Source organism: Nocardioides jiangsuensis (assembly GCF_019679455.1).
Lineage (GTDB): Bacteria > Actinomycetota > Actinomycetes > Propionibacteriales > Nocardioidaceae > Nocardioides_C > Nocardioides_C jiangsuensis.
In genome coordinates this window covers 730,439-955,191 of record NZ_JAIEZQ010000002.1, presented here as the reverse complement: position 1 = coordinate 955,191, position 224,753 = coordinate 730,439, and the positions used below count along the sequence as shown (strand labels likewise).

Here is a 224,753-nt window from a genome sequence, read left to right as displayed (position 1 = left end):
GTGCAGGGTCCGCCGGGCCTCCTCGACGCCGCCGCGGGCGACCGCGACCGGGTCGCCGACGCCGTTGCCCGGCTCGGGGGCGTAGACCTTGACGCCGGCGCGCTCGCCGTTGACCTGGAGCTGGTTGACCGCGTTGGGGCGCTGGAGGTCCGCGGCGACCAGGAGCGGGCTGCTGCCCTGCTCCTTGAGCCACAGCGCCAGCTTTGCGGCCAGCGTGGTCTTGCCCGAGCCCTGGAGGCCGGCGAGCATGATCACGGTCGGCGGGTTCTTCGCGAACCGCAGCCGGCGGGTCTCCCCGCCGAGGATCGTCACCAGCTCGTCGTTGACGATCTTGATGATCTGCTGCGCGGGGTTCAGCGCCTGGCTGACCTCCACGCCGCGGGCGCGCTCCTTGACGGCACCGACGAACTCCTTGACGACCGGCAGGGCCACGTCGGCCTCGAGCAGCGCGACCCGGATCTCGCGGGCGGTCGCGTCGATGTCGGCTTCCGACAGGCGGCCCTTGCCCCGGAGGTTCTTGAAGGTGTCGGCAAGGCGGTCAGAGAGAGTTGCGAACAATGGTCGTCATTCCTCGTGGTGGCGGCGCAGAAGCGTGACCCCGGCCCGGGCCGTGTGCCCGGTCGATGAAGGGTCAGGCGTCAAGGGTAGCCGGGCCGGTGAGCGCATGGCGTACGGCGTGCGCCGCTTCCGCGGACCGCTCGTCGCCCAGCGCCCCCGCCGCGGTCTCCTGCACGTAGAACACGTCCACCGCCTGCGGGCCCAGCGTGGTCACGTGCGCCGAGCGCACCGACACGTCGATGTCGGCCAGCGCCTGGCACACCAGGTGCACCACACCGGGGCGGTCGTCGACGCGGACCTCCAGCACGGTGGCCTCACGGGAGGCCTCGGGCCGCACCGCCACGGACGGGTCCAGGGTCCGACCCGCCGTGCGCCGCAGCCGCTCCCCCGGGTCGAGCCGGCCGGCGAGGACCGCCTCGAGCCGCTGGCGCAGCACTGCGGCGTCGAGGTGGGTGTCGTCGACCTGCCACTGGGACACGGCGTACTCGTCCTGGGTCCAGGCCCGCGCCGAACGGATCGACACCCGCTGCATGCCGAGCATGCCCGCGACCGCGGCGAGCAGGCCGACCCGGTCGCCGGACACCACGGTGACCTGGCTGCCGTGCTCGCCGGTCTCCACCCGGAGGTCGACCCGGGTGCTGTCCTCCGCGACGGCCGGCGGGATGTCCAGCAGCACGGTGTCGAGGCCGTCCGGGGTGGTCTCGGACAGCTCGGCCGCGACCCGGGCGACCAGCTCCTCGACCAGGCCGGCCCGCCACGGGGACCAGGCCTTCGCCGCGGTCGCCCGGGCGTCGGCCTCGGTGAGCACCGCGAGCAGCTCGAGCGTCCGTGCGTCTTCCACGCGCTCGACCACGTGGGCCACGGTGGCGGGGTCCTCGAGGTCACGGGTGGTGGCGACATCCGCGAGCAGCAAGTGCCAGCGGACCAGACCTCTGAGCAGGGCGACCTCCTCGGCGGAGTACCCCATCCGGGCCGCGATCGCGGCGGCGATCGGCTCGCCGGCGGCGCTGTGCTCCACGAGGCCGCCCTTGCCGATGTCGTGGAGCAGCGCGGCCACGACCAGCAGGTCGGGGCGGGAGACCCGGCGGATCAGCCGGGACGCCTCGATGCAGGTCTCGACCAGGTGCCGGTCGACGGTGAACCGGTGCACGACCGAGGCGTGCGGGAGCAGCCGGACCCGCTCCCACTCGGGCAGCAGCGTGTGGAGTGCGCCGGTCTCGTCGAGGGTCTCCCACACCGCGAGCAGGCCGGGACCGGCGGCGAGGAGGCGCGCCAGCAGGTTCCGGGCCTCCTCGGGCCACGGCTCCGGAATGGGTGGGCACTCACGGGCCAGGCGCGCCGCGGTGGGCGGGGCCAGGATCAGGTCGCGCTCGGCGGCCTCCGCCGCGGCGCGGAGCAGCAGCGTCGGGTCGTCGGCGGGCCGGGCACCCCGGTCGAGGACCACCTCGCCGTTGGACAGCGCGAGCGACGAGCCGACCGGCTCCAGGTCCGGGCGGCGGCGGTGCGCGCCGGACACCGGGCGCGCGAGCACGCCCTCGACGCGCCGCCAGGTGAGCCGGGAGATGTGGGTGATGCGGCGGCCGATCTCGCGGACCTGCCGCTGCGCCTCGTCGGCGTCGGCGACCTTGAGCGTGTCGGCCAGGTCGTCCCACATGTCGGGGGCGATCCGGTCCGAGGGACGGCCGGCGACCTCGTGCACCGCGTCGCGGACGTCGAGGAGCTGCTGACGGCTGCGCTCGAGGTCGGCGTGCGGGACGTCGACGAGCCAGGTGGCCACGAGCGCGGTGAGGATCGTGGCGTCGCGGAGCCCGCCGCCGGACTCCTTGAGGTCGGGCACCGAGGCGTGGGCGAGCTCGCCGAGCCGCTCGCCGCGCCTCTGCGCCATCTCCCGCAGCTCGGGCAGCCGCTGACGCGCGTCGCGGCGCCACTGGGCCAGGACCGCGGAGCGCAGCTGCAGGGTGACCGTGGGGTCCCCGGCGAGGTGCCGGGCGTCCAGCAGCCCCAGGGCGACCCGGATGTCCTGCTTGGCGGCGGCGGTCACCTCGGACAACGCCCGCACGGAGTGGTCGAGAGCGGCTCCGCCGTCCCACAGCGGGTACCAGACCGTGCCGGCGACCTCCGCGAGGTCGGCGTCGGCGATGTCGTCGGTGTGGACGAGGACCACGTCGAGGTCGCTGTGCGGGGCCAGCTCGCGACGACCGAAGCCGCCGACGGCGACCAGCGCCAGGCCGGTCTCGTCGCGTTCCCCGAGGGCACGCGCGAACGCTGCCGAGCACAGGGCATCGGCAGCGTCCGCGCGACTCAGGCGTTCGGTGGAGGTCACGACCAGGTCAGAGTGCTGCCTCGTCGCGGTCCCCCGTGCGCACCCGCACCACGCTGTCGACCGGCACCACCCACACCTTGCCGTCCCCGATCCGGCCGGTCTGGGCGCTCTTGACCACGATCCCGACGACGTCGTCGGCGTCCGGGTCGTCGACCACGATCTCGATCCGGATCTTGGGCACGAGCGCGATGTCGTACTCCGCCCCGCGGTAGACCTCGGTGTGCCCCTTCTGCCGGCCGTAGCCGTTGACCTCGCTGACGGTCATGCCGGTGACGCCGAAGGTCTCGAGCGCCTCGCGGACCTCTTCCCACTTGTGCGGCTTGATCACCGCGGTGACGAGCTTCATGCGGTCACCTTCCTTTCGTTGGCGGGCTGGCCCGCGTTCAGCGTGGAGGCACCAGCACCGCTGCGGGTGCCGCTGGTGGAGTGCAGGTCGTAGCCGGACTCGGCGTGCGTGACCAGGTCGACGCCGGTGATCTCGTCCTCCTCGTCGATGCGGAAGCCGACCGTCCGCTGCAGGACCAGGCCGATGGCGTACGTCGCCACGAACGACACCGCGAGGACGGCGAACGCGCCCACGGCCTGGCGCCACAGCTGGTCGACACCGCCACCGTAGAACAGGCCGTCGACACCCGCCGGGGCGGCGGCGGTGGCCAGGAAGCCCACGCCTATCGTGCCGACGAGGCCACCGACCAGGTGGACGCCCACGACGTCGAGCGAGTCGTCGTACCCGAACCGGTACTTGAGGCCGACGGCCAGGGCGCACAGGGAACCGGCGACCGCGCCGAGCACGATCGAGCCGACCGGCGAGAGCGCGGAGCAGGCCGGGGTGATCGCGACCAGGCCGGCGACGACACCCGAGGCTGCGCCCAGCGAGGTGGCGTGGCCGTCCCGGACCTTCTCCGTGGCGAGCCAGCCGAGGGCGGCGGCCGCGGTGGCGACCAGCGTGTTCACCCAGGCGACGGCGGCGAGGTTGTTCGCGGCGAGCGCCGAGCCCGCGTTGAAGCCGAACCAGCCGAACCAGAGCAGGCCCGCGCCGAGCATGACCAGCGGCAGGTTGTGCGGCCGCATGGCCTCCTTGCCGAAGCCCCGACGCTTGCCGAGGACCAGCGCGAGCGCCAGGCCGGCGGCGCCGGCGTTGATGTGGACCGCGGTACCGCCCGCGAAGTCGATGGCCACCAGGGTGTTGGCGATCCAGCCCCCGACGTGGTCGTCGAGGCTGAAGTCGAAGACCCAGTGCGCGATCGGGAAGTAGACGACCGTCGCCCAGATGCCCGCGAAGATCATCCAGGTGCCGAACTTGGCCCGGTCCGCGATGGCGCCCGAGATGAGGGCGACGGTGATGATCGCGAAGACGGCCTGGAAGGCCACGAACGCCATCGGCGGCAGCCCGCCCGCCTCGGAGGTGACGTCCTCCATCAGGCCCTTGAGCCCGAGGTACTGGGTCGGGTCGCCGACCAGACCGGCCCCGAGGTCGTCGCCGAACGCGATGGAGTAGCCGTAGAGCACCCACAGCACGCTGATCAGCGCGAGCGCCCCGAAGCTCATCATCATCATGTTCAGCACGCTCTTGGAGCGCACCATGCCGCCGTAGAAGAGTGCGAGGCCCGGGGTCATCAGCAGCACCAGAGCCGCCGATGTCAGCACCCAGGCGGTGTCGCCGGTGTTGATCATGTGTCTCAACCTCGTGTTGTGGCAGGGAGAGGTGGCCCCGGCACGACCACGTTGTCGAGCCCGTCCCACCCCGATGCACATCACCTTGACCGGGGTACGTTTCACGAGGCCGCGAGACGTGTTGCGCCCACGTGACGTCTCTCGGCCGCGTGTTACGGACAGGTGAACGACGGAACACCATTTTCTGGCCTGGTCGCTTGGATGAGTTTCGGTAATGTGCGTATCGTTTGCGTCTATGAGCACCACCACCGAGACCGACACACCGTCCGACAGCGACAGCGCGCCCGGCAAGGGAGCCGACGCGGAGGCGGAGGAGCAGCCGGTACGCCGGGGCCGGGGGCGACCGCGCGACCCGCAGACCGACACACGGATCATCGCCGCGGCCGCCAGCCTGATGCTCCACCGCGGCTTCGACAAGATGACCGTGGACGACGTGGCCGCCGAGGCGGGCGTCGGCAAGGCCACCGTCTACCGGCGCTGGCCGAGCAAGGACGACCTCGCCGTCGCCGCGATGGAGCAGCTGTACTCCACGGAGATGCCGGAGCCGGACACCGGCTCGATCGTCACCGACCTCACCGCGAGCTTCCGGGCCGTGCTCGTCTTCGTGAACTCCCCGCAGGGCCGCGAGTACCTGAAGATGTCGATCGCGGAGTCGATCCGCGACGACCGGATCGCCGCGCTCTACCGGGCCTCGACCGAGCGGGCGGAGGCGCAGGCACGCCGGATGTACGAGCGCGCGATCGAGCGCGGCGAGGTCCGCGGGGACGTCGACCTCGACTGCTGCGTGCAGTGGCTCGGCGGCCTGCTCGCGGTGCGGGCGATCACGAACCGTCCGATGCCCACGCTCGACGACGTGCGCAAGATGGTCGAGATGACGCTGCGGGGCATCACCACGCACCCGTCGTCACTCGACCGGGGCGGGGAACCCCTCGACTGAGACGCAACGGCCGGCAGGCCCCGCGGGGACTGCCGGCCATTCGGCTGCTCGGAGGATGTCGCTCAGGCGCCGTCGCCCAGGATCGCCTCGACGAAGGTGTCGGGGTCGAACGGCGCCAGGTCGTCGGCGCCCTCGCCGAGACCCACCAGCTTGACCGGGACCCCGAGCTCGCGCTGCACGGCCACCACGATGCCGCCCTTCGCGGACCCGTCGAGCTTGGTCAGCACGATGCCGGTGACCTTGACGACCTCGCTGAAGACGCGGGCCTGGACCATGCCGTTCTGACCGGTGGTCGCGTCGAGCACGAGCAGCACCTCGGTGACCGGGGCCTGCTTCTCCACGACCCGCTTGACCTTGCCGAGCTCGTCCATCAGTCCGGCCTTGTTCTGCAGTCGGCCCGCGGTGTCGACGAGGACCACGTCGGCCTCCTGCTCCACGCCGGTCTTCACCGCCTCGTAGGCCACGCTGGCCGGGTCGCTACCCTCGGGCCCGCGTACGGCGGGCACGCCCACGCGCTCGCCCCAGGTGGTCAGCTGCTCGGCGGCCGCGGCGCGGAACGTGTCCGCGGCACCCAGCACGACCTGCTTGTCCTCGGCGACGAGGACCCGGGCCAGCTTGCCGACGGTGGTGGTCTTGCCGGTGCCGTTGACCCCGACGACCAGGACCACGCCGGGCTTGCCGTCGTGCCGGTCGACGTGCAGCGAGCGGTCCATGGTCGGGTCGACCAGGGCGACCAGCTCCTCGCGGAGCACGTCCTTGACGGGTGACGCCGCGGCACCCTCCACCCGCATCCGGGTCCGCAGCCGCTCGACGAGCTCCTGGGTGGGCGCGACACCGATGTCCGCGGTGAGCAGGGTGTCCTCGATGTCCTCCCAGGTGTCCTCGTCGAGGCGGTCGCGCGAGAGCAGGGCGAGCAGGCCACGACCGAGGCCGCCCTGGGACCGGGAGAGGCGCTCGCGGAGCCGGACGAGCCGGCTCGCGGCGGACTCGGGACGCTCGAGGGTGGGCGCCGCCGGCTCGGTGAGGACCGGCAGGTCCGCGTCCTCGACGGTCCGGGTCGGCGTGTCCCGCGGCGTCTCCGCGTCCTCCCCGACGTGCGGCTCCGGAGGGGCGAGGACGTCGGTACCGCCCCCGCGCTCGACGCGCTTGCCGCCGGAGCGGGAGCGGGTCGTGACGAGGCCGGCGAGCAGCGCGACGGCTGCGACGGCGATGCCGATGATCAGGTAGAGATAGTCGTCCACGCGCACCATCCAACCATGCACGCAAGGGCCCCCGGACGACCGGAGGGCCGGTCCGGCACACCCCGCGGGGAGCACCGCCGTACCGCGGGCGAGGCCGCGGCGAGAGCGGTCAGGCCCGGCTCAGGAGCGGGTCACTGGTGCTGCTTGGCCCGCTGGTTGTCGAGGGTCGGCAGGCGGTCGACGCCCTTGCGCATGGCGTCCCCCACCCAGGGCGCGTTGGGGACTTCCTCACCCCGGTGCGGGAAGGCGACGTAGAGGACCACGACGCCCGCCAGCACGATGATCACGAGCATGGCCACGACGATGGGGATCACTGCAGAACCACTTCCCGAGGATTCGACTGGACCGGGGTCCGGCGGGCCCCGGCTAGTCCGCCCATCGTGTCACGGTTCCGGGATGCTCTCGACCTGTCAGGGACACCGTGGACGGGTGGACCCCTGCCCTGTAGCCGATCCGGTCCGGTCCAAACCTGGGCGGAAGGTCCCGAAACGGCGCGGACTCCCTACCGCCCGGGGAGCACCAGCGCCTCGGCCACCGTCCGGATGACGTCCGGGATCGGGCGCACCGGCCGGTCCCCCGGGCCGCCTGCGTTGTCGACGTACACGTGCACGAACCGACCCTCGGCGGCCGCCAGGTCCGACTCCCCCTGGAACAGGCCGATCCGGTAGATCACCGAGGAGGTGCCCACCCGCTCCGCGACCAGGCCCATGTCGATCGGCTCGGGGAAGCCGATCTCGCGGAAGTAGCGGCACGAGGTCTCCGCGACCACGCCGATGGCCGGCAGGGTCCGGACGTTCACCCCGGTGGCCTCGAACAGGTGCGCGTTGACCGCGGTGTCGAACAGCTCGTAGTAGCGGGCGTTGTTCATGTGCCCGTACGCGTCGTCGTCGGCCCACCGCGTGGTGGCCCGGCGCCACGCGACGAAGTCGGCCCGTCCCGGCGGGCCCGGTCGCTCTGCCATGGCCTAGGACGCCGCTGTCTCGCGGAGGCGCTGGCTGATCACCGCGGAGACGCCGTCGCCGCGCATGGTCACGCCGTACAGCGCGTCGCCGACCTCCATCGTCCGCTTCTGGTGGGTGATCACGAGCAGCTGGCTGTTCTCGCGCAGCTCCTCGTAGATCTCGAGGAGCCGGCCGAGGTTGGTGTCGTCGAGCGCCGCCTCCACCTCGTCGAGGATGTAGAACGGCGACGGCCGTGCCTTGAACAGCGAGACCAGGAACGCCACCGCGACCAGCGAGCGCTCGCCGCCGGAGAGCAGCGAGAGCCGCTTGACCTTCTTGCCCGGCGGCCGCGCCTCCACCTCGACGCCGGTGGTGAGCATGTCGGCGGGGTTGGTCAGGATCAGCCGGCCCTCGCCGCCGGGGAAGAGCCGCTTGAAGACGTGGTCGAAGGCGGTCTGCACGTCGTTCCACGCCTCGGTGAACACCTGCTCCACCCGCTCGTCGACCTCGCGGACGATGTCGAGCAGGTCCTTCCGGGTCTTGCGGAGGTCCTCGAGCTGCTCGGTCAGGAACTTGTGCCGCTCCTCGAGCGCGGAGAACTCCTCCAGCGCGAGCGGGTTCACCTTGCCGAGCATGGACAGGGCCCGCTCGGCGGCGCGCAGCCGCTTCTGCTGCTCCTCGCGGACGAACGGCACCGGCTCGGGCTCCGGGTCGTCGGGCCTGCGCTCCTCCCCCGGCGCCGCCGGTGACGGCGGGACGAGGTTCTGCGGGCCGTACTCGGCGGCGAGCGCCTCCGGGGCGAGCCCGAGCTCCTCGAGCGCGCGCTCCTCGAGCTGCTCGATGCGCATCCGCTGCTGAGCGCGGGCCATCTCGTCGCGGTGCACGGTGTTGACCAGCTCGTCGTGCTCCTTGGCCAGGTCGCGCAGCGTGGTGCGCACGGCCATGAGCTCCTCCTCGCGACCGCGGCGCGCCTGCTCCACCGCCGTACGCTCCTCCGCGGCGGCGGCCACGGAGACCTCCAGCCGCTGGAGTACGGCGGTCACGCCCCTGCCGACGGCCTCGGCGACCCGGCCCTCACGGGCGAGCCGCTCCCGCCGGGCGGCGGCCTTCGCCCGGGCGTCGCGCTCGGCCTGCGCGGCCCGCATCAGCGAGTCGGCCCGGCCGGACAGCGCACGCGCCCGCTCCTCCGCGGTGCGCAGCGCGAGGCGGGCGTCCATCTCCTTCTGGCGCGCGGCGCGTGCCTCCTCGGCGAGCCGCTCCCGCTCGGTGGTGTCGGGATCGTCCTCCGGTGCCTCCTCCGCGGCGAGCAGCCGCTGCTCGAGGTCGGCGAGGCCGGCGAGGTCCTTGTCACGGGCAGCCTCGGCGGCCTCGATGGCCTTCGCGAGCCGCTCCGCCTCGCCCTTGGCCGAGCGGGCCTGCGAGCCGTACTGGCCGAGCTCCTCGGCGACCGCGGCGAGCGTGGCGTCGGACTCGTGCAGCTTGGCGAGCGCCACGTCGACCCGCTGCCGGGCCTGGGCGCGCTCCTCCTCCAGGCGGGACAGGTCGAAGGTGAGCCGCTCGCAGGAGCGGGTGGCCTCGGCGAGCGCGGCGGTCGCCTCGTCGACCGCCGCCTGCACCTCGATCAGGCTGGGCTGCGCGGTGGAGCCGCCCGCGGCGAAGTGGGCGCCGAGGACGTCGCCGTCGCGGGTCACCGCGGTGACGTCGGGCAGGTCGGTGACCAGGGCGCGGGCGGCGTCGAGGTCGTCGACCACCGCGACCTTGAACAGCAGCCGGCCCAGCGCGGAGCGGAGCGCCTCGGGCCCCTCGACGACGTCGGTGGCGTAGACCGCGCCGTCGCTCAGGCCCGGCCACGCGGCGTCGTCCACCGGGGCGCCGCCGAGCAGGATGCCGGCCCGGCCGAGGTCGTCGGACTTGAGCGTGGAGATCGCGCCGAGCGCGGCGTCGACGTCCTCGACGGCCACCGCGTCGGCGGCGCTGCCGAGGGCTCCGGCGATCGCGGTCTCGTAGCCGGCGCGGACCGAGAGCAGCGCGGCGACCGAGCCGAGCAGGCCGGAGACCGGCTCGCTCGCGGCGAGCAGCGCCCCGGCACCGTCCTTGCGGTTGAGGCCGAGCTCGAGGGCCTCCTTGCGGGCGGCCAGCGCGCCGCGCTCGCGGTCGGCGGTCTGGGCCTCCTCGCGGGTCTTGGCCAGCCGCTCCTCGATGTCGTCGAGCTCGGAGGCGGCGCCCTCGTGCTCCGCGTCGAGGCCCTCCTCGCCGGCGTCGAGGCCGGCGATGCGCGTCTCGAGCGCGGTGAAGTCGCGCTGGGCGCGGTCGGCACGGGCCACCGCCTCCTCGCGCGCGGCGGTCAGCCGGCCGAGCTCGTCCTCGGCGGCGGTGGCGCGGCTCTTCAGCGCGTTGACCTGCCCGTGCAGGCGGGCCAGGCCCTCCCGGCGGTCGGCGGCGGCGCGGATCAGCCCGGCGACGCGGCGATCCTCCTCGGTGTGCGCGGTCTCGGCCTCCTGGCGGGCGGCGAGGGCGTCGTCGAGGGCGGTGCGGTTGCGGGTGACCTCGTTGCCGATCTCGGTCTCCTGGGCGCGGACGCGCTCCGCCTCCGCGACGAGCTGATCGGGGTCGCGGCCGGACCCGGACGACGGCTCGGAGGCACCCTCCTGCGCGTTGCGGACCCGCTCGGCGGCCAGGCTCGCGGTGCCCTTGAGCCGCTCTCGCAGGCCGGACAGCGCGAACCAGGTCTCCTGGGCCTGCGCCAGCGCGGGCAGGTCCTCGCGCAGCGCGGCCTCGAGCGCGGCTTCGGCCCGGCGGGCCCGTTCGACGGCGGCCTCCACCTCGGCGCGCCGCTCGAGCAGCACCGACTCGTCGGCGAGCTCCTGCTCCAGCGCCGTACGCGCGGTGACCAGGTCGTCGGCCAGCAACCGGGCCCGGGCGTCGCGGACGTCGGCCTGCACGACCGCGGCGCGACGGGCCACCTCGGCCTGACGGCCCAGCGGCTTGAGCTGGCGACGGATCTCGGTCAGCAGGTCGTTGAGCCGGATCAGGTTGCCCTCGGTGGAGTCCAGCTTCCGCAGCGCCTTCTCCTTGCGCTTGCGGTGCTTGAGGACGCCGGCGGCCTCCTCGATGAAGCCGCGGCGGTCCTCGGGGGTGGCGTGCAGGATCGAGTCGAGCTGGCCCTGCCCGACGATCACGTGCATCTCGCGGCCGATGCCGGAGTCGGAGAGCAGCTCCTGGACGTCGAGCAGCCGGCAGGACTGCCCGTTGATGGCGTACTCCGAGCCGCCGTTGCGGAACATGGTCCGGCTGATGGTGACCTCGGCGTACTCGATCGGCAGCGCGCCGTCGGCGTTGTCGATGGTCAGCGCGACCTCGGCCCGGCCCAGCGGGGGGCGGCCGGAGGTGCCGGCGAAGATGACGTCCTCCATCTTGCCGCCGCGCAGCGACTTGGCGCCCTGCTCCCCCATCACCCAGGCGAGCGCGTCGACGACGTTGGACTTGCCGGAGCCGTTGGGGCCGACGATGCAGGTGATGCCCGGCTCGAGCTGCAGGGTCGTCGCCGAGGCGAACGACTTGAACCCGCGGAGCGTGAGGCTCTTGAGGTACAAGGTGTGGGGCTCCTCCCGTGACGGCGCTGGCGGCCGGGCTGTCGCAGACGAAGAAAGATCATGCCGTGGGGAAGTCAGCAGGCAGCACCTTACCCTCCGCGACCCCCGGTACGGCGCAGGCGGGGCGCGACCTCGCCGCCGTGCGGTCAGGCCAGGTTCTTCCGCATCTGGACCGAGGTGGTCTCGAAGCCGGGGCGCTCGTAGAGGCCGCGGGCCACGTGGTTGCTGCCGAACACGTTGAGCCGCCCGGGGGTGGCGCCCACGCGCGCGCCCGGACCAGAACCGCCGACGGGTCGGGTCGGGTCAGGAGCGCCCGCCCTTGGCCGCGCGGCGCCGCAGGAGCACCGCGCCGGCGAGCCCGGTCCCGACCAGCGACATGGGCAGCGCGTCCTCGGGCCACGAGAACACCCCGAACGGGCTGGTCGAGCCCAGCGAGAGCGAGCCGGTGCGCGTCGTACCACCGGGCAGGTCGACCGCGTAGACGTCGAGCCCGCGGACCAGGTCGACCGAGTAGACGAGGTTGGTCTTCTTGCCGGTCGCGACGCCGGCCTTGTTGTAGACCGGCACCCAGTAGCTGTCCCAGACCTCCGAGGCGCCCCAGGTGGCGTAGCCGTAGGAGGTGAGGTTCTCCGGGTCGCGTACGTCGACCAGCTGGGTGCCGCCGCCGTAGAAGCCGACCGCGACCACGCCGGAGGGGTGGTAGTCGAACCAGTGCGCGGAGCAGAACGCGCCCTGCGGCAGCGGGAACGTGCCCAGGTCGGAGATCTCCACCTTGTCCAGCGGCACGATCGCGTCGGGGGTCCCGTCGAGCCGCCTGACCCACCAGGTCTGGAACGAGCCCGCCTTGGTGCAGTCGGTCTGCTCGTAGTCCTCCTCGGTCACCAGCAGCACGTTGCCGTTGGCGAAGGACGGATCCGCGTCGGGCCGGAAGGCGCCCGCGTTCGGCCGGAACGAGTTGTGGTGGATGAAGTCGTTGTACCCCTCGGCCTCGGGGTCCTCACCGCGGCCGGCCGCGCCGGTGGTGGTGACCAGGCGCGGCGCCACCGGGTCGGTCACGTCGAAGACCGCCGACCCGTCGTACCCGGTGTGGGTGCCGTAGCCGGCCTCGTCGAAGTTCCACTTGTGCCCGGCCGCCGGCGAGGCGAACGGCTGCACGCCCTCCCGGGCGGGGTCGGCGTCGACCTCGACCGGCGTGTCGAGGTCGGTGAGGTCCATGATCGAGAACGTGCCGGCGCTGCCACTGCCGGCCGAGTAGGCGTAGCGGCAGTCGGTCTCGCGGATGCACGCGACCGTGTGCGTGCTCGTGGTGGCCGGTGCGGACGAGCGGATGTGCGGGTCGGCCGGGTCGGTGACGTCGACGACGACCATCTCCTCGCCGAGCAGCGCGTCGCTGGTGTGCTGCACGTCCGCGGACACGTCGTACAGGTCCACGCCGATCAGCGCGAACCGCTCGGTGCCGTCGGCCGTCTTCCGCTCGCCGCAGTTGATCGCCTCGTTCTCGAAGACGAGGTTCGGCAGGGTGCCGGTGAGGACCGGGTGCAGCGGGTCGCTCACGTCGAAGACCCGGATCGAGTCCAGGTTGGACATCACGAACACCGGGGCGCTCTTCATGAAGCAGCCGGAGATGCCGGTCGACCCGGGCTGCGAGGCGACCAGGTTCACGTTGGGGCTCGCGACCAGTGGGACGTCGGTGCCCGCGGAGTACTCGGACCGCATCGCCGCGGCCCGCTCCTTGTCGTGGTTGCCGTGGGCGGACGCGGCGCCGGGGGCGACCAGGACGAGCGCGGCCGTGGCTGCGAGGGCGGTCGCGGCCCGGGCGAGGACGCTGCCGACGGTGCCGGCGGGTGACGGGAGCATGCGGGTCTCCTCCACGGGAGGCGCCGCTCCGGGTGAACGGCGTCACCGGGACAACGAGGCACCCCGGCCGCGGGTCACGGGCCCTGGACCGACCGACGCGACAGGTCAGGCCGGGACGCCGGTGGTGCGCACGCAGAAGTTCCACAGCGCGCGGACGTGCTCCGGGGAGGGCCGCGTCCGGGAGAGGTACGACGTGGGGCGGGGCCGGCGGTCGTGCCAGAACAGGCCGGTCGTCTCGCGTGCCTCCCGCGCCGCGAGCAGCCACACGGCCGTGTCCGCCCCCTGCTCCGGCGTGCGGAGCAGCGGCCCCATCACCTTGTCGAAGGCGGGCAGCGAGTCGGTGACCCCGGGGGTGGCCGCCCAGCCCGGATGCATGCTGTGCACCGTGGTCCCCTCGGGCTCGAGCACCCGGGCCCACTCCTCGGCGAGGTGGACCTGCATCCGCTTGGTGCGGGCGTAGGCGGTGGTGCCGGAGTAGTCGCCGAGGGTGTACTCCGGGTCGTCGTCGTAGAGCCGCTGGGCGTACATGCCGCCCGAGGCCACGAACAGCACCCGCCCGGCCCCGTCCGCGGCCAGCGGCCCGCGCAGGGCGTCGGTGAGCACGTGCGGCCCCAGGACGTGGGTGGCCAGGGTCAGCTCGTGACCGTCGTCGGTCACCGTGCGCTCGGGCGGCAGCACCCCGGCGTTGTGCACCAGGGCGCGCAGCCGAGGCACCTCGCGGCGCAGGTCGGCCGCGACGTCCGGCAGGGCGGCGAGATCGCTGACGTCGCAGCGGTGCACGCGCACGGCGGCGTCCGGGAGCTCGGCGAGGATCTCGTCGCGGGCGGCCTCGCCACGCTCGACGCTGCGGCAGAGCATCCACACCTCGGCACCGAGCCGGGCGGCACCGAGCGTGGTGGCCGCGCCGAGGCCGGAGTTGGCGCCGGTGACGGCGACGGTCGTTCCCGCGAGCGCGCCGGGGGCCGGGTCGTCGGGCCACCAGTGCCGGCGCAGCGCGCTGCCCACCCGGGAGTAGCCCGGAACCACGGTTCGGTCGAGGAGCCAGTCGAGGCCGGCGGTGAGAGGCATGCCACCGAGACTACGCAGGGGCGCGAAGGCGCCGCCGGTCCCGGCGGGGGCGGCTCAGACGGGCTGCATGCTCTCGTCGAGGGTCAGCAGAGGAGCGTCGTGCGCGGCGGCAGCGAGCGTGTCGTTCTCCGCCTGGAGGCGCAGGACGTGGTCCTCCAGGTCGGCCACGTGCTGGCGAAGCCGACGGTTCTCCGCGGCGAGCTGCGCGAGGGCTCGTGGGTCGCTGCTGCTCATGTAGCCGAGGAGCGCCTTGGCCATAGATGTCCTCCGGAGGTAGAGAGGGTCAGACCGCACCGCTGCACCGGCGGGGTGTGCCGGAGGGGTGGGGAGGTTGTCAGTCCAGAGTCCCACCGTCCGTGTCGCCGGTCAATCCCGGTGCTTGCCGAGTGCAAGCAACCCGTGCGGCCGCGCCGCGTGGCCCCTGGGTAGCGTGGACGGCATGAGCGCACCGCTGGAGATCGCCGCCTGCCGTCGGCTGTGCAGCTGGGCCGCGACCGGGCGGCTGCGCGACGGAGAGCGGCTCTTCGCCTGCTCGGGCTGCGGCAGCGAGTGGGCCGCCTCCGAGCCGTGGACCCCGATCGACCACACCGGCGTGATCCCGCCCGCGGTTCAGGCCGAGCGCCGCCGCGGCCGTGGCTGACACCGGGGACAGAAGTACGACGACCGATTCATGAAGGACACCCGCTCCACCGGGGTGCCGCACCGGGAGCACGGCTCCCCCTGCTGGCCGTAGACCTCGAGCGAGCGGTCGAAGTAGCCGCTCTCGCCGTTCACGTTCACGTAGAGCGCGTCGAAGGATGTGCCGCCCTGCGCGAGGGCCGCCGCCATCACCGTGCGCACCGCCGCGAGCAGCGCGGTGGCGTCGGAGCGGCGCAGCCGGTCGCCGGGACGGTCCCCGTGCAGCCGGGCGAGCCACAGCGCCTCGTCGGCGTAGATGTTCCCCACGCCGGAGACCAGGGTCTGGTCGAGCAGCAGCCGTTTCACCCCGGAGGTGCGCTTGCGCAGCCGGGCGACGAACGCGTCGTCGTCGAACTCCGGGTCCATCGGGTCGCGGGCGATGTGCGCGATCTCGGGCGGCAGCTCCGCCCCGCCGGTGGAGATCGCCAGACCGCCGAACATCCGCTGGTCCACGAACCGGAGCTCGTAGGGGCCGTCGAGCGACAGCCGGACCCGCAGGTGTCGTTCGGGGAGGGCGGTCGCCGGCTGCACGAGCAGCTGGCCGCTCATGCCGAGGTGGGCCAGGAGGGCGTCGCCGTTGTCGAGCGGCAGCCACAGGTACTTGCCGCGGCGCCGGGCCTCCTCGACGCGCCGGCCGGTCAGCCGGGCCGCGAAGTCGTCGGGGCCGGCCGCGTGGCGCCGTACCGGACGGGGATGCAGTACGTCGACCGCGGTGATGGTGCGGCCGACCACGTGGGTCTCGAGGCCGAGGCGGACGACCTCGACCTCGGGCAGCTCGGGCACGTCAGGCGTCGGGCGTCGGGGGCGCCGTCGCCGTGGGGGTGACGGCCGTCCCGGCGACCGAGCCGTGCACCGCGACGATCGCCCGGTAGGCGGTCTCGGCGGCCTGCTGCTCGGCCTCCTTCTTGGAGCGCCCGGTGCCGTGACCGTAGAGCTCCTCGCCCACCTGGACCTGCGCGGTGAAGGTCTTCTCGTGGTCGGGGCCGTCGTCCTCGATGACGTACTCGGGGACGCCCAGGGAGTGCTCGGCCGAGAGCTCCTGGAGGCTGGTCTTCCAGTCCAGGCCGGCGCCGAGCCCGGCGGCCGCCTCCATCAGCGGGTCGAACAGCAGGTGGACGATCTGGTCGGCGGCCTCGAAGCCGCCGCTCAGGTAGACCGCACCGATCAGGGCCTCGACCGTGTCGGAGAGGATCGAGGACTTGTCGCGCCCTCCGGTCGACTCCTCGCCCCGGCCGAGCTTGATGTGCTCACCCAGACCGATGGTCCGGGCGACCTCGGCGAGGGCGCGGGCGTTCACGACCGCTGCCCGCAGCTTGGCCAGCCGGCCCTCGGAGAGGTCCGGGTGCGTGCGGTACAGCGTGTCGGTCACGACCACCCCGAGCACGGAGTCCCCGAGGAACTCCAGGCGCTCGTTGGTGGGGAGCCCACCGTTCTCGTAGGCGTACGAACGGTGGGTGAGGGCGCGGTCCAGCAGCTCGGCGTCCAGCACAGGCCCGCCGAGCGCGGCACGCAAGTCGTCGTAGGACGGCTCGCTCACGACAGGAGCCGTCAGAGAACCTGGCGACGGTCGGCGCGGGCGCCGTACTGACCGCAGTCAGGGCAAGCGCGGTGGGGCAGGTGCTTCGCACCGCACGCGGGGTTGCTGCAGGTCACCAGCGAGGGCGCAACAGCCTTCCACTGCGAGCGACGGTGACGCGTGTTGCTGCGCGACATCTTCCGCTTCGGGACTGCCACTTATCTCACTCCTCTGTAGGGCCGGGGGTCCGGCCGCCTTCTTCGTCAGTTGCTTCGCCCAGCGTCTGGAGCGCCGCCCATCGCGGGTCGATCGCCTCGTCGTGCTGGTGGTCCGGGTCGTCCGCGAGCCGCGCGCCACACTCGACGCACAGACCCGGGCAGTCGTCCCGGCACAGCGGCTGGAACGGCAGTGAGAGCACCACCGCATCCCGCAGCACCGGCTCGAGGTCGAGCAGGTCGCCCTCCATGCGGAGTGCTTCGTCCTCCTCGGCGTCGCTCTCCTCGTAGACGAAGAGCTCCTGGAAGTCGGCGACCATCTCGTCGCTGATGTCCTCCAGGCAACGCGCGCACTCACCCTCGAGCCCCGCCTGCGCGGTGCCGGTGACGAGCACACCCTCCATGACCGCCTCGAGCCGGATGTCGAACTCGATGGGCGACCCTTCGGGGACGCTGAGTACCTCGATGCCAAGATCTGCCGGCGCCGGTGCCGAGAATGTCATCGTGCGCTGAGACCCCGGGCGGCGGCCGAGCTCGCGAGTGTCGAGCACGAGCGGCGCTCTCGGGTCGAGACGCACGGTGGATTCACTTCCGTCAACGGGCACAGCAGATCACGGTCCTTTCACGTCGACCCGGGTTGGTGCAGGGGCGAGCATGGCGAACCGCCCCCAAGACTACCGTCTGGGCGGCTTCGCGGCCAAAACGGCCGCCGCCGGTGCTGCTCAGCCCTCGAGGTGCTCGGGCAGCTTGATCTTGTCGACCTCGTCCTCGGTCAGCGAGTCGAGGGCGGAGCGCCCCGCGAGCCGCTCCCGGCCGCGGTGCACGGCCTCGAGCGTGCGCTCCAGGGTGATCTCGAAGTTGGCCAGCTTGCCGTCGACGTACTCGTCGGTCTCCTTGCGCAGCGAGTCCGCCTCGACCTCCGCCTGGGCGAGCACCTCGTCCGCGCGGCGCTGCGCCCCGCGGAACAGCTCGGTGTCGGAGACCAGCCGGTCGTGCTCGTTGCGGGCGTCCGCGACGATCCGCTCCGCCTCGCGGCGGCCCTCGTCGACGAGGTCGTCACGCTCCCGAAGGACCCGGTCGGCCTGGCTGAAGGCGCCCCCCATCTCGTTCTTCAGCTCGTCGAGCAGCTCGAGGAGCTCGGCGCGGTTCACCACCGCAGAGGCAGACATCGGCATCGACCGAGCCTGCTCAACCACCCGCCGGATCTCGGCGAGCTTCGCGTGCACGTCCACATTGACCTTTCTTACGAACGAGTAAGGGCTTGGTGCGTCCCTGGCCCAGCAGACGCGGATGTACCCCCGTCACGACGATACGACGAGTGCCGTCTTCGTCACACGTTCCCGGCTCGACGCTCCTCGAGGCGAGCCGTGAGCCGGTCCAGCACCATCGGCGGCACGAGCGGGGAGACGTCGCCCCCGAAGGTGGCGACCTCCTTCACCAAACTCGACGCCAGGAACGAGTATTCCGGACTGGTGGGCACGAACACCGTCTCGACCGGGGCGAGGCTGGAGTTCATCTGCGCCATCTGCAGCTCGTAGTCGAAGTCGCTCACGGCGCGCAGACCCTTGACGATGGCGTGGATGTCGCGCTCCCGGCAGAACTCGACGAGCAGGCCGTGGAAGGAGTCGATCCGCACGTTCGGGAAGTCGGCACACACCTCGGTGAGCATGTCGATCCGCTCCTCGACGGTGAACAGGCTCTGCTTCGACTTGTTCACGAGCACGGCGACGGTGACCTCGTCGAAGAGCGACGAGGCCCGCGAGACGATGTCGATGTGACCGTTGGTGACCGGGTCGAACGACCCGGGGCACACGGCTCTGCGCACTGCTGCTCCTCGGCGGTGACGACCTGTCAGGTCGTGGTGGGGGGACTTGCTGCGTGACCGTACCAAAGCGTCGTCTCGCCATACTTCCGCGAGCGACCCTCCTCGAAACCCTCGGGCCAGGGCACCGCACCGTCGCGGGTGGACCGCTCGACGACCACCAGCGCGGCCTCGGCGAGCCACCCGTGCTCGCGCAGCGCCTCCAGGTTCTCCACCACGTCGGCGGTCGGCACGGCGTACGGCGGGTCGAGGAAGACCACGTCGTACGGCGCCAGCGGCGGCTGCGCCAGCGTCCGGGCCACGGGGGCGGCGACCACCTCGACCTGGGTGAACCGGAGCGTGCGGACGTTGTCGCGGATCAGCGCCGCCGTGCGCCGGTCGTGCTCGACGAGCATGACCACCCCGGCGCCGCGCGACATCGCCTCGAGGCCGACCGCGCCGGAGCCGGCGTACAGGTCGAGGAACCGGAGGCCGGTGATAGAGCCGAGCGCGGAGTCGATCGCCGAGAACATCGCCTCGCGGACCCGGTCGGAGGTGGGCCGGGTGCTCTCCCCGCCGGGGGTCTTGAGCCGGCGGCCGCCGGCCGACCCGCCGATGATCCGGGTCATGCCTTCTCCAGGTAGTCGGCCTGCTCGGACTCGTCGAGACGGCGGACCGCGGCGGCCAGCACCGGGTGGGTGGCGAGGTCGGGGTCCGCGGCGACGACCTCCGTCGCGGCCTCGCGGGCGTCGACGATCACGTCCTCGTCGCGCAGCACCGAGAGCAGCCGCAGCCCCGACCTGCGCCCGGACTGGGCGGAGCCCAGGACGTCGCCCTCGCGGCGCTGCTCGAGGTCGACCCGGGACAGCTCGAACCCGTCGGTGGTCGCGGCCACGGCGCTGAGCCGCTCCATCGCGGAGGTCTCCTGCTCGGCGCGGGTGACGAGCAGGCAGAGCCCGGGCAGCCCGCCCCGGCCGACCCGGCCGCGCAGCTGGTGCAGCTGGGAGACGCCGAAGCGCTCCGCGTCGAGGATCACCATCACGGTGGCGTTGGCGACGTCGACGCCGACCTCGATCACCGTGGTCGAGACGAGGACGTCGATCTCGCCGGCGGCGAAGTCGCGCATCACGCGGTCCTTGTGGTCGGCCGGCATCCGGCCGTGCAGCATCTCGACCCGCAGCCCGTGCAGGGCGCCGGAGGACAGCAGCGGCGCGACCTCCTCGACCCCGGCGAGCGGCACCTCCTCGCCGTCGGCGGGCTCCTTCTCGTCCCCGCCGATCCGCGGGCAGACGACGTACACCTGGTGCCCCTTGCCGACCTCCTCGCGGACCCGCTCCCAGGCGCGGTCGAGCCACTGCGGCTGGTAGCGCAGCGGCACGACGCTGCTCTGGATCGGCGCGCGCCCGGCCGGCAGCTCGGCCAGCGTCGAGGTCTCCAGGTCACCGAAGACGGTCATCGCCACGGTGCGCGGGATCGGGGTCGCGGTCATCACCAGCACGTGCGGCGGCACCTCCCCCGCCTTCGCGGTGAGCGCCGCCCGCTGCTCGACGCCGAACCGGTGCTGCTCGTCGACCACGACCAGGCCGAGGTCGGCGAACTGGACCCGCTCCTCGAGCAGCGCGTGCGTGCCCACGACGATCCCGGCCGCGCCGGAGGCCGCGTCGAGCATCGCGCCCTTGCGGGCGGCGGCGCCGAGCGAGCCGGTGAGCAGTGCGACCCGGGTGCCGTCGTCCGCGCCGCCGAGCATGCCGCCCTGGGCCAGGTCGCCGAGCATCGCCGCCAGCGACCGGGCGTGCTGCTGGGCGAGCACCTCGGTGGGCGCGAGCAACGCCGCCTGGCCCCCGGAGTCGATGACGCGCAGCATCGCGCGGAGCGCCACGACGGTCTTGCCGGAGCCGACCTCGCCCTGGAGCAGCCGGTGCATCGGATGACCGGCGGCCAGGTCGTCGAGGATCTGCTCGCCGACCTCGCGCTGGCCGGCGGTGAGGTCGAAGGGCAGCCGGGCGTCGAACCGGTCGAGCAGCCCGCCCTCCCGGCCGGTGCGCGGGTGCGCCGGCAGCGCCGCGAGCGCGGCCCGGTTCCGCGCCAGGATGGTCTGCGCGACGAAGGCCTCCTGGAAGCGCAGCGACGTCAGCGCGGCCGTCTTGTCCTGCCACGAGTCCGGACGGTGCAGGGCCCGCAGCGCGGCGTGCGCGTCGAGCAGTCCACGGGAACGTCGTACGTCGTCGGGCACCGGGTCCTCGACCGAGTCGAGGTTCTCCAGCGCGATCTTGACCGTGCCCTCGATCTTCCACGACGACAGCTTCTTGGTGGCCGGGTAGATCGCCCGGACGGCGTTGAGCTTGCGGCGCTCCTCCTCGGCGACCGCCCCGGCCGTCAGCGCGTCGGCCTGCTCGAGGATGTCGGTCTGCGGGTGCACGAGCTGCCACCGCTTCTTGTAGCGGTCCCAGTCCGCGCGACCCTCGAACATGCCGACCGTGCCCGGGGAGAGCAGGTTGTGCCGCCAGTCGGCGGTGTGCCGCTTCTTGTCGAAGAAGGTCAGCGAGAGCTTGGCGTCGCCGACCTCGACCACGGTCTCCAGCCGGTAGGCCATCTGCCCGGTACGGCGGTCGCGGTAGGGGTGCTGGCCCGAGGACACGATCCGCGCGATCACCGTGGTGTGCTCCCCCGGCTGGAGCTCGGAGAGGTCGCTGGTCTCGCCGCGGCCGATCCACGAGCGGGGGTAGTGGCGCAGCAGGTCGCCGACGGTCTCGTACCCGAAGGCGTCCGCGAACGCCTTGGCCGCCTTCCCGCCGACGGCAGCGGACAGCTTGGACTCCATCGTGATCGCGGGCACGGCGCTCCCCTACTCCACACCGACGAGCAGCGGGTAACGCTCCTGCCCGCCGTCGTAGACGACGACGTCGACCGTCGGGTGCTCGGCGGCCAGGTACGACGCGCAACGCTCGGCGAGCGTCGTACCGTCGGCGCCGGCGACGAACGTGACGAGCTCGCCACCGCCTCCGAGCAGCCGCTCCAGGACCCGGGTGGCGACGTGGAACAGGTCGTCGCCGACCACCACGAAGTCGCCTTCGATCACGCCGAGCACGTCCCCGGGCTCGCAGGGGCCGGCGGTCGTCATCGCGCGCCGGGCCGCGACGGTCACCGCCCCGGAGCGGGCGTGGCGGGCGGCGGAGGTCATGTGGAGGACGTCCTCCTCGAAGGTGCGGCCGGGCTCGTGCACCGCGAGGGCGGCGAGCCCCTGCACCTGGGCGCTGGTCGGGATGACCGCCACCCGGGTGCCGCCCTCGTCGCGCACGGCCTGCGCCGCGGCCTCCGCCACCGCGATCGAGTCGGGGTCGTTGGGCAGCACGATCATCTCCGCGGCGCCCGCGTCGCGGATCGCCTCGAGGATCTGGCCGGTCGAGGGGCGCCGTCCGGGGCGGGCCGGTACGACGGACGCGCCGGCCTGCGCGAACAGCTCCTCGAGCCCCGCGCCGGCGGCGACCACGACCACCTTGCGGCCGGTGCGCGCCGGCGCCAGGTGCCCGCCACGGCGCTCGACCTGCTCGGCGAAGTGGGTGACCCGGATCCGGTACGGGCGACCGGCCTCGATCCCGGCCTCCACCGCGGCGCCGACGTCGTCGACGTGGACGTGGACGTTCCACAGGCCGTCGCCGCCGACCACGACGAGCGAGTCGCCGAGCGGGGCCAGCGCCCTGCGCAGCCGCGGGATCGCCTCGTCGTCGGCGTCGAGGAGGTACATCACCTCGTAGGCCGGGCCCTCCGGGGTCAGGTCGCCGGTCGGCAGCGGGACCGGGATCGCCCGCGCGCCGAGCGGTGCGGTGCTGCCGATCGGGCGCTTGCCGGTGACCGCGGTCTCCGCGGCGTCGAGGATCACGCACAGGCCGCGGCCGCCGGCGTCGACCACGCCGGCGTCCTTGAGGACCTGGAGCTGCTCGGGGGTGCGGTCCAGCGCGTCGCGGGCCGCGCTCGCGGCGGCCCGGATCACATGACCGAGCCGGTTGTGCGAGACCGCCGCCGCCCGGGCCGCCGCCTCGCTGGCCGCCTTGGCGACGGACAGGATGGTGCCCTCGACGGGCTGGCCGACCGCGGCGTAGCTGGCCTCGGTCGCCCGCGCCAGTCCCTCGGCGAACACCAGGGCCGACCGGTCGTGGGGGCCGGCCTCGCCGATCCGCTTCAGCAGGGCGCCCACGAGCTGGGAGAGGATCACGCCGGAGTTCCCGCGCGCGCCGAGCAGGGCGCCGCGGGCGAACCCGGTGAGCGCGACCCGGAGGTCCCCGTCGGGGTCGCCCTCGATCCGCTCCAGCATCAGGTTGCGGGCCGACTCGAAGGTGAGGAACAGGTTCGTGCCAGTGTCCCCGTCGGGGACCGGGTACACGTTGAGCGCGTCGATCTCCTCGCGGGCCGCGCCCAGGGCGGCGAGCGCGACCTCGGAGAAGCGGAGTACGGTCTCGAGGTCGAAGGTGGCGACGGCGTCGTCGTTCATCTGCGCGGTTCGCCCCCTTCTGCCGGTGCTCTGCTCGTGTCGCGTGGTGCCCTGCCTGGTCCGCGTGAGGGTCCGCCTCCCGTCGTACCGGAGGCGCCGTCCCCGCGCGGGGCGGTGTCAGGTTAGTGCTTCCGGCTCGATTCGCGTCGAAGCGGGGGCATCGGATACTCTTGTGCGGTTGCCTCGACGGGTTCGAGGCGTAGGGGCTCTCCCCGCAAGCAGGAGCAACAGCAATCTAGTCTTTTCAGGAGTTCACGGTGGCTGCCGTCTGTGACATCTGCGCCAAGAAGCCGGGCTTCGGTCACAACCGGCCGTGGTCGCGCAAGATTACGAAGCGTCGCTTCGACCCGAACATCCAGCGCGTCCGTGCGACGGTCAACGGCGCCCCCAAGCGTCTCAACGTCTGCACCGGTTGCCTGAAGGCCGGCAAGGTCACCCGCTGACCTGCACCACCCTTTCCACGTAGAGAACCGCTCCCCGACGGGGGCGGTTCTTCTCGTTTCCCCCGCCGGCACGGCGGGGCTGGTCAGAAGTGGGTGTGGCCGGCCGGGCCCTCGTACGCCGCGCCGTCGACCGTGACGCCGCTCCCCTCCGCGACCTCCCCGATCCGGGTCCAGCCGTCGGGCAGCGCCGTGCCGGCCGGGTACGTCGCGACGAGGGCGTGGTCGTCCCCGCCGGTGAGGATGAACCGCATCGGGTCCGCCCCGAGCGCGGCGCCGACCGCGCGCAGCGGCTCGGCCACCTCGAACGATCCCGCCGAGATGTCGATCGCGACGCCGCTGGCCTCGGCGATGTGCGCCACGTCGCCGAGCAGCCCGTCGGACACGTCGATCATCGCGGTCGCGCCGGCCGCGGCGGCGACGGGTCCCGCGCCGTACGGCGGCTCGGGCCGGCGGTGCGCCTCGACGAGAGCGCGCGGCGACCGGAAGCCGCGGGCGAGCACGGCGAGCCCCGCCGCGGCCCAGCCCTGGCGCCCGGCGATCGCCACCACGTCCCCGGGGCGTGCCCCCGACCGGCGTACGGGCTCGCCCTCCACGCTGCCGAGGACGGTGACCGCGATCATCACCTGGTCGGAGCGCGTGACGTCCCCGCCGACCACCGAGGCGCCGACGAGACCGGCCTCCTCGACGATGCCGTCGGCGAGCTCGAGCGCCCACGTGGCCGGGAGGTCCGGCGGGGCCGCGAGACCGACGGTGAGCGCGGTGGCGCGGCCGCCCATCGCGTTGATGTCGGAGAGGTTCTGCGCGGCCGCCTTGTGCCCGATGTCGAGGGCGGAGGCCCAGTCGCGCCGGAAGTGGCGGGTGTCGACGAGCAGGTCGGTGGAGACGACCACCCGGCCGTCGGGGACCGTCACCACTGCCGCGTCGTCGCCGGGACCGAGCAGGACGTTGTCCCCCTGGGGGAACCGCTCCTTGAGCGCGTCGACCAGTCCGAACTCACCGAGGTCGGCGAGGGTCGCGTTCGTGGGGAGGCTCCGAGAAGTCATGGGGACCATTCAACCAATGGCGGGGACCATGTTCCTGCGGGGGCTCGGTGCACGGTAGGTTGAGCCAGGATTCACGCACCGACGCACGTGGTGCCCCTTCGAGACCGCAGGAGCTCAGCATGGTGGTTCAGGCCTACATCTTGATCCAGACCGACGTCGGCAAGGCCGCAGAGGTCGCCTCCGCGATCGCCGAGGTCCAGGGCGTCACGCTGGCCGAGGACGTGACCGGACCCTATGACGTGATCGTGCGCGCCGAGGCCCGCAACGTCGACGAGCTGGGCAAGCTCGTCGTGGCGCGGGTGCAGAACATCGCCGGCATCACCCGGACGCTGACCTGCCCTGTCGTCCACATCTGACCGGAGCCCCGCTCCGATCCCCCGCATGTCCCGACGGCGCCCGCCTCCCTTCCGGAGCGCGGGCGCTGTCGTGTGTCTCGTGAGCGCCGTCCTGGTGGCCGGGTGCAGCCCGGGGCCGGTCGAGGTGGACTCCCCCACGCTCTCCGGTGCGGACGCGCGCGCCTGCACCGGGCTGATCGGGGCACTCCCCGACCGGGTCGACGACGAGGACCGCGCGGAGGTCGACCCCGCGGACGGGTACGTCGCGGCCTGGGACGCGGACGCGCCGATCGTGCTCACCTGCGGGGTGCCGGAGCCCGCCGGGTTCGACCGGTTCGCGACCTGCCAGGTGGTCAACGGGGTCGGCTGGTTCATCCCCGACGCGCAGGTCCAGCGCGGGCCGGGCCCGATCACGATGACCACGGTCGGCCGCGCGCAGAACGTCGAGGTACGCCTGGCCGCCGAGCACTGGCCGCCCGCGAACGCGATGGTCGACCTCTCCGCCGCGATCGAGCAGACCCTGCGCGAGGTCGAGCCCTGCGCCTGAGCCCGTCGACGCCGTCGCGCGGCGACTGCACGACGGCCCCGCGGCCGGGCGGCCGGGGCGGCTAGCGGAGGCCGGTGCCGCGCTGCAGGGCGAGCTGGATCAGCCGGTCCACGAGCTCGGGGTACTCCAGGCCGCTCGCCGCCCACATCCGCGGGAACATCGACGACGGGGTGAACCCCGGCATGGTGTTGATCTCGTTGATCACCACCCGCTCGTCGGGCAGCACGAAGAAGTCGACGCGGGCGAGGCCCTCGCAGGACAGCGCCTCGAACGCCTGCGCGGACAGCGTCTGGACCCGCTCGGCGACGTGCGCGGGGAGGTTCGCCGGCACGTTGAGCTCGGTCTGCTCCTCGGGCAGGTACTTCGCGGCGAAGTCGTAGAACTCGTGCGCGCCGTCGATCTTGATCTCGGCGACCACGCTGACGTCGGGCGGGTTCGCGCCGAAGCCCTGCACGACGCCGCACTCGACCTCGCGGCCCCCCTCGGCGGAGGACTCGACGAGCACCTTCGGGTCGTGCTCGCGGGCGGCCTCGACCGCGGCGTCGAGCCCGGCCAGGTCGTGCACCTTGCTGATCCCGATGCTGGACCCGCCCCGGCACGGCTTGACGAAAACGGGGAAGCCGAGCGCGCTCACGGACTCGCGGCAGGAGGCCTTGTCGGTCTCCCAGGCGCGCGGGGTGATCACGGTGTACGGCAGCACCGGCAGGCCCTGCGCCTGGAACACGATCTTCATGTAGTGCTTGTCCATGCCGACCGCGGAGGCGAGCACGCCGGCGCCGACGTAGCGCACCCCGGCCATCTCGAGCAGGCCCTGGATCGTGCCGTCCTCGCCCCAGGGGCCGTGGAGCAGCGGGAAGACCACGTCCACCTCGCCGAGCGTGCGCGGCACCGAGGTGGCCTCGTGCACCACGAGCTCGCTGCCGGCGGAGTTCTGCGACAGCGCCACGGTCGCGCGCGACCCGTCCACCGCGGGCAGCGCGTCCGCGGAGGTGATCGCCAGCCGCTCCGGGTCACCCGACTCGAGGACCCAGCGGCCGTCGGTCGCGATGCCGACCGGCACCACGTCGTACCGCTCCCGGACGATCGCCCTGAGGACGCTCCCCGCGGTCACGCAGGAGATCGCGTGCTCGCTGGAGCGGCCACCGAAGACGACAGCGACCCGCGGCTTGCGGGTGCCCGTCGTCTCGTGCGCGTCGGGGGTGTCTGCCGGCGTCAGAGAAGTGTCCATAGCGGCCCCGACCCTACCCGCCCGGCTTCGGTGCGCTGCACAGTGCGCCCTAGTGTGGGGCCATGTCTTCGCAGCCGACCGGTCCCGGACCCGACAGCTCCGGCCCGACGCCGTACGACGCCTCGACCCTGCGTCCCGCGACGGTGGCGGTGACCTCCGGACGCCCGCCGCACGAGGCCGACAGCCCGCTGAACACCCCGATCACGATGGCCTCGACGTACGTCGCCGGTGGGGACGTGGAGTACGGCCGGTACGGCAACCCGACCTGGTCGGCGTTCGAGGAGGCGCTCGGCGACCTCGAGGGCGGGCAGGCGCTCGCGTTCTCCTCCGGGCTGGCCGCGGTCGCCACCGTGCTCGACCTCGTCGGCCAGGGCCGCACCGTCGTCGCGCCGCGGCACGCCTACAACGGCAGCGTGATGCAGATGGCCGACCTCGAGTCGCGGGGCCGGATCCGCGCGCTGCTCGTCGACATCACCGACACCGACGCGGTGGTGAAGGCGTGCGAGGACGCCGCGCTGGTGTGGCTCGAGTCGCCCACGAACCCCGCGCTGGAGGTCGCCGACATCGCCACGATCACGGCGGCCGCGCACGAGGCGGGGGCGTACGTCGTGGTCGACAACACCTTCGCCACTCCCCTGCTCCAGCAGCCGCTGTCGATGGACGCCGACCTCGTCGTGCACTCCGCCACCAAGTTCATCGCCGGCCACAGCGACGTCCTGCTTGGCGCGCTGGTCACGCGTGACCCCGAGCTGTTCGACGTGCTGAAGAAGCGGCGCGACATGATCGGCGCGGTGCCCGGGACGTTCGAGACGTGGCTCGCGCTGCGCGGGATGCGCACGCTGCACGTGCGGATGGACCGGGCGCAGGCCAACGCGAGGGAGATCGTCCGCCGGCTCGGCGAGCACCCCGCGGTCGGCGAGGTGCGCTACCCGGGCTTCGGGGCGATCATCTCCGTCGTGCTCGCGCAGGGCGCGCTGGCCGCGGACCTGCTCACGCACAAGACCCGGCTGTGGGTGCACGCGACCAGCCTCGGCGGCGTGGAGTCGACGTTCGAGCGGCGGCGCCGCTGGAAGTCCGAGCCGGCGACCATCCCCGACGGCCTGGTGCGCATGTCGGTCGGGATCGAGGACGTCGAGGACCTCTGGGACGACCTGGCCACCGCGCTCGACCAGCTCACCGGCGAGCGCCCGGCCTGACGGTCACTGCTCGTCCCTAGTCGCGCTCGCTCTTGGTGTCGCGGTCGATCAGGCTGGAGAGCATGTCGGCCGCGGTCATCTTGCCCTCCACCACGGCGTGCACGTGGTCCACGATCGGGGCGTACACCTCGGCGCGGTTCGCGAGGTCCAGCAGCGACGAGCAGGACTTCACGCCCTCGGCGACCATCCGGGTCGAGGCGGTGATCTCCTCGGTGGTCATCCCCCGTCCGAGCTTCTCGCCGAAGGACCGGTTGCGCGACAGCGGCGAGGAGCACGTGGCGACGAGGTCGCCGAGGCCGGCCAGTCCCATCAGGGTCATCGGGTCGGCGCCGAGCGCGGTCGCCAGTCGGGCGGTCTCGGCCAGCCCCCGGGTGATCACCGACGCGGTGGTGTTGTCGCCGAAGCCGAGGCCGACGGCCATCCCGACCCCGAGCCCGATCACGTTCTTGTAGGCGCCGCCGAGCTCGCAGCCGACCACGTCGGCGCTCGAGTACGGACGGAACGCCGGCGAGTGGCACAGGTCGCGCAGGCGCTTCGCGACCACGTCGTCCGCGCACGCCACCACGCTCGCGGCGGGCTCCCGGCGGGCGATCTCCATGGCCAGGTTCGGGCCGCTGACCACGCCGATCCGCTCGGGACCGGCGCCGGTGACCTCGGCGATCACCTCGCTCATCCGCTTCAGGGTGCCGAGCTCGACGCCCTTCATCAGCGACACCAGGACAGCGTCGCGCGGGATGAGGTCCGCCCACTGCGTGAGGTTCTCACGCAGCTTCTGGGAGGGGACGGCGAGCACCACGAACTCGGCGCCGGCCAGGGCGAGCTCCGGGTCGTGCGTCGCCGTGATCACCGGGGGCAGCTCGATGCCCGGGAGGTAGTCGGGGTTCTCGCGGCTGTCGTTGATCGTGGCGCACACGTCCTCGCGCCGCGCCCAGATCGTGACGTCGTTGCCGGCGTCCGCGAGCACGATGGAGAACGCCGTACCCCACGACCCCGCACCGAAGACCGCAACCTTGCTCATCGGCTCTCCCCTGTCCGCTTACCGTGGTGGCGTCGTCGCGCCGGGTCGACGTTCGGGTTGCCGATCTCGCGCACCCCGGCCCGCCGTGAGTCGAAGCGTACGGCCGGCGGCTCACCCTCGCGCAGGTCGGCGAGCAGCGTGGTCACCGCGTCCATGATCCGCTCCGAGGCCTCGTGCAGCACGTCGGGGGTGAGCGGGACGTCGCGCAGGTCGTCGAGGTCCACCGGGTCGCCGGCCTTCATGCTGATCGTCTTGCGCGGGAAGATCCGCGGCTTCTTGCCGTACGGCGCCAGGATCTCGTGCGCGCCCCACTGCGCCACCGGGATCACGGGGGCGCCGGTGCTGAGCGCGATCCGGGCGGCACCGGTCTTGCCGGTCATCGGCCACAGGCCGGGGTCGCGGGTGATCGTGCCCTCGGGGTAGACCACGACGCACTCGCCCTGCTTCACGGCCTCGACCGCCGCGCTGAAGGCGTGGGAGGCGTCGGTCGTGAGCCGGTAGACGGGGATCTGCCCGGCGCTGCGGACGAGGCGGCCGCCGACCGGGACGTCGAAGACCTCGCTCTTCGCGAGGAAGCGCGGCAGCCGGCCGTGGTCGTAGACGAAGTGCGCGAAGGTGAACGGGTCGACGTGCGAGATGTGGTTGCTCACGACCACGCACCCGCCCTCGGCGGGGAGCTTGTGGCCGTCGATCCAGTTGCGCCGGGTCAGCGCCATCAGCGGGGGCCGCACGATCGCGACACAGATGGCGAACGCAAGACCGCGCTTCTGCCTCGCCCGACGCGGCTTTGCCACAGATGCTCTCCTCGTTCTTCCTCGACGCGGGCCCGGCCCCGATGCCCGGGCGAGCGTACTGCGCGGCCAAGCATGCCTCATCCGGTGCCCGCCACGTGGCTCCTGGCAAGATCGTCGGTGATGTCGTCCACACCTCCGCCCCGCTTCGGGGTCATCGTGCCCGTCAAGCCTCCCGCTGTGGCCAAGTCCCGGCTCGCGCCGCTCGGTGACGCGGTACGTCGCGACCTCGTCGTCGCGTTCGCGGTCGACACCGTGACCGCGGTCCTGGAGGCGCCTGTGGTCGGCGAGGTGCTCGTGGTCACCGACGACCACCTGCTCGCGCGGGGCCTCGCCGACCTCGGCGTCCGGGTGCTGCCCGACGGGGCGACCGACGACCTGAACGGCTCGCTCGTGCAGGCCGCCGCCGAGCTGCACCGGCGCCGGCCCGACCTCTCGCCCGTGGCCCTGTGCGCCGACCTGCCGGCGCTGCGCACCGAGGAGCTGACCCGGGCGCTTGCCGAGGCGGGCCGCCACGACGTCGCCTTCGTCGCCGACGCGCAGGGGGTGGGGACGACGCTGGTCACCGCACGTCACCTCGACGGCTTCGCGCCCCGCTTCGGGGCCGGCTCACGCGCCGCGCACCTCGACGCCGGGGCGCACGAGGTCACCGCCGGCGACGTCCCGTCGCTGCGGCGCGACGTGGACACCCCGGCCGACCTCGACGCGGCGATCGCGCTCGGCGTCGGCTCGCGCACCGGGATCCTGACCACGGCGCTTAGGCTCTGACCATGCAGGCCACGATCGCGACCTTCGACCCGGCCACGTTCGCGGGCACCGCGCTGCTCGACGACGGCGTGGAGCTGCCGTTCACGGGTGAGGCGCTCCGGGGCAGCGGGCTGCGGCTGCTCCGGCCAGGCCAGCGGGTCCGGCTCGAGGTGACCGGCGAGGGGTCGACCCTCGAGGTGCGCCGCCTCCAGATCATCACCCTGACCTGAGCGTCGGGGAGATACCCGGTCGCCGGAGCGGACGCCCTCGGCGATGATGCGGGCGTGCTCGCCGACCACCGGCCCGTTCCCGGTCGTCCTCGAGTTCGCCACCCCGTCCTGGCCGGGACCCGAGCACCAGGGCTAGGCGCACGACGAGAGGCGACCGGCCCGGTGCGGGTCGGTCGCCTCTCGTGCGGTGCAGCGGTGGCGCGGCTCAGGACTTCTTGGCGGTCTTCTTCGCCGGCGCCTTCTTCGCGGTGGACTTGGCCGGCGTCGACTTCTTGGCCGCGGAGGCGGTCTTGGCGGTGGACTTCTTCGCCGTCGAGGCCGTCTTGCCGGCGGTCTTCTTCGCGGTCGGCGCCGTCTTCGCGGGAGCCTTCTTCGCCGTCGACTTCGCGGCGCCGGACTGCTTGGTCGGCGCCTTCTTCGCGACCGCCTTCACCGAGCCGGTGGCGGCGTCGACGGCCAGCTTCGGGAGCTTCCGCGCCCCGGACACGACACCCTTGAGCTCGGCACCGGGGTTGAACTTCGGGATCGCGGTCTTCTTCGACTTGATCCGCTCCCCGGTCCGCGGGTTGCGCACCCAACGGGCGTCGCGGACGCGCTTCTCGAACGAGCCGAACCCGGTGATGGCGACCTTCTCGCCCTTCGCGACCTCGCGGGTGATGGTGTCCAGCACCGAGTCGAGGGCGTGCGCCGCGGCCTTCTTGTTGCCTTCGAAGCGAGCCGCGAGGGCGTCGATCAGCTGACTCTTGTTCACTGTCTTTCCTTTCGTGAACCTGCCGCCGAGCCCATGCTCGACTATTCCCTGTGCACGCTAGGGAAAAGTAAGCCACGTCACAATCACCGCTGGGCCAAATCTTGCCGTGTCCGACTCTGGGGCGGGAACGACAGCCGCGGCAGGACCCGTCACAGGTCCTGCCGCCGCCGCGACGTGAGGTGGTGCACGCCGACTAGAGCGTGGCCGGCTTCCACGTGGGACGACGCGCCTCGTAGGCGGTGATGTCCTCCTCGTGCGAGAGCGTGATCCCGATGTCGTCGAGACCCTCGAGCAGCCGCCAGCGCGTGTAGTCGTCGATCTGGAACGGCGCCACCAGGTCGCCGGCGCGGACCTCGCGGGCCTGCAGGTCGACGGTCACCTGGGTGGTGGGGTCGGCCTCGACGAGCGCCCACAGCCTCTCCACCACGTCCGGCTCGACCTGGGCGGCGAGCAGCCCGGCCTTGCCGGAGTTGCCGCGGAAGATGTCGGCGAACCGCGACGAGACGACGACCTTGAAGCCGTAGTCCATCAGCGCCCACACGGCGTGCTCGCGCGACGAGCCGGTGCCGAAGTCGGGCCCGGCGACGAGCACGGAGGCGCCGGCGTACTCCGGCTTGTTGATGACGAAGTCGGGGTCCTTGCGCCAGGCCGCGAACAGGCCGTCCTCGAAGCCGGTGCGGGTGACCCGCTTGAGGTAGACCGCCGGGATGATCTGGTCGGTGTCGACGTTGCTGCGACGCAGGGGCAGGGCGGTGCCGGTGTGCGTGGTGATCTTCTCCATGACTCTGTTCCTCTCGGGGTCAGGCCTGCGCGGGCAGGTCGGCGGGCGAGGACAGGTGGCCGGTGACCGCGGTGGCCGCGGCGACGAGCGGGGACACGAGGTGCGTGCGACCACCCTTGCCCTGCCGGCCCTCGAAGTTGCGGTTCGACGTGGACGCGCTGCGCTCCCCGGGCTCGAGCTGGTCGGGGTTCATGCCCAGGCACATCGAGCAACCCGCACCGCGCCACTCGCCGCCGGCCTCCTTGAAGACCACGTCGAGCCCCTCCTCCTCGGCCTGCAGGCGCACCCGCACCGAGCCGGGTACGACGAGCAGGCGGGTGTCGTTCGCGACCTTGCGGCCCTGGATCACCTCGGCCGCGGCACGAAGGTCCTCGATCCGGCCGTTGGTGCACGACCCGACGAAGACGGTGTCGACCTTGATGTCGCGCATCGGGGTCCCGGCCGCGAGGCCCATGTACTCCAGCGCCTTCTCGGCGGCCACCCGGTCGCCCTCGTCGGCGATCTCCGCCGGCACCGGCACGCTGCCGCCGAGCGGCACGCCCTGGCCGGGGTTGGTGCCCCAGGTGACGAACGGCGTCATCGCCCCGGCGTCGAGGACGATCTCCTTGTCGAAGGTGGCGTCCTCGTCGGTGACCAGCGACGTCCAGTGCGCGACGGCGGCGTCCCAGTCCTCGCCCTTCGGGGCGTGCGGCCGGCCCTGGAGGTAGTCGAGGGTGACCTGGTCGGGTGCGATCAGCCCGGCCTTGGCGCCCCACTCGATGGACATGTTGCAGATCGTCATCCGCGCCTCCATCGAGAGCTCCTCGATGGCCTGGCCGCGGTACTCCACGATGTAGCCCTGGCCGCCGCCGGTGCCGGTGTGCGCGATCAGGGTGAGCACGAGGTCCTTGGCGGTGACGCCGTCGGGCAGCGACCCGTTCACCGTCACCGCCATCGTCTTCGGCTTGGCCTGCGGCAGCGTCTGCGTGGCCAGCACGTGCTCGACCTCGCTGGTGCCGATGCCGAAGGCGATCGCACCGAACGCGCCGTGCGTGGAGGTGTGCGAGTCGCCGCAGACCACGGTCATGCCGGGCTGGGTCAGCCCGAGCTGCGGGCCGACCACGTGCACGATGCCCTGCTCGACGTCACCGAGCGGGTGCAGCCGGACACCGAACTCCTCGGCGTTGCGGCGCAGCGTCTCGACCTGGGTGCGGGAGACCGGGTCGGCGATCGGCTTGTCGAGGTCGAGCGTGGGGACGTTGTGGTCCTCGGTGGCCAGGGTGAGGTCGGGGCGGCGTACCGGACGGCCGGCGAGCCGGAGGCCCTCGAACGCCTGCGGCGAGGTGACCTCGTGAATGAGGTGAAGGTCGATGAAGAGGAGGTCCGGCTCGCCTTCTGCACTGCGGACGACGTGCTCGTCCCACACCTTCTCTGCAAGGGTCCTGCCCATTGCGTGTCTCCTTCACTCCGGTTAGGTCACTGCCGCGGCACTCTCGCCGGCAGTTCGATGATCTCGCCGCCAGCCTGACTTGCATCCCAGGATGCGAGACGGCATTATCAAGATATGGACAACTCTAGCGGAGTCGGTGTTCTCGACAAAGCCGCCCTTGTTCTCGCCGCACTCGAGGCAGGCCCCGCGACACTGGCCGGTCTCGTCGCCGGAACCGGGCTGGCCCGACCCACGGCTCACCGCCTCGCGGTCGCACTCGAGCACCACCGTCTGGTGGCGCGCGACATGCAAGGACGCTTCGTGCTCGGCCCCCGGCTCTCCGAGCTCGCCGCCGCCGCCGGCGAGGACCGGCTGCTCGCCGCGGCCGGCCCCGTGCTCGCCCGGCTGCGCGACATCACCGGCGAGTCCGCCCAGCTGTGGCGCCGCCAGGGCGAGTTCCGCGTGTGCGTCGCCGCTGCCGAGCGCCCGTCCGGTCTGCGCGACACCATCCCCGTCGGCTCCCAGCTGACCATGCGGGCCGGCTCCGCAGCGCAGATCCTGCTCGCCTGGGAGGACCCCGAGAAGATGCACCGCGGCCTGCAGAACGCCGCGTTCAGCGCCACCGCGCTGGCCGGGATCCGCCGCCGCGGCTGGGCCCAGTCGGTCGGCGAGCGCGAGCAGGGCGTGGCCTCGGTCTCGGCCCCGGTCCGCTCCCCCTCCGGCAAGATCATCGCCGCGGTCTCGGTCTCCGGCCCGCTCGAGCGGCTCTCCCGCCAGCCCGGCCGGATGCACGCACCGGCGGTGCTCGCGGCCGCGGAGCGGCTCTCGGAGTCGCTGCGCCGCGCCGCGGAGTGACGCCCGCGAACAGGTCCGTCGAACGACGTCTTCCCGCGCTAGACCCGTCTAGAGAGTCGCCGCTCTAGAACAGGGCGCCCTGCTCCAGGTCGAGGAGCTGCTGCTTGCGTTCCACCCCGCCGGCGTACCCGGTGAGCGTGCCGTTCGCGCCGACCACCCGGTGGCACGGGATCACGATCGGGATCGGGTTCCGCCCGTTGGCCAGCCCCACCGCCCGAGACGCGGCCGGGCGCATGCCCAGGCGGGCGGCGACGGCGCCGTACGACGCCGTCTCGCCGTAGCCGATGCCGCGCAGCTGCTCCCACACCGACAGCTGGAACGGCGTCCCGGCCGGCTCCAGCGGCAGGTCGAACTCCTTGAGCTCGCCATCGAAGTAGGCGCGCAGCTGGCGCACCGCCTCCACCAGCAGCGGGTGCGCGTCGTCGCGATCCCCGACCGGGCGGCCCAGCGAGACTGCGGCCGCGCGGCTCATCGACGAGTGCGGCGAGGCGCCGGCCGGGGCCGGGCCGGCGAACTCGATCGCGGTGATTGCCGTGCGGTTCGCGATGATCCGCAGCTCGCCGACCGGTGAGTCCATCGAGGTCCACATGTCAGTTCTCCTTGGCAGGTCGAAGGTCGGGTTCGGTCACGCGCGACCGGTCGGTCGGGTCGGACGGTTCACGCCGTACGGCGGCCGCGGCGTCGCCGGAGGCCGCCCACAGGTGCATCAGCGCGTAGGACCGCCAGGGTCGCCACGCCTCCCCCAGCGTCTCGGCCCGTGCCGGGTCCTCATTGAGGGCGCGCAGCCCGTTGCGCACGCCGACGTCGGTGGGCAGGAACACGTCCGGGTCACCGAGCGCACGGAGCGCGACGTAGCCCGCGGTCCACGGGCCGATCCCCGGCACGGCCAGCAGCGCGTGCCGTACGTCGGCCCGGTCGGCGCTGCGGTCCAGCGGGATGTCCCCGGCGGCCAGCGCCGCGCAGAGCGCGACCAGCGCACGGCCCCGCGCCCGGGGCATCGGCAGCGTCTCCGGGTCGACCCCGGCCAGCGTCTCCGTGGAGGGGAACAGCCGGAGCAGCGTGTGCTCCGCCCCGTCCGGGGACGCGGACAGGTCGCCGTCGACGACCTCGCCGTGGCGCTCGACGAGCAGGGCGGCCAGCCTGCGCGCCGCCTCGACGGAGACTTGCTGGCCGAGCACGGCCCGGACGGCCACCTCGTGCCCGTCCACGTGGCCCGGGACCCGCAGCCCGGGCCGCCGCCGGACCAGCCGGGCGAGCCGGGGGTCTCCCGCGAGCTCGTCGTCGACCGCGACGGGGTCGCAGTCAGCGTCGAGCAGCCTCCGGCAGCGCTCCACCGCGGCCGAGACGTCCCGCAGGTCGGCGACCTGGAGGGTGCAGCGGACGAAGCCCAGGTCGTCCGCGTCGTCGGTCCGCAGCCATGCCCGGCCGGCGCCGTGCGGCAGCCGCAGGGTGCGGGCGTACCAGCCGGGCCCGGCCTCCTCGACGCCGTCGACGGCGCGCACGGCCAGGAAGGCGACCAGGTCGGCGCCGGAGTAGGGACGGCGCACCGCGAGCCGCAGCTCGACGCGCCCGTCGGCGGCGCCGGGGCGGGCCGCCCGCCCGCGCAGGGACGTCGGGGTGGCGGCGTACACCTCGCGCACGGTGTCGTTGAACTGCCGGATGCTGGAGAAGCCGGCGGCGAAGGCCACGTCGGCGAACGGCATCGGGGTGGTCTCCACCAGGATCCGGGCGGTCTGCGCACGCCGGGCCCGGGCCAGCGCGAGCGGACCGGCACCCACCTCGTGGGTGAGCAGACGGGACAGGTGCCGCGGGGTGTACCCGACCCGCGCAGCGAGGCCCGTGACCCCCTCGCGCTCCACGACGCCGTCGGCGATCAGCCGCATCGCCCGGCCCGCGGCGTCCGCGGAGAAGTCCCAGTCGGGCGAGCCCGGGGTGGCGTCCGGCAGGCACCTCTTGCAGGCCCTGAAACCGGCGCCCTGCGCGGCCGCGGCGGTGCGGTAGAAGGTCACGTTCTTGCGGTGCGGCGTGATCGCCGGGCAGGACGGCCGGCAGTAGATCCCGGTGGACCGGACCGCGGTGTAGAAGACGCCGTCGAAGCGCCGGTCGCGGCTCTTCACCGCCCGGTAGCAGGCCTCTGCGTCCTCGATGTCCACGCAGCCATCCTCCGTCATGGGCACGCGCCACGCTAGCGGGATTCGGACATGGCCGTCGGGGCCCGGAGAAAGCGAAGAGGCCCGCCGCTCGTGCGAGCGACGGGCCTCTTCCTGTGGTACCCCCGACCGGATTCGAACCGGCGCTACCGCCTTGAGAGGGCGGCGTGCTAGGCCACTACACAACGGGGGCCCGAGCGGTCGAAACTCTAGCCTAGGCTAGGGATTTCGGCCAATCGCTGGGGTACTAGGACTCGAACCTAGACTAACTGGACCAGAACCAGTCGGGCTGCCAATTACCCCATACCCCATGGGACCGGACTTCTTGCGAAGCCGAGGCAAGACTCTACACGGCACCTCGTCCGCTCACCAAAACGAGAGCACGCTCCCGGCCGTCCTGGTGAGCGCCGTCACATCATGCTCCGGACGGGACCCGCTCCACGCCGCTGGACGGCGCCGCGGGCGACGCCGGGAGCGGCGGGTCGGTGCGGTTGCGCAGCCCCATCTTCCGCGTGACCAAGAGCACCAGGACCGCGTAGGTGCCGCTCTGGACGAGGGTGAGCGGGACGTTGCCCCAGCCCGCCTCGGAGACGTTCAGGGTCTCGGTCAGGTCGGCGTAGGTCAGGGCGTAGCCGAAGGCCAGGAAGTTGTTGAGGATGTGCATCGCGATCCCCGCCTCGAGGCCCCCCGTGCGCAGCACCAGCCAGCCGGCGATCAGGCCGAACATGAACCGGTCGAAGAACAGCGGGAAGTTCTGCACGCCGTGCGCCATCGCGAACAGCGTCGAGGTGACCAGCAGCGCGATCCACTTGTAGCGGAACAGCGAGCCGAGCGCCTGCATCAGGTAGCCGCGGAAGACGTACTCCTCCCCCGCCGCCTGCAGCGGGGTGGTGAGCAGCACGATCAGCGCGAGGACCGCCGTGGTGCTCGTGAACTCGTTGACCTCGCCGGCCGGCTCCTGCGCCCCGCTGCCCGGGAGGACGCTGCCCGCCACGATCTGCGCGACCAGGGCGACCACGGAGAGCCCGAGGCAGGCGAAGAAGAAGCGCCACCGCATCTTCGGCGCCACCGAGGTCAGCCACCGCGGTCGCATCTTGTGCAGGTAGCGCATCACGAACCAGCACACGAGGATGGTCGAGCCCAGGGTCAGGTTGAGGTAGAGCAGCGAGGCCGGTCCGATGGCCTGGAGGCTCGCGGCCTGCTCGAAGCTCTCCCAGAACGGCCCCCCCTCGATGGCGACCCCGATCATGAGCACCGGCATCAGCACCAGCGGCGCGACGATGACCATCCCCAGCATGACGAGGACGATGCCGAGCACCGGCTTCCACCACGCGTAGGTCCACGTGCGCAGCATCTGGTGGTACTCGCGCGGCTCCGGGTGCGGGTGGGCCGGCCACGCCTGCTGCGGCGGTCCCGCGTACGGCGGCGCGGGCGGCGGCCAGGACTGCGGCGGGTACGGCGGCGGGCCGCCGTACTGCTGACCGGGCTGCCCGTACGGCGACGGCTGGGGCGCGCCGTACGGCTGTCCCGGGTACGGCTGTCCCGGGTACGGCTGGGGCGCACCGTACGCCGGCCCCGGGTACGGCTGGGGCGCACCGTACGCCGGCCCCGGGTACGGCGGCGCCGGCCACCGCTGCCCCGGGTCCGGAGCGGCACCGGGCGGACCGGCCGGCGGCCGGCCCGCGGGGTGCCCCCCGTCCTGCTCGGGCGGCTGCTGCTCGTCCGGTCGCTGCTCGGTCACACCCTCACCCCCACGGCCCGCCCCTCAGACTTCCTGCACGCTGCCGAGCCGGGCAAGCGAGCGCTCCCGGCCGAGCAGCTCCATCGACTCAAACAGCGGCGGCGAGATCCGGCGGCCGGTGACCGCCACGCGCACCGGGCCGAACGCGTTGCGGGGCTTCAGCCCGAGCTCCTCGACCAGCGCGCGGCGCAGCGCCTCCTCGATCGACGGGGTGTCCCAGACCGACAGCGCCGCGAGGGCGTCGTGCGCGGCCTTGACCACGGCGCGACCCTCGTCGTTGAGCAGCTTCTCCGCGTCGGCGGGGTCGCGCTGGAAACGGGCCTCGTCGACGAACAGGAAGCCGAGCATCTCCACGGACTCCCCGAGGGTGACCATGCGCTCGTGCACGAGCGGGGTGGCCTCCGCGAGCAGCGCCCGCTGCTCCGGGGTGACCTCGTCGCCGAGCACGCCGGCGCGCTGCAGCACCGGCACCATCCGCTCGGTGAGGTCCTCGACGCCCAGCGCGCGCAGGTGCGCGGCGTTGATCGCCTCGCACTTCTTGTAGTCGAAGCGGGCCGGGTTCGGGTTCACCCGGCGGATGTCGAACGCCTCGGCCATCTCGGTCATCGTGAACACGTCGCGGTCCTCGGCGATGCCCCAGCCCAGCAGGGCCAGGTAGTTGAGGATCCCCTCGGGCAGGAAGCCGCGCTCGATGTACTCGGTGAGGCCGGAGCCGCGGTCGCGCTTGGAGAGCCGCTTGTTGCCCTCGCCCATCACGATCGGCAGGTGCCCGAAGCGAGGGGCGCCGCGGCCGATCCCGAGCTCGGCGAGCGCCTCGTAGAGCGCGATCTGCCGCGGCGTCGAGGACAGCAGGTCCTCACCGCGGAGCACGTGGGTGATCTCCATCAGCGCGTCGTCGACCGGGTTGACCAGCGTGTAGAGCGGGTGACCGTTCGCGCGGACGAGCACGAAGTCCGGGACGTGCTCGGGCAGGAAGGTGATCTCGCCCCGCACCAGGTCCTGGAAGACGATCGGGCGGTCGGGCATCCGGAACCGGAGCACCGGCCGGCGCCCGGCCGCGACGAAGTCGGCGACCTGGTGCGCGTCGAGGTCGCGGCAGTGGCCGTCGTACCCGCTGGTCTTGTTCTCGGCGCGAGCGGCCTCGCGGCGCTCGTCGACCTCCTCCTGCGAGCAGTAGCAGTCGTAGGCCTTGCCGGCCTCGTGCAGCGTGCGTGCCACCTCGGCGTACGTGTCGAACCGCTCGGACTGCAGGTAGGGGCCGTAGGGGCCGCCGACCTCCGGGCCCTCGTCCCAGTCGAGACCGAGCCAGCGCAGCGAGTCGATCACCGAGGCGTAGCCCTCGGGGGTGTTGCGGGCGAGGTCGGTGTCCTCGATGCGCAGCACCAGGGTGCCGCCGAAGTGACGGGCGAACGCCCAGTTGAACAGCGCGCTGCGGACGTTGCCGACGTGCAGCGAGCCCGTGGGCGACGGTGGGAACCGGACCCTGACCTTGTCCGGGGCGATGCCGCCGAGGACGTCGAGGGCTGCGTCAGTCACGAGTTACCACCTTGTTCGTCAGGGTTCCGATGCCGGAGATGGTGACGTCCACCTCGTCTCCGGGGGTCATGGGGCCGACACCGTCGGGGGTGCCGGTGAGGATGACGTCGCCGGGCAGCAGCGTCATCACGCTCGACACGTGCGCCACCAGCGTGGGCACGTCGAAGATCAGGTCCTGGGTCGTGCCGTCCTGCTTCAGGTCACCGTTGAGGTGCGTCTGCACGCGCAGGTCGCTCGGGTCGAGCTCGGTCTCGATCCAGGGGCCGAGGGGGCAGAACGAGTCGAACCCCTTGGCGCGGGTGAACTGCACGTCGCTCTTCTGCAGGTCGCGCGCGGTCACGTCGTTGCCGATCGTGTAGCCGTAGACCACGTCCTTGACCCGGTCCGGGGCGACGTCGCGGCAGATCCGGCCGATGACGACCGCGAGCTCGCCCTCGAAGTGCACGTTACTGCTCTGCCGGGGGTAGAAGATCGGGTCGCCGGGGCCGACCACGGTGGTGTTCGGCTTGAGGAACATCAGCGGCTCGGTGGGCACGTCGTTGCCCATCTCGGCGGCGTGCGCGGCGTAGTTGCGGCCGATGCCGACCACCTTGCTCCGCGGGATCACCGGCGCGAGGAGGCGCACGTCGGCGAGCTTGTGCTGCTCCTCGGTCGGGTGCATGCCGACGTACAGCGGGTCGCCGGCCAGGGCGACCACCATGCTGTCCTCCGCGGGGATGCCGAGCTCGTCGACCTCGCCCGTGACGATGCCGTACTGGGGGTCCTCACCGGTGGTGAATCTCGCGATGCGCACGGGTCGAGCCTACCTGCGCGCGGTCCCCCGGCCGCTTACTACCCTCGGGGGTGTGGAGAACGCGGTGACGACCCGGGACGCGGTCCTGGACGAGGCGACGTGGCGGGAGCGCCGCGCCGCCCACGAGGCACGGGTCGAGGCGTGGGTGCGGCCGCACCTCGAGCGCCGCGAGGCCCGGGTGCCGCACCCGGTCGAGGACTTCCTGTTCACCTACTACTCCCAGCGTCCCGCGGCGCTGCGCCGGTGGCACCCCGGGTACGGCGTCGTGCTCGAGGGCGGCTGGTCGACGTACGCCGGCCTCAAGGGGTACGTCGAGCGGCCCGGCGGCCACGCCACGGTGGCGCGGGAGCACGTCGCGGGACAGCGCCCGCTGCTCACCGCGCTGCACACGCTGCTCTCGGCCACCGCCTCCCGCCCGGCCCAGCTCGGCTGCTTCGGCCTGCACGAGTGGGCGATGGTCTACCGGCTCGACCAGTCCGACGTCCGGCACGCCTCGTGGCCGCTGCGGCTGGGTCCCCGCGGCACCGACGAGGTGGTCGAGGGGCACCGGGTGGCCTGCTCGCACTTCGACGCGTTCCGGTTCTTCACCGACGAGGCGCGGCCGCTGAACACGCTGCGGCCCGGCCGCGACGACCGGCCGGCGTTCGAGCAGCCGGGCTGCCTGCACGCCGGGATGGACCTCTACAAGCACGCCTACCGGCTCTCCCCCCTGGTCGACAGCGACCTGGTCGCGGACTGCTTCGACCTCGCCCGCGACATCCGGGTGCTCGACATGCGCGCCTCGCCGTACGACCTGTCCGACCTCGGGTACACCCCGGTCCGGATCGAGACCCCGGCGGGCAAGCAGGAGTACGTCGCCGCGCAGCGTGCCTTCGCCGAGCGCGGCGCTCCCCTGCGCGCCCGGCTCGTCGCCGATTGCGAGCGCCTCCTCGCCGTCTGCTGAGCGGCGGCTACCAGCAGGCGGGGCGCCGGTCGTGCCACGGCGCCGCGGCCTCGACCTGCGCACACAGCGACAGCAGCCGGTGCTCCTGGGCGGGACGGCCGGCGAGCATCACGCCGACCGGCAGGCCGTCCGGTGTCATGTGCAGCGGGAGCGACGCGGCCGGCATGCCGGTGAGGTTCCACGCCGAGGTGTAGGGCGTGAACCGCTTCTGGTTCTCGAAGTCGCGCAGCGGGTCGGCGTCGTCGCGGATCTCGCCGACCTTGAGCGGCGGCTGCGCGAGCGTCGGCGTGAGCACCGCGTCGTACGGCGCCAGCCGGGCCAACGCCTGCGCGGCGACCCGGCGCATCTCCCCCACGGCCAGGCCGAACTCCGGGCCGGACACGGCCCGCCCGCGTTCCTGCAGCCACCGGGTCAGCGGGCGCAGCAGGTGCTCGGTCCCGGCCGGCACCGGCGCCAGCGCGGTGAGCACCGACCAGCAGGTCTCGAAGGTGGTCACCGCCTCCGGCGCGATCGGCACGTCGATCTCCTCGACGTCGTGGCCGAGGCCGAGGAGCAGCCGGGTCGCGTCGTCGTAGGCGCGCAGGCACTCGGGGTCGAGGTCGGCGGCGGCGATCACCGGGGTGCTGAACCGGGCGACCCGGAGCGGCCCCGGCTCCCGGTCGCACCAGCCGAGGAACGTCTCCCCGTCGGGCAGCGGCGGCGCCCAGTACGGGTCGCCGACGGCCGGGCCGGCCATCACGTCGAGCATCGCGGCCGCGTCGCGCACCGTCCGCGCCAGCGGACCCGACGTGCCGAGGCCGACCGGGTCGCCGTACACGGGCCCGGCACTGATCCGCCCGCGGCTCGGCTTGAGGCCGAACAGCCCGCAGCAGCTCGCGGGGATCCGGATGGACCCGCCGCCGTCCGAGCCCTGGGCGGCCGGCACGAGACCGGCGGCGACCGCGGCCGCCGCGCCGCCGCTCGACCCGCCGGCCATCCGCTCGAGGTCGAACGGAGTACGGGCCGGCGGCGCCACGTCGGGCTCGGTGTAGCAGGGCGAGCCGAACTCCGGCGCGTTGGTCTTGCCGAGGCTGACCATGCCGGCGGCCTCGAGCCGGAGCACGACCTCGTCGGAGACGTCGGGGACGAACTCGGCGCTGGTCGCGGAGCCGAACGTGGTGCGTACCCCGGCGGTCTGGTTCAGGTCCTTGACCGCCGTGGGCACGCCGAACAGCACGGGCAGCGACTCCGGCCCGGCGGCGTCCGGGCCGCTCAGCCGCGACTCGGCCAGCCGGGCCTGGTGCAGGGCGAGCTCCCCGGTGACCGTGACGAACGCGCCGACGTCGTCACCGATCCGGTCGATCCGCGCGAGGTAGTGCTCGACCAGCTCGACCGGGGAGACCTCGTGGTTCCGGATCGCTGCGCCCTGCTCGAGCGCGGTCAGGTCATGGAGGGCGGCCATGCGGTGACGCTACCGGCCCTGGGTCAGGGACGGCGGGCGAGCGCGGTCGCCTTCTCGCCGTCGTGGGTCCACACGATCCGCAGCCTCGCGTCGACCCGCTTCACCTTCACGTTCAGCCGCGGGACGCAGCTGGTCTTTCCAGGATCGTGGGTGATGACCTCGGTGAACTTCGTCCATCCGGCATCGGTGTCGCGGTACTTCCACACCCCGGAGCAGTTCGCGTACACGATGCGACCGCGCAGCCTGCCGTCGTCGTTCCGCACGATCCGGAGCTTGGCCCGGTACGGGTCGAAGCCGGACTGCGAGACCTTCCCGACCCAGCGACCGGTGATCTTCGAGCCCTCCTGGGCCTCGGCGACGGTGGCCGGTGCGAGGAGCACGCCGCCGAGCAGCGTGGTGGCGAGAACGGCCGCTCGCAGGCGTCCGGGCGTACGGCGTGGTGTGGTGGTCATGCGGCTTCCCCCTGGAATGTGCGGAATGCGGGAACTCTCCCGCTGCGGCAGCGTAGGGCAAGAAGGCACCGCTGACCAGAGCCGACATTCGGGCCAGGTCGCGCGGTGGGTGAGACCCTAGGCCCGGACCGGTCACGAGGAGTCGGAGGAGCCGCACGATGAGGATGTACCTGTCGTCGTTCCGCATGGGCGACCGGCCCGAGCACCTCGTGGCGATGCTGCCGGAACGGGCCCGGGTGGCCGTTGTCGCCAACGCGATGGACCACCAGCCTGCCGACGAGCGCGCGGCCGGCGTCATGCGTGAGATCGAGGCGCTCACCGCGCTCGGGCTCGAGCCCCACGAGCTCGACCTCCGGGCGTACACCGGCCCCGGTCCGGACACCGAGCGGCTGCGCACGGACCTCGCTGCGTGCGACGGCGCGTGGGTGCGCGGCGGGAACGTGTTCATGCTCCGGCACGCGCTGGCCGCGAGCGGCGCGGACGCCGTGCTCACCGAGCTCGTGCGCGCGGCCCGGCTCGTCTACGCGGGCTACAGCGCCGGTCCGTGCGTGCTCGCGCCGAGCCTGCGCGGCCTGGAGCACTGCGACGACCCGGACGTGGTGCAGCGGACGGCGGGCGTGCCGGCGACGTACGACGGACTGGGGCTGCTCGACGTCGCGTTCGTGCCTCACGTCGACTCGCCGGGTCACCCGGAGAGCGAGCTGCTCGGCGAGGTCGCCGCTCGCGCTACGCGGCGGACGGGACGCCGCACCGCGCGCTGCGCGACGGCCAGGCGCTCGTGGTCCGCGACGGCACGGTCACGCTGGTCGGCTGACCCCGCCTACGGCAGCTTCTCCTCGTGCCGGCGCAGGCCGAAGGTCACCGCGTCGACGAGCGCGCCCCACGACGCCTCGATCACGTTGTGCCCGACGCCGACGGTGACCCAGGACCGCTCGCCGTCGGTGGTCTCGATGAGAACGCGGGTGACCGCGTCGGTGCCGTGTCCCTGGTCGAGGATGCGCACCTTGTAGTCGATGAGCTCGAACTTCGCGACCTCGGGGAACGCCTGCCCGATCGCCTCGCGCAGCGCATGGTCCATCGCGTTGACCGGCCCGTTCCCCTCCCCGGTGGTGATGATCCGGGCGCCGCCGGCGTGCAGCTTGATGGTGGCCTCCGAGACCGCCTCCTCCCCCGGCCTGGAGTCGGTGATCACCCGCCACGACTCGATGTCGAAGTACGACGGACGGCGCCCCTCGACCTCCTCGACCAGCATCAGCTCGAAGGAGGCGTCCGCGGCCTCGAACGTGTAGCCGCGGGACTCGAGGTCCTTGACCCGGTTGGTGATCCGGGTGACGAGGTCCTTGTCCACGCCGAGGTCGAAGCCGAGCTCGCGGCCCTTGAGCTCGATGCTGGCGCGGCCGGCCATGTCGGAGACGAGCAGGCGCATGTCGTTGCCGACGAGCACCGGGTCCATGTGCTGGTAGAGGTTCGGGTCGACCTTGATCGCACTGGCGTGCAGGCCCGCCTTGTGCGCGAACGCGCTGACCCCGACGTACGGCTGGCGCGAGGCCGGCGGGAAGTTCGTGACCTCCGCGACCGCGTGCGCGATCCGGGTGGCCTCGCGCAGCCGGCCCGCGGGCAGAACCGCCCGGTCCAGCTTGAGCTCGAGGTTGGCCACGACCGAGACCAGGTCGGCGTTGCCGGTGCGCTCGCCGTAGCCGTTGAGCGTGCCCTGGACGTGGGTGGCGCCGGCCTCCACGGCGGCGAGGGTGTTCGCGACCGCGCAGCCGGTGTCGTTGTGGCAGTGGATGCCGACCCGGACCCCGGTGCTCTCCAGGACGTCGTGCACCACCTCGGCGACCCAGGGCGGGAGCATGCCGCCGTTGGTGTCGCACAGCGCGATCACCTCGGCGCCGGCGCCGTACGCCGTGCGGAGCACCTCGAGCGCGTAGTCGCGGTTGTCGCGGTAGCCGTCGAAGAAGTGCTCGGCGTCGAGGAAGACCCGCTGCCCCTCCGCGCGGAGGTGGGTGACGGTGTCGCGCACCATCGCGAGGTTCTCCTCGAGCGTCGTGCGCAGCGCGAGCTCGACGTGCCGGTCGTGCGACTTCGCGACCAGCGTGACCACGCCGGCGCCGCTGTCGCGCAGGGCGGCGACCAGCGGGTCGTCGGCGGCCTTGACCCCGGCGCGGCGGGTGGCGCCGAACGCGGCGAGCTCGGCGGTGCCGAGGGTGAGCTCGCTGCGGGCGCGGCGGAAGAACTCGGTGTCCTTGGGGTTGGCGCCCGGCCACCCGCCCTCGATGTAGCCGACCCCGAGCCCGTCGAGCTGGCGGGCGATGTTCAGCTTGTCGGCGACCGAGAGGTTCAGGCCCTCCTGCTGGGCACCGTCGCGCAGCGTCGTGTCGTAGACGTGGAAGTCGCTGGTCGTCACTGCTTCATCCTCGGGTCGTGGTGGTCGGCGCCGCCGTCAGGAAACAAAAAGACCTCCCGTGGGGACGAGAGGTCAGCGCGCCGGGTGTCCTGGCGCGCTAGCTGATAATGGTGACGCATCGCTGCACGACCCCGAGTCTGCCAGAGACGTCCACACCTCGGAACCGCGTCTCGGGATCCGGGCGCGTCCGGACCGGCTGGTCCGGACCGCCGCCGAGGAGGGGTCAGAGGAAGCTGCGCAGGTCGCCGAGCAGGGTGCCCGCACGCCAGGGCGGGCCCGGCTGCGGGTCCCACGCCGTCCCGGTGGTCACCAGCGTGTAGCCGGTGAGCGCCACCAGGGCGCCGACCGCGAGGATGCCGAGCCAGCCAAGCCACGGCCGGGCGGTGGTGCGCACGACCAGCTTCCGCACCGGCACGCGCAGCCGCTTGGAGCCCGGGCCCCACCACAGCGAGAACGCGAGCACGGCGCCCATGGTCAGCAGGCCGGAACGCATCGGCAGCCGGAAGAGCATGAAGCCCACCCCGACCATGAACGCGAGCGCCGACGACCAGAGCAGCAGCATCAGGGTGCCGCCGGTCGCCACGACGAGGTACCACGGCGCGGTCAGGACGGCGAGCGGCCCGTCGTACCACGTGGTGCCGCCGCGTCGCCACCGCCGGTCGCGGGTCGACTCCGACACCCAGGACAGCGTGCGCACCGCGAGCGCGCCCACGCCGAGCAGGACGACGGACACGTACGGCGCCGCCGCGAACAGCACCGCGACCAGCGCGAACAGGCCGAGCAGCAGGGTGCCCCGCTGGAACCGGGCCAGGCCACCCGGCGGTGGGCGCCACGGCTCCGGCGGCGCCTTCACCGGGACCTGCTGGGCCGGGTGCTGCATCGGCGGCCGGGGCTGGACCTGGGTCTGCGGCGGGGCCGGGGTCATGTACGGCGCCCGCGCCGGCTGGAGCACCGACGGCCCGGGGTGCGCGGTGGCCGGCGCCGGGGCGGCCGTGGTGTACGGCGTGGTCGGGTCCGCTCCCGCGGCCGTGGTGAGCGGCGTCGTGGGGTCGATGCCCGAGGTCGCGGTGAGCGGCGTCGTGGGGTCGATGCCCGAGGTCGCGGTGAGCGGCGTCGTGGGGTCGATGCCCGAGGTCGCGGTGAGCGGCGTCGTGGGGTCGATGCCCGAGGTCGGGCGCACGCCCACGGTCGGGGCGTCGTCGCCGAGCACCTCGGTGCCGTCCTCGTCCGGAGGCGAGGCGAGGGCGAACGGCATGGTCGGCTCGTCGACAGGCCCGCCGACGGGTCCCGCGGCGGCCGGGGCCGGCGGTCGCCCGCGCAGCGAGGAGAGCACGGCGGCCAGCTCGGGGCGGTCGGCGGCCTCGGGGGCCAGGCACCGCTCGACGTGCGGGAGCAGGTCCGCGGGCACGCCGGTGAGGTCGTGCTCCCCGCGCCGGACCCGGTCCATGATCGCCATCGCGGGGCCGCGGCCGAACGGCGGCCGCCCGGTCGCGGCGAACACCACGGTGGCGGCCCACGAGTGCGCGTCGGAGGCGGCGGTCGCGTCGTCGCCGTAGAGGATCTCGGGGGCGAGGTAGCCCGGGGTGCCGAGCAGCCAGCCGGTCGCGGTGAGCCGGGGGTCCTCGGCGAGGCGGGCCAGGCCGAAGTCGATCAGGACCGGCGAGCGGCCCTCGAGCAGGATGTTGGACGGCTTGATGTCCCGGTGCAGCACGCCGACGGAGTGGACCGCGATCACCGCCTCCGCGAGGCCGGCGGCGAACCAGCGGAGATCGCCGCCCTCGACCGGGCCCTCCTGCCGGATGTGCTCGTGCAGGGAGAGGCCGGGCACGTAGCGGGTGGCCACGAACGGCGTCTCGCCCCACGGGTCCGCGTCGACGATCTCGGCGACGCGCGGGCTGCGCACGCGCCGGAGGGAGGCGACCTCGCGGGCGAGCCGCTCGCGGGCCTCGTCGTCGCCGACGATGTGCGGGCGCAGGACCTTGAGGGCGACCCGGTCGCCGTCGGGGGCCTGCGCGAGGTGCACGACCCCCATGCCGCCCTCGCCGATCTTGGTCAGCAGCCGGTAGTCGCCGACCATGAGCCCCGGCTGGGGCGCGGCAGGCTGCTGGCTCGTCGTACTCACCGCACTACCGTAACCGAGCACCCCGGGCGTCCCGGGCCTGCCGTGGCGCGTCGCACGCACCCGGTCCGGACCGCTCCGACCCGGTTCGTGGCGCTCAGACGACCCGGTGCATCCAGCCGAAGGTGTCCTCCGCGCGGCCGTACTGGATGTCGACGAGGGCCTGCCGGATCTGCTGGGTCATCGGCCCGGTCTCCTCGCCGCGGCCGACCTCCCCACCGTTCCAGCGCAGGGTGCCCACCGGGGTGACCACGGCGGCGGTGCCGCAGGCGAACACCTCGGTGATCCGGCCGGAGGCGACGCCGTCGCGCCACTCGTCGATGGAGATCCGGCGCTCCTCGACCTTCGCGCCGAGCCGGCGGCAGAGCTCGAGGATCGAGGAGCGGGTGATGCCCTCGAGGATCGTGCCGGAGAGCTCGGGGGTGACGACGGTCCCGTCGTCGTGGACGAAGTAGAGGTTCATCCCGCCGAGCTCCTCGACCCACTTCCGGTCCACGGTGTCGAGGAAGGCGACCTGGTCGCAGCCGTGCTCGAGCGCCTCCTGCTGCGCGAGGAGCGAGCTGGCGTAGTTGCCGCCGGTCTTGGCCGCCCCCGTGCCCCCGACACCGGCGCGCGAGTAGTGCTCGCTGAGCCAGATCGACACCGGCTTCAGGCCCTTGGCGAAGTACGCGCCGGCGGGCGAGGCGATCACCATGAAGGTGACGTGCTTGGCCGGGCGCACCCCGAGGAACTTCTCGGAGGCGAACATGAACGGCCGCAGGTAGAGGCTCTTCTCCCCCGCCGCGTCGGGGACCCACTGCTCGTCCTCACGGACCAGCGCGTCGACCGCGGCCACGAAGTCGTGCACCGGCAGCTCGGGCAGCGCCAGCCGCCGCGCGGAGCGGATCATCCGCTGTGCGTTCTGCTCCGGGCGGAAGGTCCACACCGACCCGTCGTCGTGGCGATAGGCCTTCATCCCCTCGAAGATCTCCTGCGCGTAGTGCAGCACCGCGGTCGCCGGGTCCATCGAGATCGGGCCGTACTCCGTGACCCGGGCGTCGTGCCAGCCCTTGTCGGGGGTCCACTCGGCCACGTACATGTGGTCGGTGAAGTGCACGCCGAAGCCGGGGCTGGCGAGGATCTCGGCGAGCCGGTCGGGACTCACGGGGTGGGACGTCGGCTCGACGGTGATCTGCAGGGGGCTCTGCTGGGGGCTCTGCTGGGGCGCGCTTTCCATGGGGTGCACGGTACCGAACCTTTCGCGGGCGAGTGAGGGCTGAGGGCAGGCTCAGCCGGCTACTCGCGCCGCGATGGCGTCGCCGATCTCCGACGTACGCCGCGGGGCGCTGCCGCGCGCGGCGAGGTCCGCGACCACAGCGTCCTCGACCGTCCGGGCCGCGTCGTCGAGTCCGAGGTGCTCCAGCAGCAGCGCGACGGACAGGATCGCCGCCGTCGGGTCGGCCTTCTGCTGCCCGGCGATGTCGGGGGCCGAGCCGTGCACGGGCTCGAACATGCTCGGCGCCGTGCGGTCGGGGTTGACGTTCCCGCTCGCGGCGAGGCCGATGCCCCCGGTGATCGCGGCGGCGAGGTCGGTGAGGATGTCGCCGAACAGGTTGTCGGTGACGATCACGTCGAACCGGCCCGGGTCGGTGGTCAGGAAGATGGTGGCGGCGTCCACGTGCAGGTAGTCGACGGTGACGTCGGGGAACTCCCGGCCGACCTCGGTGACGAGCCGCGACCAGACCGCGCCGGCGTGGACGAGCACGTTGGTCTTGTGCACCAGGGTCAGCTTCTTGCGGGGACGCTTGGCGGCCCGGGCGAACGCGTCGCGGACCACGCGCTCCACCCCGAAGGCGGTGTTCACGCTGACCTCGGTGGCGATCTCGGCGGGGGTGCCGACGCGCAGCGCGCCGCCGTTGCCGACGTACGGACCCTCCGTCCCCTCGCGGACGACCACGAAGTCGACGTCGCCGGGGTCGGCGAGCGGCGACGTCGCACCGGGGAAGATCCGCGAGGGACGCAGGTTCACGTAGTGGTCGAGCTCGAAACGGAGACGCAGCAGGAGCCCGCGCTCGAGGATTCCCGGCGGCAGGTTCGGGTCACCCGGCCTGCCGCCGACCGCGCCCAGCAGGATGGCGTCGTGCCGGCGGATCTCGGCGAGCACCGAGTCGGGCAGCACCTCGCCGGTGGCGAGGTAGCGCTCGGCGCCGAGGTCGTAGCGGGTGGGCTCGAACTTCACGTCGGCCGGGGCCGCCTGCTCGAGGACCTTGAGCGCCTCGGCGGTGACCTCGGGACCGATGCCGTCGCCGGGGATCACGGCGAGCTTCAGGGACTGCGTCATGGGAGGCGACTCTAGTTGTCGTCGGGGCGCTGCCCCCCGTTGTCCCGCAGGTCGAGAGACGCCTGCAGGGCGGCCTCGTTCTCCGTGCTGTAGAGGTCGTGCCGGGCCGGGCCCCACTCGGGGTACATGTCGTACATGGCTTTGCTCCATCGAGGATCGGTGCGTCGCGACGGGCGACGCGGGTGTCTTTGTCGGGGGTGCTGCAGCAGATCGCACGGGGTTCCCGTGCCGGTGATCCTGAGGTGGATGCTCCGCTGCGAGCCGATGAGACGCGATCCTCGAGCGCGGGTCGCGCGACGCGAGGGGCTCTCTGACGAGAGTGCAGGTGATGCAGTACTTCGTACTACTCGCTGCGGAGGTTCTTCGTAGGGCCAGACATGCCGAACTCCGCGGCGAGGTGGCCTTACTTAAGAGGCCCCGCCACGGCGGCTGATAAGTACGAAGAAGCTCCGCATGATGCAAGCAAGAGTAACGGGAGACCGTCGGCGCTGTCCGGACGTTGTCCCACCCGTCCCACATCCTGGGACAGGAATCCAATCACTGGACGTTACCGACTGGTTTGAGAGACTGCTCGCATGAGCGCCCCTCCCGAGCTTCCCCCCGTCGTGTCCCGGGCGTTCGACGTCTCGCGCAAGAGCGGCTACGTCTCCTTCTGCCGCAACGAGACCGGCCGCCTGCTCGCCGCCCTCGCCGCGACCCGCACCGGGACGCTCGCGGAGTTCGGCACCGGCTGCGGCGTCGGCACGGCCTGGCTGCGCAGCGGCGTACGCGGCGACGCCACCATCCTCACCGCCGAGCTCGACCCCAAGCTGGCCAAGGCCGCCTCCGGGATCTTCGCCGACGACGACCAGGTCGAGGTGGTCTCCGCCGACTGGTCGACGCTGCTCGACCGGGGGCCGTTCTCCCTGCTCTTCCTCGACGCGCGGGAGCCGAAGACCAGCGGCGCCGACGCGATCGTCGACCTCGTCGAGCCCGGCGGCATCGTGGTGCTCGACGACTTCACGCCGTGCTCGTCCTGGCCGCCGATCTACGAGGGTCGCGTCGACGTGCTCCGGGAGCAGTGGCTGACCGACGAGCGGTTCACCACCGTCGAGGTGATGGTGGCCTCCGACGCCTCCGTGCTCATCGCCACCAAGCGCTGACCACCGGGCGCCACTCCGACGCGCACTCGCCGGGCCGAGCCGGGCCCGCCGGGCGTGGCCCGGGCCGTACGGCGCCGTTACTGCACGTCCGAGCGGTCGGCCGGCTCGAGGTCGACGATGAACCGCGGCAGCAGCAGCTGCACCAGCGGGCCGATCGCGAGCGCGTAGAGCACGGTCCCGGCACCGACCACGCCGCCGAGCAGCCACCCGACGGCGACCACGCTCACCTCGATCGACGTCCGCACCAGCCGCACGGACAGGCCGGTCCGGCGCACCAGCCCGGTCATCAGCCCGTCCCGCGGGCCGGGTCCGAACTGCGACCCGATGTAGAGCGCGGTGGCCAGCCCGTTCAGCGCCACTCCCCCGAGCAGCAGGCCCAGCCGTCCCGCGAACGCCTCCGGGGAGACGAGCACGGCCAGGGCGGCGTCGGTGGCCAGCCCGATCAGGACCGCGTTGGCGACGGTGCCGAGGCCGGGCATCTGCCGCAGCGGGATCCAGAGCAGGAGCACGGCGACGCCGGTCACGATCACCACGCCGCCGAAGCTCAGCGGGATCCCCGACGCCACCCCGTAGTGGAAGACGTCCCACGGGTCGAGGCCGAGGCCGCCGCGCACCATCATCGCCATCGAGACGCCGTAGAGCACGAGCCCGACCGCGAGCTGGGTCAGACGGCGGGTCAGCCGGCCGGCCCGGAGCTGGGCGAGCGGGGACAGCACGGCGAGCTGCGGCGCCGTACGCGGGATGCTGGTGATCGTGGTCGTGGTCATGCGCTCGATTCTTCGCGAGATTGGCCTGTTCATGAATAGCCAATTCTGCGAGAGTGGTCTGCATGGAACGCTCGATCTCCGCGGCGCGGGTGGCCACCCTGCTCGGCCCCGCGCTCGACCGCAGCCCGGCGTACGTCGGTCTCGCCGACGGCCTGCGGATGCTGATCTCCGACGGCCGGATCACGGTCGGCACCCGCCTGCCCAGCGAGCGCGAGCTCACCACCCGCCTCGGCGTCAGCCGCACCACGGTGACCCGCGCCTACGGTCGCCTCCGCGAGCGCGGCTACCTCGTCTCCCGCCAGGGCTCCGGCAGCCTCGCCCAGCTCCCCACGGCACGCGGCGGCCGGCAGGACCACCTGCTCAGCCCCGGCGACTTCCCCGAGGAGAGCATCGACCTCACCTGCGCCGCCTCCCCCGCTCCTCCGGGCGTGGCCGCCGCCTACGAGCGCGCCGTCGAGCAGCTCCCGTCGTTCCTGACCGGCACCGGGTACTACCCCTCCGGGCTGCCCGCCCTCCGGGAGGCGGTCGCCCGGCGGTACGACGAGCGCGGCCTGCCGACCTCCCCGGAGCAGATCGTGGTGACCTCGGGCGCCCTCTCCGCGATCGCGGTCGCCACCCGGGCGCTCGTCGGGGTGGGGGACCGGGTGCTCGTGGAGAGCCCGACCTACCCGAACGCGATCGCCACCCTGCGCCGCTCCGGCGCCCGCATCGCCGGGGTGGGGGTCGAGCCGACCGGCTGGGACGTCGACGGCATCCGGGCCGCGGTGCGCCAGGTCTCGCCGCGGCTGGCGTACCTGATCCCGGACTTCCACAACCCGACCGGGGCCCTGATGGACGACGAGCAGCGGGCCCGCGTCGCGCACGCCCTGGACCGTGGCCGATCGGTGGCGGTGGTCGACGAGACGCTGGCCGAGATGGCCGTCGACGACGTGACCATGCCGGCACCGTTCGGTGCGCACGCCTCGGACGCGGTGAGCGTCGGCAGCGCGAGCAAGGCGTACTGGGGCGGGCTGCGGATCGGCTGGCTGCGGGCCCCCGCCGACCGGGTCGGTGCCCTGGTCTCGGCCCGGCTCAGCCTGGACCTCGGCGCCCCGCTGCTCGAGCAGCTCGCGCTGACCGCGCTCCTGGAGCGGCACCAGGAGGTGACCGCGGCGCGGCGCGAGCAGGTGCGCACCTCCCGGGCAGCTCTGGTCGCGGCGCTGGCCGACCGGCTCCCCGACTGGCGGTTCACGCCGCCGCACGGCGGGCTGGCGCTGTGGTGCGAGCTGCCGGCGCCGCTCTCCTCCGCGCTCACCGCGGCCGCCGAGCGGCAGCACGTGCTGCTGGCGTCGGGGGCCAGCTTCGCCCCGGAGGGCGGGCTGGAGCGCTACCTCCGGCTGCCCTACACCCGCTCCCCCGAGGACCTGACCGAGGCGGTGGCCCGGCTCGCGGTGGCGTGGCAGGACGCGCAGCGCCACCGGACGACCCCCGGCCGCCGGGACCCGCTCGTCGCCTGACCACTCCCGCCGCAGGACTCCCCGGGACGCACGAACCCCGCCGGGTCCGCGACGCTGCGCGGTCCGGCGGGGTACGTGGTCAGTCCGCCTGGGGCTACTCGGTGAGGTCGACCGCGCGCACGGACTCGGCGTCCATGGCGGTCTTGATCTCCTCGAGGACGTCGGGCGCGATGGCCGAGTCCACGGACAGCGCGACGAGCGCGTGGCCGCCCTTGGTGTCGCGGGCGACCTGCATGCCGGCGATGTTCACGTCGGCCTGGCCGAGGATCTGGCCGACCGTGCCGACCATGCCGGGCCGGTCGCTGTAGCGGAAGAACGCGAGGTGCTCGGTGGGCTCGATGTCGAGCTCGTAGCCGTTGACCTCGACGAGGCGCTCACGCTGAGCGATGCCGACCAGGGTGCCGGAGACCGAGACCTGCGTGCCGTCAGACAGCGTGCCGCGCAGCGTGATCAGGTTGCGGTGGTCGGGGCTCTCCGCATCGGTGACCAGGCGTACGGCGACACCCCGCTCGGCCGCGAGCAGCGGCGCGTTGACGTAGGAGACCTGCTCCTCCACCACGTCGCCGAAGACGCCCTTGAGCGCCGCGAGCTCGAGCACCTTGACGTCGTACTGGGTGATCTCGCCGCGGACCTCCACGTCGAGCTGCTGGGCGATCTCGCCGGCGAGCGCGGTGAAGATCCGGCCGAGCTTCTCGGTGAGCGGGAGGCCGGGACGCACGTCCTCGGCGATCACGCCGCCCTGGACGTTGACCGCGTCGGGGACGAGCTCGCCCCCGAGGGCGAGGCGCACGGACTTCGCGACCGCGACACCGGCCTTCTCCTGCGCCTCGTCGGTGGAGGCACCGAGGTGCGGGGTGGCCACGACGTTCTCGAACTCGAACAGCGGGCTGTCGGTGCACGGCTCGGAGGCGAACACGTCGAGGCCGGCGGCGGCGACGCGTCCCTCCTTGACGGCGTTGTAGAGGGCCTGCTCGTCGACGATGCCACCGCGGGCGGCGTTGACCAGGACCAGGTTCGGCTTGACCTTCGCGAGCTGCTCCTCGCCGATGAGGCCGAGGGTCTCGGGGGTCTTCGGCAGGTGCACCGACATGAAGTCGGCCTGCTCGAGGAGCTCGTCGAGGGAGACCAGCCGCACGCCCATCTGGGCGGCCCGGCCGGCCTGCACGTACGGGTCGTAGGCGACGACCTTCATCCCGAAGGCGCTGAGCCGCTGCGCGACGAGCACGCCGATCCGGCCGAGGCCGACGATCCCGACGGTCTTCTCGTAGAGCTCGATGCCGGTGTACTTGCTGCGCTTCCACTCGCCGTTCTTCAGCGCGGCGTTGGCCGGCGCGACGTGGCGCGCGGCGGCCAGCATCAGCGCGACGGCGAGCTCGGCGGCGGAGACGATGTTCGAGGTCGGCGCGTTGACGACCATCACGCCGCTCTGGGTGGCGGCCTTGACGTCGACGTTGTCGAGCCCGACGCCGGCGCGGGCGATCACCTTCAGGCGACTCGCGGCGGCGAGCGCCTCGGCGTCCACCTTGGTCGCGCTGCGGACGAGGATCGCGTCGACGTCGGCGATGGCGGGCAGCAGCTCGGCGCGGTCGGCGCCGTTGCAGGTGCGGATCTCGAAGTCGGGTCCCAGCGCCTCGACGGTGGCGGGGCTGAGCTCTTCGGCGATGAGTACGACGGGCTTGCTCACGAGTTGTCCTCTGCGGTTGGTCGGCTTGTCCTGGCTTGGCTCTCGTCTCGCGAGAGCGGCCGTGCACGACGCTGTGCCCGAGGGCCGACTCTACCCGATCGACCCCAGCCGTCTCACATCCCCGACACGCCCCGTCGGGACTCCCGCGCGGCCTCGGCGACGAGGTCCGCGAGCAGAGGACGGTGGAAGCCCGGAGGCTCCCTCGACGGGTCGCCCAGACGCCGGACGACGTGGCAGGACGCCCCCCACGACGCGGTGTCGTGGGGGCGTCCGTCGCACCGGGCGTACGGCGTCGTGCGGCGTCGTTCGCGGCCGGGGGTCAGCGCGTGGCGGTGCCCTCGGTGTAGTCGGCGTCGTGCGACTTGACCCAGCTCATCAGCTTGCGCAGCTCACGGCCGGTGGTCTCGATCGGGTGCTGCTCGCCCTTGGCCCGCAGCGCCTTGAACTCCGGCGCGCCGGCGTCCTGGTCGTCGATGAAGCGCTGGGCGAAGGCGCCGTTCTGGATGTCGCCGAGGACGTCCTTCATCCGCTCCTTGACCGAGTCGTCGATGACCCGCGGGCCGGAGACGTAGTCGCCGTACTCCGCGGTGTCGGAGACCGACCAGCGCTGCTTGGCGATGCCGCCCTCGTACATGAGGTCGACGATCAGCTTCAGCTCGTGCAGGCACTCGAAGTAGGCGACCTCGGGCTGGTAGCCGGCCTCGGTGAGCACCTCGAAGCCCTTCATCACCAACTCGGAGACGCCACCGCACAGGACGGCCTGCTCGCCGAACAGGTCGGTCTCGGTCTCCTCGGTGAAGGTGGTCTTGATGCCGCCGGCACGCAGGCCGCCGATCGCCTTCGCGTAGGAGAGCGCGAGGTCCCAGGCCTTGCCGGTCGCGTCCTTCTCGACCGCGACGAGCACCGGGACACCGCGGCCCTCGGCGTACTCGCGGCGCACCAGGTGGCCGGGGCCCTTCGGCGCGACCATGGCCACGTCGACGCCCTCGGGCGCCTCGATGTACCCGAAGCGGATGTTGAAGCCGTGGCTGAAGAACAGCGCGTCGCCCTCGACGAGGTTGGGCTCGACGGCCTCCTTGTAGAGGTTCCGCTGCACGTGGTCGGGCGCGAGGATCATGATCAGGTCCGCCTCCTCGCACGCCTCGTACGGGGTGAGGACGCGCAGGCCCTCGGCCTCCGCCTTGGCCCGGCTGCTCGAGCCCTCGGGCAGGCCGACTCGCACGTCCACGCCGGAGTCGCGCAGGGACAGCGCGTGCGCGTGGCCCTGGCTGCCGTAACCGAGCACGGCCACGTTGCGGCCCTGGATCACGGACAGGTCGGCGTCATCGTCGTAGAACATCTCAGCCACTGTGAGGCTCTCCTTCTCTTTCATCTTCATACGGAGGTCTGGGGTGTACGGCGGCCCGCTGATCGCGCGAACCGGGGGTCAGGGGCGCCCGGCCCGCACGGCGAGGTCAGCCCGCCGCGGGCGGAACGGGGACCGGCACCGGACGGAGCGTCCGGTCGGTGATGGAGCGTCCGCCGCGCCCGATCGCCACCATGCCGGACTGGACGAGCTCGCGGACCCCGAAGGGCTCGAGCACCTTGAGGAAGGCGTCGAGCTTCTCGGCGTTGCCCGTGACCTCGATGGTGACCGCGTCGGTGGCCACGTCGACCACCTTCGCGCGGAACAGCTGCACGGTCTCGAGGACCTGGCCGCGGGTCTCCACGTCGGCGCGGACCTTGACCAGCAGCAGCTCACGGGTGACCGAGGCGGGGTAGTCGAGCTCGACGATCTTGATCACCTCGACCAGCTTGTTCAGCTGCTTGGTGACCTGCTCGAGCGGGGAGTCCTCGACGTTGACCACGATCGTCATCCGCGAGACCTCGGGGTGCTCGGTCGGCCCGACCGCGAGCGAGTCGATGTTGAAGCCGCGGCGGCTGAACAGGCCCGCGATCCGGGCCAGCACGCCGGGCTTGTTCTCGACCAGGACGGACAGGGTGTGCTTGCTCATCGGCTCAGGCCCCTCACAGGTCGTCTTCGTCGAACTCGGGCGCCATGTCCCGGGCGAACTTGATGTCGTCGTTGCTGGTGCCGGCGGCGACCATCGGCCACACCATCGCGTCGCGGTGCACCCGGAAGTCGACGACCACCGGCACGTCGTCGATCTCCATCGCCTTGTGGATGGTCGCGTCGACGTCCTCCGGCGAGTCGCAGGCCAGTCCGACGCAGCCGTAGGCCTCGGCGAGCTTGACGAAGTCGGGGATCCGGCGCTGCTCCACCCGCTGCAGGTCGGTGTTGCTGTACCGCTCGTTGTAGAACAGCGTCTGCCACTGGCGGACCATGCCGAGCGACTCGTTGTTGATCACCGCGACCTTGATCGGGATGCCCTCGATCGCGCAGGTGGCGAGCTCCTGGTTGGTCATCTGGAAGCAGCCGTCGCCGTCGATCGACCACACGGTCGCGTCGGGGCGGCCCACCTTGGCGCCCATCGCGGCCGGCACCGAGAAGCCCATGGTGCCGAGGCCACCGGAGTTGATCCAGGTGTTCGGGTTCTCGTAGCTGACGTAGTGCGTGGCCCACATCTGGTGCTGGCCGACCCCGGAGACGTAGATCGCCTCGGGTCCCGCGATCTTGCCGAGCCGCTCGATCACGTACTGCGGGGACAGCGAGCCGTCCGCGGGCTGGTCGTAGCCGAGCGGGTACTTCGTCTTCACGCCCGCCAGGAACTCCACCCATGCCTCGTAGTCGCCCTGGTGGCCCGCGTCGGCCTCGGCCTGCAGCGCGACGACGAGGTCGGCGATCACCTCGCGGGCGTCGCCCACGATCGGGACGTCCGTGTGCCGGTTCTTGCCGATCTCCGCGGGGTCGATGTCGGCGTGGATCACCTTGGCGTTCGGCGCGAACGAGTCGAGGTTGCCGGTCACCCGGTCGTCGAAGCGCGCGCCGAGGCTGATGATCAGGTCGCTGCGCTGGAGGCCGGCGACCGCGGCGACGGTGCCGTGCATGCCGGGCATGCCGAGGTGCTGCGGGTGGCTGTCGGGGAACGCGCCGCGCGCCATCAGCGTGGTGACCACCGGCATCCCGGTCATCTCGGCGAGCACGCGCAGCTCCTTGGACGCCTGCGCGCGGATCACGCCGCCGCCGACGTACAGCACCGGGCGGCGGGCCTCGAGGATCAGCTTGGCGGCCTCGCGCACCTGCTTGGCGTGCGGCCGGGTCACCGGCCGGTAGCCGGGCAGGTTCAGCTCGGTGGGCCAGGTGAAGGTGGTCTGCGCCTGGAGGGCGTCCTTGGACACGTCGACGAGCACCGGTCCGGGCCGGCCGGTGGAGGCGATGTAGAACGCCTCGGCGATGGTGCGCGGGATGTCCGCCGGGTCGGTGACGAGGAAGTTGTGCTTGGTGATCGGCATCGTGATGCCGCGGATGTCGGCCTCCTGGAAGGCGTCCGTGCCGATCGCGTTGCTGGAGACCTGCCCGGTGACCGCGACGAGCGGGACGGAGTCCATGTACGCGTCGGCGATCGGGGTGACCAGGTTCGTCGCCCCGGGGCCGCTGGTGGCCATGCACACGCCCACCTTGCCGGTGGCCGCGGCGTACCCCTGGGCCGCGTGCCCCGCGCCCTGCTCGTGGCGGACCAGGATGTGGCGGAGCTTGACCGAGTCGAACAGGGGGTCGTACGCGGGGAGGATCGCGCCGCCGGGGATGCCGAACACGTTCTCGGCTCCCGCGCACTCCAGTGCCCTGACGAGGCTCTGCGCGCCGGTGACCTGCTCGCTCATGTGTGCCTTCCCTCTGGTCCGTTCACGACCCACCCCGTTCCAACAAAAAACCCCTCGGCCCGGTGGGCAGACGAGGGGTGACGCGTGTGCTTCGGCGGTGGCCGTCAGCGGACGCGTCGCGTGCGTACAAGAATCTCAAAACGCATGGGTCAACCTTCGCCGCCGGTGCAACCCCTCGTCAATCGAGTGTGACACGTGTCTCGCTATTCGGAACGTCCGTCCCACATCGTGACCACCGGCCCGGCGAAGGCCGTCCCTGGCGCGGCGGGCCTGCTCAGCCCGACGTGGTCAACGCGTGCATCAGGCCCAGCTGCTCGATCATCTCCATCTGGTCGAAGTAGAAGTCGTGCTTGGTGATCAGCCCGCTCTCGACCGTGGCCACGTCCATGCTCCGCATCCGCAGCTTCTTGCCGGTGGCCGGCAGCCTGCGGCCGTCGGGCAGGGCAAGCGGACCGGTGTTGGTGCCGACGACGTAGCCCTCGTCGATCGCGTACTTCCCGTCCTCCATCCCACGGCTCAGCTCGTACGACATGTCCGGGAACGCGTCGGCGAGCTCCCGCATGTAGTCCTTGAGCTGCTCGATGCCGTGCAGGGTTCCCTGGTCCGGCGTCGTGGCGACGACGTCGGGTGCGTAGCAGGCCGCGACCGCCGCGTCGTCCTTGGCCATGATGGCCGCGGTGGCCCGGTCCATCAGCTCACGTGCCTCTCCCATTGGTCGACCTCCCGAAACAGGTAGTGGTGTGTGGCCGGGCCCCCCGGGCGCGGTGACACCGCCCGGCTCGTCCTCCCATCGAACGCCCGCCGGTGCGCCGGGCGCCATAGCGCAGACGGGCTCGTCCGGGTCCCGGGTCAGGGCCGGTCGAAGTCGAAGGCGGGGAGTCCGTCGATGCTCGTCACGTTCTTCGTGCGTCGGTAGGCCGCGCGGCCGTCCTCGCCCTTGCGGTCCATGTGGGCGGGCAGCAGGTCGCGCTCCCCCGCGTAGTCGAACAGCGGCACGCCGTACCCGCACGAGCTCGAGACCCGCTCCACGTCCACGACCACCACCGCGCGGGCGCCGCGGGTCTCGGTGAACCACGGCAGCCACGCGGCGAACTCGTCGTCGTAGAGCGTGACCACCCGGCCGCGGCCGTGCAGGCGTACGACGTTGGGGCCGCCGTCGAAGGCACAGAACATCAGGGTGATCCGGCCGTTCTCGCGCAGGTGCGCGACGGTCTCCGCGCCGCTGGCGGTGATGTCGAGGTAGGCCACCCGGTGCTCGTCGACCACGGTGAACGTGCCACCGACCCCCTTGGGCGACACGTTCACGTGACCGCCGTCGAGCGGCGCGGTCGCGACGAAGAAGACGTGCTGGCGCTCGACGAACCCGCGCAGCCGCGCGTCGATGCCCTCGTGCACCCTGCCCATGCCGCTCCCCGTCCGGTCAGCCGGTCAGCCGGTCAGCCACAGATGGCGCCGACGGCGGCCGACTGCACCAGCTTGCTGTACTTCGCGAGCACGCCCTTGGTGTACTTCGGCGCCTGCGGCGTCCACCCGTCGCGGCGGGCCGCGAGCTCCTCCTCGTCGACGGTCACGTCGAGCAGCCGGTTGCCGACGTCGAGCCGGATCCGGTCGCCGTCCCGCACGAACGCGATCGGTCCCCCGTCGACGGCCTCGGGCGCGACGTGGCCAACGCACAGGCCCGTCGTACCGCCGGAGAAGCGGCCGTCGGTGAGCAGCAGGACGTCCTTGCCCAGGCCGGCGCCCTTGATCGCGCCGGTGATCGCGAGCATCTCGCGCATGCCGGGGCCGCCCTTCGGGCCCTCGTAGCGGATCACCACCACGTCGCCCGCGGTGATCTGGCCGGCCTCGAGCGCGTCCATCGCCGCCCGCTCGCCGTCGAAGACCCGGGCGGTGCCCTCGAACACGTCGTCGTCGAACCCGGCCGACTTCACGACCGCGCCCTCCGGGGCCAGGCTGCCCTTGAGGATGGTGAGCCCGCCGGTCTTGTGGATCGGCCTGGACAGCTCGCGGATGATGTTGCCGTCGACGTCCGGCGGCGCGATGTCGGCGAGGTTCTCGGCCATCGTCTTGCCGGTCACCGTGAGGCAGTCGCCGTGCAGCAGGCCCGCGTCGAGCAGCGCCTTCATCACCACGGGGATGCCGCCGATGCGGTCCACGTCGTTCATCACGAACCGGCCGAACGGCTTCAGGTCACCGAGGTGCGGGACCTTGTCGCCGATCCGGTTGAAGTCGTCGAGGGTGAGCTCGACCTCGGCCTCCTTGGCGATCGCCAGGAGGTGGAGTACGGCGTTGGTGGAGCCGCCGAGCGCCATCACCACGGCGATCGCGTTCTCGAACGCCTCCTTGGTCATCACCTGGCGGGCGGTGATCCCGCGGCGCAGCATCTCGACGACGGCCTCGCCGGACTTGTGGGCGAACCCGTCACGGCGGCGGTCGACGGCCGGCGGGGCCGCGGAGCCGGGGATCGACATGCCGAGCGCCTCGGCGACCGAGGCCATCGTGTTGGCGGTGTACATGCCGCCGCAGGCACCCTCGCCGGGGCAGATCGCGCGCTCGATCTCGTCCACCTCGGCGCGGGTCATCTTGCCGGCCAGGCAGGCGCCGACCGCCTCGAACGCGTCGATGATCGTCACGTCCTTGTCGCCCACGCGGCCCGGCATGATCGAGCCGGCGTAGAGGAACACCGAGGCCAGGTCGAGGCGGGCGGCCGCCATCAGCATGCCGGGAAGGGACTTGTCGCAGCCGGCGAGCAGCACCGAGCCGTCGAGCCGCTCGGCCATCATCACGGTCTCCACGCTGTCGGCGATCACCTCGCGCGAGACCAGCGAGAAGTGCATACCCTCGTGGCCCATCGAGATGCCGTCGGACACCGAGATGGTGCCGAACTCCAGCGGGTACCCGCCAGCCGCGTGCACGCCGTTCTTCACGGCCTTCGCGAGCCGGTCCAGCGACAGGTTGCAAGGCGTGATCTCGTTCCAGGACGAGGCGACGCCGATCTGAGGTTTGGCGAAGTCGTCGTCCCCCATGCCGACCGCGCGGAGCATGCCGCGCGCGGCTGTCTTCTCGAGGCCGTCCGTGACGTCGCGGCTGCGGGGCTTGATGTCGGGCTGAGACGAGTCGGGCATGGCGCGAGCCTACGCCGCGAGGTCCGCGCCTCGGACGCCTGTCTCACCTTTCCGTCAGAGGATCGCGGCGCGCACGGAGAGCACGTCCGGGAGGTGCTGGGCCACCACCTGCCACGAGTCGCCCTCGTCGTCGGAGGCGTAGACGGTGCCGTCGCGGCTGCCGAAGTAGACCCCGGCCGGGTCGCCCTGGTCGACGCACATCGCGTCGCGCAGCACGCCGGTGTAGAAGCCGCTGGCAGGTAGGCCCTTGCCCAGCGGCTCCCAGGTCTCCCCCGCGTCGCGGGAGCGCCACACCCGGCAGCTGCCGTCGGGGGGGAACCGGCCGTCGGAGCTCTCGATCGGGAAGAGGTAGAGCGTGCCGGGCGTGCGGGGATGGGCGACGACCGGGAAGCCGAAGTCGCACGGCAGGCCCGCGGCGATCGAGGTCCAGGAGTCCCCCGCGTCGTCGCTGCGGTAGACGCCGCCGTGGTTCTGGGCGTAGAGCACGTCCGCGTTGCCGGGGTCGCGGGCGACCTTGTGCACGCACTGACCGAACTCGGGGTACTGGATGTCGTCGGGCATGAACTCGACCTTGATCCCGCGGTTGGCCGGCTCCCAGGACCCGCCCGCGTCGGTGCTGCGGTAGACGCCGCCGGTCGACATCGCCACGGTCACCCGCTGCGGGTCCTCCGGGTGCGGCAGCACGGTGTGGATCGCCTGCCCGCCGTTGCCCGGCTGCCACTGCGGCCGGTGCGGGTGGTCCCACAGCGGGCGGACCATCGTGAAGGTCTCGCCGCGGTCCTCGGACCGGAACAGCGCCGACGGCTCGGTGCCCGCCCACACCACGCCGGGCTCGGACGGCGAGGGCGTGATCGACCAGACCGCCTCGAGCGAGGCGCCGGTGTCCTCGGGGAAGCGCACCGCGCCGTTGGGGGTCGCCTCCCAGGTCTTCCCGAGGTCGTCGGAGTGCAGCACCCGCGGGCCCCAGTGCCAGTGCCGGCTCGCCATGAACAGGCGCGGACTCCCGTCCCGGGTGTCGACCGCCACGGCGTGCACGTCGCTCATCAGCTCGTCCGGACCGTCGAGCGTCCACGTCCGGCGGCCGTCGTCACTCCTGGCGATGAACAGCCCCTTGCGGGTACCGATCATGAGAACTGCCTGCACCGCCATGTCACGCTCCCTTGCGCTCGTCCGATGTCCCCACTCCCGAGGCTTCGAACTGTAGACCCCGGCTGCCCCCGAAACTCATCGTTCGGGGGCCGCCGTCAGGAGCGGGGCGCCCCGCGTCAGGGGCGGGCGGTCTCCCGCCGTACGGTCGCGTCGCCGACCGCGTCCGGGTCGGGCCGCACGCCGCGCAGGGTGGTCGGCGCATTGTCCGAGGTCTGGTTCAGGCCGGGCCGGCCGTCCTCGATCGTGAACGAGGCGCGCGTGAACACCGGCGCCCCGGGCTCGGAGACCCTCCGCACGCAGCGGAAGTCGGCGTCCATCGACTCGGGCGTGATCGTGGTGTTCACGTAGCCGCGCAGGTTGTTCTGGAAGCGCAGGTGCGGGTTCCACGCCAGCCACGGGTGCGCGTCGGAGGCCGAGTCCGCCCCGTCCCCGCCCGAAGTGATCGAGGAGCAGACCAGCTCGGCGCCGACCGGGCGCGAGTCCGGGTCGTCGTAGTCGAGCTTGAGGTCCGACGCCCAGTGCGCGTGCACGTCGCCGGTGAGCACCACCGGGTTCCGCACCCCGGCGTCCACCCAGCCGCGCGTGATCCGGTCCCGCGAGCCGACGTACCCGTCCCAGGCGTCCATCGACGTGGTCTTCAGCGGGCCGGAGTCGCGGTCGCGCTGGGCGAAGAACACCTGCTGGCCAAGCACGTCCCAGCGCGCCTGCGAGCGTCGGAAACCGTCGAGCAGCCAGGCCTCCTGGGCCGCGCCGGTGATGGAGCGCGACGGGTCCTCGGCGTCCGGGCAGCTGCGGTAGCCGTCGCCGCAGGCCTGGTCGTCGCGGTACTGGCGGGTGTCGAGCATGTGGAAGGTGGCCAGCTCACCCCAGTGCACGCGCCGGTACAGCTGCAGGTCGATGCCGCGAGGCTTGGAGCTCGAGCGCAGCGGCATGTTCTCGTAGTAGGCGCGGAAGGCGGCGGCGCGCCGGTCCAGGAAGCCGGTCTCGGCCTTCTCGGGGGTCTCGTCGGCCCAGTTGTTGTCCAGCTCGTGGTCGTCCCACACCGCCAGCCAGGGCGCGACCGCGTGCGCCTCCTGGAGGTCGGGGTCGGTCTTGTACTGGGCGTGCCGCTGCCGGTAGCCGGCCAGCGTCGTGGTCTCCGGGCCCTCGTGGTCGCGGGGGTTGCCGCCGGGCGCGACGTAGGTGTCCCTCTTGTACTCGTACTGGTAGTCGCCGAGGTGCAGGACCAGGTCGGGGCGGTCCTCGGCCAGGCGGCGGTAGGCGGTGAAGTAGCCGTGCTCGAACTGCGAGCAGGACACGAACGACATCGCCAGCGCGGACGGCATGGTGCCGCGGGCCGGGGCGGTGTGCGCCCGTCCGGTGCGGGAGAGGTGGCGGCCCTGGCGGAACCGGTACCAGTACTCCCGGCCCGGCTCGAGCCCGGCGAGCTCGACGTGGACCGCGTGCGCGGACTCGGGCCGGGCGACCGCGGTTCCGGCCCGGACGACGTCGGTGAACCGCGGGTCGGTGGCCACCTGCCACAGCACCTCGTAGCTCTTCGCGGGCATGCCGCCCGAGCCGTCCTCCGCCAGCGGCTCGACGGCGAGGCGGGTCCAGAGCACGAAGCCGTCGGGCCAGGGGTCACCGGAGGCGACCCCGAGGGTGAAGGGGGTGCCGGGCAGGGCGGGGGTGGCGGCGGAGGCGCGGGTGGCGTCCCACCACGCGGCGGGTACGGCGGTGGCGGCGCCGGCGACGAGGCCGGCCCGGAGCAGTGAGCGACGTGAGGTCTCCATGGGCGCTCACGCTGCCCCGACCGGTCGACGTACAGCGGTCGGCCGGCTGACGGACGCGCGGCGCCGAGATGTCCGGTCGGTGACGGTTCAGCCCGGCCCGGGCTACGGCCCCATCGGAGCAGAGGTCCGCACGGCCGGGGTCAGCCGACGAGCTCGTGGTGCAGGCTCTCGAGGTCCTCGGCGCCGGACGGCGTGCCGAGCAGCCCGTCGAGCACCCCGTCGCCCTTCCACCGCGGCAGCAGGTGCAGGTGGAAGTGGAAGACCTCCTGGCCGGCCGCGGCGCCGGTGGACTGGAAGAGGTTGAGCCCCTCCGCGCCGAGCCGGCCGACGAGCAGCCGGGAGGTCTCCTCCACGACCGGCGCGATCTCGGCGAGCACGTCCGCGCCGCCGTCGAGCAGGTCGGTGACGTGCCGGGTGGGGACCACGAGGGTGTGCCCGCGGCCGAGCGGGTTGATGTCGAGGAAGGCCACCGCCCCCGCATCGCTCGCCACCACGAACGACTCCGCCTCGCCGGCCACGATCTCGCAGAAGACGCAGCCGCGCATCAGTACTCCCCCGCCATCACGTTCTCCAGCGGCTGGCCCGCCGCGAAGCGCTCGAGCTGCTCCCGGACCAGCCTGTAGGCGCGCGGCTCCATCGCCGTCGACGCCCCACCGACGTGCGGCGAGACCATCAGGTTCGGCGCCCGCCACAGCGGGTGGTCCTCCGGCAGCGGCTCCGGGTCGGTGACGTCGAGGGCGGCGTGCACGCGGCCCTCCCGGAGCGCGTCGAGCAGCGCGTCGGTGTCGACCACCGGTCCGCGGGCGACGTTGACGAGCAGGGCGCCCTGCCGCATCCGGGCCAGGAAGTCGCGGTCCACCAGGCCGCGGGTCTGCTCGGTCAGCGGCACGATCACGACCACCACGTCGACGGCGGGCAGCAGGTCCTCGAGCTCGTCGAACCCGTGCACCGCGGGAGTCCCGTCGCCGGCGGGCCGGGCGGTGCGGGCCACGCGGACCAGGTCGACCTCGAAGCCGTCGAGCCGCCGCTCGATCGCGGCGCCCACGGCGCCGTACCCGAGGATCATCACCGACCGGTCGGCCAGCGACGTCGCCGTGACCGGCTCCCAGGCGCCGCGGTCCTGGGCGCGGACGAAGCCGGGGATGCCGCGCAGGCTGGCCAGCACCAGGCCCACCGCCAGCTCGGCGGTGGAGGCGTCGTGGATGCCCCGGCCGTTGCACAGGGTGACCCCGTCGGGGACGTGCGAGGCGACGTGCTCGACGCCGGCGGTCATCGTCTGCACCACCCGCAGCCGCGGCATCTCGGCGATCAGCTCGCTGTCGCCGGCGCGGAAGCGGTACGGCGGCACGAAGAACTCGACCTCGGAGACGGAGGAGGGAACCGGCTCGCCGTCCCCGGGGACCACGACCTCGTAGCGCAGCCCGGCCGGGGGCTCCCCCAGCTCGGCGGGGTCGAATGGCAGCCACACCAGCGGTCTCGAGTCGCTCATCTGCCGAGCGTAGCGACCGCGGCGCCCGCACGGACCGGGGCACCACGGGAGCAGCCGGACCCGGGTCCGGGAGACCGTTCACACAAACGTCACACGACGTTGACGGCGGTGAAGTGCCCGCTCCGTAGCGTCGGAGCACAGGGCAGGACAGGGCCGGGAGCACCGCGGGAGGCACCATGTGGGTCACGACAACGCAGATCGTCCGAGCCGTCGCCGAGTGGCCGGTCCGCAGCCAGCAGGTCGCCCGGCGCAACGCCCTCGTGGGCGCGACCGCGCTCGCCGACCGGCGCCGCGAGCGGATCGAGGTCGAGGAGTTCCTCGAGCAGCACCTCGCGACCCGCGCCCGGCTCGACGTGGCGGCGCGCGGCGCCTGAACCGCTGCGCGGCACGCACCGCCGGTGACCTCCGGCACCAATCCGCGGTTCGGGCCTCCGCGTGGGGCAGACTCGGCGCATGGCAGCCACGGCAGAACGGAGCCCGGAGAGCGAGGAGGCCGAGCGCGCCCCCTCCGGTGAGCACCTCGCGCTGCGCTTCTACGACGTGACCAGCGCCGACGGCACCCGGATCAAGGCGTGGACCAACGACGCCGAGGGACCGACCCTGCTGCTGTGCAACGGCCTCGGCACCAACCCCAACGCGTGGCCCGCGCTGCTCCGCAAGGACTGCGGCGTGCGGGTGGTCTCGTGGAACCACCGCGGGGTCGGCGGTTCCGACCGCCCCGCGGACCGCAGCCGGGTCGGGATCGACGCGTTCATCGAGGACGCGCTCGCCGTGCTCGACGACGCGGGCATCGAGTCCTGTGCGGTGGCCGGCTGGTCGATCGGCGTGAACACCGCGTTCGAGCTCGCCGTGCTGTACCCGCACCGGGTGACCGGGCTGTTCGCGGTGGCCGGCGTCCCCGGCGGCACCTTCGCCTCCATGGGTGCGCCGCTGATGATCCCGCGGATCGCCCGGAGGCCGGTCTCGGTGGGGGTCACCCGGTTGATGCGCCGGGTCGGCTGCGCCCTCACCCCGTTCACCTCCCGGCTCCCGGTCGGCGACGCGTTCGCCCGCCTGCTCAGCCACAGCGGGTTCATGCTGCCCACCGACGAGATCCCCGCGGTACGGCGGGCGGTCAAGGAGTTCCTGACCACGCCCGTCGACTGGTACATGCACCTCGCCCTCGCGGCCGCCGAGCATCCGCGGGTGTCGCTGCGCCGGATCACCGTCCCCACGGCGTTCGTCGCCGGCCGGTGGGACCTGCTGGCCAGCTCCGAGGACATGCTGACCGCCTCCGCGCGGATCACCGGGTCGACGTACGTCGAGCTCAACGGCAGCCACTTCGTCCAGCTCGAGCACCCCGAGGCCGTGCACGCGGAGCTCCAGGGCTTGCTCGCCCGCATAGCCTGACGGGCATGAGGGCCCTCCTTCCCGCCGCGGTCGCCGTGCTGGTGCTCGCCGGCTGCACCACGGAGGGAGACCCGACCGGCCTCGGCACGCCCTCCCCGGCCCCGCAGCCGACCACCCGCACCGGTGAGCCCCGGCCACGGGACGACGCCACCGCTCCCCCCACGTCCACGCCGAGCGAGTCCTCCCCGAGCGCGTCGCCGACCCCTGCCCCGGTCCGGCCCCGGGTCGTGAACGCGGTCGTCACCGGCCTGGCCGCCCCGTGGGGCATCGCGTTCCTGCCCGACGGCACGGCGCTGGTCAGCGAGCGCGACACCACCAAGGTGCTGGCCGTCGACCCGTCCGCGCCGCGCGCGACCCGGCTCCGCACGGTCGGACGGCTCGACGCCGCGCAGCCGCAGGGCGAGGCCGGCCTGCTGGGCCTCGCGGTCTCCCCGTCGTACGACGAGGACGGCCTCGTCTACGCCTACCTGTCCACCGCCACCGACAACCGGGTGGTGCGGATGACCTACGACGGCAGGCGCCTCGGCTCACCGGAGGTCGTGCTGGACGGAATCCCCAACGGCTTCGTCCACGACGGCGGCCGCCTGGAGTTCGGGCCGGACGGCTACCTGTACGTCTCCACCGGGGAGACCGGCGAGGAGCAGCTCGCGCAGGACCGCGACTCGCTCGGCGGGAAGATCCTGCGGATCACGCCGGACGGCAGGCCCGCCCCGGACAACCCCGTCGAGGGCTCACCGGTGTGGACGATGGGCCACCGCAACGTGCAGGGGCTGGCCTTCGACGACCGCGACCAGCTGTGGGCCACCGAGTTCGGCGCCGACACGTGGGACGAGCTGAACCGGGTCGACCGAGGCCGCAACTACGGGTGGCCGCTGGTGGAGGGCCGCGGCGACCTGAAGGAGTACCGCAACCCCTACGTGCAGTGGCGGACCGCCGAGGCATCCCCGTCCGGGCTGGCCTACCTCGACGGCTCGCTGTGGGCAGCCTCGCTGCGCGGCGAGCGGCTGTGGCGGGTCCCGGTGCGCGCGGACGGCACGGTCGGGAAACCGGAGGACTACTTCGTCGGCGACTACGGCCGTCTCCGGACCGTCGTGGTCGCCCCGGACGGCAACCTGTGGCTCTCCACGAGCAACCGGGACGGCCGCGGGGCACCCCGGGAGCGGGACGACCGGATCCTCGTCGTGGCCCTGCGCTGACCCCGCGCTGTCCCTGCGCTGATCCCTGCGCCGGTCGCGGCGCATCCGGGCGGGCACCGCCTCGACACAACCGGCGGAACCGGACATCACGGTAGGTAACCGGACAAGACGGCTCTATCATTGGCCTGCTCCGCTCCCCGAAGAAATGCTCCCTGCCTGTCATGCCCTCCCTCCGTGCCCTCCGCACGCGCGTGTCCCACCGGCACGGGCTCGTCCCCCTGACCGCGACCGGCGCGTCCTTGGTCGCCGCGCTGGCCGTGAGCCTCGCGCCGCTGCCCGATGCCGTCCGCCCCGCCGCTGCCCGGGACGGTGTGGCGCGCGCCGCGGTGGCCACACCGCAGTCCGACGGGCCGAACGTCGTCCTGGTCACCACCGACGACCAGACGCTCGAGGAGCTGCGCTGGATGCCCCGGACCCGCCGGCTGCTCGGCGCGCAGGGCGTGACGTTCTCCGAGGCGATCTCCCCGCACCCGCTGTGCTGCCCAGCGCGCGCCGAGATCCTCACCGGCCAGTTCGCGCAGAACAACGGCGTGCGCCACAACCGCGGCCGGTACGGCGGCTTCAAGCGGCTGGACACCGGGAGCACCCTGGCGACGTGGCTGCACGACGCGGGCTACCGGACCGCCTTCGTCGGCAAGTTCCTCAACGGCTACAGCCCGAAGGTCACCGTGCCCGGGTGGGACGTGTGGAACCCCGTGGTCCAGGGCGTCTACCGCTACTACGGCTACAAGATGTGGGAGGACGGCGACCCGCACCGCTACCGCCACGTGCACAGCGCGGACCTGGTCGGCCGGCGGACCGTCGACTACGTCGAGGAGCTCTCCGGCGACCGGCCGTTCTTCATCTGGTCCTCGCACATCGCGCCGCACTCCACGAAGGAGCGCGACGCCGGCACGTGGATGCCGCCGGAGCCCGCCGTACGCCACGCGGGGCTGTTCCCCGGGGTCGAGGCGGCCTCGGTGGCCTCGCCGTCGTTCAACGAGCGGGACGTCAGCGACAAGCCCGTCGCGATCGCCCGGCTCGCGCCACAGGACCCCGCGGCGATGAGCGAGGCCTACCGGCAGCGGATCCGCGCGCTCCAGTCCGTCGACGAGGCGGTCGGCGACACGGTGCGTGCGCTGCGCGAGGCCGGGGAGCTCGAGGACACGCTGCTCCTGTTCACCTCCGACAACGGCTACCTGCTGGGCGAGCACCGGTTCGCGGGCAAGGACGTGCCCTACGAGGAGGCCATGCGGGTCCCGCTGCTCGTGCGCGGGCCGGGGGTCCCGCACGGCGCCGTACGCCCGCAGACGGTGACCACGGTGGACCTCGCGCCCACGATCACGGAGTACGCCGGCGTCACGCCCGGGCTCGAGGTGGACGGCCGCGGGCTGCGCGGGACGATCGAGGACGCGCGCGGAGCGGGCTGGGACACCGTCCTGATCCAGGCCGGCACGGCGGACCGGGACGAGCTGGCCTACGGCTGGCACTACCGGGGCGTGCGCACCGACCGGTACACCTACGTCAGCTACCCGACCGAGCCGTTCGCCGAGCTGTACGACCGGCGCCGCGACCCGTCCGAGCTGACGAACGTCGCCGACGAGCCGGACTACGCCGCGGTCCGTACCGAGCTCGAGCGCCGGATGACGGCGCTGGTGGGCTGCACCGGGACGGAGTGCCGGGTGGACTTCGGGCCGGTGCCGAAGCCCGGCCGCTGAGCCGCCCGCGGGTCACCCGCACCGCGCCGCCCGGTCGACCCGGGCGGCGCGGCGGGGGTCAGGACAGCTTCTCGATGATCAGCTCGCGCACGCGGCCGGCGTCGGCCTGCCCGCGCATCTCCTTCATCACCGCGCCGATCAGCGCACCGGCCGCGGCGACCTTGCCGTCGCGGATCTTGTCCGCCACGTCGGGGTTCGCCTCGATGGCGCGGTCCACCGCCGCGGACAGCGCCCCCTCGTCGGAGACCACGGCCAGGCCGCGGGCGGCGACGACCTCGTCGGGGGTGCCCTCCCCGGCGAGCACGCCGTCGAAGACCTGACGGGCCAGCTTGTCGTTGATCTTGCCCTCGTCGACGAGCGCCTGGACCCGGGCCACGTCGGCCGGGGTGACCGGCAGGTCGGCGAGGTCGACACCCTGCTCGTTGGCGCGGCGGGCCATGTCGGAGAGCCACCACTTGCGCGCCGCCGCCGGCGAGGCACCCGCGGCGATGGTCTGCTCCACGAGCAGCAGCGCGCCGGCGCCCACGGTGTCGCGCATCTCGAGGTCGCTGAAGCCCCACTCGGCCTGGAGCCGGGCGCGGTGCTCGCGCGGCGGCTCGGGCAGCGACCCGCGCAGCTCCTCGACCCACTCCCGGGACGGGGCGATCGGGACCAGGTCGGGCTCCGGGAAGTAGCGGTAGTCCTCGGCGTCGGACTTCTCACGGCCCGACGTGGTGACGCCGGTGTCCTCGTGCCAGTGCCGGGTCTCCTGGACGACGGTGCCGCCGTCCTCGAGCAGCGCCCCCTGGCGGCCGATCTCGTAGCGCACCGAGCGCTCCACCGACCGCAGCGAGTTGACGTTCTTGGTCTCGGTGCGGGTGCCGAACGCCTCCTGGCCGACCGGGCGCAGCGAGAGGTTCACGTCGCAGCGCAGCGAGCCCTGCTCCATCCGGACGTCGGACACACCGAGCCCCAGCAGCAGCTCGCGCAGCTGGGCGACGTACGCCTTGGCCACCAGCGGGGCCTTCGCCCCGGTGCCGACGATGGGCTTGGTGACGATCTCGATCAGCGGGATGCCGGCGCGGTTGTAGTCGACCAGCGAGTAGTCGGCGCCGTGGATCCGGCCGGAGGTGCCCACGTGCAGCGACTTACCGGTGTCCTCCTCCATGTGCGCGCGCTCGATGTCGACGCGGAAGGTCTCCCCGTCCACCTCGACCTCGGTCCAGCCGTCGAAGGCGATCGGCTCGTCGTACTGCGAGGTCTGGAAGTTCTTCGGCATGTCCGGATAGAAGTAGTTCTTCCGCGCGAAGCGGCACCACTCGGCGATCTGGCAGTTGAGCGCGAGGCCGATGCGCATCGCGGACTCGACGGCCTTCTCGTTGACCACCGGCATCGCGCCGGGCAGGCCGAGGCAGACCGGGCAGACCTGGGTGTTCGGCTCCGCGCCGAACTCGGTCGGGCAGCCGCAGAACATCTTGGAGGCGGTGTTCAGCTCGACGTGGACCTCGAGGCCCATCACCGGGTCGAACTTCTCGAGGGCCTCGTCGAACGACATCAGCCGGGTCGTGGTGCTCGTGCTCATGCCGAGACCTCCTTCAGCTCGGGAGCCTGGGCGAGCAGCGGCCCGCCCCACCTCGTGGTCAGCAGCGTCTCGAGCGCGGCGCCGACCCGGTAGAGCCGGTCGTCGGCGAGCGCCGGGGCGAGGATCTGGAAGCCGGCCGGGAGGCCGTCCTCGTCGGCGAGACCGCTGGGCAGCGAGATGCCCGGGACGCCCGCAAGGTTGGCCGGGATGGTGGCGATGTCGTTGAGGTACATCGCCACCGGGTCGTCGAGCTTCTCCCCGATCCGGAACGCCGTGGTCGGCGCGGTCGGCGAGACCAGCACGTCGGCCTGCTCGAACGCGGCGGCGAAGTCGCGGCTGATCAGCGTCCGCACCTTCTGCGCCTGCCCGTAGTAGGCGTCGTAGTAGCCGCTCGACAGCGCGTAGGTGCCGAGGATGATCCGGCGCTTGACCTCGTCCCCGAAGCCGGCGTCGCGGGTGGCCCGCATGACCTCCTCGGCGCTCGGGTTCTCCACCCCGTCGGGCAGCACCCGCAGGCCGTAGCGCATCGCGTCGAACTTGGCGAGGTTCGAGGACGCCTCGCTCGGCATGATCAGGTAGTACGCCGCAAGCGCGTGCACGAAGCTCGGGCAGGACACCTCGACCACCTCGGCGCCGGCCTCGACGAGCAGCTGGACCGCCTCGTCGAAGCGGGCGCGGACGCCGGCCTGGTAGCCGTCGCCGCCGAGCTCCTTGATGACCCCGACCCGGACGCCGGACATGTCGCCGGAGGCGCCCTGGCGGGCGGCGGCCACGAGGGCCGGCAGCGGCTGGTCGATGGACGTCGAGTCCTGCGGGTCGTACCCGCCGATCACCTCGTGCAGCAGCGCGGAGTCGAGCACCGTGCGGGTGACCGGGCCCGCCTGGTCCAGGGAGTTGGCCATCGCGACCAGGCCGAAGCGGGAGACCCCGCCGAAGGTCGGCTTCACGCCGACGGTGCCGGTGACCGCGCCGGGCTGGCGGATCGAGCCGCCGGTGTCGGTGCCGATGGCCAGCGGCGCCTCGAACGCGGCGACCGCCGCGGCGGACCCGCCGCCGGAGCCGCCGGGGATCCGGTCGAGGTCCCACGGGTTGTGCGTGGGTCCGTAGGCGGAGTGCTCGGTGGAGGAGCCCATCGCGAACTCGTCCATGTTGGTCTTGCCGAGGATCGGCAGGCCGGCCTCCCGCAGCCGCGCGACGACGGTGGCGTCGTACGGCGGCACCCAGCCCTCGAGGATCTTCGAGCCGCACGTGGTCGGCAGGCCCTTGATGGTCAGCACGTCCTTGACCGCGACCGGGACGCCGTCGAGGGCGGACCGGACGGAGCCGGCGGCGCGCCGCTCGTCGGCCTCGCGCGCGGCGGCCAGGGCACCCTCGGCGTCGACGTGGAGGAACGCGTGCACATCGCCGTCGACGGCGGCGATCCGGTCCAGGTAGGCCGAGGTGATCTCCACCGAGGTGGTCTCGCCGGCGGCCAGGGCGTCCGCGAGCTCGGCGGCGGTACGGCGGGTGAGGTCGCTGCTCATGCCTCCTCCCCCAGGATCCGGGGGACGCTGAACCGCTGCTGCTCGACCTCGGGCGCGCCCGCGAGCGCCTCCTCGGCGGTGAGGCCGGGCCGGACCACGTCCGCGCGGAAGACGTTGGTCAGCGGCAGGGCGTGCGATGTGGGCGGGACGTCGTCCGCGGCGACCTCGTTGATCGACTTCACGGAGTCGAGGATCACCGCGAGCTGCGGTGCGAGGTGGTCGAGCTCGGCGTCGCTGAGGTCGATCCGCGCGAGGTCGGCGAGGTGCGCCACCTCTTCACGGGTGATGTCGGGCATGGGACTGCTCGCTCCCAGGTTCGGATGCATGGCTCGGAAGCCTTCATCCTATGGGGCCGCGAGCCGTGCGCCGGACGCCGGTCCCGGGCGCCGGACCGGCCCGCCGGACGGGTGCCCGGCGGGCCGCTCAGGCGTAGTGTGGGCGGACGACCGGTCTCCGGACGAGGGACACGGCGATCCCGCTCTGGGCCGGTGTGCCAGTATCGTGAGGAATGCCCCGCTCCGTATCGGAAGGAAACGTCCGGTGAGCTCGACCGCCCGCGAAACGGCCGACGACCTGCTGGCTCCGGTGGAGTCCACGGACGTCGAGGCCCGCCTGCGCCAGAGCTCGCGCCGCGCCATGTTCCTGGCCCAGGCCGCCCGCCGCGTCGGCGGCTCGATGCACGCCGAGCGCGCGGTGGACCTGGTGCTGGAGCTCCTCGTCCCCGAGGCCGTCGACTGGGCGCAGCTGGTCGTCCTCGAGGGCGGTGTCCTCAACTGCCACGCGCTCCTCCGCGGCCACGACGTGCAGCGCGCCTCCGTGCCTGCCCCGCGCGCCGGCACGTCGACGCTGGGCCGGGTGATGGCCCGTGGGCTGACCGACCTCTCCCTGGTGTCGATGGGCAGCGAGGACGACGTGGACGGCGCGCTCGCCTCCGCGGTCCCCGCCCCCGAGCTGCGGCAGTCCCTCGCCGGGATCCGTCCGATCGACCTGCTGGTCATCCCCCTCGCGGCCCGAGGACGCAGCTTCGGTGCGCTCACCCTGGCCCGGCACGCGGGCAGCGGCTTCGACCAGGAGGCGGTGAGCTTCCTGGAGGAGCTCGCCGGCAGCGTGGCGGTGACCCTCGACGCGACCCGCACCCTGGCCGACTCCCGGCGGGTGGCCGGCGTGCTCAGCCGCGACCTCGCCCCGCCGAACCTTCCGACGATGCCGGGCGCCCAGCTCGCGGCGTACTACCGGGTCGCCTTCGAGCACGAGGCGCTCGGCGGCGACTTCTACGACATCCACGGCGGCGAGGACGACTGGACCGCGGTGGTCGGCGACGTCTGCGGCAAGGGCGTCGAGGCCGCGGTGCTGACCGGCCGCGTGCGCCAGGCGGTCCGCACGGCCGCACTGGTCGACCGCAGCCCGGCGAGCATCCTGCGGCTGGTGAACAACGTGATGGTCGCCGAGGGCGACGGCACCTTCGTCACCGCCGTGTGCGCGCGGGTCCGCCGCGCCGGCGACGACCTCCGGCTCGACGTGGCCGCGGCCGGCCACCCCGAGCCCTACGTGCTCCGCACGACCGGCGAGCTCGAGCGGGTCAGCGCCGGCGGCACCGTGCTCGGCCTGTTCGACGACACCGAGTACGCCGACGTCAGCGTCCCGCTGTACGCCGGGGACACCGTGCTGTTCTTCACCGACGGCGTCCTCGAGGCGCCCGGGTTCGAGGAGCGGTTCGGCGAGGACCGGCTCCACCAGGTCCTCCAGAGCGGGCCCCGCAACGACGTCACCGCGGTCGTCGAGACCGTGGCGATGGCCCTCTCCGACCACCTCGGCGACCGCGCGCACGACGACATCGCGATCCTCGGGGTGCAGAACTCGGCGCCCACCCCGTGAACGCCGGCGTCGGCGAGCGGTCCTCGGCCGACTACCTCGACGCGCTCTCCCGGGGCGACCGGCGCGCGGCCCAGGCCGTCGTCGAGCGGCTGCGCCGCGAGGGGATGAGCCCGCTCGACGTGATGACGCAGGTGATCGCGCCCGCCCAGTACCGGGTCGGCGAGCTCTGGGCCGACGACTCGTGGAGCGTCGCGCAGGAGCACGCCGCCACCGCGGTCAGCGAGTCCGTCCTCGCCGTGCTCACCGCGGACACCGAGGCGCCCGGCCTCTCCGGTGCGCCCGTGGTGGTGTCCTGCGTCGAGCAGGAGTGGCACGCGCTGCCCGCGGGGCTCGTGGCCGCGCACCTGCGCGCAGCGGGGATCCCGGTGAGCTACCTCGGCGCCAACTCCTCGGCCGACCAGCTGGTCCGGCACGTGCACGAGCTCGGCCCCCGCGCGGTCGCGCTGTCCTGCTCGCTGGGCGCCTCGCTTCCCCGGGTCCGCCGCCAGATCGAGGCCGTGCGCGCCACCGGCACGCCGGTGATCGTGGGCGGCTCGGCGTTCGACCCCGCCGGCCGCCGGGCCGCGACGCTCGGCGCCACCGCCTACGCCGCCACCGGAGCGCTCGCGGTTCCGGCGGTGCAGGGCCTCCCCCGCGCCGTACCGCCCGCGGACCCGCTGGTGCACCCCGGCGCCGACGAGGCGGTCATCGTGCAGGCCGAGCGGGAGGCCATCGCGGCGAACATCCGTCGCCGGGTCTTCGCCGCCCACCCCTCCGACGACCCCGTCGCGGAGACCTCGGGGTGGCGCAAGGCCCTCACCGACCACCTGCCGCACCTCGTGGGCGCGGTCGCCGGGGCGCTGGTCGCCGACGACGCGACCGTCCTCGACGACGCGGTCACCTGGCTCGACCACGTGCTGAGCCACCGTGCCGCCCCGTCCGGGCTCACCGACGAGCTGGTCCAGGCCCTCGCCGCGGAGCTGCGCGAGCACCCCGTCGCCGCCCGGCTGCTCACCCGCGCCTGAACTCGCGACCCAGCCGGCGACCGCCTCGCAGGGACCCCTACGCGGTCAGCGGGATGCCGGGCCCTGCGGAGCCTTGCGCAGCACATGGTGGGTCGGGGTGCCGCCCGCGTCGGTGAACCCCGGTCCTAGGCCTCGTCGACCTGGGCGACCTTGCGGGCCTGGTCCGGGCCCTCGGCGAGCAGCAGCCGGAAGCCGTCCTCGTCGAGGACCGGCACCTCCAGCGAGACCGCCTTGTCGTACTTCGAACCCGGTGCGTCGCCGACCACCACGAAGTCGGTCTTCTTCGACACCGAGGACGCCGCCTTGCCGCCGCGGACGATGATCGCCTCCTTGGCCTGGTCGCGGCTGTAGCCGGTCAGCGACCCGGTCACGACGATGCTCATCCCCTCCAGGGTGCGCGGAGTGGACTCGTCGACCTCGTCCTCCATGGTCACGCCGGCCTCGCGCCACTTGTCGACGATCGCGCGATGCCAGTCGACCTCGAACCACGCCTTGACCGCCTCGGCGATCGTCATGCCGACCCCCTCGGCGTTGGCGAGCTCCTCGAGCGTGGCCTCCCGGAGCCGGTCGAGAGACTGGAACTCGGTGGCCAGCGCCCGCGCCGCGGTGGGGCCGACGTGCCGGATGGAGAGCCCGACGAGCACCCGCCACAGCGGCCGGGTGCGGGCCTCCTCGAGGTTCGCGAGCAGCCGCGCCCCGTTGGCCGACAGGACCGGGGCGTCGCCCTCGCCCTTCTTCGGGGCGCGGGTGAACATCGGCACCTCGAGCAGGTCGTCCTCGGTGAGCCGGAAGACGTCGCCCTCGTCCTCGACGACGCCGGCGTCGAGCAGGGCGACCGCGGCCTCGTAGCCGAGCACCTCGATGTCGAAGGCGCCCCGGCCGGCCACGTGGAAGAGCCGCTCGCGCAGCTGCGCGGGGCAGGAGCGGGTGTTGGGGCAGCGGATGTCGGCGTCGCCCTCCTTCTGCGGCGCCAGCTTCGTGCCGCACTCGGGACAGTGCGTCGGCATCACGAACTCGGTCTCGCCGCCGTCGCGCAGATCGACCACCGGCCCGACGATCTCGGGGATCACGTCGCCGGCCTTGCGGAGCACCACGGTGTCGCCGATCAGCACGCCCTTGCGCTTGACCTCGGAGGCGTTGTGCAGCGTGGCCATCTCCACCGTCGAGCCGGAGACCTTCACCGGGGCCATCACGCCGTACGGCGTCACCCGGCCGGTCCGGCCCACGTTGACCCGGATGTCGAGGAGCTTGGTGTTGACCTCCTCCGGGGGGTACTTGTAGGCGATCGCCCAGCGGGGGGCGCGGGACGTGGAGCCGAGCCGGCGCTGGAGCGACACCTGGTCGACCTTGACCACGACCCCGTCGATCTCGTGCTCCACGTCGTGCCGGTGCTCGCCGTAGTAGGCGATGAACTCGTCGACGGCGGCCAGGTCCGGGAGAACCTTGGCCCGCTCGCTGACCGGGAGGCCCCAGGCGGACAGCGCGGCGTACGACTCGGACTGACGGGTCGGCTCGAAGCCCTCGCGCAGGCCGAGGCCGTGGCAGACCAGGGCGAGCGGGCGGGTCGCGGTCACCCGGGGGTCCTTCTGCCGCAGCGAGCCGGCGGCTGCGTTGCGCGGGTTGGCGAACGGGCCACGGCCGGTGTCGACCATCGTCTCGTTGAGCTTCTCGAACGCCTCGACGGGCAGGAAGACCTCACCGCGCACCTCGACCCGGGCGGGGACCGGGTAGTCGCCGGTGCCGCTGAGCCGGTCCGGGACGTTGTCGATCGTGCGCACGTTGGGGGTGACGTCCTCGCCGGTGCGCCCGTCGCCGCGGGTGGCGCCACGGACCAGGCGGCCGTTCTCGTAGAGCAGGTTGACCGCGAGACCGTCGACCTTGAGCTCGCAGAGGAACTCCGCGCCGTCCGCCCCCTCCCGGACCAGCCGGGCCGCCCACGACTGCAGCTCCTCGGCGGAGAAGGCGTTGTCCAGGCTCATCATCGGCTCGAGGTGGTCCACCGGGGTGAACACGGTGGAGACCGCGCCGCCGACCTTCTGCGTCGGGGAGTCGGGCGTGCGCAGGTCGGGGAACTCCGCCTCGAGCTCCTCCAGCCGGGCCATCAGCGCGTCGAACTCCGCGTCGGAGATCGTCGGTGCGTCCTTCACGTAGTAGCGCCAGCGGGCGTCCTCGACCTGCTCGGAGATCTCCCGGTGCTCCTCGCGCGCCTCGGGGGGCGCCTCGGCGACCGGCGCGGGCGCGCCGTCCGGGTGCTCGGGCAGCTCAGGGATGTCCGTCATGGGGCCTATCTTGCCCTGCCCCGCCGACACCTCGGAGCCGTCCCTTCCCATCCGCGCGGGGCCTGGCGACGAAGCACCCGGGAACGCCCTTTGGCGCCGCTTGAGAGGATCGGAGCATGGTCGTGGGAGAAGGAACGCAGCCGCAGGTCACCCGGCACGACGTCGCCGGGACGCCGGACGGCGTCGTGCTGATGCTGCACGGCGGCACCGCGAACAGCCTGGACCCCGTCGACGACCGGAGCGCCTCCTGGCGCCGCTCGCGCTGGATGATGGGCCAGATCGCCGGCCGGCTGCACGAGGCCGGGGTGGGGGTCTGGCTGCTGCGCTACCAGCAGCGTGGCTGGAACGCCGGGGTCGCCTCTCCCCCGTCGCCGGTCCCCGACGCCCGGTGGGCGCTCGACGAGGTCCGGCGCGAGCTCGGCGAGCTGCCCGTCGTACTCCTCGGCCACTCGATGGGAGCGCGGACCGCGGTCGCGGTCGCCGACCACCCGCTGGTCCAGGGCGTGGTGGCGCTCGCCCCGTGGCTGCCCGCCGACGAGCCGGTCGCCCCGCTGGCCGGCAAGCACCTCGCCGCAGCGCACGGCCGCTCGGACAAGATCACCTCGTCCCGCCAGACGCGGGCCTTCGTACGCCGGGCGGAGACGGTCGCCTCGTCGGCGGAGTTCACCGACATGGGCCGCGCGGGGCACTACATGTTCCGCCGCGTGGCCCGGTGGAACGACTACGCCTCGAGCCGCTCGCTGGCCTTCCTCACCGACGCCCGCGCCGCGCGTCGCGACTGACCGCTCAGTCCTCGGAGACCAGCGACTGCCAGCCGGTGCCGTCGACCTGCTCGAAGATCAGCGTGGTCTCGGAGTGCGCGACGGCAGGGTGGGTGGCCAGGTAGCTCAGCACGAAGTCGCGCAGCTCGTCGGCGTCCCGGGCCACCACGTGCAGCAGGTAGTCGTCGGCGCCGGCGGTGTGGAACATCGACAGCACCCCCGGCCAGGTCGGGGCCGCCGCCCGGAAGCTGTCCACCTCCGCGCGGGAGTGCTGGCCCAGCCGGACCGCGATCAGCGCCTGCAGGGAGATCCCGACCGCGGCCAGGTCGACGTCGGCCCGGTAGCCGCGGACCAGGCCGCTCGCCCGCAGGTTCCGCAGCCGCAGCGACACCGTGGACTCCGCGACACCGAGCGCCGTGGCCAGCGCGGCCCCCGACGCCCGGGCGTCCGTGGCCAGCGCCCGGAGCAGCGCCCGGTCCACGCGGTCCAGGACCGGTTTCTTCGAGGGCACGCCCCTCACCCGCCTCTCGCTCGCAGATATTGCGAGCATAGACCCGTTCTACGCAGGCTGGCCCGGGATGCTTGGCAGCGGGCGCAGAAGGTGCTGCCCTGAGCCCATGACCCACCGCTTCCGCCACCTCGAGACCACCGCCGTGCACGCCGGGATGGACGGCCTCACCGCCTCCGGGTCGCACGTGCCCCCGATCGACCTTTCGACCACGAACCCGCTCCCCACGGTCGAGTCCGGCGGTGACGCCTACGAGCACCTCGCGCTCGGCGGCTCGCTGGAGCCGGGGCAGTCGGCGGTCTACCAGCGCCTGTGGCAGCCCGGCGTGGCCCGGTTCGAGTCGGCGCTCGCAGAGCTGGAGCGGACCACGCACGCGGTGGCGTTCGCGTCGGGGATGGCCGCGCTGAGCGCCTGCCTGATCGCGAGCACCCAGCGCGGCCGGCCGCACGTCGTCGCGCTCCGCCCGCTGTACGGCGGCTCCGACCACGTCCTCGCGACCGGGCTGCTCGGGACCACAGTGACCTGGTGCGAGGACCAGGACGAGGTCGCGGCCGCCGTACGCCCCGACACCGGGCTCGTCGTGGTGGAGACGCCGGCGAACCCGTCCTGTGACCTGGTCGACCTCGAGGCCGTGGTGGCCTCCGCGGCCGGCGTCCCGGTGCTCGTCGACAACACCTTCGCCACCCCCGTCCTGCAGCAGCCCGCCCGGCACGGGGCGGTGCTGGTGCTGCACAGCGCGACCAAGTTCCTGGGCGGCCACGGCGACGTGGTGGGGGGCGTGGTGGCCTGTGACGAGGACTGGGCCGCCTCCCTGCGCCAGGTGCGCGCGCTGACCGGCGGGATCCTGCACCCGTTCGCCGCGTACCTGCTCCACCGCGGTCTGCGCACGCTGCCGCTGCGGGTCCGCGCGCAGCAGGCGACGGCGGCCGAGCTGGCCCAGCGCCTCGGCGCGCACGCGGCGGTCTCCCGAGTGCTCTACCCGGGGCTACCGGGGCACGACCCGCGCGGCGTGCTCGGACGGCAGCTGGCCGGCGGCGGGTCGCTCCTCGCCCTGGAGCTGGCCGGCGGGTACACCGCGGCGGCGCGGTTCGTGGAGTCGTGCGAGCTGGCCACCCACGCGGTCTCGCTCGGCGGGGTGGACACGCTGGTGCAGCACCCCGCGTCGCTGACCCACCGGCCGGTCGCGCCCGAGGCGCGGCCGGGCGCCGGGCTGGTGCGGGTGTCGGTCGGGCTCGAGCACGTCGACGACCTCACCGTCGACCTGCTCCAGGCGCTCGACGCCGCGCTCACGCCGTCGACAGGTTCCGCGCCACTCGCTCGCTGAGCGCGAGGGCCCGCCTCGCCCAGGCCGCACCGGCCCCGGCGAGACCGCAGGACGGCGTCACCACAAGGTCCCCGGCCGTCTGCGGGTCGAGCCCGAGCATGTCGAGCACGCGGAGCACCCGCTCGGTGACCGCGTCGTCGTTCGGCGGGGTCACCGGGTCGGTCGCGGGGACCACGCCGAGCATCACGGCGTGCCCCTTCTCCAGCGCGCCGGCCAGGGCGTCGTACGCGCCGACCCGGAGCACGTCGAGGTCCACCGACACGCCCTGCGCGCCGGCGCCGAGCAGCAGGTCGACCGGCGCGTCGGCGGCGCAGCAGTGCGCCACCGGGGGGGCCCCGGCCTCCCGGACCGCCGCGAACACCCACTCCAGTGCCTGCGAGGCCTCCGGCGGGTGCACCGTGCGGTGCCGGTGCAGCCCGGACGCGGTCGGGACGCCACCGGCCAGCACGGCCGGCAGCGCGGGCTCGTCGACCTGGACGAGCAGGTCAGCGCCCGGCACCCGGCGGCGGAGGTCGGCGACGTGGTCGCGGAGCCCCTCGGCCAGCGCCTGGGCCAGCTCGCGGCGGGCGCCGTGGTCGGCGAGGACACGGTCCCCCTTCGGCCGCTCGACGGTCGCGGCCAGTGTCCACGGGCCGGCGACCTGCGCCTTGAGCCGTCCGGTGAACCCCTGCGCCTGCTCCTCGAGCAGGTCGAGGTCCTGCGCCAGGAGGGAGCGGGCGCGACGGTGGTCCACCCCGGGGGCGTCGGTGAGCCGCCAGCCGGCGGGCTGGAGGTCGGCGCCGAGCTCGGCGACCACCGCGAGCGCGCGACCGGTCATCGAGGCCGGGGCACCCCGTCCGGGAAGCTCGGGGAGGAACGGGAGGTCCGGAGTCTCCCCGAGCGCGAGGCGCAGGGCCTCGGCGTACGCCGTCGCGTCCTCGCCGGGCATCGACCCGATGCCGGTGGCCACGACCGTCATGCGTCGGCCCGCTGCCGGCGCACGGCCGCGGTGATGGTGGCCGACCCGACCACCCGCGTCCCCTCGTAGACCACCACGGCCTGGCCGGGCGCGATACCGCGCGCCGGCTCGAGCAGCTCGACGGTCACGTCGTCGCCGGAGACCGTCACCACCGCCCGGTGCTCCTCGCCGTGCGCGCGCAGCTGCACCGTGCCGTGCAGCGGCTCGGCCGGGACGGTGCCGCACCAGCGTGGCTTGAACGCGGTGACGTGGTCCACGGTCAGCTCCTCCCGCGGCCCGACCGTGACCGTCCCGGAGACCGGCTCGATGTCGAGCACGTAGCGCGGCCGGCCGTCCGGCGCGGGGCGGCCGATGCGCAGGCCCTTGCGCTGCCCGATGGTGAACCCGAAGGTCCCCTCGTGGCTGCCGAGCACCTCGCCGGTGGCGTGGTCGACGATCTCCCCGGAGCCGGCGCCGAGCTTCTCGCGCAGCCAGCCGGCGGTGTCGCCGTCGGAGATGAAGCAGATGTCGTGGCTGTCGGGCTTGTTCGCCACGGACAGGCCGCGCCGGTCGGCCTCCTCGCGGACCTCAGGCTTCCGGGAGTCGCCGAGCGGGAAGAGCGAGTGCGCGAGCTGCTCCTGGGTGAGCACGCCGAGCACGTAGGACTGGTCCTTGCCCATGTCGACCGCGCGGTGCATCTCGATCAGGCCGTCGTCCCCGGTGACGAGCCGGGCGTAGTGGCCGGTGGCGACCGCGTCGAAGCCGAGCGCCACGGCCCGCTCGAGGACGGCGGCGAACTTGATCTTCTCGTTGCACCGCAGGCACGGGTTGGGGGTGCGCCCCTCGGCGTACTCCGCCATGAAGTCCTCGACCACGTCCTCGTGGAAGCGGTCGCTCATGTCCCAGACGTAGAACGGGATGCCGATCACGTCGGCGGCGCGGCGGGCGTCGCCGGCGTCCTCGATCGTGCAGCAGCCGCGCGACCCGGTCCGGTAGGACTTCGGGTTGCGCGAGAGGGCGAGGTGGATGCCGGTGACGTCGTGGCCCATCTCCGCGGCGCGCGCGGCGGCCACGGCGGAGTCGACGCCGCCGGACATGGCGGCAAGGACGCGCATCGGCTCAGACCGCCAGCTTCGCGACGCCGAAGCCGGACGCGATGCCGGCGGCCCGGGCGCGCTCGACGACCGGGCCGATCGCCTCGACCAGGGCGTCGACGTCGGCCTGGGTGGTGGTGTGCCCGAGCGAGAAGCGCAGCGCGCTGCGGGCGCTCACGTCGTCGGCGCCCATGGCGAGCAGCACGTGGGAGGCCTGCGGGACGCCGGCCGAGCACGCCGAGCCGGTCGAGCACTCGATGCCGCGCGCGTCGAGCAGCATCAGCAGCGAGTCGCCCTCGCAGCCGGGGAACTGGATGTGCGCGTTGCCGGGCAGCCGGTGCGCGAGCGTGCAGTTCTTGTCGCCGTTGACCACGGCGTCCGGGACCTCCTCGAGGACCCGGCGGAGCAGGTCGTCGCGCAGCGCGGCGACCCGGGCGGCGTGCTCGGGCTGCCGGGCGACCGACAGCTCGACGGCGGCGGCGAAGCCGGCGATCGCCGGGGCGTCGATGGTGCCGGAGCGGACGTCGCGCTCCTGGCCGCCTCCGTGCAGCAGCGGCACGAGCTCGAGCTCCCGTCGTACGACGAGCGCCCCCACGCCGAACGGGCCGCCCACCTTGTGCGCGGTCAGGGTCAGCGCGTCCGCGCCGCTGGCGGCGAAGTCAACGGGCACCTGCCCCACGGCCTGCACCGCGTCGGTGTGCACCGGGATCCCGTGCGCGTGGGCGATCTCGACGACATCGGCGAGCGGCTGGACCGTGCCGACCTCGTTGTTGGCCCACATCACCGAGACCAGGGCGACCGACCCGGGGTCGCGCTCGACGGTCTCCCGGAGCGCGGTCACGTCGAGCCGGCCGCAGCGGTTGACCGGGAGCAGCTCCACGTCGGCGCCCTGCTCGCCCAGCCAGTGCAGCGGGTCGAGCACGGCGTGGTGCTCGACGGCGGTGGACAGGATCCGGGTGCGGCGCGGGTCGGCGGCGCGTCTGGCCCAGTACAGGCCCTTGAGCGCGAGGTTGTCCGACTCGGTCCCGCCGGAGGTGAACACGACCTCGCTGGGGCGGGCCCCGAGGGCGCGCGCGATGGTCTCGCGCGACTCCTCGACCACCCGGCGCGCGGACCGCCCCGAGGCGTGCAGGGACGACGGGTTGCCGAGCCGGGTCATCTGCGCGGTCACCGCGGCGACCGCCTCGGCGTACATCGGCGTCGAGGCGGCATGGTCCAGGTAGACCGGGCGCTGGTGCGTGTCGGGGTCGTTCATCGCGTCTCCCAGGGTACGACGTACCCCGATGCGGCCCTCAATCGCGGGCGGGCCGCCGTGTCACGCCAGCCACGCACCGGCCCGCATCACCCGCAGCGGCATCAGCGCGTCGTCGACGACGAGCAGGTCGGCGCGGAGCCCGGGCCGCAGCTCCCCCACCTCGTCGTCCACGCCGAGCGCGCGGGCGGGGGTGCGTGACGCCGCGGTCACCGCGTCCGCCAGGCCGGTCCCGGTCTCGCGGACGGTGCGGCGTACGACGTCGAGCAGGTTCGCCGTACCGCCGGCCAGCGCCTGCCGGGCCCACGCCCCCTCGTGGTCCCGGTCGCCGTCGCCCTCCTCGGCCTCGTCGTGCACGCGGGCGACGCCGCCGGCGACCCGGACGGTGCGCGGGCCCAGGGCGTAGTTGCCGTCGGGCATGCCCGCAGCGGGCATCGCGTCGGTCACCAGGGCGATCCGGTCCGGCCCGAGCAGGTCGAAGACCAGCCGGACCGTGTCGTCATCGAGGTGCACCCCGTCGGCGACGAGCTCGACCCTGGCCTCGTCGCGGGCGGCGGCGGAGAGCGCGCCGGCGACCGGTCCGGAGTCGCGGTGGTGCAGCGACGGCATCCCGTTGAACAGGTGGGTGACCAGGCCGCGGGGCTGCGCGGCGAGGGTCCGGCGGACCAGGTCGGCGTCGGCCGCGGTGTGCCCGACCGCCGCGACCACCCCGCGCCCCACCAGCAGGTCCACGACGTCCTCGGCCCCGGGCAGCTCGGGAGCGAGCGTCATCACCCGGACGTGCCCCCGGCCGGCGTCGAGGAGCTCGCGGGTCAGCCCGGGGTCGGGCCGGCGCAGGAGTCCCGGGTCCTGGGCGCCGCAGTGGCCGCTGGCCAGGAACGGCCCTTCGACGAGTACGGCGGCGACGAGGCCCCGGTCCGCGGCACGGGCCGCCGCGGCCACGGCGGCGAGCATCCGCTCCGGCTCGTCGGTGACCACACCGGCCACCACCGAGGTCGTCCCCCGCCCGAGGTGGTGCCGGGCCGCCCCCGCGACCTGCTCGTCGTCGCCGGCGGTGAAGGCGAACCCGCCGCCGCCGTGGCAGTGCAGGTCGACCAGGCCCGGCAGCACGGTTCCCTGCGGCTCGGCCGGGACCGGCAGGGCGGGGTGAGCGGCGGCGAGGTCGGCGGCGACCTCTTCGGCCGGGCCGACCGCGACGACCCTGTCCCCGGCGAGGACGACCAGCCCGTCGGCGTACACCCGTCCGGGTGTGACCAGGCGCCCCCGGACCACCTGGTCGGGTGCGGGTCCTTCCGGCTGTGCGCGCACGGTGCCAGGGTAGCGACGGCGTGCCCCCGCGGCGGCTCTGTTGCGGTGGCCTCGGGAGGCTGCCCGAGCGAGCCGGATAATTCGGTTGCGGGCTGCTCGGCGGTGACGCCAGACTCCTGCCCATCATGAAGAACTGACGTCGGCCTCCACTCGCGCCCGCGGCCGCCTGGGACTCCCCCACGCACGTGCCCGGCGAGTGCACCCACCCACCAGATCGGTGCCGCTGATGTCACTCACCCTCTCCTCGACGCCTGCTCCCCTGGTCGCGCGCGACCTCACCAAGACCTACGGCGACCGCGTCGTGCTCGACGGGGTCGGCCTGGTCGCCAACCCCGGGCGCCCGCTCGGGCTGGTCGGCCAGAACGGCGTGGGCAAGTCCACGCTGATGCGGCTGCTCGCCGACGTCGAGCCCGCGGACGGCGGCTCGGTGGTCCGCCCCGCGGACCTGGAGTACCTCGGGCAGGAGCCGGCCTTCGCCGACGGTGCCACCGTCGGCGACGTGCTCGACGCCGCGCTGGCGCCGCTGCACGACGCGGTGGCCCGGCTCGAGGAGCTGGCCGGGTCGCTCGAGGACGAGCGGGCGCAGCAGGAGTTCGCCGACGTGCTCGCGTGGGCGGAGCTGCACGAGGCCTGGGACGCGGACCGGCGTGCCGTGGTCGCCGCCCGGCGGCTCGGGCTGGGCACGCTCGACCGGGGCCACCCGGTCGCGGCGATGTCCGGAGGCCAGCGGACCCGCCTGGCCCTGGCGGCGCTCGGCACCCGCCGGCCGGAGTGCGTGCTGCTCGACGAGCCGACCAACCATCTCGACGACGAGGCGGTGGCATTCCTCGAGGAGCTCCTGGTCTCGCTGCCGGGGGTCGTCGTGGTCGCCAGCCACGACCGTGCCTTCCTGGAGAACGTGTGCGCGACCGTGGTCGACCTCGACCCGTCGCACTTCGGGGTCGACGGCGACGGCGGCAACCGGTTCTCCGGCGGCTACTCCGACTACCTGGCGGCCAAGTGTGACGCGCGGCGCCGCTGGGAGGCCGCGTTCGCCGAGGAGCAGGACGAGCTCGCCGGCCTCCGGCGCGCGGCCGCGACCACCGCGCGCAGGGTCGGGCACAACCGCCCTCCGCGCGACGGCGACAAGTCCATCTACTTCGGACAGGGCCAGAAGGTGGCGCGCACGGTCAGCCGCCGGGTCCGGGACGCCGAGAGACGGATCGAGGTGATCGAGCGGGACCGGGTCCCGAAGCCGCCCAAGCCGCTCAGCTTCACCGGCACGCTCGCCTCGGGCCGCCCGAACGGCAGCACGACCGTGTCCGTCCGCGACCTCGAGGTCGACGGCCGGGTCCGGGTGCCGCGGCTCGACGTCGGGGCCGGCGGCCGGGTGCTGGTCACCGGCGCGAACGGGTCCGGCAAGTCGACGCTGCTCAAGGTGCTCGCGGGCCAGCTCGCGCCGACGGCGGGCACGGCACAGGTGTCCGCCCGCCGGGTCGGCTTCCTGCCGCAGGAGGCGGTGTTCTCCCGGCCGGACAAGGCGCCGCACGAGGTGTACGACGCGGCGACGGGGTCGCCCGTGCCGCTCGGGGACCTCGGGCTGCTGCACCCGCGGGACCTGTCCCGCCCGGTGGGCGTGCTCAGCGTCGGCCAGCGGCGGCGGCTCGCGCTGGCCATCCTGGTCGCGCGGCAGCCGGACCTGCTGCTCCTCGACGAGCCCACGAACCACATCTCGCTCACGCTCGCCGACGAGCTGGAGGAGGCGCTGCAGCGCTCGAGCGGAACGGTGCTCGTGGCCACCCACGACCGGTGGCTGCGCCGGCGCTGGGACGGTGACCTGCTCGCGCTGTGAGCCGGCCGCCTCGTCCCGTACGCCCTGTCCCTGGCTCAGGACACGAGAGAAGGCCCCCGACCAGGTACTCCGGTCGGGGGCCTTCCGCGTCGAGCGTGGGACTCAGCCCTTGCGCTTGTTGACCTCGTCGGTCGCGGCGGGGAGCACGGCGTGCAGGTCGCCGACCACGCCGAAGTCGACGAGCTCGAACAGCGGGGCCTCCTCGTCCTTGTTGATCGCGACGATGGTCTTGGAGGTCTGCATACCGGCCCGGTGCTGGATCGCGCCGGAGATGCCCGCGGCGACGTACAGCTGCGGCGACACCGTCTTGCCGGTCTGGCCGACCTGGAAGGAGTGCGGGTACCAGCCGGAGTCGACCGCGGCACGCGAGGCGCCGACCGCGGCACCGAGCGAGTCCGCGAACTTCTCGACCGGCTCGAAGTTGCCGCCGGTCCCGCGGCCGCCGGAGACCACGATCGCGGCCTCGGTCAGCTCGGGCCGGCCGGTGGCCTTGCGCGGCTCGGAGGCCACGATCTTCGCGCTCTTCGCCGCGTCGGAGATGGTCACGTCGACCTTCTCCTGCTCCGCGGCGCCCTCGACCTGCTCGGGGGTGGCGGCGTTCGGCTTCACCGTGATGATCGGCGTGCCCTTGGTGACCTTCGCCTGCACCGTGTAGTTGCCGGCGAACACCGACTGGGTGGTCACCGGGCCGCTGTCGCCGGGCTGGACGTCGACGGCGTCGGTGATCAGGCCGGAGTCGGTCTTGACCGCGAGCCGGCCCGCGATCTCCTTGCCCTCGGCGTTGGAGCTGATCAGCACCGCGGCCGGGGAGGTCTTCTCCACCAGCTGCTGGAGCACCTCGGCCTTGGGGGCCACCAGGTAGCCCTTCACCTCGGCGTCGTCCACGACGTAGACCTTCTCGGCGCCGTAGGCCTTGAGCTGGTCGGCGGCGGCGGACACGTCCGAGCCGATGAACACGGCGGAGGGCTCGCCGAGGCGGCGGGCGATCGTCAGAAGCTCGTTGGTGGTCTTGCGTACTGCACCGTCGACGTGGTCGACGAGAACCAGGATCTCGCTCATGTCAGGCAGCCTTCCTCAGATGAACTTCTTCGACGCGAGGAACCCGGCGAGCGCGGTGGCGCCCGAGCCGTCCTCGTCGGTGACGATCTCGCCCTGCGAGCGCGGCGGGCGCGCGGCGGTGTCCTCGACCTGCGTCCACGACGCGGAGAGGCCGACCTTCTCGGCCTCGACGCCGAGGTCGGCGAGGGACCAGGTCTCCACCGGCTTCTTCTTCGCGGCCATGATGCCCTTGAAGGAGGGGTAGCGGGCCTCACCGGACTGGTCGGTCACGCTGAGCACGAACGGCGCGGTGGCGCCGATCACCTCGGTCGCGGCGTCGCCGTCGCGGCGGATCCGGATCTCCTTGCCCTGCATCTCGATCTGCGACCCGAAGGTGACCTGCGGAACGCCGAGACGCTCGGCGAGCATCGCCGGTACGACGCTCATCGCGCCGTCGGTCGACGCCATGCCGCACACCACGAAGTCGTGGTCGATCTTCTTGATCGCCTCGGCCAGCACCAGCGAGGTCGCCAGCGAGTCGGAGCCGGCGATCGCGTCGTCGACGACGTGGACGCCCTTGTCGGCGCCCATCTGCAGCGCCTTGCGGATCGCGTCGGAGGCCTGCTCGGGGCCCACGGTCAGGACGGTGATCTCGTCCGTGCCGTCGCCCTTCTCCTTGAGCTGGAGCGCCTGCTCGACGGCGTACTCGTCGAGCTCCGACAGCAGACCGTCGACACCGACGCGGTCGACGGTGTTGTCGGCCTCGAAGTGCCGGTCGGCGGTCGCATCGGGAACGTACTTCACACACACGACAATGTTCATGGCAGTCTCGGCCCTGAGGGCCCCTCCTGTGCACTCGGTTCGCGGCTGGTTCTCACAGCCGCGGGCGGTCAACGGTGGCCGGACCCAGTGGTCTGGCCGGCTTCCCCGTCCACGTGTCTCATGAGGTTACTAGCGCGTAGCAAGCAGCGGAACACGTGCCCGGGTGGGGTGGGTCACACGGGCTCCCGGCGGGTGCGCCGCGGTCCCGGCATCGGGGTCCGCGGCGCCCCACGACGGTCTCAGGGGCGGATGATCCGGTCCAGGATCTTGCCGGCGACGAGGTAGACCACCGCGGCGATCCCCCAGTTGACGAGCGCGCCCTTGGTCTCGCCGTCCTTGCCCTCGAAGGTGAAGACGCCGTTGTCGCGGCTGAACGGCCCGTCGAGCTTGTCGGCCATCTCCAGGACGAAGGTGACGATCGCGTTGTCGCGGTTCGCGTCGAGCGCCACGAGCAGCGCGCCCACGGCGAGGAACAGCGCGCAGACCACGGCGACCAGCCAGACCAGCGACGCGATCCGGTTGCGGACCGCGTTCGAGCCGGCCTTGACCGTCTCGCCGCTCGGACGGCGCCGGCGGCGCTTCTCCTCGACCGGAGGCGTGGTCGAGGTCGGAGCCGGGGTCGTCGCCGCGGGTGCGGCCGGCGGGGTGGTCGAGCCCTGGGCCGGCGCCGGCGCAGGGCCCGGGGCCGCCTCCGTGGTCCCGTCCGCGCTCTTGCTGGCGTCAGTCACTGCTGTCTCCTTGGTCCGAGGTATCCGCACGATAGCCGACGCGGACACGCAACGAGAACCTGTTCCGCCCGGGCGCGAGGATCGTCCCCCACGCCGTACCGGACCAAACCAGCGGGGCGCCGTACGGGTGACGTCTCGACGCCTCACGACTGACGCCTCAACGCCTCAGCGGCCGACGAAGTCGGCCTTGCCGGGGCCGCTCTCCAGGAACGACGCCATGCCGATGGTCCGGTCCTCGGTCGCGAAGAGCGAGGCGAACTGCTGCCGCTCGATCTCCAGCCCGGTGTCGAGGTCCACCTCGAGGCCGTGGTCGATCGCCTCCTTGGCGGCGCGCAGGGCGTACGACGCGGCGCGGGTGAACTGCCGCGCCCAGGCGACCGACTCCTCGTAGACCGACGCGGCGGGCACGAGCCGGTCCACGAGCCCGATCTCGAGGGCCTCCTCGGCCTTCACGAAACGGCCGGAGAAGATCAGCTCCTTGGCCCGCGACGGGCCGACCAGCCGGGTCAGCCGCTGGGTGCCGCCGGCCCCCGGGATGATGCCGAGCAGGATCTCGGGCTGACCGAGGGTGGCGTCGTCGGCGGCGATGCGCAGGTCGGCACAGAGCGCGAGCTCACAGCCGCCGCCGAGCGCGTAGCCGGTGACCGCCGCGACGACCGGCTTCGGGATCCGCGCGACGGCCGTGAAGGCCGACTGCAGCCCGCCGCTGCGCTTGACCATGTCGGTGTGCGACATGGCTGCCATCTCCTTGATGTCGGCGCCGGCGGCGAACACCCGCTCACCGCCGTAGACCACGACCGCCTTGACGTCGTCGCGGTCCGTGGCCTCCGCCGCGGCGGCCCGGATCTCCTCCTGGGTCTGCACGTCGAGAGCGTTCATCTTGGGCCGGTCGATCCGGATCGTCCCGACTCCGTCCTCGACCTCGAGCCGCACGAACTCACCCACGGTGCACTCCTTCTCTTGTCGCCTCTGGTTGCCTGCCGGGGAGCCTAGACCGCCGCGTCCGGTCCCGGTCGGCGCCCCGGACGGTCACAGGTCGGTGACACCGGCGCGCTGAGCGTTTCCGCCCCCCGCCGATCGGTAAGAATGAGCCGGTGAACCCCGGACTGTGGACCGACGACCAGGACCGAGCCGACGTCTGGCCGGGACAGCACGAGCCCCTCGGGTCCACCTGGAGCGACGAGTCCACGAACTTCGCCGTCTACGCCCCCGAGGCCACCCGGGTCGAGGTCTGCCTGTTCCACGACGCCGAGGACGGCACCGAGGTGGAGACCCGCTACGAGCTGACCGAGCACACCCTCGGCATCTGGCACGGCGCGCTCCCCGGCGTCGAGCGCGGCCAGCGCTACGGCTACCGCGTGGACGGCCCCTGGGACCCGGAGAACGGCCGCCGGTTCAACCCCGCGAAGCTGCTGCTCGACCCGTACGCCCGCGCGGTCAGCGGCTCCGTCGTACCCGGCCCGTCGATCTTCGGCTACACCCTGCCCGACAGCGACGACGACGCCGAGACCCGGGCGGCGAAGGCGCTGGTCCGCAGCGACGTGGACTCCGCCCCGGCCATGCCCCGCAGCGTCGTCGTGCACGACGACTTCGACTGGGGACCGCACGAGGCCCGGCCCAAGGTCCGGCTGACCGACACGGTCGTGTACGAGCTGCACGTCAAGGGCTTCACCCAGCTGCACAACGAGATCCCCGAGGACCTGCGCGGCACGTACGCCGGCCTGACCACCCCCGCCGTCGTGCACTACCTGAAGGACCTCGGCATCACCACCGTCGAGCTGCTGCCCGTGCACCAGTACGTCTCGGAGCCGGACCTCGCCGCGCGCGGCCTGACCAACTACTGGGGCTACAACTCGGTCGGCTTCTTCGCCCCGCACAACGCCTACAGCTCCTCCGGCGACCGCGGCGAGCAGGTCACCGAGTTCAAGCGCATGGTCAAGGCGCTGCACGAGGCCGGGCTCGAGGTGATCCTCGACGTGGTCTACAACCACACCGCCGAGGGCGGCCCGTTCGGCCCCACCCTGTGCTTCCGCGGTCTCGACGACCTCGGCTTCTACAAGCACGTCGACGAGGCCACCTACTGGGACGTCACCGGCTGCGGCAACACCGTCGACGCCTCCCACCCCAACGCGCTGCGGCTAATCCTCGACTCGCTGCGCTACTGGGTCACCGAGATGCACGTCGACGGCTTCCGGTTCGACCTCACCCCCGCGCTGACCCGCACCGGCCACATGGTCGACATGGGCGGGCACTTCCTCACCGCGGTCGGCCAGGACCCCGTCCTGCGCCACGTGAAGCTGATCGCCGAGCCGTGGGACGCCAGCATGGACGGCTACCAGGTCGGCAACTTCCCGCCGCCGTGGGTGGAGTGGAACGACAAGTACCGCGACACCATCCGCGACTTCTGGCGGCTGCGCTCGGGCGGGATCCGCGACGTCGCCTCGCGCCTGTCGGGGTCCAGCGACCTGTACGCCGACGACGGCCGGTCGCCGTACGCCTCGGTCAACTTCGTCACCGCGCACGACGGCTTCACCCTGCGCGACCTCGTCTCCTACGACCGGAAGCACAACGAGGCCAACGGCGAGGGCAACCGGGACGGCAGCGACAACAACCGGTCCTGGAACTGCGGCGTCGAGGGCGAGACCGACGACCCCGAGGTGATCCGGCTCCGGCACCGGCAGGCGGCGAACCTGATCGCCACGCTTTGCCTGTCCACCGGCGTCCCGATGATCACCGCCGGAGACGAGCGGGGCCGCACCCAGCGCGGCAACAACAACGCCTACGGCCAGGACAACGAGATCTCCTGGATGGACTGGCGCCCGGACGACGCGTGGCTCGACATCTACGAGATCACCAAGACCGCGCTCCGGCTGCGTCGCGAGCACACCGCGCTGCGCCAGCGGCACTTCCTGGAGGGCCGGCCCGCCATCGACGGCGGCCCCAAGGACCTGGCCTGGGTGCACCCCGAGGGCCGGGAGATGACCGCCGGGGACTGGTTCGACGACGGCCTGCACCAGTTCGGGATGTTCGTCTCCGGGCACCCGCTCCGGGCACCCGGCCCGCGCGGCGAGCAGCTGCACGACTCGTCGTTCATGATCTGGTTCAACGCGCACCCGGAGGCCGGCAAGGTCACCCTGCCGCTGCAGCAGTGGGTGCAGGCCGGTGAGGTCGTGCTCAGCACCGACGAGGCACACAGGGTCGGCGACCGGGTCGCGGCCGGCGAGGTCATCGACATCGCCCCGCGCTCGATGCTGGTACTGCGCGAGGCCTGAGCCCGCGCCGGCCCGACCGTAGCCGCCCGTTGCCGCCCGCGGGCCCGCGGCACCGGGCTCCCCCGCGCCGCTTCGCAGCTTCCCGAGACGACGGAACGGGTGACGACCCGGAGGTCGTCACCCGTTCTGGTCTGCCGTGCGGCCCGTCCTACACGTGGGCGGGCAGCGCCACCTGGCCGAGCTCGGCCGGCGAGGCGAGCATCGGGTGGCGGGGCAGGATCCGGGCGGTGTACCCGAACGGACCGGTCTGCGCGAGCGAGACGGTGCCGGTGAACCGGTGCCGCCCGTCCTCGTAGGTCTCGGCCAGCTGCAGGGACTCGGCGTGCGTGTCGACGAGGTCCTCCTCGTGACGGATCCGTCCGTGCACGACCTGCACGTCGACGTCCTCGGGCCGGAGCTTCCCGAGCGAGGCGTAGACGGTCACCTCGAGGGTCTGGCCGATCTCCGGGGAGTCGCCCACGCCGCTGGACTCGATGTGGTCGATCGCGACCGACGGCCAGTCGGTGAGCACCCGCTGCTTCCACGTCGCGAGCTCACGCGCCCCACCGAAGTCGTGGTTGAGCGCCCGCGACGTCGCGGCGGACGGGCTGTACAGCTTCTGGACGTAGTCGCGGACCATGCGGGTGGCCAGCACCTTGGGCCCGAGCGAGCGCAGCGTGTGCCGGACCATCTCGATCCAGCGCACCGGCACGCCCTCGGCGTCCTCGTCGTAGAACCGGGGCGCGACCTCGTTCTCGATCAGGTCGTAGAGCGCGTGCGCCTCGATATCGTCACGACGGTCCGGGTCGTCGACACCGTCGGCGGACGGGATCGCCCAGCCGTTGTTGCCGTCGTACCACTCGTCCCACCAGCCGTCGAGGATCGACAGGTTCAGGCCACCGTTCAGCGCGGCCTTCATGCCGGAGGTGCCGCACGCCTCGTACGGGCGCAGCGGGTTGTTCAGCCACACGTCGCAGCCGGGGTAGAGCGGCTGCGCCATCGCGATGTCGTAGTTCGGCAGGAACACGATCCGGTGGCGGACCTCCGGGTCGTCGGAGAACTTCACGATCTCCTGGATCAGCCGCTTGCCGCCCTCGTCGGCGGGGTGCGACTTGCCGGCGATCACGAGCTGCACGGGCCGGTCGGGGTCCAGCAGGATCCGCTTGAGCCGCTCGGGGTCGCGCAGCATCAGGGTGAGCCGCTTGTACGACGGGACGCGCCGCGCGAAGCCGATCGTCAGCACGTCGGGGTCGAGCGCGGAGTCGATCCAGCCCAGCTCGGCCGGCGTCGCGCCGCGGTGCCGCCACGACTCGGCGAGCCGCTTGCGGGCGTCCTCGACGAGCCGGGCGCGGAGCACGCGCTTGGTCGCCCAGATCTCCGAGCCGGGCACCTTGTCCGCGGCCTCGAAGATCTGCTCCGGCCGGTCGGCCGAGGGGTCGACGCCCTGCTTCTCGGCGAGCTCGAACACCTCGCGCGCGACCCAGGTCGGGCCATGCACGCCGTTGGTGATCGAGGTGATCGGGCGCTCCTCCGGGTCGAACTCGGGCCACAGCCCGCCGAACATGCCCCGGCTGACCTCGCCGTGCAGCAGCGAGACGCCGTTGGCGCGCTGGGAGAGCCGGAAGCCCATGACGGCCATGTTGAACACCGACGGGTCGCCGCCGGTGTAGTCCTCGGAGCCGAGCGCGAGGATCCGGTCCACCGGGACGCCGTGGCAGGCGTTCTCCCCGCCGAAGTACTGCTCGACGAGGTCGCGGGGGAAGCGGTCGATCCCGGCGGGGACCGGGGTGTGCGTGGTGAAGACCGTGCCGGCGCGCGAGACCTCGAGGGCGGTCGGGTAGTCCAGACCAGCGGGACCCTCGGTCAGCTCGCGGATCCGCTCGAGGCCGAGGAAGCCGGCGTGGCCCTCGTTGGTGTGGAAGACCTCGGGGTCCGGTGCGCCGGTGATGCGGGAGAAGGCGCGCAGGGCCCGGACGCCACCGACGCCGAGGAGCAGCTCCTGGCGCAGACGGTGCTCGGTCGTGCCGCCGTACAGCCGGTCGGTGACGTCGCGGACGACCTCGCTGTTCTCCTCGACGTCGGAGTCGAGGAGCAGCAGCGGGACGCGGCCGACCTGGGCGATCCAGATCCGCGCGGTCAGCGACTCGTCACCGGGCAGGCCGATGCTGATCTTGGCCGGCGAGCCGTCCTCCTCGCGGAGCACGGAGATCGGGAGCCCGTCCGGGTCGAGGAGCGGGTAGCGCTCCTCCTGCCAGGCCTCGCGCGACAGGGACTGCTGGAAGTAGCCGTGCCGGTACAGCAGGCCGACGCCCACGATCGGGACGCCGAGGTCGGAGGCGGTCTTGAGATGGTCGCCGGCGAGGATGCCGAGACCGCCGGAGTACTGCGGCAGCACCGCGGTGATGCCGAACTCCGGGGAGAAGTAGGCGATGGACCGGGGGGCGGTGTCGCCGGCCGACGACTGGTACCAGCGGTCCCCTGTCAGGTACTGCTCGAGGTCGGCGTGCGCCAGCTCCAGCATGCGCAGGAACTTCTTGTCGGCTGCCAGCTCGTGCAGACGGTCGGTGGGGACGGACCCCAGAAGGCGGACCGGGTCGTGGCCGCACGCGTCCCACCGCTCGGGGTCGATCGCAGCGAACAGATCCTGTGTCTCGGGGTGCCAGGACCACCGCAGGTTGTTCACGAGATCGCCGAGTGGCTTCAGCGAGTCGGGGAGGACCGGTCGAACGGTGAATCGACGGATTGCTCTCACTGTCCGACGGTAACAGCAAAACGTTGGATCGTTCCAACACGCACTTGCATGGACTTCCCGGAATCGGGCAGGTTGTCACCATGGTTGGTCGTATCCCCGTCATGGAGGTCTCTCCCGTCGTCGACCACGGTCGGTACCCGGCGAAGGCGGTGGTGGGGGAACCCTTCACCGTCAGCGCGCTGGTGTTCCGCGAGGGCCACGATGCCCTCAGTGCCGACGTGGTCCTCACCGACCCCGCGGGCGTACGGCGCCCCGGGGTCCGGATGACCAAGGACAAGGAGACTCCCGACCTGTGGTCCGCGGAGGTCTCCGCCGACACGCCGGGAGCGTGGTCGTTCGAGGTCGAGGGGTGGTCCGACCCGATCGCCACCTGGCGGCACAACGCCGAGATCAAGATCCCCGCCGGCATCGACGTCGAGCTGATGTTCACCGAAGGTGTGCTGCTGCTCGAGCGGGTGGCGGCGGGCCTCCCCCGCCGCAGCCCCGAGCGGCGCACCGTCGAGGACGCGATCACCGGCCTGAAGGACGTCAAGCGCCCGCACCCGGCCCGCTACGCCGCGGGGGTCTCCCCCGCGGTCGACGAGGTGCTCGCCGCCCACCCGCTGCGCGACCTGGTCACCCCCGAGGGGCCGTACCCGCTCTACGTCGACCGGGAGCGTGCGCTCTACGGCTCCTGGTACGAGTTCTTCCCGCGTTCCGAGGGCGCGTACGTCGACCCGGCCACCGGCAAGGTCGTCTCCGGCACCTTCGCGACCGCGGCCAAGCGCCTCGACGCGGTCGCGGAGATGGGCTTCGACATCCTGTACCTGCCGCCGATCCACCCGATCGGGAAGGTCAACCGCAAGGGTCCGAACAACACCCTGGTGACCGAGGAGGGCGACCCCGGCTCGCCGTGGGCGATCGGCTCCGACGAGGGCGGCCACGACGCGATCCACCCCGACCTCGGCACGTTCGAGGACTTCGACGCCTTCGTCGAGCGTGCCGGCGAGCTCGGCCTCGAGGTCGCCCTCGACCTCGCGCTCCAGGCGGCCCCGGACCACCCGTGGGTGAAGAGCCACCCGGAGTGGTTCACCACCCGCGCGGACGGCACCATCGCCTACGCCGAGAACCCGCCGAAGAAGTACCAGGACATCTACCCGGTCAACTTCGACAACGACCCGTCGGGCATCTACCACGAGGTGCTCCGCATCGTCCGGCTGTGGATGTCGCACGGCGTGCGCGTCTTCCGCGTGGACAACCCGCACACCAAGCCGGTCGAGTTCTGGGAGTGGCTGCTCGGCGAGGTCCGCAAGACCGACCCGGACGTGATCTTCCTGTCCGAGGCGTTCACCAAGCCCGCCATGATGCGGACCCTGGCCACGGTCGGCTTCCACCAGTCCTACACGTACTTCACCTGGCGCACCGCCAAGTGGGAGCTCGAGGAGTACCTCACCGAGCTCTCCCACGAGACCAGCCACGTGATGCGGCCGAACCTGTTCGTGAACACGCCCGACATCCTGCACGCCTACCTGCAGTACGGCGGCCCCGCGGCGTTCAGGATCCGCGCCACGATCGCCGCCACCGGCGCGCCCTCGTGGGGCGTCTACGCCGGCTTCGAGCTCTACGAGCACGTCGCGGTCAAGCCGGGCAGCGAGGAGTACCTCGACTCGGAGAAGTACCAGGTCCGGGTCCGCGACTGGGAGGCCGCCGAGGCCGAGGGGCGCTCCCTGGCTCCGTACATCACCCGCCTGAACCAGATCCGGCGGGCGCACCCCGCGCTGCAGCAGCTGCGCAACCTCACCGTCCACCACAGCGACGACGAGTCGATCCTGGTGTTCTCCAAGCGCGCCACGACCACCGACGCGGCCGGCCACGAGCACGAGGACCTGATGATCATCGTGGTCAACGTCGACCCGCACGCCGCGCGAGAGACCACCGTGCACCTCGACATGCCGGGCCTCGGCCTGGACTGGCACGAGACCTTCCCGGTGCACGACGAGCTCACCGGCGACACCTGGGTCTGGGGCGAGCACAACTACGTGCGCCTCGACCCGCACACCCAGCCCGCACACATCCTCACCGTTCGGAGGCCGAGCCTGTGACCCAGCCCGCGACCCAGCCTGCGACCCAGGGCCAGATGCCCGAGACCGCGGAGGGGCTCCCGGCCCACGAGCCGGACTGGTTCAAGAAGGCCGTGTTCTACGAGGTCCTGGTCCGGTCCTTCAAGGACTCCAACGGCGACGGCGTCGGCGACTTCAAGGGCCTCACCGAGAAGCTCGACTACCTCGAGTGGCTCGGCGTGGACTGCCTGTGGGTGCCGCCGTTCTTCACCTCGCCGCTGCGCGACGGCGGCTACGACGTCGCCGACTACACCAACATCCTCCCCGAGTGCGGCTCGGTCGACGACTTCCACGAGTTCCTCGACGCCGCGCACTCGCGGGGCATCCGGGTGATCATCGACTTCGTCATGAACCACACCTCGGACCAGCACCCCTGGTTCCAGGAGTCGCGCAACAACCCCGACGGCCCGTACGGCGACTTCTACGTCTGGTCCGACACCGACGACCTGTACGAGGACGCGCGGATCATCTTCGTCGACACCGAGCCGTCGAACTGGACCTGGGACCCGGTCCGCCAGCAGTACTTCTGGCACCGCTTCTACAGCCACCAGCCGGACCTGAACTTCGACAACCCGAAGGTCCACGAGGCGATGCTTGAGGCCCTGAAGTTCTGGCTCGACATGGGCATCGACGGCTTCCGCCTCGACGCGGTCCCCTACCTCTACGAGCGCCCCGGGACCAACGGCGAGAACCTCAAGGAGACCCACGACTTCCTCAAGGAGGTCCGCAAGTACGTCGACGAGCACTACCCCGACCGGATCCTGCTCGCGGAGGCGAACCAGTGGCCGGCCGACGTCGTGGACTACTTCGGCGACTTCGAGAAGGGGGGCGACGAGTGCCACATGTGCTTCCACTTCCCGGTGATGCCGCGCATCTTCATGGCGGTGCGTCGCGAGTCCCGCTTCCCGATCTCGGAGATCCTGGAGCAGACCCCGGAGATCCCGTCGAACGCCCAGTGGGGCATCTTCCTGCGCAACCACGACGAGCTCACCCTCGAGATGGTCACCGACGAGGACCGCGACTACATGTGGGGCGAGTACGCCAAGGATCCCCGGATGAAGGCGAACATCGGCATCCGGCGCCGGCTCGCCCCGCTGCTCGACAACGACGTCAACACGATGGAGCTGTTCACCGCGCTCCTGCTGTCCTTGCCCGGCTCCCCCGTCCTGTACTACGGGGACGAGATCGGCATGGGCGACAACATCTGGCTCGGTGACCGCGACGGCGTGCGCACGCCGATGCAGTGGACCCCCGACCGGAACGCCGGCTTCTCGGTGTCCACCCCGGGCCGCCTGCACCTGCCGGTGATCCAGGACCCGGTCTTCGGCTACCAGCGGGTCAACGTGGAGACCGAGCTCGAGAACGCCTCGTCGCTGCTGCACTGGACGCGGCGGATGATCCACGCACGCCGGAAGCACCCCGCCTTCGGGCTCGGCACGTTCACCGACCTCGGCGGGTCGAACCCCAGCGTGCTCAGCTACGTCCGCGAGCACGAGGACGACATCGTGCTGTGCGTGCACAACCTGTCCCGCTTCCCGCAGCCGGTCGAGCTCGACCTGCGCCGCTGGGAGGGGGTCGAGCCGATCGAGCTGCTGGGCGGCGTCCGCTTCCCGCAGATCGGCGAGCTGCCGTACCTGCTGACGCTCGGCGCCTACGGGTTCTACTGGTTCCGGCTGCCGAAGCCGGTCCAGACGCTGGACGAGGGGACCCACCCGTGACCGCCGCCGCCGACGCCGCCGTACTCGGCGCGCTCGCCGACTACATCGCCACCGCCCGCTGGTTCGGCGGCAAGGGCCGGCAGATGTCGGTGACCCACGTCCGCCGCCTGGCCTGGCTCAACGCGGCCACGTCGGCGGGGGTGCTCGAGGCGCCCACCGCTCAGGACGAGCCCGGCTCCCCCGCGGAGCAGCGGGTCGAGTCCCCGCGGGTGCGGATCGAGCTGGCCACCCTGGAGTACGACGACGGCACCACCGAGCTCTACCAGCTCCCCCTCGCCTACTACCGCTCCCCGCAGGAGCGGCTCGAGCACGCCCTGGTCGGGCAGTGGACCGACGAGGACTTCGGCGAGGCGTTCGTCTACGACGCCCTGCACGACCGCAACGCCACCATCTGGTGGCTGCGCGCCTTCGAGGTGGAGCACCACGACACCGACCTGTGGTTCCACCGGCTCGAGGGGCACGAGCTCGACCTGGACACCCGGTCCACGCTGTTCTCCGGCGAGCAGAGCAACTCCTCGGTCGCCTTCGGCGACGACAGCCTGATGAAGGTGTTCCGCAAGGTCACCCCCGGCCGCAACCCCGACATCGAGATCCACGACGCGCTCACGCGCTCCCACAGCGAACACATCGCCGCGCTCTACGGCTGGCTGGAGGCTCCGGCGCACGGGTCCGACGAGCCGCTGCAGCTGGCGATGCTCCAGCAGTTCCTGCGCACCGCGAGCGACGGCTGGGACCTCGCGCTCGCCAGCGTGCGGGACCTCTTCGCCGAGGCCGACCTGCACGCCGACGAGGTCGGCGGTGACTTCGCGGCCGAGGCGCACCGGCTCGGCGTGGCCACCGCCGAGGTGCACGACGCGCTCGCCGCCGAGTTCCCCACCGCGACCTGGGGGCCCGCGGAGCTGTCCGACCTGGCCGAGGCGATGAAGCGGCGGCTCGACGAGGCCGCTGCCGTCGTCCCCGACCTGGCCGAGCGTCGCGACGCACTACGGAGCGCCTTCGACGCGGTCACCTCGGTGACGGAGCCGGTGGTGGTCCAGCGGATCCACGCCGACTTCCACCTCGGGCAGACCCTGCGCACCGTGCGCGGCTGGAAGATCGTGGACTTCGAGGGCGAGCCCGCCAAGCCGCTCTCGGAGCGGGTCCGGCCCGACTCCGCCTGGCGCGACGTCGCCGGCATGCTCCGCTCCTTCGACTACGCCGCGCACGCCGTCGAGGCCGACGTCGAGGAGGGGGCCCAGATCGCCTACCGCGCGGCCGAGTGGGCCGAGCGCAACCGCACCGCGTTCCTCGAGGGCTACGTCGAGGCGAGCGGCCGTACCCCCGACGACGGCCTGACCGCCGACCAGCGGGTGCTGCTCCGCGCCTACGAGGTGGACAAGGCCGTCTACGAGGCGGTCTACGAGGCACGCAACCGACCGACCTGGATCACCATCCCCCTGTCCGCGATCGCGCGGCTCACCGAGCCGCCGGCGGACCCCAGCGCCCAGGAGGCGAGCAACTGATGGGCAAGCTCCTCCAGCTCGACACGTCGATCCTCGGCCAGCTGGCCGCCGGCGAGCACGGCGACCCGCACGCGGTCCTCGGCCCGCACCAGCACGACGGCGCGGTCACCGTCCGCGTGTTCCGCCCGCTCGCCGAGTCGGTGAGCGTCGTCCACGGCGGCGAGAGCGTCCGGCTCGAGCACGAGTACGAGGGCGTGTGGGCCGGCGTGCTCGACGTCCCCGAGGTCCCGGACTACCGGCTCGAGGTCACCTACGCCGGTGGCGAGCCGCAGCGGTCCGACGACGCCTACCGCTACCTGCCGACCCTCGGCGAGGTGGACATCCACCTGATCAACGAGGGTCGCCACGAGCAGCTGTGGGACGTCCTCGGCGCCCACGTCCGCCGCTACGACGGCGCGCAGGGCAAGGTCACCGGCACGTCGTTCGCGGTCTGGGCGCCGCACGCCCGCGCGATCCGGGTGAAGGGCGACTTCAACAGCTGGGACGGCCGCGAGCACCCGATGCGCCAGCTCGGCACGTCCGGGATCTGGGAGCTCTTCGTGCCCGACGTCGGCTCCGGCACCCGGTACAAGTACGTGATCCTCGGCGCGGACGGCCAGTGGCGCGAGAAGGCCGACCCGATGGCCTACCACACCGAGACCCCGCCGGCGACGTCGTCGGTGGTCTTCGACTCGCAGTACGCGTGGGAGGACGCCGACTGGATGCGCCGGCGCGCCCAGGGCGGCGACATCCACGAGAAGCCGATGTCGGTCTACGAGATGCACCTCGGCTCGTGGCGGCGCGGGCTGTCCTACACCGAGCTCGCCGACGAGCTGGTGCCGTACCTGCAGGACCTCGGGTTCACCCACGTGGAGTTCCTGCCGGTGATGGAGCACCCGTTCGGCGGCTCGTGGGGCTACCAGGTGACGTCGTACTTCGCGCCCACCGCCCGGTTCGGCAGCCCCGACGAGTTCCGCTACCTCGTCGACCGGCTGCACCAGGGCGGGATCGGCGTGATCGTGGACTGGGTCCCCGCGCACTTCCCCAAGGACGAGTTCGCGCTCGCCCGCTTCGACGGGACCCCGCTCTACGAGGACCCGAACCCCTCCCGCGGCGAGCACCCCGACTGGGGCACCTACGTCTTCAACTTCGGCCGCAAGGAGGTCCGCAACTTCCTGGTCGCCAACGCGCTGTACTGGCTCGAGGAGTTCCACATCGACGGCCTGCGCGTCGACGCGGTCGCCTCGATGCTCTACCTCGACTACTCCCGCGAGGACGGCGAGTGGACGCCCAACGTGTACGGCGGCCGCGAGAACCTCGAGGCGGTGCAGTTCCTCCAGGAGATGAACGCCACCTGCTACCGGCGGGTCCCCGGCGCGATCACGATCGCCGAGGAGTCCACGTCGTGGCCGGGCGTCACCCGGGCCACCCACCTCGGCGGGCTCGGGTTCGGCTTCAAGTGGAACATGGGCTGGATGCACGACAGCCTCGGCTACGTGCAGAACGACCCGGTGCACCGGCAGTACCACCACCACCAGATGACCTTCTCCATGGTCTACGCCTACTCGGAGAACTACATCCTGCCGATCAGCCACGACGAGGTCGTGCACGGCAAGGGCTCGCTGCTGCGCAAGATGCCGGGCGACCGGTGGCGCCAGCTCGCGAACCTGCGCACCTACCTGGCGTACATGTGGGCCCACCCGGGCAAGCAGCTGCTGTTCATGGGCTCGGAGTTCGCCCAGGAGTCGGAGTGGGCCGAGAGCCGCGAGCTCGACTGGTGGCTGCTCGACCACGTGGAGCACGCCGGGGTGCAGTCGCTGGTGCGTGACCTGAACCGGGTCTACGGCGAGACGCCGGCGCTGTGGTCGCTGGACCAGGACGAGCAGGGCTTCGCCTGGATCGACGCCAACGACGCCGACAACAACGTGTTCAGCTTCCTCCGCCGCGGCCGCGACGGGTCGCAGCTCGCCTGCGTCGCCAACTTCTCGGCGGTCCCCCACCACGGCTACCGGGTCGGGCTCCCCGCCGCCGGCCGCTGGTCCGAGGTGCTCAACACCGACGCGGAGACCTACTACGGCTCCGGCGTGGGCAACTTCGGGGCGGCCGAGGCGACCGAGGACGCCTGGCACGGCCAGCCGGTCTCCGCGACGGTCAGCCTGCCGCCGCTGGGGACTCTCTGGCTAAGGTTCGAGGGTGACTCCCCCGCACGCTGACCACGGTTCCGGACCCGACCTGACCGACGGCGTCGTGTCGCTCCGGCGGCGCCCGTCGGAGGAGCACGCCCACCTGTTCGCGGTGACCTCGGAGGGGTCCGAGGTCGGTGCGGTGTGCGTGGTCGTGCACCCCGATGCGGTGGGCCGGCTGACCTGGGAGCTCGACCCCGGCTTCACCGGCCGCGGCCTGGCCACCCGGGCCGTCGGGCTGCTGGTGGACTACGCCTTCCGCGGCCTGCGGCTGGCCCGGGTCGAGGCCTACGTCCCGCCCGGCAACGACCGGGCGATGCGGGTGGCGACCCGGTCCGGCCTGCTCCGCGAGGGGCTCGTGCGCGGCCATGGCGTGGTCGAGGAGAGCCGGGAGGACCGGGTGCTGTTCGCCCGGCTGGCGACCGACCCGCCGCTCAGCAAGCCGGAGAGCTTCCGCGCGCTGCTCAACTCCTTCCTCCCCCGCAAGCGCGCGATCGCCCAGATGCTGGTCCGCGACCACGACGACCGCGTGCTGCTGTGCAACCTCACCTACAAGCAGGACTGGGACCTGCCCGGCGGCGTCGTGGAGGTGCACGAGTCGCCGCAGCTGGCGGTGGCGCGGGAGCTCGAGGAGGAGCTGGCGCTCGACATCAAGGCCGGCGGCCTGCTGCTCACCGACTGGCTGCCGTCGTGGTCCGGCTGGGACGACGCGCTCTGCCTGGTCTTCGACGGTGGCGTGCACGACGCGTCGATCGTGGACCGGGTCGTCGCCCAGCCGCGGGAGATCCGCTCAGCGGAGTTCTGCACGCCGGAGCAGGTGCGCGAGCGCTGCGCGGACTTCACCGCACGCCGGATCGAGTCCGCGCTGGCGAACGTCGGCGGCGCCGGCCCGTCGTACACCGAGTCCGGCCGCTGACCCAGGCCCCACCCGGGCGGTGCCCGGTCGTCGGGACCTTCTCCTCTGTCCGCGGGGTGCGGCCGCCGTCCACCGTGGAGGGACGGCGGGCGACCCGGGGGTGAGGCCGATGCGACGGCGTGACGTACGTCAGGTGCTGAGTCCTCCCCGTGGCGCCGCCGCGGTCCCCTGGTGGCGCGCCGGCGCGGTCGTTGCGTGCCTGGGCTTCGCCGGTCTGCACCGGCTCGGCTCCACGTGGGGCTCCACCCCCGAGGAGCGGGAGCGGCCGATGCCGGGTGACGAGATCGTCCCCGACCCCGCGGGGCGGACGATGCACGCGGTCACCGTCGACGCGGCACCGGACCAGGTCTGGCCCTGGCTCGCGCAGATGGGCTACCACCGGGCCGGCTGGTACACCTACCCCTGGGTGGACCGGTGGATCTGGCACATCGACAACCCGAGCGCGGACCGGGTCGTGCCCGCGCTGCAGGACCTCCGGGTCGGCGACGTCATCCCCGACGGCGAGCCGGGCACGGCGTACTTCGTGATCCGCGAGCTGGTCCCCGGCGAGCACCTCGTGCTGCACTCGACCACCCACGTCCCGCCGGCGCTGGAGCGGGCGATGACGGTGTCCTGGACCTGGTCGTTCCTGCTGCTGCCCGTGGACGGCGGTCGCCGGACCCGGCTGTTGCTCCGGGTCCGGCTGACCGGCTCGCTGGTGACACGGCTGCTGTGGCACCTCGTGGTGGTGCCCAGCGACTTCGTGATGGCGCGGAGCATGCTGCTCGGCGTGAAGCGCCGCGCCGAGGGGGTCAGAACAGGGCGTTGGCCAGGTTCTGCCGGCCCTTGAGCACCCGCGAGTCGTCGTTGCCGACGGCCGCGAACAACCCGAGCAGGTGGTTGCGGGCCGCGTCGCGCTCGTCGCCGGAGGTACGGCGGACCAGGTCGACGAGCCGGCCGAAGGCGTCCTCCACGTGGCCGCCGAGCAGGTCGAGGTCGGCGACGAGGGTCTGCGCCTCGACGCTGTCCGGGTCCTGCGCGGCCGCGGCCCGGGCCTCCTGGGCGGCGGGGGCGTCCACGTGTGCGGTGCGCTGGAGGACCTTGGCCATCGCCAGGCCGCCGGCGGCCTCGGCGTCGGCGGGGTTCGCGTCGACGAGCTTCTGGTACTCCGCGACCGCGCCCTCGATGTCACCGGCGGCGAGCGCGTCCTGCGCGGGGGCGTAGCGCGGGTCGACCTGCTCCTCGCCCTCCTCGTCGGGGACCGCACCGCCCCGCGGCTGCACCCGGCCGGTCAGGCCCTGGGCGGTGGCGGCCTGGAGCACCTGGGCGAGCAGGCCGCGCAGCTCCTCGAGCGGCGGGGCGTCCTGGAGCAGCGGCGCGAGCTGGCCGCCCATGGCGAGCGCGACGAGCGGCACCGACGGGATCTGCAGCGCCTGCGCGATGCCCGGCGAGGCGTCCACGTCGACCTTGCCGAGCAGGAAGCGGCCCTCGAACTCGTCGGCGAGGGTGTCGAGGTCCTGCGCGAGCGTGACGCTCTGCGGCATCTGCCCGGAGTAGAAGACCAGGACCACCGGGGCGTTCGCGACACCCTGCAGCTCGGCCTGGAAGTTCTGCTCGTCGAGGTCGACGGAGTAGGCGCCCCCGCCCGCGGCCGCTCCGGACGGCGCCGGGCCGGCGGGACGGCCGGGTGCCGGACCCGCGGGGGCGGCGGGGCGCTTCAGGGCGGACAGGTCGACGGCGCCGGGACGCGAGAACGGTGGCGTGCTCATGGGGCCTATCTTTCCCGATCCGACCCGGGTGCGGCCAACCGGCTCCGCACCACGGGTCCGTGGTCGTCGTACGAGGGTGCCGGCTCAGAACCGGGCGGGCTCGCGGTACTCGCCCCACTCGGCGCGGAGCGCGTCGCAGATCTCGCCCAGGGTGGCCTCCACGCGGCAGGCGTCGAGCATCGCCGGGATCATGTTCTCGTCGGTGCGGGAGACGTCCACGAGCCGGGCCAGGGCCGCCTCGACCGCGGCATGGTCGCGCTCGGCCTTGCGGGCGCCGAGGGCGCGGACCTGCTCCACCTCGACCTCGTGGGAGACCCGGAGGATCTCGAGCTGGTGGGTCACCGACTCCTCGTGGCAGTTCACGCCGACGATCTTCTTGTCGCCCTTCTCGAGGGCCACCTGGTACTGGAAGGCGGCCTCGGCGATCTCACCCATGAACCAGCCGTCCTCGATCCCGCGCAGGATGCCGCGGGTCATCGGCCACACGCCGTTCTCGGCGTCGCCGACGCTCTGCCGCACCTGCTCGGCGAGCGCCTCGGTGTCGCCGCTGGTCAGCGTGGAGCCACCCATCGCGAGGATCTGGTCGAAGATCCGCTCGGCCTCGGCCTCGATCTTGTCGGTGAGCGCCTCGACGTACCAGGAGCCCCCGAGCGGGTCGGCGACGTTGACCACGCCGGTCTCCTCCATGATCACCTGCTGGGTGCGCAGCGCGATCTCGGCGGCCTGCTCGCTCGGCAGCGCCAGCGTCTCGTCGAGGGCGTTGGTGTGCAGGGAGTTCGTGCCGCCGAGCACCGCGGCGAGCGCCTCGATGCCGGTGCGGACCACGTTGTTGTAGGGCTGCTGGGCCGTCAGCGAGACGCCCGCGGTCTGGGTGTGGAAGCGCAGCCACTGCGCCTTCTCGGTCGTGGCCCCGTAGACGTCGCGCAGCCAGCGGGCCCAGATCCGGCGGGCGGCGCGGAACTTCGCGATCTCCTCGAAGAAGTCCACGTGGCTGTCGAAGAAGAACGACAGGCCCGGGGCGAAGGTGTCCACGTCGAGGCCGCGGGACAGCCCGAGCTCGACGTACCCGAAGCCGTCGGCGAGCGTGTACGCGAGCTCCTGCGCGGCCGTCGAGCCGGCCTCGCGGATGTGGTAGCCGGAGACCGAGAGCGGCTTGTAGTCCGGGATCTTCTCGGCGCAGTACTCCATCAGGTCGCCGATCAGGCGCAGGTGCGGCTCGGGGCCGAACAGCCACTCCTTCTGGGCGATGTACTCCTTGAAGATGTCGGTCTGCAGGGTGCCGTTGAGCACGCCGGGGTCGGTGCCCTGGCGCTCCGCGGCCACGAGCATCATGCAGAAGATCGGCACCGCGGGCCCGGAGATCGTCATCGACGTGGTCACGTCGGCGAGCGGGATCTGGTCGAACAGGACGTCCATGTCGGCGGCGGTGTCGATGGCGACGCCGCAGTGGCCCACCTCGCCGAGGCTCTTCGGGTCGTCGGAGTCGCGACCCATCAGCGTCGGCATGTCGAAGGCGACCGAGAGACCGCCGCCGCCGCGGCCCAGGATCATCTTGTAGCGCTCGTTGGTCTGCTGGGCGTTGCCGAAGCCGGCGAACTGCCGGATGGTCCAGGTCCGGCCGCGGTAGCCGGTGGGGTACAGGCCGCGCGTGAACGGGAACTCGCCGGGCCAGCCGATGCTCTCGAAGTTCGGGTACGCCGCCTCGGCGGCCGCGTCCACGGGCCCGTAGGCCGGGTCGACCTCCATGCCGGACACCGTGGTGAAGTCCGCCTCGCGGACCCGCGACCTCTCGTAGCGCTCCTGCCAGCGGAGTCGGGCGTCCTTCTGCGGCGTGTCCTGGGTCATACGAAAATAGTAGGACGTCCAACTATCTCTGTCGACCGGAGCCGGGGCGTGGTGCGCAGAGGTCTAGAAGTCGCCGGCGTCGCGGCGCACGGGCCGGAGCAGCTCGGAGAGCTCGCGCAGCTCCGCGGACCCCATGTCGGCCAGGGCGAACCGGGCCTCGACCAGGTCGGCCGTGGCCGCCTCGACGAGGGCCCGTCCGGCCTCGGTGATCTCGGCCAGCACGGCCCGCCCGTCCTCCGGGTGCCGCCGCCGTACGACCAGGCCGGCCGCCTCCAGCCGGTCGACGATCGAGGTGACCGAGGTGGGGTGCACCTGCAGCCGCTCCCCCATCTTCCCCAGCGGCAGCGACCCCGCCCGGGAGAAGGTGAGCAGCACCAGCGCCTCGTAGCGGGCGAAGGTCAGGCCGTGCGGCTTGAGGATGTCGTCGAGCTGGGCGAGGACGATCTGCTGCACCCGCATCAAGGACGTGACCGCGTGCATCTGGTCGACGGCGTCCCAGCGCAGCCCCCACTGCCGGGCGGCCTCGTCGATCGGGTCGAACGGCAGCTTCTTCGCCGGCCGCGCCTGCTTGTCGGTCACGGCGGCGACCCTAGTCGATCCCCGACCCGGAGCGGGTCCGACCGGCGCGGGCTCGCGGGTCTCCCCTGCCGCACCGTGCGTCGCGGCCGGTTCGGCGAGGACGCCGTCAGCGGCCGTCGAACGTGTGTGTGGCGCGGCCGCGGAGGCCGGCACGCGCGACGACCCGCTGGATGACCAGGTCGCGCTCGTCGGGGCGGCCGACGTACCGGATGTCGCGCAGCCCCTGCTCCTGGGCCGCGGACTCGAAGACGAAGTGGCCGTAGCCGAGCAGCCGGCCGCGGAACGGCTTCTCCACCGAGATGTCGAGGATCCGGCCGAGCGGCATCGTCGCCAGCCGCTGCGAGAGGACGCCGCGCACGCGGAAGACCCGCATGTTCGTGATCACGAAGCGGTCCATGTGCTCGGTCAGCGCGCGCCAGCCGGCGTGCAGGGAGATCCCGATCGCGACCAGCCACGGCAGCCAGGCGATGTCAACCCGGGAGAACACGCCGAGCACGACCAGCGCGAGCGCGAGCACCATCTCCAGCGCGGGCCTGATGTAGACGACCCAGTGGTGGTGCACCTCGTCGACGATCACCTCGCCCTCCTCACGCAGGAGGTGCCGGCCGATCCTCGGGTCGGCGAAGGTGCGCCACAGCGGGCCGGCCACGGTGTCCCGCCCTCAGCGGAACAGCGCGGTGAGGAACTTGATCAGGGCCTCGAAGGCGACCCCGACGGCGTCCGCGGCGCCCTTGATGGCATCGGCGGCATCGACGGGCTGCGTCACGAGGTAGAACAACGCGAAGGCGACCACGAGACCGATCAGGACCTTCTTCATCGTGCTCTCCGTCCCGAGTGGATAGACATGACGGCAGGCCGAAGCAGCACCTGCACCAGGAATTGATACCAACCCCGGCTCCCGAGGTGTGGGAGGCGCGCGGGCCCGGGCCTGCCCCGGCCCGTGCTCAGGGGGTCGCCGAGTCGAGCTCGGTGAACGAGTCGAGCAGCGAGTCGGCCGCGCGGTAGGGGTCGGACTTGCCGGCCGCCACCTGCTCGGCGAGGTCGTCGAGCTCGGTCCGCGCGTGCACGTCGCCCCACCGGGCCCGCAGGGCGGTGACCGCGATCGCCTCGATCTCGTCGCGCGCCCGGCGCATCCGGCGCCGCTCGAGCTCACCCGAGGACTCCATCCACGTGCGGTGGGCGTCGATCGCCTCGACCACCTCCTCGACGCCCTGCCCGGTCTGCGCGACGGTCAGCGCGATCGGCGGCCTCCACGCGTCCTCGGACCGCTCCGCGAGCGCGATCATGTTGCGCAGGTCGCGGCGGACCTGCTCCGCGCCGTCCCGGTCGGCCTTGTTCACCACGTAGACGTCGCCGATCTCGAGGATGCCGGCCTTCGCGGCCTGGATCCCGTCGCCCATGCCCGGCGCCAGCAGCACCAGCGTGGTGTCGGCGAGCCCGGCGATCTCGACCTCGCTCTGGCCCACGCCCACGGTCTCCACGAGCACCACGTCGCAGCCGGCGGCGTCGAGCACGCGCAGCGCCTGCGGGGTGGACCAGGACAGCCCGCCCAGGTGGCCGCGGGACGCCATCGACCGGATGTAGACGTCCGGGTCGGTGGCGTGCTCCTGCATCCGGATCCGGTCGCCGAGCAGCGCGCCGCCGGAGAACGGCGACGAGGGGTCCACCGCGAGCACGCCGACGCGCTTGCCGGACGCACGCAGCGCCGTGACCAGGGCCGAGGTCGAGGTGGACTTGCCGACGCCGGGCGAGCCGGTGATGCCGACGATCTGGGCGTTCCCGGTGTACGGCGCCAGGCCGGCCATCACCTCGCGCAGCAGCGGGGAGGCGTCCTCGACCAGCGAGATCAGCCGGGCGACCGCCCGCGCGTCACCGGTGCGCGCCTTCTCCACCAGGTCCGGGACCGAGGCGGCCGACCTGCGCCGCCCGCCCCGGTTCACCGGTGCCTGCCCCGTGGGGGCCGTGCTCGGGTTCTCGTCGCTCATGCAGACGGCACGCGCACGATCAGTGCGTCACCCTGGCCGCCGCCACCGCACAGGGCGGCAGCGCCGGTCCCGCCGCCGCGACGCTTCAGCTCGAGGGCGAGGTGCAGCACGATCCGGGCGCCGGACATGCCGACCGGGTGGCCGACCGCGATGGCGCCGCCGTTGACGTTGACCTTGTCGTCGGAGAGGCCGAGCTCGCGCCCGGACACGATGCCGACCGCGGCGAACGCCTCGTTGATCTCGACCAGGTCGAGGTCCGAGGGCGCGATGCCCTCCTTCTCGCAGGCCTTGGCGATCGCGTTTGCGGGCTGCATCTGCAGGGTGGAGTCGGGGCCGGCCACCTGGCCGGAGGCGCCGATCTCGGCGAGCCACTCCAGGCCGAGCTCCTCGGCCTTGGCCTTGCTCATCACCACGACCGCGCAGGCGCCGTCGGAGATCTGCGAGGCCGAGCCGGCCGTGATCGTGCCGTCCTTGGAGAAGGCGGGGCGCAGCTTGCCGAGCGACTCGGCGGTGGTGTCGCCGCGGATCCCCTCGTCCTGGGAGACCACGACCGGCTCGCCGCGGCGCTGCGGGATCTCGACCGGGACGACCTCGTCGTCGAAGAGGCCGTTCTTCCAGGCCTCGGCGGCACGCTGGTGGGAGCGGGCCGAGAACTCGTCCTGCTCCGCACGGCTCAGCTGCGCGGCGGCGGCGTTGCAGGACTCGGTGAGCCCGCCCATCGGCTGGTCGGTGAACTGGTCGTAGAGCGCGTCGTAGGCCATCGAGTCGACCAGCGTCGTGTCGCCGTACTTGAAGCCCTCGCGGGACTTCGGCAGCAGGTGCGGGGCCTGGGTCATCGACTCCATGCCGCCGGCGACGACGATGTCGTGCTCGCCGGCGCGGATCAGCTGGTCGGCCAGCGCGATCGCGTTGATCCCCGAGAGGCACACCTTGTTGATGGTGATCGCCGGGATGCTCATGGGGACGCCGCCCTTGACCGCGGCCTGGCGGGCGGTGATCTGCCCGGCGCCGGCCTGGATGACCTGGCCCATGATCACGTACTCGACCTGGTCACCGGACACGCCGGCCTTCTCCAGGGCGCCCTTGATCGCGACACCGCCGAGGTCCGCGGCGGACTGGTCCTTGAGTCCCCCCAACAGGCGTCCGATGGGGGTGCGAGCACCGGCAACGATTACGGATCCCGACATGACGCCTCCTGCAGCGAATCACTAGATGTGATCGCGACGATACCCACGAACCCCGGCCCGGAGGGAGGGGCGGGCTCCGGTTGCCGGTGTCTGACAGGTCACAGTCCCTCGCGGCCGGGGCGCCGCCGTACGACGATGTGGCTCATGACGAACCCAGCCGGCGAGACCGTCGTACCCGAGCACCTGTTCACCTGCATCGACCACGTCGGGGTGGCGGTACCCGACCTCGACGAGGCGATCGCGTTCTACCGCGAGAAGCTCGGCATGCGGGTGCTGCACGAGGAGACCAACGAGGAGCAGGGCGTCCGCGAGGCCATGGTCGGCGTCGGCGACTCCGGCTCCTGCATCCAGCTGCTGGCCCCGCTGGACGAGAGATCCACGATCGCCAAGTTCCTCGACCGCTCCGGGCCCGGGCTGCAGCAGCTCGCCTACCGGGTGACCGACGTGGAGCAGGTCTCCGCGATCCTGCGCGAGCGCGGCCTGCGGCTGCTGTACGACACCCCGCGGCGCGGCACCTCGAACTCCCGGGTCAACTTCGTGCACCCGAAGGACGCCGGCGGCGTGCTCGTCGAGCTCGTCGAGCCGGCCCAGGCCCGACCGGTCTAGAGAAGTAGGTCACAGAGGGCTGACACGCTTGGTTACCCGTCGGTAGATTCCGAGCGACCCGTTCCACCCGGGCCCGCGCGGCCGTGCCATTCACCAGGAGCTCCCGTGAAACAGATCCTCGACGCCATCCTCGCCGGCGACACCGCGGCGGAGGACTTCGCCGCCCTCGAGATCCCGCAGTCCTACAAGGCCGTGACGGTCCACAAGGACGAGGTCGACATGTTCGAGGGGCTCGCGAGCCGCGACAAGGACCCCCGAAAGTCCCTGCACGTGGAGGACGTGGAGCTGCCCGAGCTCGGCCCCGGCGAGGCCCTGGTCGCGGTGATGGCCAGCGCGATCAACTACAACACCGTGTGGACCTCGATCTTCGAGCCGATGGCGACCTTCGGCTTCCTCGAGCGCTACGGGCGCACCTCTCCCCTGGCGGCCAAGCACGACCGGCCCTACCACGTGGTGGGCTCCGACCTCGCCGGCGTCGTGCTCGCCACCGGCCCCGGCGTGCACTCCTGGAAGCCCGGCACCGAGGTCGTCGCGCACTGCCTCTCGGTGGAGCTGGAGAGCCCCGACGGCCACAACGACACGATGCTGGACCCCGAGCAGCGGATCTGGGGCTTCGAGACCAACTTCGGCGGGCTCGCCGAGGTGGCCCTGGTCAAGGCCAACCAGCTGATGCCGAAGCCCGCCCACCTCACCTGGGAGGAGGCGGCCAGCCCCGGTCTGGTCAACTCCACCGCCTACCGCCAGCTGGTCAGCCGCAACGGCGCCGGCATGAAGCAGGGCGACAACGTGCTGATCTGGGGCGCCAGCGGCGGCCTCGGCGGTTACGCCACGCAGTTCGCCCTCAACGGCGGCGCCACCCCGATCTGCGTGGTCTCCTCCCAGGACAAGGCGGACATCTGCCGCTCGATGGGCGCGGAGCTGATCATCAACCGGAGCGAGGAGGACTACCGGTTCTGGAAGGACGAGCACACCCAGGACCCCAAGGAGTGGCGCCGGTTCGGCGCGAAGATCCGTGAGCTCACCGGCGGCGAGGACCCCGACATCGTCTTCGAGCACCCCGGCCGCGAGACCTTCGGGGCCTCGGTGTTCGCGGCCCGCAAGGGCGGCACGATCGTGACCTGCGCGTCCACCAGCGGCTTCATGCACCAGTACGACAACCGCTACCTGTGGATGCACCTCAAGCGGATCATCGGCTCGCACTTCGCGAACTACCGCGAGGCCTGGGAGGCCAACCGGCTCATCGCCAAGGGCCTGGTCCACCCGACGCTGTCGCGGACCTACCCGATGGAGCAGGTCGGCCAGGCCGCGCTCGACGTGCACCGCAACCAGCACCAGGGCAAGGTCGGCGTGCTCTGCCTGGCCCCCGAGGAGGGCCTCGGTGTGCGCGACGAGGCCATGCGGGCCAAGCACCTCGACGCGATCAACCGCTTCCGGGGCGTCTGACCCCCCACCGACCAGGACCGCCGGGCGACCCTTCACCCGGCGGTTCTGCACGTACGGACCGCCCTCCCCGACGGAGCGCGGTTGAGGTCGGCGCGCCTGGGCACACCCGTGTGATGAGCAAATCGGTCCGGCCCACACGCGCCTGACGGGTTTACCTCGACGCGTCCGACAGACTTAGGCTGCAGGTAACGAATGACACAGGGGAAGTAAGGAAAACGGCATGAACGACCGATCGGGCCTGTCCATCTTCGACGACGACTCTTCCAACAGCTCCAGGAGATCCGGTGGCTCTGGCGACGACGCCACCCAGGTCTTCTCCGCCGTCGGCGGCAGCGGGAGTGGATCCGCGGGCGCCGCCGGCAGCGGAGCGAACGCCTTCCCCGTGGTCCGCCGCGGCTACGACCAGACCGCCGTGGACCGGCACCTCCACACGCTGGCGGGCGAGAAGGCCGGCCTGACCGCCAGCCTGAACGACGCCAAGGCGCGGCTGAAGCAGCTCGAGAAGCAGGTCGCGGACCTGAAGACCCAGGTCGCCGAGAACGAGGCCCCGTCGTACGCCGGGCTCGGCGGGCGCGCCAGCGAGATGCTCCGGCTCGCCGAGGAGCAGGCCGACGAGGTCCTCGGCCAGGCCCGGATCCAGGCCGACGAGCTGCGCCGGCACGCCCAGCGCGACGCCGAGCGGATGCGCGCGGAGGCCTCGCGCGACGCCGAGGACATGAAGATCGTCCAGCTCAAGGAGCTCGAGGAGACCCGCAGCCGGATGCTCGCGGACGCCGAGCAGGACCGTGCGCTGGCACGCGGCGAGGCCGAGGACATCCTCGCCAGCGCCCGCCGCGAGGCCGAGCAGCACCGGCTCGCCGCGGAGCAGGAGACCAACACCCTGCGCACGAGCGCGCGCCGCGAGGCCGAGCAGGCCCGTGCCGCCGCCGACCGCGAGGTGCAGGAGGCGCGGCGTACCCTCGCCGTCGAGAAGGAGCGGCTCACCCGGGAGGCGGCCGAGCACCACACCAACGCCACCTCGGAGACCGCCCGGCTCGTGCAGGAGGCGGAGGACCGCGCCAACGCCGCGGAGCAGCGTGCCCGCGAGGCGATCTCGCAGGCCACCGCCCACCGCGACCACGCCCAGAACGAGGCCGAGCGCCTGCTCACCCGCGCGCGCCGCGAGGCCGAGCAGATCGTCGCCTCCGCACAGACCCAGGCCAACGGCTACACCTCGGCCGGGCAGGCCGACGCCGAGCGCGAGCTCCTCGCGATCCGGGCCGAGGTCGACCGCGTGCAGAAGCGGCGCGACGCGATCGTGGCCCAGCTCGGCGCGCTGCGTGACGTCGTCGCCGGGTTCGCCGACCCGGCCGAGCCCCGCACCGCCGCCCCGGCCGCGGACGCCGACGAGGACGAGGACGAGCAGACGGGCCCCGCGCCCCAGTGACCAACGCCGAGGACAAGATCGAGCGACTCGAGGAGGAGGTCCACGAGGCCGAGGAGGCCGCCGAGTCCGCCGAGCACGCCCAGGAGGAGGCCACGGAGGCCGCCGAGTCCGCCGAGCACGCGGCGGGCGAGGCCGACGACTCCGCGACCACCGCGGAGCGGGCCGCCGTCCAGGCGCAGCAGCGACAGCTCACCGCCGAGGAACAGTCCAAGGACTTCCTGGTCGACCGGACCCCCGACGACGAGTCGAGCGAATCCTACGGTGCGCCCGGGAAGCCCTTGAAGCGGCACTCGCCCTTCTACATGGGCTTCACCGGTGCGGTGGGGGCGCTCATCGCGATCTGGCTGGGCCAGCAGATCCTGTCGATCACGTCGGTGCTGATGCTGCTCGTGGTCGCGATGTTCCTCGCGGTGGGCCTCAACCCGCTCGTCGAGCTCTTCATCCGCAAGGGCGTCAAGCGGCCGGTCGCGGTGCTGATCGTGATCGTCGGCGTCCTCCTGGCGATCGCCGGCTTCGTGATCTCGATGGTGCCGGTGATCAGCGACCAGGTCAGCACGATCAGCGAGCGCGCGCCCGACTGGTTCAAGCAGCTGCAGAACAACCGCACGGTGCAGAGCCTCAACGAGCAGTACGGCATCCTCGACCGCGCCGAGCAGACGCTCAAGGACGGCAAGTGGGCCAACACCGTCTTCGGCGGCGTCGTCGGCGTCGGGCTCGCGGTGCTCTCGGCGATCGCCAACACGTTCATCGTGATCGTGCTGATGCTCTACTTCCTGGCCACGCTGCCCAAGATCAAGCGGTTCGCCTACCGGTTCGCGCCGGCCAGCCGCCGCGAGCGGGTCACCTACCTCGGCGACCAGATCCTCGCCAACGTCGGCGGGTACGTCTCCGGCGCCTTCGTGGTCGCGCTCTGCGCCGGGGTTTCCTCGATGATCTTCCTGATCATCGTCGGCCTCGGGGAGTACGCCGTCGCGCTGGCCGTCGTGGTCGCCCTGCTCGACGTGATCCCGATGATCGGGGCCACCCTCGGCGCGGTCATCGTCACCGCGATCGGCTTCGCCACCGACCCGAAGATCGGCCTGGCCTGCCTGGTGTTCTACGTCCTCTACCAGCAGTTCGAGAACTACGTGATCTACCCGCGGGTGATGGCCCGCTCGGTCGACATCCCGGGCTCGTTGATCGTGGTCGCGGCGCTCGTCGGCGCCGGTCTGCTCGGCGTCGTGGGGGCGCTGCTGGCGATCCCCACCGCCGCGGCGATCCAGCTGATCGTGAAAGAGGTGTTCCTGCGACGGCAGGACGTCCGCTGAACGAGGGAGGACCCCGGACCGTCGGTCCGGGGTCCTCTCGCGTCTGCGCCCGGTCAGTCCGCCTGGGGTCCGGGCACGGGCACGTCCTTGAACGCGGCGAGGTTCTTGTCGTTGTAGGCGCTGGTGTCCGCGGTCTCCATCGCGCCCTCCCACTCCCGGGGCAGGGGTACGGCGGTCTCCGGCGCGACCCGGCGGACGATCTCGTCGAGCACCGTCTCGGCGTCGCCGACCCACAGGTGCTTGGCACCCTCGACCCCGACCACCTCGGCCTGCGGGACGATCGCGAACCGCTCCTCGGCCTCGGGCGGCTGCAGGTAGTCGTCGTGCTCCGGCACCAGCGCGGTCAGCGGCTTGCCGGACTCGGCCCACGCCTCGAGGTGCTCCACGTCGGAGAACCGCAGCGGGGGCGAGAGCAGGATCGCGCCCTTCACGGCGGGGTCGTTGCCGTGCATCAGCGTGAGGTCGGTGCCGAACGACCAGCCGACGACCCAGATGTCGGGCAGGTCGTGGAACTCGGCGTACTCGATGGCCGCGGCGACGTCGTACGCCTCCCCCCGCGCATGGTCGAACTCGCCCTGGCTGGTCCCCTGCGCGCTCGACGTGCCCCGGGTGTTGAAGCGCAGCACGGCGACCCCGGCGAGGGCGGGGAGGCGGAAGGCCGCCTTGCGGAACACGTGGCTGTCCATCATCCCGCCGTGGGTGGGCAGCGGGTGCAGGCAGACGATCGTCGCGACGGGCTCCCGGTCCAGCGGCAGGGCGATCTCACCGACGAGCTCGAGCCCGTCCGCGGTGTGCAGCGTGATCGCCTCGCGGCGGGCGGGGAGGACGGAGTTCGCACGGATCGCAGCCATGTCGCCCATTCTCGCCGACCCGCCGCACGCTGGGCTGCGAGGGTCCTGCTCCCGGCGCCACGGGCACGGGCGAGCGGGAGGACCCGCCTCGGCGGGTCAGCGGCGGCGGTCGCGCGCCTTCCAGCAGGGGCTGTGCCAGTGCCGGCGCTCGTCGAGCCCCGAGGCGGAGAACATCGACGGCACGACCGGCCAGGCGACCGTGTGTGGGGTCGCGGGACGGATCATCTGGTCGCAGCCCGGGCAGCGGTAGGGCTTGGTCGCCGCGGAGCCGGTGACCGCGCGGACCTCGTACTCCTCGCCCCGCCAGACCTGGATCGTCGTCATGACGACTATTCTCCGGCCCGGCCCCCAGCCAGCAGACTGGGGGCATGACGACGACCGACCTCGGCCCCCTGCTGCTCGACCAGATCGAGCAGCACTGGCACGGCCAGCTGCGCCCGCGGCTCGACGGGCTCGGCGACGAGGAGTACTTCTGGGAGCCGGTCCCCGACTGCTGGAGCGTGCGGCCGCGCGGCACGGGGACCGCGCCCGTGCAGGCCGGCAGCGGCGCGTTCACGGTGGACTTCGCGTTCCCGGAGCCGGAGCCGGCGCCCGTCACGACGATCGCCTGGCGGCTGGCCCACGTCGTCGTCGGCGTGCTCGCGATGCGCAACGCCGGCCACTTCGGGCGGCCTGCCACGGACTACCAGGCGTTCGAGTACGCCGGCTCGGCCGACCGGGCGCTCGCCCAGCTCGACGAGGAGTACGCACGGTGGACCGAGGGGGTCCGGGGTCTCGGCGCCGACGGGCTGCGCGAGCCGTGCGGGCCCGCCGAGGGGCCGTGGGCGGCGGCGCCGATGGCGGCGCTCGTGCTGCACATCAACCGCGAGCTGATCCACCACGGAGCCGAGGTCGCGCTGCTGCGCGACCTCTACGCCCACCGGGCCGGCTGAGCCGGGCCCGGCGGACGAGAGCGGTCAGCGGGCGGTGTAGTCGCGGAACCCGCGCTGGGTCTTGCGGCCGAGGTAGCCGGCGGTGACCAGGTGCTCGAGCAGCGGCGCCGGAGCGAAGCCGGGCTCGCGGAACTCCAGGTAGAGCTCGCGCTGGATCGCCAGCGACACGTCGTTGCCGACCACGTCGAGCAGCTCGAACGGACCCATCGGCAACGCACAGCCGTACTTCATCGCGGTGTCGATGTCGTCGGCGCTCGCGTAGTGCGCCTGGAGCATCTTGACCGCGTCGTTGAGGTAGGGGAACAGCAGCGCGTTGACGATGAACCCGGCCCGGTCGCCGCACGAGACCGCGACCTTGCCCACCGAGGCGCAGAGCGCCCGGACGGTCTCCGCGACCTCGTCAGCCGTGCTGACGGTCGAGACCACCTCGACGAGCTTCATCACCGGCGCCGGGTTGAAGAAGTGCATGCCGATGACGTGCTGCGGGCGCCGGGTGGCCCCGGCCAGGGCGATCACCGGGAGCGAGGAGGTCGTGGTCGCCAGGATCGCGCCGGGCTTGCAGATCTCGTCGAGGTTCTCGAACAGCGCGGTCTTCACGGTGAGGTCCTCGGCGATCGCCTCGACCACGATGTCCACCTCGGCGAGGTCGTCGAGGCGGGTGCTGCCGGTGAGCCGGGCGAGGACGCCGTCCCGCGCGGACTCCTCGAGCCGGCCGCGCTGGATCGCCTTCTCGAGCGACTTGGCGATCGTGGCGCGCACGCCGTCGACCTTCTCCTGGCTGCGGCCGACGTAGGTGACGTCGTACCCGGCCTTGGCGAACACCTCGACGATGCCGCCGGCCATCGTCCCGGTGCCGACCACGCCGACCCGGCGGACGTCATGGCGCAGTCTGGGGGCCGAGTCCGGCGAGGGGGTCAGCGCGTCGGCGACGACGACCGGGCTGTCGGGGGCCTCGTAGGTGTAGAAGCCGCGGCCGGTCTTCCGCCCGAGCATCCCGGCGGTCACCATCTGCTTGAGGATCGGCGCGGGCGCGTGCAGCCGGTCGCGGCCCTGCTTGTACATCGTGTCGAGGATCTCGTAGGCGGTGTCGAGCCCGATCAGGTCGAGCAGCGCGAGCGGGCCCATCGGGTAGCCGCAGCCGAAGCGCATCGCGGCGTCGATGTCCTCGCGGCTGGCGTAGTGGGCCTCGTACATCGCCACGGCGTGGTTGAGGTAGCCGAACAGCAGCGCGTTGGCGATGAAGCCGGCCTTGTCGCCGCAGATCACCGGGGTCTTGTCGAGCGAGCGGGCCAGCGCGGCGACGTCGTCGAGGACGTCGGGCTCGGTCACCACGGTGCGGATGATCTCGACGAGGTTCTGCACCGGGGCGGGGTTGAAGAAGTGGAGACCGACGACCCGCCCGGGACGCGAGGTCGCGGTGGAGATCTCGGTGACCGACAGCGAGGAGGTGTTCGTGGCCAGGATCGCGTCGGGGGCGACGATGCCGTCGAGGGTGCGGAACAGCGCCTGCTTGACGGGCAGCTGCTCGACGATCGCCTCGACGACCAGCTGGCAGTCCTTCGCGTCGGCGATGTTCGTGGTGAAGGTGATCGCGCCGACCAGCGCGGTCTGCTCGTCCTCGCTCAGCTTCCCGCGCTTGACCGCGCGGTCGGTCGAGTGCTGGACGTGCTGGCGCCCGCGCTCGAGGGACTCCTCGGTCAGCTCGACGCCGACCACCTGGTAGCCGTTGCGGGCGAACACCTCGGCGATGCCGGCACCCATGGTGCCGAGGCCGATCACGCCGATGGTGGAGAAGTCGCGTCCAGTGCTCGTCATGGGCCGAATCATGGCACGGGCGCCGCCGTTCGTGCCGTGACGAAGTTCACCCGCCGGCAACCCCGAGGGCGTGGTCCGGACCGGAGCCCGTGGAGCAGGTAACCTCCCACTCCGTGCGCCTTGTTATCGCGAACTGCCAGGTCGACTACGCCGGCCGTCTCACCGCCCACCTGCCGATGGCCACCCGGCTGATCCTGGTCAAGAACGACGGGTCGGTGCTCATCCACTCCGACGGCGGCTCCTACAAGCCGCTGAACTGGATGTCGCCGCCGTGCAGGGTGGTCGAGGGCACCAACGACGACGGCGTGGTCGAGTGGACCGTCACCGGCAAGGACGACGACACGCTGCGGATCCTGCTCGAGGTCGTCCACCACGACACCGTGCACGACCTCGGCGTCGACCCCGGCCTGCAGAAGGACGGCGTCGAGAAGCACCTCCAGGAGCTGCTCGCCGAGCACCCCGCCACGCTGGCCGAGGGGCTGACGCTGGTACGACGGGAGTACCCGACCGCGATCGGCCCGGTCGACCTCATGTGCCGCGACGCCCGGGGCGCCTCGGTCGCCGTGGAGATCAAGCGGCGCGGCGAGATCGACGGCGTGGAGCAGCTGACCCGCTACCTCGAGCTCCTCAACCGCGACCCCAAGCTCCGCCCGGTGCGCGGGATCTTCGCCGCGCAGGAGATCAAGCCGCAGGCCCGCGTGCTCGCCACCGACCGCGGGATCACCTGCGCGGTCGTGGACTACGACGCGCTGCGCGGCATGGACGACCCGAGCGCCCGCCTGTTCTGACCCGACCTCCGCTCGGGGTCGTCCGTAGGAGCGCGCGCCCCGGCGCACGCTGGTACGGACGACCGGCGGCGCTGCCTCAGGCCGGGCCGACCAGGGCGGCCACCTCGTCGGCGCAGCCCCAGGAGAGCGTGACCCCGGCTCCGCCGTGCCCGTAGCAGTGGACGACCCGGGCGTCCCCGCAGCGCTCCTCCTCCAGGCGCACCCGCGGCCGGGCGGGACGCAGGCCCACCCTGTGCCGCAGCACCCGCGCCTTCGCCAGCTCGGGGACCAGCAGGCTCGCCCGCTCCAGGATCCGCGCGGCGGTCGCCGGGTCCGGCGTACGGCTCCACTCCCCCTCCTCGTCGGTGCCGCCCACCACGACGTCCTTCGAGCGCGGCACCACGTACGTCGGCCCGGCCCCGTCGAGCCACCACCGGTCGAGGCCGAACTGCTCGACATGGACCACCTGGCCGCGCACCGGGAGCACCGAGGGGTCGGACCCGATCAGCCGCGCGCCGAGGCCGCTGGCGTTGACCACCACCTCGGCCTGGTCCGGCAGCCCGCCGAGCGCCATCCGGGTGATCGTGCCGCCGGCCTCGACGACCTGGCCGGACAGCCAGCGCAGGTAGACCGGCATCTCGACGACCGGCGCCCGGAACGACCAGCCGTCGACGTACGGCGCCGGCATCGCGCGCACCCGGGTGAGGGCGGGGACGGCGGCGGACCACCACGGGTCGGACGTCCGGCTGCGGTGCAGCTCGGTCCCCTCGACCATCGCCACCCCGGTGTCCTCGTCGGCGGCGAGCCGCTCGAACTCGGTGAACGAGGTCGCCGACCACGCCGACACGCGCTCGTAGGGGAAGGCCCGGTAGGGGTACCAGAGCGCGGCCGCGGTCGCCGAGGTGGTCTCCAGCGGCAGGTCGCGCGCGACCACGTCCACGTGGTGCCCGGTCTGCAGCACACGCAGCGCACAGGACAGCCCGACCACGCCCGCTCCGATCACGATCACCCGTGCCATGGGGAGAGTCTGCCCGAACTCGCCCCGGGCCGGGTCTCACCAGGCCCGGATCTCCACCGCGCCGGACTCGTCGGTGACGGTGGCGACCACGTACGACGTCGCGGCCCCGGGGCCTGCGGCGCCCGCCCCGTCGGCGGCGGCCGGCCCGTGCCCGGCGCACACGATCTGCGCCCCGACCTCGGCGCGGTAGGCGGCCCGGTCCCCGCAGTCGACCCCGGTCCACCCCTCCGCCTCCAGCCGGCGGACCAGGTTCTGCGTGGCGACCACCCCGTCCTCGAGGCGGGCGTCGAACTCCACCGTCCCCGACGGGGAGCGGGACAGCGACACGCGGACGGTCCCGACCAGGCCGTCGAGGTAGCCGGTGCAGCGCACCACCGCGTTCTCGCGCCCGCGCCACGGCGGGCAGTCCAGGTGGTCCAGGGTCAGCCCCTGCCCGGCGAGCTCGCGCCGGAGCCGAGCGGCCACGGCCAGCTCGAGCAGGTCCATCCCGGTCGTGGGGGCGGGCACCGGCCGGCTCGTCGGCCCACCGACCGCCGGGGTCGCGGCCGGAGCCGTGGGCGCGTCCTGCGTGCCGGAGGTCGTGCCGCACCCGGCCAGCGGGCCGAGCAGCAGCGCCGCGAGGACGAGCGGCCGGACCAGCCACACCCGGGCGACGCGCATGCGGACCCTCCTCGGAACGGCGGCGTGGGCGGCGTACCCCCCCGTCACCCCGACCCTAGCCGCGCCGCCCGCGCGTAACCTCCGTCACTAGAACTCGTTGCATGGGACATCGGAGGTGTCCTGATGCGTAGATCACGCCCGCACGTCGTCCTCGTCCTCGTCGCGCTGCTGGCCGGGCTGCTGCTCGGCGGAGGAGGTGCGCTCCCCTCGGCCAGCGCCCACGAGGAGCGCGAGGCCTCGTTCCCCGACGGCAGCGGGAGGCGCCCGGAGTTCCTCGGCCTCGACAACCCGCGGCACCGGGTGGTCTGCCGCCCCGACAGCGCGAGGCGGATCGACCGGATGCAGCCCGGCGCGCTCGAGCGCCGCAACCGCGCGCTGCTCGAGGAGTGCCGGTTCGGGTCGATCCAGACCGCGGTGAACAGCATCGCGCGACCGCGCACCTCGGTCTACGTGCTCCCCGGCGTCTACTCCGAGCGCCGCTGGGCGAACCGGCCGACGTCGTCGTACTGCGCCAACCTCGGCACCCGCTCCGACGACCCGGTGGACGTCTCGCAGTACATCGGCAGTCTCTCCTCCCCCGACAGCGGGAGCGGCGACGCGGGCCCCGTCGCGCTGGCCTACTCCGACCAGGTGCGCTGCCCGCACAACCTCAACCTGATCACGATCTTCGGCGACGGCACCCCCGGGAACCGGTCCATCGACTGCGACAGCCGGTTCTGCGGCACGCAGCTGGTCGGCACCGGCGCCTCCCGCCGCGACGTGCTGATCGACAACCGGTTCGCCAAGCTCAACGCGATCCGCGCCGACCGGGCCGGCGGGGTCTACTTCCGCAACTTCACCGTGCAGCAGGCGGAGTTCAACGCGCTCTACGTCCTCGAGACCGACGGCTTCGTCGTGGACCGGGTCGTGGCCCGCGGCAACGACGAGTACGGCGTCCTCGCGTTCGCCAGCGACCACGGGCTGATCCAGCGGGTCGACGCCTACTACAACGGCGACTCGGGCATCTACCCCGGCTCGGCGTCGGACGTCAACGCCGACAACGAGGAGTTCACGCCGACCCGGTACTCCATCGAGATCCGGCGCAACCGCAGCCACGACAACACGCTGGGCTACTCCGGCACGGCGGGCAACTCGGTGTGGGCGCACCACAACCGCTTCTACGACAACGCGACCGGGATCGCGACGGACTCGCTCTTCCCCGGCCACCCGGGCCTCCCCCAGGACCACGCCCGGTGGAGCAGCAACCTGATCTACGACAACAACGAGAACTACTACGAGCGGTACGTCGACACCGGGGTGTGCGCGAGGCCGATGGAGGAGCGCGGCTACCTCCGGGGCACGGTGTGCCCGGTGGTCCCGACCCCGGTCGGCACCGGCGTGCTGATCGCCGGCGGCAACTTCAACTCCACCGACCACAACCGGATCTACGGCAACTGGCGCTACGGCACCATGCAGTTCTGGGTGCCCTCGCCGCTGCGCGACGAGATGGACCCCGCGAAGCTCTACGACACCTCCAACGGCAACCGGACCTTCGCCAACGTGCTGGGGATCCGGCCCGACGGCGCGGTGCGGCACAACGGCCTCGACCACTGGTGGGACGACCAGGGCGTCGGCAACTGCTGGCAGGACAACCGCTCCTCGCACGGCACCGCGACCGACAACTTCCTGGTCGACCCGGGTCGCTGCGCGGACGGCGGCTCGCGGTTCGTCCCGGGCGCGCCGGTCAAGGACGCCGGTTTCCTCAGCTGCAGCCAGTACGACCGCAACGACGAGAACTTCCGGCACCCGCCGGGCTGCGCGTGGTTCGACAGCCCGCAGCGCCCGAGCGAGCGCTCCGACGCCCCGCTCGACGACGCCGTCGCCGCGCCCGCCGGGAGCGGCTCCGGACCGGCCGGAGGGGTGCCGCTCGCGCTCGCCGGGATCGCCGGGGCGCTCGTGCTCGGCCTGGGCACGGTACGGCGCCGCTCCCTCGCCGCGGGCGGGCGGGGCTGACCGTGCCGCGCCGGGCGCTCGTCGCCCTCGCCGTCCTGCTCCTGCTCGCCGCGGGAGCGGGCGTGGCCACGGCGAGCACCGACCCGGTCCTGGCCGCGCACGGCCCGACCCAGGTGCGCGGCACCGAGGCGTCCGCGGTCTTCCGCGTCGGCGGCCGTACCATCCGCCAGGTCCGGTACGACGACCGGGCGACCCTGGTCTACTCGTTCGTGCTCTCGAACGACGGGCGGGTGCCGGTGACGGTGACCGGGCTCGCGGCCACCGACGTCGAGCCCCGGCTGTTCCGCTACACCGGGGTGACCGACGCGGACGGCCGACGCGAGTTCACCATCCCCGCCGGGGAGCGGACCCGGGTCGAGGTCAGCCTGCTGATGCACGCCTGCGAGACGCTGTCGGCGCGAGCCGGGAGCTTCGCGACCAAAGTGGCCCTGCGCGTGGTCCGGGCCGGGGTGCTCGCGGACGCGGTGCGCGTGACGTTGCCCGAGGAGGTGCACACCGGCTCGCCGCGCGAGGCGTCCTGTCCCCGGGCGACCGCCTCCTCACGCCCACCCGGCTGACCGCTCCCCCGCCCAGGCCCGCACGACCAGCCCGTCCGCGTCGACGGCCGCCTCGACGACGTCGCAGTTGCCCAGCGGCCGGCCCGCCGGGTAGTCCCCGGGCAGGTTCCGCGACAGCTGCGGGAGCGCCGCGCACATGGCACCGCCATGGCTGACCACGAGCACGCTCTCCCCGCGGTACAGGTCGGCCATCAGCTCGATCTCCTCGCGCATGCGGCCGACCACCTCGGCGCCCGACTCCCCTCCAGGCACCGTGGCGGCCAGGTCGCCCGCCAGCCAGCGCGTGAACGTCGGGTCGAACAGCGCCGCGTCGTACTCCTTGCCGTGGTGCTCCCCCACCGAGAACTCGCGCAGCCCCTCCCGGACCTGCACCCCGACGCCGAGCACGGCGGCCGCGATCTCGGCGGTCTGCACCGCCCGCGCCATCGGGCTGGTGTGCACGACCGCGATCCGGGCATCGCGCAGCGACACCCCGAGCGCGCGGGCCTGCTCGCGTCCCCGCGGGGTGAGGCTGCCTCCGCAGTCGCTGAGCAGGGCGGACTCGTACTCCGCCTCGGCGTGCCGGGCGACGTAGAGCGTGGCCGCGCACTGAAGGTCCGCCATGGGGCCAACCTAGCCCCGTCCGGAGAGAGACATCCGCCCGGAACCACCTTTTTGTGCCGGTTCGGCGGACACTGTCCCTGAGGAGGTCGTCCATGTCCGTACCGGCCGGGAGCCCGCGCTCCCCGCTCCTGCTCTCGCTGCTCGGGTGTCTGCTCGCCGGGCTGCTCGGACTCCCGCTCGCGGTCCCCGCGACCTCGTCCCCGGCGACCGCGTCCACGCCCGGCCGGACCGTCACCCTGGAGGGCACCTACCTGCGGATGTCCGCGGTCGGCGAGGCGGGCGAGCACGTCCTGCACGCCCTGCGCACCGAGCGGCGGACCCTCTGGCTCGACCTGGCCGGCCTTCGCGCCCCGGCGCCCGGCACGCACGTCGCGGTCGAGGGACACCTCGCCGCGGGTACCGTCACGGCCACCTCCCTGCGCGCGCTCCCCGACGCGCGGCGCCTGACCGCCGCGGCCGCAGCGCCGCGCTCCGACCGGCTGCTGGTGATGCGGGCCTACTGGGGCGCCACCCGGCCGAGCAGGCCGTCCGCCGCCGCGGCCAGGTCCGCCTTCGTGGGCCAGGGCCGGTCTTGGTTCGAGGAGGTCTCGCACGGCCGCTACACCGTCTCCGGGACGGTCACCTCCTGGCTGCGGATCAAGCGTCCGAGCGACTGCACCGGGTCGGCGCACACGTCGATGGACCGGGCCGAGACGGCCGCGCGACGGGCGGGGCACCGGCTCGCTGCCTACTCCCGCTACCTGCTCTACCTGCCCTGTGACGGCGGCGGGATGCTCGGGCTCGGCTCGCTCCCGGGCAAGCACGTGTGGCTGTTCGGGTCCACGCGGTACGACGTCGCGGTGCACGAGCAGGGCCACAACCTCGGCCTCGAGCACGCCCATGCCCGCGAGTGCCGCAGCGGGGGCGACCCGGTCACCTGGTCGTCGCACTGCGCGAGCATCCCGTACGGCGACCCGTTCGACGTGATGGGCAACCGTGGCGGCGGGCACCTCCAGGCCGTGTACAAGGAGCAGCTCGGCTGGTTGCAGGACCTGGCCGTGCTCGGCTCCGACGCCACCCGCACCCTGGCGCCGTACGAGACCACCGGCCCGGGTCTCAAGGCGCTGCGGGTGCGCACGGGCGGGCTGCGGGCCTACTGGCTGGAGTACCGGACCCGGTACGGCCGGGACGCCGCCTTCGCCCCGGGCGCGCACGGCGTGGTCCTCCGGGTCCGGGCCGGCACCGCCGAGCCCGAGCTGCTCGACCTGATGCCCGGGAGCGGCACCGGGTTCGCGGGCGGGCGGGCGTACACCGAGTGGGAGCGCACCCGGCTCCCTGCCCGCAGCAGCTGGACCAGCCCCGAGGGGATCCGGTTCACCACCGTCACCGAGGGCCGCGCGGGGGCACGGGTGACGGTGGACTACGCCGCGCCCGCACCGGCGGCGCCGGACGCGCCCCCGTCGGTGACCGCCCGGCCGACCGTCGGCGGCGCGCGGGTGACCTGGGCCAAGCCGCTCGACAACGGCTCGATCATCACCGGCTACCAGCTGACCGTACGGACACCCGGGCTGGCGGCGACCACGGTCCGCGTCGACACGGTCGGCGGCCTGGTCCGCCGCGCCGTGCTGGACGGCCTCGACCCGGCGCGGAGCTACACCGTCGCGGTCCGCGCACGGAACCGGGTGGGCACCTCGGCCGGGACGCGGTCGGCAGCGGTCACGCCGCTCGCTCCCGGCCCGGTCGTGCGCATCACCGCGCCCGACGACGACGACGTCGCCCTCGTCGGCGAGGCCGTGCCGGTGAGCATCGAGGTCGACCCGAACGCCGAGACCGGGTCCGCCGTGGAGAAGGTCACGCTGCTCGTCGACGGGTATGCCGTGGACGCGAGCCGGACGGCGCCGTACGCGCTGACCTGGGAGACGACCGGGTGGCCGCCGGGCAGCCACACCCTGCGGGTCGTCGCGGACGACGCGGACGGGCAGCGCGGCCGCTCGGCCCCGGTCGTGGTGACGCTCGAGGCGCCCACGCCCAGCGGCTGAGCGACCGGCCGCCCGGCGACCGAGGAGCTGCCCGCGGTCTAGGAGATGATCGCGTCGACGGCCTTCTTCAGCGCGCTCGGCTGGGAGGGCCTCCGGGGCGCCTTCTCCTTGGCCTCGAGCATCTGCGCGCCGAGCTCCTGGAGCTGCTTGCGGCCGAGCCCCTCGCGGACCTGGGGAAACCACTCCTGCTCCTCCTCGTCCATGTGGTGCCGGACGCTCTCGATGAGGACGGTGGTCTTGGCCACGAAGCGCTCGTCGTCGGGGCTCATCGCCGCGAGCTCCATGCAGAGCACGTCGGCGACGTGGTGCTCCTCGTAGGACTCGAGCACGTCGTCCTCGACGTCGGGCAGCAGCTCGCGCACCCGCGGGTACATCACCTCGTTCTCGATGTAGGTGTGCACGGTGAGCAGCTCCAGCATCTTGTCGACGAGCCGGCCCTGGGTCGCCTTGGCGTTCTCGCCGGCGTCCTCGAAGTCCTTGAAGACCTTGCGGATCTCCTTGTGGTCGTCCTTGAGCAGCACGATGGCGTCGGTGGACACGGTCGCTCCTTCCGGTCGGGGTCGCTGGGCCGTGAGGTACCCAGTCCGGCACGGCTCAGTCCGCTGAGTCGGCGTACTCACCGGCGTGTCCGTCATGGGACGGATGCGCGCAAGGCCCGCTTGCTGCCACTCTGGCAGCCGGATCTCGGGACAGACCGCTCATCGGAGGACCCTTCATGAAGCTCACCGTCCCCCGCCGGCTCCGCGCCACCGTGCCGGTCGGCAGGATCCTGGCCACGCTCGCCCTCACCGCCGGACTGGCCGGCTCGGCGCTCCCCGCCCAGGCCGCGCCGGCCGAGGCAGGGACGGAGAACGCGACCGGGTGGTACCTCGCGCTCGGCGACTCCGTCGGCGCGGGCTACCAGCCGGGCGCCGGCGACGACCTCGACGGCGGGTACCCCGGCGGCGTGCTCGACGCGCTGCAGGGCACCGACCCCAAGCTCAGGCTGCGCAACCTGTCCTGCTCCGGGGAGGACCTGGCCACGATCATGCAGGGGGGCCGCTGCGCCTACGACGAGGGCAGCCAGCTCGCCCAGGCCCTGGTGTTCCTCAGGGCGCACCGGCACACCACCGGGCTGGTCACGCTGACGATCGGCGGCAACGACGTGCGCCGCTGCGTGCGGGGTACCACGATCGACATGGCGTGCATCTCGACCGGGATGGCCAACGTCTCGCAGCGGCTGCCCCAGGTGCTCACCGCGCTGCGACAGGCCGCGCCGCGCGCGCAGGTCGTGGTGACGAACTACTACAACCCCTACCTGGCCGCGTGGTTCACGAACCGGACGGTGGCCGCCCAGTCCCAGGTGCTGGCCGCGATGCTCAACGCGGTCATCGCGGGAGCGGCCACCGCGACCGGCGCCACCAGCGCGGACGTCGCCACCGCGTTCGCGACCTCCGACACGACCCCGCTGTCGAACGGCGTGCCGACGAACGTGGCCATGGTCTGCCAGCTGACCTGGATGTGCACACCGGCGGCCGACTTCCACCCCAACGACGCCGGCTACGCCGTGGTCGCCGGGGCGGTCACCGACGCGGTCGCGTGAGGCGCCCGCACCGACCGTGAGCGGCGTCAGTCGAGGCCGTGCGCGCGGCGGATGGCCTCGACGATGCCGCCCATGATCTCGGTCAGCCCGAAGTCCTTGGGGGTGAACACCGCGGCCACCCCCATCTCCTTGAGGCGTACGGCGTCGCCGCTGGGGATGATCCCGCCGACGATCACCGGCACGTCCCCGACGCCCGCGTCCCGCAGGCCCTCGAGCACCGCCGGGACGAGCTCCATGTGCGAGCCGGAGAGGATCGACAGCCCGACGCAGTGCACGTCCTCGGCGACCGCGGCGGCGACGATCTGCTCCGGGGTGAGCCGGATCCCCTGGTAGACCACCTCGAAGCCGGCGTCGCGGGCGCGCACGGCGACCTGCTCGGCGCCGTTGGAGTGGCCGTCGAGCCCGGGCTTGCCCACGAGCAGCCGGAGCCGTCCGCCGAGCTCCTCGCTCGTGCGCCGTACCGCCTCGCGCACCGCGCTCAGCTCGGCGCCGGCCTCGGCCACGCCGACCGCCCCGGACACCCCGGTGGGGGCGCGGAACTCGCCGAACACCTCGCGCAGCGTGCCGGCCCACTCGCCGGTCGTGGCGCCGGCGCGGGCCGCGGCCAGGGTCGCCTCCATCAGGTTCGCCCCCGACTTGGCGTCCTCGGCGAGCCTCGCCAGCGCCCGGCGCACCTCGGCGTCGTCCCGCTGCGCGCGCCACTCCTCGAGCCCCGCGACCGCCGACCGCTCGGCCTCGGGGTCGGCGGCCTGGATCGCGGTGTCGAGGTCCGCGGTGAGCGGGGACGGCTCGGTGGTCTCGAAGCAGTTGACGCCGACGACCTTGTCCTCGCCGGCCTCGATCCGGCCGCGCCGCGCGGCGTGGGAGGAGACCAGCGCCTGCTTCATGTAGCCGGACTCGACCGCGGCGATCGCCCCGCCCATCGCCTGGACCCGCTCGATCTCCGCGCGGGCGCCGGCGACCAGCTCGCCGACCTTGGCCTCGATCACCGTCGAGCCCTCGAAGATGTCGTCGTACTCCAGCAGGTCGGACTCGAAGGCGAGCACCTGCTGCAGGCGCAGCGACCACTGCTGGTCCCAGGGCCGGGGCAGGCCGAGCGCCTCGTTCCAGGCGGGCAGCTGTACGGCGCGGGCGCGGGCGTTCTTCGACAGGGTGACCCCGAGCATCTCGAGGACGATCCGCTGCACGTTGTTCTCCGGCTGCGCCTCGGTCAGGCCGAGCGAGTTCACCTGGACGCCGTACCGGAAGCGGCGCATCTTGGGGTCCTGGACGCCGTACCGCTGGCGGGTGATCTCGTCCCACAGCTGCACGAAGGCGCGCATCTTGCAGGTCTCCTCGACGAAGCGGACCCCGGCGTTGACGAAGAACGAGATCCGCCCGACGACCCGCTCGAGGTCGTCCGCGCCGACCTGGCCGGAGTCGCGCACCGCGTCGAGCACGGCGATCGCGGTGCACAGCGCGTAGGCGAGCTCCTGCGTCGGGGTGGCCCCGGCCTCCTGCAGGTGGTAGCTGCAGATGTTGATCGGGTTCCACTTCGGGATGTTGTTGACCGTGTAGGCGATCAGGTCGCTGGTCAGCCGCAGGGAGTGCTCGGGCGGGAACACGTAGGTGCCGCGGGAGAGGTACTCCTTGATGATGTCGTTCTGGGTGGTGCCGGCCAGGCGGGCGTGCACGTCGGTGACGTCGACCTCGGCGCCACCGGCGGCCTCGAGCGCCTGCTCCTCCGCGACGACCTGGTAGAGCGCGAGCAACCACATCGCGGTCGCGTTGATCGTCATCGAGGTGTTCATCTCGGTGAGCGGGATGTCGCGGAACAGCCGGCGCATCTCGCCGAGGTGCGGGACCGGCACGCCGACCTTGCCGACCTCGCCGCGGGACAGCGCCGAGTCGGGGTCGTAGCCGGTCTGCGTGGGCAGGTCGAAGGCGACCGAGAGGCCGGTCTGCCCCTTGGCCAGGTTGCGTCGATACAGGGAGTTGGACTCCGTCGCCGAGCTGTGCCCGGCGTAGGTCCTCATCACCCAGGGCTTGTCCCGGTCCTGCGGCTTCTCGCTCATGGACGGGAGACTACGGCGAACCGAACCCGCTGGTAACTACGCTGTGAACCGAGTCACGTGCCACGTAGGTCACAGCCCGCGGCGCGTCGCTGCCGCGCCGGCTGCTCAGGCGGTGAGCGGGCCGCGCTCGGCGCGCTCGAGCTGGACCAGGCGGCGCAGCCGCGTGAACGCGATGACCCGGCGCAGCTCGGGGCTGCAGCCACGGAGGATCAGGTGCCGGCCGCTGCGCTCCATCGTCCTCGTCGCGACCGCGAGGACGCGCAGCGCCGTCGCGTCGATCGACTCGAGCTCGGAGAGGTCCACGACCACGTCGTCCGTCGTACGGTCGATCTCGTCGTAGAGCCGGTCCCGGACCAGACTGGTCGAGCGGACGTCGAAACGCCCGCGGATGAACAATGTGCCTTCGCGCGTAGTGAGTTCCATGCCACTCCCGTGCAGCCCCGTTCGGTCGGCCCGCCCCGTTCCGTCCGGACCTTCCCTCACTCACTATGACGCACGTCTCAGGCGAATGGTTGCCTGTCTTGGATTACGGGAGTGTCACGGTCTCGAAAATCCTCGCGAAGCGGACATCTCCGGACAGGTGCCCGCGACACCGGCGCCGACGGTCCAGACCACACCGAACCACCCTCAGAGGTCCTCCAGCTCGACGCGGCCGATGTCGACCCCCAGCCCGCCGAGCACCTCCGCGAAGTGCGGGTAGCCGCGGTCGATGTGCTGCGACTCCGCCACCACCGTGGTTCCCTGCGCCGCCATCCCGGCGAGAACCAGCGCCGCGCCGGCCCGGATGTCGTGGGCCACCACCGGGGCGCCGGACAGCTCGGACCGGCCGCGGACCACCGCGTGGTGTCCGTCGGTGCGCAGGTCCGCGCCGAGCCGGGCGAGCTCCTGGGCGAACATGAACCGCGACTCGAAGACGTTCTCGGTGATCATCGCGGTGCCGTCGCTGACCGCCGCCAGCGCCATCGCGAACGGCTGCAGGTCCGTCGGGAAGCCCGGGTACGGCAGCGTCACCACGTCGAACGACTCCAGCCGGCGGTCCACGTGCACCCGGAAGCCCTCGTCGGTCACGCCGACCTGCGCGCCTGCCGCGGCCAGCTTGTCGAGCACGATGTCGAGGTGGTGCGCCCGGCCGCCGCAGACGGTGAGGTCTCCCCCGGCGATGCCCGCCGCGAACGCCCAGGTCCCGGCCACGATCCGGTCCGAGACCGTGGCGTGCTCCACCGGGGAGAGCCGGTCGACGCCCTCGACGGTCAGCGTGGAGCTGCCGATCCCGTCGATGCGGGCGCCCATCTCGACGAGCATCTCGCACAGGTCGATGATCTCCGGCTCCCGCGCGACGTTGTCGATCATCGTCGTACCGGGGGTCAGCACCGCCGCCATGAGCAGGTTCTCGGTGGCCCCGACGCTCGGGAAGTCCAGCCACAGGTTCGCGCCGCGCAGGCCCTCCCCCGCCTCGGCCACGACGTACCCGTGCTCGATGTGCATCGAGGCGCCGAGCTCGGTCAGCCCGGTCATGTGCATGTCGAGCCCGCGGGAGCCGATGTTGTCGCCGCCGGGCAGCGCCACCCGCGCCCGGCCGCACCGCGCGACGAGGGGGCCGAGCACGCTGATCGAGGCCCGCAGCCGGCGGACCAGGTCGTACGGCGCCTCGTGCCCGAGCTCCTCCGGCACGTCGATCACCGCCCGGCCACTGATGTTCCGGGTCAGCGCCGCCGTACTGATCTCGGCGACGTCCGGGTGCTCGACGACGACGGTGCAGCCGAGCTTCTCGAGCAGCCGGGCCATCACCTCGACGTCGAGGATGTCGGGCACGTTCGTGACCACCGTGCGCCCCGGCGCCAGCAACGCGGCCGCCATCAGTTTCAGCGCGCTGTTCTTCGCGCCGCCGACGTGGACGCTGCCGTGCAGCGGGTGCGACAGCGGCCCTTGGGACGTGACTCGGAATCCCTCCATCCCGCCGATGTTAGAGGGTGCGTCCCTGCCCGGTTCGCATGAGTAGGGTGAGGGCATGGTCAACCTCACCCGCATCTACACCCGCACCGGCGACGAGGGCCAGACCCGTCTCGGGGACATGAGCTCCACCACCAAGAACGACCTGCGGCTGCACGCCTACGCCGACGTCGACGAGGCCAACGCCGCGATCGGCGCCGCCCTGGCCCTCGGTGGTCTCGAGGACGACGTGGTGCGGGTGCTGACCCGGATCCAGAACGATCTCTTCGACGTCGGCGCGGACTTCTGCACGCCGATCGTGGAGAACCCGGAGTTCCCGCCCCTGCGGGTGGAGCAGGCGTACGTCGACCGGCTCGAGGCGTGGTGCGACGAGTACAACGAGAACCTCGCGAAGCTCCGCTCCTTCATCCTCAACGGCGGCACCCCGGGTGCTGCGATGCTGCACGTCGCCCGCACGGTGGCCCGTCGCGCCGAGCGTGCGGCCTGGGCGGCGTACGACGAGCACGGCGACACGATGAACATCGTGGCCGTGCGGTACCTCAACCGGCTCAGCGACCTGCTCTTCATCCTCGCCCGGCACGCGAACCGGGAGCAGGGCGACGTGCTCTGGAAGCCCGGCGGCGAGCGCTGAGCGCGGTGACCGTCCCGCGCAGGGTCGCCGAGTAGGTTCGGGCGCATGCCCTTCGTGAGCGCCTGCGGCCTCGACGTGCACTACGTGGCGCACGGGCCCGGCCCCGACGCGGACCCGCCCACCGCGGTCCTGCTGCACGGGTTCACGCCGGACCACCGGCTGATGACCGGCGCCTTCGAGCCGGTGTTCACCGCGCGGGAGCGGCGCCCCGGCGGCGTCGCGTGGCGCCGGCTCTACCTGGACCTGCCCGGCATGGGCCGGACCCGCTCGGCGGCCCACGTCACCGGCACCGACGTGGTGCTCGACGTGGTCCGGGAGGCGGTCGACCGGCTGGTCCCTGACGGCCGGGTCGCGCTCTGCGGGCAGTCGTACGGCGGCTACCTCGCCCGCGGTCTCGTCGCGTCGACGCCCGGCCGGTTCAGCGGCATGGCGCTCGTGTGCCCGATGCTGGTGGCCGACCACGCCGAGCGCGACGTCCCCCCGCACCGCGTCCTGGTGCGCGACCCGGAGCTCGCCGCCGGCCTCACGGTCGACGCGGAGTTCCGCGAGATCGCGGTGGTGCAGACGCAGGAGACCTTCCGCCGCACGCAGCAGGAGGTCGTGCCGGGCCTGGCGGAGGCCGACGAGGCCGCCCTGGACCGGATCCGCCAGGGCTGGGCGGGCGGCTTCGCGCTCGAGGCCCGCGGGTCGACGTACGACGAGCCGGTGCTGGTGTTCACGGGACGGCAGGACAGCTCCACGGGCTACCGCGACGCGTGGCCGCTGCTCGAGCACTACCCGCGGGCGACGTTCGCGGTGCTCGACCGGGCGGGGCACAACGGGCACATCGAGCAGCCGGTCCTCTTCGAGGCGCTCGTGCACGAGTGGCTCGACCGGGTGGAGGAGGCGGCGGGAATCCCGCACGAGTGACGCCTCGACACCGCACGAGTGACCTCTCAACGCCGCACGAGTGACCTCTCAACGCCGTCAGCGGCGGCGGAGGCGCTGGCCGGGTGGGGCGGCCTCCAGCCACGCCAGGAAGCCGGTGAGCGCGGAGGGGCTCATCGCCACCTCGAGCGGGCCGGTCGGGGTCAGGCACTCGACGATGATGTGCCCGGAGTAGAGGGAGTACGCCTCGGCGCCCTCCGCGTCGCGGCGGCCGACGTACTCGAGCTCGGAGCGCCGCAGGACCACCTTCGGCCCCGGCGCGAGCGAGAAGATGCGGAACCACTCCAGCGCGTCCCCGGAGTAACGGCCGACCCCGAGAACCCAGCCGCGCCCGGCCCTGGTGGACCGGACGCGGACGGAGAACTCGAAGGTGCCGCCGTCACGGGAGATCCAGCGACGGCGGAAGACCAGGGCGAGCCCGTAGAGCAGGACGAGAAGCAGCACGACACCGGCTGCGTCGAGCAGCCACTGCCACAGCGGCATCTATCCCCTCTTCTCTTCAGCTCGTACCGGACCGGGTCGGGCGTGGTGGTTCAGGATGCCTTCTCGACCGCGCGGATGCGAGCCTCCGCGTGGCGGACGGCCTCCTCGGCCTCGGCCTCGGTCTCGTACTCGCCGGCCGACTTCGCGCGCTCGAGGTCGGCGCGGGCCTTCTCGAGGTCGATCTCGTGCGACATCTCGGCGTGCTCGGAGAGGATCGAGATGCGGTTGTTCGCCACGGACAGGAAGCCTGCGTCCACGGCGGCGACCCAGGTCTCGCCCTCGGGGGTCTGCACGTCGACGACGCCGTCCACCATCAGCGAGAGCATCGGCGCGTGGTTCGGCAGGATGCCGACGTCGCCCTCGGTCGTACGGGCGATGACCATCTTCGCCTCGCCCGACCACACCAGCCGGTCGGCCGCGACCAGCTCGACGTGCAGCAGGTCGTCACTCACGCGGACTCCTTAACGTTGTTTCGGACTTCGGGAGAGCCGCTCCGCGAGGCCGCCTGCGTGGGGCGGGCGACCTCGCGGGACGCGGCTCGTGAGGCGGACCTCAGAGGTTCTTCTGGATCTCGGACCACTTGCGCTCGACGTCGTCGAGGCCACCGCACATGAAGAAGGCCTGCTCGGCGACGTGGTCGTACTCGCCGTCCGCGATCTTCGTGAAGCCCTCGATGGTGTCCTCGATCGGGACCGTCGAACCCTCGATGCCGGTGAACTGCTTGGCGACGTAGGTGTTCTGCGACAGGAACCGCTGGATACGACGGGCCCGGGACACGATGATCTTGTCCTCTTCGGAGAGCTCGTCGACACCGAGGATCGCGATGATGTCCTGCAGCTCCTTGTTGCGCTGGAGGATCTGCTTGATGCGGACCGCGGTGTTGTAGTGGTCCTCACCGATGTAGCGCGGGTCGAGGATTCGCGAGGTCGACGTGAGCGGGTCCACGGCCGGGTAGATACCCAGCGAGGCGATCTCACGGGAGAGCTCGGTCGTCGCGTCGAGGTGCGCGAACGTGGTGGCCGGGGCCGGGTCGGTGTAGTCGTCGGCCGGCACGTAGATCGCCTGCATCGAGGTGATCGAGTGACCACGCGTCGAGGTGATCCGCTCCTGGAGCGTGCCCATCTCGTCGGCGAGGTTCGGCTGGTAACCCACCGCCGAAGGCATACGACCCAGAAGCGTCGACACCTCCGAGCCGGCCTGCGTGAAGCGGAAGATGTTGTCGATGAAGAGCAGCACGTCCTGCTTCTGCACGTCGCGGAAGTACTCCGCCATCGTCAGCGCCGACAGGGCCACGCGCAGACGCGTGCCTGGCGGCTCGTCCATCTGACCGAACACCAGCGCGGTCTGGCCGATGACGCCGGCCTCTTCCATCTCCACGATGAGGTCGTTGCCCTCACGGGTGCGCTCGCCGACCCCGGCGAACACCGACACACCGCCGTGGTCCTTGGCCACACGGGCGATCATTTCCTGGATCAGCACGGTCTTGCCGACGCCCGCGCCGCCGAACAGGCCGATCTTGCCGCCCTGGACGTACGGGGTGAGCAGGTCGATGACCTTGATGCCGGTCTGGAACATCTGGGTCTTCGACTCGAGCTGGTCGAAGGCGGGCGCCTTGCGGTGGATGCCCCAGCGCTCGTTGACCTCGAACTGCTCGCCCTCCTTGAGGTTGAGCACCTGGCCGGTCGCGTTGAACACGTGACCGAGGGTCGCGTTGCCGACCGGCACGGTGATCGGGCCGCCGGTGTCGCGCACCTGCGCACCGCGGACCAGTCCGTCGGTGGGCTGCATCGAGATCGCACGGACCATGCCGTCACCGATGTGCTGGGCGACCTCGAGGACCAGGGTCTTCTTCTCGCCACCGAGCTCGAGCTCGGTCTCGAGCTTGTTGTAGATCTCCGGCATCGAGTCCACGGGGAACTCGATGTCGACCACGGGGCCGATAACTCGCGCGATGCGACCGACGCCCCCAGCACCGTGCTCGGTGCCTCGTTCTTCAATCGTGGCAGTCATTTCTTTCACTCACTCCCGGCAGTCGCATCGGCCAGCGCGTTGACGCCACCGACGATCTCGCTGATTTCCTGGGTAATACCGGCCTGGCGGGCCTGGTTGGCAATTCGCTTGTACTTCTTGATGAGCTCCTCGGCGTTGTCCGTCGCCGACTTCATCGCCCGCTGCCGCGCGGCCAGCTCGGAGGCGGCCGCCTGCAGCAGGGCGAAGAAGATCCGGCTCTGGACGTAGCGCGGCAGCAGCTCGTCGAGCACCTCGGCCGCGGACGGCTCGAACTCGTAGAGCGGCAGCACGTCCTCCGCCTCGGGCCTCTCCTCGCCCTCGACGACCTCCAGCGGAAGCAGTCGTACGGCGGTGGGCTCCTGCACCAGCATCGACCGGAAGCGGGTGTAGACCACGTGGACCTCGTCCACGCCCGCACCGTTCTCCTCCGACGCCAGCTCCTCCTCGGACAGGAACGCCCCGATGAGCGTGTCGCCGATCTCCCGGGCCACGTCGTAGGTCGGCTGGTCCGAGAAGCCGGTCCACTCCTCCACGGTCGGCCGGCGCCGGAACTTGAAGTAGGCGACGCCCTTGCGGCCGGTGATGTAGGTGTCGACCTCCTTGCCCTCCCCGCGCAGCTTCTCGGCGAGGCGCTCGGCCTCCTTGAGGACACCGGACGAGTAGCCCCCGGCCAGACCCCGGTCGCTCGTCACGATCAGGATCGCGGCGCGCTTGGGGTCCTCGGGCTCGGTGGTGAGCGGGTGGTCGACGTTGGAGTACGTCGCCACCGCCGACACCGCACGGGTGAGCTCACGGGCGTACGGCGCGGCCGCCTGGGCCCGCTGCTGCGCCTTGATGATGCGGGACGCAGCGATGAGCTCCATGGCGCGCGTGATCTTCTTGGTCGACTCGACCGACTTGATCCTGGCGCGGTACTCACGCAGCGAAACGGCCATGGGTCAGCCCCGCTTCTGCTTGACGATCTGCTCCTGCTCGAGCTCGTCCTCCGGGAGGGCCTCGTGCTGCTCCTTGCCGGCCTTGATCGACTGGCCGTCCGAGGTCTCGAACTGGTCGAGGAACGACTCGTACGCGCCAACGAGGGCGTGCTCGGTGTCGTCGTCGAAGTTGTTCGTCTCCGCGATGGCGTTGAGGATCCCGGCGTGCTCGCGACGCAGGTAGTCGAGGAACTCACGCTCGAAGCGCAGCACGTCCTCCGTGGGCACCTTGTCGAGGCGGCCGGTGGTGCCGGCCCACAGCGACGCGGTCATCTCGTTGACCGGGTACGGGGAGTACTGCGGCTGCTTGAGCAGGGCCATCAGGCGCTGGCCACGGTCGAGCTGCTGGCGCGACGCGGCGTCGAGGTCCGAGGCGAACATCGCGAACGCCTCCATCGCGCGGAACTGCGCGAGGTCGACCTTGAGCGAGCCGGTGACCTTCTTGATCGCCTTCGTCATCGCGGCGCCACCCACACGGGACACCGACACACCGACGTCGATGGCCGGGCGCTGGTTGGCGGCGAAGAGGTCCGACTGCAGGAAGATCTGCCCGTCGGTGATCGAGATGACGTTGGTCGGGATGTACGCCGACACGTCGTTGGCCTTGGTCTCGACGATCGGCAGACCGGTCATCGAGCCCGCGCCCATCTCGTCCGAGAGCTTCGCGCAACGCTCGAGCAGCCGGCTGTGCAGGTAGAAGACGTCACCGGGGTACGCCTCGCGGCCCGGCGGACGACGGAGCAGCAGCGACACCGCACGGTAGGCCTCGGCCTGCTTGGTGAGGTCGTCGAAGACGATCAGGACGTGCTTGCCCTGGTACATCCAGTGCTGGCCGATCGCCGAGCCGGTGTACGGGGCGAGGTACTTGAAGCCGGCCGAGTCGGACGCCGGGGAGGCCACGATGGTGGTGTACTCCAGGGCGCCGGCCTCTTCGAGGGCACCGCGCACCGAGGCGATGGTGGAGCCCTTCTGGCCGATGGCGACGTAGATGCAGCGGACCTGCTTCGACGGGTCGCCCGACTCCCAGTTCTGCTTCTGGTTGATGATCGTGTCGATCGCGATCGTGGACTTGCCGGTCGCGCGGTCGCCGATGATGAGCTGACGCTGGCCACGGCCGATCGGGGTCATCGCGTCGATGGCCTTGATGCCGGTGGCGAGCGGCTCGTGGACCGACTTGCGCACCATCACGCCGGGAGCCTGCAGCTCCAGCGCACGGCGGCCGTCGGTGGCGATGTCGCCCATGCCGTCGATCGGCGTGCCGAGCGGGTCCACCACGCGGCCGAGGTAGCCCTCGCCCACGGGGACCGAGAGGATCTCGCCGGTACGACGTACGGTCTGGCCCTCTTCGATCTTGTCGAAGTCACCCAGGATGACGACACCGATCTCGCGGGTGTCGAGGTTCAGCGCGATGCCGAGGGTGCCGTCCTCGAACTCCAGGAGCTCGTTGGCCATGACCGACGGCAGCCCCGTGACGCGCGCGATGCCGTCGCCGGCCTCGGCGACGGTGCCGACCTCTTCGCGGCTCGCGGTCGTGGGCTTGTAGTCGGACACGAAGCGCTGCAGCGCGTCCCGGATCTCCTCCGGACGGATCGAAAGCTCCGTCATTTCTTGTCCCTGCTCTCTCGTCTGTTCAGCTCTGTGTTCAAAGGACGGCCCGCGGCGTTCACGGGTCTCAGCCCGCCAGGCGGCGTCGGGCATCGTCGAGGCGGCTGGCCACGGTGCCGTCGATGACGTCGTCACCGATCTCCACACTCAGCCCTCCGACCACCTCGGGGTCGACAACGACGTTGAGGTGCACCGGCCGGCCGTACTGCCGGGCCAGTGCGCCTGCTAGGCGCTGCCTGTCCGCGTCACCGAGGTCACGCGCCGCGCGCACCGTGGCGACGAGCCGGTTGCGGTGGTTCGCCGCGACCTTCTGGTACTCCGCGATGGCTACTGCCACAGTACGGTGCGTGCCGGTGAGCGACTGCTCGGCCAGCCGGATGGCGGCCGGGGTGGCCCTGCCCTCCAGCAGGCCCCGCACCAGCGCCTGCTTGTCGTGGATCGAACGCGCCGGGTCCGACAGCGCGTCGCGCAGCCCGGGGTTCTCGGAGACCAGCCGACCGAAGCCGAACAACTGGTCCTCGAGCGCGTCGGCCTGGCCGGCCCGGTCGGCCGCCTTGACCACGGCGATCACCCCGAGCTCCTCCAGGGAGTAGCCCAGGTCGCGGGGCCCCGCCCACCGGAGTCCGGCGGCCTTGGCCACCAGGTCCAGCGAGGCCCCGTCGAGCTTGTCGCCGAAGATCTGCCGCAGCAGACCCGACTTGGCCTCGGGGGCCGTCGACAGGTCGGTGGCCACGCGCCGGAGCCTCGGCTCACGCCGAAGGACCTCCGACACCGCGAACAGGTCGTCCCCGATCCGGGCTCCGTCGGCACCGCTGTCGATCACCCGACCGAGCTCCTCGGTCAGGGTCGCCAGCGACTCAGCGGAAGCTCCACGCATCAGCGAGCCCCGTTTCCAGCCGAGCTCTGCGCCTCGATGTCGGCGAGGAAGCGCTCCACCACGCGGCTCTGGCGAGCCTCGTCGTCCAGCGACTCCCCGACGATGCGCCCGGCCAGCGACGTGGCCAGGGTGCCGACCTCCGCACGGAGCGAGGTGACCGCCTGCTGGCGCTCGGCCTCGATCTGCGCGTGGGCGTGCTCGACGATGCGAGCAGCCTCGGTGTTGGCCTGCTCGCGCATCTCGGCCACGATCGTCGCGCCCTGCTCGCGAGCTTCCTCGCGGATCCGGGCAGCCTCGTGACGCGCCTCGCTGAGCTGCCGGGTGAGCTCGGCCAGCTTGGCGTCGGCCTCGGCCTGCTTGGTCTCGGCGGCCTCGAGGCCACCTTCGATCGCCGACGTGCGCTCAGCGAACGTCTTCTCGAAGTTCGGTACGACGAACTTCTTGACGGCGAACAGGAGCAGACCGAAGACGACCAGCGAGAGGACGATCTCCACCGGGTGCGGGACGAGCGGGTTGAGCTCCTCGGCCGCAAGGGTGATCGGGTTCATGGGCGGTCCTTCGTCAGTGTTGTCTTAGAGCACGAACGCGAGGGCGATACCGATGATGGCGAGCGCCTCGGCGAGGGCGAAGCCCAGGATCGCGATCGACTGGAGGCGGCTCTGCGCCTCGGGCTGACGAGCCACGCCGTTGATGTAGGCGGCGAAGATCAGACCGATACCGACACCGGGGCCGATGGCGGCGAGGCCGTAGCCGATCATGTTCATGGAGCCAGTGAGTTCCACGACTTTTCCTTTCGGTTTGTTTCTATTTGCTCTCAGTGCTCGTCTGCGAGAGCACCGGAGATGTACATGGCGTTGAGCAGGGTGAAGACGTAGGCCTGCAGGAACTGCACCAGCAGCTCCAGGAAGGCGATCGCGACGAAGAGCACCCAGGCCAGGAGTCCGACGGGCTTGACCAGGGTCGCGCCGTGCAGCAGGAGGTACTCGCCGCCGAGGGCGAAGAGGATCAGGAGGAGGTGGCCGGCCAGCATGTTGGCGAACAGACGCAGGGCCAGCGTGATCGGGCGGACCACCAGGTTGGAGAAGAACTCCAGCGGGACGAGCAGCAGCAGCATCGGGCCCTTGATGCCCGCGGGCACGGTCTGCAGCTTCATGTAGCCGCCGAAGCCGTGCTTGCGGATGCCGACGTAGTTGTAGATGACCCAGCTGAGCCCGGCGAGGCCGTAGACCATGCCGGCACGCGAGAACGTCGGGAACTGGATGAACGGCACCGTGGCGAAGATGTTGTTCACCAGGATGAAGAAGAACAGCGTCACCAGGTAGGGCACGAACCGCATGAAGTCCTGGCTGCCGATGATGTCGCGGCCCACGCTGTTGCGGATGAAGCCATAGGCGCCCTCGCCGGCGTACTGCAGCTTGCCGGGGACCATCGAGCGCTTCTTCGCCGCGGCGTAGAAGAACCAGAACACCAGGACCGCCGCGAGCACCAGCTGGATCATCGGCTTGGTGACGCCGAGGTACATCGTCTGGCCGAGGAACTCGAACGTGTCGCTCGGGCCGACGGGCGGCAGGTTGAAGTCACCGGGACCCGGGGGCGTGAAGCCCTCCTCCGCCGACGGGGCGGCGGCCAGGGTGCGGCTGCTCAGAGCAAAACTCACGTGTTCTCCTGCACTAGTTCTTCTCCTGCTTCGACTGCGGGTCCGGCGGGCGGTTGAACCGGGCGAAGGTCATGTACAGCCCGAGCCCGGCACCCAGCAGGATGCCGAGGACCACCAGGAACGAGGTGCCGAGCCACCGGTCCGCGAGCCATCCGAGAAACCCGTACATCGCCACACCCGCGACGAGGTAGCCGAAGGCATGCCAAGGGTCGCCTGCGGGGGATTCTTCGTCGGGAGCAGAGCCGGGATTCTGCTGAGTCATCGCGCACCGGACAATAGCAGCCAGTCGGGTTCATCGGACACTCGCCTCCTGCCCGTCGGACGGGAGGTCGAAGATGGGCTGTCGGGTCCTCGTGGCGACCACGATCTGGGTGGTCGTCCACACCAGGGTGCAGGCGATCACGGCCCCTGTTAGCCACCGCGGCGCGACCGCGTCCTGCAGCGCTCCGCTCCGGGCGAGGCCGACGAAGACCAGCCCGACGAGGACCACGTTGAGCGTGTAGGTGAGCAGCGCGACGAGCATCGAGGCGGCCGGGGCGACCTTGGCGACCACGCCGAGGACGACGGCGCCGAAGGCGAAGAAGACACAGACCATGACGGTGCCGATCGCGGCTCCGGCGGCGGCCGGCGAGCCGGCCACGAGGGCGCCCAGCACGACGGCGGCGGTCCCGACGAGGAGGCTTCCCGCCAGCGGCACCAGGACCGACGCACCACGGCGGGTGGGCGTGTAGCCAGGCGTTGCGGTCGTCATGTCGGCGGCCGTTCTGTCGGGGCGGGGCTCCTCGTTCCACAGCCTCGGGAGACGGTCTCGCGGGGTGTCTCCGGCTGCTTGTGAAAGTTAGCACAAGGAGTTACCGGTGAGGAAATCGCCCACCGTGGCCGTCCCCGGGCGGCCGCCCCCGGCGTCCTCAGAGGGTGGTGCCGGGCCGCTGGAGGCGGGGCAGCAGGAAGGTCATCGCGACCGTCGCGAGGAACCAGCCGATCAGGATCGCGGCGGTCACGCGGCCGGCGTAGAGGCTGGCCAGCACTCCCCCGAAGGCGATCAGCCCGGCCCACAGCCACATGATCAGCACCGCGCGCATGTGCGAGTGGCCGATCTCCAGCAACCGGTGGTGCAGGTGCTGCTTGTCGGGGGCGAACGGCGACCGGCCGGCGCGGGTACGGCGGACCACCGCTAGCACCAGGTCGGCGAACGGCACGATCAGGATCGAGACCGGCAGCACGATCGGCAGCAGCGCCGGCCACAGGTTCGCGCTGCCACCGCCGGCGCCCTGGGACATGTCCACGGTGGCGAACTGCCCGGTGAGCGTGAGCGCCGAGCCCGCGAGGACCAGGCCGATCAGCATCGAGCCGGAGTCGCCCATGAAGATCCGGGCCGGGAAGAAGTTGTGCGGCAGGAAGCCGGCGCACGCCCCGGCCAGCGACGCGGTGAGCAGGGCCGCGGTGATCGCCAGGGTCTCCCCGTTGGCGTCGGCGAGCTTGTAGGAGAACGCGAAGAACGCGACCGCGCCGATGCCGACCACGCCCGCGGCGAGCCCGTCGAGCCCGTCGACGAAGTTCACCGCGTTGACGGTCGCCACGACCACCACCACGCTGACGATCGCGGCCTGGGTCATGTCCGGGGCCAGCTGGCCTCCGCCGGGCAGCTGGAACGAGTAGTACTGCACGTCGAAGAAGACCAGGAAGCCGGCGGCGAGCACCTGTCCGCCGAGCTTGGTGACCGCGTCGAGCTCGAGCAGGTCGTCGAGCACCCCGACCGCGCAGACCAGGGCGCCCGCGACCAGCACGATCCCGGCGTCCCGGAAGATCTGGTCGTCGCTGAGCGAGAGGAACGGCAGCTGGCGGGCCACGACGTACCCCGCCCCCAGCCCCCCGAGCATCGCCAGGCCGCCGAAGTACGGGATGGGCACCGCGTGCACGTCACGGTCGCGGACCTTGGCCACCGCCCCGGTGCGGAGGGCGATCTCGCGGGCCACCACCCCCAGCAGGTAGGTGACGACCGCGGCGACGAGGAAGACGGTCAGGTACTCGCGCACGGGCCCCGGCTACCCCTCGTCCACGATGGTGGCGCCGAGCGGGGCGACGATCTCCTGGAGCCGCTCGAGCGGGACGGCCCCGAGCCGGAGCACCCGCCCGGTCTGGCCGGTCACGTCGACGATCGTCGAGGGCACGGGTCCGGCGCTGGGCCCGCCGTCGAGGACCACGTCGACCGCGTCGCCGAGCATCGACTCGGCCTGGTCGGCGTCGGTGGCGGCGTCGAGGCCGGTCCGGTTGGCGCTGCTGACCGCGAGCGGGCCGGTCCGCGCGAGGAGCTGGAGCGCCACCTCGTGGTCGGGCATCCGCACCGCGACCGTGCCGCGTGTGTCGCCGAGGTCCCACTGGAGCGACGGCTGCTGCCGGCAGACCAGGGTCAGGGGTCCGGGCCACAGCTCCTGGATGAGCGCCCGGGCGTACGACGGGACGCCCACGGCGAGGGCGTCGAGCGTGGTCGGGGTGGAGACCAGCACGGGCGGGGGCATCTCGCGGCCCCGCCCCTTCGCCGCCAGCAGCCGGCGCACCGCGGCGGGGTCGAAGGCGTCCGCCCCGACGCCGTACACGGTGTCGGTGGGCAGCACGACGAGCCGGCCGCGCTGGACGGCCATCGCCGCCTCGGCGAGGCCCGTCTCGCGCTCGGTCTCGTCAGAGGTGTCGAACCTGGTGCTCACGGACGTCATCGTGCCAGCCGGGCGGTGACGAAGCGTGCACGACCTGCCAGATCGGGGTTGTCCCGTACGTCGCACCAGCGGCCCGCGGCGGCGAACACCGCGGGCGCCGACTCCCCCTGGACGTCGGCGTGCTCGGCGCCCGCCCAGCCGCCGGCCCGCAGCAGCCGCGCGGCGACCCGCTCGAGCACCCGGATCGCGTCGAGGCCGTCCTCCCCCGACCACAGCGCGAGCGCCGGGTCGTGGTCGCGGGCCTCCGCGGCGACGGACTCGAACGCCTCGAGCGGGATGTAGGGCGGGTTGCAGACCACCACGTCGACGGTGCCGTCGAGGTCGGGAAAGGCCGCGGCCATGTCCCCCTGCCGGAGGTCGACCCCGGAGCCGGAGAGGTTGCGGACGGCCCAGGCGTGGGCGTCCTCGTCGAGCTCGACCGCGTGCACCTGCGCCTCGGGCACCTCGGTGGCCAGCGCCAGGGCCATCGCGCCGGAGCCGGTGCAGAGGTCCACCACCACCGGGGTGCGTCCCGCGGCGAGCACCTCACGGGCCCGGTCGACGCCCCAGCCGGCCAGCAGCTCGGTCTCGGGGCGGGGCACGAAGACCCCGGGGCCCACGGCGAGCTCGACGTAGCGGAACGCGGCGCTCCCGGTCAGGTGCTGGAGCGGGACCCGGGCGGCGCGCCGCCGTACCAGCTCCTCGAACTCCGCGACCTGCTCCTCCGACGCGTCGGCGGCGGAGCGCACCGCCAGGCGGGGCACCCCCAGCACGTGCGCGAGCAGCTCGGCGGCGTCGTAGTCGGGACTCGCCACCCCGGCGGCCGCGAGCTCGTCGACGGCGGCGGCGAGCAGGTCCCGCGGGATCACTTCTGCGACTCGAGGGCGTCGAGACGGGCCGCGAGGTCGGCCTCGACGCAGGAGCCGATGACCGCCTCGAGGTCGCCGTCGAGGACCGCGTCGAGGTTGTGGGACTTGTAGCCGGTGCGGTGGTCGGAGATCCGGTTCTCCGGGTAGTTGTAGGTGCGGATCCGCTCGGAGCGGTCCACGGTGCGCACCTGGGACTTGCGCGCGTCCGAGGCCTCGGCGTTCGCGGCCTCCTCGGCGGCGGCGAGCAGCCGGGCGCGCAGGATCCGCATCGCCTGCTCGCGGTTCTGCAGCTGGCTCTTCTCGTTCTGGCAGGAGACCACGATCCCGGTGGGCACGTGGGTGATCCGCACCGCGGAGTCGGTGGTGTTGACGCTCTGCCCGCCCGGCCCCGAGGAGCGGAAGACGTCGATGCGGAGGTCCTTGTCCTCCACGACCACGTCGACCTGCTCGGCCTCGGGCATCACCAGCACACCGGCCGCGGAGGTGTGCACCCGGCCCTGGCTCTCGGTCACCGGCACCCGCTGCACCCGGTGCACGCCACCTTCGAACTTCAGCAGGGCGTACGGCGCCTCGCCGGGGGCGGGCGTCCCCTTGGCCTTCACCGCGACGGTCACCGACTTGTAGCCGCCCAGGTCGGACTCGGTCGCGTCGAGCTGCTCGGTCTTCCAGCCGTGCCGCTCGGCGTAGCGGGTGTACATCCTCAGCAGGTCGCCGGCGAACAGCGCGGACTCCTCCCCGCCCTCCCCCGACTTGATCTCGAGGATCGCGTCCTTGGAGTCGGAGGCGTCGCGGGGCACGAGCAGGTGCCGCAGCCGCTCCTCGGTGGTCTCCCGCCGCGCGGCCAGCGCCTCCGCCTCCTCGGCGAACGCGGGGTCCTCGGCCGCGAGCTCCTTGGCGGCGCCGATGTCGCCGCCGAGCTGCTGCCACTCCCGGTAGGTGCGCACGATCGCGCTCAGCTCGGCGTACCGCTGGTTCAGCTTCTTCGCCAGCCCCTGGTCCGCGTGGATGCTCGGGTCGGCGAGCCGCTGCTCGAGCTCGGCGTGCTCGGCGACGAGGCCGTCCACGGCTTCGAACATCGGGTGTCACCTTTCGGGAAGGGGGTGTGCGGACAAGAAAAGCGCCGGTCCACGCAGTGTGCGTGAACCGGCGCTGAGGCGAAGCTACTTCTTCGCGGCGTCCTTCTTGGCGTAGCGGGCCTCGAAGCGGGCGACGCGGCCGCCGGTGTCGAGGATCTTCTGCTTGCCGGTGTAGAACGGGTGGCACTGGGAGCACACGTCCGCGTGGACCTTGCCACTGGTGGCGGTGCTACGGGTGGTGAACGTGTTGCCGCAGGTGCAGGTCACCGCGGTCTCGACGTACTCCGGGTGGATGTCCTTCTTCATGGGGTTTCCTCTCGAGGGTTTTCGGTCGCCGGGTCACACCCACACGTCTGAGGGCACGGGAACCGGAACCAGCCATCTAGTCTGCCAAACATCGGGCGTGGGGTGTTAATTCCCTCAGTCCAGGGCGACCGAGGGGTCCCGCCGGACGACGCCGTACATCAGCAGGGCGGCGAGCACGGTCACGGCGACCATCACCCCGCCCATCGGCACCGCGCTGGCGCTCCCGAAGAGGCCGACCAGCGGCGCGATCGCCGCCCCGACCCCGAACTGCACCGCGCCGAGCATGGCCGCGGCGGTGCCGGCCGCCTCGCCGTGCCGGGTGAGGGCGAGCGCGGGAGTGTTCGGCAGGGAGAGCCCACCGGCCGCGATCACCACCCCGAGCGGCACCAGCACGCCGATGAGCCCGCCGAAGCCGGTGGCCCCGGCGACGACCAGCGCGAGCGCCGCGGTGACCGCCACCAGGATCGCGCCGGACAGCACGTTGACCACGCCGAAGCGGCGGATCAGCAGCGGGTTCACCTGCGAGGCGACCGTGAGCCCGGCGGCGTTGACCCCGAAGACCAGCCCGAAGGTGCGCTCGTCGAGTCCGTAGCCGTCCTGGAGGACGAAGGAGGACCCGGACACGTAGGCGAAGATCGAGGACATCATCAGCCCGGCGATGAACACCAGCGCCAGGAAGGAGCGGTCCCCCACCAGTCCGCGGTACGTCGCCAGCGTGGCGCGCGGGTTCGCGGGGCGCCGGCGTTCGGGTGGCAGGGTCTCCCGCAGGCCGAGCACGGCGACCACGGTGAGCAGGAGCGCCGCCCCCGCGAGCACCCCGAAGATGCCCCGCCACGAGGTCAGCTCCAGGACCAGGCCGCCGAGGGACGGCGCCAGGATCGGGGCCAGCCCGATCACGAGCATGAGCCGCGACATCAGCTTCGCGACCGCGTAGCCGGAGAACAGGTCGCGCACGATCGCCATCGCCACCACGGAGATCGCGGCGCCGGCGAAACCCTGGAGGACCCGCACCCCGGCCAGCACGTAGATGCTCGGCGCCACCGCGCAGAGCAGGGAGGCGACCAGGTGGGTGACGAGGCCGGCCACGAGCGGACGCCGGCGGCCGAAGGCGTCGGAGAGCGGCCCGATCAGCAGCTGGCCGACCGCGAGCCCGCCGAGCATGCCGGTGAGCGTGAGCTGGGTGGCCGCGTCGGACGCGCCGAGCTCGGCGGAGATCGACGGGAACGCCGGCAGGTACATGTCGATGGTCAGCGGCCCCAGCGCGATGAGCGCGCCGAGCACCAGCACCAGCTGCACGTAGCGGCCCCCGGTGGGCGCGGGGACGGCGGTGGAGCGGGAGGGACCGGGCTCCGCCGGGACGGCCGGGGCCCCCGCGGCGTCCGTCCCCGCGACGGCGGGGCCGCCGGGCAGGAGGCTCTGGTCGGTGGGTGCGTTGGTCACTCCGGGGTAATCGCGGTCTCCGGGCGTTTTATTCCCCCCGCCGGGACCCGGGCCACACCGTCCAGCGCCCGGGGCACGACCAGGCGAGCGGTGGTGCCCTGCCCCTCGACGGACTCGACGACGAGCCGCCCGCCGTGGTTGTCCGCGATGGTCTGCACGATGCGCAGGCCGAGACCGGTCCCGGGGATCTCCGCCTCGAGGGCGTTGGAGGCGCGGAAGAAGCGGGTGCCCAGGGTGGCGAGCTCGGGGGACGGGATGCCCAGGCCGTTGTCGACGACGGAGACCACGGCGTTCCCGTCGGTGTCGGTGAGCCGGATCAGCACCTCGCCGCCGTCCACGGAGAACTTCACGGCGTTCGAGACCAGGTTGAGCAGCGCCCGGGACAGCTGCCCGGCGTCGCCGTTCACGAGCACGGGGTATCCCGGGCCGGAGGTGTGGACGCGCACGCCGGCCCGGGCGGCCATGTCGGCGACGTCGTGCGCGACGTCGGTGGCCAGGTGGCTGAGATCGAGCACGTCGAAGGAGGTGCGGAACGCCTCGGCCTCCACCGAGGAGAGCGTGAGCAGGTCCTCGATCAGGGTGCGCAGCCGGTCGACGTTGCGGCGCACCACCGTGAGCATCCCCTGCTGCTGGGCGCTGCAGCCCTCCTCGAAGCCGTCCGCGAAGAGCTCGACGTACCCGGCGATGCTGGTCAGCGGGGTCCGCAGCTCATGGGAGACGGTGGAGACGAAGTCGTCCTTGGCCCGGTCCAGCGCCCGCAGCCGGTCGACGACCTGGGCCTCGCGGCCGCGCGACTCCTGGTTCTCCACGGCGAGCGCGTTCAGGGCGGCCGCGACCCGGCGGACCTCCCGCGGCCCGGTGGTGGTGACCCGGGCCGCCAGGTCCCCCGCGGAGAGCCGCTCGACGCTCGCCTGCATGGCGTGCAGCGGCTCGCTGACCCGTCGCACCAGCCGCAGCCCGAGCAGGGCGGTGGCCAGCAGCCCGAGCACCGAGGTGAGCACGACGAACCCGACGGTCGCGCGGACCCGGTCACGGGCCTGCGCGACCAGGGCGTCGACCTCGCCGTCGAGGCCCTCGCTGACCTCCTGGTGCCGGTCGAGGAACGCGTCGAAGAGGCGCTGCCCGCGGGTGAGGTAGGCCGGGCGGTACGGACCGGCCTCCCCGGTCACCACCCGCTGGGAGAAGCCCATCCAGCCGCGTGCGGCACGCACCTCCGCGCGCACCTTCGGGCGCATCGCCGGGTCGTCCGCGACCAGCCGCTCGAGCCGGTCGATCTCCACCTCCGCCGCGCTCAGCGCGAGCCGGTAGGCATCGGCGTACCCGCTCCCGTCGCTGAGCGCCCATCCCCGCGCGTCGGCCTGCGCCTCGGACAGCCGCTGGCGCAGGGCGAGGTTGCTGTACGCCGCCGAGCGCAGGTCCTCGGTGAGGACGCCGACGTCGCGCGCGAGCCTCGTCGCCCCGAGCGTGCCCGCGACCGCGATCGCTGCCACCAGGAACACCATGCACAGGAGCAGCAGCACCACGTGACCGCGGACGCTGTCCCGCCTCGTCATCGCCGGTCGAACCCGCGCCGCTGCATGTTGCCCCAGTCGTGGGGCCGCCGGCGCCACGCCTCGACGGTCCCGCCGACCCGCCACAGGGCGTTGAGCTGCCGGTAGCCGACGTTCTCCTCCACCGCGGCCCACATCGCGATCAGGAGGTCCTTGAGGCCGCGGTACCGGCGGAACGAGAGCTGCTCGACGAGGACCGCGGTGAGGGTGAGCACGATCGCGTAGAGCACCGAGACGGTGAGCAGCAGCCACAGGATGTCGCGGTTGACGAGGCCGGAGGTGTAGAGGCCGGCCTCCTCCACCCCGAACAGGACGAGCACGAAGGTCAGGTAGAGGAAGCCGAACGCCTCCACGAAGGGGGCGGCCAGCTCGAAGGCCACGAACCACGGCATGGTGACCATGCCGATGATCCCGTAGCGCGGGCGGAAGATCATGCCCTTGTGCCGGACCAGGATCTCGGTCAGCCCGCGGTGCCAGCGGCGGCGCTGCTTGCGGAGCACCGCGGTCGTCTCCGGCACCTCGGTCCAGGCCACGGGCTCGGAGACGAAGACCACCCGCCCGTCGACGTCGTTGTCGCCGATCCAGCGGTGCAGCCGCACCACGAGCTCGGCGTCCTCACCGATGCAGTCCGTGGCCAGCCCGCCGAGCTCGAACAGCACGTCCTTGCGGAACAGGCCGAAGGCGCCGGAGATGATCAGCAGGCCTCCGAGGCGCGACCAGCCGCTGCGGCCGATCATGAACGCCCGGAGGTACTCCACGACCTGGATCCGCGGCAGCCACCGGCGCGGCATGCGTACGTCGACCACGCGGCCGCGCCGGATCTCGCTGCCGTTGGCGATCCGGACCACGCCCCCCGACGCGAGCACCTTCTCGGGGTCGTCGGCGAACGGCCGGGAGACGTGCAGCAGCGCGTCGGGGTCCAGGATGGAGTCCGCGTCGACCATGCACACGAGCGCCTTGCGCGCGGCGTTGATGCCGACGTTGAGCGCGTCGGCCTTGCCGCCGTTCTCCTTGCACACCAACAGGACGTTGTGGCTCCCCCGCCGGCTCAGGTACGTGCGCAGCACCCGGCCGCGGGTGGGGATGCGGGAGGGCACCACGATCGGCGCCTCCACCATGTCGAACGCCTCGACCATGAGCCGGACCGTGTCGTCGCGCGACCCGTCGTCGACGACCACGACCTCGAAGTCCGGGTAGCGCATCGCGGTCATCGCCCGGACCGCCTCCACGATGCCGGCGGCCTCGTTGTAGGCCGGCATCAGGATCGAGATGCCCGGGGCCAGCGGCTCCGCGAACGTCTCGTCGTACGCCGCGAAGTCGGACCGGCGCAGGTAGCTGTGGAAGTCGAGCACGGCCAGCGCGGTGAGCCCCAGGAAGCTGGTGTTGATCAGCACCGAGTAGGCGATGAAGAACCAGCCGAGGACCGTCACCGCTCCGGTGAGCACCGAGAACAGGTCCATCACGCCGCCGCCCGGATCCGGTGCACCGCCAGGGCCTCGGCGGCGTACTGCGACGGGTGCGCCTCGAGCGCGTGTAGGCCGGACGCGCCCAGCCGCAGCAGCGCGGCGGCCGCGGCCCGGTCGGCCTCCCGGCGGTCACTGCCGAGCGCGGCGACGAGTCCGTCGACGGCGGCGGCGTCGCTGATCTGGCCGAGCGCCCGCGCGGCGGAGACCCGCAGCTCCTCGGACTCGTCGCGCAGGGCGGCCACCAGCGCGGGCACCGCCGCGGGCACCCCGATCTGACCGAGAGCCTCGGCCGCGGCGGCCGGGAGGCCGGGGTGCTGTCCGGCCCCGAGCGCCTCGACGAGCTGGTCGGCGGCGCGGACGTCGCCGAGCAGGCCCAGCGCGGTCGCGACCAGCGCGGCGCGACGGCCCTGCGGCAGGGCGTCGCGGACCCCGCGCAGCTCGCGGCGCAGGTACGGGGCGGCCGGAGGGCCGATCCGCTGCAGGGCGGCGATCACATCCCGGGTCAGCGCGGGGTCGGTGGTCACCGCGTCGAGCAGGGGCACCACCGAGATCGGGTCGCCCACCTGGCCCAGCCCGCGCACCGTCGTACGACGGACCAGGAAGCGGCGGTCCTCGAGCAGGCCGAGCAGGACGCGGACCCCGTCGGACTGGCCGAGCGCGCCGAGCTGGTGGGCGCCGCGGCTGCGGCGGACCATCGAGCGGGCGGTCGCGTTGGCGTGCGCGTGGTAGGCGGCACCGCGGCTGAGCAGCAGGGTCACCAGCAGCTCGCGGGAGTCGCCCTTGATCTTCGGGAGCATGGTGAACACCTGCTCCTCGACCCGGCGCCAGCTCCGCCCCTCACGGGAACGCAGGGTCGTGAGGGCGTCCGCGGACTCGTCCGCCTCGCCGAGCAGCGCGGTGAGCAGCAGCCGGCGCACCTCGTCCTGCCGTCGTGCGGTCACCCTCTCGACGAGCTCGGTGAGGACCCGGACGACGACCAGGACCACCACGAGGACGACGGTGAGACCGCCGAGCACGAGCAGGAGGAGGCGGAGCCCCTCGCTCACACACCACTCCGCTGCAGCACGGCGGTGACCCGCGACGCGAGCTCGCGGGGGCTGAACGGCTTGACCACGTAGTCGTCGGCGCCGACGTTGAAGCCCTGCTCGATGTCGGTCTCCTGAGCACGGGCGGTGAGCAGGATGACCGGGATGCCCGCCAGCGACGGGTCCTGGCGCAGCTCACGGCAGGCGTCGAAGCCGCTCATGCCCGGCATCATCACGTCGAGGACCGCGAGGTCGGGCAGCTCGGCGCGGCACGCCTCGACGGCGGCGGCACCGTCCCCGACGGCGACCACGTCGTGGCCGGACTGCTGGAGCTTGAAGCGGACGAGGTCGCGGATGTCCGCGTCGTCATCGGCAACGACGATCTTGGCCAAGGCTCCCCCGAGGAAGTCGAAATGTGGCGATGTGGGCGTTTACCAGGATACGCAACGGGGGGGCGTCGCGTGCACGAACACGACGGGCGGACCCGGAGGTCCGCCCGTCGTGTCGGTGATGTCTGTGCTGCTGCGTCAGTCGCCGTCGCGGCCGTTGCTCGCCATCGGCGTGGTCTTCTGGACCTGCATGAGGAACTCGACGTTGCTGTGCGTCTTCTTGAGCCGCTCGAGCAGCAGCTCGAGAGCCTGCTGTCCGTCGAGGCCCGAGAGCACCCGGCGGAGCTTCCAGACGATGGAGAGCTCCTCCTTGCTCATCAGGAGCTCCTCGCGACGCGTGCCGGACTGGTCCACGTCGATGGCCGGGAAGATCCGCTTGTCCGCGAACTCGCGGCGCAGGCGCAGCTCCATGTTTCCGGTGCCCTTGAACTCCTCGAAGATGACCTCGTCCATCTTGGACCCGGTCTCGATGAGCGCGGTGGCGAGGATGGTCAGCGAGCCGCCGTCCTCGATGTTCCGGGCGGCACCGAAGAAGCGCTTCGGCGGGTACAGCGCGGACGAGTCCACACCACCGGAGAGGATCCGGCCGCTGGCGGGGGCCGCCAGGTTGTAGGCGCGGCCCAGCCGGGTGATCGAGTCGAGCAGGACGACCACGTCGTGGCCGAGCTCGACGAGCCGCTTCGCACGCTCGATGGCGAGCTCGGCGACCGTGGTGTGGTCGGTCGCGGGGCGGTCGAAGGTCGAGGCGATGACCTCGCCCTTCACCGTGCGCTGCATGTCGGTGACCTCCTCCGGACGCTCGTCCACGAGGACGACCATCAGGTGGGTCTCCGGGTTGTTGGTGGTGATCGCGTTCGCGATCGCCTGCAGCACCATCGTCTTGCCGGCCTTGGGCGGCGAGACGATCAGGCCGCGCTGGCCCTTGCCGATCGGGGCCACGATGTCGATGACCCGGGTGATCAGGACGTTCGACTCGGTCTCGAGGCGGAGCCGGTCGGCGGCGTACAGCGGGGTCAGCTTGGAGAACTCCACCCGCGACTTCGCCGACTCGACGTCGGCGCCGTTGATGCTGTCCAGGCGGACGAGCGGGTTGAACTTCTCGCGGCGGTCGCCCTCGGCGGGCTGCTTGACCAGACCGGTGACCGCGTCACCCTTGCGCAGGCCGTACTTGCGGACCATCGAGAGGGAGACGTAGACGTCGTTGGGACCGGGCAGGTAGCCGCTGGTCCGGACGAACGCGTAGCTGTCGAGCACGTCGAGGATGCCGGCCGCGGGGACGAGGACGTCGTCCTCGCGGATCTGCGTGTCCGGCTCGTCGCGGCGGCCGCCGCGCTCGCGGTAGTTCCCGCGGTCGCTGCCGCGGTCGCTGCCGCGGTCGCTGCCACGGTCGCGGTCGCGGCCCCGGCGGCGACGGTTGCGGCGGCTGCCGCCGTCGTCGTCACCCCGGTTGTCGCCCCGGTTGTCGGCACCCCGGTTGTCACCCCGGTTGTCGCCGCGGTTGTCGGCACCCCGGTTGTCGCCGCGGTTGCGGTCGCCCTGGCCGCGGTTGTCATCGCGGTCGCCACGGTTGTCGCCGCGGTCGCCGCCACCCTGGTTCTTGTCGCGGTTGCGCTCGCCGCGGCCGCCCTGGTCCTGGTCGCCACGGCTCTCCTGGCGGTCACCGTCGCGCGGGGACTGCTTGTCCTCGGTGCGCTCCTGGCCGCGGTCCGCGGGCTGCTCGGTCCTGGCCTCGCCCTGCGACTTCTCGCCCTGCGGCTTCTCGCCCTGCGGCTTCTCGGCCTGGGGCTTCTCGGCGCGCTGCCGCGCGGCGCGAGCCGGCTTCTCGGCGGGGGCGCTGTCCGTCGCCGGAGCGGCGGCCTGCTGGGCCGGCGCACCGTTCTGGGCGCCCTGCGGCTGACCGCCGGCCTGGCCACCCGACTGGGCGGCCTTGATGGCGTCGATCAGCTGGCTCTTGCGCATGCCGCCGACGCCCTTGATACCCAGGCCGCCCGCCATCTGCTTGAGCTCGGGCAGCAGCATCCCGCTGAGTCCGCTGCCGGAGCGGCGCTTCGCGGGGGCGGTTTCGGTAGTTTCCGTCACGTGAGGTCCTTCCCACGTCCAGGCCTGCCCAGTGTGCACCGGGGGCCAGTGTCGATGTGGTTTCCTGCTTCGAGCCAGGACGCCATGGACCCGTACGGGACCGTTGCATCCAGGACTGAGAAGTGCGAGGAAGAATGTGCACCGGACTCGGGTCAGCGCTGAGGCTCGACCAGTGGCGCATCTGCAGCGTAGCACTTTCTGCTCGCTGTGCTGGTGTTGTGGGTTACAACCCGGGCGGCGGCCTCTTCATTCCCCGGGGTCGCGGCGCGCTGGTCAGCCGCGTGCGGTGACGCGGACCCCGTCCCGGTCGACCGCGAGCGCCCTGACCTGCCAGCCCGAGGGCACGCGGGCCTCGACCTCGGCCCTGGTCGAGCCGTCGACGAAGGCGAGCACGGTCGGTCCGGCGCCGGAGACCACCGCGGGCACGCCGTCGGCCCGGAGCGCGTCCACCAGGCGCAGGCTCGCCGGCATCGCCGGCTCCCGGTAGCGCTGGTGCAGGAAGTCCTCGGTGGCGGGGTGCAGCAGCTCGGGCTGCCTGCTCAGCGCGGCCACGAGCAGCGCGGCACGCCCCGCGTTCGCCGCGGCGTCCGCGTGCGGGACGGAGTCCGGGAGCAGCCCACGCGCCACCTTGGTCTCGACCGGGTCGGGCGGCACGAACACCACCACCTGGACCCGGGGGTCCACCGACACCGACGTCGCGTGGAAGGTGCCGCCCTCGGCGCGGGCGATGGTGAACCCGCCGTAGAACGCCGGCGCCACGTTGTCGGGGTGCCCCTCGATGGTCGCGGCCAGGGCGAACACCGCGTCGTCGTCCATCAGCAGCGAGCCGCCCGCGACCAGGCCCCGGGCCGCGCAGATGCCGGCCACGATCGCCGCGGACGACGACCCCAGGCCCCGGCTGTGCGGGATCACGTTGTCGCAGGTCAGGCGCACCGCCGGCGTCTCACAACCCATCTCGGCGAACGCGCGTCGCATGGCCCGGTGCACGAGGTGGCTCTCGTCGAGCGGGACCTCGCCCCGCCCCTCGCCGCGCACCTCGATCACCGGAGCGCCGGACCCGCCGGTCACCTCCGCGGTGACCAGGTCGCGGAAGTCGAGGGCCAGGCCGAGCGAGTCGTAGCCGGGGCCGAGGTTCGCACAGGTCGCGGGCACCGAGACCTCGACGGGCCCGGTCACGAAGGTCGGCATCGTCACCGCAGCCCGGCGGCCTCTGCCGCCGCGTCGACGTCGGCCTCGACCACGGTGTCGACGAGGTCGGTGAAGGTGGAGAGCGCGGTGTCGATGTCCTTGAGGCCGTGACCGGTCACGGTCACCACCATCGTCGTACCGCGGAAGGACTCGCCGGCGGCGACGTCCTGCAGCACCCCGGCCACGCCGGCGGCGGAGGCGGGCTCCACGAACACGCCCTCCTCGTGGGCGAGCTGCCGCTGGGCGGCGAGGATCTCGTCGTCGGTGACGGCGCGGAACCGGCCGCCGGACCGCTCCCCCGCCTCGACCGCGAGGCGCCAGGAGGCGGGGTTGCCGATCCGGATCGCCGAGGCGACGGTCTCGGGGTCGCTGACCGGGCCGCCGACGACGAACGGCGCCGCGCCCGCGGCCTGCCAGCCGAGCATCCGCGGCTTGCGCGTGCTGCGGCCGGCCTTCTCGTACTCCAGGTAGCCCTTCCAGTACGCCGAGATGTTGCCGGCGTTGCCGACCGGCAGCACGTGCACGTCGGGGGCGTCGCCGAGGAAGTCGACGATCTCGAACGACGCGGTCTTCTGCCCCTCGAGGCGCATCGGGTTCACGGAGTTCACCAGCGCGACCGGGTAGCGCTCCGAGAGCTCGCGCGAGATCCGCAGGCAGTCGTCGAAGTTGCCGCGGACCATGATCACCTGGGCGCCGTGCACGATCGCCTGCGCGAGCTTGCCTGCGGCGATCTTGCCCTGCGGGATCAGCACCAGCGGCTTGACCCGGGCGCGCGCGGCATAGGCCGCCATCGACGCCGAGGTGTTGCCGGTCGAGGCGCACACCACGGCCTCGGCCCCCTGGCCGACGGCCACCGAGAGCGCGACCGTCATGCCGCGGTCCTTGAAGGAGCCGGTGGGGTTGTCGCCCTCGACCTTGAGCCAGACGTCGGCTCCGGTCAGCTCCGAGAGCCAGCGGCTCTCGACGAGCGGCGTGCCACCCTCGCGGAGGGTGTACGTCGGGGTGCCCGCGGGAAGGTCGAGCCAGGAGCGGTACTCCTCGATGACCCCGCGCCACTGGTGGGCCGCCGGGCCGTGTCCCCCGGCCGCGGGGGCGTCCGGCGTGGTCACTCGCCGTCCCCTTCCACCCGCATGATCGAGGAGACGTCGTGCACGTTCGGCATCGTCCGCAGCGCCTCGACGGTCGCCGCGAGATCGGCGTCGGCCGCCCGGTGGGAGACCACCACGAGCTGCGCGTCGACGCCGCGGCCCTCCTGGCGCACGGTCTTGATCGAGACCCCGTGGTCGGCGAACGTGTGCGCGACCTGGGCGAGCACGCCGGCCTTGTCGTCGACGTCGATCGCGACGTGGTAGCGCGTCTCGGTGCTCCCCATCGGCAGCACCTCGCACTGGGCGTAGGCCGACTCCCCCGCGCCGCGCACGTCCATCAGCCGGTTCCGGGCGACCGTCACCAGGTCGCCGAGGACGGCGCTCGCGGTCGGTGCGCCGCCGGCGCCGGGGCCGTAGAACATCAGCTGGCCGGCGGCCTCGCTCTCGACGAAGACCGCGTTGTAGGCCTCGCGGACGCTGGCCAGCGGGTGGCTGCGCGGGATCATCGCCGGGTGCACGCGGGCGGACACCGAGGGGCCGTCCGGGCCGTCGGTGAGCTCGCAGATCGCGAGCAGCTTGACCACGCTGTCCATCTCCCGCGCCGAGGCGACGTCGCTCGCGGTCACGTCGGAGATGCCCTCGCGGTAGACGTCGGCGGCGGTGACGCGGGTGTGGAAGGCGAGGCTGGCCAGGATCGCGGCCTTCGCCGCGGCGTCGTACCCCTCGACGTCGGCGGTCGGGTCCGCCTCGGCGTACCCGAGGTCCTGGGCCTCCTCGAGCGCCTCGGTGAAGCCGGCGCCGGAGGTGTCCATCTTGTCGAGGATGAAGTTCGTGGTGCCGTTGACGATGCCGAGCACGCGGCGCACCTTGTCGCCGGCGAGCGACTCGCGCAGCGGACGCAGGATCGGGATGGCGCCGGCGACGGCCGCCTCGTAGTACAGGTCGCGGCCGGCCTTCTCGGCGGCGGCGAACAGCGTGCTGCCGTCCTCGGCGAGCAGCGCCTTGTTGGCGGTGACGACCGAGGCGCCGTTCTCCAGCGCGGTGAGGATCAGCGACCGGGAGGGCTCGATGCCGCCGATCACCTCCACGACGAGGTCGATGTCGCCGCGGCTGACCAGGCCCGCCGCGTCGGTGGTGAGCAGGTGGGCCGGGACGTCGGCGTCACGCTGCAGCTCCGGGCGCCGTACGGCGACGCCCACGAGCTCGATCGGTGCGCCGACCCGGGCGGTCAGGTCGTCGGCCTGCTCGCGCAGCAGCCGGACCACCTGGCTGCCGACCGAGCCGCATCCGAGCAGCGCTAGCCGCAGAGGAGGGCGCACGGTGTCCTCATTTCTCTGGCCGTCCATGGCATTCATCTTCGGGTATCTCCCCAGGTCGGTCTGGTTCGGCGCCAACTCGTCCGCAGCGTGAGATGGCCGTCCGCCTTCCGGAACGGCGTCAGGCTCCCACGTCGGTGCGCAGCAGGTCGTCCTCGGTCTCGCGGCGCACGACGAGGTTCGCCACCCCGTCGCGGACCGCGATCACGGGCGGACGCAGCGCGTGGTTGTAGTTGCTCGCCATCGAGCGGCAGTAGGCGCCGGTGCCGGGCACCGCCATCAGGTCGCCCGGCGCGAGGTCCCCGGGGACGAACTCGTCCTTGACCACGATGTCGCCGGCCTCGCAGTGCTTGCCCACCAGCCGGCCGAGGACCGGGGCGGCGTCGGAGCGCCGGGACGCGATCGTGCAGGAGTAGTCCGCGTCGTACAGCGCGGTCCGGATGTTGTCGCTCATCCCGCCGTCGACCGACACGTAGGTGCGGGAGGCGCCGGCGTCGAGCGCGACCTCCTTGACCGTGCCGACCTCGTACACGGTGCACACCGAGGGCCCGACGATGGCCCGGCCGGGCTCGACCGACAGCGCGGGCACCGCGATCCCGAACCCGCGACACTCGTGCTCGACGATCTTGGTGATCTCGGTGGCCAGCTGGGCGGGGTCGGAGGGGTCGTCCTGGGTCGTGTAGGCGATCCCGAAGCCGCCGCCGAGGTCCATCTCCGGCATCTCCACGCCGAGCTCGTCGGAGACCCTGGCGTGCAGGGTGAGCACCCGGCGGGCGGCGACCTCGAACCCGGAGGTGTCGAAGATCTGCGAGCCGATGTGCGAGTGCAGCCCGAGCAGCCGCAGGCCGGGCGTCGCCTGCACCCGGCGGACCGCCTCGAACGCGTCGCCGGAGGTGATCGAGAAGCCGAACTTCTGGTCCTCGTGGGCGGTGGCGATGTACTCGTGGGTGTGCGCCTCGACGCCGGCGGTGACCCGGACCATCACCCCGGAGGTGACGCCGAGCTCGTCGGTCAGCCTGGCCAGCCGGTCGATCTCCTGGAAGGAGTCCACGACGATCCGGCCGACCCCGGCCTCGAGCGCGCGGCGCAGCTCGGCGGTCGTCTTGTTGTTGCCGTGGTAGCCGATCCGGGCCGGGTCGAACCCGGCGCGCAGCGCGACCGCCAGCTCGCCCGCCGAGCACACGTCGAGGCAGAGCCCCTCCTCGGCGACCCAGCGCGCGACCGTCGTGCACAGGAACGCCTTGCCGGCGTAGTACACGTCGTAGTCGGAGAACGCGTCGCGGAAGGCGCGGGCGCGGCCGCGGAAGTCGGCCTCGTCCAGGACGTACGCCGGCGAGCCGTGCTCGGCGACGAGGTCGCGCAGGTCCACGCCCCCGACCTCGAGGGCGCCGTCAACGTTCTTGCGGGCGGTGGCCGACCACAGCAGCGGGACGAGCGCGTTGACGTCCGCGGGCTGCCGCAGCCACGCCGGTCCCCGGTGGTTGCCCTCGGCGTGGGCCCATCCGGCCTCGTGTGCACGCACCGGCGATCACATCCGCTCGGGCGCCGAGACGCCGAGCAGTCGCAGGCCGTTGGCGAAGACGGTCTTGGTGGCCGCGACGAGCAGCAGCCGCGCCCGGTGCAGGTCGGTGGGCTCCTCGTCGCCCTGGGGCAGCACCCGGCAGAGGTCGTAGAACTTGTGGAACGCCGACGCGGTGTCCTCGAGGTAGCGGGCGACGCGGTGCGGCTCGCGCAGCTGCGCGGCGGCGGCGACCACCCGGGGGAACTCCGCGAGCGCCCGGAGCAGCTCGCCCTCCTTCTCGTGCGAGAGCAGCGACGGGTCGAACCCGCCGGCCTCGCCGGGCGCCTCGATGCCGAGGTCCTTGGCGTTGCGCAGGATCGACGCGAGCCGCGCGTGGGCGTACTGCACGTAGAACACCGGGTTGTCGCTCGTCTGGCGCGCCCACAGCTCGAGGTCGATGTCGATCGTGGTGTCGGTCGTGTAGCGGGCCAGCGCGTAGCGCGAGGCGTCCACGCCGATCGCGTCGACGAGGTCGTCCTGGGTGAGCACGGTCCCGGCCCGCTTCGACATCCGCAGCGGCTCGCCGTCGCGGAGCAGGTTGACCATCTGACCGATGAGGATCTCCAGGTTCACCCCGGGCTGGTCGCCGAACGCGGCGCACATGGCGTTCATCCGGCCGACGTACCCGTGGTGGTCGGCGCCGAGCATGATCAGGCAGCGGTCGAAGCCCCGCTCGCGCTTGTCGAGGTAGTAGGCGAGGTCGCCGGAGATGTAGGCGCCCTTGCCGTCGGACTTGACGATCACCCGGTCCTTGTCGTCACCGAACTTCTCGGTGCGCAGCCACAGGGCGCCGTCCTCCTCGTAGGTGTTGCCCATCTCGGTGAGCCGCTCGATGGCCCGCTTCACCGCGCCGGACTCGTGGAGGTTGTTCTCGTGGAAGTAGACGTCGAAGTCGACCCCGAAGTCGTGCAGGCTCTTCTTGATCTCGTCGAACATCAGGTTCACTCCGACGGCCCGGAACACCTCCTGTGCCTCGTCGTCGGGCAGGTCGAGGGCGTCGGGCTCCTTCGCGAGCACGGCCTGGGCGATCTCGACGATGTACTGGCCGCCGTACCCGTCCTCGGGCGTGGGCTCGCCCTTGGCGCTGGCGAGCAGCGATCGGGCGAACCGGTCGATCTGCGCGCCGTGGTCGTTGAAGTAGTACTCCCGGGTCACGTCGGCGCCGCTGAAGCTGAAGATCCGGCCGAGCGCGTCCCCGACGGCCGCCCAGCGCACACCACCGATGTGGATCGGCCCGGTCGGGTTGGCGGAGACGAACTCGAGGTTCACCTTCTCCCCCGCGAAGAGGTTCGAGGAGCCGTACGACGACCCGGCCGCGACGATCTGCGCGGCCAGCGCGCCCTGAGCGCCCGCCTCGACCCGGATGTTGAGGAAGCCGGGGCCGGCGATCTCCACCGAGGCGACGCCGTCGGCCTGCCCGAGCACCTCGGCGAGCAGCGTGGCGAGCTCGCGCGGCGGGAGGCCGGCCTTCTTCGCCAGTTGGAGCGCGACGTTGGTGGCGTAGTCGCCGTGCTCCCGCACCTTCGGTCGCTCCACGACCACCCGTGCCGGCACGCCGTCGGGCAGGGTCAGCGACCCCGCGTCGGTGAGAGCGGTCAGGGCGGCGACGATGGCGTCGGAGAGCTGTTCGGGAGTCACCGGTCAAGGGTATCCGCGAGCCCTCGGGGGACTCACCCCGATACCGTCCCGTGGATCAGGGCCGGCGGCTGCCGCGGCGCGCGTCGCTGGCGAGCCGCGTGACCACCTCGACGAGCTCGGCGGGCTCGAACGGCTTGGTCAGGTAGGCCTCGACGCCGAGAGCCTCGCCCCGGGACACGTCGGCGGCCTGGGCGCGCCCGGTGACCATCACGATCGGGATCCACGCCGTGGCCGGGTCGTCGCGCAGCCGGGCCACCACGTCGAAGCCGCTCATCCGGGGCATCATCACGTCGAGCGTGATCACGTCGGGCGCGAGCTCCACCGCGAGGTCGAGCGCGGCCTGCCCGTCGGCGGCGGTGGTGACCTCGAAGCCCTCGAGCTGGAGGTTCACGGCGATCAGCTCGCGGATCACCGCGGAGTCGTCCACGACGAGGGCGCGGAGCGTCGCTCTGGTCGACATCGGCAGCCCCCAATCACCTTGGCCCTGCGCGTCATGTACGCTCTTCGCGCACCCTAAGAGCCCCCGTAGCTCAGGGGATAGAGCACCGCCCTCCGGAGGCGGGAGCGTAGGTTCGAATCCTACCGGGGGCGCCGTTCCTTCTCTCCCCGTTCGCGCTGTTTCGCGCAACTTCTCCCCTCCGCTGTCCCCCGGGCGCGCAATCGTCCGCTTCGCGGCACTCCTCCCCTCGCCCGACTCGTCGGTCTCGGCCCGGTTTGCACCGGGAACCCGCGGGTAACTTCCCGCCGTGACAGACGTCACAGGCCAGTTCCGGACCGCAGCGTCACGTTTGCACGGCGCGGTCGTTCTCCTGGCACGGGCACGTGGGTCCGCCGGTCTCGGGTGGCCGGCTCGCTCGCTCGGCACCACACGTCACGAGTGAACGGGAAGTCACCTTGAACGCACGCATCGGGCTGCTCACACGGGCAGCCGCCACCGTCACCGCCCTCGGGGTCACGTTCTCCGGGGCCCTGGTCCTCGCCGCCGCGCCTGCCCAGGCCCAGCGGTACGTCACGCCCTACGGTTTCGAGGGCAGCGCCTTCGGCACCCGTGTCGTCAGCGGCGACGCCGGCCTGCGGTCCGGCCGCAGCGCATGGTCCCCGCTCGGCTGCACCAAGGAGGCCGGGGTCACCCGCGGCAACAAGGTGGCCTCGGTGCAGGAGAGCCCGCAGATCGACATCGGCGCGGTGACCAGCACCAACACCACCTACCGCCGGGCCAAGCGCGGGGTCGTCGGGGTCCGCGGGGTCAACCGCATCGCGGACGTCACGCTGCGCGGCTCCGACGGCGCCGCGCTGGCGCTGACCGGGCTCGCGACCCGCACCCACGTGTGGCGCAGGGACGGTGCCCGCCGGTTCGGCGCCAGCACGGACTTCTCCTCCTCGGACGTGTCGGTGACGGTCGCGGAGGACACCCCCGTCGAGGGCCCCCTCGGCGACCTCGTGCAGGGCGCCCAGGACGGGATCGATGGCGTGCTCGCCGCCCTCCAGGAGAACGGCGGCAGGATCGCGATCCCCGGGCTCGGCGTGGTCCGGCAGGGCTCGGCGTACACCATCGAGCGGGCCGGGATCGGCGTGGCCAGCGGCTACATGCTCCGGGTGACCCTCACCGACGGCACCGAGGTCCAGATCGGTCGCAGCTGGAGCAAGATGGTCCGCGACCTGCCCGCCGGCCCGATGGGCGGCGGCGCCACCGCGGTCGAGATCGACGCGCTCGCCGGCATCGTCCAGAGCGGCCGGATCGCCACCCAGCCGCTCCCCTGCGAGGGCACCCACGGCAAGGTCCGGCGGAGCCCGCTCGCCGGCGCCGACCCCGGCAACGCGGACGCGCTCGTCGTCGACGGCGCCCGCGCCTCGGCGTACGGCGTCCAGCGCTCCACCGGGGCAGCCCGCGGCTGGACCGAGGCGACCATCACCCGCGCCGCCCTGGGTGACGGGGCCGTGGTCCTCGGCGCGGTCACCGGCCGCGCCAACGTCAGCCAGAGCGCCGACGGCCGGGTCCGGGTCAACGCCGCCGGCACCACCATCGGCTCGCTGACCGTCAACGGCACCGAGCGGGCGATCCCCCGCGACGCGCGGTCCTTCGCGATCCCCGGCGGCACCGCGCGCGTCGAGGTGAACCTGGTCGAGCGGACCCGGCGCAGCATCCGGGTCACCGCCGCCAGGGTCACCCTCTTCGAGGGCACCGCCGGCGAGATCTCGGTCCGGCTGGGCACCGCGAAGGCGCTGATCCGCAGGAAGTGAGGTCCGGTCGGCGCCTCAGCAGCCGCCGTCGAGCGTGGCGTCGGCGCGGGTCCGGGCCGCGATGCTGCGCGCCTGGCCGATGTCGGCGAAGACCACGCTCGCCGCACCGACGTACCCGACGCGGCCGCCGATCACGCAGCCCTCGAGCTTGCGGGGGTCGATCCGGGTCGCCGCCTGCGCGAGGTTGTACAGCTCCGCCGGCCGCACGTTGGGGGTGTCGAGGTGGTTCAGCACCGACATCACGCCGCGCTCCATGAAGCCGGGCTCGGCCTGGTGGTAGCGGACCTGCGCGAGGATGCCACGCAGCGTGCGCTGCTGGTTCGCCGAACGGTCGAAGTCGCCGCCCGGGAACGGCTTGCGCAGCCGGGCGAAGACCATCGCCTGGATGCCGTTGAGCTTGTTGCGGCCCACCTCGTACCCCTTCGGCCGGACCGGGTCGGAGAAGGCGTACTTCGACGAGACGGTGATCCCGCCGATCGCGTTCACCATCGCCGCGAACCCGACGAAGCTGGTGGTGAACACGTAATCGGGCTGGATGCCGACCATGTTCCCCACCGCCTGCGCCATCAGCTGCGGGCCGCCGAAGTACATGGCGGCGTTGATCTTGTTGTTGCCGTGCCCGGGGACGTCGACCCACGAGTCCCGCGGGATGCCGATCGCGGTCGCGGCGCCGGTGCGCGTGTTGATCCCGACCAGCTGGATCGCGTCGGCCCGGCTGCGGGTCACCGACTGACCCGGCCGGGCGTCGGAGCCCAGGAGCAGGACCCACTCCACGGCCGGCGTGTGGTCCACGCCGTCGGCGGTCTCCACCTTCATTAGCGACGTCGGCGACTCCCGCACCGAGGCCGGGGGTACGACGACCGCCGTCATCGCCAGCACCACGCCGAGCAGCAGCGTCGTGCGCAGGCGGCGTGACGCGCCCCGGGACGGGTGGGCGAGGCGGCGGACGAGCTCCGCGGGCCGGTTCATCGGGATGCTCCGTTCGTCGTGGGGACCGCCGACCGGGCGACGTCGTACCCGAAGACCTTCCAGCCGCCGCCCGTCTGGCGGGTGAGCAGCAGCCGGCCGGTCACGGTGAGCCGGTGCACCGAGCCGTCCTTGTGCTCCTCGTCGAGGACCAGGCGGATCCGCGCGGTGATCCCGGCGACGTTCTCGCCCGGCAGCAGCACGTCGAGCAGCGCCCGCTTGCGGACCGGGCGCACCGAGACGATGTCGCCGCCGTTGCGGGCGTTGCTGAGCAGGCCGCGGTCGGCGCGGGCGCGGGCCTGCGCGCCGCGGGTGAAGGTGCCGAACGCACGCGAGAAGTCGGTACGGGGGTACTCACCGCCCAGGTACGCCGCGTCGAAGTACGCCGACAGCGTCCGGGCCACCTGACGCTCGACGAGCTGCTTCTGCGGCAGCCGCATCCGGCTGCCCACGACCCGCACGACCTCCACCTCCAGCGGCACCGGCCTGGCCTCGATCGTGGTGCTCGGGCCGGTGGCGGCGCTGGGCGGCACCGACGACGCGGGGGCGGTCGGCGCGGAGCCGGGTTCGTCCGTGCACGCCGCCGTGCCGAGCAGGCACGCGACGCAGGCGAGGACGGCCACGACACGCCGGAAGCGCGCGGGGGTGGGTGCGATCACGGGTGGTTTCCACATCCCTCGGGTCGGGTGCGACGTGAGCCTGGCTACACCGCATGGTCAACTGTCGATCCCGGCTGCAGCAACTTGCCGGGAAGGTCTAGCCTTGATGCCGAACACCCACCCTAAGAGACGCAGCGGAAGAGGCGATTCAGGCCGTGGCCGAATCTTCGCAAGGCAACCCCGTCGACAACGCCCTCGCGGCGTTCGGAGCCAACGAGTGGCTCGTGGACGAGATGTACGAGCGTTACCAGCAGGACCCGAACAGCGTGGACAAGGCCTGGTGGGACTTCTTCCGCAACTACACCCCCGGTGAGCACGTCACCGACAAGCCGAACGGCACCGGCAAGCCCGCCGGCCAGGCGCGCACCGCGCCGACGGCTTCCTCCCCCGCCGCACCGGCCACGCCCGCGGCTCAGTCCGCGCCCGCCGCGCCCGCCAAGACCGAGGCGGCGCCCGCCGCCAAGCAGGAGTCGAAGCCGGCCCCGGCCCCCAAGCCCACGGTGAAGACCGCCGCCTCCGCCAACCCGCGCGCCGACCAGACCCCGGCCAAGGCCACCCCGAAGACCGGCGCGCCGGTCCCCAAGGAGCCCGAGCCGTCCTCCCGCGCCGAGGCCAGCGACGAGCCCGACCTGACCGTTCTGCGCGGCGCCCCCGCCCGCACCGCCCAGAACATGGACCTCAGCCTGAGCGTCCCCACCGCGACCAGCGTCCGCTCGGTCCCGGTCAAGCTCCTGATCGACAACCGCACCGTCATCAACAACCACCTCGCCCGCGCCCGCGGCGGCAAGGTGTCGTTCACCCACATCATCGGCTTCGCGCTGGTCAAGGCGCTCAAGCAGATGCCGGAGATGAACAACGGCTTCGACGTCATCGACGGCAAGCCCAACCTGATCCAGCCCAAGCACATCAACCTCGGCCTCGCCATCGACATGGCCAAGCCCGACGGCACCCGGCAGCTGCTCGTGCCGTCGATCAAGGGCGCCGAGACCATGGACTTCGCGGCCTTCTGGACCGCCTACGAGGACATCGTCCGCAAGGCGCGCAACAACAAGCTCGCGGTCTCCGACTTCCAGGGCACCACGATCAGCCTGACCAACCCGGGCACGATCGGCACCAACCACTCCGTGCCGCGGCTGATGAAGGGCCAGGGCGCGATCATCGGCGTCGGCGCGATGGACTACCCGCCGGAGTACCAGGGCGCCTCCGACGAGACGCTGCAGCGCAACGCGGTCAGCAAGGTCATGACGATCACGTCGACGTACGACCACCGCGTCATCCAGGGCGCGCAGTCCGGCGACTTCCTGCGCCGCCTGCACAACCTGCTGCTCGGCGAGGAGGGCTTCTACGACGAGATCTTCCGTGCGCTGCGCATCCCCTACGAGCCGATCCGCTGGGCCAAGGACATCTCCGCGACCCACGACGACGAGATCAGCAAGCAGGCCCGCGTCCTCGAGCTGATCCACGCCTACCGGGTGCGCGGCCACATCATGGCCGACACCGACCCGCTCGAGTACCAGCAGCGCAGCCACCCCGACCTCGAGGTGGAGACGCACGGGCTGACCCTGTGGGACCTCGACCGCGAGTTCGCGACCGGCTCCTTCGGGGGCACCGGGCGCCGCTTCATGAAGCTGCGCGACATCCTCGGCATCCTGCGCGACTCCTACTGCCGCACGGTCGGCATCGAGTACATGCACATCCAGGACCCCGAGCAGCGCCGCTGGATCCAGGAGCGCGTCGAGCAGCCGCACGTGAAGCCGCCGCGCGAGGAGCAGCTGCGGATCCTGCTCAAGCTCAACCAGGCCGAGGCGTTCGAGACCTTCCTGCAGACCAAGTTCGTCGGGCAGAAGCGGTTCAGCCTCGAGGGCGGCGAGACCACGATCCCGCTGATCGACGAGGTCTGCGAGGCCGCCGCCGAGAGCGAGCTCGACGAGGTCACCATCGGCATGGCCCACCGCGGCCGGCTCAACGTGCTCGCGAACATCGTCGGCAAGAGCTACAGCCAGATCTTCCGCGAGTTCGAGGGCAACATCGACCCGCGCACCGTGCAGGGCTCCGGCGACGTGAAGTACCACCTCGGCGCCGAGGGTGCGTTCACCGCCGGCACCGGCGCGAAGATCAAGGTCTCCGTCGCCGCGAACCCGTCCCACCTCGAGGCCGTCAACCCGGTCGTGGAGGGCATCGCCCGCGCCAAGCAGGACATGCTGAACCGCGGCGCGGAGTTCCCGGTGCTGCCGCTGCTGGTGCACGGCGACGCCGCGTTCGCCGGCCAGGGCGTGGTCGCCGAGACGCTGAACCTGTCGCAGCTGCGCGGCTACCGCACCGGCGGCACGATCCACGTCGTGGTCAACAACCAGGTCGGCTTCACCACCTCCCCCGCCGCGTCGCGCTCGTCGCTGTACTGCACCGACGTCGCGCGGATGGTCCAGGCGCCGATCTTCCACGTGAACGGCGACGACCCCGAGGCCTGCATCCGCGTGGCCCGGCTCGCGTTCGAGTACCGCCAGGCGTTCAAGAAGGACGTCGTCATCGACCTGGTCTGCTACCGCCGCCGGGGTCACAACGAGGGCGACGACCCGTCGTACACCCAGCCGCTGATGTACGACCTCATCGAGCAGAAGCGCTCCGTGCGCAAGCTCTACACCGAGTCCCTGATCGGCCGTGGCGACATCACCGTCGAGGAGGCCGAGCAGGTGCTGCGGGACTACCAGCAGCAGCTCGAGCGGGTCTTCACCGAGGTCCGCGAGGCGACCAGCGTGCCGTCGGAGTGGACCACGGTCCCGGACTACCCCGAGAAGAGCGCCGGGGAGTTCAGCACCGCGATCTCCCAGGAGGTCCTCAAGCGGATCGCCGACGCCCACGTCAACGCGCCCGAGGGCTTCGTGGTGCACCCGAAGGTGCTCCCCCAGCTGCAGCGTCGCGCCGCGGCGATCACCGCCGGCCCGATCGACTGGGGCACCGGCGAGATCCTCGCGCTCGGCTCGCTGCTCATGGACGGCCGCCCGGTCCGCCTGGCCGGCCAGGACTCGCGCCGGGGCACGTTCGTGCAGCGGTTCGCGACGATCATCGACCGGAACAACGCCGACGAGTGGACGCCGCTGGCCAACCTCAGCGAGGACCAGTCGCAGTTCTACATCTACGACTCGCTGCTCTCCGAGTACGCCGCGATGGGCTTCGAGTACGGCTACTCGGTGGCCCGTCCCGACGCGCTGGTGCTCTGGGAGGCGCAGTTCGGTGACTTCGTCAACGGCGCGCAGACCGTGATCGACGAGTTCATCTCCGCGGGTGAGGCCAAGTGGCGCCAGCAGTCCGGCGTCGTCCTGCTGCTCCCCCACGGCTACGAGGGCCAGGGCCCCGACCACTCCTCGGCTCGCATCGAGCGGTTCCTGACGATGGCCGCGGACGAGGCGTTCACCGTCGCCCAGCCGTCGTCGCCGGCGAGCTACTTCCACCTGCTGCGCAAGCACTCGCTCGGCGAGCAGCACCGGCCGCTGATCGTGTTCACCCCGAAGTCGATGCTCAAGCGCAAGGAGGCCGCCTCCCAGCCGGCCGACTTCACCGAGGGCACCTTCCAGCCGGTGGTCCCCGACGCCGCGGTCGACAACGACGCGGTCGAGAAGGTCCTGCTGTGCAGCGGCCGGATCACCTGGGACCTCATGGTCGAGCGCCGCAAGCGTGAGGGCGACAACCCGACGACGGCGATCCTGCGCGTGGAGCAGCTGTACCCGCGCCCGGTCGAGGAGCTGAAGGCCGAGCTGGCCAAGTTCCCCAGGCTCAAGGAGATCCGCTGGGTCCAGGACGAGCCCGCCAACATGGGCGCGTGGCCGCACATGGCGCTGCACCTGACCAGCGATCTCGCCGGGACCCCGTTCTACCGGGTGTCGCGTCCCGAGTCGTCCTCCCCGTCGGTGGGCCAGCACTCCCGCCACGTGGAGGAGCAGAAGGCGCTCCTCACGCAGGCCTTCAGCTGATCGGTCGGCGCGCAGATGTACTTCACCGATCGCGGGATCGAGGAGCTCGAGAAGCGGCGGGGCGACGAGGAGGTCACCCTGGCCTGGGTGGCCGACCGTCTCCAGGAGTTCACCGACACGCACCCTGAGTTCGAGACGGCCGTCGAGCGGCTGGCCACCTGGCTGGCCCGGCTCGACGACCCGGACGACGAGTGACCGCGTGGCCGTGACCGCGATCGACCTCCAGGTCGACGACGTACCCGCCGCTGTCTCGCTGCTGCACCGCGCCTACGGGTGGACGGTGACCGCCGACGAGGACGGGTTCGGCGAGGTCATGGCCGGCGACCTGCGGATCATGCTGTCCAAGGACGCGATGGTCCCGTGGGGTGCCACCGACGGGGTGATCCTGCACGAGTACGTCGCCGACGTACCCGCCGCGGTGGAACGTGCCACCGCGGCCGGCGCCGAGCTGCTGCTGGGCCCGCTCCGGACCGACTGGGGCACCGAGGCGGCCTACCTCCGCGGCCCGGGCAACCTGGTCGTGGACCTCTGCCGCGACCAGCCCGCCGGCCCGTAGCGCAGGGGGGTCGTCCGTAGCAGCGCGGTCGATAGCGCCCGCTGACACGGACGACCGCTGCCGTACGGCGTCCTCCAGGTGTCAGCGCGGGCCCGGTCGCACCGTCACGTCGGTCATCTCCGCGTCGCGCGGCAGGTCGAGCGCGGTCACCACGGCCGTGGCCACCGACTCCGGGACGATCCACGCCTCCGGGTCGTAGTCCTTGCCCTCCTGCGCGTGCACCTTCTCCTGCATGCCGGTGGCGACCCGGCCCGGGTAGACCGAGGTCACCCGCACGCCGTGGCCCCGCTCCTCCCCGCGCAGCGAGTCCGCGAGCGCCTTGAGCCCGTGCTTGCTCGCGGCGTACGACGACCACTGCGGGTGCGCGGTGAGCCCGGCCCCCGAGTTCACGAACACCACGTGTCCGCGGGCGGCGCGTAGCGCCGGGAGCAGCAGCCGGGTGATCTCGGCGGGCGCCACCAGGTTCACGTCGAGGGTGAGCCGCCACGTCTCCGCGGAGAGCTCGCCCACCGGGCCGAGCTCCACCACGCCCGCGACGTGCACCACCGAGTCCAGCGAGCCGGGGACCTCCTGGCCCGCCAGCGCGGCCGCGAGGCCGGACGGGTCGGCGAGGTCCGCGACGAGGGTGCGCGCCCCGGGGAACCGTTGCGCGAGCTCCGCGGCGCGGTCGTCGTTGCGGGCCAGCAGCACGAGCCGGTCCCCGCGGTCGTGCAGGACACACGCGACGGCCTCGCCGATCCCGGCGCCGGCCCCGGTCAGCAGGTGGGTAGGCATGCGGGCGAACCTATCGGGTGAAGACGACCTTGCCGAACAGGTCGCCCTTGGCCATCGCCTCGAAGCCGTCCTTGGCCTCCGTCATCGGCAGGGTCTGGTCGATCACCGGACGCACTCCCGTGACGTCGAGCAGGTTCACCAGCGAGGCGAGCTCGGTGCGGGTCCCCATCGTCGAGCCGATCACCCGCAGCTGCAGGAAGAAGATCCGGGTCAGCTCGGCGTTGTCGAGGTTGGGGCCGCTCGTCGTACCCGAGACGACCAGCGACCCACCGGGCCGCAGCGACTTGATCGAGTGCGACCAGGTCGCCCGGCCGACGGTCTCCATGACCGCGTCGACCTTGACCGGCAGCCGCGCGTTGCTCTCGAATACCTCGTCGGCGCCGAGCTCGAGGGCCCGGGCCCGCTTGGCCTCGTCACGGCTGGTGGCGAGCACGCGCAGCCCGCCGGCGTGGGCGAGCGCGATCAGCGCGGTGGCCACGCCACCTCCGGCGCCCTGCACCAGGACGGTGTCGCCCGGCTTGAGACCACCCTGGGTGAACAGCATCCGGTAGGCGGTCAGCCACGCGGTGGGCAGGCAGGCCGCCTCCTCGAAGGACAGCGACGCCGGCTTGGGCACCACGTTCGACCTCGGTACGACGACCTTGTCGGCGAACGTGCCCTGGAACCGCTCGCTGAGCAGCGACCGCTTCGGGTCGAGGGTCTCGTCGCCGGTCCAGGACGGGTCGCTGATGACCGCGTGCACGACGACCTCGTTGCCGTCCTCGTCGTACCCGGCGGCGTCGCAGCCGAGGATCATCGGCAGCGCCTCCTCGCGCAGGCCGACGCCGCGCAGCGACCACAGGTCGTGGTGGTTGAGGGAGGCGGCCTTGACGGTGACCGTGGTCCAGCCGTCCGGGACGTCCGGGTCGGGACGCTCGCCGACGACGAGGCCCGAGAGCGGGTCCTCCTGGGAGAAGCCTTCTGCGTAGACAGCAAACATGGTGTCGACCTTACTCAGACGGGGACAAAGCGGGGAGGGGCGGGACGCGACCGTCCGCGGGGACACGACCGGCCCGCGGGACCCGGCCGCCGGGCCGCGACGGCGCGGTGGAGGGCTAGCGGCGGGCGACCTTGTCGCGCCGCGCCGCCTCGGCGACCGCGGCGGCGACCGCCGGGCCGACCCGGGGGTCGAACGGCGACGGGATCACGTAGTCCTCGCTGAGTTCGTCCCCCACGAGGGCGGCCAGGGCATCCGCGGCCGCGAGCTTCATGCCCTCGGTGATCGCCGAGGCCCGCACGTCGAACGCCCCGCGGAAGATGCCCGGGAACGCGAGGACGTTGTTGATCTGGTTCGGGTAGTCCGAGCGCCCCGTGGCGACCACGCGGGCATGCCGGTTGGCGATGTCGGGGTGCACCTCGGGGTTGGGGTTGGCCAGCCCGAAGATGATCGCGTCCGGGGCCATCATGGCCACCGCCTCCTCGGGGACGCTGCCCCCGGAGACGCCCACGAACACGTCCGCGCCGGCGAGGGCGTCGACGAGGCGACCCTCGCGGCCGGTGGTGTCGGCGGTGTCCTGGGCCAGCGACAGCTTGACCGGGGTCAGGTCGTCCCGCGCGGAGTTGAGCACGCCCTGCCGGTCCACGACGGCGAGGTCGCGCACGCCGGCGGCGAGCAGGATCCGGGCCACCGCGACCCCGGCCGCGCCGGCGCCGGAGATGACGACCCGGGCCGACTCCATCCGGCGGCCGGTGAGCTTCAGCGCGTTCTCGAGCGCGGCGAGGACGACGACGGCGGTGCCGTGCTGGTCGTCGTGGAAGACCGGGATGTCGAGCCGCTCCTTGAGCCGCTGCTCGATCTCGAAGCAGCGCGGCGCGGAGATGTCCTCGAGGTTGATCCCGCCGAAGCTCGGCGCGAGGCGGGCGACCGTCTCGACGATCTCGTCGGTGTCGGTCGTGTCGAGGCAGATCGGGACGGCGTCCACGCCGGCGAACTGCTTGAACAGCACCGCCTTGCCCTCCATCACCGGCATCGCCGCCCTCGGGCCGATGTCGCCGAGACCGAGCACCGCGGTGCCGTCGGTGACCACGGCCACCACGTTGGGCACCCAGGTGTAGTCGTCGGCGAGCGCCGGGTCGTCCGCGATCGCCTGGCACACGCGCGCCACCCCGGGGGTGTAGGCCATGGAGAGGTCGTCGCGACCCGCGACGGTCACGGTCGACCGGACCTCCATCTTCCCTCCGACGTGGAGGTCGAAGACGGGGTCTCCGGTGCGGGGGTTCTCGGGATCGGGCACTGCTGCTGATGCAACCATGACTGGAGCCTTCGTGTCTCGGGGAAACGACGAGCAGTTCGACGACATCGCGTGGTGAGGCGGCGGAACTGCTGAGAATCGGGGGTCTCCCTGGCTCACAGTCTTGCACAGCCGTGTCGGTGCGGTGCCGCTACCGGGCTCCTCGTGGACACGGCCGCCGGCCCGGCGCGGGCCCGCTCAGCGGCGCCGCAGCGGCCAGACCCGGCACAGCACGCGGGCCACGACGTCCGACTCGGGGATCGCGCCGACCGACCACGAGTCGACCCCCTCGCGCGGGTTGTCGCGCTCGACCCACCAGCCCCCGGGCTCGCGACGGGTGGCCCGTTTCACCGCGACCACGCCGTCGGGGAGGCGTACGACGGCCAGTCCCCCCGGGCGCGGGGACGCCCCGTGCACCACGAGCAGCCGGTCGCCGTCGTACAGGGTGGGCTGCATGGACCGTCCGCGGACGACGGCGAGGCCGACGGAGTACCCCGCTCCATCCCGCACGATGCCTGCTCCGCCCTGCTCGATCCGCGTCCGCTCCGCGGAGTAGTGTCGCAGGTGCTCGACCTACCACGTACTCGAAGGAAAGGACCAAGGATGTTCGCGCGTCTGTTCGCACCCACCCTCGAAGTCCAGGCCCACTGCGACCTGCCCTGCGGTGTCTACGACCCCGCCCAGGCCAGGATCGAGGCCGAGTCCATCAAGGGCATCATCGGCAAGCTCGCCGACAACGACGACCCTGACTTCCGCACCCGGGCGGTGATCATCAAGGAGGAGCGCTCCGAGCTGGTCAAGCACCACCTCTGGGTGCTGTGGACCGACTACTTCAAGCCCCCGCACTTCGAGAAGTACCCGCAGCTGCACCAGCTGTTCAACGAGGCCACCAAGCTGGCCGGCGCGACCGGCACCAAGGGCACGATGGACGCCAAGGCGGCCGACGACCTGCTCGCCAAGATCGACGAGATCGCCGAGATCTTCTGGGAGACCAAGAAGGCCTAGGTGTTCTGTGCACCGACACGGCGGGGTCGGGCGCGACACACGCCCGGCCCCGTCTAGGCTCTCTCTGACCTAGTAGTCACAGCGACAGCCGCCTGAAGAGGAACCCCCCGTGGCAGAGACCCGCCCCGACGTCGAGCTGAGGATCCCGGCCGACAGCGCCTTCTTGTCCGTACTCCGTACGGCGACCGCTGGTCTGGCGGCGCGACTCGACTTCACCCTCGACGACATCGAGGACCTCCGCATCGCCGTCGACGAGGCGTGCGCGATCGTGCTCCCCCAGGCCACTCCTGGTTCCGACCTGAGCTGCTCGTTCTTCCTCTCCCCCGAGACGCTGCGCGTGGCGGTCACCGCGGACTGCGACGAGCCCCGGCCGCCGAGCCGCGACGGCTTCGCGTGGACCGTGCTGTCCGCGCTCACCACGTCCCTCGATGCCCGCGTCGAGGGGGAGGCCCTCACGGTCACCCTGTCCCGCACCAGTGGCGAGAGCGGATAGCCGTGGTCGGTGAGTCAGGTACCTCAGACATCACGGAGATCCGGGCCCGGAGCGCCGAGCTCTTCGCGGAGATGCACGACCCGGCGAGCTCCCCGGAACGCCGCAAACTGATCCGTGAGGACCTGGTGCGTCTCCACCTCCCGCTCGTCGAGCACCTCACCCGCCGGTTCCTCAACCGCGGCGAGCCGTACGACGACCTGCTGCAGGTCGGCACGATCGGCCTGATCAAGGCCGTGGACCGGTTCGACACCGACCGTGGCGTGGAGTTCTCCACCTACGCGACACCGACCATCGTCGGCGAGATCAAGCGGCACTTCCGCGACAAGGGCTGGGCGATCCGCGTCCCGCGCCGGCTCCAGGAGCTGCGTGCGTCGATCTCCGCCGCGACCGCGGAGCTCACCCAGGACCTCGGCCGCTCCCCCACCGTCTCGGAGATCGCCCGCAAGGTCGGGGTCACCGACGAGGAGGTGATCGAGGGACTGGAGTCGGCCAACGCCTACGCGACGCTCTCCCTCGACGCCACCGACTCCAGCGAGGACAGCGCGCTGAGCATGCTCGACGCGATCGGCGAGGACGACGAGGCGCTCGAGCACGTCGAGAACCGCGAGTCGATCAAGCCGCTGCTCGAGCAGCTCGACCCGCGCGAGAAGCACATCCTCACCCTGCGGTTCTTCCGCGGCATGACCCAGTCGCAGATCGCGGCCGAGATCGGCGTCTCGCAGATGCACGTGTCCCGGCTGCTGACCAAGACGCTGGCGCACCTGCGCGAACGGCTCACCGAGGATCCGTCGCTCGACGGCGGCAAGTTCGTCCCCTTCTGACTACCGGCCGGACCACGGCGGGGCCCGGCCGTACGACGGGGTCCGGCTCAGCTCTCGTCGGCGAGGGCGTCGAGCGAGGCGGGGTGGAAGATCCCGGCGAGCACGACGACCGCCAGCAGGCCGAGGCCGACCGCCACCAGGGTGGTGCCGCCGCCGCGGAAGCTCCACGCCACCATCACCTGGATCAGCTGGGCCACCACGATCGGCGCCCGGGCCCAGGACCGGAGGCGGGTCACCGCCCACGCGCAGAGGGCCAGCCCGGCACCGTAGGCGACGAAGAACAGCGACGTGGTGACGCCCATGACGACACGCTCGCCGGAGACCGCGACGATCTCCGCGATCCCCTGGACGACGAGGAGCAGCGCCTCGACCGCGACGAGGGAGGCGGCAACGAGCAGCGGGGCGGGGGCGCCCTGCGTACGGCGGGGCGCGGGTCCTCCGGCGGACGGGGGCTGGTCGTCTGGCGTGGGGGTCACGGCAGCAGAGCCTACCCAGGCCGCCGGGAGCGGAGGGCGGCGCCGGCGGCGTCGTACCGGTGGCGTAGCCTGATTAGACCACCGGGGGAAGTCGACCCCTGTGACCAAAGCGACCTGGTCAAAGGGTTGCCTGCGCTCGTTTCTCTTGCAACCATCGTGGATGTCGCCGGTCACCGGGTGAACCAGACCCCGACCTGTGCGCCCAAATCCCGAAGTCGGCCCCGATCCTGTGGGTGACGTCGGGTCGTCGTGCATGTGTTCACCAACCGTGAGGCACATGCACGTTTGCACGAAAGGCCGACCGGCTTACCCGCGGGCGGTCACAGCACAAGATAAGGAGTACGTCGCCATGGATTGGCGCCACCGCTCTGCGTGCCTCGACGAGGATCCAGAGCTGTTCTTCCCGATCGGCAACACCGGTCCGGCCATCCTTCAGATCGAGGAGGCCAAGCAGGTGTGCCGACGCTGCGAGGTGCGCGAGCAGTGTCTCGCGTGGGCCCTCGAGGCGGGGCAGGACCACGGCGTCTGGGGCGGCATGAGCGAGGACGAGCGTCGCGCTCTGAAGCGCCGCAACGCCCGCGCGAAGGTGCGCACCGCCTGACTCTGTTCAGCCCGCCGGGCTGACCGGCCGCCGGCGGCTCCCGCCGACGGTCACGGGACCGGAAGGTCCAGGGCCACCCGGGTGCCCCCGCCCGCGGCCCGGCCCATCTCGAAGCCTCCCTCGAGCTCGGACTCGACCAGGGTGCGCACGATCGAGAGCCCCAGGCTCGTGGAGCCCTCCAGGTCGAACCCCTCCGGGAGTCCGACCCCGTCGTCCTCGACCGTCACGTGCAGCCGGCCCCCGGCCCGCTGCGCGGACACCACGATCTGCCCGGCGCCGTCGCCGAACCCGTGCTCCACGGCGTTCTGCAGCACCTCGGTGAGCACCATCGCCAGCGGGGTGGCGGTGTCGGCGGGCACCATCCCGAAGGAGCCCGTACGCCGGGTGGTGACGTGCGCCCCGCGCGAGCTGACCTCCGCCACCATCAGCCGCAGCCGGTCGGCCACCTCGTCGAACTCCACGTTCTCGTCGAAGGCCTGGCTCAGCGTCTCGTGCACGATCGCGATCGAGCCGACGCGGCGTACCGCCTCCTCCAGCGCGAGGCGTCCCTCGGTGCTGTCGATCCGGCGCGCCTGGAGCCGCAGCAGCGCGGCGACGGTCTGCAGGTTGTTCTTCACCCGGTGGTGGATCTCGCGGATCGTGGCGTCCTTGGTGACCAGCTCCCGGTCGCGGCTGCGCAGGTCCGTCACGTCGCGCAGCAGCACCAGCGCCCCGAGGTGCTCCCCGGTGGGCCGCAGCGGGATCGACCGCAGGATCAGCGTGGCGTCGTCGTTGCCGACCTCGGTGTCCTTGGCCAGCTTCCCGCCGAGCACGGCGCTGAGCGTCTCCTCGTCCGGGCGCCGCTTCACGGGGACCAGGCCGCGCGTGGTCCCGGCCAGGTTGAGGCCGGCCAGGTCGCCGGTGAGCCCGAGCTTGCGGTAGACCGAGAGCGCGTTCGGGCTGGCGTAGGTGACCCGCCCGACGGCGTCGATCCGCACGAACCCGTCCCCCACGCGCGGTGAGTCCGCGTGGTCCGAGCGCTGTCCCGGGAACGGGAAGAAGCCGTTGCTGATCATCTGGGTCAGGTCGGTGGCGGTCTGCAGGTAGGCCAGCTCCAGGCGGCTCGGCGTGCGGACGCCGAGCAGGTTGGTGTTCCGGCCGATCACCGCGAGGATCCGCGAGCCGCGGCGCACCGGGATCGCCTCCACGCGCACCGGAATGTCGTCGAGCCACTCCGGGTCGCCCTCGCGGGCCACCCGCTGCCGCTCGTAGGCGGAGTCCAGCAGGGGGCGGCGGCCGGTGGGGATGAACGCGCCGACCAGGTCGTCGACGTACGCCGTGGGCCCGGTGGTCGGCCGCATCTGCGCCCCGGCCCAGAACCCCCGCCCCTCCCGGTCCGGGAGCCACATCACCAGGTCCGCGAAGGACAGGTCGGCGATGATCTGCCAGTCGGCCAGGAGCAGGTGCAGCCACGCCAGGTCCTCGTCGTCGAGGTCGGTGTGGGCTCTGACCAGGTCGTTCAGCGAGGGCACGCCCGACAGCCTAGTGACCGCGTAGCCCCGGTCCCCGCGCAGCCGGGGGCGGTGGCAGGATTGGACCCATGGCATCGACGTTCTGGGAGCAGGTGAAGGCCAACGGCCTCAAGGTCCCGGAAGGACGTACCCTGCCCGAGCTCACCACCGAGCTCGCCCGGATGCTCGGCGACCCGGACCCCGCCAACCGCGACGGGATCGCCTACCCGACGCTGGCCACCTGGATCTCCCAGGGCGTGTACGACGAGCTCCTGAAGGGGCTCGGCGACGGGATGGCCACCGGCCTCGACGTGGGCCTGGGCGAGGACGGCACCGACTCCGTCTTCCGGCGCAGCTTCTCCGCGCTGGTGCTCGCCGAATGCATCGAGCGGGACAACGTCGCGCACCTGGTGCCGGTGGACACGCTGCTCGGCTGGGGCGACCACCTCGCGAGCTGGTTCGTCCGCGAGCGCGACCTGCGCGGCTACGTGCCGACCAAGGGCTGGGCGCACACGGTGGCGCACGGCGCCGACGCGCTGGGCCGGCTGGCCGAGGCCGGGGTGATGGGCCGCCTCGAGCTGACCGTGCTGCTCGACGTGATCGCCGACCGGCTGCTGGTCCCCACCGACTACCACCTCGTCAACGGCGAGGACGACCGGCTGGCGATGGCCACGATGCGGATCCTGCGCCGCGACCTGGTCGGCCTCGACGTGCTCGAGCCGTGGGTCGCCCGGCTGGCCGGCCACGCCCGCGCGCACGGCCTCGAGGACAAGGACCCCTACCTGGTCAGCGGCAACGTGCAGCGCTACCTGCGCGCGCTCTACCTCCAGGTCGCGCTGGCCCCGAACCCGCCCGCGAACCGGCCGGACCTGCTGCTCGTGCTGATCGAGCGGCTCAAGCAGAGCAACCCCGAGACGCTCGGGCCCGCCGCCGTACCGGCCGGCTCCGGGCGCGCCTGACCCACGCCTGGCTCACCGTCGGCGCCGGTCGGCGCCGACCGAGGGTCACGCCGGGGATCCTGGGCATCGGGGATACCAGCGGGTAACCTGCGCGCATGAGCGACGACTCCTCCCGCGCTGACGACGCGAGCACGCCGGCCGACGGACCGCTGATCGACGGGCACGGGGGTGACCACGCGGTCGCCGTCGCCGCCGCCCACGGCGTGGACACGATGTTCACCCTGTCCGGCGCGCACGTGTTCCCGATGTACGACGGGGCGGTGAAGGCCGACCCGCCGATGCGGCTGCTCGACGTGCGGCACGAGCAGACCGCGGTGTTCGCCGCCGAGGCGCTCGGCAAGCTCACCCGGGTCCCCGGCCTGGCCGTGCTCACCGCCGGTCCCGGCGTGACCAACGGGGTCAGCGCCGTCACCCAGGCCCAGTTCAGCGGCTCCCCCCTGGTCGTGGTCGGCGGCCGCGCCCCCGCCAACCGCTGGGGCATGGGCAGCCTCCAGGAGCTCGACCACCCGCAGGTGCTGGCACCGGTGACGAAGCTGGCCCGGACCGTGCACGACGTCGCCGGGATCGCCTCCTCGGTCGACCAGGCCTTCACCGTCGCCGGCTCCTCCCACCGCGGGCCCACCTTCCTCGACGTGCCGATGGACCAGTTCTTCGACAAGGCCTCGGTGGAGCGGCCGGCCGTCGGTGGGCGCCGCCGGGTCGAGCCGGACGCCGAGGCGGTCGCGGAGATCGGCGACCTGCTCGCGCAGGCGCGCCGCCCGCTGCTCGTGCTGGGCACCGACGTCTGGGCCGACGGCGCCGAGGAGGCCGCCCTGCGGCTCGTGGAGTCGCTCGGCCTCCCCGTCGTCACCAACGGGATGGGCCGCGGCGTCGTACCCGGCGGGCACCCGCTGCTGGTGACCAAGGCCCGCAGTGCCGCCTTCGGCACCGCCGACCTGGTGGTCGTGGTCGGCACCCCGCTGGACTTCCGGCTCGGGTACGGCGTCTTCGGTGGCAGGGACGGCGCCACGGCGGCACGGGTCGTGCACGTCGCGGACTCCGAGGGCCAGGTCTCGCGGCACGCCGACCTCGCCGGCTCGGCGTACGGCGACCTGACCCTGGTCCTCGAGAGCATGCAGACCGCCGTCGAGCAGCAGCTGCGCAAGCCCGACTGGAGCGCGTGGGTCCGCGAGCTGCAGACCGCGGTCGCCTCGGCCGTCGAGCGCGACCACACCCTGCTGCGGGCCGAGGCCGACCCGATCCACCCGGCCCGGATCTACGGCGAGCTGCTCCCCCGGCTCGCCGACGACGCGGTCGTGATCGGCGACGGGGGCGACTTCGTGTCCTTCGCCGGGAAGTACGTCGAGCCCAAGCGCCCCGGCGGCTGGCTCGACCCGGGCCCGTACGGCTGCCTCGGCGCCGGCGTCGGTGCCGCGATCGGCGCCCGGATCGCCCGCCCCTCCTCGCAGGTGGTGCTGCTTCTCGGCGACGGCGCGGCGGGCATGTCGCTGATGGACGTCGACACGCTCGTGCGGCACGACCTGCCCGTGGTGATGGTGGTCGGCAACAACTCCGCCTGGGGCCTGGAGAAGCAGCCGATGCAGATGCTCTACGGCTACGACGTGGTCGCCGACCTCGCCCCGCAGACCCGTTACGACGAGGTGGTCAAGGCGCTCGGCGGGGGTGGCGAGACGGTCACCGACCCGACGCAGGTCGGCGCCGCCCTCGACCGTGCGTTCGCCGCGGACGCGCCGTACCTGGTGAACGTGATCACCGACGTCGACGCCGCCTACCCGCGGAACACCTTCGGCGTCTGATGGAGCACCGGGTCCGCCGCGTCGCGACCGACGAGCTCGAGGAGGTCGGCCGCCTCACCGTCGAGGCGTACCGGGACGACGGCTACCTCGACGCCGACGACGAGTACCTGCACGAGCTCGCCGACGCCGCCTACCGCGACCGCGAGGCAGAGGTGTGGGTGGCCGTCGACGACACCGGCGTGCTCGGCTCGGTCACGTTCTGCCCGCAGGGGTCGGAGCTGGCCGAGGTCGCCCGCGCCGGGGAGGGCGAGTTCCGGATGCTGGGCGTGACCGCCCGGGCCCGGCGACGTGGGGTGGCGGAGGCGCTGGTCCGGCGGTGCGTGGACCGTTCCCGGGAGCTCGGGTACGACGGCCTGGTGATGTCGAGCATGGCGGAGATGGCCGCCGCGCACCGGCTCTACGACCGGCTCGGGTTCCGCCGGGAGCCGCAGCGGGACTGGTCCCCGCACGAAGGGCTCACGCTGCTGGCGTTCAGCCTCCGGCTTGGCTGACCCGGGCCAGGAACCGCTCCCGGTCGACGACCACCCGGGTCACCTCGCCGTGGCCGACCACCCGCCCGTCGGAGGCGTGCGACGCTGCGACCTGGAACCGCACCAGCCGCCCGTCGACGTACGCCACCGTGGCCTGGACGTCGAGCGTCTCCCCCACCGGGCTCGCGGCGAGGTGCTCCAGGGAGACCCGGGTGCCGACACTGGTCTGCTCCGCGGACAGCGAGTCCGCGAGCGCGGCGCAGGTGGCCGCCTCGCACCAGGCCAGCAGCCGCGGGGTGCCGAGGACGGCGAGGTCGCCGGAGCCCACGGCGGCGGCCGTGTCGGCGTCGGTGACGGTGAACCTCAAGGTGGCGCTGTCTCCGGTCTGCATCCCGCCATCCAAGCAGGTCGCCGGTCGGCGCACGGAGGCCGATTGGCCGAACCGGGCGGTGGTTTGAGATACTGGCACCCTGCCCTCACCTGCCCGGTGGGGGCCGTTCATTGTCGGCGTTGAGGAGGACACCATGGGAAAGACCGGCCGCAAGCGCCGCGCCCGCAAGAAGAAGGGCGCCAACCACGGTAAGCGCCCCAACGCCTGACCCAGGCGTTTCTTGCGCGCACCGCGCGCTGAACATGGAAAGACCCCGGCCGTCCACGGCGCGGGGTCTTTCTCGTCTCACGGGCACGCGACGTCGGGCCGGCGTCCGGCGCAGGCACGGTCCCGGGTGAGGTCTCAGAACTCCTGGACCCGGGTGTCGGTGGTGATCTCCACCTGCACCTGGCGGATCCGCAGGAGCACCTTGTCGCGCAGGCTCTCCGGCGCGTGCTCGGAGCACGACCGGGCGACCAGCGACTTCACGGTGCGCTCGAGGTCGTACTTCTCCAGGCACGGCCCGCACTCGTCGAGGTGCTGCTGGATCTCGCTGCAGTCGGCCTGCGCCATCTCGTTGTCGATGAAGAAGAAGACGCGTTCGAGAACCTCGGAACAGTCTTTGTCGTGGGGCTTGCCGCAGCTCATCGGGCGCCTCCCTGGTCCGAGCCGGTCATGGGGAGCACGCCCCGGTCACGCACGTAGTCCTCGAGCATGTCGCGCAGCTGGCGCCGTCCCCGGTGCAGCCGCGACATCACGGTCCCGATGGGTGTGTCCATGATCTCGGCGATCTCTTTGTACGGGAATCCCTCGACGTCGGCGAGGTACACGGCGAGCCGGAAGTCCTCCGGCAACTGCTGCAGGGCGTTCTTCACGTCGCTGTCGGGGAGCCGCTCGAGCGCCTCGGTCTCCGCGGACTTCAGACCCGACGAGGTGTGTGACTCGGCCCGGTGCAGCTGCCAGTCCTCGACGTCCTCCGTCATCGCCTGCAGCGGCTCGCGCTGCTTCTTGCGGTAGGAGTTGATGAACGTGTTGGTGAGGATGCGGTACAGCCAGGCCTTGAGGTTCGTGCCCTGCTTGAACTGGTGGAACGCGGCGAACGCCTTGGCGAACGTCTCCTGGACGAGGTCCTCGGCGTCCTGCGGGTTGCGGGTCATCCGCATCGCGGCCGAGTAGAGCTGGTCGAGGTACGGCATCGCATCGCGCTCGAACCGCGCGGACCGCTGCTCGTCGGTCTCCGGAGCCTCGAGGCTCTCCGGGTCCGTGGGGGTTTTCTCAGTCATTGCCTCCCAGCCTACCGGCAGCGGGAGCACCGACTCCGGGGTGCGGACGGAGTAGCCGGGTCGACACGGCAGTGTTCCGACCACCTCGGCCTCCTTCTCAGTCGTCGTCGCGAACGGTCCTGGGTGGTGAACACGTCACTCCCCGTTTCGATTCCCGACCACCTCGCGCACCACCCACTCCAACGTGGCCTCGACGATGATCCCCAGCGCGTCCTCCTGGGAGACGTCGCCTCGCTTGGGCACGCGGAACCCGTGGTCGGCCCCGGGTACGACGGTGAGGTCGACGTCGGCGGGGAACTCCTCCGGCGCCCCGAACGTGTCGCGCTCGCCCTGGACGACCAGCGTCGGCAGCCCGGCGGACTTGAGCTCCTCGAGCCGCGAGCGCTCCGGCCGGCCGGGCGGGTGCAGCGGGAACGCGAGCGCCAGGAAGCCGCTGGCGCCGAGGGTGCGGGCGCACCGGGCGGCCGCACGGGCGCCGGCGCTGCGCCCGCCGAGCACCAGCGGGGTGCGGGTGCGCATGCTGCCCGCGGCGGCGACCAGGCACTCGTCGAGCACGGCCGGCCGCGGGGCGAGTCGCTTGCCGGCGACCCTCCACGGCATCTCCAGGCGGACCACCGAGATCCCGTCGCGGGGCAGCTCGCGGGCCAGCGTCTCGAGGTCAGGCGACTCGATGCCGCCGCCCGCACCGTGGTTGAGCAGGAGGGTGGCCACCGGGTTGCGCGACCGGTCGGTGACCAGGCGTGCGTCTCCGTGCGGCGTGGGGACGGTGCGTGTGGTGCTCACCGCTCGATCATGCCGGGTGCGGCGGTTCGGTGGCGAGCGGCTCGAGCAGGTCGGGCCCGTTGTTCTTCACGCTGTTCACCATCGTGGAGACCGGGTAGGCCTCGAGCCGACCCGGGGCCGCCGGGACCAGGAGCTCCGTGAGCACCTCGGGGTCCGACCGGGTCGGGTCCAGCCAGGCGCCGTACCGCTCGCGCTCGACCAGCAGCGGCATCCGGTCGTGGATGTGCCCGAGGTCGTCCTCGGCGCTGGTGGTGAGCACCGTGCAGGTCCATCGGAAGCGCTGCGGGTCGTCGTCGTCGCGGGTGGGGTCGCGCCAGATCTCGTACAGCCCGGCCATCGCCATCACCGACCCGTCCCGGGGGTGGATGAAGAACGGCTGCTTGAGCGGCTTGCCGGCCTTCGTCCTCTGCTCGGTGGCGTACCACTCGTAGTAGCCGTCGGCGGGGAGCAGGCAGCGCCGGGACGCGAACGGCTTGCGGAAGGCCGGCTTCTCGGTGACGGTCTCCATCCGGGCGTTGATCATCTTGTTGCCGATCGACGGGTCCTTCGCCCAGGACGGCACCAGCCCCCAGGTGAGCACCCGGAGCTGACGCTGCGGAGGGCGATCCTTGTCCGAGGAGGGCGGCCGCTCGACCACGGCGTACACCTCCTTGGTGGGGGCGACGTTGTAGTCGGGCGCGAGGCCCTCCTTCACCTCGGACCGGTCGATCTCGAACTCCTCGACGAGGTCCTCGGGACGACGGCTCGACGCGTAACGGCCACACATGCCGCTCAGGTTAGCCCGGTCCCGGCGCCACGGCCCGGGTCTCGCGCCGTCGCGGCCGGCGGGACGGTCAGCCGCGGGCGAGGTCGTCGAGCAGCCGTGTCGCGGACTCCGCGGACGTCGGCAGCCCCTCGATCCACAGCCGCACGTGCAGCCCGCCGAGGTCGAGGTCGCCGACCAGCTCGCGGAGCGTGGCGACCGACGAGCCGAGGTCGGGCGTCCGTCGTACGACGACCACCGCACGGTCCGCGCCGAGCCGGCCGAGGGTCTCCTCCCCGGCGAACACCATCCGCACCGTCTCGGTGACCTGGACCAGGTTCAGCGCCCGGGCGAACCGGTGGCCGGGCAGCGGCCCCGCGCTCGTCACGGTCATCTCCACCACGACGAGCGCGTGGCTGCGCAGTACCGGGACCCCGGTCAGCTCGGCCTCGCGGTACACCTCGTCGAGCCGGGTCCGGACGTGCGCGAGGCTGGCCAGGCCGGTCAGGGGGTCCTCGCAGGACAGGTCGTGCAGGAACTCCAGGGTCGCCTCGCTCCACGCGACGCTGAGCGCCTCGGTCGCGGCGAAGTCGGGCTCGCGCCCGACGACCAGGTGGTAGGTCGTGCGCAGACCGGTCAGTGCCTCCCCCAGGGCGGCACCGTCGCGGGCCACGTCACGACCTACCACGCTGCAGGACGCGAGTGTGTCGGCAGACGACGCCAAGGCCTCCCCCACCGCCTCGAAGCGAGCCGGGAGCACCCGGCGTACCTCCGGAGGCAGCTCCCCGCCTGGCTCGTCCAACACCGCCGGGCCACGGCGACGCGTGAATGCCGGAAAGATGGACACCGGCAGCCCCCTCTCGCGTCGTCCTGGCACTGTGGTCACGTCCTACCGAGGTGAGACGGACCGCCCCGCGGCACGTGACGCGGAAGTCGGAACTTTTAACCCTCTTCCCGACGTGTGCGGTGATTTTCGGACATAACGACTAGTTGCTGCCGAGCGGCGGAGAACCGTCTACCGTGAAATCGCCGGGATCGCGGGACATCAGGTCTCCTGGACCGACATAGCCCTTCGTAGACGGATATGACTGAACTCCTCAGCGGTGTGCAAGCACCCAGCGACGCCGAGCTGATCTCGCGCGTCCGCGGGGGCGACGTGGCTGCCTACGGCGAGCTCTTCGCCCGTCACGTCGAGGCAGCCAAACGCCTCGGCCGCCAGCTCGTGCGCGGTCCCGACATCGACGACCTGGTCTCCGACGCGTTCGCGAAGGTGCTCCAGGTGCTGCAGGGCGGGGGCGGTCCCGACGTCGCGTTCCGCGCCTACCTGCTGACCGCGGTCCGGCGGCTGCACGTCGACCGGGTCCGCGCGGCCTCCCGGGTGCAGCCGTCCGACGACATGGCGCAGTACGACGACGGCATCCCGTTCCAGGACACCGCCGTCACGAGCTTCGAGAACGGTGCCGCGGCCCGGGCCTTCGCCTCGTTGCCCGAACGCTGGCAGCTGGTGCTGTGGCACCTCGAGGTCGAGGGCAACAAGCCCGCCGACATCGCTCCCCTGCTCGGGATGAGCGCGAACTCCGTCTCGGCGCTGGCCTACCGGGCCCGTGAGGGGCTGCGCCAGGCCTTCCTCACCATGCACCTCGCCGACACCGCGACCGCCCAGTGTCGCTGGGTCAACGAGCACCTCGGCGCCTACGTCCGCCGCGGCCTCTCGCGCCGCGACACGACCAAGGTCGAGCAGCACCTCGACGAGTGCCGCCGCTGCACCGCCATGTACGTCGAGCTCGACGAGGTCAACTCGAACCTCGCCGGCATCATCGCCCCGCTGCTGCTGGGCGCGGCGGCCGCCGGGTACCTCTCCTCCTCGGGCGCCGCCGGCGCCGGTGGCGTCCTCACCCTGCTCGGCCGGGTCCGGGACGCGGTCACCGCCAACGTCGGTGTCGCCGCCACGGGCGCGGTCGCCGCCGGAGTCGCGAGCGTGGTCACCACGGCGCTGGTCGTCGGCGCCTGGCCGGGCCAGCGCGAGGTCGTGGTGAGCGCCGACGAGCCGGTCGGCGTGGTCCAGGCACCCGCCCGCGACCTGGACGGCGCGGACAGGTCCGACCGGAGGCGGGACCCCGCCGCACGGCGCGAGGCGACCACCGCCGCCTTCGCCGACCAGACGCGTCCCGAGCTGCCGGTCCAAGCGGAGCCCACTGCTCCCGCCCCGGTGGACCCGGTGGATCCCGGCCTCACCGACCCGGTGCCGCCCGTCGACCTGACCGATCCCGACCTGCCCATCCCGGTCGACCCGATCGATCCCGAGCTCCCGGCGCCCGTCGACCCGACCGATCTTCCGGTCCCGGTCGACCCGACGGAGCCTGCGCCGGTGGACCCGGGCACCACGGACCCGGTGAACCCCGTCGACCCGACGGACCCCGGCACCACGCCCGGCCCCGGTCCGGTGGAGAACCCCGGTCCGCCGTCCGACGAGACTCCGCCGCCCGGCGACGGGGTCACCCCTCCCGGCGAGGTGACACCTCCGGGCGAGGTCACTCCTCCCGGCGAGGAGACCCCTCCCGGTGACGGCACGACGCCGGACGAGGACACGACCCCGGGACAGAGCGACGGCCAGCCCGGTGGCGGCAACGACAACGACCCCGGCAACAGCAGCGGCTCCGACGGCGCCGGCGGCAACGGGAACAGCGACCAGGCCGGCGGAGGTGACAAGGGCGCCGACCAGGTGTCGGGCGACGAGCCCGGCAACGGGACCGGCGGTGCGAAGGACGGCGACGACCTCGGTGGCGGTGCCCCCGTCGACCAGGACACCACGCCGGCGCCGGCCGGGCTCGCCTTCGACGGCTCCCCGACGGTGACCAGCCCGTCCGACCAGGGCGCCGGCAGGCACCGCTACCAGGTGTCGCTGACCGTCGCGGGGGTGCAGGCAGGCGACACGCTGACGGTGTCGCTGGAGGACCCCGAGGCCCGTCTGTGCGACGTCGACTGCTCCGAGAGCATGCACGACGCCCCGACCCGGCTGACGTTCACCGTGCCGGCCGGAGCGTCGACGTACTCGATGACCTTCCTGGCTCGTCTCCCCGGCAGCAGCCCGACCACCTTGACGGTCGCGCGTACCGGCACCGCGGCGCCGCTGACCTGGACGGTCCGGCCGACGCCGTAATTCGTGTGACGGCGGCGCCGGTCGTTGCATAGGATCTGCGCACTGCGTTGACGGAGACGAGTAGCCGCCGACCGGTGGAGCACAGAGAGCCGCCCGAACTGCTGAGAGGGCGGAGTCCATCCCGGCGTCGAAGACACTCCCGAGCATGCTCGACGAATGAGGTCGCCTCGGCTTGACGGCGACGAAGGTGTGGTGGCACAGCGAAATCCCCCGTCGCCCACACCTCCTGGGGCACATCCAGGAGGTGAGAGTCCGATGCTTCGCACACAGTCCGCACCACGCACGCTGGCCAGCCAGCTCCCCCACGTCACGCCCGGCGAGACCGTCACGATCCAGGGCTGGGTCCACCGCCGCCGCAGTCTCGCGGCCGTCACGTTCCTCATCCTGCGCGACCGATCGGGGCTGACCCAGGTGGTGGTCAAGGCTCCCGAGACCGTCGCGCAGGTGGCCGCTCTGGGCGAGGAGACCGTCGTGTCGGTCACGGCCACGCTGGTCGCGAACGGCGCCGCCCCCGGCGGCGTGGAGCTCGTCGACCCGGTCGTCGTACCGCTCACCGAGCCGGCGCACACCCCGCCGGTGGAGCTGTGGCGTCCCACCCTGGCCGCCGGGCTGCCCACGCTGCTCGACCACGCGCCCGTCACGCTGCGCCACCCGCGCCGCAAGGCGGCCTGGCAGATCGCGTCGGCCAGCATGCAGGGCTTCCGGCGCGCCCTGACCACCGACGGCTTCACCGAGATCCAGACCCCGAAGCTGGTCGGCACGAGCACCGAGTCGGGTGCGAACGTGTTCACCGTCGACTACTTCGGCAAGCCGGCCTACCTGGCCCAGTCCCCGCAGCTCTACAAGCAGACGCTGGTCGGGGTGTTCGAGCGGGTCTTCGAGGTGGGGCCGGTGTTCCGCGCGGAGCCTCACGACACCGTGCGCCACATCGCGGAGTACGTCTCGCTCGACGCCGAGCTCGGGTTCATCGAGGACCACCGCGACGTGCTCGCCGTGCTCCGGGGCGCCCTCGCCGGCATGGTGTCCGCGGTCGAGGAGCTCGCCGCGGACGCCGTGTCCCTGCTCGACGTACGCCTGCCCGTGGTCCCCGAGGAGATCCCCGTCATCCACTTCTCCGAGGCGCTGAGGCTGGTCGGGGCACCCGAGGACGAGCCCGACCTCGCTCCGGCGCACGAGCGCGCGCTCAGCGCCTGGGCGGTCGAGGAGCACGGCAGCGAGCTGCTCGCGGTCGAGGGCTACCCGATGCGCAAGCGGCCGTTCTACACCCACCCGCAGCCCGACGACCCGCAGTGGTCGAACTCGTTCGACCTGCTCTTCCGCGGGCTCGAGCTGACCACGGGCGGCCAGCGGCTGCACCGCTACACCGAGTACCAGGCGGCGCTCGGGGCGTCCGGGCAGTCGGAGGAGCCGTACGACGGGTACCTGCAGGCGTTCCGGCACGGCATGCCGCCGCACGGCGGGTTCGCCATCGGCCTCGAGCGCTGGGTGGCCCGGCTGACCGGCGCGGAGAACATCCGGGAGGCCCGACTCTTCCCGCGGGACCTGAACCGGCTGACCCCCTAGCGCGGTCCGGCGCGGGCGCCGTACGACGGTGCCCGCGCCGGGCGGCGGCCGGCCGGACGTCGCCCGTGGTGGGACAGGGGGCGCGTGAGCGCAGCCGGATCGGGTATGAATGGACCCATGACCGTCTCGAGAATGCTCGCACGCCCCATGCTCGCCTCGATGTTCGTCGTGGGCGGGGTGACCACCCTCAAGGACAGCGAGGCCGCCGCCACCCGCGCCAAGCCGATCACCGACCGGGTGGTGCCGATGGTGCAGAAGGCGGTCCCCCAGGCGCCGATCCCCACGGACGCCAAGACCCTGGTCCGGATCAACGCGGCCACCCAGATCGCCGCGGGCCTGGCCATCGCGACCGGCCGCGCGCCGCGTCTGGCCGCGCTGACCCTCGCCGCGAGCCTGGTGCCCACGACCATCGCGGGCCACCGGTTCTGGGAGGAGAGCGACCCGGGCGCGAAGGCGAACCAGCGCATCCACTTCTTCAAGAACGTCTCGATGCTCGGCGGGCTGCTCATCGCCGGGATGGACACCGAGGGCAAGCCGGGTCTGGCCTGGCGCGCGAAGCATGCCGCGACCGACGTGCGTCGCGAGGCCAAGCACATCCGCAAGGCCGCCAAGCGCGAGGCCAAGCTCGCCAAGAAGAGCATCTGACCCAGGGACCGGACGATCGCCGGACACCACGGCCACAGTCACCGCGCGGACGATGACCTGGCCGGCAGCCTTCGCCTGTCACGAGCAGCCAGGACCGCCCTCGCCGTCGTCCTGGTCCCGCTCGTCCTCGCCACCGCCGCGGGGCTCTTCCTGCTGTGGCCCGACGAGCCGAACCGGGTCCCCGGGTACGAGGACTACGACCGGATCGCCGGGGTCGTGCAGGACGTGCACCCCTGCGCCCCTGGCGTGAGCCAGGACCTCCAGGGCGGCGCCACCCCCGAGGGGTGTACGGCGGCCACGGTCGACGTCGAGGACCGGGAGCAGCCCGTCGAGGCGGCGATGCCGTACGGCACAGGGGCGCCGACGATCAGCCCGGGCGACCGGGTGCTGCTGTTCCACGCCGCCGACGCGCCACCGGGCCAGCAGTGGCAGTTCATCGACTTCGACCGCAGCCGGGTGGTCTACGGACTGGTCGCGCTGTTCGCGGTCGCCGTCGTGCTGCTCTCCCGCGGGCGCGGCGTGGCCTCGCTGGCCAGCCTCGGGCTGTCGCTGTTCCTGGTGATCTGGTTCGTGCTGCCCAACCTCACCGGGACCACCCCACCGCTGCTGGTCGCGATCGTCGCCGCCTCGGCGATCATGGTGGTCAGCCTCTACCTCGGGCACGGCTTCAACGCGATGACCTCCGCCGCGCTCGTCGGCACGCTGCTGTCGCTGATCCTGACCGGCGTGGTCGGCGGCCTGTTCACCACCGCCGCGAACTTCACCGGGTTCTCCGACGAGTCCACCCGCTACCTCGCCGCGATCAAGGGCGACCTCAACTACGAGGGGCTGATCCTGGCCGGGCTCGTGATCGGTGCGCTCGGCGTCCTCGACGACGTCACGGTCACCCAGTCTGCCGCGGTGTGGGAGCTCTCCGCCGCGGACCCGACCGCCACCCGCCGTACCCTCTTCTCCTCCGCGATGCGTATCGGCCGCGCGCACGTCACGGCCGCGGTGAACACGCTCGTGCTCGCCTACGTCAGCGCGATGCTGCCGCTGCTGGTGCTCCTCACCGCGATCTCCACCACGTTCACCGACGGGCTGCTCAGCGAAGGGGTCGCCCAGGAGGTCGCCCGCGGCCTCGTCGGCAGCCTCGGCATCATCGCCGCGGTGCCGATCACCACCCTGGTGGCCGTGCTCGTCGCCGGTGCCCGCGGCGGCCGATACGCTCTAGCACGATGACTGACGCGACCCCGACCCACGAGCACCCCACCACCCACGGCACCTCAGCGCCGGTCGCCGACCCTTGGCCCGCCCCCCGCGCGACCGGTGCCGTGCGCGCGACCGTGACGCTGCCCGGCTCCAAGTCCCTCACCAACCGCGCGCTGGTGCTGGCGGCGCTGTCCGACGGTCCGTCGGTGGTACGACGGGCGCTCCGCTCGCGCGACACGCTGCTGATGGCCCAGGGGCTCACCGCCCTCGGTGCCGCGGTGGACACCTCCGGCGCCGACTGGCGGGTCACCCCGGGCAGGCTCGCCGGACCGGCCGCGGTCGACTGCGGCCTCGCCGGGACGGTCATGCGGTTCGTGCCGCCGGTGGCCGCGCTCGCGGACGGCCCGGTCGTCTTCGACGGCGACCCGCACGCCCGCACCCGGCCGATGGGCGAGGTGCTCGACGCACTGCGCGGGCTCGGTGTCGCGATCGACGACGAGGGCCGCGGTGCGCTGCCGTTCACCGTGGAGGGCACCGGCCGGGTCCGCGGCGGCACGGTCACCATCGACGCCTCCGCCTCCAGCCAGTTCATCTCCGCACTGCTCCTGGCCGGCGCGCGCTACGACGAGGGGGTCGACGTACGCCACGACGGCAAGCCGGTGCCCTCGCTCCCCCACATCGAGATGACCGTCGCGCAGCTCCGCGCGCACGGCGTCGAGGTCGACGACAGCGACGCGGACCGGTGGCGGGTGCTGCCCGGCCCGGTGCGCGCGCTCGACGTCGACATCGAGCCCGACCTGTCCAACGCCGCGCCGTTCCTCGCCGCCGCGCTGGTCACCGGCGGCGAGGTCACGGTGCGGGACTGGCCGCGCGCGACCACCCAGCCCGGCGACGCGCTGCGCGAGATCGTGACCCTGATGGGCGCAAAGGCCGAGCTGACCGACGCCGGGCTCACCGTGCGCGGTGGCGGCCAGATCCGCGGCATCGACTACGACCTGCACGACGTCGGCGAGCTCACCCCCGCGGTCGCGGCGCTGTGCGTGCTGGCCGGGTCCCCCTCGCAGCTGCGCGGCATCGCGCACATCCGCGGCCACGAGACCGACCGGCTCAGCGCGCTCGCCCGCGAGTTCACCAGGCTCGGCGGCGACGTCACCGAGACCGAGGACGGGCTGGCGATCCGGCCCGCCCCGCTGCACGGCGGGGTCTTCGGCACGTACGCCGACCACCGGATCGCGCACGCCGGGGTGATCGTCGGGCTCGCGGTCGACGGGGTCCTGGTGGAGGACGTCGCCACCACCTCGAAGACGTTCACCGACTTCCCCGGCGCCTGGTCGAGGATGTTCTAGGTGCCCGGACGCCGTCGCTACGACTTCGAGGACCACGAGCGGTTCGACCGGCCACGCCGGCGCACCCGCCCGCGCACCAAGGACCGGCCCACCTACGACGACGCGATCACCGCCATGGTGGTCACCGTCGACCGGGGCCGCTACACCTGCCTGGTCGAGGACGACGGCGAGGACCGCCTCGTGACCGCGATGAAGTCCCGCCCGCTGGGGCGCAAGGGTGTCGTGGTCGGTGACCGGGTGCGCCTGGTCGGGGACGTCTCCGGCGACGAGGGCTCCCTGGCGCGGATCGTGGAGGTCGAGGAGCGGCGCACCGTCCTCCGCCGTACCGCCGACGACGACGACCCGGTCGAGCGGGTGATCGTCGCCAACGCCGACCAGCTCGTCGTGGTGGCCGCGCTCGCCGATCCCGAGCCCCGCCCCCGGCTGATCGACCGGGCACTCGTCGCGGCGTACGACGCCGGGCTCGAGCCCCTGCTGTGCCTGACCAAGCCCGACCTCGCGGACCCGGAGACGCTGCTGGCGGTGTACCGCCCGCTCGGGGTGCCCTACGTCGTGACCGAGAAGGGCCGGGAGCTCGCCGACATCCGGGAGCGGCTCGAGGGCAGGATCAGCGTGCTGATCGGGCACAGCGGCGTCGGCAAGTCCACCCTGGTCAACGGGCTGGTCCCCGGCGCGGACCGGGCGATCGGGGTCGTCAACGCGGTCACCGGCCGCGGCCGGCACACCTCGACCTCGGCGTTGATGCTCCGGCTGCCGGAGACCGACACGCTGCGCGGCGGGTGGATCATCGATACCCCCGGGATCCGGTCGTTCGGGCTCGCGCACGTCCAGCCGGGGCACCTGATCGAGGCGTTCCCCGACCTCGCCGCACTGACCGACGTCTGCCCGCGCGGCTGCACGCACGGGGAGGGTGTCCCTGAGTGCGGACTCGACGAGGCGGTGGCCGACGGGCGCACCGAGCAGGCGCGGGTGGACTCGTTCCGCCGGCTGCTCGCGAGCCGCGAGAAGGCCGAGGACGACCAGCCCTCGCAGCACTGACGTCGTCCGGCCTGACGTCGTACGGCGGCGGGGCGCCTGCCCCGTGCGCGAGGCGGGCGCTGTGGCTCAGCCCCAGACGGCGCGAGCCCCGGAGTCGCCGACCCGCACCACCAGCACGAGGACGGCGACCGCACCCAGCACGAGCAGCACCGGCAGCACCCTCTCCAGGGCCGGCACCCGGCTGCCCTGCGCGCCCCGGCCGCTGGCCAGCGCGCTCGGACCCCCGAGCGACCAGGCCGCGACCACGACGAGGACCGCGAACGGGATCGTGACCCAGAACAGCAGGTCGCCGCGCGCGGAGTGCTCAGCGACGAGCGGCTCGAGCTCCGGCCGGGCCTGCGTCAGCGCCGCGCCGGACTGCTTGGCCAGGAACGCGAGCCCGGTGGCGAAGACCGCGAGGACCGCGGCCGGCCAGCGGGACAGCCAGCGCCAGCGCGGCAGGACCCCCAGGACGACGGCGAAGCCGGCGCTCAGGGGGATCAGCACCACGGCCGCGTGGACCACGAGCGGGTGCAGCGGGAGGCCGGCGATTTCCATCTCCGTAGGCTAGCGGCGCCCACCCGCCGGAGCGGGCCGCGGCTCGCGGCACGGATGCCGTCCACGAGGACCGGGGTGGTGGGGCATAGCCTGTAGGGCATGCCCACCAACTTCACCGACGACCTGAGGCTTGCGCACATCCTCGCCGACGACGCCGACTCGCTGACCACGAACCGGTTCAAGGCGCTCGACCTCCACGTGGTGAACAAGCCCGACCTGAGCCCCGTGACCGACGCTGACAAGACCGTCGAGGAGGGCATCCGGCGGACCCTGTCGCGGGCCCGCCCGCGCGACGCGATCACCGGCGAGGAGCAGGGCTCCTCGGGCCACGGCCAGCGCCGCTGGATCGTCGACCCCATCGACGGGACCAAGAACTACATCCGTGGGGTGCCGGTGTGGGCCACCCTGATCGCGCTGGCCGTCGACGACGAGGTCGTGGTCGGCTGCGTGTCGGCCCCGCAGCTGAACCGTCGCTGGTGGGCCTCCAAGGACGGCGGCGCCTGGACCGGCCGCTCCCTGCTCAAGGCCAGCGCGTGCAAGGTCTCCGACGTCTCGCGGCTCGAGGACGCCTCGCTGTCGTACTCCTCGCTCTCCGGCTGGGAGGAGCGCGACCGGCTCGACGACTTCCTCAGCCTCTCCCGCCGCTGCTGGCGGACCCGGGCGTACGGCGACTTCTGGTCCTACATGCTCGTCGCGGAGGGAGCCGTGGACATCGCCGCGGAGCCCGAGCTCGAGGTCTACGACATGGCCGCGCTCGACGTGATCGTCCGTGAGGCCGGCGGGTCGTTCACCTCCCTGGACGGCACGCCGGGGCCGTACGGCGGCAACGCGCTGGCGAGCAACGGCCGCCTCCACGACCAGGCGCTGGCGTTCCTCGGGGCCGCCGCCGACGACGGGTCGGACCCCGACGTCGTCCGTCGCGGGCCCGGCTCGGTGCACGAGCTCAGTGCACGTCGACGGCCCCCGGCCGCACAGGCTCGGGCCGAGCAGGACCCGTCGGGCGACTCCGGCGTCGACGTGGACTGACCCCGCCGTCCCCCGGTCCGCCGTCACCCGGTCCGCTACCGCCCCCGCGGCCGAACCAGGCCACGAGGTACGGCGCCGCCAGCAGCCCGGCCAGGTCGAACCAGCCGTAGCCGCCCGCGGCGCCCGAGGGCGGGTTGCCGATCGAGACCCAGCCGGTGGGGTCCTGGCTCTGCCACACCCAGGTGCGCAGCTCGGTGCCCACGAGCTCGAGGTAGCTGACCGCCACGAACGCCCCGACGTACACCGGCGTGGACGGGCCCCGCAGCAGGAAGCCGACCAGGCACGCGTACCAGAACGCGCCGAGCGCGTCCGGCCGCTCCGCGAGGAACAGGCCGTAGCCGGCCCAGAGGCCGCCCACGACCAGGACGGCCGCGGTGCAGGCCCGCAGGTGTCGCTCCACGAAGCGCGCGTGGCCCAGCGCGTACGCCGACAGGTAGACCAGGCCGTGCCCCGGCGGGACGTACATCGGGACGTTGTCGAAGCGGTAGAGGTAGACCTCGAGGGTGGGGCTGAAGACGTACTCCACGACGGTCGCGAAGACCACCACGACGGCGGTCTGCGCCCGCACCATGGGCGAGACGCGACGCAGCGCGACCAGCAGGACCAGCCAGGTGGCCACGCCGAGCAGCCGCTGCTGGGCGAGCCCGCCGCTCGCGGAGGCACGGTCGAGCCACAGCACGACGGACAGCCAGCCCATCATCGCGACGCAGGCCAGGGTCCCCGACCGCCAGGGCCGGTCCACCACGTCCGTCGTACGCATGGGCCCCATCCAACCATCCGGCCCCCGCCGAGCCCGGCGGCGAAAGACGACCTACCGCGGCGGGCGGTTCGGCACTAGCCTGCTAGCACCACAGATCGATGACTCGGTACGCGGGAGGTAGCCGATGCGCATCCACCAGGTCCTTGCCGCCAAGGCGATCAAGGACGTCCTCACGATCACCCCCGATGCCACCGTGCGCGAGCTGCTCCGGATGCTCACCGAGCACAACGTGGGCGCGCTCGTCGTCAGCGCCGACGGCACGAGCGTCGACGGGATCGTCTCCGAGCGCGACGTGGTCCGCAACCTGCACGACCACGAAGCCCTGCTCGACGCCACGGTGTCGACGATCATGACCGCCGAGGTACGCACCTGCGACCGCGACGACGCGGTGAACGACCTGATGCTGGTGATGACCGAGCACCGGGTCCGGCACCTCCCCGTCGTGGAGGACGGGCGGCTGACCGGGATCATCAGCATCGGCGACGTCGTGAAGAGCCGGATGAGCGAGCTCGAGTTCGAGCGCGACCAGCTCGACAAGTACGTGCACACCGCCCAGACCTGAGCACTCACCGCCGAAGCCGCCGTTCGGGCGTGGCCCCCACGCGGATCCGAGTACGCTCGGCCCACTTGAGGGAGGGGTGCGGCTCATGGACGGCGCCGAGGGACGGATCGCGCTGCTGATCGACGCGGACAACGCGCCGGCGTCGAAGATCGACGTGATCCTGGCCGAGGTGGCGCGCCACGGCGCCGCGAACGTGCGGCGGGCCTACGGCGACTGGAAGAGCCCCTCGCTCAGGCCGTGGGAGGAGACGCTGCACGCCTACGCCATCCGCCCGATCCAGCAGTTCGCCTACAGCACCGGCAAGAACGCGTCCGACATGGCGATGGTGATCGACGCGATGGACCTGCTGTACGCCGGCAACCTGGACGCCTTCGCGATCGTCTCGAGCGACGCCGACTTCACGCCGCTGGTGATGCGGATCCTGACCCAGGGCGCGAAAGTGTTCGGCTTCGGCGAGAAGAAGTCGCCCTCTCCGTTCGTCAACGCGTGCTCGCAGTTCACCTACGTCGAGGGGCTGGTCAGGCCGTCGGCCGAGCCACAGGAACCGGTGCTCAAGGCCAGTGACAAGAACAAGCTGCGCGGTGACGCCCGGCTCGTGCAGATGCTGCGCAGCGCCGTGGAAGCGGCGAACGGCGACGACGGCTGGGCGAACCTGGCGACGGTGGGCCACCAGATCGGCAACCAGGCGTCGTTCGACCCACGCAACTACGGCTACCAGAAGCTCAGCGACCTGATCGCGGCGACCGAGCTGTTCGAGATGAAGCGCCACGACAAGGGCGTGATGGTCCGGGACAAGCGGAAGGGCTGACGCCGCCGCTCGGACGTGCAGTTGCGCCCGTCGTACGGCGCCGGCACGCCTGGAGCACGGAGCGGGCCCGGTCGAGTGCACGTCCTGTGGGTGGCCGGCCGGACGGGCCGAACTAGACTGCGGGGCGAACCGAACGAGCACACGACACGACGAGAGGTGCGCCCCGTGGCACAGCCCGAGAAGCCCGAGATCGACTTCCCAGACACTCCCCCGCCGAGCGACCTCGAGGTCACCGAGCTCGCTGAGGGCGAGGGCGCCGAGGCCACCGCCGGCAGCACCGTGCGCGTGCACTACGTCGGCGTCGCGCACTCCACGGGTGAGGAGTTCGACGCGTCGTACAACCGCGGCGAACCGCTGCAGTTCCGCCTCGGCGTCGGCCAGGTCATCTCCGGATGGGACCAGGGCGTCACCGGCATGAAGGTCGGCGGCCGCCGCAGGCTCGTCATCCCGCCGCACCTCGGGTACGGCGACCGCGGCGCCGGAGGCGTCATCAAGCCGGGCGAGACGCTGATCTTCGTGGTGGACCTCGTCGACGTCCGCTGAACCAGACCGTCCGAGGGCCGTGGGGCCGGGCCGCGGCTCGCCTCATGGCTTTCGTGCGTCAGGAGACGCGCACCGACTCCTCGCCGAGCGTGACGACGTCGCCCTTGCCCAGCTGACGACCGCGCCGCGTCTCCATCTCGCCGTTCACCGACACGAGCCCCTGCATGAGCAGCGGCTTGGCGTCGGCGCCGTTGTCGATCAGGTCGGCGAGCTTCAGGAACTGACCGAGCCGGATCGACTCGTCGCGGATCTCGACTTCACGGGGAGTGCTCACCGGTCCATTGTCCCCGACGCGGGAGATCGCCGGGTCACCGCACCGTCACGGACACCGTGTGGATCAGGACGCCGACGAGCCCGCCGACGATGGTGCCGTTGATCCGGATGAACTGCAGGTCCCGGCCGACGTACAGCTCGATCCGCTGCGCGGCCTCCTTGCCGTCCCACCGGTCGATGGTGTGGGTGATGACCGCGGTCAGCTCGTCGCCGTACCGGTCGACGGACCACACCACGAGGTCGGCGGCGTAGCCGTCGAGCCGTGCCCGCAGCTCGGCGTCGCCGGACAGCTGGGCGCCGAACTTGGCGAGCTCGTCGACCCCGCGCTGTCGCAGCAGGCCCTCGGGGTCCTGGAGCGACTCGGTCAGCGCCCTGCGGAAGGCTCGCCACAGCGACGTCGCGGTGACCACCATCTGCGGATGGGTGAGCACACGGCCCTTCAGCCGCTCCGCGCGCTCCTGGGTGTCCGGGTCGTGGAGCAGGTCGTCGGCGAGCTGGGCGAGCATGCTGTCGAGCGCCGCGCGGGCGTGGTGCTGCGGGTCGTCGCGGATGTCCTCGACCCAGCGCACCGCCTCGATGTGCAGCCGGTGGGTCACCCGCTCGTTGATCGCCGGCGGCGACCACCACGGGGCCCGCTCCCCGACGACCTCGGTGAACGTCTCCTCGTTGAGCACCAGCCAGCGGTGGGCCTCCGCGAGCGCGAGGTCGACGAGCCCGTGGTGCGCCCCGTCCTTGACGATCTCCTCGAGCAGGCTGCCCGCGACCGGGCTGATCGGCTCGGCGACCAGGCGGGGGATCAGCGCCTCCTCGACGAGCGACACCATGTCCTCGTCGCGGATCCGGGACAGCCCCGCCCGCAGCACGCTGCTCGCCTCGTCGACGACGCGGCGGCTGTGCTCGGGCTTCGTCAGCCAGGCGCCGACCCGCTCGCTGATCCGGGCCATGCGTACGCGGTCGCGGAGGATCTCCTCCTGCAGGAAGTTCTCCCCGACGAACTCCTGGAGGCTGCGGCCGAGCATCTCCTTGCGCTTGGGCACGAGGGCCGTGTGCGGCACGGGGACGCCGAGCGGGTGCCGGAACAGCGCGGTGACCGCGAACCAGTCCGCGATCGCGCCGACCATGGAGGCCTCGGCGCCGGCGTTGACGAAGCCGAGGAAGCCGTCCTGTTCGAGGGTGAGCAGGTAGACGAGCGCGGCGAAGAGCAGCAGGGAGACCGCGAGAGTGCGCATGCGGCGCAGGCCGCGGCGGCGCTCCTCGTCGAGTCCGGCGTCGGGGGTGACCATGGTGAGTGACATCGCGGTCGATTCTGCCCGACGGGCGGTGGCGGTCGACGTACGCACCGGCCGTGGCGACCGGTCAGGTGGGCGGCCCGGAGCGGGTACGGGGGGAACGAGTGACGTCTCGACGCCGCACGAGTGACGTCTCAACGCCGCACGAGTGACCTCTCAACGCCGCACGAGTGACGCCTCAACGCCGCACGAGTGACGTCTCAACGAGGGGGTGGGGGCTGCGTGACGGCCTCGTCGCCGACGAGCAGGGTGGGGGTGATCCCGGGTACGACGGACACGGCGACCGCGGTCCCGACGGGGTGGCGCACGCCGTGTGGCTGCCACGACCGCAGCGTGCGGCCCGAGGCGAGCTGCACGGTGTGCAGCACGAACGCCCCGTGGTACTCCACCGCGACGACGTGCGCCTTCGACTCCGGGTCGAGGGTCAGCGCGACCTCGTGCGGGCGGAGCACGACGTCGACGTCCACGTCGCAGTTCGCCCAGCCCGGGACGGTCGAGACGACACCGATCTCGCAGGTGAGCAGCGCGTCGCGGACGTGGGCGGGGAGGAAGTCCGCGTCGCCCATGAACGAGGCCACGAACCGGGTCGCGGGCGCCTCGAAGACCTTCTCCGGGGTGTCGGCCTGTTCGATCACGCCGTCGCGCATCACGACCACCCGGTCCCCGATCGACAGCGCCTCGGTCTGGTCGTGGGTCACGAGCATCGCGGTGGTGCCGGTCTCGCGGAGCACCGCGACGGTGTCGGCGCGGACCTGGGCGCGGAGGTTCTCGTCGAGGCTGGAGAACGGCTCGTCGAGCAGCACCACGGCCGGCCGCGGGGCGAGTGCCCGGGCCAGCGCGACCCGCTGCTGCTCCCCGCCGGAGAGCTCGTGGGGGTAGCGCGACGCGAGGTGGCCCAGCCGGACCAGCTCGAGCACCTCGCCGACCCGGGCGGTGCGCTCTCGGCGCGGCATCTTGTCCAGCCCGAAGGCGACGTTCTGCGCCACCGTCAGGTGCGGGAACAGCGCGTGGTCCTGGAAGACCAGGCCCACCCGCCGCCGCTCGGGCGGCTGCCACGTGCGGCCTCCGGCGACCACGTCGCCGGCGATCCGGATCGTGCCCGCGTCGGGACGCTCCAGCCCGGCGACCAGGCGCAGGGTGGTGGACTTCCCGCAGCCCGAGGGGCCGATCAGCGTGACCAGCTCACCGGGCGCCGCGGTGAGGTCGAGCGAGGAGGCGGCCACCGTGCCGCCGTACGTCTTGGTGACGTCGTCGAGCACGAGGGCAGGGGTGGTCGCGCCGGTGACCGGCGTGAGGGCTGGGTTCATGAGGTCCGCTCGCACGTCAGCCGACCTTCCGGTGCGGGTCGACCAGGCGCACCTGCCGGAACAGGAAGAACACCGGCACGGTCGCGACCGCGACGATCACGAGCGCCGGGAGCGCCGCCTGCCTCCAGAAGTTCTCGGAAGCCAGTTCGTAGACCCACACGGACACCGTAGTGAATCCGAACGGGCGCAGGAGCAGCACGATGGGCAGCTCCTTGACCGCGTCGATCATCACCAGCACCAGCGCGACCGCGACGCCGGGCCGCACGAGCGGCAGGTGCACCCGGGCGAGGATCCGTCGCGGCGAGGCGCCGAGGCTCATCGCGGACAGCGTCATCGTGGGCGAGATCTTGGCGAACGACGCGTCGACCGCCTGGTACGCCGGCGCGAGGAACCGCACGACGTAGGCGTAGAGGATCCCGAGCACCGAGCCGGTGACGAGCAGGCCGGTCCCGCCGGGGACCCCCATCTTCCGCAGCGCGGAGTCGAGGGCGGCGAAGGCGATCAGCACACCGATGCCGACCACCGCGCCGGGGACCGCGTAGCCGAACGTGGTCAGCTGCGAGGCGGTGCGCACGACCCGGCCGCCGCCGAGCCGGAGGGCGTGGCCCATGGTCAGCGCCAGCAGCACGCAGACCAGGGCGGCGATCGCCGCGACCACCGTGCTGTTCACCAGGTACTCGAGGAACCGGGGGTCGAGCAGGCTGCCCGGGTCGGCGACGGCGTCGCCGACCGCCCACACCAGCAGCCGGGCCACCGGGACCACGAAGCCGGCGCCGAGCGCCAGCACGCAGAGCAGGGTGGCGCCCCAGCCGCGCCAGCCCGTGAGCCGGTACGGCTCGAGACCACGGCCGCGGCCGCCCTTCTGGTGGTAGCGGGCGCGGCCGCGCATCAGCCGCTCCCCCGCGAGCACGGCGACCGCGAAGAGCAGCACGAGCGCGGAGAGCTGGGTCGCGGCGTGGAAGTTGAAGAGGCCGTGCCAGACCAGGTAGACGCCGACCGAGACGGTCTGCACGCCGAAGTACTGCACGGTCGCGAAGTCGGTGAGGACCTCCATCATCACCAGCGCCAGCCCGGCCGCGAGGGACGGCCGTGCCAGGGGAAGCAGCACCTTCCAGAACGCCCGGGCCCGGCTCGCGCCGAGGGTCCGCGCGGCGTCGTAGGTGCCGGGCGCCTGCTCCACGAGGGCGGCGCGCGCGAGCAGGTAGACGTAGGGGTAGAGGGTCAGCGACATGACGATGATCGCGCCGGGCAGCGAGCGGACGTCGGGGGTCCACACGTCGGGGCCGAACACCGAGCGCAGCCCGGTCTGCACCGGGCCGGAGATGTCGAAGGTGGAGAGGAAGACGAAGCCGAGGATGTACGCCGGCATCGCCAGCGGCAGCACGAGCAGCCAGACCAGCATGTCGCGCAGCGGGAACCGGTAGGCCGTGACCAGCCAGGCGAGACCACCGCCCACGACGAGGGTCCCGAGCCCGACCCCGACCATCAGCGCGACCGTGGTGACCACCATCGAGCCGAGGCCCCGCGGCAGCGCGAGCGAGGTCGAGGTGACCGCCTCCACCACCACCGCCACCACCGGGGTGGCGACGAGGGCGGCGATGAGCAGGACGAGCAGCGACCACGCCGGGCGGCCCGTGCCGCTGGTCCGACGTGGTCGTGCCGGGTGGCGCGTGCCGGGTGTCTCGGGGGTGCCGTCCGCCCGGACGACGGTCTCGGTCACTGGTAGCCGGCCTCCGCGAGCAGGTCGGTGGCCTCGGCGTTGAGGTCGCCGTACGCCTCGGCGTCGATCGGCATCCGCTTGAACTCCCCGAACCCCTTGATCAGCTGCTCGGGCTCGACGTCGGGGTTGACCGGGTACTCGTGGTTCCCGTCGACGAAGGCGCTCTGGCCGTCGGTGGCGAGCCACTCGAGCAGCTGCTGGGCCTGCTTCGGGTTGTCGGAGGACTCGACCACGCCGGCCCCGGAGATGTTCGCGTGGGTGCCCGCGCCGTCCTGGCTGGCCCAGAACAGCTTGACGTTCAGGTCCGGGTTCTCGGTGAGTTCACGCGCGTAGTAGTAGTGGTTGACGAGCGCGACGTCGCAGGCGCCGGAGTCGAGCGCCTCGAGCAGCAGGATGTCGTTGCTCATGATCTCGACGTCGTTGGCGACCCAGCCCTCGACGATCCCGAGCGTCTTCTCCCGCCCGTAGAGGTCGATCAGGCTGGCGACCAGGGACTGGGTGTAGGCCTCGGTCTCGTCGCGCATGCAGAGCCGGCCCTTCCACTTCGGGTCGGCGAGGTCGGCGTAGGTGTCCTTGGTGTCGAACTCCGAAGGGTCCACCGCGTCCGGGTTGTAGGCCACGGTGCGGGCGCGCAGCGCGAGGCCGTACCAGCGGCCCTGCGGGTCCCGGAGGTCCGCGGGCACCGCGCCGTCGAGCTCGGCGGACTTCAGGGGGGCGAGCTCGTCGTCCTGCGCGGCCTTCCACAGGTTGCCGGCGTCCACGGTCATGTAGACGTCCGCGGGGGTCTCGGCGCCCTCGGCCTTCAGCCGCTGGAGCAGCTCGGCGTCGTCGCCGTACAGGAAGTCCACGGTGATGCCGGTCTCGTCGGTGAAGTCGGCGAACGCCTCCTCGAGGTCGTAGTGCCGTGCGGAGTACACCTGGAGGTCGGCGGGCTCCTCGCCGATCCCGAGCACGCCGCAGCCGGAGACGGCGGCGGACAGCGCGAGCGCGGCGGCGACCAGGGACGTACGGCGCATTCGGACTCCTCACGAACGCGCGAGACGTTCGATCGACGAACTGGAACTAAGGCAAGGCTAACCTGTACCGCCGCAGGCGGCCGCATGGTGTCCGTCACTCCGCTCCGGGCCGGGTCCCAGGCGCCTCCCCGGGCGGGCCGGAGGTGCCGCGGATTCGGGCCGTTCGCCCCTAGGACGTGCCCCCCGCCGGGCGCACGGTGAAGGTGAGTGCGGGGACAGCACGAGGAGCCAGCCATGAACGAGCGAGAGCGGTTCGACGCCCAGCGCGAGGCCAAGAACGAGGCAGCGGGCCCGACCAGCAGGTCCACCCGGGAGCGGATCGCGGCCGGCCTCAACCAGTACCTGTCGGCGGAGGCCCGGCACGCACGGAAGGCCGCCAAGGAGGAGCAGGAACGCGAACGGCGGGACCGCGGATGAGCGGCCCCACGGTCGGGGTGGACGCCCGGACCGGTGCGCCGGCGGAGTCGGGGGACGACGCCGCGCGGGCGAGCGCCGAGGTCTGGCGGGCGGCACGCCGCCTGCTCGACGGCCTGCCCGGGGACCGCGGGCTCAACATCGCGCACGAGGCCGTCGACCGGCACGTGCTGCACGGGGACGGCGGCGTGGTCGCGCTGCGTTGCGTGGCCCCCGACGAGAGCGTCTCCGAGGTGACCTACGCCGACCTGGCCTCGCTGACCAACCGGTTCGCCCGGGTCCTCGACCGGCTCGGGGTCGCGCCGGGCGAGGCGGTCTTCTCGCTGCTCGGCCGCGGCCTGGAGACCTACGTGACGGCGCTGGGCACCCTCAAGCACACCAGCCTGTACTGCCCGCTGTTCGCGGCGTTCGGCCCGGAGCCGGTCCGCGAACGCCTGCGCCTCGGCCACGGGCGCGTGCTGGTCACCACCTACGACCTGTATCGCCGCCGGGTCGCCCCGGTCCGCGACGGGCTGCCCGACCTCCGGCACGTCCTGCTCGTGGACGCCGTACCGCCGGCCGGGCCGGACGGCGCCGCGGCGGGGACCGCCGTCCCGGGCACGCTGTCCTGGGCCGCGCTGCTCGACGACGCCGACGACAGCTACGAGATCCCCGCCACCGACCCCGAGACGCCGGCGCTGCTGCACTTCACCAGCGGTACCACCGGCAAGCCCAAGGGCGCGGTGCACGTGCACGAGGCCGTCGTCGCCCACCACGCCACCGGCGCGCACGCGCTCGGGCTGCGTGGCGGCGACGTGTTCTGGTGCACCGCGGACCCGGGCTGGGTCACCGGGACGTCGTACGGCATCGTCGCCCCGCTCACCCACGGGGTGACCGTGGTCTGCGACGCCGGCGAGTTCAACGCCCGCCGCTGGTACCGGATCCTCCAGGGGCACCGGGTCACCGTCTGGTACACCGCGCCCACCGCGCTGCGGATGCTGATGCGCACCGGCGGTGAGCTCGCGCGGGAGTACGACCTGTCCGCGCTGCGGCACGTCGCCAGCGTCGGCGAGCCGCTGAACCCCGAGGCCGTGGTCTGGGGCCAGGAGACCTTCGACCGGCCGGTGCTCGACAACTGGTGGCAGACCGAGACCGGCGCGATCATGATCAGCAACGAGCCCGGTTCCCCGGTCCGCCCCGGGTCGATGGGGGTGCCCGTGCCCGGGGTCGTGGCCACGGTGCTCGAGCGCGGGGACGACGGGCGCGCGCTCGTGGTGGACGGCGCGGTGCGCGAGGTGACCGACCCCGGCGGCACCGGCGAGCTCGCGCTGCGCCCCGGCTGGCCGTCGATGTTCCGCGGCTACCTCGACGACGAGGCGCGCTACCGGCGGTGCTTCGCCGGCGGCTGGTACCTCACGGGCGACCTCGCCCGGCGCGACGAGGACGGCTACTACTGGTTCGTGGGCCGCGCCGACGACGTGATCAAGTCCGCCGGCCACCTGATCGGCCCGTTCGAGGTCGAGAGCGCGCTGATGGAGCACCCCGCGGTCGCCGAGGCCGGCGTGATCGGCAAGCCCGACCCGGTCGCCGGCGAGGTGGTCAAGGCGTTCGTCACCCTGCGCCGCGGCTTCGAGCCGACCGAGGACCTGCGGCTCGAGCTCGTCGCGTTCGGCCGGCGCCGGCTCGGCTCGGTCGCCCCACGCGAGATCGCCTTCGACCAGAACCTCCCCCACACCCGCAGCGGCAAGGTGATGCGCCGGCTGCTCAAGGCCCGCGAGCTCGGGCTTCCCGAGGGGGACCTCTCCACCCTGGAGCGTGTGTGATGACCCAGACCCTGGACCGCGAGCCGGCCGCCGACGTCCGGCACCGGCTCGACCTGCTGCGCGAGATGGTGCGGATCCGGCTCTTCGAGGAGCGCTGCGTGGAGCTCTACAGCGCCGCGAAGATCCGGGGCTTCCTGCACGTCGCGATCGGCGAGGAGGCGGTCGCGGTCGGCGTGAACGCCGTGCTCGACGAGGGCGACGCCGTCGTGTCGACGTACCGCGAGCACGGGCACGCGATCGCCCGCGGGATGTCCATGGACTCGGTGATGGCCGAGATGTACGGCAAGGCCACCGGCTGCAGCCGCGGCCGGGGCGGGTCGATGCACCTGTTCGACGTGGGCCGCCGGTTCTACGGCGGCAACGCGATCGTGGCCGGCGGGCTGCCGTTGGCGATCGGGCTCGCGCTCGCCGACAAGATGCGCATGCGGCCCACCGTGACGGTCTGCTTCTTCGGCGACGGCGCGTTCGCCGAGGGCGAGTTCCACGAGTGTGTGAACCTGGCCGCGCTGTGGCGGCTGCCGGTGCTGTTCGCGTGCGAGAACAACCTGTACGCGATGGGCACCGCGATCGCCCGGGCGCAGGCCGAGACCGACCTGGCACTGCGTGCGGCGTCGTACGGCATCGCCGCCTGGCCGGTCGACGGGATGGACGTGGTCGCGGTCGAGGAGGCCGCGGACCGCGCCGTGGACCGGATCCGCGCCGGCGGCGGCCCGTGCTTCCTCGAGCTTCGTACCTACCGGTTCCGGGCGCACTCGATGTACGACCCGGAGCGCTACCGGGACAAGGCCGAGGTGGCCCGCTGGCGCGAGCGCGACCCGATCGACCTGCTGACCCACCAACTGACCGCCGAGGGCGGGCTCAGCGCCGAGGCCCGCGACGCGATGGCCGCGGAGGTCACCGCCGAGGTGGACCGGGCGGTGGCGGCGGCCGAGGCGGCGCCGCTGGAGCCGGCCGAGGACCTCGAGCGGTTCGTGTACACGGAGACGGAGGCGTGAGATGACCACGCTCAGCACGGGGGCCACCCCGGTGCCGGCTGCCACCGGGACCGTCGAGACGACGTACCGGGAGGCGCTGCGCGAGGCGCTCCGGGAGGCGCTGCGCGAGGACGACCGGGTCTTCCTGATGGGCGAGGACGTCGGGATGTACGGCGGCTGCTTCGCCGTCAGCCTCGGGCTGCTCGAGGAGTTCGGTCCCGAGCGGGTGCGAGACACCCCGCTCTCGGAGTCCGGCTTCGTCGGCGCGGGCATCGGCGCCGCGCTCGCCGGGCTGCGGCCGGTCGTCGAGATCATGACCGTGAACTTCAGCCTGCTCGCGCTCGACCAGATCCTCAACAACGCCGCGACCCTCTCGCACATGTCCGGCGGCCAGCTGCACGTGCCGCTGGTGATCCGGATGACCACTGGCGCCGGCCGGCAGCTCGCGGCGCAGCACTCGCACAGCCTGGAGGGCTGGTACGCGCACATCCCCGGGATCAAGGTGATCGCGCCGGCGACCGTCGAGGACGCGCGCGGCATGCTGTGGACCGCGCTCGAGGACCCCGACCCGGTGCTGCTGTTCGAGCACGGCACCCTCTACACGATGACCGGGACGCTCCCCCGGGACGCCGGGCACGTGGACATCACCCGGGCCGCCGTACGGCGGGAGGGCCGGGACGTGACCCTGGTCAGCTACGGCGGGACGCTGCACAAGGCGCTCGCCGCGGCCGACGTGCTCGCCGGGTCCGGGGTGGCGGCCGAGGTGCTCGACCTGCGCAGCCTGCGCCCGCTCGACGACGCGACGATCGCCGCCTCGGTCCGCAAGACGCACCGCGCGGTGGTCGTCGACGAGGGCTGGCGCAGCGGTGGCCTCTCCGCGGAGGTCAGCGCGCGGATCACCGAGCAGTGCTTCTACGACCTCGACGGCCCGGTGGAGCGGGTGTGCTCGGCGGAGGTGCCGATCCCCTACGCCCAGCACCTCGAGCAGGCCGCGCTGCCGCAGGTCGACCAGGTCGTCGCCGCCGCCCGGAGGGTGGTGGGGTGAGTGGCCGCCGACTTCACGATGCCGTCGCTCGGCGCCGACATGGACGCCGGGACGCTGGTGGAGTGGCTCGTCCACGAGGGTGACGTCGTGCACCGCGGGGACCCGATGGCGGTGGTGGACACCGACAAGTCCGCGATCGAGGTGGAGTCCTTCGACGACGGCGTCGTGCAGACGCTGCTGGTCGAGCCCGGGGCCCGGGTCGCGGTGGGCACGCCGATGGCCCGGCTCGGTCCCGCGGAGGCTCCCGCGCCGGTGGCTCCCGCGCCGGTGGCTCCCGCGGAGGTACCCGCGGCTCCCGCAGCCGAGGCAGAGGCTCCGGCCCCGGTCGCCGCGGCAGCCGGTCCCGCGCCGGCGGTCCAGCCCGCGACCGAGCCCGTGACCACCCCGCGGCGGCGCGCCGCACGACCTCCGGCCCGTCCCCGGGCCCATCCCGCCTCCCCTCCGGTGCGGCACCACGCGGCCGAGCTCGGCGTGGACCTGACGTCGGTGGACGGCACCGGCGCGGGTGGCCGGGTCACCCGCGCCGACGTGGACCGCGCCGCCGCCGCGCGACACCGGCCGCCGGCGGCCGCCCGACGGGTCTCGCCCTACGCCCGCCGCCTGGCCGAGGAGCTCGGCGTGGACGTGGACCAGGTGGTCGGCACCGGACCCGGGGGCGCGGTCCGCGCCGACGACGTGCAGGCGGCCGCCGTACCGGCAGCGCGGCGCGAAGCGCCGGAGGTAGCGCCGGCCGAACCCGCGCCCGCCGCACCGACACCGCCGGCCCCGGCACGCGCGGCCGGGTCACGCGACGCGATCGCGGCGCTGATGGGCCGGGCGAAGCGCGAGATCCCGCACTACTACGTCGCGACCACGGTCGACCTGGGTCCGCTGACGGACTGGCTGCGCAGGACCAACCGGGAGCGCCCGGTCGCCGAGCGGCTCGTCCCGGCCGCTGCGCTCCTGCGGGCGACCGCGCTCGCCGCGCGCGCGGTGCCCGAGCTCAACGGCTTCTGGGTCGACGGCCGCTTCGTGCCCGGCGAGGACGTCCACCTCGGGGTCGCGGTGTCGGTCCGTGGCGGGCCGCTCGTCGCCCCGGCGATCCACGGCGCCGCCGACCTCGACCTGCCCACGACCATGCAGCGGCTGCGCGACCTCGTGGCCCGGGCCCGGGCGGGCCGGCTGCGCCGCGCCGAGATGGCCGAGCCGACGCTGACCGTGACCGACCTCGGCGACCAGGGGGTCGAGGAGGTGATCGGCGTGATCTACCCGCCGCAGGTGGCGCTGGTCGGGGTGGGCCGGGTCGTGGAGCGTCCCTGGGCCGTCGACGGGATGCTCGGGGTGCGCCCCGTCGTACGCCTCACCCTCTCCGGGGACCACCGCGCCACCGACGGGTCCACCGGCGCGCGCTTCCTGGCCACGATCGACCGACTGCTGCAACACCCGGAGGAGCTATGACCACCACGCCGGCGCAGGCGCGCACGATGGTCGGCACCGCGATCCTGCGGATCGTGCCCGACGCGGACGTCGACGGGGTCTCCCCCGACGCCGACCTGCGGCAGACCTTCGACCTCGACTCGCTGGACTTCCTGAGCTTCGTCGAGCTGCTCACCCAGCAGAGCGGGGTGCGGATCGAGGAGGACGACTACCCCGAGCTGGCCACGATGGCCAGCACCCAGGCGTTCCTCGCCCGCCGCAGCGGCTGACCACCACCCCCGTACGGCGGCGCCAGGACGCGGCGTTCACATGCCAGCGCGCTCGCCCCGGACGGCGGCGCTCTCCGCCGAGTCGTCGGCACAACCGCAGGAGCCGGCGTTCGGTGCGTAGTCGGCCAGTGCGCCGCTCGAGTCGGTCTGGATCTGGCAACAGGCCGTCAACTGTTCCTTGAGCTCACGTCGAGCGCGCTGCACACGTGACTTCATCCCGGACACGGAGATGCCGAGCTGCTCCGCTGCCTCCCGGTGCGTCTGCCCGTCCAGGTCCACGCGGGTCAGGGCATCGCGAGCGGTCGGGTGAAGCCGACCCAGCATCGGCTGTAGACACCGAGCGAGCTCACGGGTGGCATCGTTGGGCAGGTTCCCGGAGGTGTCCGGTGCGGGCCAGCGGTCCAGGTCGATGTCGCCGTCGTGGCGGCGTCGGGTCCGGTAGTGGTCGATGACCGCGTTGCGGGCCGCTCGGTAGAGCCAGGCCATGACGTTGTCCACCCGGTCCAGCGCCCCCGAGGAGATGCCGCGCACCACGATGTCCTGGGTGATGTCAGCGGCGAGCTCCGGGTCCCCGACCCGTGCGGCGATGAAGCCCCGCAACCGGTCCAGGGTCTCGCCCCACTCCTGGTTGCGGCGCTCGGTGGTGCTCTCGCCCGATGCGTTCGTCATCGCCATCCTCCGCGCCTGTCCATCGTAGAAGACGAAGCAGCCGGGAGATGGACGCATCGCGGGCCAGACACGGGGGCGTGCGTCCCTCGTCGGGTGGCTTCGTCTACAGGGGTGGCCTCCGCAACCGGCGGAAGCAGGACCGTGAGGAGTTCCCGATGACCACCAGCCGCATCCAGCTCGCGCTCAACGTCGCCGACATCGAGGCGGCCACCAAGTTCTACGCCGACATGTTCGGGGTTCAGCCCGCCAAGCAGCGACCGGGCTACGCGAACTTCGTCGTGGCCGACCCTCCGCTGAAGCTGGTGCTCTTCGAGAACGCCGGCGCAGTGTCCCCGCTCAACCACCTCGGCGTGGAGGTCGCCTCGACCGCCGACGTACTCGCCGCCACCCGCCGGTTCACCGACGCCGGCCTCGCGCACACCACCGCCGAGGTGGACGCCTGTTGCCACGCCGTCCAGGACAAGGCGTGGGTCGAGGCCCCCGACGTCCCGCTCGGCGCCTGGGAGTTCTACACCGTGCTCGACGACGACCCGACGACCGAGCAGGCATCGACCGGGACGTGCTGCGCCACAGGCCCGGCTGACGCCATCCCCTGCTGTGCCGGCAGCGCCCAGGAGGTGTGAGATGGCCGCCTACGGATCCGTCGTCGAGGGGGTCCGCCACGCTGCCGGCTCCGCCTCGAGCCCGGGGCCCAGGGTCGCCGCTTCCGCGCGGGTCGAGGTGCGGCTGCTCGGCGGCTTCCAGGTCCGGGTCGACGGCCGCACCCTCCCCCCGCGCCACTGGTCGCGGAGGCACAGTGCGGCCCTGGTCAAGCTGCTCGCCCTCGCGCCCGGCCGGAGCCTGCACCGTGAGCAGGTCATCGACGCGCTGTGGCCAGAGCTCGGCATCGACCACGCGGCCCCCCGCCTCCACAAGGCAGCGCACTACGCCCGCAAGGCCCTGGGTCACCGGGACGCCGTCGTCCTCAACGCCGAAACCGTGCGGTTGTACCCCGATGACGACGTGGACATCGACGGAGCGCGGTTCCAGCAGTCCGCCGTGTCCGCGATCGCCGACGGGGGCGTTGCGGCGGCCAAGGCGGCGCTCGCGTTGTACGAAGGCGAGCTGCTGCCCGAGGACCTCTACGAACCGTGGGCCGAACAGCCCCGGCTGCACCTGAGTCGCCTGCACACCGAGCTGCTGCACCAGGCCCAGGACTGGCACCAGGTCCTCGCCGCCGACTCGACCAACGAGCCCGCACACCTCGCGCTGGCCCAGCGGTACCTCGAGCGTGGAGACCGGCCAGCAGCGTTGCGGCAGCTCGACTGGCTCGACCGCGTCATGCACCACGAGCTCGGACTGGGGCCGAGTCAGCGAGCGCTGGAGCTGCGACAGCGCATCGAGACTGTGGCCCCAGACCGACCGTGCTGCCGGGACACAGCGCCAGAGCCGTTGTCGGCGCGGCTGACCGTTGGAGCCGGGTGAACATGCGGCCATGTCAGGCGTGCGCGACGGGTTCGACTGCGGCGGCGGTGCGCTGACGGACCGCGATCGCGGCGGTTGCGGCCACGATGACGACCGCGCCGGCCCACTGTCGCGGCTCGAGCCGCTCCCCGGCCACATAGCCGGCCGCGAGGCCGAACACCGGGATCAGCGGCAGGAACGACCCGGCCACCGAGGCAGGCACCCGGCGCAGGCCGGTGACGAAGAACCAGAACCCGGCGCCGTAGTACAAGATTCCGGACGCTGCCGCGCTCAGCCAGTCCCCGGCACCGTGGCCGCCGAGGTCCCAGCCGGGGCCGCCAGCCACCTCGACGGCTGTGGCCAGCGCGACCGCGAACACCAGCGCGGCCGCCTGCTGGGCGAGCACCACGTTCAACGAGGAGTCGTCGAGCAGCAGGCGTCGCGTCAGGACCGAGTACAGGGCACAGAACCCGATGGAGACCAGGGTGAGCGTGATGCCGACCGAGTCGCCGGTGGCGCCGGGCTGGTACACGACCAGCAGCACCCCGGCGATGGCCACGGCGACCGCCGCCGCGAGCGCAGGTGGGATGTGTTCGCGGAGCATGAGCGCGGCGAGCAGCATGATGACGACCGGTTCGAGGGCCCACATCAGGACCGACATGCTGGCGGTGATCGTCGTCAGCCCGATCAGGCCCAGCGCGTAGGCGATGCCCGGGTTGAGGACGCCGAGGGCGGCGAGCCGGCGCACGGGCGGCGTCCAGGCGAACGGCTCACGGCGGGCAAGGGCGATGACGAGCAGGAAGGCGCAGCTGGCGACCAGCTGCACGGGGAGAAGGGTGAGGGGCGCGAGGTCGCCGACGACCTGCTTGGAGACGACGGTGCCGGTACCCCAGCATGCGGCGGCGGCGACCAGGGCCGCGACCGCGCTCCGCGCCATGGGCGCGCGACCAGGTGAGGTGTGGTGGTGCATGGTGATGCTCCGATGGAAGACGAGGTGGGCAGGACTCAGCGTCGGCGCCGCAGGGCGGCGCCGGTGGCGCTAGTTCGCCGCGTCTTCCTCGCAGCAGTCGTAGGCGGGCACCCGGCACGGCTTCGCCGGCCGACGCGTGCACACCTGTCCTCCCATGGCCGTCACGGTCCTCCCGTCCAGGAGAGGTAGTAGCCGGTCGTCAGCCCCGCTTGCCCGCCGCCGATGACGGCCGGCCCGGGCTCGCAGGCCGAAGTAGTGGTCGGCGCCTGGATGCTCATGTGATCTCGCTACGGCGCTCGAGCAGGACGGTGTCGCGCCAGACGCCGTCGAGCTGGGCAATGCGGGTCCGCACCGCCAGGATGCGGTAGCCGGCGGAGCGGTGCAGGGCCAGGCTGGCGCGGTTCTCCGGGAAGATCGATGTCTGCAGGGTCCACATGCCGGCCCGATCGACCTCGGTGACCTGGGTGAACAGCAGCGCCTTGCCGACCCCGCGTCCGCGCGCGGACTCGGTGACGTAGATCGAGGTCTCCCCCACGCCGGCGTAGCACTCACGGTCCGAGACCGGCACCACGGCGGTCCAGCCGACCACCTGGCCGTGAAGCTCGGCGACCCACGCCATCCCCGGCACCCATTTGGTCTGCAGCTGCTTGGCGGTGGGCAGCTTGGTCTCGAAGGTGGCGTTGCGGGTGGCCAGGCCCTCCTCGTAGATGGCCAGCACCGTGGGCATGTCCTCCTCGGTCACCGGACGCGTGGTGACGTCGGCGGGGAGGTCCTCGGGGCAGCACGGCGGCGAGGACAGGGTGCCCATGACGACGTCGGCGGCGTGTGGGAGGCCGGTGCAGCAGGCCGGGTTGACCGAGACCATGCTCGAGGTGCCGACCTTGTCGACCACCACGAACCCGACCTTCTTCAGCATCTCCACGTGGTGAGAGCAGGTGGACTGGCTGATCGCCAGGGACTCGGCGAGGTCGCCGATCCGCATGGCGCCCGCCGGTGAGGTCGAGAGAGTGTGCAGCAACCGCACCCGGGTGGGGTCCGCGAGCAGCGAGAACCACTCCGCGTAAGTCTCGGCGTCACCCTTGTTCAGGCTCGGTGCGGATCGCTGCGAGTCGGCTTCGAGCAGCGGCACCTCGCGACGGCCCCGCGGCGAGACGTCGGTGACTGGTGAAGACGTCATGACGAAAGGATACCGCGCTTTCATCGATCGCGATCGATACAGTCTTGGATCAATCGACGCCCGTCGATGAACTTGGCGTCCTCGAAGCCGGACCGGACGCAGACGCCGCCCTCCACGTGTCGGCGCGAGGAGCCCACCAGGGCGCGACGGGTCAGCGAGGGGCAGGGGGCCGTGCGGCGGGCACGACGAGCGCCGAGGGCACGAGCAGCAGCGCGACGAGCAGCAGCGCCCTGAGCACACCCACCTGGTCGCCGAGGAAGCCGAGCACCGGCGGGCCGGCGAGGAAGGCGGTGTACCCGATCGTGGAGACCACGCTGACCCGCGCGGCGGCGTGCGTCTCCTCGTCGGCGGCCGCGCTCATCCCGACCGGGAAGCCGAGCGAGGCGCCGAGCCCCCAGAGCACGATCCCGGCGGCGACCACGACGAGCACCTGGCCGAACACCACGAGCAGCACGCCGACACCGGCCACCGCCATGCACCCCCACAGCACCGGGAGCCGGCCGAACCGGTCCAACAGCAGCGTGCCCACCATCCGCCCCGACGTCATCGCGGCGACGAACAGCGCGAACCCGCTCGCGCCGAGCCACGCGGGGACGGCGTACCCGTCGACCAGCGCCACAGCGAGCCAGTCGTTGGCGACGCCCTCGGTGAGCGCCATCGACAGCACCATGAGCCCGATCGCCAGGGTCCGCGGCTCGGTCCACGCCCGCCACGGGCTGCGCCGTTCCTCGGTCGCATCCTCCTCCGCCCCGGCGGGCAGGAACCCGCGGACGACGGCGAGCGGCACGCCCACCACCAGCACGGAGGCGAACGCCAGGTGCGCGGAGACCGCGACACCCAGGCCCGCGGCGGCCGCCCCCACCGCCGCGCCGGCGACCGTGCCGAGGCTGAACGCCGCGTGGAACCGGGGCATGATCGTGCGCCCGATCTCCCGCTCCACCGCCGCGCCCTCCACGTTCATCGCGACGTCCCAGGTGCCGGACCCGAAACCGAGCAGGAACAGGCCGAGCGCGGTGACCCAGAGCTGCTCGAGCGGGCCCGCCCCGACCCCCGTCAGGGCCAGCCCCACGGCGTCGAGCGCGGCCGCCGCGGCGACCACCCGGGTGGCGCCGAACCGGTGCACCCAGGTCCCGGCCGAGGGCAGCGCGATCACCGACCCGACCGACAGCGCGAGGAGCAGGGTGCCGAGCTGCCCCGGGGTCAGCCCGAGGGCGGTGCGTGCCTCGGGGATCCGGGACACCCAGCTCGCGAACGCGAACCCGTTGAGGCCGAACACGATCGCGACCGCGTTGCGGGCCCGGACGGCACGGGCGGCGGAGGCGGCGGTCGAGGCAGGGCGCATGGCCACGATTGTCCCGCAGGCCCGCGGTGCGCTATGACAACAGGGTGGACGCCTCGACGCCGGCCGGCGCGCCCGCCGCGCAGGTGGTGGGCGGCTACCTGCGCGAGCAGGCCGCCGAGCTCGCCGCGCGCGCCCCGCAGGTCTGCCGCGACGAGCCGGACGCGGTGCACAAGATGCGGGTCGCCACCCGCAGGCTGCGGTCCGCGCTGACGACGTACCGGCCCCTGCTCCGGAAGAAGCCGACCCGCACGCTGAAGCACGAGCTGACCTGGCTGGCCGGGGTGCTCGGCGCGGCCCGGGACTCCGAGGTGCTGCACGCGCGCGTGCTGGCGGTGCGGGCGGGGCTGCCGGCCCAGGCGTCGAGCCCCTCCACGGCCCCCGCCCCCGGCCCGGCCGCTGCTGGGCTCGCAGTACCGGCCGGTCACGTGCTCGACCGGGTGGCGGAGCACCTCGTCGGCGTGCACCGCGACGCGATGGCCGAGGTGACCCGGGCGCTCGGGTCGCAGCGGTACGCCGCGCTGCGGGAGCGTCTCGACGCCTACGTCACCCGTCCGCCCTGGAAGAAGGCGGCGGCCCGCCGTGCCGGGTCGGTGCTGCCGAGGTTCGTCCGCGGCGCCTGGAAGCGGGTACGCCGCCGGGCCGAGGCGGCGGAGGCTGCCCGGTCGCACGCCGAGCGTGTGGTGCACCTGCACGAGGTGCGCAAGGCGGCGAAGCGGGCACGCTACGCCGCGGAGAGCGTCGAGGGGGTGTACGGCGACCCGGCGAGACGGTTCGCCGAGGCGATGCAGGAGCTGCAGGACGTGCTCGGCGAGCACCAGGACAGCGTCGTCGCGCAGCACCTCGTCGAGGACCTCGGCCACCCCGAGCTCGTGGAACGGGAGCTGGCGCTGCAGCGGGACCGCGAGCAGGAGTACCTCGCGCTGTGGGAACGGGTCTCCAGTCCGGAGCTCAGGGGGTGGCTCCGGACGTGAGACCCGGGTCTCAGGCCTGCGGTGACACCTCGGAGTCGCTGACCCGTGCGGCGGGAGGCGTCTCCTCGCGCACGTGCTGGGGCGCGATCTCCACGGGGCAGCGGGCCTCGCGGATCAGGGTCCGGGCGACCGAGCCCAGGTACAGGCCGAGCGGTGCGCCGTGTCCCCTGCGGCCGACCACGACCAGGTCGGCACCCTCGGTCGCGCCCACCAGGGCGGGGGCCGGGTACTGGTGCCGCAGGTCGATCTCCACGTCCACCTCGGGGTAGATCTCGCGCCAGGGAGCCACGGTCTGCTCCATCTCGGCCTGGCCGGTACGCCGCCACTCGTCGACCATCACGCGCGAGGCGATGATGTCGTCGTACGCCGAGGGCAGCTTCCAGGCGTGCAGCACGGTCAGCGACGCCCCACGCTCCGCGGCGGCCGAGAAGGCGAGCCCGAGCGCGTCCTTCGAGGCCGCCGACCCGTCCACCCCGACGACGACCCGGCCGTGCACCTGGCCGTCGACCCAGGTGGAGGGCACGCTCACCACGGGGCAGTGCGCGCGAGCGCCGACGCCGGTCGTGGTCGAGCTGGTGAGCACCCGTCCGAGCAGGGCCCGGTCGCGGTGGCCGAGCACGATCATGCGGGCGTTCTCGCCGACGTCGGCGACGACGCGGGTCCGGGTGCCGTGCAGGACCGAGGTCTCCACCGGCACGTTCGGGTCGATGCCGTGCACGTACCTCGCCGCGTCGGTGACGATGCGGCGGCCGACCTCGTCGAAGGTCTCCATGCTCACGAGCGGGAGCATCGGTGCCACGGGTGCCGTCTCGTGGACCGCGTGCACGATGTGGATACCGCAGTCGTGGCGCTGCGCCTCCCGCACGGCGTAGCGCAGCGCGCGCGTGCTCTGGTCCGTCCCGTCGACGCCGACGACGACCGGAAGCCTCAGGTCGGTGCCCATGGCTGTTCCTTCCTCTCGCTCCTACCCCCAGCGTCCCCCGGCCCGGCTCCGGGGGCGAGTGCCTGCGGTCACCCGGCCCCGGGGACTTTCGTCCCGAGTCCGGACACAGGGACCGAAAGCCGCCGTTGGTCTCGCCCCGGATGGGCCGTTGGACCCTGTCTCCGGCGCTCCGACCGAGACGACGATGAGGGCACGAAGAAGGAGGTGGCCAGGGATGCTCGTCAAGGACGTGATGACCTCACCGGCGATCACCGTCAGCGCGGAGGCCTGGGTGAAGGACGGCCTGAGGCTGCTCGACGAGCACCACGTGACCGCGCTGCCGGTCGTCGACGACCGGGGCCGGCTGGTGGGGATCGTCAGCGAGGCCGACCTGCTGCACGACGTCGTGCACCACGACCCGCGCACCCAGATCCTGCCGCGCGAGGACTCCGACGCCCCACCCCGCCGGATCGCCGACGTGATGTCGACGCTCTCGATGACCGTCGGGGTGGACAGCGACCTCAGTGACGCGGTGGAGCTGATGACCTCGACCGCGGTGAAGAGCCTGCCGGTGGTCGACCACGAGCACGTCGTCGGTGTGGTGAGCCGCAGCGACATCGTGCACCTGCTCGCGCGCAGCGACGACCTGATCCGGGCGGAGGTCGACGAGCTGCTGCGCAGCGCCGGGCTGAGCTGCCAGGTCGACGTCGACGGCGGCCGGGTGCTGATCGAGGGACCGGTCGACCCGCACCAGCGGCGGGTGGCCGAGGTGATCGCCGGCGCGGTGCGCGGCGTGGTCTCGGTGCGGGTCCGGGGCTGAGTCGCCCCGTGCTCCCCGACACCGAGTCCGGCCTCCTCGCGGCCTTCGCGGCCCTCCCGGGCACGCCCCGGGTGGTCGCCTCCGGCAACTTCGCGACGCCGTACGCCGTCCTCGGCCTGCTGGACAAGGCGTGCGCGAGCTACCGGCTGAACCTGCTCAACGCCCAGCCCGGGATCCCCGACCGGCCCGGGGTCGTCCACGAGACCTCGTTCGTGGGGCCCGGGATGCGCACCAGCCGCGACCTGTCCTACGTGCCGTCGCGGCTCTCGCTGCTCCCCCGGCTGTTCCGCACCGGGCTGCCGCCCGACGTGGTGCTGGTGCACACCTCCCTGCCGCACCAGGGGACGGTGTCGCTGGGCACCGAGGTCAACGTGCTCCCCGCGGCGGTGGAGGAGGTACGGCGCCGGGGCGGGCTGGTCGTGGCGCAGATGAACCCGCGGATGCCCTACACCTACGGCGACGCCGTCCTGCCACTGGACATGCTCGACCACGTGCTCGAGGTCGACGCGCCCCTGGCCTCGCCGGGGCACGTGGAGATCGACGACGCGGCGCGGGCGATCGGGACCCTGGTCGCCGACCGGGTGCTCGACGGCGCGGTGCTGCAGACCGGGATCGGCGCGGTGCCCGACGCCACCCTCCTCGGGCTCACCGGCCGCCGGGGCCTGTCGGTGTGGAGCGAGATGTTCAGCGACGGCGTGCTCGCCCTCGACCGCGCCGGCGCCCTCGACGAGGGGAAGCCGGTCACCGCGTCCTTCGTGTTCGGGTCGCCGGAGCTCTACGCGTGGGTGCACCGCAACGAGCGGGTGCGGCTGCTGCGCACGGAGAAGACCAACGACCCGGCGCTGATCAAGCTGCATCACCGGATGGTGAGCGTGAACACCGCGCTCCAGGTCGACCTGTTCGGGCAGGCCAACGCGTCCCGGATCGGGCGCCGGATCTACTCCGGGACCGGCGGGCAGACCGACTTCGTGGTCGGCGCGATGCACGCGCCGGAGGGGCAGGCGATCGTGGCGCTGCGGTCGTGGCACCCGCGGGCGGACTGCTCGACGATCGTGCCGCTCGTCGACGAGCCCGTGACGTCGTTCCAGATGTCCGCGGTGGTCACGGAGCAGGGGGTGGCCGAGGTGTTCGGGCACGACCAGCGGAGCCAGGCGCGCAACCTGATCACCCGGGCGGCGCACCCCCGGGTGCGCGAGGAGCTGTGGGAGGAGGCGGAGGCGCTCCACCTCACCTGAGCGCGGCCCCGCGAGGTCACCCCGGCCCCGGATGCAACCTTTCCGCGGCGGGGGCGTCTATACCGGTGAGAGCGGACGCTCCGCTCCGCACCAGCAAGGGGGATCCCACTCATGTCCAAGCTCACCGCCCGCCGCTCCGGCGCCCTCGTCGCGGCCGTCGCGGCCGCCTCCACCGTCATCGTCGGCGCCCCCGCCGAGGCCGCGGACATGGCGTCGAGCCGGGTCACCCTCCGCGCCTCCGACCACGAGGTCGACCCGGGCGAGCAGTTCGTGCTGCGCGGGCGGATGACGTCCGAGGGCGACGCCGTCGCCGGCTCGCCGGTCCGCGTGCAGGCCTACCGCGACGGCGGCTGGGTCAACCTGCGCGGCGCCGTGGTCTCGACCAACGACGACGGCTACTACCGGGTCCGTGTCGTCCTCTCCTCCGGCGGCGACCGCGACCTGCGCGTGGTGGCCAACCCGGCGGGCGACACGATCCGCACCGCCCGCGCCTACACCGTGGTCCGCGTCCTGGCCTGAGGCAGGGGATCCCGCGAGCCCGCAGGGGCCCGGAGAGCGTGAGCTCCGGGCCCCTGCGTCGCGTCCACGAGCGGTCGAGGGGGCGGAACCCGCCGGCCGGTGGGGAATCACGGGGGCGCGGGCCGTGTTCGGGTGGGTGACATGGACAGCCACCCCGACGCCGTACGACGCCTGGCCGCGGAACGCCGTGAGACCGAGCAGCGGCTCGCCGCGCTCACCGGCGACTTCACCGCGATCGTCGACGCCTCCGCGGACTCCAACGCCGACGACGAGCACGACCCGGAGGGTTCGACGATCGCCTTCGAGCGCTCCCAGGTGGGCGCCCTGATCGTGCAGGCGCGGGAGCACCTCGCCGAGATCGAGACCGCCGAGCGACGCGTCTCGGACGGGACCTACGGCACCTGCGAGCGCTGCGGGAAGGCCATCGCCCCGGGACGGCTCGAGGCGCGTCCGGTGGCGCGGACCTGCATCGACTGCGCCCGCCGGTAGCAGCCGGGGTCGCTCAGACGGCGCAGCCGTCGGGGCCGCAGGCGGTGTCGTCCGCGCCGCCCACCATCGTGAGCGGGTGGCTCTCCGCCCAGGCCCGTTCGAGGACCGACAGCAGCTGCTCGGCCGGCTGGGCGCCGGAGACGCCGTAGGTGCGGTCGACGACGAAGAACGGAACGCCGCTGATCCCAAGGCTGCCGGCCTCCTCCTCGTCGGCCCGGACCGCGGCGGCGTGTGCCTGGCTCTCGAGCGCCCGGGTGGTCTCGTCCGCGTCGAGGCCGACCTCGGCGGCGAGGCGCACCAGCGTGTCCCGGTCGCCGACCGAGAGACCCTCGGTGAAGTGGGCGCGCAGCAGCCGCTCCTTCATCGCGTCCTGGAGCCCGTGCTCCGCGGCGAGGTGGATCACCTGGTGCGCGTCGAAGGTGTTGGCCGCGACCGCCCGCTCGAAGTGGAAGTCGAGGCCGGCGACGGACGCGGTGGCCGTCATCGAGTCCAGCATCTGCTGGGACTGCGGGAGGCTCATCCCGTACTTGCGGGCCAGCCGGTCGACGTACGCCGACTCCTCGGCGGTCGCCGCGGAGACGGCGCCGGGGTCGAGCTCGAAGCTGCGCCACCGCACCTCGACCTGGTCACGGTGCGCGAACTGCGCGAGCGCCGCCTCGAACCGGCGCTTGCCGACGTAGCACCAGGGGCAGGCGATGTCGGACCAGATCTCGACCTTCACGAGGACGCTCCTTCGGCGAGGGGGACACGGGACGTCACCTGTTGAACCGACAACGAGTCCGTTTTATTCCGATCCACCAGGGAGACGGGGCCCGGCGGATCGGCGCCGCCCGGCCCGCGGAGGCACGGGCAGCGGAGGCACGGGCAGCGGTTGCCCGGCCGGGTAGACAGGAGGGTGTCCGCCGTACGCCACCGAAGGGATCCCGATGACCGACCGGCCCACCGTCGCCCTGCTCGGCACCGGAACCATGGGCGCGCCGATGGCGCGCAACATCGCCGCGGCCGGTCTCCCGCTCCGGGTGTGGAACCGCAGCCGTGACAAGGCCGAACCCCTCGCCGAGGCCGGCGCGGTGGTCGCCGCGACCCCGGCCGAGGCGGTCGACGGTGCCGACGTCGTGCTGACCATGCTCTTCGACGCCGACAGCGTCACGGCGACGATGGAGCAGGCCCGGCCGGGCCTGGCGCCGGGAACCGTGTGGCTGCAGCAGACCACGGTCGGCGTCGCGGGGTCCGACGCCCTGGGCGTCCTGGCCGACGAGCTCGGCCTGGTCCTGGTCGACGCGCCCGTGCTGGGCACGCGCAAGCCGGCCGAGGATGGTGCGCTCGTGGTCCTCGCCTCCGGCCCCGAGGGCGCCCGGGACCGCGTCTCCCCCGTGCTCGACGCGATCTCCTCCCGGGTCACCTGGGTGGGCGACGCGGGCGCGGGGTCGCGCCTCAAGCTCGCCGCGAACGCCTGGGTCCTGACCGTGGTGGAGGGGATCGCCGAGTCGCTGGCGCTGACCCGCGCGCTCGGGCTCGACCCGCAGCTCTTCCTCGACGCGGTGGCCGGCGGCGCGATGGACGCGCCGTACGTCCAGCTCAAGGGCGGCGCTATGCTGGCCGGCGAGTTCACCGCGTCGTTCGGGCTCGACGGCGCCGCCAAGGACGGGGACCTGATCGTGGCCGCCGCCCGGGCCGCCGGGCTCGAGCTGAGCGTGGTCGAGGCGGCACGGGACCACGTGGTGCGGGCGCGCGAGGCAGGTCACGGCGACCAGGACGTCGCCGCGACCTACCTCGAGCACTGACCCGGACGGCCGGACCGGCCGCCCCGCCGGCGGTCAGACCATCTCGGGCACGTGCAGGTGCGCGAGGGCCAGCTCGAACTCCGCGACGTCGGTGATCTCGATGCCGGCCTCCTGCGTGGCGGCGGCCCGGACCCCGGCGGCGGTCTCACGTGAGCGCTCCACGCCCTGCAGGCTCTCGAAGGTCACCGAGGAGACGGCGTCACCGGTCGTGCGGTCGACGAGCAGGCTGGCGCTGCAGAAGCCCTCGAACTGCTCCAGCCTCGGCAGCACGGACAGCTTGTAGTAGTCGAGCGCCGGGTCGAAGTTCGCGGGGTCGCTCCGGAACCAGGTGACGCGTACGCAGGAGTGGTCCGTCGACGGGTGCGTGCGGTGCATGACCGCGACCTCCCACTCGCGGACGGAGGCGGTCCCGCCCAACAGCTCCACCGCCCTGTCGCGCAGCGGCATCACGGTCTGGGCGGACACGCGCATCGCGTCCTCGGACTCCCAGGCGGCGGTCACGATGCACCGCCCCGACTCTCGGTCGACGAGCATGGAGAGCCCCACGCAACCCGGGATCTGCATCAGCTGCGGGAGGACTTCCTCGCGGACGTGGGTGATACCGGCGTCGATCGCCGCCGGTGCGGCACTGACAGTCGTGGTCCGTGCGTGCACGGCGTTCACCTCCTCGGGGCGGCACCCCCGTGGCGCCGCGCTGACACCCACGCTTCTCCCGCCCCGCCCGACTGGCAAGGCGCTCTGGACCAGCCCGCTCAGCGCCCGGCTCGCCGCTCGACCAGCCCGCGGACGAACGCGGCCTGGCCGGCGTGCTGGGTGGTGTCGTTCACGACGCTGACCAGGCGCGTGCCCCGGGTGACCGGCGGGTCCCACCGGGTGTCCACCACCTCCGCGAGGTCGCCGTCCGCCAGCGTGCGCAGGTAGGCGACGGTGCGCGCGTGCACGGCGTCGTGGTAGCCGGCCAGCAGGTCGGCGCCCACCCGCACCCCGGCCACCTCCTCCGCGGAGTGCCCGAAACCGGTGTCGTCGCGGTCGAACGGCAGCGCGAACCGCTCCACCCAGCCGTCGGTGTGCCAGACCTGCGCGGAGCCCGCCACCTCGGCCACATGGTCGTCCTCGATGCGGGTCAGGTGCCAGACCAGCCAGGCGATCGAGTTCGCCCGGGGGTCCACCCGGTGCGCGAGCTGCTCCTCGTCGAGACCGTCGACCGCCGTTTGCACCGTCTCCCGGACCCGACCGAACGCGTCCACGAGCAGGCCGGCGCTCGCCGGCAGCTCCTCCTGGTCACCCATGCCGCTCCCCTCTCGTGCGTCGCTGCCCTCCACTGTGCACCCGCCGCCGCCGTCGGCGTACCCGGTGGGCCCCTCGCCACCGGCCGATGAGTTTCGGCCGGCTCGGCGGTCTGCCCCTGTGAACCGCCGTGGACCGGTACAGCACCAGCACCAGCACCCCAGGAGGACCCGATGGGCCGCATGATGTTCGTGAGCCTCCCCGTGGAGGACCTGACGAAGTCGGTCGACTTCTTCACCGCGCTCGGCTTCGGCTTCGACCCGAGGTTCACCGACGAGAACGCCACCTGCATGGTCGTCGGCGAGGACAGCTTCGTGATGCTGCTCGTGAAGCCGTTCTTCAAGACCTTCACCGGCGGCAAGGAGCTCGCCGACTCCCACACGCACAGCGAGGCGATCATGGCGCTCTCCGCGGAGAGCCGCGGGGAGGTCGACCGGCTCTGCGACCGGGCGCTCGAGATGGGCGGCCGGCCCTCGCAGGAGCCGATGGCCGAGGGCTTCATGTACTCCCGCAGCTTCGCCGACCTCGACGGCCACCAGTGGGAGTTCCTCTACATGGACCCGGCCGCCCTCGAACAGTCGTAAGGTCGTGGCCATGACGGACCGAGAGGCCACGGAGGAGCCGCCGGTCCTCGACGACCGGTACCGCCCCGAGCTGCTCGCGCACTGCTACCGCATGCTCGGCTCGGTGCACGACGCCGAGGACCTGGTGCAGGAGACCTACCTGCGGGCGTGGAAGGCGTACGACCGGTTCGAGGGCCGGTCCTCGATGCGGACCTGGCTCTACCGCATCGCGACCAACGCCTGCCTGACCGCCCTCGAGGGTCGCAGCCGGCGTCCGCTGCCG

At 72.6% G+C, this 224,753-nt stretch carries 217 protein-coding genes, 3 tRNA genes and 1 pseudogene (2 of these 221 running past the window's edge); 80 read left to right on the top strand and 141 right to left on the bottom strand.

All coding sequences use genetic code 11. The features are described from left to right. The 4 genes from ffh to K1X13_RS13105 all read right to left on the bottom strand — a co-directional run. Nucleotides 1-558, bottom strand: partial view of a signal recognition particle protein gene (gene ffh / locus K1X13_RS13120; protein WP_221025475.1) — the 5' end (the start) only. It extends 1,017 nt beyond the left edge of the window; 558 of the gene's 1,575 nt are visible here — the first part of the coding sequence; it begins with the start codon at nt 556-558; its stop codon lies beyond the left edge, outside the window. Between the two features lie 73 nt (nt 559-631). Next, nucleotides 632-2,881: a [protein-PII] uridylyltransferase gene (locus tag K1X13_RS13115; protein WP_221025474.1), complete on the bottom strand. Its 2,250-nt coding sequence runs from the start codon at nt 2,879-2,881 to the stop codon at nt 632-634. 7 nt (nt 2,882-2,888) lie between these two features. Beyond that, on the bottom strand, nt 2,889-3,227 hold the full coding sequence (locus tag K1X13_RS13110) for a P-II family nitrogen regulator (RefSeq protein WP_221025473.1): 339 nt from the start codon (nt 3,225-3,227) through the stop codon (nt 2,889-2,891). Further along, complete coding sequence (locus K1X13_RS13105; protein WP_221025472.1) at nt 3,224-4,555, bottom strand: ammonium transporter; 1,332 nt, start codon at nt 4,553-4,555, stop codon at nt 3,224-3,226. Before K1X13_RS13105 ends, K1X13_RS13110 begins: the two co-directional genes overlap by 4 nt. Nucleotides 4,556-4,790: 235 nt before the next feature. Between K1X13_RS13105 and K1X13_RS13100 the strand changes: the two genes are divergently transcribed. Continuing rightward, a complete protein-coding gene (locus K1X13_RS13100; protein WP_221025471.1) occupies nt 4,791-5,492 on the top strand; it encodes a TetR/AcrR family transcriptional regulator in 702 nt (233 codons plus the stop codon). Between the two features lie 62 nt (nt 5,493-5,554). On the opposite strand, the gene ftsY is transcribed toward K1X13_RS13100, so the two are convergent. The 7 genes from ftsY to K1X13_RS13065 all read right to left on the bottom strand — a co-directional run bounded on the left by ftsY (nt 5,555) and on the right by K1X13_RS13065 (nt 14,450). After that, entirely contained in the window at nt 5,555-6,733 is a 1,179-nt protein-coding gene (ftsY, locus tag K1X13_RS13095) for a signal recognition particle-docking protein FtsY (RefSeq protein WP_308249546.1), read from the bottom strand. Nucleotides 6,734-6,864: 131 nt separating this feature from the next. Beyond that, nucleotides 6,865-7,047, bottom strand: coding sequence for a hypothetical protein (locus K1X13_RS13090; protein ID WP_221025469.1), 183 nt, complete (start codon nt 7,045-7,047; stop codon nt 6,865-6,867). Between the two features lie 188 nt (nt 7,048-7,235). Next, nucleotides 7,236-7,694, bottom strand: coding sequence for an acyl-CoA thioesterase (locus K1X13_RS13085; protein WP_221025468.1), 459 nt, complete (start codon nt 7,692-7,694; stop codon nt 7,236-7,238). A 3-nt stretch (nt 7,695-7,697) separates the two neighbouring features. Beyond that, nucleotides 7,698-11,267 (bottom strand): chromosome segregation protein SMC, encoded by a 3,570-nt coding sequence (gene smc, locus K1X13_RS13080; protein ID WP_221025467.1) that lies wholly within the window; start codon nt 11,265-11,267, stop codon nt 7,698-7,700. A 303-nt stretch (nt 11,268-11,570) separates the two neighbouring features. Beyond that, complete coding sequence (locus K1X13_RS13075) at nt 11,571-13,124, bottom strand: LVIVD repeat-containing protein (protein ID WP_221025466.1); 1,554 nt, start codon at nt 13,122-13,124, stop codon at nt 11,571-11,573. A 105-nt stretch (nt 13,125-13,229) separates the two neighbouring features. Next, nucleotides 13,230-14,192, bottom strand: a complete 963-nt coding sequence (locus K1X13_RS13070; RefSeq protein ID WP_221025465.1) for an SDR family NAD(P)-dependent oxidoreductase — start codon at nt 14,190-14,192, stop codon at nt 13,230-13,232. Nucleotides 14,193-14,246: 54 nt separating this feature from the next. Continuing rightward, the gene (locus tag K1X13_RS13065) at nt 14,247-14,450 is read right to left on the bottom strand and encodes a hypothetical protein (RefSeq protein WP_221025464.1); all 204 of its coding nucleotides are present in this window, start codon (nt 14,448-14,450) and stop codon (nt 14,247-14,249) included. Nucleotides 14,451-14,631: 181 nt separating this feature from the next. Here K1X13_RS13065 and K1X13_RS13060 point away from each other — a divergent pair, with 181 nt between their 5' ends. Further along, entirely contained in the window at nt 14,632-14,832 is a 201-nt protein-coding gene (locus K1X13_RS13060) for a hypothetical protein (protein WP_221025463.1), read from the top strand. Here the strand turns inward: K1X13_RS13060 and mutM are convergent. From mutM to K1X13_RS13015, 9 genes are all read right to left on the bottom strand, one after another. Next, nucleotides 14,802-15,653 (bottom strand): bifunctional DNA-formamidopyrimidine glycosylase/DNA-(apurinic or apyrimidinic site) lyase, encoded by an 852-nt coding sequence (mutM, locus tag K1X13_RS13055; protein WP_221025462.1) that lies wholly within the window; start codon nt 15,651-15,653, stop codon nt 14,802-14,804. The two genes, K1X13_RS13060 and mutM, sit on opposite strands and share 31 nt — an antisense overlap. 1 nt (nt 15,654) lies before the next feature. Continuing rightward, nucleotides 15,655-16,407 carry a ribonuclease III gene (gene rnc, locus K1X13_RS13050; RefSeq protein ID WP_308249545.1) on the bottom strand — a complete coding sequence of 251 codons (753 nt, stop codon included), beginning with the start codon at nt 16,405-16,407 and terminating at the stop codon, nt 15,655-15,657. Nucleotides 16,408-16,418: 11 nt separating this feature from the next. Next, a complete protein-coding gene (gene rpmF / locus K1X13_RS13045; protein WP_221025461.1) occupies nt 16,419-16,604 on the bottom strand; it encodes a 50S ribosomal protein L32 in 186 nt (61 codons plus the stop codon). A 5-nt stretch (nt 16,605-16,609) separates the two neighbouring features. Then, a complete protein-coding gene (locus K1X13_RS13040; protein ID WP_221025460.1) occupies nt 16,610-17,104 on the bottom strand; it encodes a YceD family protein in 495 nt (164 codons plus the stop codon). Nucleotides 17,105-17,323: 219 nt separating this feature from the next. Next, entirely contained in the window at nt 17,324-17,770 is a 447-nt protein-coding gene (locus K1X13_RS13035) for a hypothetical protein (protein WP_221025459.1), read from the bottom strand. Nucleotides 17,771-17,931: 161 nt separating this feature from the next. After that, nucleotides 17,932-18,426 carry a pantetheine-phosphate adenylyltransferase gene (gene coaD, locus K1X13_RS13030; protein WP_221025458.1) on the bottom strand — a complete coding sequence of 165 codons (495 nt, stop codon included), beginning with the start codon at nt 18,424-18,426 and terminating at the stop codon, nt 17,932-17,934. 26 nt (nt 18,427-18,452) lie between these two features. Continuing rightward, entirely contained in the window at nt 18,453-19,031 is a 579-nt protein-coding gene (rsmD, locus tag K1X13_RS13025; protein ID WP_221025457.1) for a 16S rRNA (guanine(966)-N(2))-methyltransferase RsmD, read from the bottom strand. Beyond that, a complete protein-coding gene (gene recG, locus K1X13_RS13020; RefSeq protein ID WP_443678919.1) occupies nt 19,028-21,238 on the bottom strand; it encodes an ATP-dependent DNA helicase RecG in 2,211 nt (736 codons plus the stop codon). The genes rsmD and recG overlap by 4 nt, the downstream gene beginning before the upstream one ends. A 9-nt stretch (nt 21,239-21,247) precedes the next feature. After that, nucleotides 21,248-22,891 (bottom strand): DAK2 domain-containing protein, encoded by a 1,644-nt coding sequence (locus K1X13_RS13015; RefSeq protein WP_221025456.1) that lies wholly within the window; start codon nt 22,889-22,891, stop codon nt 21,248-21,250. A 257-nt stretch (nt 22,892-23,148) separates the two neighbouring features. Here K1X13_RS13015 and rpmB point away from each other — a divergent pair, with 257 nt between their 5' ends. Next, complete coding sequence (gene rpmB / locus K1X13_RS13010; protein ID WP_221025455.1) at nt 23,149-23,334, top strand: 50S ribosomal protein L28; 186 nt, start codon at nt 23,149-23,151, stop codon at nt 23,332-23,334. A gap of 83 nt (nt 23,335-23,417) precedes the next feature. Here the strand turns inward: rpmB and K1X13_RS13005 are convergent, their stop codons facing one another. Then, nucleotides 23,418-24,377, bottom strand: a complete 960-nt coding sequence (locus K1X13_RS13005) for a thiamine-phosphate kinase (RefSeq protein ID WP_221025454.1) — start codon at nt 24,375-24,377, stop codon at nt 23,418-23,420. 119 nt (nt 24,378-24,496) lie between these two features. On the opposite strand from K1X13_RS13005, the gene K1X13_RS13000 reads away from it, so the two are divergent. Next, on the top strand, nt 24,497-24,733 hold the full coding sequence (locus tag K1X13_RS13000; RefSeq protein WP_225914974.1) for an Lrp/AsnC family transcriptional regulator: 237 nt from the start codon (nt 24,497-24,499) through the stop codon (nt 24,731-24,733). A gap of 79 nt (nt 24,734-24,812) precedes the next feature. Then, entirely contained in the window at nt 24,813-25,259 is a 447-nt protein-coding gene (locus tag K1X13_RS12995; protein WP_221025453.1) for a DUF3515 domain-containing protein, read from the top strand. A 61-nt stretch (nt 25,260-25,320) separates the two neighbouring features. Here the strand turns inward: K1X13_RS12995 and K1X13_RS12990 are convergent, their stop codons facing one another. Continuing rightward, nucleotides 25,321-26,487 carry a D-alanine--D-alanine ligase family protein gene (locus tag K1X13_RS12990; protein ID WP_221025452.1) on the bottom strand — a complete coding sequence of 389 codons (1,167 nt, stop codon included), beginning with the start codon at nt 26,485-26,487 and terminating at the stop codon, nt 25,321-25,323. Nucleotides 26,488-26,549: 62 nt separating this feature from the next. Here K1X13_RS12990 and K1X13_RS12985 point away from each other — a divergent pair, with 62 nt between their 5' ends. Further along, entirely contained in the window at nt 26,550-27,683 is a 1,134-nt protein-coding gene (locus K1X13_RS12985) for a trans-sulfuration enzyme family protein (protein WP_221025451.1), read from the top strand. Between the two features lie 16 nt (nt 27,684-27,699). On the opposite strand, the gene K1X13_RS12980 is transcribed toward K1X13_RS12985, so the two are convergent. Then, entirely contained in the window at nt 27,700-28,701 is a 1,002-nt protein-coding gene (locus K1X13_RS12980) for an NAD(P)H-dependent glycerol-3-phosphate dehydrogenase (RefSeq protein ID WP_221025450.1), read from the bottom strand. Beyond that, on the bottom strand, nt 28,698-29,495 hold the full coding sequence (locus tag K1X13_RS12975) for a lysophospholipid acyltransferase family protein (protein ID WP_308249544.1): 798 nt from the start codon (nt 29,493-29,495) through the stop codon (nt 28,698-28,700). The genes K1X13_RS12980 and K1X13_RS12975 overlap by 4 nt, the downstream gene beginning before the upstream one ends. 120 nt (nt 29,496-29,615) lie before the next feature. Between K1X13_RS12975 and cofC the strand changes: the two genes are divergently transcribed. Together cofC and K1X13_RS12965 are read left to right on the top strand one after the other, a co-directional pair. Continuing rightward, on the top strand, nt 29,616-30,260 hold the full coding sequence (gene cofC / locus K1X13_RS12970) for a 2-phospho-L-lactate guanylyltransferase (protein WP_221025448.1): 645 nt from the start codon (nt 29,616-29,618) through the stop codon (nt 30,258-30,260). Between the two features lie 2 nt (nt 30,261-30,262). Further along, nucleotides 30,263-30,469 (top strand): hypothetical protein, encoded by a 207-nt coding sequence (locus K1X13_RS12965; RefSeq protein ID WP_221025447.1) that lies wholly within the window; start codon nt 30,263-30,265, stop codon nt 30,467-30,469. 205 nt (nt 30,470-30,674) lie between these two features. Here K1X13_RS12965 and K1X13_RS12960 read toward each other — a convergent pair whose 3' ends face one another. The 3 genes from K1X13_RS12960 to leuC form a co-directional block, all read right to left on the bottom strand. After that, the gene (locus K1X13_RS12960; RefSeq protein ID WP_221025446.1) at nt 30,675-31,220 is read right to left on the bottom strand and encodes an HU family DNA-binding protein; all 546 of its coding nucleotides are present in this window, start codon (nt 31,218-31,220) and stop codon (nt 30,675-30,677) included. A gap of 193 nt (nt 31,221-31,413) precedes the next feature. Beyond that, nucleotides 31,414-32,001 carry a 3-isopropylmalate dehydratase small subunit gene (gene leuD / locus K1X13_RS12955; RefSeq protein WP_221025445.1) on the bottom strand — a complete coding sequence of 196 codons (588 nt, stop codon included), beginning with the start codon at nt 31,999-32,001 and terminating at the stop codon, nt 31,414-31,416. 19 nt (nt 32,002-32,020) lie between these two features. Then, entirely contained in the window at nt 32,021-33,430 is a 1,410-nt protein-coding gene (gene leuC, locus K1X13_RS12950; RefSeq protein WP_221025444.1) for a 3-isopropylmalate dehydratase large subunit, read from the bottom strand. Between the two features lie 114 nt (nt 33,431-33,544). On the opposite strand from leuC, the gene K1X13_RS12945 reads away from it, so the two are divergent. Next, complete coding sequence (locus K1X13_RS12945; RefSeq protein WP_221025443.1) at nt 33,545-34,264, top strand: IclR family transcriptional regulator; 720 nt, start codon at nt 33,545-33,547, stop codon at nt 34,262-34,264. A gap of 64 nt (nt 34,265-34,328) precedes the next feature. On the opposite strand, the gene K1X13_RS12940 is transcribed toward K1X13_RS12945, so the two are convergent. From K1X13_RS12940 to K1X13_RS12910, 7 genes are all read right to left on the bottom strand, one after another. After that, the gene (locus K1X13_RS12940) at nt 34,329-34,853 is read right to left on the bottom strand and encodes a methylated-DNA--[protein]-cysteine S-methyltransferase (protein ID WP_221025442.1); all 525 of its coding nucleotides are present in this window, start codon (nt 34,851-34,853) and stop codon (nt 34,329-34,331) included. Nucleotide 34,854: 1 nt separating this feature from the next. Continuing rightward, complete coding sequence (locus K1X13_RS12935; RefSeq protein WP_308249543.1) at nt 34,855-36,417, bottom strand: DNA-3-methyladenine glycosylase 2 family protein; 1,563 nt, start codon at nt 36,415-36,417, stop codon at nt 34,855-34,857. 114 nt (nt 36,418-36,531) lie between these two features. Beyond that, nucleotides 36,532-36,607, bottom strand: a tRNA-Glu gene (locus tag K1X13_RS12930). A 46-nt stretch (nt 36,608-36,653) separates the two neighbouring features. After that, nucleotides 36,654-36,725: transfer RNA gene (locus K1X13_RS12925), tRNA-Gln, on the bottom strand. 104 nt (nt 36,726-36,829) lie between these two features. Continuing rightward, on the bottom strand, nt 36,830-38,155 hold the full coding sequence (locus K1X13_RS19710; RefSeq protein ID WP_221025440.1) for a CPBP family intramembrane glutamic endopeptidase: 1,326 nt from the start codon (nt 38,153-38,155) through the stop codon (nt 36,830-36,832). Between the two features lie 24 nt (nt 38,156-38,179). Beyond that, the gene (gene gltX, locus K1X13_RS12915) at nt 38,180-39,691 is read right to left on the bottom strand and encodes a glutamate--tRNA ligase (RefSeq protein WP_221025439.1); all 1,512 of its coding nucleotides are present in this window, start codon (nt 39,689-39,691) and stop codon (nt 38,180-38,182) included. After that, the gene (locus K1X13_RS12910) at nt 39,684-40,484 is read right to left on the bottom strand and encodes a fumarylacetoacetate hydrolase family protein (protein ID WP_221025438.1); all 801 of its coding nucleotides are present in this window, start codon (nt 40,482-40,484) and stop codon (nt 39,684-39,686) included. Before K1X13_RS12910 ends, gltX begins: the two co-directional genes overlap by 8 nt. Here K1X13_RS12910 and K1X13_RS12905 point away from each other — a divergent pair. After that, nucleotides 40,477-41,427 (top strand): 3-methyladenine DNA glycosylase, encoded by a 951-nt coding sequence (locus K1X13_RS12905; protein ID WP_225914972.1) that lies wholly within the window; start codon nt 40,477-40,479, stop codon nt 41,425-41,427. The two genes, K1X13_RS12910 and K1X13_RS12905, sit on opposite strands and share 8 nt — an antisense overlap. Nucleotides 41,428-41,434: 7 nt before the next feature. Here K1X13_RS12905 and K1X13_RS12900 read toward each other — a convergent pair whose 3' ends face one another. Further along, nucleotides 41,435-42,868 (bottom strand): amidase, encoded by a 1,434-nt coding sequence (locus K1X13_RS12900; protein ID WP_221025437.1) that lies wholly within the window; start codon nt 42,866-42,868, stop codon nt 41,435-41,437. Nucleotides 42,869-42,891: 23 nt separating this feature from the next. Continuing rightward, nucleotides 42,892-43,320 carry a hypothetical protein gene (locus K1X13_RS12895; protein ID WP_221025436.1) on the bottom strand — a complete coding sequence of 143 codons (429 nt, stop codon included), beginning with the start codon at nt 43,318-43,320 and terminating at the stop codon, nt 42,892-42,894. Nucleotides 43,321-43,478: 158 nt separating this feature from the next. On the opposite strand from K1X13_RS12895, the pseudogene K1X13_RS19170 reads away from it, so the two are divergent. Then, nucleotides 43,479-43,988, top strand: a pseudogene (locus K1X13_RS19170) (Type 1 glutamine amidotransferase-like domain-containing protein); the annotation flags it as partial. 152 nt (nt 43,989-44,140) lie between these two features. Here the strand turns inward: K1X13_RS19170 and cimA are convergent. The 5 genes from cimA to K1X13_RS19415 form a co-directional block, all read right to left on the bottom strand. Continuing rightward, entirely contained in the window at nt 44,141-45,727 is a 1,587-nt protein-coding gene (gene cimA / locus K1X13_RS12890; protein WP_221025435.1) for a citramalate synthase, read from the bottom strand. 223 nt (nt 45,728-45,950) lie between these two features. Beyond that, nucleotides 45,951-47,849 carry a serine/threonine-protein kinase gene (locus K1X13_RS12885; protein WP_221025434.1) on the bottom strand — a complete coding sequence of 633 codons (1,899 nt, stop codon included), beginning with the start codon at nt 47,847-47,849 and terminating at the stop codon, nt 45,951-45,953. Between the two features lie 94 nt (nt 47,850-47,943). Next, entirely contained in the window at nt 47,944-49,062 is a 1,119-nt protein-coding gene (locus K1X13_RS12880) for a branched-chain amino acid aminotransferase (protein ID WP_221025433.1), read from the bottom strand. Between the two features lie 51 nt (nt 49,063-49,113). Then, nucleotides 49,114-50,166, bottom strand: coding sequence for a 3-isopropylmalate dehydrogenase (locus tag K1X13_RS12875; RefSeq protein ID WP_221025432.1), 1,053 nt, complete (start codon nt 50,164-50,166; stop codon nt 49,114-49,116). 11 nt (nt 50,167-50,177) lie between these two features. Continuing rightward, on the bottom strand, nt 50,178-50,303 hold the full coding sequence (locus tag K1X13_RS19415) for a hypothetical protein (RefSeq protein WP_264082302.1): 126 nt from the start codon (nt 50,301-50,303) through the stop codon (nt 50,178-50,180). A 438-nt stretch (nt 50,304-50,741) separates the two neighbouring features. Here K1X13_RS19415 and K1X13_RS12870 point away from each other — a divergent pair, with 438 nt between their 5' ends. Next, a complete protein-coding gene (locus K1X13_RS12870) occupies nt 50,742-51,308 on the top strand; it encodes an O-methyltransferase (protein ID WP_221025431.1) in 567 nt (188 codons plus the stop codon). A gap of 77 nt (nt 51,309-51,385) precedes the next feature. Here K1X13_RS12870 and yczE read toward each other — a convergent pair whose 3' ends face one another. After that, complete coding sequence (yczE, locus tag K1X13_RS12865; protein ID WP_221025430.1) at nt 51,386-52,075, bottom strand: membrane protein YczE; 690 nt, start codon at nt 52,073-52,075, stop codon at nt 51,386-51,388. 62 nt (nt 52,076-52,137) lie between these two features. Between yczE and yczR the strand changes: the two genes are divergently transcribed. Beyond that, nucleotides 52,138-53,571, top strand: coding sequence for a MocR-like transcription factor YczR (gene yczR / locus K1X13_RS12860; RefSeq protein ID WP_221025429.1), 1,434 nt, complete (start codon nt 52,138-52,140; stop codon nt 53,569-53,571). A 94-nt stretch (nt 53,572-53,665) separates the two neighbouring features. Here the strand turns inward: yczR and serA are convergent, their stop codons facing one another. The 11 genes from serA to K1X13_RS12805 all read right to left on the bottom strand — a co-directional run bounded on the left by serA (nt 53,666) and on the right by K1X13_RS12805 (nt 66,552). After that, entirely contained in the window at nt 53,666-55,255 is a 1,590-nt protein-coding gene (gene serA / locus K1X13_RS12855; RefSeq protein WP_221025428.1) for a phosphoglycerate dehydrogenase, read from the bottom strand. 319 nt (nt 55,256-55,574) lie between these two features. After that, nucleotides 55,575-56,603, bottom strand: coding sequence for a ketol-acid reductoisomerase (gene ilvC, locus K1X13_RS12850; RefSeq protein WP_308249542.1), 1,029 nt, complete (start codon nt 56,601-56,603; stop codon nt 55,575-55,577). 106 nt (nt 56,604-56,709) lie between these two features. Further along, the gene (gene ilvN / locus K1X13_RS12845) at nt 56,710-57,249 is read right to left on the bottom strand and encodes an acetolactate synthase small subunit (protein ID WP_221025427.1); all 540 of its coding nucleotides are present in this window, start codon (nt 57,247-57,249) and stop codon (nt 56,710-56,712) included. 13 nt (nt 57,250-57,262) lie between these two features. Then, entirely contained in the window at nt 57,263-59,017 is a 1,755-nt protein-coding gene (locus tag K1X13_RS12840) for an acetolactate synthase large subunit (RefSeq protein WP_221025426.1), read from the bottom strand. A 274-nt stretch (nt 59,018-59,291) separates the two neighbouring features. After that, nucleotides 59,292-59,729 carry an ester cyclase gene (locus tag K1X13_RS12835; protein WP_221025425.1) on the bottom strand — a complete coding sequence of 146 codons (438 nt, stop codon included), beginning with the start codon at nt 59,727-59,729 and terminating at the stop codon, nt 59,292-59,294. Nucleotides 59,730-59,866: 137 nt separating this feature from the next. Further along, complete coding sequence (locus tag K1X13_RS12830; protein ID WP_221025424.1) at nt 59,867-60,421, bottom strand: pyridoxamine 5'-phosphate oxidase family protein; 555 nt, start codon at nt 60,419-60,421, stop codon at nt 59,867-59,869. A gap of 32 nt (nt 60,422-60,453) precedes the next feature. Further along, nucleotides 60,454-62,142: a dihydroxy-acid dehydratase gene (gene ilvD / locus K1X13_RS12825; RefSeq protein WP_221025423.1), complete on the bottom strand. Its 1,689-nt coding sequence runs from the start codon at nt 62,140-62,142 to the stop codon at nt 60,454-60,456. 54 nt (nt 62,143-62,196) lie between these two features. Beyond that, complete coding sequence (locus tag K1X13_RS12820; protein WP_221025422.1) at nt 62,197-63,291, bottom strand: WD40/YVTN/BNR-like repeat-containing protein; 1,095 nt, start codon at nt 63,289-63,291, stop codon at nt 62,197-62,199. 116 nt (nt 63,292-63,407) lie between these two features. After that, the gene (locus tag K1X13_RS12815; RefSeq protein ID WP_221025421.1) at nt 63,408-65,063 is read right to left on the bottom strand and encodes an alkaline phosphatase D family protein; all 1,656 of its coding nucleotides are present in this window, start codon (nt 65,061-65,063) and stop codon (nt 63,408-63,410) included. Nucleotides 65,064-65,203: 140 nt separating this feature from the next. Next, complete coding sequence (locus K1X13_RS12810) at nt 65,204-65,608, bottom strand: HIT family protein (RefSeq protein WP_221025420.1); 405 nt, start codon at nt 65,606-65,608, stop codon at nt 65,204-65,206. Then, a complete protein-coding gene (locus K1X13_RS12805) occupies nt 65,608-66,552 on the bottom strand; it encodes a 2-hydroxyacid dehydrogenase (RefSeq protein ID WP_221025419.1) in 945 nt (314 codons plus the stop codon). Before K1X13_RS12805 ends, K1X13_RS12810 begins: the two co-directional genes overlap by 1 nt. A gap of 176 nt (nt 66,553-66,728) precedes the next feature. Between K1X13_RS12805 and K1X13_RS12800 the strand changes: the two genes are divergently transcribed. The 4 genes from K1X13_RS12800 (at nt 66,729) to K1X13_RS12785 (ending at nt 70,834) form a co-directional block, all read left to right on the top strand. Then, nucleotides 66,729-66,926, top strand: coding sequence for a hypothetical protein (locus K1X13_RS12800; RefSeq protein ID WP_221025418.1), 198 nt, complete (start codon nt 66,729-66,731; stop codon nt 66,924-66,926). A gap of 79 nt (nt 66,927-67,005) precedes the next feature. Continuing rightward, nucleotides 67,006-67,941, top strand: a complete 936-nt coding sequence (locus K1X13_RS12795) for an alpha/beta fold hydrolase (RefSeq protein ID WP_221025417.1) — start codon at nt 67,006-67,008, stop codon at nt 67,939-67,941. A gap of 5 nt (nt 67,942-67,946) precedes the next feature. After that, entirely contained in the window at nt 67,947-69,137 is a 1,191-nt protein-coding gene (locus K1X13_RS12790; protein WP_221025416.1) for a PQQ-dependent sugar dehydrogenase, read from the top strand. A 161-nt stretch (nt 69,138-69,298) separates the two neighbouring features. Continuing rightward, complete coding sequence (locus K1X13_RS12785; RefSeq protein WP_221025415.1) at nt 69,299-70,834, top strand: sulfatase family protein; 1,536 nt, start codon at nt 69,299-69,301, stop codon at nt 70,832-70,834. A gap of 58 nt (nt 70,835-70,892) precedes the next feature. On the opposite strand, the gene gatB is transcribed toward K1X13_RS12785, so the two are convergent. From gatB to gatC, 3 genes are read right to left on the bottom strand one after another with little or no spacing between them, the layout of a single operon-like run. Beyond that, on the bottom strand, nt 70,893-72,395 hold the full coding sequence (gene gatB / locus K1X13_RS12780; RefSeq protein WP_221025414.1) for an Asp-tRNA(Asn)/Glu-tRNA(Gln) amidotransferase subunit GatB: 1,503 nt from the start codon (nt 72,393-72,395) through the stop codon (nt 70,893-70,895). Continuing rightward, a complete protein-coding gene (gene gatA, locus K1X13_RS12775; RefSeq protein ID WP_221025413.1) occupies nt 72,392-73,918 on the bottom strand; it encodes an Asp-tRNA(Asn)/Glu-tRNA(Gln) amidotransferase subunit GatA in 1,527 nt (508 codons plus the stop codon). Before gatA ends, gatB begins: the two co-directional genes overlap by 4 nt. Then, complete coding sequence (gene gatC, locus K1X13_RS12770) at nt 73,915-74,214, bottom strand: Asp-tRNA(Asn)/Glu-tRNA(Gln) amidotransferase subunit GatC (protein ID WP_221025412.1); 300 nt, start codon at nt 74,212-74,214, stop codon at nt 73,915-73,917. The genes gatA and gatC overlap by 4 nt, the downstream gene beginning before the upstream one ends. Before the next feature lie 244 nt (nt 74,215-74,458). On the opposite strand from gatC, the gene K1X13_RS19705 reads away from it, so the two are divergent. Together K1X13_RS19705 and K1X13_RS12760 are read left to right on the top strand one after the other, a co-directional pair. Next, complete coding sequence (locus tag K1X13_RS19705; RefSeq protein WP_221025411.1) at nt 74,459-75,793, top strand: PP2C family protein-serine/threonine phosphatase; 1,335 nt, start codon at nt 74,459-74,461, stop codon at nt 75,791-75,793. Beyond that, nucleotides 75,790-76,797 (top strand): cobalamin B12-binding domain-containing protein, encoded by a 1,008-nt coding sequence (locus tag K1X13_RS12760; protein WP_221025410.1) that lies wholly within the window; start codon nt 75,790-75,792, stop codon nt 76,795-76,797. The genes K1X13_RS19705 and K1X13_RS12760 overlap by 4 nt, the downstream gene beginning before the upstream one ends. A 125-nt stretch (nt 76,798-76,922) precedes the next feature. Here the strand turns inward: K1X13_RS12760 and ligA are convergent, their stop codons facing one another. Beyond that, complete coding sequence (gene ligA / locus K1X13_RS12755) at nt 76,923-79,076, bottom strand: NAD-dependent DNA ligase LigA (protein ID WP_221025409.1); 2,154 nt, start codon at nt 79,074-79,076, stop codon at nt 76,923-76,925. A 116-nt stretch (nt 79,077-79,192) separates the two neighbouring features. On the opposite strand from ligA, the gene K1X13_RS12750 reads away from it, so the two are divergent. Continuing rightward, complete coding sequence (locus K1X13_RS12750) at nt 79,193-79,858, top strand: alpha/beta hydrolase (RefSeq protein WP_221025408.1); 666 nt, start codon at nt 79,193-79,195, stop codon at nt 79,856-79,858. A gap of 4 nt (nt 79,859-79,862) precedes the next feature. Here K1X13_RS12750 and K1X13_RS12745 read toward each other — a convergent pair whose 3' ends face one another. Beyond that, on the bottom strand, nt 79,863-80,348 hold the full coding sequence (locus K1X13_RS12745) for an Lrp/AsnC family transcriptional regulator (protein ID WP_308249540.1): 486 nt from the start codon (nt 80,346-80,348) through the stop codon (nt 79,863-79,865). Nucleotides 80,349-80,454: 106 nt separating this feature from the next. On the opposite strand from K1X13_RS12745, the gene K1X13_RS12740 reads away from it, so the two are divergent. Continuing rightward, the gene (locus tag K1X13_RS12740; RefSeq protein WP_221025406.1) at nt 80,455-81,669 is read left to right on the top strand and encodes a trans-sulfuration enzyme family protein; all 1,215 of its coding nucleotides are present in this window, start codon (nt 80,455-80,457) and stop codon (nt 81,667-81,669) included. Here the strand turns inward: K1X13_RS12740 and K1X13_RS12735 are convergent. The 4 genes from K1X13_RS12735 to K1X13_RS12720 are packed head-to-tail and all read right to left on the bottom strand — an operon-like array spanning nt 81,632 to nt 86,260. Further along, nucleotides 81,632-82,627: a uroporphyrinogen decarboxylase/cobalamine-independent methonine synthase family protein gene (locus K1X13_RS12735; RefSeq protein ID WP_221025405.1), complete on the bottom strand. Its 996-nt coding sequence runs from the start codon at nt 82,625-82,627 to the stop codon at nt 81,632-81,634. The two genes, K1X13_RS12740 and K1X13_RS12735, sit on opposite strands and share 38 nt — an antisense overlap. After that, entirely contained in the window at nt 82,624-83,721 is a 1,098-nt protein-coding gene (mnmA, locus tag K1X13_RS12730) for a tRNA 2-thiouridine(34) synthase MnmA (protein WP_221025404.1), read from the bottom strand. The genes K1X13_RS12735 and mnmA overlap by 4 nt, the downstream gene beginning before the upstream one ends. 4 nt (nt 83,722-83,725) lie before the next feature. Then, nucleotides 83,726-84,955, bottom strand: a complete 1,230-nt coding sequence (locus K1X13_RS12725) for a cysteine desulfurase family protein (RefSeq protein ID WP_221025403.1) — start codon at nt 84,953-84,955, stop codon at nt 83,726-83,728. Between the two features lie 60 nt (nt 84,956-85,015). After that, nucleotides 85,016-86,260 carry an N-acetylglucosamine-6-phosphate deacetylase gene (locus tag K1X13_RS12720; RefSeq protein WP_221025402.1) on the bottom strand — a complete coding sequence of 415 codons (1,245 nt, stop codon included), beginning with the start codon at nt 86,258-86,260 and terminating at the stop codon, nt 85,016-85,018. Between the two features lie 226 nt (nt 86,261-86,486). Here K1X13_RS12720 and K1X13_RS12715 point away from each other — a divergent pair, with 226 nt between their 5' ends. Next, complete coding sequence (locus K1X13_RS12715) at nt 86,487-88,091, top strand: ABC-F family ATP-binding cassette domain-containing protein (protein ID WP_221025401.1); 1,605 nt, start codon at nt 86,487-86,489, stop codon at nt 88,089-88,091. A gap of 102 nt (nt 88,092-88,193) precedes the next feature. On the opposite strand, the gene K1X13_RS12710 is transcribed toward K1X13_RS12715, so the two are convergent. From K1X13_RS12710 to K1X13_RS12695, 4 genes are all read right to left on the bottom strand, one after another. Further along, a complete protein-coding gene (locus tag K1X13_RS12710; protein WP_221025400.1) occupies nt 88,194-89,150 on the bottom strand; it encodes an electron transfer flavoprotein subunit alpha/FixB family protein in 957 nt (318 codons plus the stop codon). Between the two features lie 15 nt (nt 89,151-89,165). Then, the gene (locus tag K1X13_RS12705; protein WP_443678918.1) at nt 89,166-89,933 is read right to left on the bottom strand and encodes an electron transfer flavoprotein subunit beta/FixA family protein; all 768 of its coding nucleotides are present in this window, start codon (nt 89,931-89,933) and stop codon (nt 89,166-89,168) included. 257 nt (nt 89,934-90,190) lie between these two features. Then, a complete protein-coding gene (locus K1X13_RS19160) occupies nt 90,191-90,679 on the bottom strand; it encodes a hypothetical protein (RefSeq protein WP_225914971.1) in 489 nt (162 codons plus the stop codon). 165 nt (nt 90,680-90,844) lie between these two features. Beyond that, a complete protein-coding gene (locus K1X13_RS12695; RefSeq protein ID WP_221025398.1) occupies nt 90,845-91,624 on the bottom strand; it encodes an enoyl-CoA hydratase/isomerase family protein in 780 nt (259 codons plus the stop codon). A 149-nt stretch (nt 91,625-91,773) separates the two neighbouring features. Between K1X13_RS12695 and glgX the strand changes: the two genes are divergently transcribed. Next, the gene (gene glgX, locus K1X13_RS12690) at nt 91,774-93,951 is read left to right on the top strand and encodes a glycogen debranching protein GlgX (protein WP_221025397.1); all 2,178 of its coding nucleotides are present in this window, start codon (nt 91,774-91,776) and stop codon (nt 93,949-93,951) included. A 148-nt stretch (nt 93,952-94,099) separates the two neighbouring features. Here the strand turns inward: glgX and glgP are convergent, their stop codons facing one another. After that, entirely contained in the window at nt 94,100-96,682 is a 2,583-nt protein-coding gene (gene glgP, locus K1X13_RS12685; RefSeq protein ID WP_221025396.1) for an alpha-glucan family phosphorylase, read from the bottom strand. 80 nt (nt 96,683-96,762) lie between these two features. Between glgP and K1X13_RS12680 the strand changes: the two genes are divergently transcribed. The 6 genes from K1X13_RS12680 (at nt 96,763) to K1X13_RS12655 (ending at nt 105,908) form a co-directional block, all read left to right on the top strand. Then, complete coding sequence (locus tag K1X13_RS12680) at nt 96,763-98,763, top strand: alpha-1,4-glucan--maltose-1-phosphate maltosyltransferase (RefSeq protein WP_221025395.1); 2,001 nt, start codon at nt 96,763-96,765, stop codon at nt 98,761-98,763. Between the two features lie 35 nt (nt 98,764-98,798). Next, nucleotides 98,799-100,499 (top strand): maltose alpha-D-glucosyltransferase, encoded by a 1,701-nt coding sequence (gene treS, locus K1X13_RS12675; protein ID WP_221026059.1) that lies wholly within the window; start codon nt 98,799-98,801, stop codon nt 100,497-100,499. Further along, a complete protein-coding gene (locus K1X13_RS12670) occupies nt 100,496-102,001 on the top strand; it encodes a maltokinase N-terminal cap-like domain-containing protein (RefSeq protein ID WP_308249539.1) in 1,506 nt (501 codons plus the stop codon). The genes treS and K1X13_RS12670 overlap by 4 nt, the downstream gene beginning before the upstream one ends. Further along, on the top strand, nt 102,001-104,193 hold the full coding sequence (glgB, locus tag K1X13_RS12665) for a 1,4-alpha-glucan branching protein GlgB (protein ID WP_221025394.1): 2,193 nt from the start codon (nt 102,001-102,003) through the stop codon (nt 104,191-104,193). The genes K1X13_RS12670 and glgB overlap by 1 nt, the downstream gene beginning before the upstream one ends. After that, nucleotides 104,174-105,079 carry an NUDIX hydrolase gene (locus K1X13_RS12660; RefSeq protein WP_221025393.1) on the top strand — a complete coding sequence of 302 codons (906 nt, stop codon included), beginning with the start codon at nt 104,174-104,176 and terminating at the stop codon, nt 105,077-105,079. The genes glgB and K1X13_RS12660 overlap by 20 nt, the downstream gene beginning before the upstream one ends. 109 nt (nt 105,080-105,188) lie before the next feature. Then, nucleotides 105,189-105,908 (top strand): hypothetical protein, encoded by a 720-nt coding sequence (locus tag K1X13_RS12655; RefSeq protein ID WP_221025392.1) that lies wholly within the window; start codon nt 105,189-105,191, stop codon nt 105,906-105,908. Here the strand turns inward: K1X13_RS12655 and K1X13_RS12650 are convergent. From K1X13_RS12650 to K1X13_RS12620, 7 genes are all read right to left on the bottom strand, one after another. Further along, the gene (locus tag K1X13_RS12650) at nt 105,871-106,827 is read right to left on the bottom strand and encodes a tetratricopeptide repeat protein (RefSeq protein WP_221025391.1); all 957 of its coding nucleotides are present in this window, start codon (nt 106,825-106,827) and stop codon (nt 105,871-105,873) included. The two genes, K1X13_RS12655 and K1X13_RS12650, sit on opposite strands and share 38 nt — an antisense overlap. A gap of 84 nt (nt 106,828-106,911) precedes the next feature. Beyond that, entirely contained in the window at nt 106,912-108,672 is a 1,761-nt protein-coding gene (gene icmA, locus K1X13_RS12645) for a coenzyme B12-dependent isobutyryl-CoA mutase large subunit (protein ID WP_221025390.1), read from the bottom strand. Between the two features lie 63 nt (nt 108,673-108,735). Beyond that, nucleotides 108,736-109,251, bottom strand: a complete 516-nt coding sequence (locus tag K1X13_RS12640) for a MarR family winged helix-turn-helix transcriptional regulator (RefSeq protein ID WP_308249538.1) — start codon at nt 109,249-109,251, stop codon at nt 108,736-108,738. 106 nt (nt 109,252-109,357) lie between these two features. Beyond that, on the bottom strand, nt 109,358-109,900 hold the full coding sequence (locus K1X13_RS12635; protein WP_221025389.1) for a PH domain-containing protein: 543 nt from the start codon (nt 109,898-109,900) through the stop codon (nt 109,358-109,360). 12 nt (nt 109,901-109,912) lie between these two features. Further along, a complete protein-coding gene (locus tag K1X13_RS12630; RefSeq protein ID WP_221025388.1) occupies nt 109,913-110,068 on the bottom strand; it encodes a hypothetical protein in 156 nt (51 codons plus the stop codon). 127 nt (nt 110,069-110,195) lie between these two features. Beyond that, nucleotides 110,196-111,236: a methylmalonyl Co-A mutase-associated GTPase MeaB gene (meaB, locus tag K1X13_RS12625; protein WP_221025387.1), complete on the bottom strand. Its 1,041-nt coding sequence runs from the start codon at nt 111,234-111,236 to the stop codon at nt 110,196-110,198. Next, on the bottom strand, nt 111,233-112,423 hold the full coding sequence (locus tag K1X13_RS12620; RefSeq protein WP_221025386.1) for an acetyl-CoA C-acetyltransferase: 1,191 nt from the start codon (nt 112,421-112,423) through the stop codon (nt 111,233-111,235). The genes meaB and K1X13_RS12620 overlap by 4 nt, the downstream gene beginning before the upstream one ends. A 144-nt stretch (nt 112,424-112,567) precedes the next feature. On the opposite strand from K1X13_RS12620, the gene mce reads away from it, so the two are divergent. The 4 genes from mce to K1X13_RS12600 all read left to right on the top strand — a co-directional run bounded on the left by mce (nt 112,568) and on the right by K1X13_RS12600 (nt 117,205). Further along, the gene (gene mce, locus K1X13_RS12615; RefSeq protein ID WP_221025385.1) at nt 112,568-113,029 is read left to right on the top strand and encodes a methylmalonyl-CoA epimerase; all 462 of its coding nucleotides are present in this window, start codon (nt 112,568-112,570) and stop codon (nt 113,027-113,029) included. A 105-nt stretch (nt 113,030-113,134) separates the two neighbouring features. Next, complete coding sequence (gene ccrA, locus K1X13_RS12610) at nt 113,135-114,472, top strand: crotonyl-CoA carboxylase/reductase (RefSeq protein ID WP_221025384.1); 1,338 nt, start codon at nt 113,135-113,137, stop codon at nt 114,470-114,472. Between the two features lie 220 nt (nt 114,473-114,692). Further along, on the top strand, nt 114,693-115,898 hold the full coding sequence (locus K1X13_RS12605) for a coiled-coil domain-containing protein (RefSeq protein WP_221025383.1): 1,206 nt from the start codon (nt 114,693-114,695) through the stop codon (nt 115,896-115,898). Further along, nucleotides 115,895-117,205, top strand: a complete 1,311-nt coding sequence (locus tag K1X13_RS12600) for an AI-2E family transporter (protein ID WP_308249537.1) — start codon at nt 115,895-115,897, stop codon at nt 117,203-117,205. Before K1X13_RS12605 ends, K1X13_RS12600 begins: the two co-directional genes overlap by 4 nt. 53 nt (nt 117,206-117,258) lie before the next feature. Here the strand turns inward: K1X13_RS12600 and K1X13_RS12595 are convergent, their stop codons facing one another. Further along, nucleotides 117,259-118,056 carry an alpha/beta hydrolase gene (locus K1X13_RS12595; protein ID WP_225914970.1) on the bottom strand — a complete coding sequence of 266 codons (798 nt, stop codon included), beginning with the start codon at nt 118,054-118,056 and terminating at the stop codon, nt 117,259-117,261. Nucleotides 118,057-118,152: 96 nt separating this feature from the next. Next, nucleotides 118,153-118,380, bottom strand: coding sequence for an Rv1322 family protein (locus tag K1X13_RS12590; protein WP_221026122.1), 228 nt, complete (start codon nt 118,378-118,380; stop codon nt 118,153-118,155). A gap of 44 nt (nt 118,381-118,424) precedes the next feature. Between K1X13_RS12590 and K1X13_RS12585 the strand changes: the two genes are divergently transcribed. Then, nucleotides 118,425-118,988 carry a DinB family protein gene (locus K1X13_RS12585; protein ID WP_221025381.1) on the top strand — a complete coding sequence of 188 codons (564 nt, stop codon included), beginning with the start codon at nt 118,425-118,427 and terminating at the stop codon, nt 118,986-118,988. A 24-nt stretch (nt 118,989-119,012) separates the two neighbouring features. Here the strand turns inward: K1X13_RS12585 and K1X13_RS12580 are convergent, their stop codons facing one another. Then, the gene (locus tag K1X13_RS12580; RefSeq protein ID WP_221025380.1) at nt 119,013-120,803 is read right to left on the bottom strand and encodes a 3-hydroxyacyl-CoA dehydrogenase family protein; all 1,791 of its coding nucleotides are present in this window, start codon (nt 120,801-120,803) and stop codon (nt 119,013-119,015) included. 113 nt (nt 120,804-120,916) lie between these two features. Here K1X13_RS12580 and nucS point away from each other — a divergent pair, with 113 nt between their 5' ends. Beyond that, nucleotides 120,917-121,591 (top strand): endonuclease NucS, encoded by a 675-nt coding sequence (gene nucS, locus K1X13_RS12575; RefSeq protein WP_221025379.1) that lies wholly within the window; start codon nt 120,917-120,919, stop codon nt 121,589-121,591. Nucleotides 121,592-121,667: 76 nt separating this feature from the next. Here nucS and K1X13_RS12570 read toward each other — a convergent pair whose 3' ends face one another. Both K1X13_RS12570 and K1X13_RS12565 read right to left on the bottom strand, forming a co-directional pair. Continuing rightward, the gene (locus K1X13_RS12570) at nt 121,668-122,588 is read right to left on the bottom strand and encodes an FAD-dependent oxidoreductase (RefSeq protein WP_221025378.1); all 921 of its coding nucleotides are present in this window, start codon (nt 122,586-122,588) and stop codon (nt 121,668-121,670) included. A 36-nt stretch (nt 122,589-122,624) separates the two neighbouring features. After that, nucleotides 122,625-123,248, bottom strand: a complete 624-nt coding sequence (locus tag K1X13_RS12565; protein ID WP_221025377.1) for a hypothetical protein — start codon at nt 123,246-123,248, stop codon at nt 122,625-122,627. A gap of 123 nt (nt 123,249-123,371) precedes the next feature. On the opposite strand from K1X13_RS12565, the gene K1X13_RS12560 reads away from it, so the two are divergent. Together K1X13_RS12560 and K1X13_RS12555 are read left to right on the top strand one after the other, a co-directional pair. Continuing rightward, the gene (locus tag K1X13_RS12560) at nt 123,372-125,240 is read left to right on the top strand and encodes a right-handed parallel beta-helix repeat-containing protein (protein ID WP_221025376.1); all 1,869 of its coding nucleotides are present in this window, start codon (nt 123,372-123,374) and stop codon (nt 125,238-125,240) included. 2 nt (nt 125,241-125,242) lie between these two features. Beyond that, a complete protein-coding gene (locus tag K1X13_RS12555; RefSeq protein WP_221025375.1) occupies nt 125,243-125,797 on the top strand; it encodes a hypothetical protein in 555 nt (184 codons plus the stop codon). Here the strand turns inward: K1X13_RS12555 and K1X13_RS12550 are convergent. Next, a complete protein-coding gene (locus K1X13_RS12550; RefSeq protein WP_221025374.1) occupies nt 125,780-126,400 on the bottom strand; it encodes a histidine phosphatase family protein in 621 nt (206 codons plus the stop codon). The two genes, K1X13_RS12555 and K1X13_RS12550, sit on opposite strands and share 18 nt — an antisense overlap. 92 nt (nt 126,401-126,492) lie before the next feature. Here K1X13_RS12550 and K1X13_RS12545 point away from each other — a divergent pair, with 92 nt between their 5' ends. Then, nucleotides 126,493-128,418, top strand: coding sequence for an Ig-like domain-containing protein (locus tag K1X13_RS12545; protein WP_221025373.1), 1,926 nt, complete (start codon nt 126,493-126,495; stop codon nt 128,416-128,418). 38 nt (nt 128,419-128,456) lie between these two features. Here the strand turns inward: K1X13_RS12545 and K1X13_RS12540 are convergent, their stop codons facing one another. Beyond that, the gene (locus K1X13_RS12540) at nt 128,457-128,957 is read right to left on the bottom strand and encodes a hemerythrin domain-containing protein (RefSeq protein WP_221025372.1); all 501 of its coding nucleotides are present in this window, start codon (nt 128,955-128,957) and stop codon (nt 128,457-128,459) included. A gap of 176 nt (nt 128,958-129,133) precedes the next feature. Here K1X13_RS12540 and K1X13_RS12535 point away from each other — a divergent pair, with 176 nt between their 5' ends. Beyond that, entirely contained in the window at nt 129,134-130,000 is an 867-nt protein-coding gene (locus K1X13_RS12535) for a GDSL-type esterase/lipase family protein (RefSeq protein ID WP_221025371.1), read from the top strand. 26 nt (nt 130,001-130,026) lie between these two features. Here K1X13_RS12535 and K1X13_RS12530 read toward each other — a convergent pair whose 3' ends face one another. From K1X13_RS12530 to murA, 3 genes are all read right to left on the bottom strand, one after another. Beyond that, nucleotides 130,027-132,054, bottom strand: a complete 2,028-nt coding sequence (locus K1X13_RS12530; RefSeq protein WP_221025370.1) for an ethylmalonyl-CoA mutase — start codon at nt 132,052-132,054, stop codon at nt 130,027-130,029. Between the two features lie 105 nt (nt 132,055-132,159). Continuing rightward, entirely contained in the window at nt 132,160-132,477 is a 318-nt protein-coding gene (locus tag K1X13_RS12525) for an STAS domain-containing protein (protein WP_221025369.1), read from the bottom strand. 204 nt (nt 132,478-132,681) lie between these two features. Beyond that, nucleotides 132,682-134,007, bottom strand: a complete 1,326-nt coding sequence (gene murA / locus K1X13_RS12520; RefSeq protein WP_221025368.1) for a UDP-N-acetylglucosamine 1-carboxyvinyltransferase — start codon at nt 134,005-134,007, stop codon at nt 132,682-132,684. Between the two features lie 55 nt (nt 134,008-134,062). On the opposite strand from murA, the gene K1X13_RS12515 reads away from it, so the two are divergent. Then, nucleotides 134,063-134,635: a cob(I)yrinic acid a,c-diamide adenosyltransferase gene (locus K1X13_RS12515; protein ID WP_221025367.1), complete on the top strand. Its 573-nt coding sequence runs from the start codon at nt 134,063-134,065 to the stop codon at nt 134,633-134,635. Nucleotides 134,636-134,680: 45 nt separating this feature from the next. After that, nucleotides 134,681-135,544, top strand: coding sequence for an alpha/beta fold hydrolase (locus K1X13_RS12510; RefSeq protein ID WP_221025366.1), 864 nt, complete (start codon nt 134,681-134,683; stop codon nt 135,542-135,544). 57 nt (nt 135,545-135,601) lie between these two features. Here the strand turns inward: K1X13_RS12510 and K1X13_RS12505 are convergent, their stop codons facing one another. From K1X13_RS12505 to K1X13_RS12370, 28 genes are all read right to left on the bottom strand, one after another. Continuing rightward, a complete protein-coding gene (locus tag K1X13_RS12505) occupies nt 135,602-136,045 on the bottom strand; it encodes a DUF2550 domain-containing protein (protein WP_221025365.1) in 444 nt (147 codons plus the stop codon). A gap of 50 nt (nt 136,046-136,095) precedes the next feature. Continuing rightward, a complete protein-coding gene (locus tag K1X13_RS12500) occupies nt 136,096-136,497 on the bottom strand; it encodes a F0F1 ATP synthase subunit epsilon (protein WP_221025364.1) in 402 nt (133 codons plus the stop codon). 100 nt (nt 136,498-136,597) lie between these two features. Continuing rightward, complete coding sequence (gene atpD, locus K1X13_RS12495) at nt 136,598-138,055, bottom strand: F0F1 ATP synthase subunit beta (protein WP_221025363.1); 1,458 nt, start codon at nt 138,053-138,055, stop codon at nt 136,598-136,600. Nucleotides 138,056-138,060: 5 nt separating this feature from the next. Further along, on the bottom strand, nt 138,061-138,990 hold the full coding sequence (locus K1X13_RS12490) for a F0F1 ATP synthase subunit gamma (protein ID WP_221025362.1): 930 nt from the start codon (nt 138,988-138,990) through the stop codon (nt 138,061-138,063). Nucleotides 138,991-138,993: 3 nt separating this feature from the next. Then, nucleotides 138,994-140,634, bottom strand: coding sequence for a F0F1 ATP synthase subunit alpha (atpA, locus tag K1X13_RS12485; protein ID WP_221025361.1), 1,641 nt, complete (start codon nt 140,632-140,634; stop codon nt 138,994-138,996). A 67-nt stretch (nt 140,635-140,701) separates the two neighbouring features. Beyond that, the gene (locus K1X13_RS12480; RefSeq protein ID WP_221025360.1) at nt 140,702-141,511 is read right to left on the bottom strand and encodes a F0F1 ATP synthase subunit delta; all 810 of its coding nucleotides are present in this window, start codon (nt 141,509-141,511) and stop codon (nt 140,702-140,704) included. After that, a complete protein-coding gene (locus K1X13_RS12475) occupies nt 141,511-142,050 on the bottom strand; it encodes a F0F1 ATP synthase subunit B (protein ID WP_372450703.1) in 540 nt (179 codons plus the stop codon). Before K1X13_RS12475 ends, K1X13_RS12480 begins: the two co-directional genes overlap by 1 nt. 33 nt (nt 142,051-142,083) lie before the next feature. After that, on the bottom strand, nt 142,084-142,275 hold the full coding sequence (gene atpE, locus K1X13_RS12470; protein ID WP_221026056.1) for an ATP synthase F0 subunit C: 192 nt from the start codon (nt 142,273-142,275) through the stop codon (nt 142,084-142,086). A 50-nt stretch (nt 142,276-142,325) separates the two neighbouring features. Further along, on the bottom strand, nt 142,326-143,168 hold the full coding sequence (atpB, locus tag K1X13_RS12465) for a F0F1 ATP synthase subunit A (protein WP_308249536.1): 843 nt from the start codon (nt 143,166-143,168) through the stop codon (nt 142,326-142,328). Between the two features lie 13 nt (nt 143,169-143,181). Next, nucleotides 143,182-143,430, bottom strand: a complete 249-nt coding sequence (locus K1X13_RS12460; RefSeq protein ID WP_221026121.1) for a hypothetical protein — start codon at nt 143,428-143,430, stop codon at nt 143,182-143,184. Between the two features lie 30 nt (nt 143,431-143,460). After that, complete coding sequence (locus K1X13_RS12455; protein WP_221025358.1) at nt 143,461-143,919, bottom strand: hypothetical protein; 459 nt, start codon at nt 143,917-143,919, stop codon at nt 143,461-143,463. A gap of 157 nt (nt 143,920-144,076) precedes the next feature. Next, nucleotides 144,077-145,204, bottom strand: coding sequence for an MraY family glycosyltransferase (locus K1X13_RS12450; RefSeq protein WP_221025357.1), 1,128 nt, complete (start codon nt 145,202-145,204; stop codon nt 144,077-144,079). Between the two features lie 9 nt (nt 145,205-145,213). Continuing rightward, the gene (locus K1X13_RS12445; protein WP_225914968.1) at nt 145,214-145,882 is read right to left on the bottom strand and encodes an L-threonylcarbamoyladenylate synthase; all 669 of its coding nucleotides are present in this window, start codon (nt 145,880-145,882) and stop codon (nt 145,214-145,216) included. After that, the gene (gene prmC / locus K1X13_RS12440) at nt 145,879-146,730 is read right to left on the bottom strand and encodes a peptide chain release factor N(5)-glutamine methyltransferase (RefSeq protein ID WP_221025355.1); all 852 of its coding nucleotides are present in this window, start codon (nt 146,728-146,730) and stop codon (nt 145,879-145,881) included. The genes K1X13_RS12445 and prmC overlap by 4 nt, the downstream gene beginning before the upstream one ends. Then, nucleotides 146,727-147,806 carry a peptide chain release factor 1 gene (gene prfA, locus K1X13_RS12435; protein WP_221025354.1) on the bottom strand — a complete coding sequence of 360 codons (1,080 nt, stop codon included), beginning with the start codon at nt 147,804-147,806 and terminating at the stop codon, nt 146,727-146,729. The genes prmC and prfA overlap by 4 nt, the downstream gene beginning before the upstream one ends. Nucleotides 147,807-147,890: 84 nt before the next feature. Then, nucleotides 147,891-148,112 (bottom strand): 50S ribosomal protein L31, encoded by a 222-nt coding sequence (gene rpmE, locus K1X13_RS12430; RefSeq protein WP_221025353.1) that lies wholly within the window; start codon nt 148,110-148,112, stop codon nt 147,891-147,893. 114 nt (nt 148,113-148,226) lie between these two features. Further along, a complete protein-coding gene (locus K1X13_RS12425) occupies nt 148,227-149,552 on the bottom strand; it encodes a multidrug effflux MFS transporter (RefSeq protein ID WP_308249535.1) in 1,326 nt (441 codons plus the stop codon). Further along, nucleotides 149,549-151,105, bottom strand: a complete 1,557-nt coding sequence (locus K1X13_RS12420; protein WP_221025352.1) for a sensor histidine kinase — start codon at nt 151,103-151,105, stop codon at nt 149,549-149,551. Before K1X13_RS12420 ends, K1X13_RS12425 begins: the two co-directional genes overlap by 4 nt. Further along, nucleotides 151,102-152,562, bottom strand: a complete 1,461-nt coding sequence (locus tag K1X13_RS12415; protein WP_225915163.1) for a glycosyltransferase family 2 protein — start codon at nt 152,560-152,562, stop codon at nt 151,102-151,104. The genes K1X13_RS12420 and K1X13_RS12415 overlap by 4 nt, the downstream gene beginning before the upstream one ends. Continuing rightward, nucleotides 152,562-153,614, bottom strand: coding sequence for a HEAT repeat domain-containing protein (locus tag K1X13_RS12410; protein ID WP_221025350.1), 1,053 nt, complete (start codon nt 153,612-153,614; stop codon nt 152,562-152,564). Before K1X13_RS12410 ends, K1X13_RS12415 begins: the two co-directional genes overlap by 1 nt. Next, nucleotides 153,611-153,985: a response regulator transcription factor gene (locus tag K1X13_RS12405; protein WP_221025349.1), complete on the bottom strand. Its 375-nt coding sequence runs from the start codon at nt 153,983-153,985 to the stop codon at nt 153,611-153,613. The genes K1X13_RS12410 and K1X13_RS12405 overlap by 4 nt, the downstream gene beginning before the upstream one ends. Before the next feature lie 135 nt (nt 153,986-154,120). Next, nucleotides 154,121-156,001 carry a transcription termination factor Rho gene (gene rho, locus K1X13_RS12400; RefSeq protein ID WP_221026053.1) on the bottom strand — a complete coding sequence of 627 codons (1,881 nt, stop codon included), beginning with the start codon at nt 155,999-156,001 and terminating at the stop codon, nt 154,121-154,123. Nucleotides 156,002-156,334: 333 nt separating this feature from the next. Then, complete coding sequence (gene thrB / locus K1X13_RS12395; RefSeq protein WP_308249534.1) at nt 156,335-157,237, bottom strand: homoserine kinase; 903 nt, start codon at nt 157,235-157,237, stop codon at nt 156,335-156,337. A gap of 14 nt (nt 157,238-157,251) precedes the next feature. After that, nucleotides 157,252-158,358: a threonine synthase gene (gene thrC / locus K1X13_RS12390; RefSeq protein WP_372450698.1), complete on the bottom strand. Its 1,107-nt coding sequence runs from the start codon at nt 158,356-158,358 to the stop codon at nt 157,252-157,254. After that, entirely contained in the window at nt 158,355-159,683 is a 1,329-nt protein-coding gene (locus K1X13_RS12385; protein ID WP_221025348.1) for a homoserine dehydrogenase, read from the bottom strand. The genes thrC and K1X13_RS12385 overlap by 4 nt, the downstream gene beginning before the upstream one ends. Before the next feature lie 91 nt (nt 159,684-159,774). Then, complete coding sequence (gene lysA / locus K1X13_RS12380) at nt 159,775-161,175, bottom strand: diaminopimelate decarboxylase (protein ID WP_221025347.1); 1,401 nt, start codon at nt 161,173-161,175, stop codon at nt 159,775-159,777. A 6-nt stretch (nt 161,176-161,181) separates the two neighbouring features. Next, entirely contained in the window at nt 161,182-162,852 is a 1,671-nt protein-coding gene (gene argS, locus K1X13_RS12375) for an arginine--tRNA ligase (protein ID WP_221025346.1), read from the bottom strand. A 55-nt stretch (nt 162,853-162,907) separates the two neighbouring features. Beyond that, on the bottom strand, nt 162,908-163,312 hold the full coding sequence (locus tag K1X13_RS12370) for a response regulator transcription factor (protein ID WP_221025345.1): 405 nt from the start codon (nt 163,310-163,312) through the stop codon (nt 162,908-162,910). A gap of 59 nt (nt 163,313-163,371) precedes the next feature. Here K1X13_RS12370 and K1X13_RS12365 point away from each other — a divergent pair. Further along, nucleotides 163,372-163,443, top strand: a tRNA-Arg gene (locus tag K1X13_RS12365). Nucleotides 163,444-163,746: 303 nt separating this feature from the next. Further along, nucleotides 163,747-165,093, top strand: a complete 1,347-nt coding sequence (locus K1X13_RS12360) for a choice-of-anchor P family protein (protein ID WP_221025344.1) — start codon at nt 163,747-163,749, stop codon at nt 165,091-165,093. 15 nt (nt 165,094-165,108) lie between these two features. Here K1X13_RS12360 and K1X13_RS12355 read toward each other — a convergent pair whose 3' ends face one another. Together K1X13_RS12355 and K1X13_RS12350 are read right to left on the bottom strand one after the other, a co-directional pair. Continuing rightward, nucleotides 165,109-166,062, bottom strand: coding sequence for an LCP family protein (locus K1X13_RS12355; protein WP_221025343.1), 954 nt, complete (start codon nt 166,060-166,062; stop codon nt 165,109-165,111). Then, nucleotides 166,059-166,718, bottom strand: coding sequence for a hypothetical protein (locus K1X13_RS12350; protein WP_221025342.1), 660 nt, complete (start codon nt 166,716-166,718; stop codon nt 166,059-166,061). Before K1X13_RS12350 ends, K1X13_RS12355 begins: the two co-directional genes overlap by 4 nt. A gap of 155 nt (nt 166,719-166,873) precedes the next feature. Here K1X13_RS12350 and K1X13_RS12345 point away from each other — a divergent pair, with 155 nt between their 5' ends. The 3 genes from K1X13_RS12345 to K1X13_RS12335 are packed head-to-tail and all read left to right on the top strand — an operon-like array spanning nt 166,874 to nt 171,242. Further along, nucleotides 166,874-170,686 (top strand): multifunctional oxoglutarate decarboxylase/oxoglutarate dehydrogenase thiamine pyrophosphate-binding subunit/dihydrolipoyllysine-residue succinyltransferase subunit, encoded by a 3,813-nt coding sequence (locus tag K1X13_RS12345; RefSeq protein WP_221025341.1) that lies wholly within the window; start codon nt 166,874-166,876, stop codon nt 170,684-170,686. Between the two features lie 15 nt (nt 170,687-170,701). Then, entirely contained in the window at nt 170,702-170,881 is a 180-nt protein-coding gene (locus tag K1X13_RS12340) for a DUF6104 family protein (protein WP_221025340.1), read from the top strand. Between the two features lie 4 nt (nt 170,882-170,885). Then, entirely contained in the window at nt 170,886-171,242 is a 357-nt protein-coding gene (locus K1X13_RS12335; RefSeq protein ID WP_221025339.1) for a VOC family protein, read from the top strand. Between the two features lie 81 nt (nt 171,243-171,323). Here K1X13_RS12335 and K1X13_RS12330 read toward each other — a convergent pair whose 3' ends face one another. From K1X13_RS12330 to K1X13_RS12315, 4 genes are all read right to left on the bottom strand, one after another. Beyond that, nucleotides 171,324-172,016 (bottom strand): SDR family oxidoreductase, encoded by a 693-nt coding sequence (locus tag K1X13_RS12330; RefSeq protein ID WP_221025338.1) that lies wholly within the window; start codon nt 172,014-172,016, stop codon nt 171,324-171,326. 10 nt (nt 172,017-172,026) lie between these two features. Then, a complete protein-coding gene (locus tag K1X13_RS12325; RefSeq protein ID WP_221025337.1) occupies nt 172,027-172,995 on the bottom strand; it encodes a zinc-binding dehydrogenase in 969 nt (322 codons plus the stop codon). 115 nt (nt 172,996-173,110) lie between these two features. Beyond that, nucleotides 173,111-174,307 carry an NAD(P)-dependent malic enzyme gene (locus tag K1X13_RS12320; protein WP_221025336.1) on the bottom strand — a complete coding sequence of 399 codons (1,197 nt, stop codon included), beginning with the start codon at nt 174,305-174,307 and terminating at the stop codon, nt 173,111-173,113. Nucleotides 174,308-174,484: 177 nt separating this feature from the next. Further along, nucleotides 174,485-174,796: a S24 family peptidase gene (locus K1X13_RS12315; RefSeq protein ID WP_308249533.1), complete on the bottom strand. Its 312-nt coding sequence runs from the start codon at nt 174,794-174,796 to the stop codon at nt 174,485-174,487. Between the two features lie 93 nt (nt 174,797-174,889). Here K1X13_RS12315 and sodN point away from each other — a divergent pair, with 93 nt between their 5' ends. The 3 genes from sodN (at nt 174,890) to K1X13_RS12300 (ending at nt 176,605) form a co-directional block, all read left to right on the top strand. Continuing rightward, nucleotides 174,890-175,291, top strand: coding sequence for a superoxide dismutase, Ni (gene sodN / locus K1X13_RS12310; protein ID WP_221025335.1), 402 nt, complete (start codon nt 174,890-174,892; stop codon nt 175,289-175,291). Between the two features lie 109 nt (nt 175,292-175,400). Beyond that, complete coding sequence (locus K1X13_RS12305) at nt 175,401-175,784, top strand: ATP-binding protein (protein WP_221025334.1); 384 nt, start codon at nt 175,401-175,403, stop codon at nt 175,782-175,784. 2 nt (nt 175,785-175,786) lie between these two features. Further along, nucleotides 175,787-176,605: an RNA polymerase sigma factor SigF gene (locus K1X13_RS12300; protein WP_308249532.1), complete on the top strand. Its 819-nt coding sequence runs from the start codon at nt 175,787-175,789 to the stop codon at nt 176,603-176,605. A gap of 47 nt (nt 176,606-176,652) precedes the next feature. On the opposite strand, the gene K1X13_RS12295 is transcribed toward K1X13_RS12300, so the two are convergent. Next, nucleotides 176,653-177,081: a hypothetical protein gene (locus K1X13_RS12295; protein ID WP_221025333.1), complete on the bottom strand. Its 429-nt coding sequence runs from the start codon at nt 177,079-177,081 to the stop codon at nt 176,653-176,655. Nucleotides 177,082-177,430: 349 nt separating this feature from the next. Here K1X13_RS12295 and K1X13_RS12290 point away from each other — a divergent pair, with 349 nt between their 5' ends. Further along, on the top strand, nt 177,431-177,682 hold the full coding sequence (locus K1X13_RS12290) for a WhiB family transcriptional regulator (protein WP_221025332.1): 252 nt from the start codon (nt 177,431-177,433) through the stop codon (nt 177,680-177,682). A gap of 50 nt (nt 177,683-177,732) precedes the next feature. Here K1X13_RS12290 and K1X13_RS12285 read toward each other — a convergent pair whose 3' ends face one another. Then, nucleotides 177,733-179,193, bottom strand: coding sequence for a sensor histidine kinase (locus tag K1X13_RS12285; protein ID WP_221025331.1), 1,461 nt, complete (start codon nt 179,191-179,193; stop codon nt 177,733-177,735). Nucleotides 179,194-179,261: 68 nt separating this feature from the next. Between K1X13_RS12285 and K1X13_RS12280 the strand changes: the two genes are divergently transcribed. The 3 genes from K1X13_RS12280 (at nt 179,262) to K1X13_RS12270 (ending at nt 182,418) form a co-directional block, all read left to right on the top strand. Then, nucleotides 179,262-180,131, top strand: a complete 870-nt coding sequence (locus K1X13_RS12280; RefSeq protein ID WP_221025330.1) for a DUF2785 domain-containing protein — start codon at nt 179,262-179,264, stop codon at nt 180,129-180,131. Nucleotides 180,132-180,226: 95 nt separating this feature from the next. Next, complete coding sequence (locus tag K1X13_RS12275; protein WP_221025329.1) at nt 180,227-181,927, top strand: acetolactate synthase; 1,701 nt, start codon at nt 180,227-180,229, stop codon at nt 181,925-181,927. Then, nucleotides 181,927-182,418, top strand: coding sequence for a GNAT family N-acetyltransferase (locus K1X13_RS12270; protein ID WP_221025328.1), 492 nt, complete (start codon nt 181,927-181,929; stop codon nt 182,416-182,418). The genes K1X13_RS12275 and K1X13_RS12270 overlap by 1 nt, the downstream gene beginning before the upstream one ends. Here K1X13_RS12270 and K1X13_RS12265 read toward each other — a convergent pair. Next, nucleotides 182,399-182,788: a thioesterase family protein gene (locus tag K1X13_RS12265; RefSeq protein ID WP_221025327.1), complete on the bottom strand. Its 390-nt coding sequence runs from the start codon at nt 182,786-182,788 to the stop codon at nt 182,399-182,401. The two genes, K1X13_RS12270 and K1X13_RS12265, sit on opposite strands and share 20 nt — an antisense overlap. Nucleotides 182,789-182,921: 133 nt before the next feature. Here K1X13_RS12265 and K1X13_RS19850 point away from each other — a divergent pair, with 133 nt between their 5' ends. After that, on the top strand, nt 182,922-182,996 hold the full coding sequence (locus K1X13_RS19850; protein WP_369759046.1) for a 50S ribosomal protein bL37: 75 nt from the start codon (nt 182,922-182,924) through the stop codon (nt 182,994-182,996). 134 nt (nt 182,997-183,130) lie between these two features. Here K1X13_RS19850 and rsrA read toward each other — a convergent pair whose 3' ends face one another. The 5 genes from rsrA to K1X13_RS12240 form a co-directional block, all read right to left on the bottom strand. Further along, complete coding sequence (gene rsrA / locus K1X13_RS12260; protein ID WP_221025326.1) at nt 183,131-183,415, bottom strand: mycothiol system anti-sigma-R factor; 285 nt, start codon at nt 183,413-183,415, stop codon at nt 183,131-183,133. Next, nucleotides 183,412-184,050, bottom strand: coding sequence for a sigma-70 family RNA polymerase sigma factor (locus K1X13_RS12255; RefSeq protein WP_221025325.1), 639 nt, complete (start codon nt 184,048-184,050; stop codon nt 183,412-183,414). Before K1X13_RS12255 ends, rsrA begins: the two co-directional genes overlap by 4 nt. A 135-nt stretch (nt 184,051-184,185) precedes the next feature. Beyond that, nucleotides 184,186-184,833: an alpha/beta hydrolase family protein gene (locus K1X13_RS12250; RefSeq protein ID WP_221025324.1), complete on the bottom strand. Its 648-nt coding sequence runs from the start codon at nt 184,831-184,833 to the stop codon at nt 184,186-184,188. Between the two features lie 7 nt (nt 184,834-184,840). Next, the gene (locus K1X13_RS12245; protein WP_221025323.1) at nt 184,841-185,599 is read right to left on the bottom strand and encodes an SOS response-associated peptidase; all 759 of its coding nucleotides are present in this window, start codon (nt 185,597-185,599) and stop codon (nt 184,841-184,843) included. 67 nt (nt 185,600-185,666) lie between these two features. Further along, nucleotides 185,667-186,248 (bottom strand): hypothetical protein, encoded by a 582-nt coding sequence (locus K1X13_RS12240; RefSeq protein ID WP_225914967.1) that lies wholly within the window; start codon nt 186,246-186,248, stop codon nt 185,667-185,669. A 411-nt stretch (nt 186,249-186,659) separates the two neighbouring features. On the opposite strand from K1X13_RS12240, the gene K1X13_RS19410 reads away from it, so the two are divergent. From K1X13_RS19410 to rsgA, 6 genes are all read left to right on the top strand, one after another. After that, complete coding sequence (locus K1X13_RS19410) at nt 186,660-188,735, top strand: sigma-70 family RNA polymerase sigma factor (RefSeq protein ID WP_221025322.1); 2,076 nt, start codon at nt 186,660-186,662, stop codon at nt 188,733-188,735. A 255-nt stretch (nt 188,736-188,990) separates the two neighbouring features. Beyond that, nucleotides 188,991-190,298: an aspartate--tRNA(Asn) ligase gene (gene aspS, locus K1X13_RS12230; protein WP_221025321.1), complete on the top strand. Its 1,308-nt coding sequence runs from the start codon at nt 188,991-188,993 to the stop codon at nt 190,296-190,298. Between the two features lie 117 nt (nt 190,299-190,415). Then, complete coding sequence (locus tag K1X13_RS12225; protein WP_221025320.1) at nt 190,416-190,943, top strand: DoxX family protein; 528 nt, start codon at nt 190,416-190,418, stop codon at nt 190,941-190,943. A 246-nt stretch (nt 190,944-191,189) separates the two neighbouring features. Beyond that, a complete protein-coding gene (locus K1X13_RS12220) occupies nt 191,190-192,164 on the top strand; it encodes a YibE/F family protein (protein ID WP_221025319.1) in 975 nt (324 codons plus the stop codon). Beyond that, the gene (gene aroA / locus K1X13_RS12215; RefSeq protein WP_221025318.1) at nt 192,161-193,480 is read left to right on the top strand and encodes a 3-phosphoshikimate 1-carboxyvinyltransferase; all 1,320 of its coding nucleotides are present in this window, start codon (nt 192,161-192,163) and stop codon (nt 193,478-193,480) included. Before K1X13_RS12220 ends, aroA begins: the two co-directional genes overlap by 4 nt. Next, on the top strand, nt 193,481-194,518 hold the full coding sequence (gene rsgA, locus K1X13_RS12210; protein WP_308249531.1) for a ribosome small subunit-dependent GTPase A: 1,038 nt from the start codon (nt 193,481-193,483) through the stop codon (nt 194,516-194,518). A gap of 66 nt (nt 194,519-194,584) precedes the next feature. On the opposite strand, the gene K1X13_RS12205 is transcribed toward rsgA, so the two are convergent. Further along, nucleotides 194,585-195,055 carry a DUF2231 domain-containing protein gene (locus tag K1X13_RS12205; RefSeq protein ID WP_221025317.1) on the bottom strand — a complete coding sequence of 157 codons (471 nt, stop codon included), beginning with the start codon at nt 195,053-195,055 and terminating at the stop codon, nt 194,585-194,587. A 99-nt stretch (nt 195,056-195,154) separates the two neighbouring features. Here K1X13_RS12205 and hisN point away from each other — a divergent pair, with 99 nt between their 5' ends. After that, the gene (hisN, locus tag K1X13_RS12200) at nt 195,155-196,081 is read left to right on the top strand and encodes a histidinol-phosphatase (RefSeq protein WP_221025316.1); all 927 of its coding nucleotides are present in this window, start codon (nt 195,155-195,157) and stop codon (nt 196,079-196,081) included. On the opposite strand, the gene K1X13_RS12195 is transcribed toward hisN, so the two are convergent. Continuing rightward, nucleotides 195,999-196,841, bottom strand: coding sequence for a hypothetical protein (locus K1X13_RS12195; RefSeq protein ID WP_221025315.1), 843 nt, complete (start codon nt 196,839-196,841; stop codon nt 195,999-196,001). The two genes, hisN and K1X13_RS12195, sit on opposite strands and share 83 nt — an antisense overlap. Before the next feature lie 124 nt (nt 196,842-196,965). Between K1X13_RS12195 and K1X13_RS12190 the strand changes: the two genes are divergently transcribed. The 3 genes from K1X13_RS12190 to K1X13_RS12180 all read left to right on the top strand — a co-directional run bounded on the left by K1X13_RS12190 (nt 196,966) and on the right by K1X13_RS12180 (nt 198,754). Beyond that, nucleotides 196,966-197,403, top strand: coding sequence for a CBS domain-containing protein (locus tag K1X13_RS12190; RefSeq protein WP_221025314.1), 438 nt, complete (start codon nt 196,966-196,968; stop codon nt 197,401-197,403). Between the two features lie 85 nt (nt 197,404-197,488). Next, the gene (locus K1X13_RS12185) at nt 197,489-198,211 is read left to right on the top strand and encodes an NYN domain-containing protein (RefSeq protein ID WP_221025313.1); all 723 of its coding nucleotides are present in this window, start codon (nt 197,489-197,491) and stop codon (nt 198,209-198,211) included. A gap of 165 nt (nt 198,212-198,376) precedes the next feature. Beyond that, nucleotides 198,377-198,754, top strand: a complete 378-nt coding sequence (locus tag K1X13_RS12180; protein ID WP_221025312.1) for an FKBP-type peptidyl-prolyl cis-trans isomerase — start codon at nt 198,377-198,379, stop codon at nt 198,752-198,754. A gap of 58 nt (nt 198,755-198,812) precedes the next feature. Here K1X13_RS12180 and K1X13_RS12175 read toward each other — a convergent pair whose 3' ends face one another. From K1X13_RS12175 to K1X13_RS12155, 5 genes are all read right to left on the bottom strand, one after another. Then, nucleotides 198,813-199,028 carry an RNA-binding S4 domain-containing protein gene (locus tag K1X13_RS12175; protein WP_221025311.1) on the bottom strand — a complete coding sequence of 72 codons (216 nt, stop codon included), beginning with the start codon at nt 199,026-199,028 and terminating at the stop codon, nt 198,813-198,815. Between the two features lie 34 nt (nt 199,029-199,062). Further along, complete coding sequence (locus K1X13_RS12170) at nt 199,063-200,322, bottom strand: DUF445 domain-containing protein (protein WP_221025310.1); 1,260 nt, start codon at nt 200,320-200,322, stop codon at nt 199,063-199,065. 194 nt (nt 200,323-200,516) lie between these two features. Next, a complete protein-coding gene (locus K1X13_RS12165; protein ID WP_221025309.1) occupies nt 200,517-201,623 on the bottom strand; it encodes an ABC transporter ATP-binding protein in 1,107 nt (368 codons plus the stop codon). A gap of 16 nt (nt 201,624-201,639) precedes the next feature. After that, on the bottom strand, nt 201,640-203,343 hold the full coding sequence (locus K1X13_RS12160; protein ID WP_221025308.1) for an ABC transporter permease: 1,704 nt from the start codon (nt 203,341-203,343) through the stop codon (nt 201,640-201,642). Next, on the bottom strand, nt 203,340-204,359 hold the full coding sequence (locus K1X13_RS12155; RefSeq protein WP_221025307.1) for an extracellular solute-binding protein: 1,020 nt from the start codon (nt 204,357-204,359) through the stop codon (nt 203,340-203,342). Before K1X13_RS12155 ends, K1X13_RS12160 begins: the two co-directional genes overlap by 4 nt. Nucleotides 204,360-204,593: 234 nt before the next feature. Between K1X13_RS12155 and K1X13_RS12150 the strand changes: the two genes are divergently transcribed. The 6 genes from K1X13_RS12150 to K1X13_RS12125 are packed head-to-tail and all read left to right on the top strand — an operon-like array spanning nt 204,594 to nt 210,279. After that, complete coding sequence (locus tag K1X13_RS12150; protein ID WP_221025306.1) at nt 204,594-204,776, top strand: hypothetical protein; 183 nt, start codon at nt 204,594-204,596, stop codon at nt 204,774-204,776. Continuing rightward, on the top strand, nt 204,773-206,575 hold the full coding sequence (gene acsA, locus K1X13_RS12145) for an acetate--CoA ligase (protein WP_221025305.1): 1,803 nt from the start codon (nt 204,773-204,775) through the stop codon (nt 206,573-206,575). The genes K1X13_RS12150 and acsA overlap by 4 nt, the downstream gene beginning before the upstream one ends. After that, on the top strand, nt 206,575-207,570 hold the full coding sequence (gene pdhA, locus K1X13_RS12140) for a pyruvate dehydrogenase (acetyl-transferring) E1 component subunit alpha (RefSeq protein WP_221025304.1): 996 nt from the start codon (nt 206,575-206,577) through the stop codon (nt 207,568-207,570). Before acsA ends, pdhA begins: the two co-directional genes overlap by 1 nt. A 1-nt stretch (nt 207,571) precedes the next feature. After that, nucleotides 207,572-208,594: an alpha-ketoacid dehydrogenase subunit beta gene (locus K1X13_RS12135; protein ID WP_221025303.1), complete on the top strand. Its 1,023-nt coding sequence runs from the start codon at nt 207,572-207,574 to the stop codon at nt 208,592-208,594. Continuing rightward, the gene (locus K1X13_RS12130) at nt 208,595-210,031 is read left to right on the top strand and encodes a dihydrolipoamide acetyltransferase family protein (protein WP_221025302.1); all 1,437 of its coding nucleotides are present in this window, start codon (nt 208,595-208,597) and stop codon (nt 210,029-210,031) included. Further along, entirely contained in the window at nt 210,028-210,279 is a 252-nt protein-coding gene (locus K1X13_RS12125) for an acyl carrier protein (RefSeq protein ID WP_221025301.1), read from the top strand. Before K1X13_RS12130 ends, K1X13_RS12125 begins: the two co-directional genes overlap by 4 nt. A gap of 36 nt (nt 210,280-210,315) precedes the next feature. Here the strand turns inward: K1X13_RS12125 and K1X13_RS12120 are convergent, their stop codons facing one another. Continuing rightward, on the bottom strand, nt 210,316-210,948 hold the full coding sequence (locus K1X13_RS12120; RefSeq protein WP_221025300.1) for a sigma-70 family RNA polymerase sigma factor: 633 nt from the start codon (nt 210,946-210,948) through the stop codon (nt 210,316-210,318). Between the two features lie 155 nt (nt 210,949-211,103). Between K1X13_RS12120 and K1X13_RS12115 the strand changes: the two genes are divergently transcribed. Together K1X13_RS12115 and K1X13_RS12110 are read left to right on the top strand one after the other, a co-directional pair. Continuing rightward, nucleotides 211,104-211,571, top strand: coding sequence for an ArsI/CadI family heavy metal resistance metalloenzyme (locus K1X13_RS12115; protein WP_221025299.1), 468 nt, complete (start codon nt 211,104-211,106; stop codon nt 211,569-211,571). A gap of 1 nt (nt 211,572) precedes the next feature. Further along, entirely contained in the window at nt 211,573-212,412 is an 840-nt protein-coding gene (locus K1X13_RS12110) for an AfsR/SARP family transcriptional regulator (RefSeq protein ID WP_221025298.1), read from the top strand. A 13-nt stretch (nt 212,413-212,425) separates the two neighbouring features. Here the strand turns inward: K1X13_RS12110 and K1X13_RS12105 are convergent, their stop codons facing one another. From K1X13_RS12105 to K1X13_RS12095, 3 genes are all read right to left on the bottom strand, one after another. Continuing rightward, complete coding sequence (locus K1X13_RS12105; protein ID WP_221025297.1) at nt 212,426-213,361, bottom strand: DMT family transporter; 936 nt, start codon at nt 213,359-213,361, stop codon at nt 212,426-212,428. Between the two features lie 274 nt (nt 213,362-213,635). Continuing rightward, the gene (locus tag K1X13_RS12100) at nt 213,636-214,538 is read right to left on the bottom strand and encodes a helix-turn-helix domain-containing GNAT family N-acetyltransferase (protein ID WP_221025296.1); all 903 of its coding nucleotides are present in this window, start codon (nt 214,536-214,538) and stop codon (nt 213,636-213,638) included. Nucleotides 214,539-214,689: 151 nt separating this feature from the next. Then, complete coding sequence (locus K1X13_RS12095; protein ID WP_225914966.1) at nt 214,690-215,880, bottom strand: MFS transporter; 1,191 nt, start codon at nt 215,878-215,880, stop codon at nt 214,690-214,692. A gap of 44 nt (nt 215,881-215,924) precedes the next feature. Here K1X13_RS12095 and K1X13_RS12090 point away from each other — a divergent pair, with 44 nt between their 5' ends. Continuing rightward, complete coding sequence (locus K1X13_RS12090) at nt 215,925-216,851, top strand: CHAD domain-containing protein (protein WP_221025295.1); 927 nt, start codon at nt 215,925-215,927, stop codon at nt 216,849-216,851. Between the two features lie 10 nt (nt 216,852-216,861). Here K1X13_RS12090 and K1X13_RS12085 read toward each other — a convergent pair whose 3' ends face one another. Next, nucleotides 216,862-217,794 carry a universal stress protein gene (locus K1X13_RS12085; RefSeq protein ID WP_221025294.1) on the bottom strand — a complete coding sequence of 311 codons (933 nt, stop codon included), beginning with the start codon at nt 217,792-217,794 and terminating at the stop codon, nt 216,862-216,864. Between the two features lie 214 nt (nt 217,795-218,008). Between K1X13_RS12085 and K1X13_RS12080 the strand changes: the two genes are divergently transcribed. The 4 genes from K1X13_RS12080 to K1X13_RS12065 all read left to right on the top strand — a co-directional run bounded on the left by K1X13_RS12080 (nt 218,009) and on the right by K1X13_RS12065 (nt 220,836). Continuing rightward, nucleotides 218,009-218,593: a CBS domain-containing protein gene (locus K1X13_RS12080; protein ID WP_221025293.1), complete on the top strand. Its 585-nt coding sequence runs from the start codon at nt 218,009-218,011 to the stop codon at nt 218,591-218,593. Nucleotides 218,594-218,601: 8 nt separating this feature from the next. After that, nucleotides 218,602-219,828, top strand: coding sequence for an acetyl-CoA hydrolase/transferase family protein (locus tag K1X13_RS12075; protein ID WP_308249530.1), 1,227 nt, complete (start codon nt 218,602-218,604; stop codon nt 219,826-219,828). A gap of 111 nt (nt 219,829-219,939) precedes the next feature. Beyond that, nucleotides 219,940-220,347, top strand: coding sequence for a peptidase associated/transthyretin-like domain-containing protein (locus K1X13_RS12070; RefSeq protein ID WP_221025292.1), 408 nt, complete (start codon nt 219,940-219,942; stop codon nt 220,345-220,347). A 141-nt stretch (nt 220,348-220,488) separates the two neighbouring features. Next, nucleotides 220,489-220,836: a TraR/DksA family transcriptional regulator gene (locus tag K1X13_RS12065; RefSeq protein ID WP_221025291.1), complete on the top strand. Its 348-nt coding sequence runs from the start codon at nt 220,489-220,491 to the stop codon at nt 220,834-220,836. A gap of 13 nt (nt 220,837-220,849) precedes the next feature. Here the strand turns inward: K1X13_RS12065 and K1X13_RS12060 are convergent, their stop codons facing one another. Next, nucleotides 220,850-221,557 carry a DsbA family oxidoreductase gene (locus tag K1X13_RS12060; RefSeq protein WP_221025290.1) on the bottom strand — a complete coding sequence of 236 codons (708 nt, stop codon included), beginning with the start codon at nt 221,555-221,557 and terminating at the stop codon, nt 220,850-220,852. Nucleotides 221,558-221,762: 205 nt separating this feature from the next. Here K1X13_RS12060 and K1X13_RS12055 point away from each other — a divergent pair, with 205 nt between their 5' ends. Further along, entirely contained in the window at nt 221,763-222,620 is an 858-nt protein-coding gene (locus tag K1X13_RS12055) for an NAD(P)-dependent oxidoreductase (protein ID WP_221025289.1), read from the top strand. A gap of 33 nt (nt 222,621-222,653) precedes the next feature. On the opposite strand, the gene K1X13_RS12050 is transcribed toward K1X13_RS12055, so the two are convergent. Both K1X13_RS12050 and K1X13_RS12045 read right to left on the bottom strand, forming a co-directional pair. Then, nucleotides 222,654-223,274, bottom strand: coding sequence for a hypothetical protein (locus K1X13_RS12050; protein ID WP_221025288.1), 621 nt, complete (start codon nt 223,272-223,274; stop codon nt 222,654-222,656). Between the two features lie 98 nt (nt 223,275-223,372). Next, nucleotides 223,373-223,909, bottom strand: coding sequence for a mycothiol transferase (locus K1X13_RS12045; RefSeq protein WP_221025287.1), 537 nt, complete (start codon nt 223,907-223,909; stop codon nt 223,373-223,375). 171 nt (nt 223,910-224,080) lie between these two features. On the opposite strand from K1X13_RS12045, the gene K1X13_RS12040 reads away from it, so the two are divergent. Then, nucleotides 224,081-224,491 (top strand): VOC family protein, encoded by a 411-nt coding sequence (locus tag K1X13_RS12040; protein ID WP_221025286.1) that lies wholly within the window; start codon nt 224,081-224,083, stop codon nt 224,489-224,491. A gap of 10 nt (nt 224,492-224,501) precedes the next feature. Beyond that, on the top strand, nt 224,502-224,753 hold the beginning of the coding sequence (locus K1X13_RS12035) for a sigma-70 family RNA polymerase sigma factor (RefSeq protein WP_221025285.1). 795 nt of this gene lie beyond the right edge of the window; 252 of the gene's 1,047 nt are visible here — the first part of the coding sequence; it begins with the start codon at nt 224,502-224,504; its stop codon lies beyond the right edge, outside the window.

Excerpts from the sequence above, each read along its gene's own strand:
- K1X13_RS13110 (WP_221025473.1), bottom strand. The coding sequence starts at position 3,227 with ATGAAGCTCGTCACCGCGGTGATCAAGCCGCACAAGTGGGAAGAGGTC.
- K1X13_RS13105 (WP_221025472.1), bottom strand. The coding sequence starts at position 4,555 with ATGATCAACACCGGCGACACCGCCTGGGTGCTGACATCGGCGGCTCTG.
- K1X13_RS13100 (WP_221025471.1), top strand. The coding sequence starts at position 4,791 with ATGAGCACCACCACCGAGACCGACACACCGTCCGACAGCGACAGCGCG.
- K1X13_RS13085 (WP_221025468.1), bottom strand. The coding sequence starts at position 7,694 with ATGGCAGAGCGACCGGGCCCGCCGGGACGGGCCGACTTCGTCGCGTGG.
- K1X13_RS13075 (WP_221025466.1), bottom strand. The coding sequence starts at position 13,124 with ATGCTCCCGTCACCCGCCGGCACCGTCGGCAGCGTCCTCGCCCGGGCC.
- K1X13_RS13070 (WP_221025465.1), bottom strand. The coding sequence starts at position 14,192 with ATGCCTCTCACCGCCGGCCTCGACTGGCTCCTCGACCGAACCGTGGTT.
- K1X13_RS13065 (WP_221025464.1), bottom strand. The coding sequence starts at position 14,450 with ATGGCCAAGGCGCTCCTCGGCTACATGAGCAGCAGCGACCCACGAGCC.
- K1X13_RS13060 (WP_221025463.1), top strand. The coding sequence starts at position 14,632 with ATGAGCGCACCGCTGGAGATCGCCGCCTGCCGTCGGCTGTGCAGCTGG.
- K1X13_RS13040 (WP_221025460.1), bottom strand. The coding sequence starts at position 17,104 with ATGACATTCTCGGCACCGGCGCCGGCAGATCTTGGCATCGAGGTACTC.
- K1X13_RS13035 (WP_221025459.1), bottom strand. The coding sequence starts at position 17,770 with ATGTCTGCCTCTGCGGTGGTGAACCGCGCCGAGCTCCTCGAGCTGCTC.
- rsmD (WP_221025457.1), bottom strand. The coding sequence starts at position 19,031 with ATGACCCGGATCATCGGCGGGTCGGCCGGCGGCCGCCGGCTCAAGACC.
- K1X13_RS13015 (WP_221025456.1), bottom strand. The coding sequence starts at position 22,891 with ATGAACGACGACGCCGTCGCCACCTTCGACCTCGAGACCGTACTCCGC.
- K1X13_RS13005 (WP_221025454.1), bottom strand. The coding sequence starts at position 24,377 with ATGACTTCTCGGAGCCTCCCCACGAACGCGACCCTCGCCGACCTCGGT.
- K1X13_RS13000 (WP_225914974.1), top strand. The coding sequence starts at position 24,497 with ATGGTGGTTCAGGCCTACATCTTGATCCAGACCGACGTCGGCAAGGCC.
- K1X13_RS12990 (WP_221025452.1), bottom strand. The coding sequence starts at position 26,487 with ATGGACACTTCTCTGACGCCGGCAGACACCCCCGACGCGCACGAGACG.
- K1X13_RS12985 (WP_221025451.1), top strand. The coding sequence starts at position 26,550 with ATGTCTTCGCAGCCGACCGGTCCCGGACCCGACAGCTCCGGCCCGACG.
- K1X13_RS12980 (WP_221025450.1), bottom strand. The coding sequence starts at position 28,701 with ATGAGCAAGGTTGCGGTCTTCGGTGCGGGGTCGTGGGGTACGGCGTTC.
- cofC (WP_221025448.1), top strand. The coding sequence starts at position 29,616 with ATGTCGTCCACACCTCCGCCCCGCTTCGGGGTCATCGTGCCCGTCAAG.
- K1X13_RS12965 (WP_221025447.1), top strand. The coding sequence starts at position 30,263 with ATGCAGGCCACGATCGCGACCTTCGACCCGGCCACGTTCGCGGGCACC.
- leuD (WP_221025445.1), bottom strand. The coding sequence starts at position 32,001 with ATGGAGAAGATCACCACGCACACCGGCACCGCCCTGCCCCTGCGTCGC.
- leuC (WP_221025444.1), bottom strand. The coding sequence starts at position 33,430 with ATGGGCAGGACCCTTGCAGAGAAGGTGTGGGACGAGCACGTCGTCCGC.
- K1X13_RS12945 (WP_221025443.1), top strand. The coding sequence starts at position 33,545 with ATGGACAACTCTAGCGGAGTCGGTGTTCTCGACAAAGCCGCCCTTGTT.
- K1X13_RS12940 (WP_221025442.1), bottom strand. The coding sequence starts at position 34,853 with ATGTGGACCTCGATGGACTCACCGGTCGGCGAGCTGCGGATCATCGCG.
- K1X13_RS12905 (WP_225914972.1), top strand. The coding sequence starts at position 40,477 with ATGCGCACGGGTCGAGCCTACCTGCGCGCGGTCCCCCGGCCGCTTACT.
- K1X13_RS12900 (WP_221025437.1), bottom strand. The coding sequence starts at position 42,868 with ATGGCCGCCCTCCATGACCTGACCGCGCTCGAGCAGGGCGCAGCGATC.
- K1X13_RS12895 (WP_221025436.1), bottom strand. The coding sequence starts at position 43,320 with ATGACCACCACACCACGCCGTACGCCCGGACGCCTGCGAGCGGCCGTT.
- K1X13_RS12880 (WP_221025433.1), bottom strand. The coding sequence starts at position 49,062 with ATGGAAAGCGCGCCCCAGCAGAGCCCCCAGCAGAGCCCCCTGCAGATC.
- K1X13_RS12875 (WP_221025432.1), bottom strand. The coding sequence starts at position 50,166 with ATGACGCAGTCCCTGAAGCTCGCCGTGATCCCCGGCGACGGCATCGGT.
- K1X13_RS19415 (WP_264082302.1), bottom strand. The coding sequence starts at position 50,303 with ATGTACGACATGTACCCCGAGTGGGGCCCGGCCCGGCACGACCTCTAC.
- K1X13_RS12870 (WP_221025431.1), top strand. The coding sequence starts at position 50,742 with ATGAGCGCCCCTCCCGAGCTTCCCCCCGTCGTGTCCCGGGCGTTCGAC.
- yczE (WP_221025430.1), bottom strand. The coding sequence starts at position 52,075 with ATGACCACGACCACGATCACCAGCATCCCGCGTACGGCGCCGCAGCTC.
- yczR (WP_221025429.1), top strand. The coding sequence starts at position 52,138 with ATGGAACGCTCGATCTCCGCGGCGCGGGTGGCCACCCTGCTCGGCCCC.
- ilvN (WP_221025427.1), bottom strand. The coding sequence starts at position 57,249 with ATGAGCAAGCACACCCTGTCCGTCCTGGTCGAGAACAAGCCCGGCGTG.
- K1X13_RS12840 (WP_221025426.1), bottom strand. The coding sequence starts at position 59,017 with ATGAGCGAGCAGGTCACCGGCGCGCAGAGCCTCGTCAGGGCACTGGAG.
- K1X13_RS12835 (WP_221025425.1), bottom strand. The coding sequence starts at position 59,729 with ATGGGAGAGGCACGTGAGCTGATGGACCGGGCCACCGCGGCCATCATG.
- K1X13_RS12830 (WP_221025424.1), bottom strand. The coding sequence starts at position 60,421 with ATGGGCAGGGTGCACGAGGGCATCGACGCGCGGCTGCGCGGGTTCGTC.
- ilvD (WP_221025423.1), bottom strand. The coding sequence starts at position 62,142 with ATGCCCGACTCGTCTCAGCCCGACATCAAGCCCCGCAGCCGCGACGTC.
- K1X13_RS12820 (WP_221025422.1), bottom strand. The coding sequence starts at position 63,291 with ATGGCGGTGCAGGCAGTTCTCATGATCGGTACCCGCAAGGGGCTGTTC.
- K1X13_RS12815 (WP_221025421.1), bottom strand. The coding sequence starts at position 65,063 with ATGGAGACCTCACGTCGCTCACTGCTCCGGGCCGGCCTCGTCGCCGGC.
- K1X13_RS12810 (WP_221025420.1), bottom strand. The coding sequence starts at position 65,608 with ATGCGCGGCTGCGTCTTCTGCGAGATCGTGGCCGGCGAGGCGGAGTCG.
- K1X13_RS12805 (WP_221025419.1), bottom strand. The coding sequence starts at position 66,552 with ATGAGCGACTCGAGACCGCTGGTGTGGCTGCCATTCGACCCCGCCGAG.
- K1X13_RS12800 (WP_221025418.1), top strand. The coding sequence starts at position 66,729 with ATGTGGGTCACGACAACGCAGATCGTCCGAGCCGTCGCCGAGTGGCCG.
- K1X13_RS12795 (WP_221025417.1), top strand. The coding sequence starts at position 67,006 with ATGGCAGCCACGGCAGAACGGAGCCCGGAGAGCGAGGAGGCCGAGCGC.
- K1X13_RS12790 (WP_221025416.1), top strand. The coding sequence starts at position 67,947 with ATGAGGGCCCTCCTTCCCGCCGCGGTCGCCGTGCTGGTGCTCGCCGGC.
- K1X13_RS12785 (WP_221025415.1), top strand. The coding sequence starts at position 69,299 with ATGCCCTCCCTCCGTGCCCTCCGCACGCGCGTGTCCCACCGGCACGGG.
- gatB (WP_221025414.1), bottom strand. The coding sequence starts at position 72,395 with ATGAGCACGAGCACCACGACCCGGCTGATGTCGTTCGACGAGGCCCTC.
- gatA (WP_221025413.1), bottom strand. The coding sequence starts at position 73,918 with ATGAGCAGCGACCTCACCCGCCGTACCGCCGCCGAGCTCGCGGACGCC.
- gatC (WP_221025412.1), bottom strand. The coding sequence starts at position 74,214 with ATGCCCGACATCACCCGTGAAGAGGTGGCGCACCTCGCCGACCTCGCG.
- ligA (WP_221025409.1), bottom strand. The coding sequence starts at position 79,076 with ATGACGGACATCCCTGAGCTGCCCGAGCACCCGGACGGCGCGCCCGCG.
- K1X13_RS12750 (WP_221025408.1), top strand. The coding sequence starts at position 79,193 with ATGGTCGTGGGAGAAGGAACGCAGCCGCAGGTCACCCGGCACGACGTC.
- K1X13_RS12740 (WP_221025406.1), top strand. The coding sequence starts at position 80,455 with ATGACCCACCGCTTCCGCCACCTCGAGACCACCGCCGTGCACGCCGGG.
- K1X13_RS12735 (WP_221025405.1), bottom strand. The coding sequence starts at position 82,627 with ATGACGGTCGTGGCCACCGGCATCGGGTCGATGCCCGGCGAGGACGCG.
- mnmA (WP_221025404.1), bottom strand. The coding sequence starts at position 83,721 with ATGCGCGTCCTTGCCGCCATGTCCGGCGGCGTCGACTCCGCCGTGGCC.
- K1X13_RS12725 (WP_221025403.1), bottom strand. The coding sequence starts at position 84,955 with ATGAACGACCCCGACACGCACCAGCGCCCGGTCTACCTGGACCATGCC.
- K1X13_RS12715 (WP_221025401.1), top strand. The coding sequence starts at position 86,487 with ATGTCACTCACCCTCTCCTCGACGCCTGCTCCCCTGGTCGCGCGCGAC.
- K1X13_RS12710 (WP_221025400.1), bottom strand. The coding sequence starts at position 89,150 with ATGAGCGAGATCCTGGTTCTCGTCGACCACGTCGACGGTGCAGTACGC.
- K1X13_RS12680 (WP_221025395.1), top strand. The coding sequence starts at position 96,763 with ATGGTTGGTCGTATCCCCGTCATGGAGGTCTCTCCCGTCGTCGACCAC.
- treS (WP_221026059.1), top strand. The coding sequence starts at position 98,799 with ATGCCCGAGACCGCGGAGGGGCTCCCGGCCCACGAGCCGGACTGGTTC.
- glgB (WP_221025394.1), top strand. The coding sequence starts at position 102,001 with ATGGGCAAGCTCCTCCAGCTCGACACGTCGATCCTCGGCCAGCTGGCC.
- K1X13_RS12655 (WP_221025392.1), top strand. The coding sequence starts at position 105,189 with ATGCGACGGCGTGACGTACGTCAGGTGCTGAGTCCTCCCCGTGGCGCC.
- K1X13_RS12650 (WP_221025391.1), bottom strand. The coding sequence starts at position 106,827 with ATGAGCACGCCACCGTTCTCGCGTCCCGGCGCCGTCGACCTGTCCGCC.
- icmA (WP_221025390.1), bottom strand. The coding sequence starts at position 108,672 with ATGACCCAGGACACGCCGCAGAAGGACGCCCGACTCCGCTGGCAGGAG.
- K1X13_RS12630 (WP_221025388.1), bottom strand. The coding sequence starts at position 110,068 with ATGAAGAAGGTCCTGATCGGTCTCGTGGTCGCCTTCGCGTTGTTCTAC.
- meaB (WP_221025387.1), bottom strand. The coding sequence starts at position 111,236 with ATGAGCGACGAGAACCCGAGCACGGCCCCCACGGGGCAGGCACCGGTG.
- K1X13_RS12620 (WP_221025386.1), bottom strand. The coding sequence starts at position 112,423 with ATGTCGGGATCCGTAATCGTTGCCGGTGCTCGCACCCCCATCGGACGC.
- mce (WP_221025385.1), top strand. The coding sequence starts at position 112,568 with ATGACGAACCCAGCCGGCGAGACCGTCGTACCCGAGCACCTGTTCACC.
- K1X13_RS12605 (WP_221025383.1), top strand. The coding sequence starts at position 114,693 with ATGAACGACCGATCGGGCCTGTCCATCTTCGACGACGACTCTTCCAAC.
- K1X13_RS12595 (WP_225914970.1), bottom strand. The coding sequence starts at position 118,056 with ATGGCTGCGATCCGTGCGAACTCCGTCCTCCCCGCCCGCCGCGAGGCG.
- K1X13_RS12590 (WP_221026122.1), bottom strand. The coding sequence starts at position 118,380 with ATGACGACGATCCAGGTCTGGCGGGGCGAGGAGTACGAGGTCCGCGCG.
- K1X13_RS12585 (WP_221025381.1), top strand. The coding sequence starts at position 118,425 with ATGACGACGACCGACCTCGGCCCCCTGCTGCTCGACCAGATCGAGCAG.
- K1X13_RS12580 (WP_221025380.1), bottom strand. The coding sequence starts at position 120,803 with ATGACGAGCACTGGACGCGACTTCTCCACCATCGGCGTGATCGGCCTC.
- K1X13_RS12570 (WP_221025378.1), bottom strand. The coding sequence starts at position 122,588 with ATGGCACGGGTGATCGTGATCGGAGCGGGCGTGGTCGGGCTGTCCTGT.
- K1X13_RS12565 (WP_221025377.1), bottom strand. The coding sequence starts at position 123,248 with ATGCGCGTCGCCCGGGTGTGGCTGGTCCGGCCGCTCGTCCTCGCGGCG.
- K1X13_RS12560 (WP_221025376.1), top strand. The coding sequence starts at position 123,372 with ATGCGTAGATCACGCCCGCACGTCGTCCTCGTCCTCGTCGCGCTGCTG.
- K1X13_RS12550 (WP_221025374.1), bottom strand. The coding sequence starts at position 126,400 with ATGGCGGACCTTCAGTGCGCGGCCACGCTCTACGTCGCCCGGCACGCC.
- K1X13_RS12545 (WP_221025373.1), top strand. The coding sequence starts at position 126,493 with ATGTCCGTACCGGCCGGGAGCCCGCGCTCCCCGCTCCTGCTCTCGCTG.
- K1X13_RS12535 (WP_221025371.1), top strand. The coding sequence starts at position 129,134 with ATGAAGCTCACCGTCCCCCGCCGGCTCCGCGCCACCGTGCCGGTCGGC.
- K1X13_RS12530 (WP_221025370.1), bottom strand. The coding sequence starts at position 132,054 with ATGAGCGAGAAGCCGCAGGACCGGGACAAGCCCTGGGTGATGAGGACC.
- K1X13_RS12525 (WP_221025369.1), bottom strand. The coding sequence starts at position 132,477 with ATGGAACTCACTACGCGCGAAGGCACATTGTTCATCCGCGGGCGTTTC.
- murA (WP_221025368.1), bottom strand. The coding sequence starts at position 134,007 with ATGGAGGGATTCCGAGTCACGTCCCAAGGGCCGCTGTCGCACCCGCTG.
- K1X13_RS12515 (WP_221025367.1), top strand. The coding sequence starts at position 134,063 with ATGGTCAACCTCACCCGCATCTACACCCGCACCGGCGACGAGGGCCAG.
- K1X13_RS12510 (WP_221025366.1), top strand. The coding sequence starts at position 134,681 with ATGCCCTTCGTGAGCGCCTGCGGCCTCGACGTGCACTACGTGGCGCAC.
- K1X13_RS12505 (WP_221025365.1), bottom strand. The coding sequence starts at position 136,045 with ATGCCGCTGTGGCAGTGGCTGCTCGACGCAGCCGGTGTCGTGCTGCTT.
- atpD (WP_221025363.1), bottom strand. The coding sequence starts at position 138,055 with ATGACTGCCACGATTGAAGAACGAGGCACCGAGCACGGTGCTGGGGGC.
- K1X13_RS12490 (WP_221025362.1), bottom strand. The coding sequence starts at position 138,990 with ATGGCCGTTTCGCTGCGTGAGTACCGCGCCAGGATCAAGTCGGTCGAG.
- atpA (WP_221025361.1), bottom strand. The coding sequence starts at position 140,634 with ATGACGGAGCTTTCGATCCGTCCGGAGGAGATCCGGGACGCGCTGCAG.
- K1X13_RS12480 (WP_221025360.1), bottom strand. The coding sequence starts at position 141,511 with ATGCGTGGAGCTTCCGCTGAGTCGCTGGCGACCCTGACCGAGGAGCTC.
- atpE (WP_221026056.1), bottom strand. The coding sequence starts at position 142,275 with ATGAACATGATCGGCTACGGCCTCGCCGCCATCGGCCCCGGTGTCGGT.
- K1X13_RS12460 (WP_221026121.1), bottom strand. The coding sequence starts at position 143,430 with ATGACTCAGCAGAATCCCGGCTCTGCTCCCGACGAAGAATCCCCCGCA.
- K1X13_RS12455 (WP_221025358.1), bottom strand. The coding sequence starts at position 143,919 with ATGACGACCGCAACGCCTGGCTACACGCCCACCCGCCGTGGTGCGTCG.
- K1X13_RS12445 (WP_225914968.1), bottom strand. The coding sequence starts at position 145,882 with ATGACGTCCGTGAGCACCAGGTTCGACACCTCTGACGAGACCGAGCGC.
- prfA (WP_221025354.1), bottom strand. The coding sequence starts at position 147,806 with ATGTTCGAAGCCGTGGACGGCCTCGTCGCCGAGCACGCCGAGCTCGAG.
- rpmE (WP_221025353.1), bottom strand. The coding sequence starts at position 148,112 with ATGAAGAAGGACATCCACCCGGAGTACGTCGAGACCGCGGTGACCTGC.
- K1X13_RS12420 (WP_221025352.1), bottom strand. The coding sequence starts at position 151,105 with ATGACGAGGCGGGACAGCGTCCGCGGTCACGTGGTGCTGCTGCTCCTG.
- K1X13_RS12415 (WP_225915163.1), bottom strand. The coding sequence starts at position 152,562 with ATGGACCTGTTCTCGGTGCTCACCGGAGCGGTGACGGTCCTCGGCTGG.
- rho (WP_221026053.1), bottom strand. The coding sequence starts at position 156,001 with ATGCTGCTGCCCGAGCTCAAGCAGATGGCGGGCGGCCTGGGTATCAAG.
- K1X13_RS12385 (WP_221025348.1), bottom strand. The coding sequence starts at position 159,683 with ATGGACGGCCAGAGAAATGAGGACACCGTGCGCCCTCCTCTGCGGCTA.
- K1X13_RS12370 (WP_221025345.1), bottom strand. The coding sequence starts at position 163,312 with ATGTCGACCAGAGCGACGCTCCGCGCCCTCGTCGTGGACGACTCCGCG.
- K1X13_RS12355 (WP_221025343.1), bottom strand. The coding sequence starts at position 166,062 with ATGAACCGGCCCGCGGAGCTCGTCCGCCGCCTCGCCCACCCGTCCCGG.
- K1X13_RS12340 (WP_221025340.1), top strand. The coding sequence starts at position 170,702 with ATGTACTTCACCGATCGCGGGATCGAGGAGCTCGAGAAGCGGCGGGGC.
- K1X13_RS12330 (WP_221025338.1), bottom strand. The coding sequence starts at position 172,016 with ATGCCTACCCACCTGCTGACCGGGGCCGGCGCCGGGATCGGCGAGGCC.
- K1X13_RS12325 (WP_221025337.1), bottom strand. The coding sequence starts at position 172,995 with ATGTTTGCTGTCTACGCAGAAGGCTTCTCCCAGGAGGACCCGCTCTCG.
- K1X13_RS12320 (WP_221025336.1), bottom strand. The coding sequence starts at position 174,307 with ATGGTTGCATCAGCAGCAGTGCCCGATCCCGAGAACCCCCGCACCGGA.
- sodN (WP_221025335.1), top strand. The coding sequence starts at position 174,890 with ATGTTCGCGCGTCTGTTCGCACCCACCCTCGAAGTCCAGGCCCACTGC.
- K1X13_RS12290 (WP_221025332.1), top strand. The coding sequence starts at position 177,431 with ATGGATTGGCGCCACCGCTCTGCGTGCCTCGACGAGGATCCAGAGCTG.
- K1X13_RS12280 (WP_221025330.1), top strand. The coding sequence starts at position 179,262 with ATGGCATCGACGTTCTGGGAGCAGGTGAAGGCCAACGGCCTCAAGGTC.
- K1X13_RS12275 (WP_221025329.1), top strand. The coding sequence starts at position 180,227 with ATGAGCGACGACTCCTCCCGCGCTGACGACGCGAGCACGCCGGCCGAC.
- K1X13_RS12270 (WP_221025328.1), top strand. The coding sequence starts at position 181,927 with ATGGAGCACCGGGTCCGCCGCGTCGCGACCGACGAGCTCGAGGAGGTC.
- K1X13_RS12265 (WP_221025327.1), bottom strand. The coding sequence starts at position 182,788 with ATGCAGACCGGAGACAGCGCCACCTTGAGGTTCACCGTCACCGACGCC.
- rsrA (WP_221025326.1), bottom strand. The coding sequence starts at position 183,415 with ATGAGCTGCGGCAAGCCCCACGACAAAGACTGTTCCGAGGTTCTCGAA.
- K1X13_RS12255 (WP_221025325.1), bottom strand. The coding sequence starts at position 184,050 with ATGACTGAGAAAACCCCCACGGACCCGGAGAGCCTCGAGGCTCCGGAG.
- K1X13_RS12245 (WP_221025323.1), bottom strand. The coding sequence starts at position 185,599 with ATGTGTGGCCGTTACGCGTCGAGCCGTCGTCCCGAGGACCTCGTCGAG.
- K1X13_RS19410 (WP_221025322.1), top strand. The coding sequence starts at position 186,660 with ATGACTGAACTCCTCAGCGGTGTGCAAGCACCCAGCGACGCCGAGCTG.
- aspS (WP_221025321.1), top strand. The coding sequence starts at position 188,991 with ATGCTTCGCACACAGTCCGCACCACGCACGCTGGCCAGCCAGCTCCCC.
- K1X13_RS12225 (WP_221025320.1), top strand. The coding sequence starts at position 190,416 with ATGACCGTCTCGAGAATGCTCGCACGCCCCATGCTCGCCTCGATGTTC.
- aroA (WP_221025318.1), top strand. The coding sequence starts at position 192,161 with ATGACTGACGCGACCCCGACCCACGAGCACCCCACCACCCACGGCACC.
- K1X13_RS12205 (WP_221025317.1), bottom strand. The coding sequence starts at position 195,055 with ATGGAAATCGCCGGCCTCCCGCTGCACCCGCTCGTGGTCCACGCGGCC.
- hisN (WP_221025316.1), top strand. The coding sequence starts at position 195,155 with ATGCCCACCAACTTCACCGACGACCTGAGGCTTGCGCACATCCTCGCC.
- K1X13_RS12195 (WP_221025315.1), bottom strand. The coding sequence starts at position 196,841 with ATGCGTACGACGGACGTGGTGGACCGGCCCTGGCGGTCGGGGACCCTG.
- K1X13_RS12190 (WP_221025314.1), top strand. The coding sequence starts at position 196,966 with ATGCGCATCCACCAGGTCCTTGCCGCCAAGGCGATCAAGGACGTCCTC.
- K1X13_RS12185 (WP_221025313.1), top strand. The coding sequence starts at position 197,489 with ATGGACGGCGCCGAGGGACGGATCGCGCTGCTGATCGACGCGGACAAC.
- K1X13_RS12170 (WP_221025310.1), bottom strand. The coding sequence starts at position 200,322 with ATGTCACTCACCATGGTCACCCCCGACGCCGGACTCGACGAGGAGCGC.
- K1X13_RS12165 (WP_221025309.1), bottom strand. The coding sequence starts at position 201,623 with ATGAACCCAGCCCTCACGCCGGTCACCGGCGCGACCACCCCTGCCCTC.
- K1X13_RS12155 (WP_221025307.1), bottom strand. The coding sequence starts at position 204,359 with ATGCGCCGTACGTCCCTGGTCGCCGCCGCGCTCGCGCTGTCCGCCGCC.
- K1X13_RS12150 (WP_221025306.1), top strand. The coding sequence starts at position 204,594 with ATGAACGAGCGAGAGCGGTTCGACGCCCAGCGCGAGGCCAAGAACGAG.
- acsA (WP_221025305.1), top strand. The coding sequence starts at position 204,773 with ATGAGCGGCCCCACGGTCGGGGTGGACGCCCGGACCGGTGCGCCGGCG.
- pdhA (WP_221025304.1), top strand. The coding sequence starts at position 206,575 with ATGACCCAGACCCTGGACCGCGAGCCGGCCGCCGACGTCCGGCACCGG.
- K1X13_RS12135 (WP_221025303.1), top strand. The coding sequence starts at position 207,572 with ATGACCACGCTCAGCACGGGGGCCACCCCGGTGCCGGCTGCCACCGGG.
- K1X13_RS12125 (WP_221025301.1), top strand. The coding sequence starts at position 210,028 with ATGACCACCACGCCGGCGCAGGCGCGCACGATGGTCGGCACCGCGATC.
- K1X13_RS12120 (WP_221025300.1), bottom strand. The coding sequence starts at position 210,948 with ATGACGAACGCATCGGGCGAGAGCACCACCGAGCGCCGCAACCAGGAG.
- K1X13_RS12115 (WP_221025299.1), top strand. The coding sequence starts at position 211,104 with ATGACCACCAGCCGCATCCAGCTCGCGCTCAACGTCGCCGACATCGAG.
- K1X13_RS12110 (WP_221025298.1), top strand. The coding sequence starts at position 211,573 with ATGGCCGCCTACGGATCCGTCGTCGAGGGGGTCCGCCACGCTGCCGGC.
- K1X13_RS12105 (WP_221025297.1), bottom strand. The coding sequence starts at position 213,361 with ATGCACCACCACACCTCACCTGGTCGCGCGCCCATGGCGCGGAGCGCG.
- K1X13_RS12100 (WP_221025296.1), bottom strand. The coding sequence starts at position 214,538 with ATGACGTCTTCACCAGTCACCGACGTCTCGCCGCGGGGCCGTCGCGAG.
- K1X13_RS12095 (WP_225914966.1), bottom strand. The coding sequence starts at position 215,880 with ATGCGCCCTGCCTCGACCGCCGCCTCCGCCGCCCGTGCCGTCCGGGCC.
- K1X13_RS12085 (WP_221025294.1), bottom strand. The coding sequence starts at position 217,794 with ATGGGCACCGACCTGAGGCTTCCGGTCGTCGTCGGCGTCGACGGGACG.
- K1X13_RS12080 (WP_221025293.1), top strand. The coding sequence starts at position 218,009 with ATGCTCGTCAAGGACGTGATGACCTCACCGGCGATCACCGTCAGCGCG.
- K1X13_RS12070 (WP_221025292.1), top strand. The coding sequence starts at position 219,940 with ATGTCCAAGCTCACCGCCCGCCGCTCCGGCGCCCTCGTCGCGGCCGTC.
- K1X13_RS12065 (WP_221025291.1), top strand. The coding sequence starts at position 220,489 with ATGGACAGCCACCCCGACGCCGTACGACGCCTGGCCGCGGAACGCCGT.
- K1X13_RS12055 (WP_221025289.1), top strand. The coding sequence starts at position 221,763 with ATGACCGACCGGCCCACCGTCGCCCTGCTCGGCACCGGAACCATGGGC.
- K1X13_RS12045 (WP_221025287.1), bottom strand. The coding sequence starts at position 223,909 with ATGGGTGACCAGGAGGAGCTGCCGGCGAGCGCCGGCCTGCTCGTGGAC.
- K1X13_RS12040 (WP_221025286.1), top strand. The coding sequence starts at position 224,081 with ATGGGCCGCATGATGTTCGTGAGCCTCCCCGTGGAGGACCTGACGAAG.